Source organism: Paracoccaceae bacterium Fryx2, assembly GCA_032334235.1.
Taxonomy (GTDB): Bacteria; Pseudomonadota; Alphaproteobacteria; order Rhodobacterales; family Rhodobacteraceae; genus JAVSGI01.
In genome coordinates, this window is the sequence record JAVSGI010000005.1 from 1,746,895 (window position 1) to 1,971,884 (window position 224,990).

219 protein-coding genes, 2 tRNA genes, 6 pseudogenes, 1 riboswitch and 2 other annotated features (2 of these 230 only partly in view) are annotated in these 224,990 nt (G+C 67.6%); of the genes and pseudogenes, 95 read left to right on the forward strand and 132 right to left on the reverse strand.

The features are described 5' to 3' along the window. Together RNZ50_17675 and RNZ50_17680 are read right to left on the reverse strand one after the other, a co-directional pair. Positions 1-532, reverse strand: partial view of a molybdopterin-dependent oxidoreductase gene (locus RNZ50_17675; GenBank protein MDT8856826.1) — the beginning only. The gene continues 926 nt to the left of window position 1, outside the view; the window shows 532 of its 1,458 coding nt (coding positions 1-532); its start codon is at positions 530-532; its stop codon lies off the left edge, out of view. An 18-nt stretch (positions 533-550) separates the two neighbouring features. After that, on the reverse strand, positions 551-1,222 hold the full coding sequence (locus tag RNZ50_17680) for a molecular chaperone TorD family protein (protein MDT8856827.1): 672 nt from the start codon (positions 1,220-1,222) through the stop codon (positions 551-553). Between the two features lie 440 nt (positions 1,223-1,662). Here RNZ50_17680 and RNZ50_17685 point away from each other — a divergent pair, with 440 nt between their 5' ends. Further along, on the forward strand, positions 1,663-2,367 hold the full coding sequence (locus tag RNZ50_17685; GenBank protein MDT8856828.1) for a response regulator: 705 nt from the start codon (positions 1,663-1,665) through the stop codon (positions 2,365-2,367). On the opposite strand, the gene RNZ50_17690 is transcribed toward RNZ50_17685, so the two are convergent. After that, the gene (locus tag RNZ50_17690) at positions 2,349-4,772 is read right to left on the reverse strand and encodes an ATP-binding protein (GenBank protein ID MDT8856829.1); all 2,424 of its coding nucleotides are present in this window, start codon (positions 4,770-4,772) and stop codon (positions 2,349-2,351) included. The two genes, RNZ50_17685 and RNZ50_17690, sit on opposite strands and share 19 nt — an antisense overlap. A 260-nt stretch (positions 4,773-5,032) precedes the next feature. On the opposite strand from RNZ50_17690, the gene mtnK reads away from it, so the two are divergent. Beyond that, a complete protein-coding gene (gene mtnK, locus RNZ50_17695; GenBank protein ID MDT8856830.1) occupies positions 5,033-6,289 on the forward strand; it encodes an S-methyl-5-thioribose kinase in 1,257 nt (418 codons plus the stop codon). Beyond that, positions 6,286-7,380: an S-methyl-5-thioribose-1-phosphate isomerase gene (mtnA, locus tag RNZ50_17700; GenBank protein ID MDT8856831.1), complete on the forward strand. Its 1,095-nt coding sequence runs from the start codon at positions 6,286-6,288 to the stop codon at positions 7,378-7,380. Before mtnK ends, mtnA begins: the two co-directional genes overlap by 4 nt. Before the next feature lie 4 nt (positions 7,381-7,384). Here mtnA and RNZ50_17705 read toward each other — a convergent pair whose 3' ends face one another. Then, on the reverse strand, positions 7,385-8,350 hold the full coding sequence (locus tag RNZ50_17705; GenBank protein ID MDT8856832.1) for a sugar-binding transcriptional regulator: 966 nt from the start codon (positions 8,348-8,350) through the stop codon (positions 7,385-7,387). 335 nt (positions 8,351-8,685) lie between these two features. On the opposite strand from RNZ50_17705, the gene RNZ50_17710 reads away from it, so the two are divergent. Both RNZ50_17710 and RNZ50_17715 read left to right on the forward strand, forming a co-directional pair. Next, positions 8,686-9,411 carry an endonuclease/exonuclease/phosphatase family protein gene (locus RNZ50_17710; GenBank protein MDT8856833.1) on the forward strand — a complete coding sequence of 242 codons (726 nt, stop codon included), beginning with the start codon at positions 8,686-8,688 and terminating at the stop codon, positions 9,409-9,411. Next, positions 9,411-10,955: a phospholipase D family protein gene (locus RNZ50_17715; GenBank protein ID MDT8856834.1), complete on the forward strand. Its 1,545-nt coding sequence runs from the start codon at positions 9,411-9,413 to the stop codon at positions 10,953-10,955. Before RNZ50_17710 ends, RNZ50_17715 begins: the two co-directional genes overlap by 1 nt. On the opposite strand, the gene RNZ50_17720 is transcribed toward RNZ50_17715, so the two are convergent. The 4 genes and pseudogenes from RNZ50_17720 to RNZ50_17735 form a co-directional block, all read right to left on the reverse strand. Beyond that, positions 10,946-11,281 (reverse strand): hypothetical protein, encoded by a 336-nt coding sequence (locus RNZ50_17720; GenBank protein MDT8856835.1) that lies wholly within the window; start codon positions 11,279-11,281, stop codon positions 10,946-10,948. The two genes, RNZ50_17715 and RNZ50_17720, sit on opposite strands and share 10 nt — an antisense overlap. Further along, the gene (locus RNZ50_17725; GenBank protein MDT8856836.1) at positions 11,278-12,273 is read right to left on the reverse strand and encodes a DnaJ C-terminal domain-containing protein; all 996 of its coding nucleotides are present in this window, start codon (positions 12,271-12,273) and stop codon (positions 11,278-11,280) included. The genes RNZ50_17720 and RNZ50_17725 overlap by 4 nt, the downstream gene beginning before the upstream one ends. Before the next feature lie 132 nt (positions 12,274-12,405). Next, positions 12,406-13,326: a DMT family transporter gene (locus RNZ50_17730; GenBank protein MDT8856837.1), complete on the reverse strand. Its 921-nt coding sequence runs from the start codon at positions 13,324-13,326 to the stop codon at positions 12,406-12,408. A 43-nt stretch (positions 13,327-13,369) separates the two neighbouring features. Beyond that, positions 13,370-13,967: pseudogene (locus tag RNZ50_17735) on the reverse strand (LysE/ArgO family amino acid transporter). A 124-nt stretch (positions 13,968-14,091) separates the two neighbouring features. Here RNZ50_17735 and RNZ50_17740 point away from each other — a divergent pair. Then, complete coding sequence (locus RNZ50_17740; GenBank protein ID MDT8856838.1) at positions 14,092-14,457, forward strand: hypothetical protein; 366 nt, start codon at positions 14,092-14,094, stop codon at positions 14,455-14,457. Positions 14,458-14,513: 56 nt separating this feature from the next. On the opposite strand, the gene RNZ50_17745 is transcribed toward RNZ50_17740, so the two are convergent. From RNZ50_17745 to RNZ50_17760, 4 genes are all read right to left on the reverse strand, one after another. Then, the gene (locus RNZ50_17745; protein MDT8856839.1) at positions 14,514-15,260 is read right to left on the reverse strand and encodes a YebC/PmpR family DNA-binding transcriptional regulator; all 747 of its coding nucleotides are present in this window, start codon (positions 15,258-15,260) and stop codon (positions 14,514-14,516) included. Positions 15,261-15,347: 87 nt separating this feature from the next. After that, positions 15,348-15,671, reverse strand: a complete 324-nt coding sequence (locus tag RNZ50_17750) for a hypothetical protein (protein MDT8856840.1) — start codon at positions 15,669-15,671, stop codon at positions 15,348-15,350. Position 15,672: 1 nt separating this feature from the next. After that, positions 15,673-17,451: an SLC13 family permease gene (locus RNZ50_17755; protein MDT8856841.1), complete on the reverse strand. Its 1,779-nt coding sequence runs from the start codon at positions 17,449-17,451 to the stop codon at positions 15,673-15,675. A 223-nt stretch (positions 17,452-17,674) separates the two neighbouring features. Continuing rightward, the gene (locus tag RNZ50_17760) at positions 17,675-18,487 is read right to left on the reverse strand and encodes a TIGR00282 family metallophosphoesterase (GenBank protein MDT8856842.1); all 813 of its coding nucleotides are present in this window, start codon (positions 18,485-18,487) and stop codon (positions 17,675-17,677) included. Between the two features lie 93 nt (positions 18,488-18,580). On the opposite strand from RNZ50_17760, the gene RNZ50_17765 reads away from it, so the two are divergent. Both RNZ50_17765 and pdeM read left to right on the forward strand, forming a co-directional pair. Beyond that, the gene (locus RNZ50_17765) at positions 18,581-20,986 is read left to right on the forward strand and encodes a ligase-associated DNA damage response DEXH box helicase (GenBank protein MDT8856843.1); all 2,406 of its coding nucleotides are present in this window, start codon (positions 18,581-18,583) and stop codon (positions 20,984-20,986) included. A 40-nt stretch (positions 20,987-21,026) separates the two neighbouring features. Then, positions 21,027-21,680, forward strand: a complete 654-nt coding sequence (pdeM, locus tag RNZ50_17770) for a ligase-associated DNA damage response endonuclease PdeM (protein ID MDT8856844.1) — start codon at positions 21,027-21,029, stop codon at positions 21,678-21,680. Here pdeM and folD read toward each other — a convergent pair. From folD to ruvC, 21 genes are all read right to left on the reverse strand, one after another. After that, the gene (gene folD / locus RNZ50_17775; GenBank protein ID MDT8856845.1) at positions 21,677-22,567 is read right to left on the reverse strand and encodes a bifunctional methylenetetrahydrofolate dehydrogenase/methenyltetrahydrofolate cyclohydrolase FolD; all 891 of its coding nucleotides are present in this window, start codon (positions 22,565-22,567) and stop codon (positions 21,677-21,679) included. The genes pdeM and folD overlap by 4 nt on opposite strands. Then, positions 22,564-22,866: a chorismate mutase gene (locus RNZ50_17780; GenBank protein ID MDT8856846.1), complete on the reverse strand. Its 303-nt coding sequence runs from the start codon at positions 22,864-22,866 to the stop codon at positions 22,564-22,566. The genes folD and RNZ50_17780 overlap by 4 nt, the downstream gene beginning before the upstream one ends. 63 nt (positions 22,867-22,929) lie before the next feature. Continuing rightward, a complete protein-coding gene (locus RNZ50_17785; protein MDT8856847.1) occupies positions 22,930-24,606 on the reverse strand; it encodes a formate--tetrahydrofolate ligase in 1,677 nt (558 codons plus the stop codon). A 127-nt stretch (positions 24,607-24,733) separates the two neighbouring features. Next, complete coding sequence (locus RNZ50_17790) at positions 24,734-25,333, reverse strand: sulfurase (GenBank protein MDT8856848.1); 600 nt, start codon at positions 25,331-25,333, stop codon at positions 24,734-24,736. 3 nt (positions 25,334-25,336) lie between these two features. Next, a complete protein-coding gene (locus tag RNZ50_17795) occupies positions 25,337-26,125 on the reverse strand; it encodes a methyltransferase domain-containing protein (GenBank protein MDT8856849.1) in 789 nt (262 codons plus the stop codon). Positions 26,126-26,127: 2 nt separating this feature from the next. Further along, entirely contained in the window at positions 26,128-28,038 is a 1,911-nt protein-coding gene (gene ftsH, locus RNZ50_17800; GenBank protein ID MDT8856850.1) for an ATP-dependent zinc metalloprotease FtsH, read from the reverse strand. 75 nt (positions 28,039-28,113) lie between these two features. Continuing rightward, positions 28,114-29,355, reverse strand: coding sequence for a tRNA lysidine(34) synthetase TilS (gene tilS / locus RNZ50_17805; protein ID MDT8856851.1), 1,242 nt, complete (start codon positions 29,353-29,355; stop codon positions 28,114-28,116). Beyond that, positions 29,346-30,158 carry a tol-pal system protein YbgF gene (gene ybgF / locus RNZ50_17810; GenBank protein ID MDT8856852.1) on the reverse strand — a complete coding sequence of 271 codons (813 nt, stop codon included), beginning with the start codon at positions 30,156-30,158 and terminating at the stop codon, positions 29,346-29,348. Before ybgF ends, tilS begins: the two co-directional genes overlap by 10 nt. A 4-nt stretch (positions 30,159-30,162) precedes the next feature. Beyond that, a complete protein-coding gene (gene pal / locus RNZ50_17815) occupies positions 30,163-30,687 on the reverse strand; it encodes a peptidoglycan-associated lipoprotein Pal (GenBank protein ID MDT8856853.1) in 525 nt (174 codons plus the stop codon). Between the two features lie 96 nt (positions 30,688-30,783). Beyond that, complete coding sequence (gene tolB / locus RNZ50_17820; GenBank protein MDT8856854.1) at positions 30,784-32,118, reverse strand: Tol-Pal system beta propeller repeat protein TolB; 1,335 nt, start codon at positions 32,116-32,118, stop codon at positions 30,784-30,786. Between the two features lie 105 nt (positions 32,119-32,223). Then, positions 32,224-33,399 (reverse strand): cell envelope biogenesis protein TolA, encoded by a 1,176-nt coding sequence (locus RNZ50_17825; GenBank protein ID MDT8856855.1) that lies wholly within the window; start codon positions 33,397-33,399, stop codon positions 32,224-32,226. A 10-nt stretch (positions 33,400-33,409) separates the two neighbouring features. Continuing rightward, a complete protein-coding gene (gene tolR, locus RNZ50_17830; GenBank protein MDT8856856.1) occupies positions 33,410-33,883 on the reverse strand; it encodes a protein TolR in 474 nt (157 codons plus the stop codon). Between the two features lie 3 nt (positions 33,884-33,886). Beyond that, positions 33,887-34,582, reverse strand: coding sequence for a protein TolQ (gene tolQ / locus RNZ50_17835; protein ID MDT8856857.1), 696 nt, complete (start codon positions 34,580-34,582; stop codon positions 33,887-33,889). Between the two features lie 87 nt (positions 34,583-34,669). Further along, entirely contained in the window at positions 34,670-35,101 is a 432-nt protein-coding gene (gene ybgC / locus RNZ50_17840; GenBank protein MDT8856858.1) for a tol-pal system-associated acyl-CoA thioesterase, read from the reverse strand. A gap of 66 nt (positions 35,102-35,167) precedes the next feature. Continuing rightward, entirely contained in the window at positions 35,168-35,563 is a 396-nt protein-coding gene (locus tag RNZ50_17845) for a DUF3775 domain-containing protein (GenBank protein ID MDT8856859.1), read from the reverse strand. Between the two features lie 66 nt (positions 35,564-35,629). After that, positions 35,630-36,244: a hypothetical protein gene (locus RNZ50_17850; protein ID MDT8856860.1), complete on the reverse strand. Its 615-nt coding sequence runs from the start codon at positions 36,242-36,244 to the stop codon at positions 35,630-35,632. 487 nt (positions 36,245-36,731) lie between these two features. Further along, positions 36,732-36,878 (reverse strand): hypothetical protein, encoded by a 147-nt coding sequence (locus tag RNZ50_17855; GenBank protein MDT8856861.1) that lies wholly within the window; start codon positions 36,876-36,878, stop codon positions 36,732-36,734. Positions 36,879-37,167: 289 nt separating this feature from the next. Beyond that, positions 37,168-38,196 carry a Holliday junction branch migration DNA helicase RuvB gene (gene ruvB / locus RNZ50_17860; protein ID MDT8856862.1) on the reverse strand — a complete coding sequence of 343 codons (1,029 nt, stop codon included), beginning with the start codon at positions 38,194-38,196 and terminating at the stop codon, positions 37,168-37,170. Between the two features lie 76 nt (positions 38,197-38,272). Then, the gene (gene htpX / locus RNZ50_17865) at positions 38,273-39,292 is read right to left on the reverse strand and encodes a zinc metalloprotease HtpX (protein ID MDT8856863.1); all 1,020 of its coding nucleotides are present in this window, start codon (positions 39,290-39,292) and stop codon (positions 38,273-38,275) included. 59 nt (positions 39,293-39,351) lie between these two features. Continuing rightward, positions 39,352-40,032: a Holliday junction branch migration protein RuvA gene (gene ruvA / locus RNZ50_17870; protein MDT8856864.1), complete on the reverse strand. Its 681-nt coding sequence runs from the start codon at positions 40,030-40,032 to the stop codon at positions 39,352-39,354. Then, the gene (gene ruvC / locus RNZ50_17875; GenBank protein ID MDT8856865.1) at positions 40,029-40,565 is read right to left on the reverse strand and encodes a crossover junction endodeoxyribonuclease RuvC; all 537 of its coding nucleotides are present in this window, start codon (positions 40,563-40,565) and stop codon (positions 40,029-40,031) included. The genes ruvA and ruvC overlap by 4 nt, the downstream gene beginning before the upstream one ends. Before the next feature lie 315 nt (positions 40,566-40,880). Between ruvC and RNZ50_17880 the strand changes: the two genes are divergently transcribed. Next, a complete protein-coding gene (locus tag RNZ50_17880; protein MDT8856866.1) occupies positions 40,881-41,093 on the forward strand; it encodes a DUF1127 domain-containing protein in 213 nt (70 codons plus the stop codon). Between the two features lie 101 nt (positions 41,094-41,194). On the opposite strand, the gene RNZ50_17885 is transcribed toward RNZ50_17880, so the two are convergent. The 7 genes from RNZ50_17885 to RNZ50_17915 all read right to left on the reverse strand — a co-directional run bounded on the left by RNZ50_17885 (position 41,195) and on the right by RNZ50_17915 (position 48,042). Continuing rightward, positions 41,195-41,563 (reverse strand): hypothetical protein, encoded by a 369-nt coding sequence (locus RNZ50_17885; protein MDT8856867.1) that lies wholly within the window; start codon positions 41,561-41,563, stop codon positions 41,195-41,197. Between the two features lie 78 nt (positions 41,564-41,641). Beyond that, positions 41,642-42,514: a 50S ribosomal protein L11 methyltransferase gene (locus RNZ50_17890; protein ID MDT8856868.1), complete on the reverse strand. Its 873-nt coding sequence runs from the start codon at positions 42,512-42,514 to the stop codon at positions 41,642-41,644. 67 nt (positions 42,515-42,581) lie between these two features. Continuing rightward, positions 42,582-43,151, reverse strand: a complete 570-nt coding sequence (locus tag RNZ50_17895) for a hypothetical protein (GenBank protein ID MDT8856869.1) — start codon at positions 43,149-43,151, stop codon at positions 42,582-42,584. Beyond that, entirely contained in the window at positions 43,148-43,711 is a 564-nt protein-coding gene (locus tag RNZ50_17900; GenBank protein MDT8856870.1) for an FAD-dependent monooxygenase, read from the reverse strand. Before RNZ50_17900 ends, RNZ50_17895 begins: the two co-directional genes overlap by 4 nt. Positions 43,712-43,714: 3 nt before the next feature. Next, complete coding sequence (gene msrA, locus RNZ50_17905) at positions 43,715-44,374, reverse strand: peptide-methionine (S)-S-oxide reductase MsrA (GenBank protein ID MDT8856871.1); 660 nt, start codon at positions 44,372-44,374, stop codon at positions 43,715-43,717. Between the two features lie 73 nt (positions 44,375-44,447). Next, on the reverse strand, positions 44,448-45,686 hold the full coding sequence (locus RNZ50_17910; GenBank protein MDT8856872.1) for an MFS transporter: 1,239 nt from the start codon (positions 45,684-45,686) through the stop codon (positions 44,448-44,450). 157 nt (positions 45,687-45,843) lie between these two features. Continuing rightward, positions 45,844-48,042, reverse strand: a complete 2,199-nt coding sequence (locus RNZ50_17915; protein MDT8856873.1) for a primosomal protein N' — start codon at positions 48,040-48,042, stop codon at positions 45,844-45,846. Between the two features lie 105 nt (positions 48,043-48,147). Here RNZ50_17915 and fsa point away from each other — a divergent pair, with 105 nt between their 5' ends. Genes fsa through RNZ50_17935 form a run of 4 tightly spaced genes read left to right on the forward strand, consistent with a single transcriptional unit; the run spans position 48,148 to position 51,235 of the window. Further along, complete coding sequence (fsa, locus tag RNZ50_17920) at positions 48,148-48,801, forward strand: fructose-6-phosphate aldolase (protein MDT8856874.1); 654 nt, start codon at positions 48,148-48,150, stop codon at positions 48,799-48,801. Positions 48,802-48,861: 60 nt separating this feature from the next. Continuing rightward, entirely contained in the window at positions 48,862-49,554 is a 693-nt protein-coding gene (locus tag RNZ50_17925) for a DUF484 family protein (protein ID MDT8856875.1), read from the forward strand. After that, positions 49,551-50,471, forward strand: coding sequence for a tyrosine recombinase XerC (locus RNZ50_17930; GenBank protein MDT8856876.1), 921 nt, complete (start codon positions 49,551-49,553; stop codon positions 50,469-50,471). The genes RNZ50_17925 and RNZ50_17930 overlap by 4 nt, the downstream gene beginning before the upstream one ends. 50 nt (positions 50,472-50,521) lie before the next feature. Then, complete coding sequence (locus RNZ50_17935; GenBank protein ID MDT8856877.1) at positions 50,522-51,235, forward strand: CDP-alcohol phosphatidyltransferase family protein; 714 nt, start codon at positions 50,522-50,524, stop codon at positions 51,233-51,235. Positions 51,236-51,451: 216 nt separating this feature from the next. Here RNZ50_17935 and ileS read toward each other — a convergent pair whose 3' ends face one another. Beyond that, positions 51,452-54,454, reverse strand: a complete 3,003-nt coding sequence (ileS, locus tag RNZ50_17940; protein ID MDT8856878.1) for an isoleucine--tRNA ligase — start codon at positions 54,452-54,454, stop codon at positions 51,452-51,454. Between the two features lie 240 nt (positions 54,455-54,694). On the opposite strand from ileS, the gene RNZ50_17945 reads away from it, so the two are divergent. Continuing rightward, a complete protein-coding gene (locus RNZ50_17945) occupies positions 54,695-55,114 on the forward strand; it encodes a group III truncated hemoglobin (protein ID MDT8856879.1) in 420 nt (139 codons plus the stop codon). On the opposite strand, the gene RNZ50_17950 is transcribed toward RNZ50_17945, so the two are convergent. The 3 genes from RNZ50_17950 to RNZ50_17960 all read right to left on the reverse strand — a co-directional run bounded on the left by RNZ50_17950 (position 55,111) and on the right by RNZ50_17960 (position 60,303). Next, on the reverse strand, positions 55,111-57,762 hold the full coding sequence (locus RNZ50_17950) for a DUF2339 domain-containing protein (GenBank protein ID MDT8856880.1): 2,652 nt from the start codon (positions 57,760-57,762) through the stop codon (positions 55,111-55,113). The genes RNZ50_17945 and RNZ50_17950 overlap by 4 nt on opposite strands. Positions 57,763-57,823: 61 nt before the next feature. Next, positions 57,824-58,840 carry a TIGR01620 family protein gene (locus RNZ50_17955; protein ID MDT8856881.1) on the reverse strand — a complete coding sequence of 339 codons (1,017 nt, stop codon included), beginning with the start codon at positions 58,838-58,840 and terminating at the stop codon, positions 57,824-57,826. A 47-nt stretch (positions 58,841-58,887) separates the two neighbouring features. Next, positions 58,888-60,303 carry a YcjX family protein gene (locus RNZ50_17960; protein MDT8856882.1) on the reverse strand — a complete coding sequence of 472 codons (1,416 nt, stop codon included), beginning with the start codon at positions 60,301-60,303 and terminating at the stop codon, positions 58,888-58,890. 112 nt (positions 60,304-60,415) lie between these two features. On the opposite strand from RNZ50_17960, the gene truA reads away from it, so the two are divergent. Beyond that, entirely contained in the window at positions 60,416-61,186 is a 771-nt protein-coding gene (gene truA, locus RNZ50_17965) for a tRNA pseudouridine(38-40) synthase TruA (protein MDT8856883.1), read from the forward strand. Between the two features lie 44 nt (positions 61,187-61,230). On the opposite strand, the gene RNZ50_17970 is transcribed toward truA, so the two are convergent. The 9 genes from RNZ50_17970 to RNZ50_18010 all read right to left on the reverse strand — a co-directional run bounded on the left by RNZ50_17970 (position 61,231) and on the right by RNZ50_18010 (position 73,151). Continuing rightward, entirely contained in the window at positions 61,231-63,306 is a 2,076-nt protein-coding gene (locus tag RNZ50_17970) for an exonuclease domain-containing protein (protein ID MDT8856884.1), read from the reverse strand. Beyond that, on the reverse strand, positions 63,306-63,698 hold the full coding sequence (locus RNZ50_17975; protein MDT8856885.1) for a response regulator: 393 nt from the start codon (positions 63,696-63,698) through the stop codon (positions 63,306-63,308). The genes RNZ50_17970 and RNZ50_17975 overlap by 1 nt, the downstream gene beginning before the upstream one ends. A 1-nt stretch (position 63,699) precedes the next feature. Next, entirely contained in the window at positions 63,700-64,221 is a 522-nt protein-coding gene (locus RNZ50_17980; GenBank protein MDT8856886.1) for a hypothetical protein, read from the reverse strand. A gap of 10 nt (positions 64,222-64,231) precedes the next feature. Next, the gene (locus tag RNZ50_17985; GenBank protein MDT8856887.1) at positions 64,232-66,055 is read right to left on the reverse strand and encodes a DUF294 nucleotidyltransferase-like domain-containing protein; all 1,824 of its coding nucleotides are present in this window, start codon (positions 66,053-66,055) and stop codon (positions 64,232-64,234) included. 54 nt (positions 66,056-66,109) lie between these two features. After that, a complete protein-coding gene (locus RNZ50_17990) occupies positions 66,110-68,128 on the reverse strand; it encodes a sodium:solute symporter family protein (protein ID MDT8856888.1) in 2,019 nt (672 codons plus the stop codon). A gap of 16 nt (positions 68,129-68,144) precedes the next feature. Then, positions 68,145-68,402, reverse strand: coding sequence for a DUF4212 domain-containing protein (locus RNZ50_17995; GenBank protein MDT8856889.1), 258 nt, complete (start codon positions 68,400-68,402; stop codon positions 68,145-68,147). A 66-nt stretch (positions 68,403-68,468) separates the two neighbouring features. Further along, the gene (locus tag RNZ50_18000) at positions 68,469-69,122 is read right to left on the reverse strand and encodes an adenylate kinase (protein MDT8856890.1); all 654 of its coding nucleotides are present in this window, start codon (positions 69,120-69,122) and stop codon (positions 68,469-68,471) included. A gap of 33 nt (positions 69,123-69,155) precedes the next feature. Next, the gene (acs, locus tag RNZ50_18005; protein ID MDT8856891.1) at positions 69,156-71,120 is read right to left on the reverse strand and encodes an acetate--CoA ligase; all 1,965 of its coding nucleotides are present in this window, start codon (positions 71,118-71,120) and stop codon (positions 69,156-69,158) included. 366 nt (positions 71,121-71,486) lie between these two features. After that, positions 71,487-73,151 (reverse strand): SulP family inorganic anion transporter, encoded by a 1,665-nt coding sequence (locus RNZ50_18010; protein ID MDT8856892.1) that lies wholly within the window; start codon positions 73,149-73,151, stop codon positions 71,487-71,489. Between the two features lie 78 nt (positions 73,152-73,229). Here RNZ50_18010 and RNZ50_18015 point away from each other — a divergent pair, with 78 nt between their 5' ends. Further along, positions 73,230-73,718, forward strand: a complete 489-nt coding sequence (locus tag RNZ50_18015) for a pyridoxamine 5'-phosphate oxidase family protein (protein MDT8856893.1) — start codon at positions 73,230-73,232, stop codon at positions 73,716-73,718. A 54-nt stretch (positions 73,719-73,772) separates the two neighbouring features. Here the strand turns inward: RNZ50_18015 and RNZ50_18020 are convergent, their stop codons facing one another. The 3 genes from RNZ50_18020 to RNZ50_18030 all read right to left on the reverse strand — a co-directional run bounded on the left by RNZ50_18020 (position 73,773) and on the right by RNZ50_18030 (position 78,365). Beyond that, on the reverse strand, positions 73,773-76,061 hold the full coding sequence (locus tag RNZ50_18020) for a glycosyl hydrolase family 28-related protein (GenBank protein ID MDT8856894.1): 2,289 nt from the start codon (positions 76,059-76,061) through the stop codon (positions 73,773-73,775). Positions 76,062-76,283: 222 nt separating this feature from the next. Continuing rightward, positions 76,284-76,694 (reverse strand): DUF4864 domain-containing protein, encoded by a 411-nt coding sequence (locus RNZ50_18025; GenBank protein MDT8856895.1) that lies wholly within the window; start codon positions 76,692-76,694, stop codon positions 76,284-76,286. 81 nt (positions 76,695-76,775) lie between these two features. Next, positions 76,776-78,365 (reverse strand): lysine--tRNA ligase, encoded by a 1,590-nt coding sequence (locus tag RNZ50_18030; protein ID MDT8856896.1) that lies wholly within the window; start codon positions 78,363-78,365, stop codon positions 76,776-76,778. A gap of 140 nt (positions 78,366-78,505) precedes the next feature. Between RNZ50_18030 and RNZ50_18035 the strand changes: the two genes are divergently transcribed. Beyond that, positions 78,506-78,937, forward strand: a complete 432-nt coding sequence (locus RNZ50_18035; GenBank protein MDT8856897.1) for a tellurite resistance TerB family protein — start codon at positions 78,506-78,508, stop codon at positions 78,935-78,937. Here the strand turns inward: RNZ50_18035 and dacB are convergent. Beyond that, positions 78,934-80,424, reverse strand: a complete 1,491-nt coding sequence (gene dacB / locus RNZ50_18040; protein MDT8856898.1) for a D-alanyl-D-alanine carboxypeptidase/D-alanyl-D-alanine-endopeptidase — start codon at positions 80,422-80,424, stop codon at positions 78,934-78,936. The genes RNZ50_18035 and dacB overlap by 4 nt on opposite strands. Before the next feature lie 128 nt (positions 80,425-80,552). Next, positions 80,553-81,155: a nicotinate-nucleotide adenylyltransferase gene (locus tag RNZ50_18045; protein ID MDT8856899.1), complete on the reverse strand. Its 603-nt coding sequence runs from the start codon at positions 81,153-81,155 to the stop codon at positions 80,553-80,555. A 143-nt stretch (positions 81,156-81,298) separates the two neighbouring features. On the opposite strand from RNZ50_18045, the gene ettA reads away from it, so the two are divergent. Beyond that, entirely contained in the window at positions 81,299-82,954 is a 1,656-nt protein-coding gene (gene ettA / locus RNZ50_18050; GenBank protein MDT8856900.1) for an energy-dependent translational throttle protein EttA, read from the forward strand. A 386-nt stretch (positions 82,955-83,340) separates the two neighbouring features. On the opposite strand, the gene RNZ50_18055 is transcribed toward ettA, so the two are convergent. Both RNZ50_18055 and RNZ50_18060 read right to left on the reverse strand, forming a co-directional pair. Continuing rightward, on the reverse strand, positions 83,341-83,544 hold the full coding sequence (locus RNZ50_18055; protein MDT8856901.1) for a DUF2892 domain-containing protein: 204 nt from the start codon (positions 83,542-83,544) through the stop codon (positions 83,341-83,343). 137 nt (positions 83,545-83,681) lie between these two features. After that, positions 83,682-84,203: a PhnA domain-containing protein gene (locus RNZ50_18060; protein MDT8856902.1), complete on the reverse strand. Its 522-nt coding sequence runs from the start codon at positions 84,201-84,203 to the stop codon at positions 83,682-83,684. 227 nt (positions 84,204-84,430) lie between these two features. On the opposite strand from RNZ50_18060, the gene RNZ50_18065 reads away from it, so the two are divergent. Next, positions 84,431-84,637 (forward strand): cold-shock protein, encoded by a 207-nt coding sequence (locus RNZ50_18065; protein MDT8856903.1) that lies wholly within the window; start codon positions 84,431-84,433, stop codon positions 84,635-84,637. A gap of 344 nt (positions 84,638-84,981) precedes the next feature. On the opposite strand, the gene RNZ50_18070 is transcribed toward RNZ50_18065, so the two are convergent. Next, on the reverse strand, positions 84,982-85,422 hold the full coding sequence (locus RNZ50_18070; protein ID MDT8856904.1) for a hypothetical protein: 441 nt from the start codon (positions 85,420-85,422) through the stop codon (positions 84,982-84,984). Positions 85,423-85,574: 152 nt separating this feature from the next. Between RNZ50_18070 and RNZ50_18075 the strand changes: the two genes are divergently transcribed. Then, on the forward strand, positions 85,575-86,495 hold the full coding sequence (locus RNZ50_18075) for an alpha/beta hydrolase (protein MDT8856905.1): 921 nt from the start codon (positions 85,575-85,577) through the stop codon (positions 86,493-86,495). A 3-nt stretch (positions 86,496-86,498) separates the two neighbouring features. Here the strand turns inward: RNZ50_18075 and RNZ50_18080 are convergent, their stop codons facing one another. The 7 genes and pseudogenes from RNZ50_18080 to RNZ50_18110 form a co-directional block, all read right to left on the reverse strand. Further along, complete coding sequence (locus tag RNZ50_18080; GenBank protein ID MDT8856906.1) at positions 86,499-88,082, reverse strand: acetolactate synthase large subunit; 1,584 nt, start codon at positions 88,080-88,082, stop codon at positions 86,499-86,501. Positions 88,083-88,118: 36 nt separating this feature from the next. Next, entirely contained in the window at positions 88,119-90,350 is a 2,232-nt protein-coding gene (locus RNZ50_18085; GenBank protein ID MDT8856907.1) for an acetate--CoA ligase family protein, read from the reverse strand. Positions 90,351-90,413: 63 nt separating this feature from the next. Next, entirely contained in the window at positions 90,414-91,085 is a 672-nt protein-coding gene (locus RNZ50_18090; protein MDT8856908.1) for a TetR/AcrR family transcriptional regulator, read from the reverse strand. Between the two features lie 36 nt (positions 91,086-91,121). Next, a complete protein-coding gene (locus tag RNZ50_18095; protein ID MDT8856909.1) occupies positions 91,122-94,037 on the reverse strand; it encodes an acyl-CoA dehydrogenase family protein in 2,916 nt (971 codons plus the stop codon). Positions 94,038-94,040: 3 nt separating this feature from the next. Continuing rightward, entirely contained in the window at positions 94,041-95,135 is a 1,095-nt protein-coding gene (locus tag RNZ50_18100; protein ID MDT8856910.1) for an ABC transporter ATP-binding protein, read from the reverse strand. 138 nt (positions 95,136-95,273) lie between these two features. Beyond that, complete coding sequence (locus tag RNZ50_18105) at positions 95,274-96,476, reverse strand: ABC transporter substrate-binding protein (GenBank protein ID MDT8856911.1); 1,203 nt, start codon at positions 96,474-96,476, stop codon at positions 95,274-95,276. A gap of 7 nt (positions 96,477-96,483) precedes the next feature. Then, a pseudogene (locus RNZ50_18110) lies at positions 96,484-97,458 on the reverse strand (nitronate monooxygenase family protein). Between the two features lie 245 nt (positions 97,459-97,703). On the opposite strand from RNZ50_18110, the gene RNZ50_18115 reads away from it, so the two are divergent. The 3 genes from RNZ50_18115 (at position 97,704) to RNZ50_18125 (ending at position 99,506) form a co-directional block, all read left to right on the forward strand. Then, entirely contained in the window at positions 97,704-98,132 is a 429-nt protein-coding gene (locus RNZ50_18115; protein MDT8856912.1) for a DMT family transporter, read from the forward strand. After that, a complete protein-coding gene (locus RNZ50_18120) occupies positions 98,045-98,539 on the forward strand; it encodes a DMT family transporter (protein MDT8856913.1) in 495 nt (164 codons plus the stop codon). Before RNZ50_18115 ends, RNZ50_18120 begins: the two co-directional genes overlap by 88 nt. A 70-nt stretch (positions 98,540-98,609) precedes the next feature. Beyond that, positions 98,610-99,506 carry a dihydrodipicolinate synthase family protein gene (locus tag RNZ50_18125; protein MDT8856914.1) on the forward strand — a complete coding sequence of 299 codons (897 nt, stop codon included), beginning with the start codon at positions 98,610-98,612 and terminating at the stop codon, positions 99,504-99,506. Positions 99,507-99,602: 96 nt separating this feature from the next. Here the strand turns inward: RNZ50_18125 and ychF are convergent, their stop codons facing one another. Further along, entirely contained in the window at positions 99,603-100,700 is a 1,098-nt protein-coding gene (ychF, locus tag RNZ50_18130) for a redox-regulated ATPase YchF (GenBank protein MDT8856915.1), read from the reverse strand. Positions 100,701-100,914: 214 nt separating this feature from the next. Between ychF and trpA the strand changes: the two genes are divergently transcribed. From trpA to RNZ50_18145, 3 genes are all read left to right on the forward strand, one after another. Next, on the forward strand, positions 100,915-101,706 hold the full coding sequence (trpA, locus tag RNZ50_18135) for a tryptophan synthase subunit alpha (protein MDT8856916.1): 792 nt from the start codon (positions 100,915-100,917) through the stop codon (positions 101,704-101,706). Positions 101,707-101,798: 92 nt separating this feature from the next. After that, on the forward strand, positions 101,799-102,962 hold the full coding sequence (locus RNZ50_18140; GenBank protein ID MDT8856917.1) for an alpha-hydroxy acid oxidase: 1,164 nt from the start codon (positions 101,799-101,801) through the stop codon (positions 102,960-102,962). Positions 102,963-103,134: 172 nt separating this feature from the next. Continuing rightward, positions 103,135-103,449, forward strand: coding sequence for a hypothetical protein (locus RNZ50_18145; protein ID MDT8856918.1), 315 nt, complete (start codon positions 103,135-103,137; stop codon positions 103,447-103,449). A 46-nt stretch (positions 103,450-103,495) separates the two neighbouring features. Here the strand turns inward: RNZ50_18145 and RNZ50_18150 are convergent, their stop codons facing one another. Together RNZ50_18150 and RNZ50_18155 are read right to left on the reverse strand one after the other, a co-directional pair. Continuing rightward, a complete protein-coding gene (locus RNZ50_18150) occupies positions 103,496-103,963 on the reverse strand; it encodes a GNAT family N-acetyltransferase (protein ID MDT8856919.1) in 468 nt (155 codons plus the stop codon). Beyond that, a complete protein-coding gene (locus RNZ50_18155; GenBank protein MDT8856920.1) occupies positions 103,963-104,274 on the reverse strand; it encodes an ETC complex I subunit in 312 nt (103 codons plus the stop codon). Before RNZ50_18155 ends, RNZ50_18150 begins: the two co-directional genes overlap by 1 nt. 333 nt (positions 104,275-104,607) lie before the next feature. Here RNZ50_18155 and uvrB point away from each other — a divergent pair, with 333 nt between their 5' ends. Beyond that, positions 104,608-106,788, forward strand: a complete 2,181-nt coding sequence (gene uvrB / locus RNZ50_18160; GenBank protein MDT8856921.1) for an excinuclease ABC subunit UvrB — start codon at positions 104,608-104,610, stop codon at positions 106,786-106,788. 68 nt (positions 106,789-106,856) lie between these two features. On the opposite strand, the gene RNZ50_18165 is transcribed toward uvrB, so the two are convergent. Both RNZ50_18165 and RNZ50_18170 read right to left on the reverse strand, forming a co-directional pair. Then, on the reverse strand, positions 106,857-107,111 hold the full coding sequence (locus RNZ50_18165) for a GlsB/YeaQ/YmgE family stress response membrane protein (GenBank protein MDT8856922.1): 255 nt from the start codon (positions 107,109-107,111) through the stop codon (positions 106,857-106,859). A 197-nt stretch (positions 107,112-107,308) separates the two neighbouring features. Then, positions 107,309-107,626: an antibiotic biosynthesis monooxygenase family protein gene (locus RNZ50_18170; protein MDT8856923.1), complete on the reverse strand. Its 318-nt coding sequence runs from the start codon at positions 107,624-107,626 to the stop codon at positions 107,309-107,311. A gap of 94 nt (positions 107,627-107,720) precedes the next feature. Between RNZ50_18170 and RNZ50_18175 the strand changes: the two genes are divergently transcribed. Next, the gene (locus RNZ50_18175; GenBank protein MDT8856924.1) at positions 107,721-107,909 is read left to right on the forward strand and encodes a hypothetical protein; all 189 of its coding nucleotides are present in this window, start codon (positions 107,721-107,723) and stop codon (positions 107,907-107,909) included. Here RNZ50_18175 and parA read toward each other — a convergent pair. From parA to RNZ50_18190, 3 genes are all read right to left on the reverse strand, one after another. Next, positions 107,906-108,532, reverse strand: coding sequence for a ParA family partition ATPase (parA, locus tag RNZ50_18180; GenBank protein MDT8856925.1), 627 nt, complete (start codon positions 108,530-108,532; stop codon positions 107,906-107,908). The two genes, RNZ50_18175 and parA, sit on opposite strands and share 4 nt — an antisense overlap. Before the next feature lie 61 nt (positions 108,533-108,593). Beyond that, positions 108,594-108,893 carry a hypothetical protein gene (locus tag RNZ50_18185; protein MDT8856926.1) on the reverse strand — a complete coding sequence of 100 codons (300 nt, stop codon included), beginning with the start codon at positions 108,891-108,893 and terminating at the stop codon, positions 108,594-108,596. Between the two features lie 63 nt (positions 108,894-108,956). Continuing rightward, complete coding sequence (locus RNZ50_18190; GenBank protein MDT8856927.1) at positions 108,957-109,211, reverse strand: hypothetical protein; 255 nt, start codon at positions 109,209-109,211, stop codon at positions 108,957-108,959. Between the two features lie 140 nt (positions 109,212-109,351). On the opposite strand from RNZ50_18190, the gene RNZ50_18195 reads away from it, so the two are divergent. Continuing rightward, positions 109,352-109,495, forward strand: coding sequence for an entericidin A/B family lipoprotein (locus RNZ50_18195; protein MDT8856928.1), 144 nt, complete (start codon positions 109,352-109,354; stop codon positions 109,493-109,495). 55 nt (positions 109,496-109,550) lie between these two features. Here RNZ50_18195 and RNZ50_18200 read toward each other — a convergent pair whose 3' ends face one another. Continuing rightward, positions 109,551-109,817, reverse strand: coding sequence for a hypothetical protein (locus RNZ50_18200; GenBank protein ID MDT8856929.1), 267 nt, complete (start codon positions 109,815-109,817; stop codon positions 109,551-109,553). A 334-nt stretch (positions 109,818-110,151) separates the two neighbouring features. Next, a complete protein-coding gene (gene lepA / locus RNZ50_18205) occupies positions 110,152-111,951 on the reverse strand; it encodes a translation elongation factor 4 (protein MDT8856930.1) in 1,800 nt (599 codons plus the stop codon). A gap of 188 nt (positions 111,952-112,139) precedes the next feature. On the opposite strand from lepA, the gene RNZ50_18210 reads away from it, so the two are divergent. Both RNZ50_18210 and RNZ50_18215 read left to right on the forward strand, forming a co-directional pair. Next, a complete protein-coding gene (locus tag RNZ50_18210) occupies positions 112,140-113,288 on the forward strand; it encodes a calcium-binding protein (GenBank protein MDT8856931.1) in 1,149 nt (382 codons plus the stop codon). A 249-nt stretch (positions 113,289-113,537) separates the two neighbouring features. After that, the gene (locus tag RNZ50_18215; GenBank protein ID MDT8856932.1) at positions 113,538-113,852 is read left to right on the forward strand and encodes a hypothetical protein; all 315 of its coding nucleotides are present in this window, start codon (positions 113,538-113,540) and stop codon (positions 113,850-113,852) included. A 192-nt stretch (positions 113,853-114,044) separates the two neighbouring features. Here the strand turns inward: RNZ50_18215 and RNZ50_18220 are convergent, their stop codons facing one another. From RNZ50_18220 to meaB, 4 genes are all read right to left on the reverse strand, one after another. Next, positions 114,045-114,596: a 2OG-Fe(II) oxygenase gene (locus tag RNZ50_18220; GenBank protein ID MDT8856933.1), complete on the reverse strand. Its 552-nt coding sequence runs from the start codon at positions 114,594-114,596 to the stop codon at positions 114,045-114,047. 111 nt (positions 114,597-114,707) lie between these two features. Next, on the reverse strand, positions 114,708-115,229 hold the full coding sequence (locus tag RNZ50_18225; protein MDT8856934.1) for a copper chaperone PCu(A)C: 522 nt from the start codon (positions 115,227-115,229) through the stop codon (positions 114,708-114,710). Between the two features lie 230 nt (positions 115,230-115,459). Beyond that, positions 115,460-115,744, reverse strand: coding sequence for a 50S ribosomal protein L28 (rpmB, locus tag RNZ50_18230; GenBank protein ID MDT8856935.1), 285 nt, complete (start codon positions 115,742-115,744; stop codon positions 115,460-115,462). A gap of 210 nt (positions 115,745-115,954) precedes the next feature. Beyond that, positions 115,955-116,938 (reverse strand): methylmalonyl Co-A mutase-associated GTPase MeaB, encoded by a 984-nt coding sequence (gene meaB, locus RNZ50_18235; protein MDT8856936.1) that lies wholly within the window; start codon positions 116,936-116,938, stop codon positions 115,955-115,957. A 154-nt stretch (positions 116,939-117,092) separates the two neighbouring features. On the opposite strand from meaB, the gene RNZ50_18240 reads away from it, so the two are divergent. Beyond that, positions 117,093-117,839: a DUF3108 domain-containing protein gene (locus RNZ50_18240; GenBank protein ID MDT8856937.1), complete on the forward strand. Its 747-nt coding sequence runs from the start codon at positions 117,093-117,095 to the stop codon at positions 117,837-117,839. A gap of 6 nt (positions 117,840-117,845) precedes the next feature. Beyond that, the gene (gene hrpB, locus RNZ50_18245; GenBank protein MDT8856938.1) at positions 117,846-120,284 is read left to right on the forward strand and encodes an ATP-dependent helicase HrpB; all 2,439 of its coding nucleotides are present in this window, start codon (positions 117,846-117,848) and stop codon (positions 120,282-120,284) included. Between the two features lie 4 nt (positions 120,285-120,288). On the opposite strand, the gene RNZ50_18250 is transcribed toward hrpB, so the two are convergent. Together RNZ50_18250 and RNZ50_18255 are read right to left on the reverse strand one after the other, a co-directional pair. Continuing rightward, complete coding sequence (locus RNZ50_18250) at positions 120,289-121,551, reverse strand: Hint domain-containing protein (GenBank protein MDT8856939.1); 1,263 nt, start codon at positions 121,549-121,551, stop codon at positions 120,289-120,291. A gap of 134 nt (positions 121,552-121,685) precedes the next feature. Beyond that, on the reverse strand, positions 121,686-122,453 hold the full coding sequence (locus RNZ50_18255) for a hypothetical protein (GenBank protein MDT8856940.1): 768 nt from the start codon (positions 122,451-122,453) through the stop codon (positions 121,686-121,688). 243 nt (positions 122,454-122,696) lie between these two features. Here RNZ50_18255 and RNZ50_18260 point away from each other — a divergent pair, with 243 nt between their 5' ends. Beyond that, positions 122,697-123,875: an MFS transporter gene (locus tag RNZ50_18260; protein MDT8856941.1), complete on the forward strand. Its 1,179-nt coding sequence runs from the start codon at positions 122,697-122,699 to the stop codon at positions 123,873-123,875. 46 nt (positions 123,876-123,921) lie between these two features. Here the strand turns inward: RNZ50_18260 and argF are convergent, their stop codons facing one another. Further along, the gene (argF, locus tag RNZ50_18265) at positions 123,922-124,848 is read right to left on the reverse strand and encodes an ornithine carbamoyltransferase (protein ID MDT8856942.1); all 927 of its coding nucleotides are present in this window, start codon (positions 124,846-124,848) and stop codon (positions 123,922-123,924) included. Positions 124,849-125,053: 205 nt separating this feature from the next. Further along, positions 125,054-126,241 carry an aspartate aminotransferase family protein gene (locus tag RNZ50_18270; protein MDT8856943.1) on the reverse strand — a complete coding sequence of 396 codons (1,188 nt, stop codon included), beginning with the start codon at positions 126,239-126,241 and terminating at the stop codon, positions 125,054-125,056. Between the two features lie 465 nt (positions 126,242-126,706). On the opposite strand from RNZ50_18270, the pseudogene RNZ50_18275 reads away from it, so the two are divergent. Both RNZ50_18275 and RNZ50_18280 read left to right on the forward strand, forming a co-directional pair. Continuing rightward, positions 126,707-127,341 (forward strand): annotated as a pseudogene (locus RNZ50_18275) (GcrA family cell cycle regulator). A 400-nt stretch (positions 127,342-127,741) separates the two neighbouring features. Next, the gene (locus RNZ50_18280) at positions 127,742-128,533 is read left to right on the forward strand and encodes a cobalamin B12-binding domain-containing protein (protein MDT8856944.1); all 792 of its coding nucleotides are present in this window, start codon (positions 127,742-127,744) and stop codon (positions 128,531-128,533) included. A 13-nt stretch (positions 128,534-128,546) separates the two neighbouring features. Here RNZ50_18280 and RNZ50_18285 read toward each other — a convergent pair whose 3' ends face one another. Next, positions 128,547-130,550: an AsmA family protein gene (locus RNZ50_18285; protein MDT8856945.1), complete on the reverse strand. Its 2,004-nt coding sequence runs from the start codon at positions 130,548-130,550 to the stop codon at positions 128,547-128,549. Positions 130,551-130,708: 158 nt separating this feature from the next. Here RNZ50_18285 and rimO point away from each other — a divergent pair, with 158 nt between their 5' ends. After that, positions 130,709-132,082 carry a 30S ribosomal protein S12 methylthiotransferase RimO gene (rimO, locus tag RNZ50_18290; GenBank protein MDT8856946.1) on the forward strand — a complete coding sequence of 458 codons (1,374 nt, stop codon included), beginning with the start codon at positions 130,709-130,711 and terminating at the stop codon, positions 132,080-132,082. A gap of 134 nt (positions 132,083-132,216) precedes the next feature. Here the strand turns inward: rimO and RNZ50_18295 are convergent, their stop codons facing one another. Then, positions 132,217-132,870: a M48 family metallopeptidase gene (locus RNZ50_18295; GenBank protein MDT8856947.1), complete on the reverse strand. Its 654-nt coding sequence runs from the start codon at positions 132,868-132,870 to the stop codon at positions 132,217-132,219. 222 nt (positions 132,871-133,092) lie between these two features. Between RNZ50_18295 and RNZ50_18300 the strand changes: the two genes are divergently transcribed. Then, the gene (locus tag RNZ50_18300; GenBank protein ID MDT8856948.1) at positions 133,093-133,338 is read left to right on the forward strand and encodes a hypothetical protein; all 246 of its coding nucleotides are present in this window, start codon (positions 133,093-133,095) and stop codon (positions 133,336-133,338) included. A gap of 486 nt (positions 133,339-133,824) precedes the next feature. On the opposite strand, the gene map is transcribed toward RNZ50_18300, so the two are convergent. After that, complete coding sequence (map, locus tag RNZ50_18305; GenBank protein MDT8856949.1) at positions 133,825-134,631, reverse strand: type I methionyl aminopeptidase; 807 nt, start codon at positions 134,629-134,631, stop codon at positions 133,825-133,827. 134 nt (positions 134,632-134,765) lie between these two features. On the opposite strand from map, the gene RNZ50_18310 reads away from it, so the two are divergent. The 3 genes from RNZ50_18310 to RNZ50_18320 are packed head-to-tail and all read left to right on the forward strand — an operon-like array spanning position 134,766 to position 137,235. After that, entirely contained in the window at positions 134,766-135,491 is a 726-nt protein-coding gene (locus RNZ50_18310) for a molybdopterin-binding protein (GenBank protein MDT8856950.1), read from the forward strand. Continuing rightward, positions 135,488-136,198 carry a GNAT family N-acetyltransferase gene (locus RNZ50_18315; GenBank protein ID MDT8856951.1) on the forward strand — a complete coding sequence of 237 codons (711 nt, stop codon included), beginning with the start codon at positions 135,488-135,490 and terminating at the stop codon, positions 136,196-136,198. The genes RNZ50_18310 and RNZ50_18315 overlap by 4 nt, the downstream gene beginning before the upstream one ends. 20 nt (positions 136,199-136,218) lie before the next feature. Continuing rightward, on the forward strand, positions 136,219-137,235 hold the full coding sequence (locus tag RNZ50_18320; protein ID MDT8856952.1) for an OmpA family protein: 1,017 nt from the start codon (positions 136,219-136,221) through the stop codon (positions 137,233-137,235). 27 nt (positions 137,236-137,262) lie between these two features. Here the strand turns inward: RNZ50_18320 and RNZ50_18325 are convergent, their stop codons facing one another. The 3 genes from RNZ50_18325 to RNZ50_18335 form a co-directional block, all read right to left on the reverse strand. After that, positions 137,263-138,168 carry a LysR family transcriptional regulator gene (locus tag RNZ50_18325; GenBank protein MDT8856953.1) on the reverse strand — a complete coding sequence of 302 codons (906 nt, stop codon included), beginning with the start codon at positions 138,166-138,168 and terminating at the stop codon, positions 137,263-137,265. A 295-nt stretch (positions 138,169-138,463) separates the two neighbouring features. Continuing rightward, the gene (locus RNZ50_18330) at positions 138,464-139,327 is read right to left on the reverse strand and encodes a universal stress protein (protein ID MDT8856954.1); all 864 of its coding nucleotides are present in this window, start codon (positions 139,325-139,327) and stop codon (positions 138,464-138,466) included. 343 nt (positions 139,328-139,670) lie between these two features. Then, positions 139,671-140,816: an MFS transporter gene (locus tag RNZ50_18335; protein MDT8856955.1), complete on the reverse strand. Its 1,146-nt coding sequence runs from the start codon at positions 140,814-140,816 to the stop codon at positions 139,671-139,673. A 188-nt stretch (positions 140,817-141,004) separates the two neighbouring features. On the opposite strand from RNZ50_18335, the gene RNZ50_18340 reads away from it, so the two are divergent. Further along, entirely contained in the window at positions 141,005-141,607 is a 603-nt protein-coding gene (locus RNZ50_18340) for a 50S ribosomal protein L25/general stress protein Ctc (GenBank protein MDT8856956.1), read from the forward strand. Between the two features lie 146 nt (positions 141,608-141,753). Here RNZ50_18340 and RNZ50_18345 read toward each other — a convergent pair whose 3' ends face one another. Then, positions 141,754-142,425 (reverse strand): FkbM family methyltransferase, encoded by a 672-nt coding sequence (locus tag RNZ50_18345; protein ID MDT8856957.1) that lies wholly within the window; start codon positions 142,423-142,425, stop codon positions 141,754-141,756. Positions 142,426-142,529: 104 nt separating this feature from the next. Between RNZ50_18345 and pth the strand changes: the two genes are divergently transcribed. From pth to RNZ50_18360, 3 genes are all read left to right on the forward strand, one after another. Further along, complete coding sequence (gene pth, locus RNZ50_18350; protein MDT8856958.1) at positions 142,530-143,204, forward strand: aminoacyl-tRNA hydrolase; 675 nt, start codon at positions 142,530-142,532, stop codon at positions 143,202-143,204. Continuing rightward, positions 143,201-144,247 carry a DUF2332 family protein gene (locus RNZ50_18355; GenBank protein ID MDT8856959.1) on the forward strand — a complete coding sequence of 349 codons (1,047 nt, stop codon included), beginning with the start codon at positions 143,201-143,203 and terminating at the stop codon, positions 144,245-144,247. Before pth ends, RNZ50_18355 begins: the two co-directional genes overlap by 4 nt. Positions 144,248-144,346: 99 nt before the next feature. Further along, entirely contained in the window at positions 144,347-144,715 is a 369-nt protein-coding gene (locus RNZ50_18360; GenBank protein MDT8856960.1) for a DUF2237 domain-containing protein, read from the forward strand. Here the strand turns inward: RNZ50_18360 and RNZ50_18365 are convergent. From RNZ50_18365 to miaB, 19 genes and pseudogenes are all read right to left on the reverse strand, one after another. Continuing rightward, positions 144,700-144,855: pseudogene (locus RNZ50_18365) on the reverse strand (helix-turn-helix transcriptional regulator). The gene RNZ50_18360 and the pseudogene RNZ50_18365 sit on opposite strands and share 16 nt — an antisense overlap. 167 nt (positions 144,856-145,022) lie before the next feature. After that, positions 145,023-145,331, reverse strand: a complete 309-nt coding sequence (locus RNZ50_18370; GenBank protein MDT8856961.1) for a hypothetical protein — start codon at positions 145,329-145,331, stop codon at positions 145,023-145,025. Positions 145,332-145,410: 79 nt separating this feature from the next. Next, positions 145,411-146,643: a tryptophan synthase subunit beta gene (trpB, locus tag RNZ50_18375; protein MDT8856962.1), complete on the reverse strand. Its 1,233-nt coding sequence runs from the start codon at positions 146,641-146,643 to the stop codon at positions 145,411-145,413. Positions 146,644-146,692: 49 nt separating this feature from the next. Continuing rightward, complete coding sequence (locus RNZ50_18380) at positions 146,693-147,136, reverse strand: GNAT family N-acetyltransferase (protein ID MDT8856963.1); 444 nt, start codon at positions 147,134-147,136, stop codon at positions 146,693-146,695. Next, positions 147,133-147,801, reverse strand: a complete 669-nt coding sequence (locus tag RNZ50_18385) for a phosphoribosylanthranilate isomerase (protein ID MDT8856964.1) — start codon at positions 147,799-147,801, stop codon at positions 147,133-147,135. The genes RNZ50_18380 and RNZ50_18385 overlap by 4 nt, the downstream gene beginning before the upstream one ends. A gap of 1 nt (position 147,802) precedes the next feature. Then, positions 147,803-148,165: a LapA family protein gene (locus RNZ50_18390; protein ID MDT8856965.1), complete on the reverse strand. Its 363-nt coding sequence runs from the start codon at positions 148,163-148,165 to the stop codon at positions 147,803-147,805. Between the two features lie 69 nt (positions 148,166-148,234). Further along, the gene (ihfB, locus tag RNZ50_18395) at positions 148,235-148,516 is read right to left on the reverse strand and encodes an integration host factor subunit beta (protein MDT8856966.1); all 282 of its coding nucleotides are present in this window, start codon (positions 148,514-148,516) and stop codon (positions 148,235-148,237) included. Positions 148,517-148,702: 186 nt separating this feature from the next. Beyond that, positions 148,703-150,418 (reverse strand): 30S ribosomal protein S1, encoded by a 1,716-nt coding sequence (rpsA, locus tag RNZ50_18400; protein ID MDT8856967.1) that lies wholly within the window; start codon positions 150,416-150,418, stop codon positions 148,703-148,705. A gap of 76 nt (positions 150,419-150,494) precedes the next feature. Further along, positions 150,495-151,115: a d(CMP) kinase gene (locus RNZ50_18405; protein ID MDT8856968.1), complete on the reverse strand. Its 621-nt coding sequence runs from the start codon at positions 151,113-151,115 to the stop codon at positions 150,495-150,497. Positions 151,116-151,174: 59 nt separating this feature from the next. Then, entirely contained in the window at positions 151,175-152,524 is a 1,350-nt protein-coding gene (aroA, locus tag RNZ50_18410) for a 3-phosphoshikimate 1-carboxyvinyltransferase (GenBank protein ID MDT8856969.1), read from the reverse strand. Positions 152,525-152,654: 130 nt separating this feature from the next. Beyond that, the gene (locus RNZ50_18415) at positions 152,655-153,371 is read right to left on the reverse strand and encodes a tRNA (guanine(46)-N(7))-methyltransferase TrmB (protein ID MDT8856970.1); all 717 of its coding nucleotides are present in this window, start codon (positions 153,369-153,371) and stop codon (positions 152,655-152,657) included. A gap of 171 nt (positions 153,372-153,542) precedes the next feature. Continuing rightward, positions 153,543-154,709 carry a methionine adenosyltransferase gene (gene metK / locus RNZ50_18420; GenBank protein ID MDT8856971.1) on the reverse strand — a complete coding sequence of 389 codons (1,167 nt, stop codon included), beginning with the start codon at positions 154,707-154,709 and terminating at the stop codon, positions 153,543-153,545. Between the two features lie 7 nt (positions 154,710-154,716). Continuing rightward, positions 154,717-154,765, reverse strand: a riboswitch (SAM-SAH riboswitch). Between the two features lie 35 nt (positions 154,766-154,800). Continuing rightward, complete coding sequence (lnt, locus tag RNZ50_18425; protein ID MDT8856972.1) at positions 154,801-156,291, reverse strand: apolipoprotein N-acyltransferase; 1,491 nt, start codon at positions 156,289-156,291, stop codon at positions 154,801-154,803. Then, positions 156,288-157,331, reverse strand: coding sequence for a hemolysin family protein (locus RNZ50_18430; protein MDT8856973.1), 1,044 nt, complete (start codon positions 157,329-157,331; stop codon positions 156,288-156,290). Before RNZ50_18430 ends, lnt begins: the two co-directional genes overlap by 4 nt. Positions 157,332-157,372: 41 nt before the next feature. Beyond that, a complete protein-coding gene (gene ybeY / locus RNZ50_18435; protein ID MDT8856974.1) occupies positions 157,373-157,876 on the reverse strand; it encodes an rRNA maturation RNase YbeY in 504 nt (167 codons plus the stop codon). Next, the gene (locus RNZ50_18440) at positions 157,860-158,891 is read right to left on the reverse strand and encodes a PhoH family protein (GenBank protein MDT8856975.1); all 1,032 of its coding nucleotides are present in this window, start codon (positions 158,889-158,891) and stop codon (positions 157,860-157,862) included. The genes ybeY and RNZ50_18440 overlap by 17 nt, the downstream gene beginning before the upstream one ends. A 194-nt stretch (positions 158,892-159,085) precedes the next feature. Next, complete coding sequence (locus tag RNZ50_18445) at positions 159,086-159,460, reverse strand: hypothetical protein (GenBank protein ID MDT8856976.1); 375 nt, start codon at positions 159,458-159,460, stop codon at positions 159,086-159,088. A gap of 5 nt (positions 159,461-159,465) precedes the next feature. After that, positions 159,466-160,044 carry an OmpA family protein gene (locus tag RNZ50_18450; GenBank protein ID MDT8856977.1) on the reverse strand — a complete coding sequence of 193 codons (579 nt, stop codon included), beginning with the start codon at positions 160,042-160,044 and terminating at the stop codon, positions 159,466-159,468. Positions 160,045-160,219: 175 nt separating this feature from the next. After that, a complete protein-coding gene (gene miaB, locus RNZ50_18455) occupies positions 160,220-161,551 on the reverse strand; it encodes a tRNA (N6-isopentenyl adenosine(37)-C2)-methylthiotransferase MiaB (protein ID MDT8856978.1) in 1,332 nt (443 codons plus the stop codon). Between the two features lie 175 nt (positions 161,552-161,726). On the opposite strand from miaB, the gene RNZ50_18460 reads away from it, so the two are divergent. The 6 genes from RNZ50_18460 to RNZ50_18485 all read left to right on the forward strand — a co-directional run bounded on the left by RNZ50_18460 (position 161,727) and on the right by RNZ50_18485 (position 165,885). After that, positions 161,727-162,596, forward strand: a complete 870-nt coding sequence (locus RNZ50_18460) for a hypothetical protein (GenBank protein ID MDT8856979.1) — start codon at positions 161,727-161,729, stop codon at positions 162,594-162,596. A gap of 160 nt (positions 162,597-162,756) precedes the next feature. Beyond that, positions 162,757-163,947 carry an META domain-containing protein gene (locus tag RNZ50_18465; protein MDT8856980.1) on the forward strand — a complete coding sequence of 397 codons (1,191 nt, stop codon included), beginning with the start codon at positions 162,757-162,759 and terminating at the stop codon, positions 163,945-163,947. 80 nt (positions 163,948-164,027) lie between these two features. Then, complete coding sequence (locus RNZ50_18470) at positions 164,028-164,726, forward strand: CoA transferase subunit A (GenBank protein MDT8856981.1); 699 nt, start codon at positions 164,028-164,030, stop codon at positions 164,724-164,726. An 11-nt stretch (positions 164,727-164,737) separates the two neighbouring features. Continuing rightward, a complete protein-coding gene (locus tag RNZ50_18475) occupies positions 164,738-164,971 on the forward strand; it encodes a hypothetical protein (GenBank protein MDT8856982.1) in 234 nt (77 codons plus the stop codon). A gap of 1 nt (position 164,972) precedes the next feature. Further along, a complete protein-coding gene (locus tag RNZ50_18480; protein MDT8856983.1) occupies positions 164,973-165,602 on the forward strand; it encodes a 3-oxoacid CoA-transferase subunit B in 630 nt (209 codons plus the stop codon). Further along, positions 165,595-165,885: a GNAT family N-acetyltransferase gene (locus RNZ50_18485; GenBank protein MDT8856984.1), complete on the forward strand. Its 291-nt coding sequence runs from the start codon at positions 165,595-165,597 to the stop codon at positions 165,883-165,885. Before RNZ50_18480 ends, RNZ50_18485 begins: the two co-directional genes overlap by 8 nt. A gap of 3 nt (positions 165,886-165,888) precedes the next feature. On the opposite strand, the gene RNZ50_18490 is transcribed toward RNZ50_18485, so the two are convergent. Continuing rightward, the gene (locus RNZ50_18490) at positions 165,889-166,755 is read right to left on the reverse strand and encodes a lytic transglycosylase domain-containing protein (GenBank protein MDT8856985.1); all 867 of its coding nucleotides are present in this window, start codon (positions 166,753-166,755) and stop codon (positions 165,889-165,891) included. 367 nt (positions 166,756-167,122) lie between these two features. Here RNZ50_18490 and RNZ50_18495 point away from each other — a divergent pair, with 367 nt between their 5' ends. From RNZ50_18495 to RNZ50_18555, 13 genes and pseudogenes are all read left to right on the forward strand, one after another. Continuing rightward, the gene (locus tag RNZ50_18495) at positions 167,123-167,341 is read left to right on the forward strand and encodes a pilus assembly protein (GenBank protein MDT8856986.1); all 219 of its coding nucleotides are present in this window, start codon (positions 167,123-167,125) and stop codon (positions 167,339-167,341) included. A 205-nt stretch (positions 167,342-167,546) separates the two neighbouring features. After that, positions 167,547-167,753, forward strand: a complete 207-nt coding sequence (locus RNZ50_18500) for a hypothetical protein (protein MDT8856987.1) — start codon at positions 167,547-167,549, stop codon at positions 167,751-167,753. A 137-nt stretch (positions 167,754-167,890) separates the two neighbouring features. After that, positions 167,891-168,757: a Flp pilus assembly protein CpaB gene (gene cpaB, locus RNZ50_18505; protein MDT8856988.1), complete on the forward strand. Its 867-nt coding sequence runs from the start codon at positions 167,891-167,893 to the stop codon at positions 168,755-168,757. 204 nt (positions 168,758-168,961) lie between these two features. After that, positions 168,962-170,368 (forward strand): type II and III secretion system protein family protein, encoded by a 1,407-nt coding sequence (locus tag RNZ50_18510; GenBank protein MDT8856989.1) that lies wholly within the window; start codon positions 168,962-168,964, stop codon positions 170,366-170,368. Positions 170,369-170,371: 3 nt separating this feature from the next. Continuing rightward, positions 170,372-171,016, forward strand: coding sequence for an OmpA family protein (locus RNZ50_18515; protein MDT8856990.1), 645 nt, complete (start codon positions 170,372-170,374; stop codon positions 171,014-171,016). Positions 171,017-171,263: 247 nt separating this feature from the next. Next, positions 171,264-172,546 (forward strand): annotated as a pseudogene (locus tag RNZ50_18520) (AAA family ATPase). A 20-nt stretch (positions 172,547-172,566) separates the two neighbouring features. Next, a complete protein-coding gene (locus RNZ50_18525) occupies positions 172,567-174,027 on the forward strand; it encodes an ATPase, T2SS/T4P/T4SS family (GenBank protein MDT8856991.1) in 1,461 nt (486 codons plus the stop codon). Positions 174,028-174,035: 8 nt separating this feature from the next. Continuing rightward, a pseudogene (locus RNZ50_18530) lies at positions 174,036-175,003 on the forward strand (type II secretion system F family protein). Between the two features lie 12 nt (positions 175,004-175,015). Continuing rightward, positions 175,016-175,987 (forward strand): type II secretion system F family protein, encoded by a 972-nt coding sequence (locus RNZ50_18535; protein MDT8856992.1) that lies wholly within the window; start codon positions 175,016-175,018, stop codon positions 175,985-175,987. Between the two features lie 84 nt (positions 175,988-176,071). Continuing rightward, positions 176,072-176,563 (forward strand): tetratricopeptide repeat protein, encoded by a 492-nt coding sequence (locus tag RNZ50_18540; GenBank protein ID MDT8856993.1) that lies wholly within the window; start codon positions 176,072-176,074, stop codon positions 176,561-176,563. A 38-nt stretch (positions 176,564-176,601) separates the two neighbouring features. Then, entirely contained in the window at positions 176,602-177,459 is an 858-nt protein-coding gene (locus RNZ50_18545; protein ID MDT8856994.1) for a tetratricopeptide repeat protein, read from the forward strand. Beyond that, positions 177,459-177,959 (forward strand): prepilin peptidase, encoded by a 501-nt coding sequence (locus RNZ50_18550; protein ID MDT8856995.1) that lies wholly within the window; start codon positions 177,459-177,461, stop codon positions 177,957-177,959. The genes RNZ50_18545 and RNZ50_18550 overlap by 1 nt, the downstream gene beginning before the upstream one ends. Before the next feature lie 63 nt (positions 177,960-178,022). Beyond that, the gene (locus tag RNZ50_18555) at positions 178,023-179,342 is read left to right on the forward strand and encodes an ATPase (protein MDT8856996.1); all 1,320 of its coding nucleotides are present in this window, start codon (positions 178,023-178,025) and stop codon (positions 179,340-179,342) included. Between the two features lie 304 nt (positions 179,343-179,646). On the opposite strand, the gene RNZ50_18560 is transcribed toward RNZ50_18555, so the two are convergent. Beyond that, positions 179,647-180,150 carry a helix-turn-helix domain-containing protein gene (locus RNZ50_18560; protein ID MDT8856997.1) on the reverse strand — a complete coding sequence of 168 codons (504 nt, stop codon included), beginning with the start codon at positions 180,148-180,150 and terminating at the stop codon, positions 179,647-179,649. Positions 180,151-180,854: 704 nt separating this feature from the next. On the opposite strand from RNZ50_18560, the gene RNZ50_18565 reads away from it, so the two are divergent. From RNZ50_18565 to RNZ50_18630, 14 genes are all read left to right on the forward strand, one after another. Then, positions 180,855-181,193, forward strand: coding sequence for a hypothetical protein (locus RNZ50_18565; protein ID MDT8856998.1), 339 nt, complete (start codon positions 180,855-180,857; stop codon positions 181,191-181,193). Beyond that, on the forward strand, positions 181,190-181,567 hold the full coding sequence (locus RNZ50_18570; protein ID MDT8856999.1) for a hypothetical protein: 378 nt from the start codon (positions 181,190-181,192) through the stop codon (positions 181,565-181,567). Before RNZ50_18565 ends, RNZ50_18570 begins: the two co-directional genes overlap by 4 nt. A gap of 181 nt (positions 181,568-181,748) precedes the next feature. Next, a protein-coding gene (locus RNZ50_18575; protein MDT8857000.1) for an IS3 family transposase occupies positions 181,749-182,992 on the forward strand; the annotation gives its coding sequence in 2 pieces (ribosomal slippage) (positions 181,749-182,052 and positions 182,052-182,992; 1,245 coding nt in all). Then, positions 182,045-182,161 (forward strand) — a sequence feature (AL1L pseudoknot). Its footprint overlaps the gene before it by 117 nt. A gap of 96 nt (positions 182,993-183,088) precedes the next feature. Next, complete coding sequence (locus RNZ50_18580; GenBank protein MDT8857001.1) at positions 183,089-183,496, forward strand: transposase; 408 nt, start codon at positions 183,089-183,091, stop codon at positions 183,494-183,496. Then, positions 183,493-183,846, forward strand: coding sequence for an IS66 family insertion sequence element accessory protein TnpB (tnpB, locus tag RNZ50_18585; GenBank protein ID MDT8857002.1), 354 nt, complete (start codon positions 183,493-183,495; stop codon positions 183,844-183,846). The genes RNZ50_18580 and tnpB overlap by 4 nt, the downstream gene beginning before the upstream one ends. A 48-nt stretch (positions 183,847-183,894) precedes the next feature. Then, complete coding sequence (locus RNZ50_18590; protein ID MDT8857003.1) at positions 183,895-185,550, forward strand: IS66 family transposase; 1,656 nt, start codon at positions 183,895-183,897, stop codon at positions 185,548-185,550. Between the two features lie 29 nt (positions 185,551-185,579). Beyond that, positions 185,580-186,107: a YecA family protein gene (locus tag RNZ50_18595; GenBank protein ID MDT8857004.1), complete on the forward strand. Its 528-nt coding sequence runs from the start codon at positions 185,580-185,582 to the stop codon at positions 186,105-186,107. Positions 186,108-186,163: 56 nt separating this feature from the next. Further along, positions 186,164-186,547 carry a regulatory protein GemA gene (locus RNZ50_18600; protein ID MDT8857005.1) on the forward strand — a complete coding sequence of 128 codons (384 nt, stop codon included), beginning with the start codon at positions 186,164-186,166 and terminating at the stop codon, positions 186,545-186,547. A 234-nt stretch (positions 186,548-186,781) separates the two neighbouring features. Beyond that, positions 186,782-186,861 (forward strand) — tRNA-Leu (locus RNZ50_18605). Between the two features lie 130 nt (positions 186,862-186,991). Beyond that, entirely contained in the window at positions 186,992-187,603 is a 612-nt protein-coding gene (locus RNZ50_18610) for a Mu-like prophage major head subunit gpT family protein (protein MDT8857006.1), read from the forward strand. Between the two features lie 120 nt (positions 187,604-187,723). Beyond that, positions 187,724-188,275: a hypothetical protein gene (locus RNZ50_18615; GenBank protein ID MDT8857007.1), complete on the forward strand. Its 552-nt coding sequence runs from the start codon at positions 187,724-187,726 to the stop codon at positions 188,273-188,275. 87 nt (positions 188,276-188,362) lie between these two features. Continuing rightward, positions 188,363-189,901 carry an IS21 family transposase gene (gene istA, locus RNZ50_18620; GenBank protein MDT8857008.1) on the forward strand — a complete coding sequence of 513 codons (1,539 nt, stop codon included), beginning with the start codon at positions 188,363-188,365 and terminating at the stop codon, positions 189,899-189,901. A gap of 12 nt (positions 189,902-189,913) precedes the next feature. Beyond that, positions 189,914-190,675, forward strand: a complete 762-nt coding sequence (gene istB / locus RNZ50_18625) for an IS21-like element helper ATPase IstB (GenBank protein MDT8857009.1) — start codon at positions 189,914-189,916, stop codon at positions 190,673-190,675. Between the two features lie 41 nt (positions 190,676-190,716). Then, positions 190,717-191,760, forward strand: coding sequence for a hypothetical protein (locus tag RNZ50_18630; protein MDT8857010.1), 1,044 nt, complete (start codon positions 190,717-190,719; stop codon positions 191,758-191,760). A gap of 38 nt (positions 191,761-191,798) precedes the next feature. Here the strand turns inward: RNZ50_18630 and RNZ50_18635 are convergent. Continuing rightward, positions 191,799-193,042, reverse strand: a protein-coding gene (locus RNZ50_18635; protein MDT8857011.1) for an IS3 family transposase whose coding sequence is annotated in 2 segments (ribosomal slippage) — positions 191,799-192,739 and positions 192,739-193,042 — 1,245 coding nt in all. Because the reading frame shifts where the segments join, the coding sequence is not laid out codon by codon here. After that, positions 192,630-192,746, reverse strand: a sequence feature (AL1L pseudoknot). Its footprint overlaps the gene before it by 117 nt. 110 nt (positions 193,043-193,152) lie before the next feature. Between RNZ50_18635 and istB (RNZ50_18640) the strand changes: the two genes are divergently transcribed. Continuing rightward, on the forward strand, positions 193,153-193,968 hold the full coding sequence (gene istB, locus RNZ50_18640) for an IS21-like element helper ATPase IstB (GenBank protein MDT8857012.1): 816 nt from the start codon (positions 193,153-193,155) through the stop codon (positions 193,966-193,968). A 134-nt stretch (positions 193,969-194,102) separates the two neighbouring features. After that, positions 194,103-194,405 (forward strand): Mu-like prophage major head subunit gpT family protein, encoded by a 303-nt coding sequence (locus RNZ50_18645; protein MDT8857013.1) that lies wholly within the window; start codon positions 194,103-194,105, stop codon positions 194,403-194,405. On the opposite strand, the gene RNZ50_18650 is transcribed toward RNZ50_18645, so the two are convergent. Next, positions 194,386-194,787 (reverse strand): hypothetical protein, encoded by a 402-nt coding sequence (locus tag RNZ50_18650; GenBank protein ID MDT8857014.1) that lies wholly within the window; start codon positions 194,785-194,787, stop codon positions 194,386-194,388. The two genes, RNZ50_18645 and RNZ50_18650, sit on opposite strands and share 20 nt — an antisense overlap. On the opposite strand from RNZ50_18650, the gene RNZ50_18655 reads away from it, so the two are divergent. The 3 genes from RNZ50_18655 (at position 194,786) to RNZ50_18665 (ending at position 195,754) form a co-directional block, all read left to right on the forward strand. Continuing rightward, positions 194,786-195,094 carry a hypothetical protein gene (locus tag RNZ50_18655; GenBank protein ID MDT8857015.1) on the forward strand — a complete coding sequence of 103 codons (309 nt, stop codon included), beginning with the start codon at positions 194,786-194,788 and terminating at the stop codon, positions 195,092-195,094. The two genes, RNZ50_18650 and RNZ50_18655, sit on opposite strands and share 2 nt — an antisense overlap. After that, on the forward strand, positions 195,045-195,254 hold the full coding sequence (locus tag RNZ50_18660) for a hypothetical protein (GenBank protein ID MDT8857016.1): 210 nt from the start codon (positions 195,045-195,047) through the stop codon (positions 195,252-195,254). The genes RNZ50_18655 and RNZ50_18660 overlap by 50 nt, the downstream gene beginning before the upstream one ends. Positions 195,255-195,394: 140 nt before the next feature. Continuing rightward, positions 195,395-195,754 carry a helix-turn-helix domain-containing protein gene (locus RNZ50_18665; GenBank protein MDT8857017.1) on the forward strand — a complete coding sequence of 120 codons (360 nt, stop codon included), beginning with the start codon at positions 195,395-195,397 and terminating at the stop codon, positions 195,752-195,754. 242 nt (positions 195,755-195,996) lie between these two features. Here the strand turns inward: RNZ50_18665 and RNZ50_18670 are convergent, their stop codons facing one another. From RNZ50_18670 to mgtE, 3 genes are all read right to left on the reverse strand, one after another. Further along, positions 195,997-196,212, reverse strand: coding sequence for a hypothetical protein (locus RNZ50_18670; protein ID MDT8857018.1), 216 nt, complete (start codon positions 196,210-196,212; stop codon positions 195,997-195,999). 209 nt (positions 196,213-196,421) lie between these two features. Further along, complete coding sequence (locus RNZ50_18675) at positions 196,422-196,976, reverse strand: 5-formyltetrahydrofolate cyclo-ligase (GenBank protein ID MDT8857019.1); 555 nt, start codon at positions 196,974-196,976, stop codon at positions 196,422-196,424. Then, entirely contained in the window at positions 196,973-198,346 is a 1,374-nt protein-coding gene (gene mgtE / locus RNZ50_18680; protein MDT8857020.1) for a magnesium transporter, read from the reverse strand. Before mgtE ends, RNZ50_18675 begins: the two co-directional genes overlap by 4 nt. Before the next feature lie 122 nt (positions 198,347-198,468). On the opposite strand from mgtE, the gene guaD reads away from it, so the two are divergent. Then, positions 198,469-199,746, forward strand: coding sequence for a guanine deaminase (guaD, locus tag RNZ50_18685; protein MDT8857021.1), 1,278 nt, complete (start codon positions 198,469-198,471; stop codon positions 199,744-199,746). Between the two features lie 357 nt (positions 199,747-200,103). Here guaD and RNZ50_18690 read toward each other — a convergent pair whose 3' ends face one another. The 10 genes from RNZ50_18690 to RNZ50_18735 form a co-directional block, all read right to left on the reverse strand. Beyond that, a complete protein-coding gene (locus RNZ50_18690; protein MDT8857022.1) occupies positions 200,104-200,610 on the reverse strand; it encodes a YidB family protein in 507 nt (168 codons plus the stop codon). A gap of 41 nt (positions 200,611-200,651) precedes the next feature. Continuing rightward, positions 200,652-200,903: a GlsB/YeaQ/YmgE family stress response membrane protein gene (locus RNZ50_18695; protein MDT8857023.1), complete on the reverse strand. Its 252-nt coding sequence runs from the start codon at positions 200,901-200,903 to the stop codon at positions 200,652-200,654. Between the two features lie 600 nt (positions 200,904-201,503). Next, positions 201,504-204,209 (reverse strand): hypothetical protein, encoded by a 2,706-nt coding sequence (locus RNZ50_18700; GenBank protein ID MDT8857024.1) that lies wholly within the window; start codon positions 204,207-204,209, stop codon positions 201,504-201,506. Between the two features lie 175 nt (positions 204,210-204,384). Beyond that, entirely contained in the window at positions 204,385-205,734 is a 1,350-nt protein-coding gene (locus tag RNZ50_18705; protein MDT8857025.1) for an 8-oxoguanine deaminase, read from the reverse strand. A 2-nt stretch (positions 205,735-205,736) separates the two neighbouring features. Continuing rightward, on the reverse strand, positions 205,737-206,690 hold the full coding sequence (locus RNZ50_18710) for an ABC transporter permease (protein ID MDT8857026.1): 954 nt from the start codon (positions 206,688-206,690) through the stop codon (positions 205,737-205,739). 82 nt (positions 206,691-206,772) lie between these two features. Next, the gene (locus tag RNZ50_18715; GenBank protein MDT8857027.1) at positions 206,773-208,026 is read right to left on the reverse strand and encodes an ABC transporter permease; all 1,254 of its coding nucleotides are present in this window, start codon (positions 208,024-208,026) and stop codon (positions 206,773-206,775) included. 63 nt (positions 208,027-208,089) lie between these two features. Then, positions 208,090-209,163 (reverse strand): ABC transporter substrate-binding protein, encoded by a 1,074-nt coding sequence (locus tag RNZ50_18720; protein MDT8857028.1) that lies wholly within the window; start codon positions 209,161-209,163, stop codon positions 208,090-208,092. A 73-nt stretch (positions 209,164-209,236) separates the two neighbouring features. After that, entirely contained in the window at positions 209,237-210,340 is a 1,104-nt protein-coding gene (locus RNZ50_18725) for an ABC transporter ATP-binding protein (protein ID MDT8857029.1), read from the reverse strand. Positions 210,341-210,746: 406 nt separating this feature from the next. Further along, positions 210,747-210,833, reverse strand: a tRNA-Leu gene (locus RNZ50_18730). A gap of 94 nt (positions 210,834-210,927) precedes the next feature. Further along, positions 210,928-212,433 carry a peptidoglycan-binding protein gene (locus RNZ50_18735; GenBank protein MDT8857030.1) on the reverse strand — a complete coding sequence of 502 codons (1,506 nt, stop codon included), beginning with the start codon at positions 212,431-212,433 and terminating at the stop codon, positions 210,928-210,930. 95 nt (positions 212,434-212,528) lie between these two features. On the opposite strand from RNZ50_18735, the gene lipB reads away from it, so the two are divergent. From lipB to RNZ50_18755, 4 genes are all read left to right on the forward strand, one after another. Further along, positions 212,529-213,209 carry a lipoyl(octanoyl) transferase LipB gene (gene lipB, locus RNZ50_18740; protein MDT8857031.1) on the forward strand — a complete coding sequence of 227 codons (681 nt, stop codon included), beginning with the start codon at positions 212,529-212,531 and terminating at the stop codon, positions 213,207-213,209. 100 nt (positions 213,210-213,309) lie between these two features. Further along, the gene (locus RNZ50_18745) at positions 213,310-213,870 is read left to right on the forward strand and encodes a cytochrome C (protein ID MDT8857032.1); all 561 of its coding nucleotides are present in this window, start codon (positions 213,310-213,312) and stop codon (positions 213,868-213,870) included. A gap of 156 nt (positions 213,871-214,026) precedes the next feature. Further along, positions 214,027-215,727: a cytochrome c oxidase subunit I gene (gene ctaD / locus RNZ50_18750; GenBank protein ID MDT8857033.1), complete on the forward strand. Its 1,701-nt coding sequence runs from the start codon at positions 214,027-214,029 to the stop codon at positions 215,725-215,727. A gap of 12 nt (positions 215,728-215,739) precedes the next feature. Continuing rightward, positions 215,740-216,279 (forward strand): DUF2244 domain-containing protein, encoded by a 540-nt coding sequence (locus RNZ50_18755; GenBank protein ID MDT8857034.1) that lies wholly within the window; start codon positions 215,740-215,742, stop codon positions 216,277-216,279. Positions 216,280-216,421: 142 nt separating this feature from the next. On the opposite strand, the gene RNZ50_18760 is transcribed toward RNZ50_18755, so the two are convergent. Further along, a complete protein-coding gene (locus tag RNZ50_18760; GenBank protein ID MDT8857035.1) occupies positions 216,422-216,868 on the reverse strand; it encodes a GatB/YqeY domain-containing protein in 447 nt (148 codons plus the stop codon). A gap of 181 nt (positions 216,869-217,049) precedes the next feature. Here RNZ50_18760 and carA point away from each other — a divergent pair, with 181 nt between their 5' ends. Beyond that, a complete protein-coding gene (carA, locus tag RNZ50_18765; GenBank protein ID MDT8857036.1) occupies positions 217,050-218,216 on the forward strand; it encodes a glutamine-hydrolyzing carbamoyl-phosphate synthase small subunit in 1,167 nt (388 codons plus the stop codon). Between the two features lie 108 nt (positions 218,217-218,324). Next, entirely contained in the window at positions 218,325-220,220 is a 1,896-nt protein-coding gene (locus tag RNZ50_18770) for a glycosyltransferase (protein ID MDT8857037.1), read from the forward strand. A gap of 3 nt (positions 220,221-220,223) precedes the next feature. Here RNZ50_18770 and RNZ50_18775 read toward each other — a convergent pair whose 3' ends face one another. Next, positions 220,224-220,859: a GntR family transcriptional regulator gene (locus RNZ50_18775; protein MDT8857038.1), complete on the reverse strand. Its 636-nt coding sequence runs from the start codon at positions 220,857-220,859 to the stop codon at positions 220,224-220,226. A 111-nt stretch (positions 220,860-220,970) separates the two neighbouring features. On the opposite strand from RNZ50_18775, the gene RNZ50_18780 reads away from it, so the two are divergent. The 3 genes from RNZ50_18780 to RNZ50_18790 all read left to right on the forward strand — a co-directional run bounded on the left by RNZ50_18780 (position 220,971) and on the right by RNZ50_18790 (position 223,195). Next, positions 220,971-221,618, forward strand: coding sequence for a pyrimidine 5'-nucleotidase (locus tag RNZ50_18780; GenBank protein MDT8857039.1), 648 nt, complete (start codon positions 220,971-220,973; stop codon positions 221,616-221,618). A gap of 83 nt (positions 221,619-221,701) precedes the next feature. Further along, a complete protein-coding gene (locus RNZ50_18785) occupies positions 221,702-221,932 on the forward strand; it encodes a hypothetical protein (protein MDT8857040.1) in 231 nt (76 codons plus the stop codon). Positions 221,933-221,995: 63 nt separating this feature from the next. After that, positions 221,996-223,195: a UbiH/UbiF family hydroxylase gene (locus RNZ50_18790; GenBank protein ID MDT8857041.1), complete on the forward strand. Its 1,200-nt coding sequence runs from the start codon at positions 221,996-221,998 to the stop codon at positions 223,193-223,195. 40 nt (positions 223,196-223,235) lie between these two features. On the opposite strand, the gene RNZ50_18795 is transcribed toward RNZ50_18790, so the two are convergent. After that, positions 223,236-223,490 carry an accessory factor UbiK family protein gene (locus RNZ50_18795; protein ID MDT8857042.1) on the reverse strand — a complete coding sequence of 85 codons (255 nt, stop codon included), beginning with the start codon at positions 223,488-223,490 and terminating at the stop codon, positions 223,236-223,238. Positions 223,491-223,639: 149 nt separating this feature from the next. Between RNZ50_18795 and lgt the strand changes: the two genes are divergently transcribed. Further along, the gene (lgt, locus tag RNZ50_18800) at positions 223,640-224,515 is read left to right on the forward strand and encodes a prolipoprotein diacylglyceryl transferase (GenBank protein ID MDT8857043.1); all 876 of its coding nucleotides are present in this window, start codon (positions 223,640-223,642) and stop codon (positions 224,513-224,515) included. Then, positions 224,512-224,990: the start of an SAM-dependent methyltransferase gene (locus tag RNZ50_18805; GenBank protein ID MDT8857044.1), read on the forward strand. Its footprint extends 583 nt past the window's final position; only the first 479 of its 1,062 coding nucleotides appear in the window; it begins with the start codon at positions 224,512-224,514; its stop codon lies beyond the right edge, outside the window. Before lgt ends, RNZ50_18805 begins: the two co-directional genes overlap by 4 nt.

Sequence of the window (224,990 nt, forward strand, 5' to 3'; positions counted from 1 at the left end):
TGAGGTTCATCATCCGCCGCAGCAGGCTTTGGCAATTGTGCAGCCGCCCGACGGTCTTCCAGCCGCAAGACCCGGCAAAGGTCGCGGCGGGGCCGTGGGTCTGCTCGACCCGGCGCAGTTCGGCCGCCACCAGGTCGAGCGCCTCGTCCCAGGTCACCCGGACGAAATCGCCGGTGCCGCGGGTTTCGGGCGCGGTGCCGGGGCCGCCTGCGGCCCAGGCCCGGCGGACCATCGGGTATCGGATACGGGCCGGCGAAAAGACCGAATCGAGCAGCCCTTCGAGGTGCGCGCCGGGGGCGGTGTCCTTTTCCCACGGGGTGACCGAGACGAAGCGCCCGCCCATGACCGTGGCGCGGAACGCCCCCCAGTGGCTGCCGGTCAGCACCTGCCCGTCGGGCCGGCCCTGCGCCCGCGCGCCCGTGGTCGGCAGGCCGGTGCCGACCATGCCGATCGCCCCCAGTGCGGCGGTGTAGTTCAGGAAGGCGCGCCGCGACAGTTCGGCCCTGAAGACATCTGTCCTGATGGCGGTCATGGCGCGGCCCTCACCGGGTCAACATATCGAACAGTCGGACCGGGCCGCCTCGGCCTCCAGTTCCAGCAGGGTGACAAGCATCAGCGCCGCCCCCGCGTAGAAATCGGTCAGGTCGCGCGCCACGCACAGGCGGCAGAAGCCGGGCACCCAGGCGTTCAGCCGCTGCGCGAAGGCCGTGCGCGCCGGGTCTTCGGCCGCCACCAGATCGGCCAGCAGCGTCAGCTGGATCGACAGGTGGTCGGCCGGTTCGGTCAGGCTGCGCGCCACCGTCAGCCCGCGCGAGGCCAGAAGCGCCTCCATCTCGGCCACCGGCGACTGGCATGGCCGGGCGTCGCCGCGATGGGCGGATTCATACGGGGCCACGGTGCGCGGCCCTGCCACCCCGGCAAACAGCCGCGCATGGGCCATGCCAAGCCGCGCCGCCAGGTCGCCGTCTTCCAGCGGCAGTTCGATCTCGCCCCAAAGCTGCATCACGCCCACTTCCAGCGGCTCGATCTGCGCCAGCGTTTCAAGCCAGTCGGCCCCCGGCCCGCGCCGGTAGGCGGCGATGGCCTCGGCACCCGGCGGCGCGGCAAAGACATCGGCCAGCCAGAGGTAGACCCAGGCCTGCTGCTCGGAACGTGAGGACGCAACCACCGGCGAAGGCAGGTTGACCAGATCGAAGGCCGGGGTTGGGCAAGCGTCGTTCATTGCGCGGCTCCTGTGTCTTGCGCGTGCAGCTGCACGTATTTCTGCAGAAATCTGTATTCGTCGTGATCCGGCGCCACGAAGCGCCGTGCTGTATTCCCCGGGGACGGTGCTGCGCTTCTCGTGGCACGAGATGCGGAGTTCCATGCTGTCGGCGGCTTCCATTGCCAAGTCCAACCCGCCCATGCCGAACCCGCCGCGGCCGATCCCGCCCGCAACCGCCCCCGGCAAGACCCGCCAGCCCGTGCGGCCGGGCTGCCGGTGTCATGGTCGTCTTGATGCGCAAGCCTGGGCATTGCCGATCCCTGTTTCGCGGCGGACACTGGCCTGCCCGCGTGAACAGGATTGCGTCAGGACGTGAACACGATGTAGAAACTTGTGAATGATTGTAAACGGGGCCGCCGTGGCATCCGCCTGCGATCGGCGGCGCCCGGGGGCAGGCCATGACGACCGAGCCGTATCATATTCTGGTCGTCGACGATGATCCGGTCGGGCGCAAGACGCTGGCCACCTATCTGCGCCACGAGAACCACCGCGTGTCAGAGGCCCGCAACGGCGAGGCCATGCGCCGCGTCTTCGCGCAGGGCGACGTGGCGGTGGTGATGCTCGACATCAACCTGCCGGGCGAGGACGGGCTGACGCTGCTGCGCGAATTGCGCCGCCAGTCGGAGGTGGGCATCATCATGGTCACCGGCCGGTCGGATGCGGTGGACCGCATCGTGGCGCTGGAACTGGGGGCGGATGACTATGTCACCAAGCCCTACAACATGCGCGAGCTGCTGCCGCGCACCAGCAACCTGGCGCGCCGGGTGTCTGCCGTGCTGCGCCAGCAGGTGCAGGACGGCGGCCTGCGCCGGTTCGACGGCTGGACTCTGGACCCCGCGCATTTCACCCTGACATCACCCGAGGAGGCCGAGGTGCGCCTGACCCGCGCCGAGTTCGAGCTGCTGGCAGCCCTGGCGGCGAACCCCGGCAAGGTGCTGACCCGGGACGCCCTGCTGGGCCATATCGCCCACCGCGACCACGACCCCTGCGACCGGACGGTCGATGTGCTGATCGGCCGCCTGCGCCGCAAGATCGAAAAGGCCCCGGCCACGCCGCGCCTGATCATCACGGTGCACGGGCTTGGCTACATGTTCGCGGGCTGAATGTCCGCAGGCTGGCCCGCCACGATGTCGGCCCATGTCAGGTCAAGCAGAACGGCCGAGCGGCGCAGCGCGGTCGCAAGGTCACCGACCTGCGCCGCGAACCCCGCCCCGCCGGTGCCGTTGCGGGCCGCGGCCTCGACCACCGCGGCGCGTTGCGACAGCAGCATCAGCCCGACCTGCAGCGACGCCCCCTTCAGGCGGTGCGCAAGCTCGGCAATCTCGGCGCGCGCCTGGCTGGCGGCCAGCCGGTCCAGATCGTCGGGCAGGGTGGCGGTGCTGTCCTGGAAGGCCGCGACGATCTGCGCCGCGTGATCGGTGCCCAGCGCCGCGACATGGGTCAGCAGCACGTCGCGGGCAATCTCGCCGCCGGCCTGCGCGGGCGGCCCCGGCAGGGCGGGCGGGCTGCCGGGATGGGGCGAGGATACGCCCAGCACCCGGCGCAGCACCTGTTCCAGCCGGTCGGCACGGAACGGCTTGCCCAGGAAATCATCCATCCCCGCCGCGAGGCAACCCTCGATCTCGGCCGATTGCGCATGGGCCGACAGCGCCACCACCGGCACCCTGCCGCCCTGATCGGCCGCCAGCGCGCGTATGCGGCGGGCGGTTTCAAGCCCGTCCATGTCGGGCAGGCGCAGGTCGAGCAGCACGAGGTCATGCACCCCGGTCGCCACCTCGGCCAGCGCGGCGCTGCCGGTGCCGACCACCAGCGGGCTGTGCCCCATCCGCTCCAGCAGGCCGCGCGCCACCAGCGCATTGACCGCGTTGTCCTCGACCACCAGGATGTTCAGCGCCCGGACGGGAAGGCCCGGCGCGGCGGGTGCGGGCGCGGTCCGCACCACCCCGTCAACCGGCTGGCAGGGCAGCGACAGGGTGAAGCGGCTGCCTGCGCCCAGCCGGCTTTCCACCGCAAGGCTGCCGCCCAACCGGTCGGCCAGCCGCCGGCAGATCGCAAGGCCCAGACCGCTGCCGCCGAAGCGGCGCGACACCGAACTGTCGCCCTGGGTGAAGGCCTCGAACACCGCCTCCAGCCGCTCGGGGGCGATGCCGATCCCGGTATCGGCCACCACGAAGCGGATGCTGACCGGCTGGCCGGGGGTGGAAACCGTGTCGATCGTCAGCCAGACGGTGCCTTCCTCGGTGAACTTGACCGCGTTGCCGACCAGGTTGAGCAGGATCTGGCGCAGCTTGCCCGGATCGCCGATCATCGGCGGCAGGTCGGGCCGTTCCAGCACCAGCCGCAGGTCGGGGTTCTGCGCCGCGATGGGTTGCATCAGGTCGAACACGTCCTCCACCACCGCGGCCACCGAGAACGGCACCGATTCAACGTCGATCCGGCCCGCCTCCATGCGCGAGAAGTCGAGGATGTCGGTGACCACCGCCGCCAGCGCCTCGCCGCAGCGCGCGATGGCGGCAGCGTAGCCCTGCAGGTCGGGCGTGACGCCCGACTGGTTCATCAGGTCGGCCAGCCCGATGATGCCGTGGATCGGGGTGCGGATCTCGTGCCCCATGGTGGCGAGGAAGGTCGATTTCGCCCGGCTCGACGCCTCGGCCGCCTCTTTGGCGCGGCGGTATTCGGTGACATCGGTCAGGATCATCACCGACCCCAGGAACCGCTCGCTGATGTCAAGCATCCGCTGGGTCTTGATGCCGAACCAGCGCGGCCCCAGCAGGGTGTCAAGCTGGCGCTCGCCGGGCGCCTCGGCATGGGCGGCAAGGTCGCTGGCGGCGGCGGCGCCCAGCAGCCCCGCCAGCGTCGGATGCGTGGCGCCGTAATAGGTCGCCCCCGGCACCGGATCGGGGATGAACAACCGCGCCGCCGCGTGGTTCATGTTCTCGACCACGCCTGCCTCGGTCAGCAGGATCACCGGGTCGGACAGGCTTTCGAAGATCGTCAGATACTTGTTCTTCTCGGTCATCAGGCGCTGGTTCTGGGCGGCCAGTTCGCCCGCCTGCCCGTCGGGCGACCAGGAAATCCATTCGTCGCAGATCCCGACCTCGATCCGGTCGAAGAAGGTGTGGATCATCGCGGGAAAGCTGGCCCGCTCCTCCTCGGAAAGGTTGGCGGCTTCGGCTACCAGATCGAGATAGGTCTGCCGGTAGCCCTTCATCTGCCCCAGGAACAATCCCAGCGTGATACCGCGCGACTGGTGGCGGCGCGCGATTTCCATGCCGTAGGCGATGATCGGGTCGCGCGAATGGTCGGCCTCGGCGGCGGTGGCCAGCAGCACCCCGCCACCCTCTATCGCGCCCAGCAGCGGTTCCGAAATGCCGCAGATCGCCGCCGCCCACGCCTGTTCCAGCGTCGAGGTCAGCGGCAGGTAGCCGCGTTCCTTGGCGTGGTGGATGATGCGGGCCGTCAGCCAGCCTGCATTGCGTTCGACCAGATCATGCAGCCGTTCAATCATCGTCGCCCCCTGCCCGGCCTGCCGGATGCCGCGCCGCTGCGGGCGGGCCCGGCGGGCGGGCGCTGCCGCCGGTCGGACCCATCGCGCAGTATGCGACCTTTGCGCGCAAGGCAAAGCGCGAACTGCCACCTGCGGCAGAAAGTCCCTGCCGGAAGGCCGGTCTGGCGGCCTTTCAAATGTCATATCCGTTTGACACCTGAGAGGATTGCGGAAATCCTGATTGCCTTGAACCCCGCCCCTTGACCGGAAAGCCGACCGAAATGATCTATCAGGCGCTGACCCCGGATTCGCTGGCTGGCCGGCTCGGCCCGGTGGCGGCGCTGGCGGAACGGCTTGGCGACCCGGCGGGGTGGCGGGCCTGCGAGGTCGGTGACGGCAACCTGAACCTGGTGTTCCGGCTGACGGGGCCGCGGGGCAGCCTGATCGTCAAGCAGGCGCTGCCCTATGTGCGGCTGGTTGGCGAAAGCTGGCCGCTGCCGCTGACCCGCAGCTTCTTCGAGTATCACGCGCTTATCCGCCAGCAGGCGCGCGACCCGGGGTCGGTGCCGCAGGTGCACCACTTCGACGCGGAACAGGCGATCGTGGTGATGGAGGACCTGACGCCGCACGTCATCCTGCGCCAGAGCCTGATGGCGGGCACGCGCCACGACGGGCTGGGGCAGCGGCTGGGCAGCTTTTGCGCGCGCACGCTGTTTCGCGGCTCTGACCTTTCGATGGCGGCGATGGACCGCAAGGCCGACCTTGCGCTGTTCGCGGGCAACGGCGCGCTGTGCGACATCACCGAGAACCTCGTGTTCACCGACCCGTATTTCGACGCAGCCCTGAACCGATTCACGCCCGCGCTGGCGCCGCTGGTGGCGGACCTGCGCGGCGACGTGGCGCTGAAGCGCGCGGTGATGCGGTTGAAGACCGCCTTTGCCACCCGTGCCGAAACCCTGCTGCACGGCGACCTGCACAGCGGGTCGGTGATGGTCGCAGGGGCCGATGCGAAGGTGATCGACCCCGAATTCGCCACCTACGGCCCGATGGGCTTCGATGTCGGGATGCTGATCGCCAATTTCCTGATGGCCCATGCCGCCCAGCCCGGCCATGCCGAAACCCCCGGCGCGCGGGCCGGCTATCAGGGGTGGATCCTGTCGGTGGTGCGCGAGATCTGGACCAGCTTTGCCGCCGAATTTGCCCGCCTGTGGCGCAGCGAACGGCGCGGGATGCTGTATCCCGCCACCCTGTTCGAGGATCAGGGGCAGGCCGACGGCGCCGAACAGGCGCTGCTGGAGGTGCTGGCCGGCATCTGGCGCGACACGCTGGGCTTTGCCGGGGTCGAGATTCACCGCCGCACCCTGGGCCTCGCCCATATCGCGGAATACGAGCGCATAGCCGACGAGAAGACCCGCGCCGCCTGCGAGGCGCGCGGCCTGCGGCTGGGGCGCGCGCTGATCATGGGGCAGGACAGCATCGCGGGCATCGACGCCCTGCTGGCCCTGGCCCGCCATTTCACCCCCGAGGACGCAGCATGAAGATCGATGGCAAACCCTACCGCTCCATCTGGCACGAACCGACCGGCGAGGTCCGCATCATCGACCAGCGCTGGCTGCCGCACGAGTTGCGCATCGTGACGCTGGCGACGCGGCAGGATTTCGCGGTGGCGATCCGCGACATGTGGGTGCGCGGCGCACCGCTGATCGGGGCGACCGCCGCCTATGGCGTGGCGGTGCAGATGGCCGCCGATCCGTCGGACGCGTCGCTGCGCGAAACCTGGGACGTGCTGCACGAAACCCGCCCCACCGCGATCAACCTGCGCTGGGCGCTGGACGAGATGACCCGCGTGCTGGCCCCCCTGCCCCCGGCCGAGCGTGCCGCCGCCGCCTGGGCGCGGGCCTGCGCCATCGCGGACGAGGATGTCGAGATCAACCGGCGCATCGGCGAACACGGGCTGGCGGTGATACGCGCGATCTCCGAGGCCAAGGGCGGCGCGCCGGTCAACATCCTGACCCATTGCAACGCGGGCTGGCCCGCCACGGTGGACTGGGGCACCGCAACGTCACCGATCTATCACGCGGTCGAGGCGGGCATCGCGGTGCATGTCTTTGTCGATGAGACCCGGCCGCGCAACCAGGGCGCGCACCTGACGGCGTGGGAGCTGAACGCGCACGGCGTGCCGCATCACCTGATCGTGGACAATGCTGGCGGCCACCTGATGCAGCATGGCGAGGTTGACATGGTGATCGTCGGCACCGACCGCACCACCGCCAACGGCGACGTGTGCAACAAGATCGGCACCTACCTGAAGGCGCTGGCAGCCCGTGCCAACGGCGTGCCGTTCTACGTCGCCCTGCCCTCGCCCACCATCGACTGGCGGGTGAAGGACGGGGTGCGCGAGATCCCGATCGAGGAGCGCAGCGCCGCCGAGGTGACCCATGTGCAGGGCCGCGATGCCGGCGGCGCGGTGATCTCGGTGCAGATTTCCCCCGACGGCACCGGCGCGCGCAACCCGGCGTTCGACGTGACGCCGGCGCATCTGGTCACCGGGCTGATCACCGAACGCGGGATTTCGGCCGCGACGCCCGAGGCGCTGGCCGCGATGTTCCCCGACCTCGCCGCGCGCTGATCGGTCAGGCGTCCAGCAGCGCCTCGGCCACCGTCAGGCCGGTGACCAGATGGGTCACATATCCGCCCCTTATCGCCGCAAGGCTGGCCGCGACCTTGTCGTGGCCGGGGGTGACCATCAGGCCCATCTCGAGGCCGGTCAGCCGGTCCAGCGTCACGCCGATCATCCGCTGTTCCATCGTCCCTTCGACCGCGCGGCCGGCGGCGTCGATGAAGCGCCCGCACAGCACCCCCACCGCGCCGCGTTCGACATGCCAGGCCAGATCCTCGCGCGAGGCGAGGCCGCTCGACACGATATGGCTGTTCTCGGCACAGGTGCCGACCGAGAACAGGAACTTGTTCACCCTGCCCAGCCGGTCAAGCTGCGCCTTCAGGATCGGCTCGGCGCGCAGGTCGCGCGCCAGCGTCGCCCGGCTGACCACGGCCGGCGCGTGCAGGTTCAGGCAGCGCGCCCCCAGCCGCTGCGCCAGAAGGGTGGAACAGGCTTCGGCGGTAAAGCCGTAGGGCGTGGCCATCGACCCCACCATCTGCATCACCGTCAGGTCTTCGATCCGGCGCGGTTCGACCGCCTCGACCATCTCGTAGACCGCGCGGCCCCAGGCCACGCCCAGCCGGTCGCCGGGGGCCAGCAGGTCGGGCAGCCATTCGGCGGCGCCGCGCACGATGCGGGCAAATGCCGCATCCTCGTCGGCGCCTTCGTCGGGCACCACATAGGCCGCCCGGAGCCCGAACCGCGCGTAAAGCGCCACCGCCAGCCGGTGCGTGGTGAAGGCGGGGGCGGCAAGCGTGATGCTGATCAGGCCCGACTGCCGCGCCTCCTGCAGGTGGTTGACCACCGTGGCGCGCGAAATATCCAGCCGTTCCGCGATGTCCTTCTGGTTCATGCCTTCGTGGTAATACATCCAGGCAACCTCGATCACGACGTTTTCACCGCTGATCTGGCCCGCCATGCGCCGCTTCACTGTGCCCATCGTGCCTCCACTCGTCTGCGGCATCACCCTTTGCCACACTCGCCTGCCTGTTGTCGCAACCCCGGTGCCGGTCACCTTCCGGATTTCCCCGCGCGGGAAGGGATGCTTTCCCGAACGCAAATCCCCAACGCACATCAATGACCGTGGCGTCGGGTTTGCCCCTATGGCAATACAGCGCAGCCCCCCAGGGGACGGCGTCGCGGCGGCCCTGTGATCACGGACACTTGCGACTTCCATGCCGGGGCGATGATGCCCCTTGGCAAAGACCGCCCCGCACCCCCATGTCGGACAAAGGGCGCCAGGGGCCCGCCCGAGGACAGAGGACCGCGCGAACAATGCCGCATACCGGCGACCTGTCGGTCGCATCCTACAACATCCACAAGGGCGTCGGCTCCGACCGGCGCCGCGACCTGCTGCGCACCGCGGCGGTGATCGGCGAGATCGGCGCCGACATCCTGGCGCTGCAGGAGGCCGATACCCGCTTCGGCACCCGCACCGGCCTGCTGGACCTTGAGCGGTTGCGCCACGACCTCGGGCTGATTCCGGTGCCGATGGCGGGGCCGGGGCCGGCCCATGGCTGGCATGGCAACCTGCTGCTGGTGCGCAACGCGCTGGTCGAACAGGTGCACCAGCTTGACCTGCCGGGGTTGGAGCCGCGCGGCGCGCTGGTCACCGATCTGGTGATCAAGGGCCATCGCCTGCGGGTGGTGAATGCCCACCTCGGCCTGCTGCCCGGATCGCGCGCGGCGCAGACCCGCGCGCTGCTGGACAAGATCGACGGTCTCGACGCGCGACCGACGCTGCTGATGGGCGACCTGAACGTGTGGCGCCCCAGCGGCGGCGTGGCGCTGGGGGTGCTGGCCGAACGCTTCACCCCCGGCCCGGCGGTGCGCAGCTTTCCCGCGCGCTACCCGCTGCTGCCGCTGGACCGGATGATGACCTGCATCCAGGGCGCGCTGCTGGACATGGCGACGCATGACAGCCCGCTGGCCCGCCGTGCCTCGGACCATCTGCCGATCAAGGCCCGCCTGCGGCTGCGTGCGAAGGACGTGGTGGCGTGATGGGGCTGGGGGTCGATGTGCTGGTGTGGGTCGGCGTTCTGGCTGCGCTGATCGCGCTGGCCTCGGTGGCGGTGCATAGATCCTACCACCATTTCCTGGAACGCGCGCGCGGCCCGACCTCTGCCGCGCTGCGGCGCGGGGCCGTGGCAACCGCGCTCGATGCGCTGCTGGCGCCGCTGGAACAGGCGCACCCCGGGCAAAGCGGGCTGTGCAACCTGCTGGACAATCCGGGGGCCTTCGCGGCGCGGTCGACCTCGGCCGCGCTGGCCGGGCGCAGCCTGGACCTGATGTATTACATCTGGCGCACCGATCTCAGCGGCTGGCTGCTGATCGACGATCTGGTGGCCGCCGCCGACCGCGGCGTGCGGGTGCGGCTGCTGCTGGATGACGTGAACGTGCAGGGCTATGATCCGACCTTTCTGGCGCTGACCCAGCATCCGCGCATCGAGGTGCGGCTGTTCAACCCGATCCGGTCGCGGGGGCACTGGCTGCGCCGGGTGGCGGAGATGCTGCTGGGCCTGTCGCGGTTCAACCGGCGGATGCATGGCAAGCTGTGGATCGCAGACGGGCGGCTGGCGATCCTTGGCGGGCGCAACATCGGCGACACCTATTTCGGCGCGCTGGAAAGCCACGACCGCGATTCGGTCGATGCCGACGTGATGCTGGTGGGCGACAAGGTGGCCGAGGTGTCGGCGGTGTTCGACGGATACTGGAACCTCGGGCTGTCGCTGCCGATCATGGCGCTCTGGCCGTCGTTCCACATGGGGATGGGCCGCTTCCGCCGCAGGCTGGCGCGGCACGCGGCCGAGCCCCCGGCGCTGCGGTTCCGGGCGGCCGCGCTGGACGGGCACGGCCCGGCCCGGCTGACCGCCGGCCTGCGCTGGACCGACCGGGTGCGCCTGCTGGCCGACCCGCCCGACAAGGCCTATGGCCTGCGGTCCGCGCCGTGGATGTCCGAGGCCATCGCCTCGGTGCTGACCGAGGCGCGTCACGAGGTGCGGATGACCACGCCCTATTTCGTGCCGGGCCATGGCGCGATGGAGGGTCTGGCCCGCCTTTGCGCGCGCGGGGTGCGGGTCGGGCTGCTGACCAACGCGCTGGCCTCGACCGACATGGTGGTGGTGCATGGCGCCTATCGCCATTACCGCGCCAGGATGCTGGCGGCGGGGGCAGAGGTGCATGAATTCTCGCCCCCCGCCAAACCGGGGCGCAGGCGCGACGTGCTGCATTCAAAGGTGTTCCTGATCGACGGGCAGCAGGCGCTGGTCGGGTCGCTGAACTTCGACCTGCGCTCGGCCACCACCAACACCGAGCTTGGCCTGCTGTTCGAGCAGCCCGAACTGGTGGCGGAACTGGCGGCGATGTATGACCGTCTCTGCGCCCCCGACCATGCCCAGCTGGTGACACAGGGCGGCGCGGGCTTGCGCTGGGTGGTGGCGCGCCCCGGCCTGCCGGGGCTGATGGCGGTGGAACCCGAGGCGCCCTGGACCCGGCGCGCCGCCTCGTGGATCGTCGGCCACCTGCCGATCCAGGCCTATCTCTGAGCCGCGAGCAGCCGTGCCCCGACCCGGGCGCGCACCTCGGCCGGTTCTTCGGCCAGCGCCTCGGCCAGCACCTGCACCATGGCGCGGGCGTCGTGCAACTGGTCAAGCAGCGACATCACGATGCCCAGCCCGTTGCCCTCAAGCTCGAAATGCTCGGCCAGGTCGCACAGCAGGTCAAGCCGCGCCAGATCGGCCGAACTGAAGCACCGCCCGGCCCCGGCCTGCATCGGGGTCAGCACCTCGGCCTCGATGAAGCCGATCAGCAGGGTGCGGGTCAGCCGCGGATTGGCGGCCATCACCTCGTCTTCGGAGTAAAGCTGGGTCATGTCGGCATCCCGTCGAAGACCCCGGCACGCGGGTCGTAGGAATGGGTCTTGCGCCAGTCTTCCAGAAACGCGGCCAGCGCCGGGTCGGGTTGCGGCGGCGCCATGATGCGCAGTTCCACCCGCTGGTCTCCGGGTTCGGCCCCCGGCCGCTTCACGCCCCGGCCGCGCAGGCGCATCACCCGGCCGCTGCTGGCGCCCCTGGGGATGGTCAGGCTCACCGGCCCGTCGATGGTGGGCGTGGTGACCTTGCCGCCCAGCACCGCCTCGTCAAAGGTGATCGGCAGCACCATCACGATGTCATCGCCGTCGCGCTGGAACACCGGATGCGGGCGCAGGGTCACCGTCACCAGCGCGTCGCCGGGCTTGCCTCCGCCATGGCCGGGCGCCCCCTTGCCGCGCAGGCGCAGCGTCTGGCCATCGGCGGTGCCCTGCGGGATCTGCACCTCCATCGGGCCGCCGTCGGGCAGGGTGATGCGGGTCTTTGCACCGCGCACCGCATCGAGAAACGGCACCTCCAGCGCAAAGCGCAGGTCGGGGCCGTCGGCGGCGAAGCCCTGCCCGCCAAAGCCCTGCCCCCCGAAGCCCTGGCGCGGGTCGGCCCCGGACTGTGCCCGCTGGCGCAGGATCTCGGCAAAGATGTCGGACGGGTCGCCATAGCCTTCGAAGCCGCGCCGCTGCGCCCCCTGCGGCCCGCCCTGGGCCCCGGCATAATCGCGATAGAACCGCCGATCGGGCTTTTCCGCGCCGGTCGCGTCAATCTCGCCCGCGTCGAACCGCGCCCGGGTCGCGGGGTCTTTCAGCAGGTCATGGGCCGCCGAGATCGCCTTGAACCGCGCCTCTGCCGCCTTGTCGTCGGGGTGCAGGTCGGGGTGGCTGCTGCGCACCAGCTTGCGGTAGGCCTTCTTGATGTCGTCTGCCGTGGCCGTCTTTTTCAGGCCAAGGGCCGCATAGGGATCATTGCTCATCTGTGCCCGGTCTGTATGAAAGGTCATGCCCGTTGCCGTGCAGGGTTTGCGGCAGTCTTGCGCCGGGGTGCCGCGCGCCCTGACGGCCTGTGCCAACAGAAACAGGAAATCCCGCGCCTTGCAATGCGGGCTTTCGCGGCCCTGCGCTGCACGGGGGCCTCAGCCCTTGGTGGCGGGCTCTGCCGGGGTCACGGCGCGGCGCTTCACCACCGCCTCGCGCCAGGTGATGTAGCTGATCGCGCCGATGATGACCGCGCCGCCCAGCAGCACAAAGGCGTCAACGCCTTCATCGAACACCAGCGCGCCCAGCAGCGTCGCCCACACCAGTTGCAGGAAGGTCACCGGCTGCGTCACCGCCAATGACGCCGCCCGGAACGCCCGCGTCATGCAATAGTGCCCCAGCGTCGCAAAACCCGCCACCAGCGCCAGCCAGGCGAGCTGCACCGGCGTCACCGGCACCCAGACCCACAGCGCAAAGGGCGCCAGCCCAAGCGTCACCATCACCGACATCATCGCCACCACCCGGCCCGCCGTTTCGGTCTGCGTCAGCCGCTTTGCGAAAAGGTATGACCCGGCAAAGAAGAAGGCCGCCGCGATCTGCGCCAGATGGCCGTCGGTCACCTCGCGCACGCCGGGCCGCAGCACGATCAGCGCGCCCACCACCGCCACGGCCACCGCCACCAGCCGCCGCAGCGCCAGCACCTCGCCGAAGAACAGCGCGGCGCCCAGCGTGACCAGCACCGGGTTCAGGTAGCCGATCGCCGTCACCTCGGCGACCGGAATCCGCGCCATCGCATAAAACCAGCACACCACCGCCGCCGTATGCACCGCCCCGCGCCAGCCATACAGCGCCAGCGTGCCCGGCACGAAACCCTGCCGCAGCATCGGCAGCAGCGTCGGTGCCAGCAGCAGCACCCCGAAGCCGAAGCGCAGGAAGGCCGATTGCGCGGCGGGCAGGTCGGTGCCCAGATGGCGCACCACCCCGGTCACGCCGACGAAGCTCAGGCCCGAGGCAAGCATCCACAGCACGCCCTGCAACGGGTTGCCAAGGTCGGGCGGCAGGGGAATGCGCGTCGTCATGGGCCGGACAGAGCCCGATCCCGCCGCCGCCCGCAACCCCGGATCAGCCAAGCAGCAGCCCCGCCGCGATGGCCCACATGGTGCAGCCCACCAGCACCTCCAGCACCACCCAGGCGCGGGGCCGCGCGAACACCGGCCCCAGCAGGCGTGCGCCATAGCCCAGGCCCGCGAAAAAGCTGAAAGACCCCGCCACCGCCGCCATCCCGAAGGCCAGCCCGTGCGGCGCGTATTGCGCCGAGATCGACCCCAGCAGCACCAGCGTGTCCAGATAGACATGCGGGTTGGCCCAGGTCAGCAGCAGGCAGGTCGCCAGCACCCGGCCCAGCGGCACCGCCCCGCCCGGCGCGGGGCGCAGCGCCTCGCCCCCGCGCAGCGCCGCGCGGAACCGCAGCGCGCCATAGACCAGCAGAAACCCCGCCCCAGCGCATCGCCTCTCCCAGCCAGGGCACCGCCTGCGACACCGCGCCGAACCCCGCCACCCCGGCGGCGATCAGCACCGCATCCGAGGCGGCACAGACCAGAACCACCACGCCGACATGCTCGCGCCGCAGGCCCTGCCGCAGCACGAAGGCATTCTGCGCGCCGATGGCCGCAATCAGGCTCAGCGCCACCAGATAGCCCGCAACCGCCGCCTCGATCATGCCCGCCCCCCGATGGCCCCGCGCCCCGATCTACGCGCCGCCGCGCCGTCATGCCAGCCCCCCGATCCGGTCCCGACGACCACCCCTTGACGCATCCCCTTCTCCGCGTCGATGATGCGGGCATTTGGGGCATGATTTCCGCGCATCCGCTTGCAGAAAGGGGTATTCCTTTGCTCTGGCTTTCACGCAGAACTCGGGTTTCGGCGATTTCGGCAACGACTGGTTCGTGTTCCGCCCCGGCGACGGCGCCGCCCGCATCCTTGATTTCCAGCCCGGCAGCGACCGGATCTGCATCGAGGGCCCGGCAAGGTTCGGTGACCTGACGATCACCCGCAGCGGCAGCGACGCCCGCATCGCGTATGAAGACCTGGTGATCGTGGTCGATGACACCCGGCCCGGCCAGCTGAAGACCGCGATGTTCGACTTTGCCGAGGGCATCACCGTGGACCGCTTTGAAGCCTTCACCACCGGCTTCGATTTCATGGCCTGACCGGCCAATGCAAAGGGCCCCCGCAAGGGGGGCCCTGTCGCGGCGTGCAGCCCGGCTCAGCCTTCCAGCTTTGCCGCGACATCCTCGGGGATCTCGAAGTTGCCGGTGACGGTCTGCACGTCGTCGTCCTCTTCCAGCATGTCGATCAGCTTCATCAGCTTGGTCGCGGTTTCCAGATCGACATCGGTGCGCGACTGCGGCTTCCAGACCAGCTTGGTCTCGGTGCTTTCGCCCAGCGTCTTTTCCAGCGCGTCGGAAACCTCGCTCAGCGCGGTGTCGGCGCAATAGATCCAGTGGCCGTCCTCGTCGGATTCCACGTCATCCGCCCCAGCCTCCAGCGCCGCCATCATCACCGTGTCGGCATCCCCGGCCGAGGCCGGATAGGTGATCTCGCCCATCTTGTCGAACATGAACGACACCGAACCGGTGGTGCCCAGGTTGCCGCCGCATTTGGTGAAATAGCTGCGCACGTTGCTGGCGGTGCGGTTCAGGTTGTCGGTCATCGTCTCGACGATGATCGCAATGCCGTTGGCACCGTAGCCTTCATAGCGCACTTCCGCATAATCCTCGGAATCGCCCATCTGCGATTTCCTGATCGCGCGGTCGATCACGTCCTTGGGCACCGAAACCGACTTGGCCGCCTTGACCGCCAGCCGCAGGCGCGGGTTCTTGTCGGGATCGGGGTCGCCCATCTTGGCCGCGACGGTGATTTCCTTCGCCAGCTTTGAAAACGCCTTGGAGCGAAGTTTGTCCTGCTTGCCCTTGCGGTGCTGGATGTTCGCCCATTTCGAATGGCCTGCCATGACCCGTCTCCGATCCTCAGATTTCGGCTGTCAGGCCCTATATCCCAGCGCCGGGGGGGGCCGCAAGCCCGTGCGCGGTGGCGCCCGTCAAGGCGGCGAGGCGAAGACCCGGCGCCCGCCCGCGCCGCTCAGCACGACCTTTGCCATCGGCGTCACCGCCAGCCCCAGCGCGGCGGAAAGCCCGGCAAAGGCCTGCCGCAACGGGTTGGGCCGGGCCTCGGGCAGCACCTGCCAGTCCAGCCCGCACGCCTCCATGCGGCCCGAACCGGGCGCAGGGTCGGCGCGGCAGGTCCGGCCGTCCGACAGGCCGACCACCAGCGCATCGTTCGAAAGCCGCACCGACACCGGGCGCGGGTCGGCCCCGGCACAGCCCGCCAGGGCGCAGATCATCAGGATACAAGCGGCCCGCATCTCAGAAGTCATACAGCAGCGGCATGGCAATCGTCACCACCACCATGCAGATGACATTCAGCGGCACGCCGAAGCGGATGAAATCCGTGAACTTGTAGCCCCCCGGCCCGTAAACCAGCGTATTGGTCTGATAGCCGATCGGCGTGGCAAAACTGGCCGAGGCGCCGATCATCACCGTCATCACCAGCGGGCGCGGGTCCACCCCCAGAGTGGTCGCAAGGCCGATCACCACGGGGGTCACGATCACCGCCACCGCGTTGTTCGACACAACTTCCGTCAGGAACGAGGTCATGGCATAGACCACCAGCACCAACAGATAGGGCGAAAGCCCCAGCAGCGTCGGTGCGACCCAGTTCACCATCATCTCGACCGCGCCCGAATGCTCCAGCCCGGCCCCGACCCCCAGCATCCCGAACAGCATCCCCATCAGGCGGCCATCGACAAAGCCGAACGCCTCGTCGGGGTCGATGCAGCGGGTCACCAGCACGATCCCGACCCCGACGAAGGCCAGCACCTGGATCGGGGCCACGTTCATCGCCGACAGCAGGATGATCCCCGCCAGCACCGCGATCACGATCGGGGCCTGACGGCGGCGGAAGGCGCGCTCGGTCGGGTGGGCGACATCGACCATGTCCATGTCGTTCGCCAGCTTCTGGATGTCGGCCATCGCCCCTTCCAGCAGCAGCGTGTCGCCGACCTGCACCACCAGATCATCCAGTTGCCGCCCGATGTTCTGGTTGCGCCGGTGGACCGCCAGCGGATAGACGCCATAGCGCCGCCGCAGCCGCATCGACCCCAGGCTGCGCCCGATCATGTGGCAGCCCGGGGTGATCAGCACCTCGACCGTCGAGGTCTGCACCGAGGACAGCTTGTCCACCATCCGCAGGTCCTTGTGGGCCTGCAACCCCAGCACTTCCGACATGGCGGTGCGCAGCACGACCCGGTCGCCGCCCTGCAACTGCACGGCAGACAGATCGCGCCGCAGGCTGGCATCGCCGCGCAGCACGTCGATCACCCGCGCGCCCTCGCGCTTGAAGATGTCGATCTCGTCCAGCTTCTTGCCGATCAGCGACGAATCTTCGGGAACCGCGGCTTCGGTGAAGAACTTCATCCGCGAGCGGTCGCTCAGCAGCGACGACATCGAATCGCGGTCGGGCAGCAGTCGTTTGGCCCCCAGCGCCAGATAGATCAGCCCGGTCAGTGCCACGATAACCCCGATCGGCGTCATCTCGAAGATCCCGAACGGTTCCATCCCCTTGGCCTGTGCCACCCCGTCGACCACCAGATTGGTCGAGGTGCCGACCAGCGTCATCGTGCCACCAAGGATGGTCATGTAACTGAGCGGAATCATCAGCTTGGACGGCGAGACCGACAGTTGTCGCGACAGTTGCATGAAGATCGGCATCATCACCACCACCAGCGGCGTGTTGTTCACGAAGGCCGAAAGCGCGGTGATGGTGACCCCCATCAGGATCAGCGTCGTGGCCGGGCTGCTTTGCACATGGCGCGCGGCGAGGCCCGACATGAACTCCAGCGCACCGGTCCGCACCAGCCCCCCGACAATGATGAACATCGCCGCGATCGTCCAGGGTGCGTTGTTCGACATGACGCCGGTCACGGACTGCATCGGCAGGATGCCCAGAACCAGCATGAACCCGGCCGCCCCGATCGCCACCACCTCGACCGGATAGGTTTCGCGCAGGAACATGATGAACATGCCGACCAGGATCGCAATCGCCACCCAGGCCTGGGTCACTTGCGACAGTTCCAATCCGATCAACGCCCGTCCTCCTGCAATTCACGACGTGTCTAGCCAAGATTTTTCCGGAGTCAAACGCCCAGGCCGCATTCCGGCCGCGGTTGCACAGGAAACGGGCACTTCCGCGGGCGCGGCGTTGCCCGTCACGGCCGCAACACCCTCGGCGGGGTCAACCTGCCATGGCGCGAAAGGTTCGGGCAGCAGCGCCGCAGCGCCAGACCGGCAATGCCGGGCCGCCGCAGGCTCAGGGCCGCGCTTCCTGCAACCGCCCGCCGATCCGGATCATCGCGACGCGGTTTGCCTTGCCGGTGCGGTCGTCGGTCTCGACATAGACGCCCGACAGCGTGGCGGCCCCCTCGGCCGGCTCGAACCGGCCCTTGGACATGCCGGTGATGAAGCGGCGCATCGGTTCGGCCTTGTCCATCCCGATCACCGAATTGTAGTCGCCGCACATGCCGGCATCGCTCAGGTAGGCCGTGCCGCCTTCCAGCAGTTGCGCGTCGCCGGTCGGAATATGGGTGTGGGTGCCCACCACCAGACTCGCCCGCCCGTCGCACCAATGGCCCATCGCCATCTTTTCCGAGGTCGCCTCGCAATGCATGTCAACCACCGCCGCCTGCGCCAGCCCGCCCATCGGATGCTGCCGCAGCACCGGATCAATGGCCGAGAACGGGTCGTCGAACGGGCGTTTCATGAACACCTGCCCCAGCACCTGCGCCACCAGCACCTTGCGCCCCTGCGTCGCGTTGAACAGCCGCGCGCCCTTGCCGGGGGCCAGCTTGGCGTAATTCAGCGGCCGCAGCACGCGCGGCTCGGTCTCGATGAACTGCAGCATGTCCTTCTGGTCGAAGGCATGATCGCCCAGCGTCACGCAATCGGCCCCCGCTGCCAGCAGCGCGCGCGCATGGTCCGCCGACAGCCCGACGCCCGAGGTCGCGTTCTCGCCGTTGACCACGACGAAATCGAGCCCCCATTCGGTGCGCAGCGTCGGCAGCCGTTCGGTTACCGCAGCACGCCCCGCGCGCCCCATCACATCGCCAAGGAAAAGGATCTTCATGGCACCGGGGATAGGCGGCGACAGGGCGAAGGGCAAGATGAATCCTGCATTCCGCCGCTTTCCCCCGGGCGCACGCCGCCCTACCTATGCAGGATGACCCCGTTTCCCCCCGCCCTTTCCGACTGGTTCGCCGCCAAAGGCTGGTCGCTGCACCCGCATCAGACGGCGATGCTGGAACGCGCCGCCAAGCCCGCCACGCTCTTGATCGCGCCCACCGGCGGCGGCAAGACGCTGGCCGGGTTCCTGCCCACGCTGGCCGAGCTTGCCACGCCGCACAAGGGGCTGCACACGCTCTACATCTCGCCACTGAAGGCGCTGACCGCCGACATCCGCCGCAACCTGCGCGCCCCGGTCGAAGGTGCCAATCTGCCGATCCGCATCGAAGACCGCACCGGCGACACCAGCTACACCCAGCGCCGCCGCCAGCGCGCCGACCCGCCGCAGATCCTGCTGACCACGCCGGAAAGCCTGGCACTTCTGCTTTCCTACGAGGATGCGCCGCGCATCTTTCACGGCCTGCAACGGGTGATCGTCGACGAGATTCACGCGCTGGCGGAATCGCGGCGCGGCGACCAGTTGATGCTGTGCCTTTCGCGGCTGGAAAGCCTGTCGCCCGGCCTGCGCCGCGTCGGCCTTTCGGCCACGGTCGAAGACCCGCCCGCCCTCGCCCGCTTTCTGGCGCGCAACCCGGACCCCTGCGCCATCCTTCTGGCGGACCCCGGCCCCGATCCTGACATTAGGATGCTTGAAACCGCCCCGCCGCCCTGGGCCGGGGGTGGCGGTCGCCACGCCATCCCGGCAATCCTGGATCAGGTGCGCGCCCACCGAACCACCCTGATCTTCCACAACACCCGGGCGCAGGCCGAACTCTTTTTCCGCGACCTCTGGATGCAGAACGACGACGGCCTGCCGATCGGCATCCACCACGGCAGCCTGTCGCGCGAACAGCGCGAACGGGTCGAGGCGGCGATGGTGACCGGGCAGTTGCGCGCCATCGTCTGCACCGGCTCGCTCGACCTCGGCATCGACTGGGGCGATGTCGATCTGGTGATCCAGGTCGGCGCGCCGAAGAACGTCAAGCGGCTGGTGCAGCGCATCGGGCGGGCCAACCACCGCTACAACGCGCCATCGAAGGCGCTCCTGGTGCCCGCCAACCGCTTCGAAGTGGTGGAATGCCTTGCCGCCCTGCAAGCGGTGCGCGACCATGATCTTGACGGCGAGCCGCGCGGCCCCGGCCCCCGCGACGTGCTGTGCCAGCACATCCTGATCTGCGCCGCCTCTGCCCCGTTCGACGCCGCTGCGCTCTACGCCGAGGTCACCAGCGCCGGCCCCTACACCGCCCTGACCCGCGCCGAATTCGGCGCCTGCCTCGATTTCGCCGCCACCGGCGGCTATGCCCTGCGCGCCTATGACCGCTGGCAGCGGCTGAAGCTGACCGGCGGCCTGTGGCACCTGCGCGACCCGCGCAGCGCCGCCGTCATCCGCCAGAACATCGGCACCATCATCGACACCGAAACGCTGAAGGTCCGCCTCAAGGGCCGCACGGGCCTGCCCCTGGGCGAGATCGAGGAAGCCTTCGCCGCAACCCTGACCCCCGGCGACACCTTCCTGATCGGCGGCGAGGTGGTGCGCTACGAATCCCTGCGCGAACTGACGGTCGAGGTCAGCCGCTCCCCCGGCCGCGACCCGCGCGTGGCAGTGTTCAATGGAACAAAATTCGCCACGTCCACCCTGCTGACCCAGCGAATCCTTGCCCTTTTCCAACAATCGGCCTGGCCCGAGCTTCCCGCCCACACCGCCGCCTGGCTTGCCCTGCAACGCAAGGTTTCCCGCCTGCCGGAACCCCACCGCCTGCTCTGCGAAAGCTTCCCGCATGACGGGCGCGAGCATCTCTGCGTCTACGGGTTTGCCGGGCGCAACGCGCAGCAGACGCTGGGCCTCCTGCTGACCAAGCGGATGGAGGAGGAGGGGCTGGCGCCGCTCGGCTTCGTCGCCACCGACTACGCCACCCTGATCTGGGGGCTGGAGCCGGTCACCGACCCGCTGCCGCTGTTCGACGCCGATCGCCTGCGCGCCGGGCTTGAAGGCTGGCTGGCGGGCAATGCGGTGATGAAACGCACCTTCCGCGCCTCGGCCATCATCGCGGGCCTGATCGAGCGCAGCCATCAGGGGCGGCGCAAGTCGGGGCGGCAGGCGACGTTTTCCTCCGACATCCTCTACGACACCCTGCGCCGCCACGACCCCGGCCACCTGATGCTGAAAATCACCCGCGAGGAGGCGCTGCGCGGTCTGGTCGATTTCGGCCGGATCGAGGGCATGCTGGCCCGCATCGCCCTGCAACCCGACGGCGGCATCGACTGTTTGCGCCTGCCCCGCGTCACCCCGCTGGCCGCGCCGCTATTCCTCGAGGCCGGGCGGATTCCGGTGGTCGGCGCCGGGCGCGAGCGGCTGGTGGCCGATGCGGCGGCGCGGCTGATGCAGGCGGCGGGGCTTGCCTGACCCCTTGCACGCTGGCCCCCCTTCGGGCAGGTGATGCGCCATGACCGGCCACGCCTTCACCCTTGCCGACACGGCCCTGATCGCCCTGCCCTCGGGCGCGCTGCACTGGCCCGATGCGGGGCTGCTGGTGGTGTCAGACCTGCATTTCGGCAAGTCCGCCCGGCTCGCCCGGCGCGGCGGCGCGCTCTTGCCGCCCTACGAGGTGCGCGCCACGCTGACCCGGCTTGATGCCGATCTGGCGGTCACGGGGGCCGCACGGGTGATCTGCCTTGGCGACAGCTTCGACGATCTGGATGCCGGGACGCAGTTGGACGACAGCGACCGGCTGTGGCTCACGCGCCTGATGGCGGGGCGCGACTGGACGTGGGTGCTGGGCAACCACGACCCCGGCCCGCTCGACCTTGGCGGCAGCCACCGCGCCGAGGCGCACCTGCCGCCGCTGACCTTCCGCCACATCGCCGAACCCGGCGCGCGGGCGGAGGTTTCCGGCCACTACCACCCCAAGGCCCGCCTTGCCGGGCAGGCGCGGCCCTGTTTCCTGCTGGATGCCGACCGCCTGATCCTGCCCGCCTACGGCACCTATACCGGGGGCCTGTGGTGCCACGATCCGGCCCTTGCCGCGCTGATGGCGCAGAACGCGCTGGCGATCCTGACCGGCTCGCGCGCCATCCCCCTGCCGATGCCGCGGCGCTAGACCGTCAGCCCCTCGGGTTCCGGCAACCCGTGCGCCCGGCAGCAGGCGGTCACGGTATTTGCCAGCAGGCAGGCAATCGTCATCGGCCCCACGCCGCCCGGCACCGGGGTAATGGCCCCCGCCACCAGCGACGCAGACGCGAAATCGACATCCCCCACCAGCCGCATCTTGCCGTCACGCTCCACCCGGTTGATGCCCACGTCGATCACCGTCGCCCCCGGCTTCACATAGTCGCCGGTGATCATCTCGGGCCGCCCCACCGCCGCCACCAGAATGTCGGCGCCACGACAGACCGCCGCCAGATCGCGGGTCCGGCTGTGCGCAATGGTCACCGTGCAGCTTTCCCCCAGCAGCAGTTGCGCCATCGGCTTGCCGACGATGTTGCTGCGCCCGACCACCACCGCGTTCATCCCCGACAGGCTGCCGTGCAGGTCGCGCAGCATCATCAGGCAGCCCAGCGGCGTGCAGGGCACCATGCTCTTCTGCCCGGTGCCCAGCAGCCCGACGTTCGATATGTGAAAGCCGTCAACGTCCTTCGCCGGGTTGATCGCATTGATCACCAGATCGGAATCCAGATGAGCAGGCAGCGGCAACTGCACGAGAATGCCGTGGATTTCCGGATCGGCGTTCAGCCGCGCGATCAGCGCCAGCAGATCGGCCTCGGACGTGTCGGCAGGCAGCTTGTGTTCGATCGAGACCATCCCGACCTCGACCGTCTGCTTGCCCTTGGCGCCCACATAGACCTGCGAAGCCGGGTCTTCGCCCACCAGAACCACCGCCAGCCCCGGCCTCAGCCCGTGGTCGGCCGCCAGCCGTGCCACATGGGCGCCCACCCGCGCCCGAACCCGCGCCGCAAAGGCCTTGCCGTCGATCAGTCCTGCGGTCATTCCTCGTCCTTCCCCAGATGGCTTTCCTCGCGCTCGATCGACCAGTCGACCAGCTTGCGCCACAGCTTTTCAAGCTTGTCGGGCGGCAGCCCGTGGCTCGTCGCATGGCGCCGCACGTTGGCGATCACCTCTTCCACCCGGCTGCCGATCCGGGCGGGAAGGCCGACCTCGGTCTTGATCTCGACCGCCCGGTCGATGTAGCCGACGCGCTGCGCGAACAGCGCCACCAGTTCCTCGTCCAGCCGGTCGATCTCGGCCCGAAGCTCGGCCATCGTCGTGCATTCTGCCGGGGTTTTCATCTTGCGCCTCGTCATCAGAAAGGATGGCGCCTCTTACGACGCAACGCGCCAAAGGACAACGCGTCAGAACAACCCCTCGACCTGCCCCGCGTCGTTCAGCCCGATCACCTCGGCCGAAGGCGCGCGCGGCAGGCCCGGCATCGTCATGATCTCGCCGCAGATCGCCACGACAAAGCCCGCCCCGGCCGACAGCCGCACCTCGCGCACCGGAATCGAATGCCCGGTCGGCGCGCCGCGCAGGTTGGAATCGGCGCTGAAGCTGTATTGCGTCTTGGCCATGCAGACCGGCAGGTGGCCATAGCCCGCCGCCTCCCATGCGCGCAGCTGGTCGTGGATGGTGTGGTCGGCAATCACATGCTCGGCGTGGTAGATGCGCTTGGCGATGGTTTCCATCTTCTCGAACAGCGGCATCTCGTCGGGGTAGAGCGGCGCGAAGTTCGCCCCGCCGCCCTCGGCCAGCTGCACCACCTTGTGCGCCAGATCCTCGATGCCCGCAGAGCCCTGCGCCCAGTGGCGGCACAGGATCGCCTCGGCCCCCTGCGCCGCGACATAGGCCTTCACGGCCTGTATCTCGGCCTCGGTGTCGCTGTGGAAATGGTTGACCGCCACCACCACCGGCACCCCGAAGCCCTTGACGTTGGCGATGTGGCGGCCAAGGTTCGGGCAGCCCGCCTGCACCGCCGCCACGTTCTCGGCCGCCAGATCGGCCTTGGCCACGCCGCCGTTCATCTTCATGGCGCGCACCGTCGCCACGATCACCGCCGCCGCCGGTTTCAGCCCGGCCTTGCGGCACTTGATGTCGAAGAACTTCTCGGCCCCCAGATCGGCGCCGAAACCGGCCTCGGTCACCACATAGTCGCCCAGCCGCAGCGCCGTGGTGGTGGCGATCACCGAATTGCAGCCATGCGCGATGTTGGCAAACGGCCCGCCATGCACGAAGGCCGGGTTGTTCTCCAGCGTCTGCACCAGATTGGGCTGCATCGCGTCCTTCAACAGCACCGTCATCGCGCCGTCGGCCTGCAGGTCGCGCGCAAAGATCGGCCGCTTGTCGCGGGTATAGGCCACCACGATGCTGCCCAGCCGCCGTTGCAGGTCGGCCAGATCGTTGGCAAGGCACAGGATCGCCATGACCTCCGACGCCACCGTGATGTCAAATCCGGTCTGGCGCGGAAAGCCGTTCGACACGCCGCCAAGGTTCACCACGATGTCGCGCAACGCCCGGTCGTTCATGTCCATCACCCGGCGCCAGACAATGCGGCGGGCGTCGATCTCCAACGCGTTGCCCCAGTAGATGTGGTTGTCGATCATCGCCGCCAGCAGGTTGTGCGCCGAGGTGATGGCGTGAAAGTCGCCGGTGAAATGCAGGTTCATCTCTTCCATCGGCACCACCTGGGCATGGCCGCCACCCGCCGCCCCGCCCTTCATGCCGAAGTTCGGGCCAAGGCTTGCCTCGCGGATGCAGATGATCGCCTTCTTGCCGATCCGGTTCAGCCCGTCGCCAAGGCCGACGGTCGTCGTGGTCTTGCCCTCGCCCGCCGGGGTGGGGTTGATTGCCGTCACCAGGATCAGCTTGCCCAGCGTCCGCCCCTCCAGCCCCTTGATGAAGCTCTGCCCGACCTTGGCCTTGTCGTGGCCGTAGGGCAGCAGGTCGGCGGCCGGGATGCCGAGGCGCGCGCCGATTTCCATGATCGGCAGCTTGGTGGCATCGCGGGCAATCTCGATGTCGGTCTTGAAGGCCATGTCTCTCTCCCTTGGGCGCTGGTTCGTGCCGCGCCCTTTTGTCACGCTATACCGGCCCGGCCCGTTGATGGCAGGGGAAAAACCGACATTCCGCCCGAAAAAACGCCACCTTGCAACGGGTGGCCGGTCAGCCGCGCCGTGCGGTCTCCAGATGCGCCCAGGCCGGCTGGTCGGGCACATGCAGGGTCACGCGCTGGCCAAGGCGCAGCATCCCCTCGGCCTCCACCCATGCCGTGACGCCGCGCCGCCCCACGGCAGCCGGCTTGAAGGTGCGGCCATGGCCGGGGTGCAGCGCCTCGATCTCGCGCGCGGGCAGCGTGCAGGGTCGGTTTTCCATGTCGACCACCAGCGTCGCCCCGCCTTCGGCCTGTAGCCGCGAAGATGGCGGGATGTGGCTGAAATCGGGAATGCCCGCGATCACCACGCCGGTGCCAAGCAACGCGGGGTCGAGCGCCGCCAGCCCCATCGCGGCAGCCATCGCCGCCAGATCCTCGGCCCCCATCAGGGAAAACTGCCGCGTGTTGCGGATCGGGGTGCCGCGCCTGTACTGCCGGGCAACGCGCGAACAGGCGGGCCGGGTCAGCCCGCCATGGGCCTCGCCCTCGGGCCCGGCAAAACCCGCGATCAGGCTTTGAACCGGCAGCGACGCCAGCGCCGCCTTGCGGTCGGGCACCAGCCCCAGCCAGGTGATCGTGCCGTGAAACCCGGTCGGCAGCAGCGCGGGCAAGTCCTACACCGTCAGCACGAAGAAACAGCGGCGGAACGGGAACAGCGCCGCCCCGTCGGCCAGCACGGGATAGGCCGACCCAAGCGCCGTGTCATAGGCCGCCAGAAACGCCGCCAGTTCTGCCCGGTCCAGCTTTTCCGCAATCGGGCGCAGCGCGGTGCCTTCGGTGAAGCGGCGCACCGGATGGCCATCGTCCACCGGGTCAAGCCATTGCACATAATCGGTTTCCCAGGCCGTCACCTGCCCCAGCGGGGCCAGCATCTGCCAATAGGCCACGGCAGGCTTCACCGGCGCCTCTTCATGGGCAAAATCGAAACGGTCGGGAAACATCGCCGCCGCAATGTCGCGCAGGAAGCGGTGCGAGGGTGCGTTGAACTGGCGCGGCATCTGCACCGCCAGCACGCCGCCCGGCGCCAGCCAGCCCGCCAGTTGCGGCAGCAGGGCGCCATGATCAGGCAGCCAGTGCAGCGCCGCGTTGGAAAAGATCAGCGCCGGCGCCACCTCGGGTTGCCATCCTGCCAGATCGGCCTCCATCAGGCTGTGGTAGGCGCCGGTTTCCGCCGCCTTGGCCAGCATCGCGGGCGAGGCGTCCAGCCCGATCCGCTGGCGGTCGCCAAACCGTTCGGCCAGCGCCGCACCGACCGACCCGGTGCCGCAGCCCAGATCGACCACCGCCCCCTCGGGCAGCGGCCCCACCTGCGCCAGCAGATCCAGTGCCGGGCGCAAACGCAGACCCCGAAACCTGGCGTAGGTTTCGGGGTCCCAGTCATGTGCCAGTGGTTCGGCCGTCACATTCAGGCCATCGGCTCGGGTTCCAGACCGCCATCGGGCTTGACCGCCCGCGGCTTGGTCTTCGGGATCGACGCGATCGAACTGACGCCGCCGCTGGAAGACCCGGCATCGTCGTTGCCCCCCAACTCCTCGCCCGCCACAACCTTGCGGATCTGGTCGCCGGTCAGGGTTTCATATTCCAGAAGCCCCCGCGCAAGCCGTTCGAACTCGACCGATTTCTCCAGCAGAATCCGGCGTGCCACATCGTAGCCCTCGTCGATCAGCGCCTTCACCTCGGCTTCGATCAGCGTCTTGGTTTCGGCCGAAACCGAGAAGCCGCCGGTGTTGCCCTGATAGCCCTCATGCGCCTCGGCATAGTCGATGTTGCCGATCTTGTCAGACATGCCCCAGCGCATCACCATCGCCCGCGCCAGCGCGCTGGCCTGCTGGATGTCGCCCGCCGGGCCGGAGGAAACGCCTTCTTCACCATACTTGATGATCTCGGCGGCCTTGCCGGCCATGGTCATGGCGATCTTCTGCTTGCCTTCGTCCTTGTGCATGTTCAGCCGGTCCATCTCGGGCAGGCTGACCACCATCCCGAGGGCACCGCCGCGGGGGATGATGGTGGCTTTGTAGACCGGGTCGCATTTCGGCATGTTGATGCCGACAATCGCGTGGCCGGCCTCGTGATAGGCGGTCTTTTCCTTCTGGTCGGCGGTCAGCACCATGCTGCGACGCTCGGCCCCCATCATCACCTTGTCCTTGGCATTCTCGAAATCGTCCATGGTGACGAACCGCCGCCCGACGCGCGCGGCGGTCAGCGCCGCCTCGTTCACCAGGTTCGCCAGATCGGCACCCGAGAATCCGGGGCAGCCGCGCGCGATGATGCGCAGATCGACATCCGGCCCCACCGGCACCTTGCGGGCATGAACCGTCAGGATCTTCTCGCGGCCCTTGATGTCGGGGTTCGGCACCTGGATCTGGCGGTCGAACCGCCCCGGGCGCAGCAGCGCGGGGTCGAGCACGTCCTTGCGGTTGGTCGCGGCCACGATGATCACGCCTTCGTTGGCCTCGAACCCGTCCATTTCGACCAGAAGCTGGTTCAGCGTCTGTTCGCGCTCGTCATTGCCGCCGCCCATGCCGACGCCACGCGCCCGGCCCACGGCGTCGATCTCGTCGATGAACACGATGCAGGGCGCGTTCTTCTTGGCTTGCTCGAACATGTCGCGCACGCGGCTTGCACCGACGCCGACGAACATTTCCACGAAATCGGAGCCCGAGATGGTGAAGAACGGAACGCCGGCCTCGCCCGCAATCGCCCGCGCCAGCAGCGTCTTGCCGGTGCCCGGCGGGCCGACCAGCAGCGCGCCTTTCGGGATCTTGCCGCCAAGACGGCTGAACTTCTGCGGGTTGCGCAGGAATTCGACAATCTCCTCAAGCTCTTCCTTGGCCTCGTCGATGCCCGCCACGTCGTCGAACGTCACCCGGCCATGCTTTTCCGTCAGCAGCTTGGCGCGCGATTTGCCAAAGCCCATCGCCCCGCCTTTGCCGCCGCCCTGCATCCGGTTCATGAAGAAGATCCAGATCCCGATCAGCACGAGGAACGGCAGCCACAGGCTGAGCAGCGAGAAGAAGCCCGATTGTTCCTGCGCCTCGGCGCGAACCTCGACCTGCTTCGAGATCAGGCGGTCGGTGATTTCCTCCCCCGCAGGCTTGATCGCCACGTATTGCGTGCCGTCCTTGCCGCGCACCAGCACCTTCTCGCCGTCCAGCACCACGCTGGCAACCTCGCCCTGGTCGACTCGGGCGATGAAGTCGGAATAGGAAATCGAACGCGAGGCGCTGGTGGTCTGGCCGCCGCTGAACAGGTTGAACAGCGCCAGTATCAGCAGGAACAGCACAACCCAGAATGCGATATTTCGTGCGTTACCCACGAATGTCTCCTTACGGTGTCGCGCGACAAAGGGCGCCGCAGCTTTGCATCTAAGATAGAGATATGTGACGGGGGTTCAATGCGATAAAGCGGAAAGAAACAGCCCTTCGGCATCGGGTTTGACCTGCAGGTGCCAGCCCTGCACGCGCCCTGCCAGGGGCGCGGCGACAACTGTGTCATTTCGCCACAGCGCAGGCGCAGCCAGCAGGGCGGCGCGCGGCCGCCCGGCGCCCCGCCAGTCGGGCAGTTGCGCAAGACCGCAGGCCCCCAGGGCCCGCACCTGCAAGCCGTTGGAATCTGCCCCCGAAAACTGCCAGCGGCCATCCCACAGCTTATCCGCCGGAGTCGCCAGATGCTTCACGGCCTGCACTTCGCGGCAGATGCGGAAGGCGCTGGTGCCTGGCAAGAGGCGGCAGCCATGCAGCGTCATCGGCTGTCGGCCGCAGGCCGCTGCGACAAAACCGGCCAGCGCGGCGGCCCTTGGGCCATATTCCGCCGATGCCACCCAGCGCAGCGCCCGTTCCATCAGGCGGCGGCGAATCTCGGCGGGCAACTCTCCGAACAGCGTCCGGTCGAACACCACGTCGCCGCCATCGACCCGGCAGCAGCGGCGCGCGGCGGCGCGCGTTGCCTCGTCCAGCGCCTGGCGCGCCACGGCAAGGTTGCGCGCCACCTCGGCCAGCGTCCCGGCGCCGATTCCCAGCGGGTCCAGCACCGCCAGCGCGGCCCGGGCCTTCACCCTGTCATGGCGCAGATCGTCATTGCCGGGATCGTCGATCCAGGGCAGCCCCGCCCCGGAAAGATACCGCCGCAGGTCGGCCCGCCCGACGCCCAGCAGCGGCCGCAGCCAGGCGATGCCATGCGCCACCCGGCAGGGCGCCATCGCGGCCAGCCCGTCCACCCCGGCCTTGCGCGCCAGCCGCATCAGAAAGGTCTCGGCCTGATCGTCGCGGGTATGGGCCAGCGCGATCCGCCCGATGCCGGTCGCCCGCGCCCAGTCGGCCATCAACCCGTAACGCGCCCGGCGCGCCTGATCTGCGGTGTTGCCCTGCCCGTCCCACCCCGTCCAGCGCAGGGTGACATGCGCCACCCCCAGCCCGGCACAGACCCGGCCGACAAACCGCGCCTCGTCGGCACTCTCGGCGCGGAGCCCGTGATCGACCGTCACCACATGCAACAGGCCGCGGTCTGCACCCGCCCGCACCGCCAGATGCAGCATCGCCATGGAATCGCCACCGCCCGATACGGCCAGCCCCAGCGGCGCGCCCGTCAGCACCGGGCCCAGACACGCCAGCAGCCCCGCGTCGTCTACGGACACCCCAGCCCCTGCATCGCCGCCTGCGCGTCGGTCGCGGGCTGGCTGCCGGGAAAGCGCACGCCAACCTCGGTCAGCGTCACGCAGGCTTCGGGCGTCTGCCCCAGCGTGCCCAGCGCCTGCCCCAGCTTCAGCAGCGCATCCGGGGCGCGCGGCCCGTTCGGTTCACCCGAAAAGCTTTCCAGATACGCCCGCGCGGCGTTCGAGGTCTCGCCCAGTTGCGCCAGCGCCTCGCCGCGCAGGAAATGCGCCTCGTAGGTCAGGGGCCCACCCGTATAGGTCTGGGTAAAGGTCGCAAACTGGTCCGCGGCGGTGCGAAAGTCACCCTGACCGAGCACCCCCTTGGCCCGGTCAAAGTCTGCCTGTTCGCCCACTGCCAGTTCGGCACCGCCCGTCACCGGGGCCTGCGCCGCCGGGGCCGCAGCCCCCGCACTCCCGCCCAGCGTCGCCGCGGGCGGCAGGGCGGCGATGTCGCCGCCCTCCAGTTCCACCACGCGGAACTCCAGATCCGCCAGCCGCAGCGTGCCGTCGTTGACCACACGGTTGATCCGCAGGTCCAGCGCCTCGGTCTTGGAGGTCAACGCCATCAGCGCCGATTCCAGCGTATCCATCCGCTGCAGCGCCGACCCGCCGGCCGCGCCGCTTTGCGCCGCGCCGGTGCTGACCAGTTCCTGCTTCAGGGCGACGATCTGGGCGCTCAGCCCGGACAGTTCGGCCCTGATGTCGGCCAGCGTCTGCGCCCGGTCCTGCGCCAGCGCAGGCAGCGGCAGGAACACCAGCACCGCGAAGGCGCGCAGCATCTTCATGGCCTCAGACCCCCGACCCCAGCGACAGCACCGTGACGGCGCGGCGGTTGCGCGAGTAGCAATCCTCGGTCGAGCAGACCTCGACCGGGCGCTCCTTGCCATAGCTCACGGTCCGCATCCGCGACGGGGCCACACCCTGCGAGATCAGGTAGTCCTGCACCGCCGAAGCGCGGCGCGCACCCAGCGCCAGGTTGTATTCACGCGTGCCCTGCTCGTCGGCATGGCCTTCGATGATGATCGCGTAGTCGCGGTTGGTCTGCAGCCAGCTTGCCTGCTGGCTCAGCGTGCCGCGCGCGGTGTCGGACAGGTTGTTCTGATCGACGGCAAAGAACACCCGGTCGCCCACCGTCGCCTGGAAATACGCGGTCGAGGTCGGATCGCCGAGCCCGGTCGTGCCGATGCCCCCGGCACCGCCTGCGCCGCCCGCGCCTCCCGCCCCGGCGCCGCCTGCGCCGTAACGATCAGGGTTGTTGCAGGCCGCAAGGCCGAGGACTGCCACCAGCAGCAGGGCTTTGGGAAAATACGTCATTCCGGGAATCCTTCTTGATCTTGGCATGATCTTGGCTCGATTGGCCAAAGCATAACAGGTTCGCGCCGCCTTGTGAATCGCGGCGGCGCAGCAAATTCAGGGCAGCAGCGGCGACCACGCGGGGTCCGAGGCAGAGCCTTCGGTCGGCACCTGGCGCAGGTTGCGCCCCGAGATGTCCACCGAATACAGCGCCGCGCGCCCGCCCTCGCCCGAGGTTTCGCGGGTGAACATGATCACCCGGCCATTCGGCGCCCAGGTCGGGCCCTCGTCGAGGAACGAGGCGGTCAGCAGCCGTTCTTCCGACCCGTCGGTGCGCATCACCCCGATATGGAAGCGGCCCTGATGCTGCTTGGTAAAGGCGATCAGGTCACCGCGCGGCGACCAGACCGGGGTGCCATAGCGGCCCTGCCCGTTGGAAATCCGCTGCGGCTCGCCGCCACCCGCCGACATGATGTAAAGCTGCTGGGTGCCCGAGCGGTCGCTTTCAAACACGATCCGGCTGCCGTCGGGCGAATAGCTGGGCGCCGTCTCGATCGAGGGCGCATTGGTCAGGCGCGACAGGGCACCCGACTGGCTGTCCACGGTGTAGATGTCCGAGTTGCCGCCCTGTTCCAGCGAAAACACCACCGTGCGGCCATCGGGGGCAAAGCGCGGCGCGAAGGTCATGGTGCCGGGCTGTTCATCCAGCGCGCGGGTGCGCAGGCTGCCCACGTCCATCAGGTAGATGCGCGGGAAACCCGACGTGTACGAGGTATAGAGGATGCGGTCGCCGGTGGGCGAAAAGCGCGGCGCCAGCACCAGCGAGTTGCTGTCGGTCAGATACTGCACGTTGGCGCCGTCGTAATCCATCACGCCCAGCCGCTTGGCGCGCTGGTTCTTCGGCCCGCTTTCGGCCACGAACACCACGCGGCTGTCGAAATAGCCGCCCTCGCCGGTGATGCGGGCATAGGCGGCGTCGGCCACCTTGTGCGCCATCCGCCGCCAGCTTTGCGTGGTGCCCGCGAATTGCAGCCCCTCGCCCAGCGGCGCGCCGGAAAACACGTCATAAAGCCGGAACTTGACCACGATCCGGTCGCCCGAGGCGCTGACCGCCCCGGTGATCAGCGCCTGCGCGTTGATCGCCTTCCAGTCGGGGTAGGAGACCGGCGCATCGAAGCTGGTCACGCGCGAGATGTGCGCGCTGGCCGGAATCTCGCGAAACAGCCCGGTGCCCGACAGGTCGGACGCGATCACCCGCGCAATGTCGACGGCATACTTGCCCGCCGCGGCGTTCTCGGCGATGAAATCGGGCACCGCGAACGGCAGGGGTTCGATGACCCCTTCGGTGATCTCGATCCGCAACGGGCCGGTCTGCGCCAGCGCCATCGGCATCGGCCCGGCCAGCAGCGCCAATACCGCAAGCGCGGGGGTGAGGGTTCTGAACAGGGTCATGGTGTCCTCATGCTCTCCGGGGTGACCGGCATCTGGGTGGCAGCGTGCCGGGAAGGGTTGGGTCGGAAGGGTGCCGCCGTCTTTGGCATTGCCGGGGTCTGATGGTCATTTGAACCGCATCCCTTCGGGGTTGAACACCAGTTCAAGCTCGCGCCACTGGTCGTATTTGTCTGCGGGCAGCGGAAAGCCCTTTGCACCGCACAGGATGATCGCCCGCCGCGCCGTCTCGAAGGCCTGCCGCGCGGCAACATCCGACCCGCCGGTGGCGCCGGTCATGGTGATCGAGCCGCGGTCCGGCACGCCGTCGCGCCCGACCGAGACGGCCAGCGTCACCGTCACCCGCATCGCGTCCGACGACAGCGCGCCGACGTTCCAGCATTGCTGCACCGCAACGCGCAGCGCATCCTTCTCGCCCGCCGACATCGGCGGCCCGACGGGCCGTTCCGACGGCCCGTCCGCCCCGCCCGTCGGCGCGGGTTGGGCGGCGGCTTCCGCCATGGCGGCGGCAATGGCCTCAGCCACGGCATCCCGTTCGGCGGCCGTCTCGGCCGGGGCCGGCGCGGCAGAAACCGCCTCGGGCACCGGCGTTGCGGCCTTCGCCGGGCGCGACTTCGGCCGCGCGCTGCTGGTCGGGGCAAGTTCGGGCGTGTCGGCGGTTTCGACCGCCTCGGTGATGATCTGCGTGCTGGCCTCGGGCGGGGCGGCGGCTGGCGTCGGTTCCTCGACCACCGCAGCTTCGGGCGCAGGTTCGGGGGTCACCGCCGGCGTGGCCTGTTCGGCGATCACCGCATCGGGTTCGGGGGCCGGCGCGGCCTCGGGGGCCACGCGCGGCGCAGGGCGCGGCTTGGGCTTCACGCTGCTGACCGGGGCGGGCAGCGGCTGCTCGACCTCGGCCGGGGGGGCCAGCGTCGGTTCCGGCGGCACTTCGGTCACCACCGGGGCGGGCAGCGGCTCGATCTCGGTCACGTCGGGCGCCGGGTCCGGTTCGGGCGCGGGCTGCGGCGGGGCGGGCACTTCGGGGGCGGGCGGCGGCGACTCCTGGGCCAGTTCCGGCTGCACCGGATCGGGCGGGGCCACCTCGGGCTGCTCCGGTGCCGCCGCAGCCCCCGGTGCCAGCGGCGCCGCCGAGGCCAGCGCATCGAACTCGGCCGACGACATCAGCGACACTTCTGTCACCGCCACGGCAGGCGGCTCGTCGAGCCGGACGAACCAGCCCCCGAACAGCACCCACAGGATCAGGCTCAGATGCCCGATGCCAGAGATGATCACCCCATTGTCCATAGGTGCAGACCTAGCCGCCGCTGCCGCCGAAGGTCGGCCCGTTGGTATCGGTCACGAGGCCGATGTTGCGGAACCCGCCCGCGTTCAGCGCACCCATCACCTGCGCCACCTTTTCATAGGCAATCGCCCCGTCGGCCCGCAGGAACACCTTGTCGCTGACCCGCTCCGACGCAATCGCCCGCAGCTTCGGGATCAGCTCGCCCTCGACCACCTCGGCGGTCTGGATCAGCAGACGGCCATCGGCGGTCATGGTGATCGTCAGCGGCTCCTCCTGCTCGGTCGGGATGGAACTTGCGGCGGTATCGGGCAATTCGATCGGCACGCCCACCGTCAGCAGCGGCGCCGTCACCATGAAGATGATCAAGAGCACCAGCATCACGTCGACAAACGGCGTCACGTTGATTTCCGACATCGCGGGCGAGCGACCCCGCCTGCGCCCGCGCCGACCACCGCCGCCCGCCGATTTGGTGACCCCCGCCCCCATCGCTCAGGCGTCCAGCTGGCGCGAAAGGATGGTGGCGAACTCGTCGGCGAACGCCTCGTAGCCGCCGATGATCCGCTCGCCGTCGGCATTCAGCTTGTTGTAGAACACCACCGCCGGAATGGCGGCAATCAGCCCGATCCCGGTCGCCAGCAGCGCCTCGGCGATGCCGGGGGCCACCGTCGCCAGATCGGTGTTCTTGGAAATCGCGATCTGGGTGAAGGAATGCATGATGCCGAACACCGTGCCGAACAGCCCGATGAACGGCGCGGTGGACCCCACGGTAGCCAGGAAGCTCAGCCCCTTGTTCAGCGCCTCGCTTTCCTTGGCGATCGCCACATCCATCGACCGGTCGATCCGCGCCTGCGCCCCCGCGATCAGCCCGCCGTCCTGCCGGTGGCTGCGCCGCCACTCCAGCATCCCGCTGGCAAATATCTTGCCCGAGGCCCCTTCGGGCTGCGGCCCGATCTTCTCGAACAGCTCGTCCAGCGGCTCGCCCGACCAGAAGGCGCGGTCGAACACCGCCGCCTCGTGCTGCGAGGCGCGGAACATCAGGTGCTTGCGGATGATGATCGCCCATGACCAGAAAGACATGACCAGCAATGTGATCATGACCAGCTTCACCGTGATCGTCGCACGCGCGAAGAGCGCCAGCAGCGAGAAATCAATCTCCTGCGCCATCGCAAGGGTATCCGTTTCCATAGGCCTGCTCTTTTTCTGGGTCGTTCTCGCGACCGTTCTTTGGGCTGATTCTATCCGGTTTTGAAGGGGAATGCCAACACATCTCTGTCAGGACGCGAAATCACGCCCATCCCCCGCCCCCTCTTTGCAGGGTGACAACAGGCGCCGCAATTCCCCCGGCAGCCGCTGCGCCGCCCCGCCGCGCCCAAGGCAGACCAGCGTCACCCGCGCCGAAAACAGCCGCTCCGCCCCGCGCAGAACCGCCTGATCCAGCACGATCCGCGCGCCGGTCACCGCCACCGGCGCGGTCTCCACCGTCAGAAGATCGTCGAACACGGCCGGGCGCAGATAATCCGCCTCGATGCGCCGGACCGCGAACACGATCCCCTCGGCCGCCCGCAGCGCGCGCTGGTCCACCCCCAGCCCGCGCACCCATTCGCTGCGCGCGCGCTCGATGAACTTCAGGTAATTGGCGTAATAGACGATCCCCGCCAGATCGGTGTCCTCGTAATAGACCCGAAGGGCAAAGCTGTGGGCCATCCCGGCACCCCCGAACGTTGCGGCCCGCCCCGGCTATCCCGCAGCCTGCCCGAAATCAAGCGCCGGTCACTCCAGAACGCCCGCCTCGCGCAACTGCTCCAGCCCGTCCTCCAGATAGGTTGCCACCAGCGGCTTGCCCAGCAGATAGGTGCTGACCCGCCCGGTATGGCGTTCCCGGGCCAGTTCCAGCGTCTCGGCCCAGGCTTCGGGCTCGGCATCGCCGCGCCCGATCCAGAACAACGCCACCAGCGCATCCTGCTGATCGTCGTTCATCGTCTCGATTTCCTGGGTAATCTCGTCCTGGCTCAGATCGCCCTCGGTCTGCTGCAATGCTTCCGGGATCGGATCGTCCGAGGCATTGCCGCCCAGTTCGGGGAAATCCATGCCCTCCTTGGCCATCACCGCCTTGAGCCGCAGCACCAGCGCCCCGAGTTCTTCCAGATCAATCGCAAGGTCGGCCATCGCAGCACTCCTCCATGGTTTTCGCCGTACCCGATCACACTCTGGCAGGCGCCGCACTGACATGGGTCAGCCCAGCCGTGCCGCCAGCCGCAGCGCGTGGCTGGCCTCGCGCGCCACCTCGGGCAGCACCGGGTCATAGCCCGCCCTAATGATCCCCGCGATGTCCGGCCGCAGGATCACCCGGTCCCCCGCCAGCGCCAGCGGCCCCTCGGCCGCGAAGGCCCGGTCCGACCACAGCACGATCACCTGCACCGCCTGCGCCAGCGCCAGCGTCTCGGCCGCCTCCGCCGCCAGATGCGCGTCCATTCGCAGGAAGACGAAGGCCGCCCGGATCGCGCCGCCCGCATCGAAGCGGAAGGCGCGGTACTGGTTCGCCCCCGCCGCCTCCAGCCGGGCGCAGATCGCCGCCAGATCCGGCACCAGCCGGTCCAGCCCCGGCACCTGCGGCAGCTCGGCCCAGTCGTGAACGAAGAACAGCATCAGGTTGGCGCCCAGTTCCGGGTCGGTCCCGGCCATGCGGTGCCCCGCCAGCAGCACGACCGCCTCGATCGCCCCCTTCACCACGCCCAGCGTCGCATCATCGACCCCGAACACCACCGGCACGATGGGCCGCCCCCAGCGCGCGAACAGATATTGCCCGTCCGCGCGGGTGAACAGCGCCTCAACCTCGTCTGCCGTCACATCGCCCCCCCGCGCAGCCCAGGCCCGCCAGCACCGCCGCCCCAGCCCCGATTACCCCCGCCGCCCCGCCCGATCAAGAGTCACGGCCCCCGCCCTCACTTCTTCTTTCCAAACATCCCCACCGGAGGCACCGCCCTCCCCCCGACCCGCCGCCCGGCGTCCCTCGCACCGCCCCCAATTCTTCTGTTCTCAAATATCCCCGCCGGAGGCACCGCCCTCCCCGCCAGAACCGCCGCCCGGCGCACCTCCCACCGCCCCCAATTCTTCTGTTCTCAAACATCCCCGCCGGAGGCACCGCCCTCCCCGCCAGAACCGCCGCCCGGCGCACCTCCCACCGCCCCCAATTCTTCTGTTCTCAAATATCCCCGCCGGAGGCACCGCACTCCCCGCCAGAACCGCCGCCCGGCGCACGTCCCGTCCCACTGGATGCGACTGTCCCCCAACAACCCCGCCGCAGGGGACGGCCGCCCCCTGCCGCAAGGCCGGCCTAGTTCTCCTGAATCGAGATGCCGCCCTCGTCGATCTTGATCTCGACCCCGGTCGGCTGCTGGCGCTCCTGATAGAGATAATAGGCCAGAACGCCGGCCAGGACGACCAGCGCCAGGATGACGATCTTCAGAACATCGGGTCTCATGGCTTGTATTCCTTTGCTTTGGGTCCGGCCTGCAACCGGACATCCGGGCGACAGTGCCGGGTGGACGCCGGGTGGTTGCAGGACTGATGGGGCGTGCCGCCCTTTGCGCCGGGCACGGCCCGACCGGGATCAACGCGCCAGCACGACGAATGGCAGCACCGGTTCCGCGCCAAACCAGAAACTTTGGCGAACCCTTGCACCGGGGCCACAGCGAATGGTTCACGAAACCTTGACGAAACAATCTTTAATGTTCCAAAACAATATCTTGCCAGGATTTTCACGCGTGGTATCAGCCCTCGAACAGATCGGTCTGCCCCGGCGCCCTCGGCGCCTCCAGCCCCAGATGCCGCCAGGCCCGCGCCGCCAGCATCCGCCCGCGCGGCGTGCGCTGGACAAGGCCCTGCTGCAAGAGGAACGGCTCGATCACCTCCTCGATCGCGTCGCGCGCCTCCGACAGCGCGGCCGAGATGGTTTCCACCCCGACCGGCCCGCCGCCATAATGTTCGGCAAGCAGCAGCATGTAGCGCCGGTCCGCGCCATCCAGCCCCAGATGATCGACCCCCAGCCGCGTCAGCGCCCGGTCGGCAATCGCCTGCGTCAGATGCCCGTCGCCCTCGACCAGCACGAAATCCACCACCCGGCGCAGCAGCCGCCCCGCGATGCGCGGCGTGCCCCGCGCCCGCCGGGCAATCTCGCGCGTGCCCGCCGGTTCGGCCGGTATGCCCAGCAGACGCGCACCGCGGGTCACGATCAGATCAAGCTCGTCCTCGGTATAGAATTGCAGCCGCGTCGGAATCCCGAACCGGTCGCGCAGCGGCGTTGTCAGCAGCCCCAGCCGGGTCGTGGCCCCGACCAGCGTGAAGGGTTGCAGGTCGATCCGCACCGTCCGCGCGGCCGGCCCCTCGCCGATCACCAGATCGAGCGCGAAATCCTCCATCGCGGGATAAAGCACCTCCTCGACCACCGGCGACAGGCGGTGGATCTCGTCGATGAAAAGCACGTCGCGCGGCTCCAGATTGGTCAGGATCGCCGCCAGATCGCCCGCCTTGGCCAGCACCGGCCCCGAGGTCATGCGGAAGCCGACCCCCAGTTCCCGCGCCATGATCTGCGCCAGCGTGGTCTTGCCAAGACCGGGCGGGCCGTGAAAAAGCGTGTGGTCCATCGCCTCGCCGCGCATCCTGGCGCTTTCGATGAACACCCGCAGGTTGGCCCGCGCCTCGGCCTGGCCGACGAAATCCTCAAGCACCTGCGGGCGCAGCGCGCGGTCGGCATCGCCGGGCAGCGCCTCGGGGCGCAGGGAGGGATCGGGCTGGCTCATGGCCGGAACAATCCCCGAACACGCGCCGCGATGCAAGGGGGAAGCGTCGGGTCCGGAAGCATCAGGCCCGGGGCCTTCAGGCCCAGGGGCCTTTGCGCGCGGCGCGGCTGACGCGCGGCAGGCGGCCAGAGGTTGCTGCGACCGCGCCCGCCCCCGTCTGGCCCGCCCCCGTCTGGCCCGCCCCCGTCTGGCCCGCCCCCGTCTGGCCCGCCCCCGTCTGGCCCGCCCCCGCCTGGCCCGCCCCCGTCTGGCCCGCCCCCGCCTGGCCGGCCATCGCCTGCAGCGCGGCGATGCGGTTCGCGGTGGCGGGGTGGGTGGCGAACAGGCGGTCGCGGGCGTGGGCGTGAAGCGGGTTGATGATGAACATGTGCGCGCTGGCCGGGTTGCGCTCGGCCGCCGGGTTGTCGATCCGCTGTGCCATCGCCTCGATCCGCCCCAGCGCCGAGGCGAGCCACAGCGGCCGGCCGCAGATTTCCGCGCCCAGCCGGTCGGCCTCGTATTCCCGGCTGCGCGAAATCGCCATCTGCACCAGCCCCGCCGCCAGCGGCGCCAGGATCATCAGCAGCAGCGTGCCGACAATGCCGCCCGGTCGGTCGCGGTCGCCGCCGAAGATCAGCGCGAAGTTGGCCAGCATCGAGATCGCCCCGGCAAAGGTGGCCGTCACCGTCATGATCAGCGTGTCGTGGTTGCGGATGTGGGCCAGTTCATGCGCGATCACCCCCGCCAGTTCCTCGGGCGACAGGCTGCGCAGCAGGCCGGTGGTGGCGGCGACGGCCGCATTCTCGGGGTTGCGCCCGGTGGCAAAGGCGTTGGGCTGGTCGGTGTCGATCACATAGACCCTGGGGCGCGGCATTCCCGCGCCATCGGCCAGCCGGTGCACCAGCGCCACGAAGTCGGGGGCGGTGCGCTCGTCAACCGCCTGTGCGCCGTGCATCGACAGCACCGCCCGGTCAGAGTTCCACCAGGTGAACAGGTTCATCGCCGCTGCCAGCACCAGCGCGATCAGCGCGCCGGTGCTGCCACCCAGAAGCGCGCCCAGCCCCATGAACAGGGCGGTCAGTGCGGCCATCAGAATGCCGGTTCGCAAGTATCCCATCGCAGCCTCCGTCGCAGGAACTGCCGATATGGAAACCTGCCGTCCCGCGCGCAAGACCCCTATTGGCGCGGCGCCAGCAGCTTCAGCGCCAGCCGGATCAGGGCGGCGGTGTCGGCCTCGGGTGCCTCGCCCGCTGCCTGCGCCACGGCCTGCGCCGCGTCGCCCTGCGCGTAGCCGAGGTTCAGGAGCGCCGACAGCGCATCGGCGGTATAGCCCGCCCGCGCCTGCGCCGGGCCGGGCTTCACGGCGGTCGGCTTGCGGGTCGGGCGCTGGGGCGCGACCTCGATCACCTCGTCGGCCTCGGCCGGGGCCGAAAGGCTGGCCCCCATCGCCATCACCGACCCGACCTTCGACTTCAGTTCCAGCACCACGCGCTGCGCGATCTTGGGCCCAACGCCCGGTGCGGCCTGAATCGCGCGCACATCGGCCAGCATGATCGCCCGCGCAACGCCTTCCGGCCCCAGCGTGCCGAGGATGGCCATCGCGGCCTTGGCCCCCACGCCCTGCACAGTGACCAGCAGGCGGTGCCACTCCTTTTCCAGCATGGTCGGAAAGCCGAACAGTTGCAGCAGATCCTCGCGCACGAGGAGTTCGGTATAAAGCGCCACCGCCTCGCCGACCGGGGGCAGGCCCGCCAGCGTGCGGTCGGACACATGCACGATATACCCAACGCCGCGCACGTCGATCAGCACATGGTCGGACCCGCGATGGTCAAGCCGCCCCGAAAGCTTGCCGATCATCCCGCTACCCGCACACTGTCGGCCTTGCGCAGCGCCGCCTGCATCCGGCCCGCCGACTGCACATGATGGGCATGGCAGATCGCCACCGCCAGCGCGTCTGCGGCATCAGGCCCCGCGATCACCACGCCGGGCAGGTGCAGCCGAACCATGTGGTCCACCTGCACCTTGGCGGCATGGCCGACGCCGACGACGGTCTTCTTCACCGCGTTCGGGGCGTATTCGCCAACCGCGATCCCGGCCTGGGCCGGCACCAGCAGCGCAATGCCGCGCGCCTGCCCCAGCTTCAGCGTCGCCACCGCATCCTTGTTGACGAAAGTGTGTTCGACGGCCGCCGTGTCGGGCGCGTAAAGCGCCACCACCGCCGAAAGCTGGGTATGCAGGCTGAGCAAACGCTGTGCCAGGTCGCCCGCATCCTCGGCCCCCGGGGCCGAATGGCAGATGCCGTTTGCGACATGGGTGAGTCGCGACCCCGCAACGTCGATCACCCCCCAGCCCAGGTTTCGCAACCCGGGGTCGATCCCCAAAACCCGCATCTCTGCCCCTTTTCTTGTTTTCCCTGATCTAGCACGAAAGGGGAACATCAGCCAACCGATTTTCCCCCTTGCCGGAATCCCGCCGCGCGGATAGACACGCCGCCGAAAACCGACGCGTCCCCCATGGAAAGCGACGCTTTTCCGGCCCCCCGGGTGGCCCACCAAATCATGGCAGGATTGCGGCAGGGAGCCATGCGTTTCCTGCATCACGGACATGCTGCACCGCAGCTTGCGGCCCGCACGGCGCCGGATTATCTGGCTATTGAGAAGCAGCAATGCTCGCCCAATGAGCAGTTTATGAAAAGGATCACCGCCATGGCCGCCACTGAGACGACCCGCCCGGCGCCGTTCGGCGCTATCGCCACTTACCACTTCATCCAGTCGATCAGCAACGTGTTCGCCTCGATCGCCGCCTGGAACGACGCCCGCGTGACGCGCAACGCGCTTGGCAAGCTGTCGGACCGCGAACTGGACGACATCGGCCTGTGCCGCGGCGACATCGACCAGCTGGGCTCGATCACCCGCTGAATGCCGCCGCCCGTCCGGGGAGCCTGCCCCGGACATGCCAAAGGCCGCGCCCCCCGTGGGACGCGGCCTTTCCATTTGCGCCACCCGCATCGCACCCGCGCTCACGCCCCCGGGGCCGCCAGCAGCACCACCCGGACCGCGAGCAGCGCCACCCGGTCGGCCACCCACAGAGTGACCGGATCGGCCTGCATCAGGATGCCGCCCAGCCGGTCGAACCCCTCGCCCGCCCGCAACTGCTCGACGCGCGCTTCGTAAAGGGTGGGGCCGACCTTGTAGAGCATGACCCCCTTCAGCGCAAAGGCCGCGCAGGTCAGGAACAGGACGGGCATCAGCCACGACCGCCGCCTGGGTTGCCTGATGAAAAAGGCGCGGCCCAGCGTGCCTTCCGCCTCGTGGCCGAAGCCGCCGGCGCGGGCCGTCTCGATCCGCGCGACGCGATTGTGGAAATCAACCAGATTTGGGTCGGCCATCGCCACACTCCAACACCATAAACGCCCCCGACATGGGGAAACTACGGTGGGAATCTGGCGATTCTGAGGCAGATCGCCTCAGGTGCGGCGCAGCACCAGCGTGGCCCATTCACCGATGTCGTCCCGGCTTTCCAGCGTGAAGCCGGAGGCTACGTAGGCGGCCGTCACCGCCTCGGCCTGCACCACCAGCAGGCCCGACAGGATCACCAGACCGCCGGGGGCGACATGGGCGGCCATGTCGGGCGCAAGCTCGATCAGCGGGCCTTTCAGGATGTTGGCGAACACCAGATCGAAAGGCGCCGCTTCCTTCAGCACGGGGTGGGCAAAGCCTGCCGCCTCGACGCAGGTCAGCCGCCCCTCCAGCCCGTTGATCGAGACGTTGGCCTGCGCCACGTCAACCGCCACCTGATCGATATCCGACGCGATGATCAGCGCATCGGGCAGCACCGCCGCCGCGGCCATTGCCAGCACGGCGGTGCCGCAGCCGATGTCGGCCACCCTTGCCGGGGCAAACCCCGCCAGCGCCAGCCGGTCGAAGGCGCGCAGGCAGCCGAGCGTGGTGCCGTGGTGGCCGGTGCCGAAGGCCACCGTCGCCTCGATCATCAGCCCGATCCGGCCTTCGGGAACCTTGCCCGCGTCATGGCTGCCATAGACGAAGAACCGCCCGGCATCGACCGGCGACAACTCGCGCCGCACCTTGGCGACCCAGTCGATCTCGGGCAGTTCGGAAAGCGCGAAGGGCGCGGCCCCGTAGGCTGCCGCGAGGATCGCCAGCGCGATGTCGTCGGGGGTTTCGAGGAAATAGGCGCCAACCTCCCACAGGCCAGAGCCGTCCTCGATCTCGAACACGCCGACGCCGGTCGGTTCGGGGGTCAGGCGTTCCAGCGCCTCGGCCAGATCCTCGGCGGCGTCCTGTCCGGGCAGGGTGGTCAGGGCGGTGTAGGTCGGCATGGCGGCATCCTTGATGGGGTTGAGGCCGGATAGCCCCGCCCCCTGCCCGCGTCAAGCGCGGCCGATGTCAGCGCATCAGGGCCAGCGCCAGTTTCGGCAGCCGCGACGGGATGTCGGCATAATACATCTCGCCCGCCAACAGCTGCATGTGGCGCCGCTGCATTCCGGGCTGGCGGGCGATAAGGTCCAGCCCGCGCCGCTGCAAAAGCGGATGATAGACCAGCGACCGCGCCAGCCGCGCCCGCGCCAGTTCGCGCTGCAACGGGCGCAGGGCATGGGCATAGGCGGCAAACGCCGTGTGAGGGCGGCCCGCCGCCAGCGCCTCGGCCGCCGCCAGCGCCGCCAGTTGCCCGGACCGCATCGCCCAGGCGATGCCCTCGCCGGTCAGCGGATCGACCATCCCCGCCGCATCGCCCGCCAGCAGCACCGCGCCCCGCCCCGGCGCGGGGCGCGGGTCGCCGAACGGCAGGAAGGCCCCCTTGATCCGGCAGGCGCCGGGGTCGATGCCGTGCCGCGCCAGCAGCATGTCCAGCCGCGCCCGCAGGTCGGGGTTGCGGCGATGCACCCCGCCCACGCCCAGCGTCAGCCCGCCCCGCTTGGGAAAGGCCCAGCCATAGCCCCAGTCGGCGGCGGTCATGTCCAGTTCCAGCACCGGGTCGGGGTCGGCTGCGGAACTTCGACCTCCAGCGCAAAGCCGATGCGGTCCGGGTGAAACGCCCTGCCGTGCAGGGCACGCGCCACCGGGCTCGCCGCACCATCGGCCCCGATCACCACCCGGCCCTGCAGCGTGCCAGCCGCCAGTTCCACCCGCCCGGCGTCGAGATCCAGCGACAGGATGCGCTGGCCGCAGAAGTCCTCGGCCCCCGCCGCCACCGCCTGATCGCGCAGGAAGGCGTCGAAGACGTGCCGCATCACCAGATGCAGCGGCGTCACGTGATCAAGTTCGCCCAGCAGGCGCTCCCCGGCCATGATCCGCACCCGGCGGACCGTCAGCGCCATATCGGCGGGAATGCCGGCCCCGAACACCTCGCGCAGATGGCGCAGACCGCGCCCGCTGACTGCCCCGCCGCAGAGCTTGTCGCGCGGAAACCTTGCCTTGTCGATCAGCGCGACCGAAAGCCCCGCCGTGCGGGCCGCGGCAGACCCGGCAGGCCCGGCCCCGACCACGATCACGTCATGGGTGGGGCCGGTTGCCAATCGCTAACGCGCCGCAACACCCAGCCCGATCGGGCAGGTGACGCCGGTGCCACCGATGCCGCAATATCCGCCGGGGTTCTTGGCCAGATACTGCTGGTGATAGTCCTCGGCGAAATAGAAGGTCGGCACCGGCACGATTTCGGTGGTGATCGCCCCGCGCCCCGCCGCCTTGAGCGCATCCTGATAGACTGCGCGGCTGGCCTCGGCGGCCTCGGCCTGCGCCGGAGTATAGGTGTAGATGCCCGAACGGTAGGTGGACCCCACGTCATTGCCCTGCCGCATCCCCTGCGTCGGGTCGTGCCCTTCCCAGAACAGCTTCAAGAGCGCCTCGTAAGACACCACCGCCGGATCGAAGATCACCCGCACCACCTCGTTGTGCCCGGTCAGCTGGGTGCAGGTCTCGCGGTAGGTCGGGTTCGGGGTGAAGCCCCCGGCATAGCCGACCATGGTCAGCCAGACGCCGGGCACCTGCCAGAACTTGCGCTCCACCCCCCAGAAACAACCCATGCCGAACATCGCCTGCTCCATGCCCTCGGGCACCGGCGACTTCAGCGGCAGGCCCGAGACAAAATGCGTCTCGGCGGTGGCCAATGGCTCGGCCCGCCCCGGCAGGGCGTCGGCGAGCGATACCATCGCGGATTTCTTGCGGTTAAACGAGAACATGGCGCATCTCCAATCGGTCGGGTTCCGGCCAAAGATAGGACGGATCGCACCGCCCGGCCAGTGCGCTGCGCGATCACTCTGCCGCGACGGGGCGCAGGCGGTGGCTCAGCCGCGTCTCGTTGCCCTTTTCCGGGTGGCGCGGGATCAGCAGCGCCAGCGCGAACGACACGCCGGCCATCGCCGCCGCCAGCCCGAACACCGACGACGGCGAGACCAGCCAAAGATAACCCAGCGTGGCAGGCAGGAACACGGCCGCGATGTGGTTGATGGTGAAGGCGACGGCGGCGGTGGGGGCGATGTCGGCCGGATCGGCGATTTTCTGGAAATAGGTCTTCAGCGCGAAGGCCATGGCGAAGAACAGATGGTCGATCACATAAAGCGCCGCCGCCACCACCACGCCCCAGCCGAACCAGTAAAGCCCGCCGTAGGCCAGAAACACGCAGGCCAGCCCGCCGTATTCGATCAGCATCGACCGCTGCTCGCCGAACCGCCCGATGAAGCGACCGATGAAGGGGGCGGCAAGCATGTTTGCGAGGAAGTTCAGCATGAAAAGCGCCGTCACCTCGTGCACTTCAAAGCCGAAGCGTTCCACCATCATGAAGGCGGCAAACACCACGAATATCTGCCGCCGCGCGCCCGACATGAACTGCAACGCGTAATACAGCCAGTAGCGGCGGCGCAGCACCATGTGCTTGTTCTGCGGGTGCGGCGACTCGAACTGCGGAAACGCCAGCAGGCAATAGACGGCAATCAGCGCCGTCACGCCGCCCGAGGCGAGATAGACCGTGGCATAGGACAGATCGAACGCCTGCCACGTCAGCACGATCAGCCCGTAGGCCGCAAGGCTTGCCCCCGCGCCCACCGCGACGATCCAGCCCAGCACTTGCGGCGCCCGCGCCTTGGCAATCCATTGCAGTTGCAGGCTCTGGTTCACCGTCTCGAAATAGTGGAACCCGATCGACGACAGCAGTGTGACGAACAGCAACCCGCCAAAGCTGGGAAAGAACGCCGTCACCGCCGTGGCACCCCCCAGCAGCAGCAGCGACACCAGCCCCAGCACCTGCTCGCGGATGAACAGGATCAGCACGATCACCCCGACCGCCAGAAACCCCGGAATCTCACGCACGGTGTGCAGCCAGCCGATCTCGACCCCGGTGAACCCGGCCACCTGGATGACGAAATTGTTCAGCAGCGCCGACCAGGTCGAAAAGGCGATCGGCATCGCCGCAGCCATCAGAAACAGCAGAAAAACCGGCCGCCGGTGGAACGGCAGCAGGTCCGCATCGGCGAGGGGAAGGGTGCGCAAGGCCATGCCCGTTGGTAGCGCGCCCGCATCCGTCTGGCGAGACGGGAAATTGTGCCCGAAACAAATCCGGGCCGCGCCAGCCCGCCCTCTTTCTTCCCTCTTTCTTCTGTTTCCAAATATCCCCGGGGGTCCGGGGGGCGGGCCCCCCGGTCCGCCGCCCGCCCTATAGAAAACTCTGCGGATCAATGTCTATCGCAAGCCGCAGGTTGGCCGGCAGCTTCACCTGCGCCACCCATTCCACCAGCGCGCCCTGCAGGGCGACATGCCGCGCGGCCTTGACCAGCAGCCGCACCCGGTGCCGCCCGCGCACCCGGGCAATCGGCGCAGGCGCCGGCCCGAACACCTGCGCCCCGATCCTGCGCAGGGGGCCGTCGAGCCGGGCCAGTTCGGCGCCGATGTCGAACACCTGCGCCACGTCGGGCGAGGACAGGATGATCCCCGCCATCCGGCCATAGGGCGGCACCCCTGCGGCGCGGCGCTCGGCTGCCTCGGCGCGCCAGAACGCCTCTTCGTCGCCGCCCAGAATGGCGCGGATCACCGCATGTTCGGGCTGAAAGGTCTGCAACAACGCCACACCCGGCTTGTCGGCCCGCCCGGCCCGGCCCGCCACCTGCCGCATCAACTGGAAGGTCCGTTCCGCCGCGCGCAGATCCGACCCTTGCAGGCCAAGGTCGGCGTCGATCACCCCCACCAGCGTCAGCAGCGGAAAGTTGTGCCCCTTGGCCACGATCTGCGTGCCGATGATGATGTCGGCCCCACCTTCGGCAATCGCCACGATCTGCTCTTTCAGCGCCCGGGCTGACCCGAACAGGTCCGACGACAGCACCGCCACCCTTGCGTCGGGAAAGCGTGCCGCCACCTCTTCGGCCAGCCGTTCCACCCCCGGCCCGACCGGGGCCATGCGGCCCTCGACGCCGCAGGCCGGGCAGGCCACCGGCATCGGCTTGGTCGCGCCGCACTGGTGGCAGACGAGGCGCTTCAGAAACCTGTGCTCGACCATCCGCGCGTCGCAATGCTCGCAGCCGACCTGATGGCCGCAGGCCCGGCACAGCGTCACCGGCGCATAGCCGCGACGGTTCAGGAACAACAGCGCCTGTTCCCCCGCCACCACCCGCGCCTGCACCGCGCCAGCCAGAGGTGCCGAAATCCAGCGGTCGGCGGACAGCTTTTCGCCGCGCATGTCGATGGCCCGCATGTCGGGAAGTTCCGCCACCCCGTAGCGCGCGCCGAGATCGAGCCGCGCATACTTCCCGGCCTCGGCATTGGCCCAGCTTTCCAGCGACGGAGTGGCCGAGGCCAGCACCACCTGACAGCCGCAGATCGAGGCGCGCAGCACCGCCATGTCGCGCGCGTTGTAAAGCACGCCCTCCTCCTGCTTGTAGGAGGTGTCGTGCTCCTCATCGACCACGATCAGCCCAAGGTCGCGGAACGGCAGGAAAAGCGCCGACCGCGCGCCGACCACCATGCCCGCACCGCCCTGCCCCACCATCCGCCACAGCCGCCGCCGTTCGGTCATGGTGACGCCCGAATGCCATTCGGCGGGGCGCGCGCCGAACCGCGCCTGCACCCGCGTCAGGAATTCGGCGGTCAGCGCAATCTCGGGCAGCAGCACCAGCGCCTGCCGGCCCATGCGCAGGCATTCGGCCACCGCCTCCAGATAGACCTCGGTCTTGCCCGAGCCGGTGACGCCCTTCAGCAGCGTCGTGCCATAGCCGCCCAGCGCCACGGCGGCGACCAGCGCATCGCCCGCCGCCACCTGATCGCCCATCAGCCGCGCCGACCCCGCCGGGTTCAGCGGCGGATAGGGCAGGTCGCGCGGCGCGTCCTCCTCCACCACTGCGCCAAGCTTCACCAGCCCCTTGACGACCGAGGCCGTCACCCCCGCCTCGGCCGCGAGTTCGGCCAGCGTCAGCGCCGCCCCGCCATAGGCGCGCAGCACATCGAGCACCCGCAGGCGGGCCTCGGTCTCGCGCGCGGGCACGGCCTCGCCCGCGCGGAACACCCGCCGCGTCGCCGGGGCATCGCCCAGACCGGGCGCGCGGGTCGCGAGCCGCAGCATCGCGGGCAGCGGCGTCAGGGTGTATTCGGCGGCGCGCGCCAGAAAGCTGCGGAGTTCCGCCCGCATCGGCGCGACATCGAGCACACGGATCACCGGGCGCACCTTCGCCGGGTCGAACCGCCCCTCGCCCGGCCCCCAGACCACGCCCAGCATCCGGCGCGGGCCCAGCGGCACCTCGACATAATCGCCGATGCCGCAGCCGCCTTCCGGGCTGCGGTAGTCGAGCACGCCCAGCGACCGGCCCAGCGATTCCGTGATCAGCACGCCGACCAGATCGCCCTGCTGATAGACCGCCTCCGTCACACCCGCCCCACTTTCGCAGCCCGTCTCTTTCGTCAGGCGTCGTATTGGGCTATTACACCCGCGCAACCCGCCGCAACCCCGCAACGAACCCCAAGGACTGCCCCGATGAAATTCTTTGTCGATACCGCCGATGTCGAAGCCATTGCCGAACTGAACGCGCTCGGCATGGTGGACGGGGTGACCACCAACCCGTCGCTGATCCTGAAATCGGGCCGCGACATCGTGGAGGTGACGCGCGAGATCTGCGGCATCGTTTCAGGCCCGGTCTCGGCCGAGGTCGTGGCCCTGACCGCCGACGAGATGATCGCAGAGGGCCGCAAGCTCGCCGCCATCGCGCCGAACATCGCGGTCAAGGTGCCGCTGACCTGGGACGGGCTGAAAACCTGCAAGGTGCTGACCGACGACGGCTTCATGGTCAACGTGACGCTGTGCTTTTCCGTCAACCAGGCGCTGATCGCGGCCAAGGCGGGGGCCAGTTTCATTTCGCCCTTCGTCGGCCGGCTGGACGACATCAACCTTGATGGCATGGAACTGATCGGCGACATCCGGCAGGTCTATGACAACTACGGCTTCAACACCCAGATCCTCGCCGCCTCGATCCGCACGGCCAACCACGTCACGCAATGCGCGCTGGCCGGGGCCGACGTGATGACCGCGCCGCCCGCGGTGATCAAGGCGCTGGCAAGCCATGTGCTGACCGACAAGGGGCTGGAACAGTTCATGAAAGACTGGGCAAAAACCGGGCAGAAAATCCTCTGACCGCGTGTATGCTGCGCGAACTCCGGGGCGGGCCAGACGGCAGGACAGGGCAATGAAGGCATGATCGAACAGGACCTGCGCGACCGCATCATCGCGGAACCCGAGGTTATCCTAGAGGACCGCGACGTGATGCGCGCGCTGATCGCCGCGAACGAACGGGCGATGGGCAACAACATCGTCGATCTGCGCGGCATCGCCATGGAACGGCTGGAATCGCGGCTTGACCGGCTGGAGGATACCCACCGCTCGGTGATCGCCGCCGCCTACGAAAACCTGGCCGGCACCAATCAGGTTCACCGCGCGATCCTGCAGATGCTCGACCCGCTGGGGTTCGAGGATTTCCTGAAATCGCTGGCGGGCGAGGTGGCGCAGACGTTGCGGGTGGACTGCATCCGTCTGGTGCTGGAATCGGTGCAAAGCGCCGAGGACCCGGCGCTGCGCAAGCTGGGCGAGGTGCTGTTCGTGGCCGAGCCCGGCTTCGTCGCCGAATACCTGTCGGGCGGGCGCAACGTCAGCCTGCGCCCGGTGACGCTGCGCCAGACCATCCCGACATCCGATCTGATCTATGGCGACCGGTCAGGGTGGATACGGTCCGAGGCGCTGATGCGGCTCGATTTCGGCAAGGGGCGGCTGCCCGGCCTGCTGGTGATGGGCGCCGAAGACCCGCACCACTTCAAACCGACGCAGGGCACCGACCTCTTGGCCCATTTCGCCGGGGTGTTCGAGCGCACCATGCGGCGCTGGCTGTCATGAGCCTTGCCATTTCCCCCGCCGCACGTGCGGCGCTGGCGGAATGGCTGACCCATCTGCGCGCGCTGGACGGCGCGGCGGAAAACACCGTGAAAGCCTATGGCGCCGACGTGGCGGGCTGGCTTGCCTTCCTGGCCGGGCATCGCGGCGGCACCGAAGGGCTGGCGGGCCTGACCGCCGTGCCGCAATCCGACCTGCGGGCCTGGATGGCGCATGAACGCGGCCGGGGCCTTGGCGCACGCTCGCTGGCGCGGGCGCTGTCGGCGGTGAAAAGCTTCAGCGCCTGGCTGGCCGACCGGACGGGCGGCGACGCCACCGCCGTGCTGTCGGCCCGCAGCCCCAAGCACCGCCGCAAGCTGCCCCGCCCGCTGAGCATCGATGCCGCCCGCGCCGTGACCGAAACCATCAGCGCCGACGCCGCCGACTGGGTCGCCGCCCGCGACATGGCGGTGGTGACGCTGCTTTACGGCTGCGGCCTGCGGATCTCCGAGGCGCTGGGGCTGACCGGGGCGGCGCATCCGCTGCCCGGCGTGCTGCGCATCACCGGCAAGGGCGGCAAGGAACGGCTGGTGCCGGTGCTGCCTGCGGCTGGGGAAGCCGTGGCGCGCTACGTCGCCCTCTGCCCGCACCAGCTTGCCCCCGACGCCCCGCTGTTTCGCGGCACCCGCGGCGGCGCGCTGAACCCGCGCCTGATCGCACTGGCGATGGAACGTGTGCGCGCCCGGCTGGGCCTGCCCGCCACCGCCACGCCGCACGCCCTGCGCCACAGCTTTGCCACCCATCTGCTGGGTGCCGGCGGCGATCTGCGCGCGATACAGGAATTGCTGGGCCACGCCTCGCTCTCCACCACCCAGGCCTACACCGCGGTCGATTCCGCCCGCCTGATGGAGGTCTATGCCAGGGCCCATCCGCGCGCCTGACCCTGCGACGACAGTTGCGCAAAGCCCGGCATTGCGACATTACCGAAATCATGACAGAGCCGAACCCCCTCCGCCTCAAGGCACTTTTCGTCCATCTGTTCACCGCCACCGGCGCGGTGCTGTCGATGCTGGCCATGCTGGCGGCGGTCGAGGAACGCTGGAGCATGATGTTCCTGTGGCTGGTGCTGGCGCTGGTGGTCGACGGGCTCGATGGCCCGCTGGCGCGGCGCTACGATGTCAAGTCCAACTGGCCGACCTATGACGGCGTGCTGATGGATCTGATCATCGACTACCTGACCTACGTGTTCATCCCGGCCTTCGCGCTGTTCAAGTCGGGCCTGCTGACGGGGTGGACCGGCTGGCTGGTGATCATCGCCATCACCTACGGCTCGGTGGTCTATTTTGCCGACACCCGCATGAAATCGAAGGACAATTCCTTCGCGGGCTTTCCCGCCTGCTGGAACATGGTGGTCCTGGTGATGTTCGCCCTTGCCCCGGGCGAGGCGGTGATCCTGACGGTGGTCATCGCCCTGACCGCGACCATGTTCACCAACCTCAAGTTCATCCACCCGGTGAGGACCGAACGGTGGCGGGCACTGTCGCTGCCGATGGCGCTGGCCTGGGTGTTCTTTGCCGGCTGGGCCGCTTGGGTCGATTTCGACGAGCAAAGCTGGGCGCACTGGGGGCTGGTCGTGACCTCGCTCTACCTGATCCTCGCCGGAATTGCCCAGCAGATCATCCCCGAGCGGCGCGCGGCGGGGTAGGCCCGACGCCCGTTTCAACCCCCGCACCGGCGAAGTCCAGGGTGGCAGATCGTCGCAGCCGACAGCGCATCGGCTGCCCGACTGGCGCTTCGCTCAGCGCCGCCCGGGTCGCGGGGGGGAGGATTTTTCGTAGAAAAATCGGCGCAGGCCCCTTGCAGGCCGAAAGGGCGGTAGTGCCGGGAACGGGGCGAAGGCTCGCGCCCCCGCCCCGAAGCCTCAGCCCAGCGCCGCGTTGCAGCGGGCGCAGGTGCCGGGGTGCGCGTGGCTGCCGACATCGGGCAGGATCTGCCAGCAGCGCTGGCACTTCTCGCCCTCGGCCAGTTCGAAGACCACGCCGACGCCGGGCACATCCGGCAGGCGGAAAGCCTCGGACGGCATCGGGTCCGCCGTGACCTGGATGCCCGAGGTGATGCACAGCGCCGCAAAATCGACCGAGCGCAGCGCCGCCAGCACCCCGGCATCAGAGACATGCACCACCGGCGAGGCCTCAAGGCTGGCGCCGATCACCTTGGCGGTGCGCTGCACCTCCAGCGCCGCCGTCACCACGCGGCGCACCTGCCGGATCTGCGCCCACTTGGCCGCCAGCGGCTCGTTCAGCCAGTCGGCCGGGGTGTCGGGCATGTCTTCCAGATGCACCGAAGCCCCGTCCTGGGGGAAGCGCGACAGCCACACGTCCTCCATGGTGAACACCAGGATCGGCGCCATCCAGGTCGTCAGCCGGTGGAACAGCAGGTCCAGCACCGTCCGGGCCGCGCGGCGGCGCAGGCTGCCCTCCGCGTCGCAATACAGGCTGTCCTTGCGGATGTCGAAATAGACCGCCGACAGGTCGCCGGTGCAGAAGGCGAAAAGCTTCTGGAACACGCCCTGGAAATCATAGGCCGCATAGCCGCGCCGCACCTCGCCATCCAGTTCGGCCAGCCGGTGCAGCACCCAGGCCTCAAGCTCGGGCATCTGGTCCAGCGGCACCTTCTCGGCCTCGGTGAAGCCGGCAAGGTTGCCCAGCAGGAAGCGCAGCGTGTTGCGCAGGCGGCGGTAGCTGTCGGCCACGCCTTTCAGTATCTCTTTCCCGATGCGCTGATCGACGGTGAAATCGGCCTGCGCCACCCAGAGCCGCAGGATGTCGGCGCCGTATTCCGCGATGATGTCCTGCGGCGCCACGGTGTTACCCAGCGACTTGGACATCTTCATGCCCTTCTCGTCCAGCGTGAAACCGTGGGTCAGCACGCCGCGATAGGGCGCGCGCCCCTTGGTGCCGCAGGCTTGCAGCATCGAGGAATGGAACCAGCCGCGATGCTGGTCGGTGCCTTCCAGATAAAGGTCGGCAAGCCCGTCGGTCGACCCGTCTGCCCGGTCACGCAGCACGAAGGCATGGGTTGACCCGCTGTCGAACCATACGTCCAGCACGTCGAACACCTGTTCATAATCCTGCGGATCGGCGATGCCTTGCAGCATCTTTTCCTTGAATCCTTGCACATACCAGACATCCGCGCCTTCCGCCTCGAAAGCGGCGGTGATGCGGGTGTTGACCTCGGGGTTGCGCAGCAGGAAGTCCGGGTCGGTCGGTTTCGCCCCCTTCTTCACGAAGCAGGTCAGCGGCACACCCCAGGCGCGCTGGCGCGACAGCACCCAATCCGGTCGCGCCTCGATCATCGAGTAAAGCCGGTTGCGCCCGGTCTGCGGCGTCCATTGCACGAGGCTGTCGATCGAGGTCAGCGCCCGTTGCCGGATGGTGTCGCCATGGGTGCCCATGCCGTCGTCCAGCGGCTTGTCGATGGCGACGAACCACTGCGGCGTGTTACGATAGATCAGCGGCGCCTTGGAACGCCAGGAATGCGGGTAGGAATGCTTCAGCTTGCCCTTGGCCAGCAGCGCCCCGGCATAGGCCAGTTGCTTGATGACCGAGACGTTGGCCGGGCCTTCCTTGCCCTCTGCCGTCAGGATCGCCTGCCCGCCGAAGATCGGCAGATCGGCGCGATAGCTGCCGTCAGGCTCGACGTTATAGGTCATCGGCAGGCCGAACTTCAGGCCAAGCTGATAGTCGTCGTCGCCGTGGCTCGGAGCGGTATGGACAAAGCCGGTGCCCGCGTCGTCGGTGACATGATCGCCGGGCAGGAGGGGGACGTCGAAGTCCCACTCGCCGTCCGCTCCATCAAGCCCTCGGAACGGGTGCGCACACTCCAGACAGCGAAGATCGGCGGCGGGCACAACATCAAGAGCTTGATAAGAACCTTCTTCAAGCCTTGCTGCCTTGAATACACTATCCGCCAATTTCTCCGCGAGGATGATGTGCTCAACCGATTTCTCGCCTGTTTCTTCCGAACTTCTCTGGATCTCATAGAGCCGGTAGGTGATCGCCACGTTAAATGCGATCGCCCTGTTTTGTGGGATCGTCCAAGGAGTTGTCGTCCAGATGACAACGTTTACGCCTCTGTATCGTTCTTTGACCAACTCAGCCGGTGGTGTCGCGACGCCGGGCGATTCCGGGCGCACGAACGGAGCCATCCACTTCGAACCCACCACCGGAAACCGCACCCAGATCGTGTGCGACGTATGGTCGTGATACTCCACCTCCGCTTCCGCGAGGGCGGTCTTTTCCACCGGCGACCACATCACCGGCTTCGAACCCTGATAGAGCGAGCCGTTCATCAGGAACTTCATGAACTCCTCGGCAATCACGGCTTCGGAGTGGAAATCCATCGTGCGGTAGGGGTCAGACCAGTTGCCGGTGACGCCAAGGCGCTTGAATTCCTCGCGCTGGATGTCGATCCAGCCCGTGGCGAAGGCGCGGCATTCCTGGCGGAAGGCGACGATGTCCACGTCATCCTTGTTCAGCCCCTTGGCGCGGTATTGCTCCTCGATCTTCCACTCGATCGGCAGGCCGTGGCAATCCCAGCCGGGCACATAGCGGGCGTCGCGGCCCATCATCTGCTGGCTGCGCACCACCATGTCCTTCAGCACCTTGTTCAGCGCGTGGCCGATATGCAGGTGGCCGTTGGCGTAGGGCGGGCCGTCGTGCAGGGTGAAGGGCACGCGGTTGCCCGCCTTGGCGCGGAGGCGGTCATAGACCCCGATCTCCTCCCAGCGTTTCAGCCAGTCGGGTTCGCGGGCGGGCAGCGCGGCGCGCATCGGAAAGGCGGTCTCGGGCAGGAAAACGCTGTCGCGGTAGTCGGGCGTGGCGGTATCGGGCGCGGTGGTCGGTTCGGTCGTGTCGGCGCACATCGGATGCGGTCCTCGGGGTGGGGAAATCGGGGAAGATCGGCGCGACCGGGGTCAAGCGCCGGGGGAACATGCGGGGGCATCCCGGCGTCTGAGGCGTTCAGACCGCCGGGCCGGTAATTCGGTGGATATGCGCTGTGCGAACCATCATGGCGGCCTTCTACACGCAAGGCCCTGCCCGGTCCAGACCATGCGGCACGCCGCAACCTTGCACCGCGCCGCAGCAGGCGCCACATATGGGGGATGACAGCCTTTCCCCCCCGCTTCTTCGTGACCGGCGACGAGATCGACCGTGTGGTGACCGCCTTCTACATCGAGGTGCGCCGCCACCCGGTGCTTGGCCCGGTGTTCGCCACGCATGTGCAGGACTGGCCCGCGCACGAGGCGAAGATTTCCCGCTTCTGGCACAACGCCATCCTGCGCAGCGGCGGCTACGAGGGCCGCCCGCAGGTGGTCCACCGCGAGGCGGCCGAGGTGCTGCCCGAGCATTTCCCGATCTGGCTGGCGCTGTTCGACGCCACCGCGGCGCGGCTGCTTGCCCCGCAGGCGGCGGCGTCGTGGGGGGCGATGGCACACCGGCTGGGCCACGCCTTCCGCATCGGGGTGGAAGACGCGCGCTGCCAGGTCGGGGGCCCGGTCGGCGGGATGCCGAAACTGCGCTAGCCCGCCTGCCGCGCCGCCGCCCAGCGGTTCAGCCACGCGAGCCCCGCCAACGTCAGCCCGAGGCCAAGGAACGACACCACCCGCACCAGCCCCGACAGGCCCGACGCGTCGATCAGGAACACCTTGGCCACCGTCAGACCGATCACCGCCATCGCCAGCCTGCGCAACCCCTGCGAGCGCCGCGCAATCGCCTGCCACAACAGCGCCGCCCCGGAGAGCATCAGCGCCAGCGTATAGCTGTAAAGCTCGGGCTGGGTGACGCCCGGCACCCCCAGCGCCGGCCCGCGCCAGATCCGGCGGATCTCCAGCCCGGCATAAAGCACCAGCAGCGCCGCGCCCAGGACCAGAAACCCCAGCCGCAGCAGGCGCGGCAACGGCAGCCGCAGCGCCGCCGCCAGCAGGATCAGCCCCGGCACGCCATAGGCCAGCAGCAGCGTGTCCAGCACCAGCGGCCCGCGCACCAGCGCCGCAAGGTCGCGTGGGTCTGCCAGCAGCGGGTTGGCGGGCCCCAGCGCCAGCAGCAGGAAGGCGGCGAACACCAGCCCGGCCAGCGCCGCCATCCCGGCCCGCACCCAGCGCAGCCAGCCGCCCAGCGGCAGCCTCACCAGATGCACCAGCATCACGATCAGCCAGGGCAATCCCGCCAGCACCAGCCCCCAATGGCTGAAGGCCCAGTCGGCCCCCGCCATCGCGTCCAGCCAGCGTTCCACCAGCACCGTGGCAAACAGCGCCGCAAAGCCGGCAAAGCCCGAGGTCAGCACCACCCGCGCCGACACCCGCTCCGCGCCCAGCAGCAGATATGCCGCAGCCAGCCCCGCCAGCGTGCCGCCGAAAGCCAGCACCACCTGCCCCAGCGGCGCGAACGATGCCCAGTCCAGCCCCGGGTCCACCAGCAACCGCCAGCCCAGCACCGCCACGGCCGCCTGGATGAACCATGCCATCTCGGGCAGCCGGAAGCGGCGGTCCAGCGCCGCCGCCACCACCGCCAGCGCAGCCAGCGCCAGCGTCAGCGCCGTCTTGGTGGTGACCAGAAACAGCGCCAGCGCGATCAGCGACAGCGCGGCCAGCGTGGCATGGGCCGCCCGGCGCAGGTCGGCATCGGCGCGGGCGAAGGCCACCGTCAGCCCCACCATCACCGCCGCCAGCGCCATGACATGCAGCGCCCAGCCATAAGCCCCCAGCACCGGCGCGGGATGCCAGAACAGCTCCAGCCCCAGCGCGGCCAGCGGTGCCACCAGCACTGCCGCCAGACCCGAGGCAACGGGATAGGCCACGCCACGCGCCAGCGCCCGCGAGGCCCCTGCCAGCGTGATCAGCGTCGCCAATGCCAGCAGCACCGACACGGTCAGAGGCGCGGCACTTTCCGGGGCGCGCAGGTCCAGTGCCTGCCCGGCAAACTCGCGCGCCAGCGGCCCGGCCTGCGCCTCCTGCACCAGCCGGAAAAGGAACGCCGCCGCAGGCAGCGCCGCCAGATCGCCCAAGCCCGGCGCGCGCGCCGACCACAGGCACAGCACCGCCGCCAGCCCCGCCAGCAGCGCGAAGGCCAGAAGGCTGTCGCCCGCCCCGCCCTGCACCACCATCAGCCCCAGCGACGAGGCCAGCACCGCGCCCCCCGCCAGCCGCACCGGAAACTCCGGCCACGGCCCGCGTGGCCACAGCGCCTCGGCGATCATCGGGCGCGGATGGTCGGGCCAGACCCGCAGCACCGGCAGCAGCACCGCCAGCCCGGCCAGCACCACCAGCAGCAGCGACATCCCCGCCGACCCCTGCGAGCCCAGAAGGATCAGCCCACCGCCCGTGTAGCCCAAGGCCAGCGCCAGCACCGACACCCAGGCCCAGCGCCGCACCGCATCGACCGCCAATCCCACTGCCGCCACCAGCGCGAAATGTGCGTAAAGCCAGTCGCTTGCGCCATCGCCACCCACCAGAAACGGCGCCGCCGCCGCACCTAGCAGACCCACCGCCGCCAAGAGCGGCCCGTAAACCCAGCCCAGCGCAACCGCCAGCGCCGCCGTGGCCATCAGCCCGGCAAAGGCGGTCTCGGCCCCGATCAGCCCATACATCTGCCGCGCAGCCAGCACGCCCGCGAAAATCGAAACCAGCCCCGCCCCGGCAAAGGTCGAGGGCAGATAGGCCGTCGCCCCCTCGCGGTCACCGAACCGCCGCCGCAGCGTCTCGCCCGCGACGATCAGCGCCGCCCCCAGCAGGATTGCAAGGCCCACCCGCGCCAGCGGCGGCAACAGCCCGCGCTCCACCCCGTATTGCACGAAGAACACCCCGGCCAGCGCCAGCGACAACGCCGAAACCGCATAGACCCAGTTTTCACGCAGCCAGCGCGCCAGCGCGGCAAGACGGTCGGGGCGCAGAACGATCGGGCCAGAGAGCTCGGTTTCGGGTGGTGTCCAGGGGCCGGGGGCGGGCACGTCCTCTGGCGTTGGCGCAGGCGGCAGAAGGATGGTTTCAGCCTCGGCTTCCGTAACCACCGCATCCGGCACCACCGCCCCCGACGCCAGCTTGCGGCGCAAGGCGGCAAGCTCGGCCTCCAGCGCCCTGGTGCTGCGCATCAGGCCCGACACGCGCAACCACAGGATCAGCACTGCAACCGGCAGCCCCAGCACCAGCGCCGCCGCCAGAACCCATCCGATCATCGCCCCACCCCTCGCCGCCAGCCCAGGGTTCAAGCATAGCCGAACGGCGCGATTGCGACAGTCAGGTTTTCCCGCGCACCGGCACGGGTTTCGCGGCGGGTTCAGCCAGCCCCGCCACCGCCGGGCCATAGCCGAGCAGCCCTTGCAACCCGCGCCCCAGAATGCCCGTGACGCGGGGTTTCGGCAGGGCGGTGAAGGGCAGCGGGCGGCAAAGCTCCATCGCGGCGATGCCGACCCGCGCGGTCAGCGCCGCGTTCATCATCCCCTCGCCAAAACGGCGCGACAGCTTCGACAGCAAGCCCCCCCCGGCGACCGAGCCGATCAGGTCATCGCCCACCGCCAGCGCGCCGGTCGCGATCAGATAGCCGAACACCCGGCGCAGCAGCCGCCAACTGCCGAAACTGCCCGCCCGGCCGCCGTAGATCTCGGCAATGCGGCGGATCATCCGCAGGTTGGCAAACAGCGCCGCCGCCACGTCGGCCAGCGCCAACGGCACCAGCGCGGTGATCGTCGCCACCTGCCGTGCCGCCGATTCAATCTCGCGCCGCGCCGCCTGATCGGGTGCCGCCATCAGTTCAACCTCGGCCAGCGCCAAGAGCCCGTCGGCATCCAGCACGTCGGCGCGGCGTTCCTTCAGCCGGGCCAGCGCCAGCCTCGCCTGCGCCCGCCCGGCGTAAAGCGCCGCCACCCCGTCCACCGCGCGCCGCGCCGCCTTCAGGTCGCGCGCTGCATGGGCCGCCTCGGCCGCCATGCGCAGCTTGTCGAGCCGCCCCAGCCGCAGATAGGCCCCCCACTCCCGCAGCGCCAGCGTCAGCGCCACCAGCACCGCCAGCCCGACCAGCACGAAGGCCACCGTGCCCAGCAGCGTGTTGCGCGCCAGAAGGCCGGTCACGAAATCCCAGGCCGCGACCGAGAGCACGAAGCTGAGCAGCGCCCCGAACACCAGCGCCGCCCAGCGGGCAAAGGCCGACCGCCGCCCGGTCGCCAGCCGCGCCGCCGCCTGCATCGCCTGCCCCTCGGCCCCCGGTTCGGGCACCACGGGGGCAAGCGCGGGGTCGGAGTCTTCATGCCAGTCCATCAGCATCGGCTGGCGGGAGGGCGGGTTGTCGGCGGGGGGCAAGTCGGTCACAGGCGGTCTCCGAACAGGAACTCGGCGGCACGGTCCAGCCGGATGTGCGGCGGGCCTTCGCCGGGGCGGATGGTGCTGCGGGCGGGGGCAAAGCTCATCAGCGCGTATTGTGCATCAAGCCAGCGGTCCGCGCCCTCGCGGGCGGGCGACAGCAGACGCGAAGGGTCGGCGGGCAGCTCGCCCGGATACATCGCCGCCTGCCGCCCGGTGGTCAGCAGCCGCCCGCGGACGCAATCGAAGGTCTCGCCGCCGCGCGTCACGGTTTCCTCGACCGTGGCGCGCAGGCCCGCCAGCGACATCGCGGCGGTTTCCGCCCCGGCAAAGGCGGCGCGGTCGCGCGCCTCGCGCAGCATGGCCTCCATGATCGCGGTCAGGCGGGGATGCTGGCTGTGGTGCAGGTGGTCGGCCTTGGTGGCGGCGAACAGGATGCGCTCGACCCTTTGCCCCAGAAACAGCGTCGAGAGGAACGAATTCTTCCCCGGCCGGAACGCGCGCAGGATGTCGGCCATGCTTTGGCGCACCCCTTCCAGCGTCTGCGGCCCGGCATGGATCGCCCCCAGCACATCGACCAGCACCACCTGCCGGTCGATCCGGGCGAAATGGTTGACGAAGAACGGGCGCACCACGCGCGACTTGTAGCCCTCATACCGCCGCTCCATCTCGCGCCACAGGCTCGAGCGCCCGGTGGTGGTGGGCATCGGCAGCGGCGCAAAGGTCAGCACCGGCGAGCCCGCGAGGTCACCCGGCAGCAGGAACCGCCCCGGCGCCGCATCCGACCACCCCGCATCGCGGCACGCCTCCAGCGCGGCGGTGTAGCGTTGCGCGAGCAGTTGCGCGCGGGCCTCGTCCAGCGGCAGACTGCCATCCTCGGCGCGGGCACGGGCGACGAACCCCGCCGCCTCTGGCCGCCGCGCCAGCCGGTCCAGCCGGTCTTCCGACCATTCGGCATAGCTCTTGCCCATCAGCCCCAGATCGAGCAGCCATTCGCCGGGATAGTCGATGATGTCGACATGCACGGTGCGCGGCCCGGAAAGCCCCGCCAGCATCCCCGTCGGCCGCACCCGGAACGACAGGCGCAGTTCCGAGATGGTGCGGGTCGAGGCGGGCCAGCGCGGGTCATCCCCGGTCAGCGCCGCCAGATGGCTTTCAAGATCGAAGCGCGGCAGGGTGACATCGGGCTGGGGTTGCAGGAACACCGCCTCGATCCGCCCGGCGCTTTCGGCCCGAAGCTGCGGCATCCGGCCCCGGTCCATCAGGTTGGCGACCAGGCCGGTAATGAACACCGTCTTGCCCGCCCGCGACAGGCCGGTGACACCCAGCCGGATCACCGGCTCGAACAACGTCTCGGAAACCGAGGCCAGCGCGCCCTCAACGCCGCGCACCAGCCCGTCGGTGATTGAACCCAAGGCCACACCCTACCCCCACATTCCTGCCCCCTAGATAAGGGGTTGGCCGGGGTCTGTGTAGGGCAAAAAGCCGTGCTGCGACGTTGCGCGGGGGCGCGGCCTGCGCTAACCGGAGCCCATGCCGAGATATGCCCTGAAAATCGACTACGACGGCGGCCCGTTCCAGGGCTGGCAACGCCAGTCCGCAAGCCAGCCCACGGTGCAGGCGGCGATCGAGGCGGCGCTGGCGCGGCTGGAACCGGGCCCGCACACGCTGGCTGCCGCAGGGCGCACGGATGCGGGCGTCCATGCCACCGGCCAGGTGGCGCATTGCGATCTGGTCAAGGACTGGGACTACGTCAAGCTGGCAGGCGCGCTGAACGCCCACCTGCGGCCGCTGCCGGTGGCGGTGCTGCACGCCACCCGCGCGCCCGACGACTTCCACGCCCGCTTTTCCGCCCGCGAGCGGCGCTACCTCTTCCGCCTCGTCGCCCGCCGCGCCCCGGTGACGCATGACCGCGGCCGGGTCTGGCAGATCGGCCACGCGCTCGACGATGCCGCAATGCGCGCAGCGGCGGCGCATCTGCTGGGCAAGCATGATTTCACCACCTTCCGCTCGGCGCTCTGCCAGGCGGCCTCTCCGGTCAAGACGCTGGACGAGATTTCCATCGCCGTGCTGCCCTATGCAGAGGGCACCGAATACCGCTTCACCCTGCGGGCAAGATCATTCCTGCACAATCAGGTGCGCTCGATTGTCGGCACGCTGGAACGGGTCGGCAGCCTTGCCTGGGCGCCCGACCGCGTCGCCGGGGCGCTGGCGGCCCGCGACCGCACCGCCTGCGGCCCGGTCTGCCCGCCGCAAGGGCTGTATCTGACCGGCGTCGGCTATCCACTGGACCCGTTTGCCTGAGCGGAAAGAGCCGGGGGCCAGCCCCCGGTCCGTCCGCAATCGCGTCAGTTCAGATCCTTGAGCAGCCGTCCGTGGCGGCGCACTTCCGTCAGCAGGCCGCCGAAGGTGCCAAGGCCGCGGCCCTGCAGCATCGGCAGCAGTTTCAGGAAGGCATCGGCAGTGGCGACGGTGTCGCCGATGGCGGTGTGGCGGGCCTCTTCGGGGATGGTGATGCCAAGTCGGTGGGTCAGTGCGTCGAGGCTGTGGGTTTCGTGCTGGCCGAACACGACCGCCGACAGCAGCACCGTGTCGAGGATCGGGTTGTCAAAACGCAGTCCGATGCCGGGTTCGTGGCGGCGCAGGAATTCCATGTCGAAGGGGGCGTTGTGCGCGATCAGCACCGCCCCTTCGGCAAACTTGTGGAAGCGGCGGCCGACATCCTCGATTTCCGGGGCATCGGCAACCATCGCCTCGGTGATGCCGTGCACCTCGGTCGAGCCGGGCGGGATCGGGCGGCGCGGGTTCACCAGGGTGTCGAACACCTCGCCATCGACGCGGCGGCCGTTGACGATGCGGACCGCCGCGATCTGCACGATCTCGTCGCCCTGCCCGGGAAGGAGGCCCGTGGTCTCGGTGTCGAACACCACATAGGTCAGGTCTTCCAGCCGCGCGTCCGCCACCTTGTCGTTGCGCGCCTTCGACAGCAGGTCGAAATCGTAGACCACCGCGCGGGCGATCGGCTTGGGCCGCGGCCCGGTGCGGCGGGCGGCGTGGACCGGCAGGCAGAGCGCATGGCGGTTGCCATCGGATTCGGGCCAGATCTCGGTGGCATGGGTGGCAAGCACCGTGCGCCCGGTGACATCGGACACCGCGGGGTCGAGCGCCGCCTCCAGCCACCGTTCCATGTCGCCCAGCGCCAGCGGCGCGCCTTCCCAGCCCAGCCGCACCATCGCCTCGGTGCCATCCTCGTCGACCCGGAGCGTGAAGCTGCGCGCCAGCCCCTGCCCGGCAATCCGCGCGGCCATGTCGGCCATCAGCGCGATCACCTCGAAGCCGTTGCAGCGCAGCAGCAGCGGCGCGGCCTCGGCGGTGACCCAGAAGCCTTCGACCTCCAGCCTTGCGCGCAGACCGTCGAGCAGGTCGGAGGCGCGGGTCAGCGCCAGCGGCCAGCCTTCGCTGCGCCCCTCTTCGGCGCGGGCGGTCAGGTCGGTCACCGCCAGCGAAAGCCGGGTCACTTCTTCGCGCAATGCCGCATCCATCGCGGGGGGGGCGGTCTCGCCCGGGGGCAGCACGCCCATCAGGGTGGCCAGGTTGGCGGCGGGGCGGCGGATGCGGTCGAACACCTCGGCCAGCAGCGCCTCGCGCCGGGAATGGGCCGCGAGGTCGGCCGTCACGTCGCGCAGCGTCAGGACGTAGCCGGGCTTGGCCCCCCCGTCGCCCGCCAGCAGCCGCATCCGCGCCGCCAACACCCGGGCCTCGCCGCGCGTGGTGCACAGCAGGTCGGACGCGGCATCGGGATCCTCTGCCTCGATCAGCCGCTGGTGCGCGTGGCGGATCGGGCCGTCGTGCAGGTGATCGAACAGCTTGCGGTCAAGCCCGGTCGCCCCGGCCGCCCCCGCCCCCATCAGATCGACCGCCTGCCCGTTGTAGAACACAAGGGAATGATCGCCCGAACACAGCAGCACCCCCACCGGCACGTCAGACAGCAGCGCCTCCAGCCGGGCCTTTTCGGCCGAAAGCCGGGTGGTCTCGCGCGCCACCGATTCCGCCAGGGCATTGCGCACCTCCGACAGGCTCAGCGCGGTGGCCGAGGCGGCGGGGGCAAGATCGCCCAGATAGCGCGCGGTTTCGGCGTCGAACGTGCCGCCGATGTCGGCATGGGCGCGCGCGCGCAGCGAACCGGCCAACTGGACGATCGGCCTGGCGACGTTGACATCGAACAAGAACCACACCCAGGTCACCAGCCCCAGGATGCCGAAGCCCGCGATCATCCCGCCCTGCACGAAGGCGTTCAGCGTCTCGGGCGTGCCAAGGCGGCGGAAGGCCAGCGTCAGCCCCATGGCCAGCGCCGCGATGCCGCCCACCCCCAGCACCGCAAAGAACAGGAACACCCTGAGCCGCAGCCCGAGCCGGGCCAGCATCACAGGTCCTCGCCCAGCAGGCGGCGCACCTCGGCGCGCAGTTCCTTCAGCTCGAACGGTTTCGAGATGAAGCCGTCGGCCCCCAATGCCAGCCCCTTGCGCCGCTCGATCGCAGAGCCGCGCGCCGTCATCATCAGGATCTTCACATCGGCGAGCGCGGGGTCCAGCCGCACCCCCTGGCAGATTTCGTAGCCCGAAACCTCGGGCAGCATGACATCAAGCAGCACCAGGTCGGGATGCGTCGCGCGTATCCGCCCCAGCGCCTCGCCGCCATTGGCGATGCGGTCATGGTCGTAGCCTTCGCGGGTCATCAGATAATCAAGCGCGATGGCGATGTTGTCTTCGTCCTCGACCACCAGAACGCGGTGCCGTCTTCCCCCCTCATCGGCCATTTTATCCCCCCTGGCAGGCCGCCCTCTGCATCTCGTCCTCTTGCCCGACCTCCAGCCACCGGCCACCGGTCAGGGTGCCGTCGGCGGCCAAGGCCGCCCCGTCGATCAGGTCGGCCCGGCGGCCGCCTGCACAATCGAACGCCAGCGGCACGCGCTGCACCGCAGCCCAGCGCTGCACGATCATCGCATCGGCGCGGCGCAGATCGGCATTGGTGGCCGAGGTTGCCATCGCCGTGCGGTCCAGCGCCAGAAAGCGGCTGGAGACCGGGAAAAGGTAGGTCCAGGGCCGGTAGAACACCCGGTCTTCCGGCGCCGAGACGATCACCACATTGTCGGGCAGCGCGCCCGAAACGCGGGGATACCAGCTGTATTCGTTCCATACCGAGAACATCAGCATCCCCGCCCCGATCGCGGCGGGAAGAATGTATTTCGGCAGCCGCCCCCGGCTGAGCCAGCGTATCGCCATCACGATGCCGGCAAGGCCGGCCCCTGCGGCAATGGTGGCGACAAGATCCATCAGCATCGGCGGTCTTTCACGTTCTGGCACCCCGGGCAGAGCCCAGGGAGGATTGCATGGTGCGCACGACCACGAAGGCGTCGCGCAGGTGGGACCGCTCGAAATCCGACAGATCCGAGGGGGCAAGGAAGTTGTCGGGCGCCCGGCCCGACCGGATCAGCCGCGCCTGGTTTTCCAGCCGGACCTGGGCGATCATGTCGTAGGCCTCGATCAGGTCGCGGGCGCCGGAAATGGAGATCACGCCGGCATCCTCGGCCGCCTCCAGCCGGGCGCGGGTGTTGACCGCGACCGACTGGCCGATCAGCGCATAGACCCGGCCAAGGTCGGTGACCGGCACCACCCCGTTGTGCTTGAGGTCGATGTGGTTCTTGTGCTCGCCCGAGCGGATGGTGGCAAAGCCGCGCAGCAGGCCCAGCGGCGGGGTATGCTTCAGCGAATTGGCGATCATGTGCGCCACGAAGATCGAGTTCTTCGCCGCCATTTCGAGCGTTTCGGCCTGAAGATCGTGGAACAGGCCGGTCTTGCCGCCGATCGGGCGCAGGTCGAACATCACGCTGGCCAGCATCTGCGCCATCGGGTCGGGCTTGTGGACCCAGTTCCAGAAATAGTCGCGCCAGACGCGGGCGGGCTGGCACCATTTCGGGTTGGTCGCCATCATGTCGCCGGGGCAATAGACATAGCCGCAGGCGTGCAGCCCGTCCGAGACGAACTTCGCCAGCGCCGCGAAATACACCATGTCGGCTTCGGTCGCGGCATCGTCGAGGATCATGCAGTTGTCCTGATCGGACACGCCGGTCTGTTCCTGCCGCCCCTGCGACCCGCAGGCCAGCCACAGATAGGGCACCGGCGCGGGGCCAAGGTTCTGTTCGCCCAGCGTCAGCAGGCGGCGGGTCACGGTGTCGGAGATGTCGGTGATCAGCCGGGTGACGACCTCGTGCGCGTTGTGGCCGCCGACCAGTTGCACCAGCAGCTTGGGGATGCGGGCGGTGACGGCGGCCAGCCCCGCCACGTCGTCGGCGGTGGCGGCATCGCGCACCAGCTGCGCCGAGCTGACCGCCTGGAACCGCGTCAGGTCGGTCTGGGTGATCATGCCCACCAGCCGCCCGTCCTCGACCACCGGCAGATGGCCGATCCGGCGTTCCAGCATGATGTGCAGGATGTCGGACCCGAGCCCCTGCGGCGTCAGGCTGACGGGGTCGGGCGTCATCACCCCCACCACCGGGCTTGCCGGGTCCAGCCCCACCGCCAGCACCTTGTTGGTCATGTCGCGCGTGGTGACGATGCCGAGGAACATCCCGTCCTCCACCACGCCGAGGCACGACACATGCGCGTCGCGCATCCTGCCCGCCGCCACGCGGATGCTGTCGTCGGGGCCGCAGACCACCGGCTTGCGCGCCATCAGGTCGGCGACCTTCTGCGTCGTCAGATCGGCGATGCGGCCATCGTTGCTGCGGCTGCGGCTGAAGAACCGCTCGAACGAGGGAAAGCCCGCCATCAGGCGGCGGAATTCGGCGGTCGGCAGCAGCAGCAGCACCGAATCCGCGGTCACCCGCGCCGTGGTGGCGGCCACCCCGTCGCGCAGCAGCCCGCGCTCGCCGAAGGAATTGCGCGGCCCCAGCAGAGACACCACGCCGCCCGAAGGTTCCAGCACCTCGACCGCGCCGCTTTTCAGCAGGTAGATGCCCCGCAGCGCGTCGCCCGCGCGATAGACCTCCTCGCCGGTCGCATATTCCCTGCGGCTGAAGGAAGTGGCGACACGCGCCAACTCGTCCTGCGGCAGGCTGTCATAGGGATGCACGGTCTCCAGAAAACCGATGATCACCTTTTGAGTATTGTCCATTGTCACTTTCCTGAAAGGCGGCGCGCCCCCCGGTCGGGGGACGCGCCAGGGTCATTAGTGGGCGCGGGCGGTGCCTGCGCCGCGCGGCACGCGGATCGATTCCACCAGAGCCTGCACATGGGCCGGCGGCGCCTTGGTGACAGCCGACACGATGAAGGCCGCCGCGAAGTTCAGGATGGCGCCGACAGCACCGATCGACAGCGGCGAGATGCCGAAGAAATACTGGTCCGGGGTATCGGGCAGCGTGTTGGTGCCCGGCACGAAGAACCAGCCCTTGAAGGTGAAGATGTAGACCGACGTGAAGATCAGGCCGACCAGCATCCCGGCGATGGCACCTTGCTTGTTCACACGCTTGGAGAAGATCCCCATCATGAGAACCGGGAAGATGGTCGCAGCCGCCAGACCAAAGGCCAGCGCCACAACCTGCGCCGCAAAGCCGGGCGGGTTGAGGCCGAGCCAGGTCGCGATACCGATGGCGAAGGTCATCGAGATCCGCGCCGCCAGCAGTTCGCCCTTTTCCGAGATGTTCGGATTGATCGAACCCTTGATCAGGTCGTGGCTGATGGCGGAAGAAATCGCCAGCAGCAGGCCCGCAGCGGTGGACAGGGCAGCCGCCAGGGCGCCGGCGGCGACCAGGGCGATGACCCAACCCGGCAGGGCAGCGATTTCAGGGTTCGCGAGAACCATCATGTCGTTGTCCAGCTTGGTCACTTCGTTGGCGATCCAGCCACGGTCGGCGATGGATTGCCCGCCGATCATGGTTTCGGCGCGCTTGGCGGCAGCCGCCTCCTGGGCGGTCACCATGGCCAGCTGCAGGGCAGCCAGCGCCGGGTCTTCCGCACCGTTGCGAACGACGGCTTCCGGGGTCGTCAGGTCGGCAGCCGGGACTTCGGCAAGACCTGCGGCAGCGCGGGCATCGACCAGCGCCTTGGTCGTATCGGCAACGGCCTTTTTGGTGGCCGCCAGCGGTGCGTCGTTGAAGTACTGGATCTGACCGTCGCCGTTCAGGTCGGACATGACCAGCAGACCGGTTTTCTCCCAGGTGCGGACCCAGCTCAGATCCGGGTTGCTGTCGATCTCGGCGCGGGTGATCGCCGGGCCGTCCAGCGCGTTGCCGGTTGCGGCCGAGGGCCACATGGTGGTGGTCAGGTTCATCCGGGCCATCGAGCCCACGGCCGGAGCGACCGTGTAGAGCAGCGCGATGAAGACCAGCGCCCAGCCGGCCGAGGACCGCGCGTCAGACACTTTCGGCACGGTGAAGAAGCGGATGATGACGTGCGGCAGACCCGCGGTGCCGATCATCAGCGACATGGTGAACAGGAACATGTTCAGCATGTTGGTGGTCTCGGAGGTGTAGGCGCGGAAGCCGAGTTCGGTCACGACCTGGTCAAGCTTGGCAAGGAAGGCCACGCCCGACGCCTCATGCGTCCCGACCAGGCCCATCTGCGGCATGAACGAGCCGGTCAGTTGCAGCGAGATGAAGATCGCCGGAATGGTGTAGGCGATGATCAGCACGACATACTGCGCCACCTGGGTGTAGGTGATGCCCTTCATGCCGCCCAGCACGGCATAGGCGAACACGATCGCCGCGCCGATATAAAGACCCATGTCGGTCGAGATTTCGAGGAAGCGCCCGAAGGTCACGCCCACACCGCGCATCTGGCCGATAACGTAGGTCACCGAGATGACGATCAGGCAGATCACGGCCAGCAGACGCGCGCCGCCGGAGTAGAAGCGGTCGCCGATGAATTCGGGCACGGTGAACTTGCCGAACTTGCGCAGATAGGGGGCAAGCAGCAGCGCCAGCAGCACATAGCCGCCGGTCCAGCCCATCAGGTAGGCAGACTGTTCATAGCCGCCCGCCGGAGCCAGCGCGATGATGCCCGCCATCGAGATGAACGAGGCGGCCGACATCCAGTCGGCGCCGGTGGCCATGCCGTTCAGAACCGGGTGAACACCCTGGCCTGCGGCATAGAATTCCGCGGTGGTGCCCGCACGGGCCCAGACCGCGATCCCGAGGTAGATGGCAAACGTAAAGCCAACCACAATCAGGTTGAGGGTAAACTGATCCATTGTCCCTGATGCTCCCTTATTCGTCCACGCCGAATTCTTTGTCGAGCTTGTTCATCCGCCAGGCATAGCCGAAGATCAGAACGAGAAAGACGTAGATGGACCCGTTCTGGGCCATCCAGAAGCCAAGGTCGGCGCCGCCGACCATGATGCCTTGCAGCGCGGGGCGCAGAAGGATTCCAAGACCGAATGAACACACAAACCAGACCACCAAGGAAACCAGGATGATCCGGACGTTTGCGGCCCAATAGGCGTTGGACGATTTGTTGTCCGCCATGAGTGCTACTCCCTGCAGTTTTTGCTCCATTCCCGCACCCCTTGTCCGGGGGGTGCGGGTCTCCCCTTATACCGATACCCGGTCCACGATGGCGCCGAGGCCGGCCCGGATGTCTGCGATGGACCCCATCGCGTCGATCCGCTCCAGCACGCCGCGGCCCTCGTAATAGGCGATCAGCGGTGCCGTCTGGGCGTGATAGGCTTTCAGCCGTTCACGCACCGTTTCAGCGTTGTCGTCGGCCCGGCGCTTGAACGCCGTGCCGCCACATTTGTCGCACGTTCCCGCCACGACGGGCTGCTTGAACGTGTCGTGATAGCCCTCGCCACAGGTGGCGCAGGTGGTGCGGCCGGACACGCGGCCCACCATCGCCTCGTCATCGACCTCAAGGCTGATCGCGGCGGTGACCTTCTGCCCGGTCCCGGCAAGCAGCGCGTCAAGCGCCGCCGCCTGCCCGTCGGTGCGCGGGAACCCGTCGAGGATCACGCCGCGCGCCGTGTCGGGCGCCGCCATGCGGTCCTTCAGGATCGCCAGCACGATGTCGTCGCTGACCAGCGCGCCCGCTTCCATCACCGCTTTCGCGGCCTGCCCGGCAGGCGTGCCCGCCGCCACTGCGGCGCGCAACAGGTCACCTGTCGAAAGCTGAACCAGGCCGAAGCCTTCTTCCAGCATCCGGGCCTGCGTGCCCTTTCCTGCCCCCGGCGGCCCGAGCAGGATCAGCACGGCGGGGGGGTTTTGACTTTGCGAATCCACGGATCAGGCCCGGTTCATCCGGTTCTCGATCAGATCCTCGACCACCGACGGATCGGCCAGCGTCGAGGTATCGCCCAGCGCGGCATAGTCGTTCTCGGCGATCTTGCGCAGGATGCGGCGCATGATCTTGCCCGAGCGGGTCTTGGGCAGGCCGGGCGACCACTGGATCAGGTCGGGGCTGGCGATCGGGCCGATCTCGGTGCGGACCCATTTCACCAGATCGCGGCGCAGGTCGTCCGAGGGCTCGACCCCGTTCATCAGCGTGACATAGGCATAGATGCCCTGTCCCTTGATGTCGTGCGGATAGCCGACCACGGCGGCCTCGGCCACGGCCGAGTGCGCCACCAGCGCCGATTCAACCTCGGCCGTGCCCATGCGGTGACCCGAGACGTTGATCACGTCATCGACCCGGCCGGTGATCCAGTAATAGCCGTCGGCATCGCGGCGGCAGCCGTCGCCGGTGAAGTAATAGCCGCGATACTGGCTGAAATACGCCTCCTCGAACCGCTCGTGGTCGCCCCAGAGCGTGCGCATCTGCCCCGGCCAGCTGTCGGCGATGCACAGCACGCCTTCGGTTTCGGTGGCTTCCTGCACATGCGCCGTCGCCGGGTCGAGGATGACCGGCGTCACCCCGAAGAACGGCTTCGTCGCCGACCCCGGCTTTTGCGGAATGGCGCCCGGCAGCGGCGTGATCAGGTGGCCGCCGGTCTCGGTCTGCCAGAAGGTGTCGACGATCGGGCAATTGCCCTTGCCGACATGGGTGTTGTACCAGTTCCACGCCTCGGGGTTGATCGGCTCGCCGACCGAGCCCAGCAGTTTCAGGCTGCTCAGGTCGTGCTTTTCCACCCATTGCGCGCCCATGCCCATCAGGCTGCGGATCGCGGTCGGGGCGGTGTAGAACTGGGTGACCTTGTGCTTGGCGCACACTTCCCAGAAGCGGCCCGCGTCGGGATAGGTCGGCACGCCCTCGAACATCACGGTGGTGGCGCCGTTCGCCAGCGGGCCGTAGATGATGTAGCTGTGCCCGGTGACCCAGCCCACGTCCGCCGTGCACCAGAACACGTCGCCGTCGTGATAGTCGAAGGTCATCTGATGCGTCATCGCGGCATAGACCAGATAGCCGCCCGAGGTGTGCACCACCCCCTTCGGCTTGCCGGTCGATCCCGAGGTGTAGAGGATGAACAGCGGGTCTTCAGCGTTCATCTCGACATAGGCGCAATATGGCGCGGCTTCGGCCATCTCGGCCTTCACGTCGATGTCGCGCTCGGGCAGCCACGACAGCTGGTCGCCGGTGTGCCGGACCACCATGCACTTCACATGGTCGTTGCAGTGCAGCAGGGCCGCGTCGGCATTGGCCTTCAGCGGCGTCTTGCGGCCGCCGCGCGGCGCATAGTCGGCGGTGATCACGATGCGCGCCTGCGAGTCGTTGATCCGGTTGGCCAGCGCATCGGGAGAGAAGCCGGCGAACACGATGGAATGGATCGCCCCGATCCGGGCGCAGGCCAGCATGGCGTAGGCGGCCTCGGGAATCATCGGCAGGTAAAGCACGACGCGGTCACCCTTGCGCACGCCATGCGCCTTGAGCACGTTGGCCATGCGGCAGGTGTTTTCCAGCAGTTCGGCATAGGTGATGTGCAGCGTCGGGGTGGCCGGGTTGTCGGGCTCCCAGATGATCGCGGTCTGGCTGCCGCGCCGCGCCACATGCCGGTCGATGCAGTTGGACGAGACGTTCAGCGTGCCGTCCTCGAACCACTTGATCGACACCTGACCCAGCGTGAAGTCGGTGTTCTTGACCTTGGTATAGTCCTGAATCCAGTCAAGCCGCTTGCCCTGCTCGGCCCAGAAGGCCACGGGGTCCGCGACCGAGTTGGCATACATCTTGTTGTAGGCCGCCGCATCGACATGCGCGTTGCTCACGAAATCGGCAGACGCCTCATGGACGCCCTGCGCCACGACTTGATCCGACATGACAGTTCTCCCTCTCACCGGCACCATTGGCGCCATGCATACGACCCCGCGCCGGACGCGTGAGTCATTTCATCCCTGAAGCCATCATAGCGCATGTGTCAATTTTTTCGTAAGCCTTTTTATTGACTGCATTTTTCTGTCAATTCGTTTACTGGCATCACGTCAATGCTGTAAATATTGCCGAATACGGCCAAAATTAGACATTAAATTTCAAGCCCATAGGCCTTCACAAACCGGTGAGGTTGCGGGCATCTCCGGCAACAAACCGCGCGCCGGGCGCCCGGTCCGGGAAATGACGCAACGTCACGCGGAACCCGCGCAGGGCCGCCGCGGGTTGGTTCTGACGCGGTTGATTCGGGTTGCGGCTCAGGCCGGGGGCGTGGCGCGCAGCACGTCCCGCACCCCCGCCACGTCGGGCAGGTAGCGCACATGCGGCTCGCGCACCCCGGCCGCCAGCAGCACGCGGCGCAGTTCGGAATTGGTGCCCACCAGGAACAGCTGCCCGCCCTGCCGGTGGCACTTGCGCCCCAGCAGTTCGAACGACCGCGCGCCCGAGCTGTCGATGAACGGCACGTCCGAGAAATCGACCACAAAGGCACGCGGATGGTCGGCGATCCGGTCCAGCACCGAGCCAAGCTGGGCGGCGGCGCCAAAGAAGAACGGCCCGCTCAGGTGATAGACTACCATGTTCTTGTCGCTGGCCGCAGTCGGGTCATAGCGGCCTTCGGTTTCGGGCGACCGGCGCACCACCGTCGCATCCGACATGCGGCGGATGAACACCAGCCCGCCCAGCGCAAAGCCCACGATGATGCCTTCGGTCAGGTCGCGGAACACCACCAGCAGCAGCGTCACGATCACCACCATCGCATCGCCGCGCGAAGACCGGATCAGCGCCCAGAGCTCCTCCTTCTCGGCCATGTTCCAGGCGACGACCGCCAGCACCCCGGCCAGCGCCGCCAGCGGGATGTAGGCCGCCAGCGGTGCCGCCACCAGCATGAAGGCCAGGATGAACAGTGCGTGCAGCATTCCCGAAACCGGCCCGCGCGACCCGGCGCGCACGTTGGTCGCGGTGCGCGCGATGGTGCCCGTGACGCAGAAGCCGCCAAAGACCGCCGACCCCATGTTGGCGACCCCCTGCCCGATCAGCTCGGCGTTGGACCGGTGCTGCCGCCCAGTCATTCCGTCGGCCACCACCGCCGACAGAAGCGACTCAATCGCCCCCAGCAGCGTGAAGGTCAGCGCCCAGGGCAGCGCCGCCATCAGCGTCTCGGCATTGATCACCGGCAGCGCGGGCGCGGGCAGCACGCGCGGCAACTCGCCGAACTTGGTGCCGATGGTCTGCACAGGCAGGTCAAGCAGCGCCACCGCCAGCCCGGTCGCGATCACCGCGATCAGCATCCCCGGCCATTGCGGCCTGAACTTCTTCATTCCCACGATGGTGGCAATCGTCACAAACGCCACGCCCACCGCCGCAGGCGTCAGCGTTTCCCGCGCCGCCCACAGCGTTTCGACCTTGGCTATGATCTCGCCCGGCTCCTGCCCGTCAACCGACAGCCCCAGCAGATCCTTGATCTGGCTGGCAAAGATGATCACCGCGATGCCCGTCGTGAAGCCGACCGTCACCGGATAGGGGATGAAGCGGATATAGGTGCCCAGCCGCAGCGCCCCCGTGATCATCAGCAGGATGCCCGAAAGAAACGTGGCCAGCATCAGCCCGTCGATCCCGGTCGCGGTGACGCAGGCCGAGACCAGCACGATGAACGCCCCGGCCGGCCCGCCGACCTGAAAGCGGCTGCCGCTCAGCAAGGAAACCAGAAAGCCGCCGACGATGGCGGTGTACAACCCGCGTTCGGGGCCGACCCCGCTGGCAATCGCGATCGCCATGGACAGGGGTAGCGCCACGATCGCCACCGTCAGCCCGGCAATCGCGTCGTCGCGCAACTCGCGCAGGCCATACCCCTCTCGCAACACGGTAAAAATCTTGGGCAGGAACTGTTCCGTAAAAGTCGGGGCACGACTTGAGTCTGGCATGAGTCACCTGCTGGGATTAGATTGCCGCAGCAAAGCGCCCCCATCACGCGGCTGTCAATCACCCCTGCAAGGCAATTCATGCAACAGCGCCCCGACCCCGTGGCCCCCGCCGACCCCGAGTCCCGCGCACAGGCGCTGGCGCTTCTGGCGCAGGCCCGCCATGCAGCACTTGCGGTGATCGACCCCGACGGCGCCCCCGGCATCAGCCGCATCGCGCTCGGGCTTTGCCCGGACGGGCTGCCGCTGACGCTGATATCGGCCCTTGCCCCCCATACGGCGGCGCTGCGGGCCCGGCCGGTCGCGGCGCTGATGGTCGGGGACCCCGGACCCAAGGGCGACCCGCTGACCAGCCCGCGCCTGATGGTCCGCGTGACCGCGACCTTCCTCGACCGCGCGGCACCCGGCCACGCCGCCCTGCGCGACCACTGGCTGTCGGGCCACCCCAAGGCAAGGCTTTACGTCGATTTCGCCGATTTCGCCTTTGTCCGCCTCACGCCCCTGTCGGCGCTGCTGAACGGCGGCTTCGGCCGCGCCTTCCGGCTGACGCCCGACGATCTCTGCCCCTGATGCGAAAAGGGGCGGCCCCGCAAGGCCGCCCCCCTTTCCTGCCTTGGCCGACGGTTACACCGGGTTGTCGCAGCGCAGCGTGACATGCACCATCCCCTTGACCGCCGACGGCCAGCGCAGGTTCACCATGCCCTTCCCCGGCCCCTGTTCGACCTGAACAAAGGGCGTGATCGTCTGCGCCACGTTCGCGGCGCTGGTGATCGCACCTTCCGCCACGACCGAGCGCACATTGCGCGCCCAGGCCCCGAACGGCATGAAGGCCGATCCGTCAACCACCCAGGTGTCGGCGGCGGTGTTCTGGGTATGCTCGATCGTCACCGGGCTGACCGTGCCCTGCTCCACCGCGTTGAACGAATTGGTATCGACCAGCACGTTGCGGAAGCGGCCGTAGTCCAGCGTGGCAAAGCTGGTATCGACCTTTTCCACCCGGTCGATCGTGGCGTTGTAGACGCGGAAGCTGTTGCCGACGATGCTCATGCCGCTGATGAAATGCCCCGGACCGTAGGGCGTGATCACGATCCAGCGGAAGCTGGGCGCCACGTTCGAGGCGATGAAGATGTTGGTGTTGATGTTCAGCCCGCCAAAGGAAAACTCGTTGAAGAACTCGGGCGACTGGTCGTGCTCGTTGGTCCATTCGATGAAGCAGTTGTCGACATAGTTGCCCGACACGATCGAGCTGACATTGGTCTGGGTGAACACCAGCCCCGCCCGGCGCAGCCCCGCCGCACTGTCGTCGCCCTGAAAGAAGTGGTTCCCCAGGATCATGTGGCCCGACCCCTTCAGCACCGCGAAATGGGCAAAGCGCACGATGCGGTTGTTGCGGATCTTGGTGTCGTTGCTGTTGACGTTCAGCGCGACGGTGGTGCGGTCCTGCGCCACGACCCCCTGTTCGTTCGACAGGAACTGGCACTGGTCCAGCAGCAGGCCCTGACAGCCCGCGCCGGTCGAGGTCATGCCGCGGTCCTTGGGCAGGTTCACCACGCAGTCGGCCATGCGGAACACCGACCCGGCCGGCGCCAGCATGATGCCCGAGGCGCGCCCGTTGCACTGGAACTCGATATCGGTGATCTCGAACTTGCTCAGCGCGCTGAAACCGCTGAAATCCAGGATGTAGCGGTAGCGGGTGAAGCTGAAGTTGCGCGTGCCCGCGGCGCCCCACAGGGGCTGGCTCAGCTCGACGGTCCCCGCGCCGATGTTCTTCGACCGCACATAGACCTCGCGCCCGACGCCGGTGCCGGTGATGCGCGAGCCGACCTCGATGTTCGCCACGTTGGCGACCCCGGTCAGCCGCCCCGGATCGGCGACGCTGTAGGTCGCGACCGAGGTCGTGGTGGCACTGTCCCAGGCGCTGCCGGTCAGCGCGTTGAACTGGCCGTTGGTCAGCAGGCGGCGCTGCGCGAACGAGGCCAGCCCACAGACCGCCGCCACGTCAATCGGCTCGGCCAGGTCGATGCGCCGCCCGCTCAGGTCCAGCGTGACATGGTCGGTGAAGTAGAACAGCGCCTGAAGCGCCTTGCGGAACCCGGCGATCTCGGACCCGAAGGCGGCGGCATAGGTGTCCAGATCGTAGTTGCGCGTGCAGGCAAGCCGCATCGCCGCAGGCATCGTCACCGTGCCCTCGAACCGGACCCGGCTTTCGAACGTCATGTGGCTGCCAAGGTAGTAGCTGCCCGCCGAAACCAGCACCATCCGCCCCGCCGCCGCCGCATCCGCCGCAGCAAAGGCCGCGGTGTCATCGGTGACACCATCGCCCACCGCGCCATAGTCGCGCACATCGACCCAGTCCATCATCTTGCGATGGAACACGTCGGTCACATCCTCGATCACGATGTCGTCGATCCGCACCACGCCGCCGGTGGCCCCCGTCAGGTCCAGCCCCAGGTGGCCATAGACCGGCACCGTGCCCCAGACCATGTCGACGCCCTGCCGGTTGCCGCCGCCGATGATCGCCTGAACCGTCACCACCGCGCCATAGGAGGTCAGCGCGACAGACGGCCCCTGCTGGACCGCCGCCGCGACATTGCCGCCGGTGACGGACCCGGCCCAGCCCGCGATCCGCACCGACGGCAGGTTGCCCGCCAGCGCCTTGACGCGCGCGGTGACCCGCAGATACATGCCGGGCTGCATCGGGATCTGCGCGAAACAGCGCAGCTTCTGGGTGGATTCGGTCTTCTGCAGTTCCAGACAGCCGCCGAAATCCTGATCGGCCGGGACATAGGCCGCATTCGGCTGCCCCGCCCAGGAGCCGGAACCCGGCGTGCCATCCTCGCGCGACCACAGGTTCAGCCCCGCCGAAAACGGCGGCGGCATCAGCACCAGCCCGTCGGTAATCGCCTTGTTCATTCGGTAAACCCTCGCCTCGTTCCGCCAACCCGGCGCCGTGACGCCGCGGTGAGGCCAAAGGATTACCAACGAACGGTTAATGCGCCCTGTGACCGGCGCGCGCTGCCCGCGCGGGAAAAATTTTGCAGCAAAATTTTTGGCCCCGGATGCCGGGCGCGGCACCCTTGCCCGCGGGCGGATGCCTTCGGCGAGGGTATTTGGGCCAAGAAGAAACCCCCGGGATCAGGCCCCCACGCCGGTGTGCGGCAGAAGCTGCACGGCGTTGATCTGCCAGCCCTCGGGGGTCTCGACCATCTGGTAGTCGAGCATGTGGATCCGCCCGCCCTGATCCCTGACCATCACCCGCTGCCACAGCCCGCCCGCCACGCGGCGCAGTTCCAGCATCTTCACGTCGGCCGGGCGCCACACCATCGGATAGCCGCGCTTCACCATGGTGCCGAAGTTCTCGGCATTCCGGAAGATGTCCCTGACGCCGGGCGAGGCGAAGGTGAAGGCGCGGGAAAAGTCGTCGGCCAGGAAGGCCGCGATCTGGCCGTTGATCGTGGCCTCGATGCCGCTGTTGCGCGGCTCGTCGGCGCTGGGCGGCGTGGCGAGCGAGGCGGCAAGAAGCAGTCCGTAAACGGCATGACGCATGATACGACCTCCGGTTCGCGTCCCCTTAGAGCAGAGGGTAGGGCGAACCGGGCCCTGGTCAAGCGGCTTGCCGGGGCGGGATCAGGCCGCCGCCGGCGCCAGTGACCCCGCCAGCCCCCGGTCGATCAGCGCGATAGTTTCCTGTACGCCGTAAAGAGCGATGAACCCGCCGAAGCGCGGCCCTTCCGAGGCACCCAGCAGCACCTCGTAGAGAGCCTTGAACCAGTCGCGCAGCGGGGCGAAGCCATGCTCGTTGCCGACCGCGAACACCATGGTCTGCAGGGCGTCGGCATCCGCGCCGCCCTCCCACACGGCCAGCCTTGCCCGCAGTTCGGCCATCGCCGCCGCCTCGCGGGCATCGGCCAGACGGAACGCCCGGGTCGGGGCCACGAAGTCGCGGAAATAGCGCACGGCAAATTCGGCCGCCGCGTCCAGGTCGGGGTGGGTTTCGGGCGAGGCATCGGGCGCGTAACGCTTGATGAAGCCCCAGAGCCCGGCCTTGTCGGTCGCCGCCGACACGGACGCCAGGTTCAGCAGCATCGCGAAGCTGACCACCATGTGCGACGCAGGGGGCTGGCCATGGTGGATGTGCCAGACCGGGTTGTTCACCTGCGCCTCGACATCCTGGCCCGGGTAGGCGCGCAACTGCTGGTGATATTCGTCAACCGCCTTGGGGATCACGTCGAAATGCATCCGCTTGGCGGTCTTGGGCTTGAGATACATGAAATAGCTCAGGCTTTCCGTGGCGGCATAGGTCAGCCACTCGTCGATCGTCAGCCCGTTGCCCTTGGATTTGGAGATCTTCTGCCCGGTCTCGTCAAGGAACAGCTCATAGCTGAAATGCTCGGGCTTGCGCCCGCCCAGCACCTCGCAGATGCCGTCGTAGATCGGGGTGTTGGTGCTGTGGTCCTTGCCGTACATCTCGAAATCGACATCCAGCGCCGCCCAGCGCGCGCCGAAATCGGGCTTCCATTGCAGCTTCACGTTGCCGCCGGTCACCGGCAGGGTGCAGTCGCGGCCATCCTCGCCCTCGAAGGTGATGGTGCCGTCCTTGGCATTCACCTCCTTCATCGGCACGTAAAGCACCCGCCCCGACAAGGGCGAGATCGGCAGGAAGCAGGAATAGGTCTGCTGCCGCTCCTCGCGCAACGACGCCAGCATGATCTCCATGATCGCGTCATAGCGTTCGCAGGCCAGCCGCAGCGTCGCGTCGAACCGGCCCGAGCGGTAGAAGTCGGTGGCGCTGATGAATTCGTATTCAAAGCCGAAGGTGTCGAGAAACCGCCGCAGCATGGCGTTGTTGTGCGCGCCGAAGCTTTCGTATTGCCCGAACGGGTCGGGCACCGAGGTCAGCGGCTTCTGGCGGTGCCCTTCCAGCATCTCGGGCTGCGGCACGTTGTCGGGGATCTTGCGCATCCCGTCCAGATCGTCGGAAAAGCAGATCAGCCGCGTCGGGATGTCCGAGATCACCTCGAACGCCCGGCGGATCATCGTGGTGCGCGCCACCTCGCCGAAGGTGCCGATATGGGGCAGGCCGCTTGGCCCGTAGCCGGTCTCGAACAGAACGTGGCCCTTCGCCGGCGCCTTCTTTTCATAACGCTTGGCAATGCGCCGGGCCTCCTCGAACGGCCAGGCTTTCGATTTCAGTGCAGCGTCACGAAGAGCGGACATCAGCGCATACCCCATCCGCGCACCGGCCCCGTGCCGCTGCGCCCCCGTCCTCTATTGCCGTGCGCCCCCCCCGTCAATATTCTGCACCTCGGCAGGCGCGTCCAAAGCCGGATGCGTTTCCCGCCACATGTGTGCAAAGGATGACCCAAGTGCCCGAAACGCCCGCCTCGCTGTCACCGCAGGATGCCCTTGTCGCGATCATGATCGCGGTCTCCGCGTCAGACGAAACCATCCGCACCTCGGAACTGGTGGCGATCCAGCGCATCGTGAACCACCAGCCGATCTTCGCCGATTACGACGACGACCGCATCCGCCAGATCGCCCAGACCGTGTTCGACCTGTTCGAGGAGGAGGACGGGCTCGACGCCCTGTTCGGCCTGATCCGCGACGGCCTCCCCGAGAGGTTCAACGAAACCGCCTATGCGCTGGCCTGCGACGTGGTGGCGGCCGACGGCAAGCTGCGCGACACCGAGCTGCGGATGCTGGAGGAGATCCGGCACGAGCTGAATGTCGACCGACTGCACGCCGCCGCCATCGAATGGGGCGCCCGCGCCCGGCACCTCCGCCTCTAGGCGATGTAAAGCCCGGCCCAGCGGTCCAGCAGCCGCGCCTGCAACTGCCGGGCGCGGCGGGTCCAGTCCTCGCCGCCGGGGGGCTGCTCGCGTTCGGCAAGGTCCAGCCGCCCGCGCCGCGCCAGATCGCTGGCAAAGACCGCAAACGCCAGTTCGCGCCCGGCCTTCGGCACCATGTAGCCCGCCAGCCCCGAGACGAAGTTCAGCGTTCCGGTCTTGGCCAGCACCCGCACCGGATGGCCCTCGATCACCCTGCCCTGGGCGTCGCGCATCCCGAAATCGCGCAGCACGCCATGCAGTTGCGGCCCCGCCGCCCCGTTGCGCCCCGCCACCAGCGCCGCCACCATGTCGGCCTGCGCGATGCGCGACCCCGCCCCCAGGCCGGAATGATCGACAAACCGCGCCCGCAGCCCGTAGCGTTCCGCCGCCCATGCCGCCATCTGCCCGGCCGATCCCTCCAACGTCCGCGCGCCCGAGGCGGTCAGCCCCACCACCTCGGCGGTCAGGTTGGTCGAGAACCGCAAGAGATCGCGCAGCATCGGCGTCAGATCGGCGCTCTGCCGTTCCACCAGCACCCGGCCCTCGGGCAGCACCCGCACGAACCCGGCCACCGGCAGCTTCACCCCCTGCGCCAGCGCCAGCGTCTGGAACACCTCGGCGGCATAGACATCGGGGTGCCGCACCGGCATCCAGCGGCTGCCGCCCTGCCCCAGCGCCGCCTGCGCCACCGTCCAGTTGTCGGCGGAATCGCCCTGCTGATAGGTGAACAGCGGCACCGAGCGGTTCACCACCTGCATCCGCGACATCGACACCCGCGGCACGAAACGTTCGGCCCGGGCATCCATCGCCACGTCATAGCCGCCGCCCGCCCGCTTCCACTCGAAATGCACCCGGTTGTAATTCAGGTTCAGCCCCGAAATGCCGGGGTTGTAGCCGACATGGTCGGGCTGTCCCGGGTCGATGCGGGAAACGGCCGGCAAGGCCCCGCCAAAGGCCAGATAACGCCCTGCCACCTCACGCACCCCCAGCGCCGCCAGCGCCTCCGCCATGTCGCCCAGAACATCGGTCGACAGCGTCGGATCGCCCGACCCCACCAGCACCAGATCGCCCTCGATCCGCCCACCCACCAGCGGCCCGGTCGCCAGCAGCCGCGTGGCAAAGCGGTGCCCCGCCCCCAGCCGCTCCAGCGCATACAGCGCGGTGATCGCCTTCAGCGTGCTGGCCGGCGGCCGCGCCAGCCGCGCGCCGATGCTTTCCAGCACCTCGCCGGTCGCGGCATCGGCCACCACGAACCCCACCGCCCCGCCCAGCTTTGCCGCCTCGATCAGCGCCGCGGCGGGCTTCGGCACCGGCGCCCGCAGGGTGGCCCCGCGCGGCATCGGGAACAGCGAGGTCAACGGCGCCTCTGCCGCCGCAGGCACCGCCACGCCCGCCAGCAGCGCCCCCAGCAGCCATCGCCGCGAAATCATCTGTGCGTTCCCGCTCATTCCCCCACCTAACCGCGCACCCTGTCCCAAGACAAGTCACAGGTCTGCAACCACGCCCTGCCTGCGGTTTGTTCTTGGAAAAAATACCCGCCTTGGGGGCAGCCTTCCCGCAAGACCGGCGCCCCCGATCAGCGCCGCCACTCGCCCCGCGCCCGGATCGCGCTCGACGACACATCGACCAGCGGCACATCGGCAAAGCACCATGCCGGGGCCGCGCGCCGCGCCAGCCCCGCCGAAAACGCCTCGGGCACCCGGCAGGCGCGATAGGCCCGCGCCGCCACCGACCGCCGCGCCGCTACCCCGGCCCCCGGCCGCGCCAGCACGCCGACCGGCACATGCCCCATGATCCACTGCCAGCGGTCCCAGCGGTGAAACTGCACCAGATTGTCCGCCCCCATCAGCCAGACAAAGCGCACTTGCGGATAGATCGCCTGCAATGCCGCCAGCGTCTCGGCGGTATACCTTGTGCCCAGCCGCGCCTCGACATCCGAAATCACCACCCGCGGATGGTCAATCACCACCCGCGCCCGCGCCATGCGCTCGGCCAGCGGGGCCGGCCCCCGTGCCTTCAGCGGGTTGCCGGGGCTTACCAGCCACCAAACCCGGTCCAGCCCGAACCGCTTCAGCGCCTCGCGGGTGATGTGCGCGTGCCCCGAATGCGCCGGATCGAACGACCCGCCCAGCAGGCCGATCGTCATGCCTCGGCGCGCAATGGGAAAGCCGGTTCTCATGAACGATTGCTATCGTATCGCCAAGCCCGTGAAAACGCCAAAAAACCCGGCAAACCCGGCACCGCGGCCCCCGTCAAACCCCCGCGTTGCGCTTGCGCGGCATTCCCGCTAAATACCCCCAGCGCAGCGCACGGGAGATGACAATGGCCTCGTATCAATATGTCTACCACATGGAAGGCGTCTCCAAGGCCTATCCCGGCGGCAAGAAGTGTTTCGAGAACGTGCATCTGAACTTCCTGCCCGGCGTCAAGATCGGCGTCGTCGGCGTCAACGGCTCGGGCAAATCGACCCTGCTGCGCATCATGGCGGGCATGGACAAGGATTTCACCGGCGACGCATGGGCCGCCAAGGGCGCCCGAGTCGGCTACCTGCCGCAGGAACCGCAGCTTGACGAATCGCTCGACGTGCGCGGCAACGTCATGCTTGGCGTGGCACCCAAACAGGCGATCCTCGACCGCTACAACGAACTGGCGATGAACTATTCCGACGAAACCGCCGACGAGATGGCGGCGTTGCAGGACACCATCGACGCCAAGAACCTCTGGGATCTCGACAGCCAGATCGACGTCGCGATGGAGGCCCTGCGCTGCCCGCCCGACGATGCCGATGTGTCCACCCTTTCAGGCGGCGAGAAACGCCGCGTCGCGCTCTGCAAGCTGCTGCTCGAAGCGCCCGACATGCTGCTGCTCGACGAACCGACCAACCACCTCGACGCCGAATCCATCGCCTGGCTGCAACTGCACCTGATCGCCTACGAAGGCACCATCCTGATCGTCACCCACGACCGCTACTTCCTCGACGACATCACCACCTGGATTCTCGAACTCGAACGCGGCAAATCGATTCCCTACGAGGGCAACTATTCCGCCTGGCTGGAACAGAAGGCCAAGCGCCTGCTGCAAGAGGCCCGCGAAGACAAGGCCAAGCAGAAGGTGCTGCAACGCGAACTGGAGTGGATCCGCTCGGGCGCCAAGGCCCGGCAGACCAAGCAGAAGGCGCGTATCAGCAAATACAACGAACTGGCGGGTGCCTCCGAACGCGAAAAGATCTCGACCGCGCAGATCATCATCCCCAACGGCGAACGCCTTGGCGGCAAGGTGATCGACGTGCAGGGCCTGAAAAAGCACATGGGCGACAAGCTCTTGATCGAGAATCTCAGCTTCACCGTGCCCCCCGGCGGCATCGTCGGCGTGATCGGCCCCAACGGGGCGGGCAAATCCACCCTGTTCCGCATGATCACCGGGCAGGAGGCTCCCGACGAGGGCACCATCACGCTGGGCGACACCGTGCAGTTGTCCTACGTCGACCAGAGCCGCGACGCGCTCGACCCCAACAAGACCGTGTGGGAGGAAATCTCGGAAGGGCTGGAGGTCATCCACCTTGGCGACGCCGAGATGAGCTCGCGCGCCTATTGCGGCGCCTTCAACTTCAAGGGCTCCGACCAGCAGAAGAAGGTCGGCCTGCTGTCGGGCGGCGAACGCAACCGGGTCCACATGGCCAAGCTGCTGCGCTCGGGCGGCAACGTGCTGCTGCTGGACGAGCCGACCAACGACCTTGACGTGGAAACCCTGCAGGCGCTCGAATCCGCCATCGACGATTTCGCGGGCTGCGCCGTCATCATCAGCCACGACCGCTTCTTCCTCGACCGGCTCTGCACCCACATCCTGGCCTTCGAGGGCGATGCCCATGTCGAATGGTTCGAAGGCAACTTCGAGGCCTACGAGGCCGACAAGGTCCGCCGCCTCGGCCCCGATTCGATCGAACCCAAGCGCGTGAAATACAAGAAGTTCTCGCGCTAGGCCAAGCGGTTCGCCCCCGCGATGCTGAAACTGTTCCTGTGACCGGCCTTTGCCGTTCATCTTTGCCCAAATATCCCCGCCGGAGGCACCCGCCTTTCCACCGGCACCGGAGCCTGCATGACGGCAGCACCGCCCTTGGGGCGGTGCCACGGCGCCTGCCCGCCCGTTCAGGGCGGCCAGTCCCGTCGAAGGGAGGCCCGAGATTCCCGGGAACCCGACTGCCCTGCCCCGCGTTGCATCACACAGCAACACAAAGGAAAATCCCATGAAAGGCATCTTCGCCTACATGCTCGGCGTCCCGGTCGTGGTCATCATCCTGCTCTACGTGACCAACATCTTCTGAAACCCGAACGGCAGGGTGCAGCCACGCCGCACCCTGCCGACCGTCACTCGAACGCGCAGCCGGATTTCACGCCCAGCTTGCGGAACACCGTCGCCGCCGGGCAGAAGCCGGTGAACGAGGACTGGATCAGGTTCGCCCCGATGAACACCGTGAACCACACGAACAGCGGCGAAACGAAGGTGGTCAGCAGAACCGAGATCAGCACCATGATCCCGGCAAACATCATCACGGAACGGTCAAGCGTCATGGTCGTATTCCCCGCATCGCAGGCGCCCCAAGCGCCCGCCTCTGCCCTGACATAGCAGTGCCGGAAAACAAATTCAAGTTATAGAATGTAATGGCGGGGCGCGCGATGCGCCGTCCCGCCAACCCCTTGCAGCCGCGTCACTTCTTCTTGACAAACTCGGTCAGAATGACGATCCGCTGCCCTTCCACCCGGCCCTCGATCTGGGCCGCATTGTCGGCAACCGGCGCGATGCCCCGCACCGGCGTGCCCCGCTTGGCGGTGAAGCCTGCCCCCTTCACGACCAGATCCTTGATCAACACCACAGAATCCCCGGTCGCCAGCACCACGCCGTTGCAGTCGCGATGCACCACGCCCGGCGCGACCTCGGCCCAGCCGCGCACCTCGTCGCCCAGGTCCATCCCGTCACGCGCCTCGGCCGCCCACGCCTCGTCCAGCGTGCCGAGCTTGCGCCACACCGCCAGTTGCACCGCGGGCACCGCCGACCACGCCGCCCCTTCAAGGCAGCGCCAATGCCCCGCGACCGCCGCCTCGTCGCCCCGGCACGCGGCGCACAGCAGGATGTCGCCCGCAGGCGGCACATCGACCGCCGCCAGCCCCCCGGCCGCGCCGCAAAATTCGCAGACGCCGCCCGCACGGGCCGTCAGATCATCCATCGCCACGCCGGAACTCCCATCCTGTGTCGCCCGCCCTTGCGGCGCGCCGCCGCCAGTTGCAATGCGTCAACCCCGAATCACCTTGCTTTTCGGGCCGCAATGCGCCATCAAAAGTGTGCGACGTTATCACTATCGACCACTGTCTCCTGCTTCAAGGCACAGTCTTTCGATCTTGCCCTGACTGAGCCAAGCCGCCGCAGTTCCGCGGGCGGGACTTTAGAGGAGACTCCACGATGGCCAAAGGCACCGTGAAATGGTTCAACGCCACCAAAGGTTTCGGCTTTATTGCCCCGGAAGGCGGCAAGCAGGACGTGTTCGTGCACATCACCGCTCTTGAGCGTGCAGGCATCCGTTCGCTGGCCGATGGTCAGGCTGTGACGTTCGATATCGAAGCTGGCCGCGACGGCCGCGAATCGGCCACCAACCTGTCGATCTCCTGATCCGACAGACAGAATTTGAAACGGGGCAGGCCTTGCGGGCCTGCCCCGTTTTCATTTGCCGCCCCGCAACTGTCCGGCCCCGAACCGTCTGACACACGGCGTTGACACTCCGGCACGCAGCGCCCCGCCCCGCGATGATCCGCCGCGCCGCGCAATGCCCTCAGGCTTCTGGCCCGCAACGCCCCCTGCACCCCCCGCCCCTGATGGTCCCGCGCAGAGCACAGCGCCCGAAACACTTCGGCACGCAAAGCCCCGCCCCGCGATGGTCCGGCACATCCCCCCATTGCACCGCAGCGCAACGGCCAGCCGCACCGGCCCGGCCCTCAGCCCTCAGCCCTCAGCCCTCAGATCGCGTGCCACATCACCCGGTGACGCATCGCATGTTCGAACCCCACCCGCAGCGAGACCGCCGACAGCGGCGCCCGCAGCACGATGGGTGCGCGCCGGTCCTCAGGAAACAGTTGCGACTGGCAGTCGCGCGTCACCAGAATCACCGGCACCCGCCCCACGATGTCGCCCAGCATCGACCAGGCCCGCCGACCGGCCTCTTCCCCGCCGAACCCGTCGCATTCCATCACGAACAGGCCATAGCCCGCCGGATCGTCGATCAGCATCCCCAGCGCCGAGAACATCTCGGTTTCGCAATCGACCTGCCCGCCCAGCCCCGAAAGCCGCCGGGCCGTCACGCCGCGCCGGGCGTCCTCGCCCGACGAAAGCACCAGCACGCGGATCCCCCAGCCGACGAGCGCGGCCGAGTCCTGATCCATCTGGCGAATGAACTGCATGTTTCTCTCCATAGAGACGAGGTTTCCCTTGCGGCCTAGCCCCGGGATCGGGCGCAATTAAGGATAAATCCGGGCATTCCCCCCTTCGTTTGCCACGGTTGCGGCACGGGCCGAACTGGCGCACTGTGCAGGTTCACCAAGGTGCGCCCAGAATGACCGATCCCGATTACCAAACCCTTATCGACGCCCCGACCCGCGCCTTCATCCGCGAGACCGCCGCGCATTACCCGCCCGACGCCGCGGGGCTGAGCATTGCCGAACAGCGCGCCGTCTATGACCGGATGTGCCGCGCCTTTCACCGCGCGGCCCCGCCCGGCGTCCGGGTGTCAGACCGGCCCGTGGCGGGCGTGCCGACCCGGGCCTACGCGGGCAGCGGCCCGACCGTGGTCTGGTTCCATGGCGGCGGCTTCGTGGTCGGCGGCCTTGAAAGCCACGACGATGTCTGCGCCGAGATCTGCGCCGCCACCGGCCTTCCCGTGGTCAGCGTCGATTACCGCCTTGCCCCCGAACACCCGCACCCCGCCGCCTATGAAGACTGTCTGGCCGTCACCCGCGCCCTTGCCGAAAACGGCCCGCTGATCCTCGCGGGCGACAGCGCGGGCGGGGCGCTGGCGGCCTCGGTGGCGCTGGCCACGCGCGGGCTGCCGATCCTGGGGCAGGTGCTGGTCTATCCCGGCCTCGGCGGCAACCGCGAGCGTGGCAGCTACATCACCCACGCCCATGCCCCGATACTCAGCCGCGACGACGTGCTGTTCTACGCCGCCGTCCGCCACGCCGGGCCCGAACCGGAGGGCGACCCCACCTGTTCCCCCCTGCAGGCCACCGATTTCTCCGGCCTGCCCCCGGCCGCGATCTTCAGCGCCGAATGCGACCCGCTGGCCGATGACGGCCGCGACTACCGCGACGCGCTGCTGGCCGCCGGGGTCGAGGCCGAATGGCAGCTTGAACCCGGCCTCGTCCACGGCTACCTGCGCGCCCGGGCCTCGGTGCCCCGCGCCGCCGCCGGCTTTGCCGCCATCACCGCCGCCATCGCCCGCCTCGCCGCCCCCGCCCGCCTCGCTGCCCCCGCCTGACCCCTACCCGGCGAAGCGCACGTCGATCAGCATCGGCCCGTCCAGCGCCAGCGCCGCGGCAAGCGCGCCCTTCAATCCGGCCACCGTCTCCACCGCCGCCGCAGCGACCCCGAAGCCCGCGGCAAGCGCGCTCCAGTCGATCGCCGGGCGGTCGAGGCTCATCATGTCGCGCGCGGTCGGGCCGGGGGTGGCGCCAACCTTGGCAAACTCGTCCAGCAGGATGGCATAGGCGCGGTTGTTCAGCAGCAGCGTCGTGACCGGCAGCTTTTCGCGCGCCTGCGTCCACAGCGCCTGCACCGTATACGCGGCAGAGCCGTCGGCCTGCAGCGTCACCACCCGCCGGTCCGGCCGCCCGTCCGCCCGCGCCCCGATCGCCGCCCCGGTCGCCAGCGGGATGCCGCCGCCGATTGCCCCGCCGGTCACCGTCAGCCAGTCGCAGGGCGCGGCCAGCGGCATCACCGCGGCGAACCCGCTGCCAAGGGTCAGCGCCTCGTTGACCACGATCGCGTCCTCCGGCAGCATCCGCGCCACCGCGGCGGCAAGGCTGTCGGGGTCCAGCGGGCCCGACGCATCCGGAATGCCGCCCGCAGACACGGCAAACGCCACCGGCGCGGCCCCTAGTTCCGCCGCCAGCGCGGCCAGCGCGCCCGCCGCATCCTGATCCTGCCGCGACAGGGTCAGCACCTCGGCGTCGGGCCGGTGCATCAGGCTCGGCCGGCCGGGATAGCGGAAGAACCCGGTCGGCGGCGGGCAGTTGACCAGCACCACGATGTCATAGGGCGCCAGCACCCGGATCGCCTCGTCCACCGCATAGGGCACCACCGGCAGCACCAGCCGCCCGCGGCCGCGCGGGATGCTGGCGATCATCGGGCTGCCGGTCAGCACGGCCCCGGTCGCTTGCGCGATCCCGGCCAGCAGCGGGTGCAGCCCCGGCACCACGGCGGGCGTGCCCAGCACGATCAGCGCCTTCCGCCCCGACCGCAGCGCGCGGGCCACCCGGGCCACCGCCTGCGGGCCTGCGGCGCGCGGCGGGCGCGGCGGCTGCGGCTGCGCCGCTACCCCGCCCGTGCCCCACGACACATCGGCGGGCAGCACCAGCGAGGCCACCCGGCCATAGCCATCCCCCGCGGCCTCCAGCCCCCGGGCGGCATCGGCGCCGATCCGCGCCGGGTCGGTGCCGAAGGCGTGCCAGTCCGAGGTCGCCCCCACCAGCGCATCGACATCCGCCGTCAGCGGGCTGTCGTGCATCACATGCGGCATGGCATGGTCCCCGACGATGTTCAGCATTCCGCTGCCCGCCCGGCGCGCATTGTGCAGGTTGGCGATGCCGTTGGCATAGCCCGGCCCGCAATGCAGCAGGGTCGCGGCCGGGCGGCGCGTCACGCGGAAGTAACCGTCCGCCATGCCGGTGACGGTGTTTTCCTGCAACCCCAACACGCAGCGGATGCCCGGAATGCGGTCCAGCGCCGCCACGAAATGCATCTCGCTGGTGCCGGGGTTGGCGAAACAGGTATCCACCCCGCCGGCAATCAGGGTATGCACCAGCGCCTCGGCCCCGGTCTGCTCTGTGTCGCGCTCTGTCGCCATCCGGTTTCCTTTCGCCACGGCCTGCCTGTCCCGCCGCTACCGCCCCGGCAGCGGCACTTCCACGATAAGCGCATCCACCGCAACCGCGCCGTTCCTGGTCACCATCAGCGGGTTCACGTCCAGTTCGACCAGCGTGTCGAGGCTGGCACCGGCATAGGCGGCAATCGCCATCACGGCGTCGATCACCGGGCCCAGTTCGGCCCGTGGCCGCCCCCGGAACCCGTCAAGCAGCGCAAAGCACTTCAGCCCGCGCAGCGCCGCCTCGACATCGCCGCGCCCGACCGGCAGCAGCAGCGGTGTCGCGTCCTTCAGAACCTCGACCAGAATGCCCCCGGCCCCGATCACCAGCACCATGCCGAACAGCGCATCGCGCTTGACCCCCACGATCAGCTCGGCCAGCGGCGGCGGCTGCATCGGCTCCAGCAGGAACGAGTCCAGCCTGACCGCCGGGGCCAGGGCGGCAACACCCGCCACCATCCGCGCCGCCGCAGCCAACGCCCCCGCCCGGTCCACCAGATTCAGCGCGACGCCCCCCACCTCGGTCTTGTGGGGCAGGTCGTCGTGCAGCACCTTCAGCACCATCGGCGCGTCGAACCGCTCCGGCAGATCGCCAATCCCGGCCAGGGTCAGCACCCGCCCCGCAGGCACGGTCAGCCCGAAGGCCGCCAGACGGGCCTTCGCTTCCGCCTCGTTCACCGTGCGCGGCGTGCCGTCCAGCGGCGGCGCGGCATGGGGAACCAGCCCGCCCGGCGCCCCCCCGTCGCCCCCGCCGTCCGCACGCCCGTCCGCACCCCCGCCTGCACCCCCGCCCGCACCCCCGTCCGCACCCCCGCCTGCATCCCCGTCCGCCCGCACCCGCGCGCAGTGCCCGGCCCATTTCGCGATCACCGACGCCGCATCGTGCAGGCCCGGCAGCGGCACGATGCCCGCCGCGATCATCCGCGCGGCGACCTCGGGGGTGATTCCGCCGGTATTGACCGAGGCATGGAACACCGGCTTGCCCGTCACCCTGCCCGCCGTGGCAAGCGCACGGTCCATCGCCTCATGCGCCGAGGTATCCGTCACGGGCGAACCGGCGGGCGGGTAATCCACCACCAGCATCCCCGCGTCGCACGCCCCCGACAGCATCGTGGTGAACATCGGCGTCAGCAGCTTCTCGCTGCCCCAGTAGCCGGCGGTGAAGTCCAGCGGGTTAGAGACATGGCCGAACACCGGCAGCAGCGGCTTGATCGCGCCGACCTGCGCGGCCGAAGGCTCCGGCAGCTCCAGCCCCGCGAACGAGCAATAGTCGGCCGCCAGCCCGTTGTCCCCGCCCGAACTGGAAAACACCGTGATCCGCGCCCCGTCCAGCGGCGGCGACAGCGAGGCGATCTTCATCATCTCCAGAAACTCCGGCACGGTCGGCGTGGTGATCACGCCCAGCCGGTCGAACAGCGCCTCGTAATACTCGTTGCGCCCGGCCAGCGAGCTGGTGTGGCTTGCCGCCATCGCCGCCCCCAGTTCCGACCGGCCCGACCGGCAGACGATCACCGGCATCCCCTTGCCCCGTGCCCGCAGGCAGGCCTGCGCAAAGGCCGCCACGTCGCGGATGCCCTCCATGAACAGGCCCAGACAGGTGACGTTGGGGTCATCAACCAGAAAGTCGATGTAATCCTCGAAGCCCAGCACCGCCTGATTGCCCGCACTGATCAGGTAGGAAAACGGCACGGACCGGCCGTTGGCCACGATATGGGCGGTGACATTGCCGCTTTGCGCAATGACGGCGGCGCCGCGCCCGCCCTCCAGCTTCGGGTAAAGCCCCGGCCAGATGCTGCCATGAGTGACATAGTTCACCAGCCCGTAACAGTTCGGCCCCACCACCGCCATACCGCCCGAGGCCCGGATGAACGCGCGGTTGCGCTCAGCCCCCGCCGCGCCGATCTCGGAAAAGCCCGAGGCATCGCAGACCACCCCGCCCGCATCCATCGCGCGCAACGGGTCCAGCGCCGCGATGGTGGCATCGGCATTGACCGCCAGGAACACGGCGTCGGGCGCCGCGGGCAGATCGGCGATCGAGCGCACGCAGGGATAGCCCGCAATCTCGTCGCGCCTGGGATGCACGGCATGAACCACGCCCGTATAGCCCTGCGCACGCAGCGTCGTCAGGGTGCGCTCGACCTGCGTGCCGCCGATGAAGGCCATGTGGCCGGGCGCCAGCAGCCGCCCGAAGTTGCGCCGCAGGCCCGGGCCGATGCGCGCGCCCGCCACGGGGATAGCCCGGTTTTGCATCTGGTTCTCTTTCATTGCACGATCCGCACTGGCCATGGCCACAAACCGAAGCGCCGCCCGCCGTCATTCCGGCCGGGGAAGCGGCGCCGATGTCTCGTAGGTTTCAAGATCGAAATCCGGGACCAGCGGGTATTTCTCCGGGTCTTCGTGAAACCGGTCGCACATCCATTGCCGCACGATCCGGCAGCATTCCTCGCGCGTGCAGGCTTCCTCCATGGTCAGCCCCAGCCACAGCCCGTCCACCAGCTGCGTCAGCGTCATCGCGGTGATCCGGGTATCCAGCACCATGCCCCGCTCGCGCGCGATCGAGGATATCCGGCGCTCCACATTGGCCCGATAGCGCCGCCACAGGTCGCGGTGCATGTTCAGCACATCGGGCATGATCCAGGCCGCGCTCAGATAATGCACCATCAGGCGCTGATATCCGGTGTCGCGCAGGAACGGCACGCAGGCGGAATAAAGCAGCTTCGGAAAATGCCCGCCCCGGGTCGAAAGCACGACATGGCGGTGAAAGTCATCGACGTTCTGCAGATAGTATTTGTGCGCGACAATCAGCAGGTCGTCCTTGTTGTCGAAGTAATGGCTGATCAGGCCCCGAGACAGCCCGGATTCCTCGCTGATCGTGTTGATCGTCGAATTCATCCAGCCGTGCTTGCGAATGGAATTCAGCGTCGCGACGACAAGCTGGGTCTTACGCGCCTCGCCCGTCTGCCGCTGCTTGGGAATATGCTTCATGTCACGCTCTCCGGCCGGTCGCAGATCCATCCGGCGCTACTGCCTGTAGGGCCGCAGCAGATCCTTGGCGATCACATCCTGATGAATCTCCGAGGTGCCCTCCCAGATCCGCTCGATCCTTGCGTCGCGCCAGAACCGCTGAATCGGAAAATCCTCCATCAGCCCCATGCCGCCGAAAATCTGCACCGCATGGTCGGCCACGCGGAACACCATTTCCGAACAATAGTAATTGGCCATCGAGGCCTCGGTCCGGTTCATCTGGTCATTGTCCATCTTCCATGCGGCTTCCTTGACCATAAGATCGCCCAGCTTGATGTCCACGGCCATGTTGGCAATGCGGAATCCCACGCCCTGAAACTCGCCGATGGTCCTGCCGAAGGCCTTGCGGGTGCCCGCCCATTCCTTGGTCATGTCGAAAATCCGTTCGGCCCGCCCGACGCAATGGGCCGACAGCGAAACGCGGCCGTCATAAAGCCATTCGTTCGCGGTGGCGAAACCCTGACCCTCTTCGCCCAGTATCTTGCTGCCGGGCACCCGCACGTTGTCGAGATACACCATGGTGGGGTTGTAGCCCCGCGTGACGATCGACTTCATCGGCTCCACCCGCAGCCCCGGCAGGCCCTTGTCAAGCAGGAAGGTGGTGAACCGCTTGCGCGGACCGCTGGCCGTCTCGTCCACCCCCGACACCGCGATCAGGATGATGAAATCGGCGATGTCGGCGGCCGAGATGAACTGCTTCACCCCGTTGATCACCCAGTCGTTGCCGTCGCGCACCGCCCTGGTCGTGATCGCCCGCGCATCCGACCCGGCCCCCGGTTCGGTCAGCGCGAAGGCGTTCTTCAGATCGCCGCTGATCGAGGGCTTGAGGTAATCCTCGATCTGTTCGTCGCGGCACTTGAACAGGATGCCGGTGACCCCCCGGTTCATGCATTGCCCCAGCGGCGACGATGGCTTGCCCATCACGCGCTCGGCCTGCATCCGCGTTTGCCGGTCAAGCCCGGGGCCGCCCCATTCCTCGGGCAGGCTCATGCCCTCGAACTCCGCAGCCTGCGACTTCAGCCTGATCTCCTGCCTGATCTCGTCGGGAACGCAGCGCAGTTCCTCGACGATGTTCTCGTGCGGGTAAAGCTCCCGCCGACAGAACTCCTCCAGCGCCTCCACCAGGGCCTGCTGTTCGAGACTCAACGCGAAATCCATGCCGCCCCCCTCATGCCCCGATGAAACCGGGCGCGCGCCGTTCGTTCGCGGCGGCAAGCCCTTCGACATGGTCCCTCGTCTGCCCGCAGATCCTGCCTGCGGCGACTTCCTCAAGCTGCTGGTCCGAAAGGCTGCGTGCAGCAGCAGCGGCGGGATGCTGGTCACCAGCAGCATCAGCGTCGAAACCGGCCCCGACGCGACCATCATCGAAATGATCAGCTCGTCGAACGACACGAGGAACGACAGCAGCATCGCCGTCGCCACCGAAAAGCGCACCTGCGGCAGCGTGACCGTCAGGAACGCCTTCAGCCGGGTGGCACCCAGACTGCGGGCGACCATTTCCTGGCTCATGTCATAAGAGGCGAACCCCGCCGTCATCGTCAGCATGACGAAGGGCATCGCCACCACGGCATGGCCCAGCACGATGCCGTGCAGCGTGTTCAGCATCCCGCCCAGCATCGCATAGACAAAGAAGATCCCCACCGCGATCAGGATGGTCGGCACAGCCAGCGGCGAGATCAGCGTCGCGCGGATCACATCGGCCATCCGGAAACTGGACTGGTGCAGCGCATAGGACGCGGCAACCCCGATCACCGTCGTCACGATCATGGTGAAGAACGCCACCCGCAGCGACACCCACAGCGAGCCGATCCACTTTTCCTGCCCGAAGAACGCCTCGTACCAGCGAAGCGACCAGCCCGGCGGCGGGAAGGACAGCGAGGTGGTCGAACTGAACGACACCGGCACCACGATCAGCGCCGGGGCCAGCAGGTAAAAGATCACCACCCCGACAAAGACGTAGAGCCACAGCCTTTCCCGGTGCGACACATGCGGTTCCATGCCTACCTCCCCGATGTCAGGCGGCGGACAAGGTAAAGGCTGGCGGCAAGGCAGATGGCCCGTCATCACCAGCAACAGCACCGCCAGTGCCGAGGCCGGCCCCCAGGTCGGGTAAAGCGCGATCGACTCCTCGATGCGCTGCGCGATCATCTTGGTCTTGCCGCCGCCCAGTATGGCCGGCGTGATGTAGAAGCCCAGACACATCACGAACACCATGATCGTCCCGGCAATCAGCCCCGGCATCGACAGCGGCAGGAACACCCGGAAGAACGCATGGACCGGCGATGACCCGAGGTTCGCCCCCGCCCGCATCAGGTTGCCGTCGATGGCCTTCATCGAGGCGTAAAGCGGCAGGATCAGGAACGGCACCATGATGTGAACCATCCCGATCACCATGCCGGTCATGTTGTGCACCAGCGCCAGCGGCTTTTCGGTCACCCCCAGCCAGATCAGCGACTTGTTCACCACGCCGTTGCGCTGCAGGATGATCAGCCAGGCAAAGGTCCGCACCAGCCCCGAGGTCCAGAACGGCACCAGCACCGCCAGCATCAGCAGGCCAGACCATGGCGAGGGCAGGATCGCCAGCAGATAGGCCACCGGATAGCCCAGGATCAGGCAGATCACCGTCACCAGAAACGCCACCCTGAAGGTGTTCAGGAACATCTGGATGTAGACCGGCTCGGAAAAGAACAGCCGGTAATTCTCCAGCCCGAACCCGCCGTCCGCCCCCACCAGCGACAGCGACAGCAGCCACCCGATGGGCAGCACCATCAGCACCCCCACCACCAGCAGCGCGGGCAGCGTCAGCCGCAGCCGCATCCAGCCTTCGCCGCGCTGTTCCCGTTCCAGCGCGCGCCGGTTCTCCTCCAGTGCCGCGCCGCTGATGCGGCCGGAAGGCAGGGCATTCTGCGCCATGGCCTAATCCTCCGCCCGAACGATGCGGGCATCCGCCTGCTCCAGCCGCAGCGCCACCTGCTGGCCGATCTGCGGCAGCAGCGCCAGGTTCTCGGACCGGTTTGCCATCCGCACGAACACCATGTGACCGCCGTCCAGCAGCACCTCGAACAGCAGGCTTTCGCCCTGGAACACCACGCTCTGCACCCGGCCGCGGAACCGGTTCGCGCCGGGGTTCTGCGGGTCCGCCTCGGTGCACAGCCGCAGAAGCTCGGGCCGCAGCATCAGCAACATGCCGCCCGCCGCCCGTGGCGTGTCCTGCGCCAGCCGGATCACCTGATCGCCATACGCCAGCCCGCCCGCCACGCGATGCAGCGGCAGGAAGGTCGATTCCCCGATGAATTCGGCAATGAACCGGCTTTCCGGCTTTTCATACAGATCCGACGGCGTGCCGATCTGCGCCAGCCTGCCGCTGGAAAACACCGCGATCCGGTCAGACATCGTCAGTGCCTCGCGCTGGTCGTGCGTGACAGAGATCGTCGTCATTCCCAGCCGGTCGTGCAGCGTGCGGATCTCGATCTGCATGGTCTCGCGCAGGTGCTTGTCCAGCGCCGACAGCGGCTCGTCCATCAGCAGGACGCGCGGCTCGAACACGATGGCGCGGGCAAGCGCGATGCGCTGGCGCTGGCCGCCGGACAGCTCGTTGATCCGCCGCCCGGCATAGCCCGACAGCTGCACCATATCCAGCACGGCGCGGATGCGGTCCTCGATGTCGGACCGGCCAACCTTGCGCAGCCGCAGCGGGTAGGCGATGTTTTCCCCCACCGTCATGTGCGGAAACAGCGCGTAATTCTGGAACACCATGCCGATGTTGCGCTTGTGCGGCGGCAGATGCACGATCTCCTGATCGGCAATCCGGATCGACCCGGCGGTCGGCCGGCTGAACCCGGCAATCATCATCAGCAGCGTCGTCTTGCCCGACCCCGAGGGGCCAAGCAGCGTCAGGAACTCTCCCGACCGGATGTCGAAAGACACGTCCTCCACGGCCCGGACCGCCCCGAAATGCTTGGAGAGTGATTGAACCTGGACGGGCCAGGCCGTGGTCTGATGGTGTGGCATCGGCACATCCCGCAACGGCACATGGTGCAACATGGAAAGACAGGCTGGCGGCGGCCGGCCCGGCCGGCAGCGCCCCGCCAGGGGGCGAAGCGGACGGGTGCCCGGCTGAGGCCGGACACCCGACGCATCAGCCGCGCCCTACTGCAACATCACCGCGTCCCAACTGGTCTGGGCTTCCGTGACATGCTCGGCCCAGTAGGGCATGTCGGTGATCAGCTGCTTGGCAACGTTCTCGGTGCTGGTCACCACCCGCGCAGCCTTCTCGGGCGAGATCAGGCCAAGCCTGAAGGCGTCCTGGTTCATCGGCCCGTAGGGGATGAAATCGGGCAGGTTCGCCTGATACACCGGGTCAAGCAGATGGTTGATCAGCCGCATCGCCCCCTCGGGGTTGGGCGCCCCCTTGGGCACCACCAGACATTCCACATCCAGCACCGCGTCGTTCAGGGTGTAGGCGTAGGGCGCGCCCTCCTTGATCGCCGCCTCGATCCGCGCGGCCCAGATCGTCAGCATGTCGACCTCCTGCGCGGTGGCAAGCTGCGTCGCCTGCGCCCCGGTCGCCCAGCTGACCGTGATGTCGGGCTTGAACCCTTCCCACTTCTTCAGCGCGCGGTCCATGTCGAGCGGATAGATCTGGTCCTTCGGCACCCCGTCGGCCATCAGCCCGATCTCGAGGTTGGTCGAAGGGTATCCGCCGCCGATGGCGCGGGTGCCGGGAAACTTCTCGACATCAAAGAAATCGGCCCAGTTCTGCGGCGGGTTGTCGCCATAGACATCGGTATCGTAGGCCAGAACCGTCGAATAGGCGGTAAAGCCGACCCAGTTTTCGTTGCGCAGGTTTTCCGGTATGCCCGAGGCGTTGGGCACCCTGGAATAGTCGATCGGTTCCAGCAGCCCCTCTTTCGCCGCCGTGTCGCAGTAGCCGCCGTAGAGCGCGACCACGTCAAGGTCGTTGCATTCGCCTTGACCTTGGTCCGAACGTCGCGGATGCCGCCCGACAGCACGTAATCGACCACCGTCATGCCCTTGTCGGCGGGCAGATGGTCCAGAATGGCCTTGCGCACCCCCTCCTGGTAGGCGCCGCCGTAAGATGCATAGCTGACGGTTTCCTCTGCCCCGGCGGGCAAACCCGCAGCACAGACCGTTGCCGCGAAGATCGCGTGAAGTTTCATGTTTCCCTCTCCCTTTGGCGCCCGGGATGCGCCTGACTCCAATGCTGGCAGTCCTTGGTCGGCCGTCGAGTCCGTTCGGCCGGTCACGGCACCGGCCAGCCCGCGCCGCCTCGTCGCTCCACCCCGTGCCGCGCGCTCCTCCCGCAGCCCGTGGCACCGACCGCAACGACACCGCCGTTTCAGCCGTCGAACGCCCTGATGCCCTCCAGCATCGCCTCGCGGCACTCGGCCACGATGCGCGCCACCAGTTCGGCGCAGGTCGGAATGTCGTCGATCAGGCCCACCACCTGGATGGCCCAGATCAGGCCGCCGTTCACGTCGCCGTCCGTCAGGGCCGCCCGCCCCCGCGCCCCCGCCACCAGCGGCTGGATGTCGGCAAAACCGCAGCCGCCCGGGCGGGTCTCGATGCTGACAACCTCATCGGAAACCTGGTTCCTCAGCACCCGCCCGGTATTGCGCAGCGTGCGGAAGATCAGGCTGGTATCGCGCTCTGACGCACCGATAAGCGCGCGCTTTATCGCGTCGTGAATCGGCGCCTCCTGCGTGGCGCAGAACCGAGTGCCCCTGTTCACGCCCTCGGCGCCCAGCATCAGCGCCGCCGCCATCCCCCGCCCCGACCCGATCCCGCCCGAGGCAATCAGCGGCACCTGCACGGCTTTTGCCGCGGGGGGAAACAGCACCAGCCCGCCGACATCGTCCTCGCCCGGATGCCCCGCCGCCTCGAACCCGTCGATCGAGATCGCGTCCACCCCGGCCCGTTCCGCTGACAGCGCATGGCGCACCGATGTGCATTTGTGCACGATGATCGCCCCCCCCGCATGGGCCCGGGCAATGAACTACTTCGGGCTGCGGCCCGCCGTCTCGATCACCCCGACACCGCAATCCAGCGCCGCCTCCAGATAGGCGTCATAGGGCGGCGGAGTCGTCGCTGGCAGGATGGTGATGTTCACGCCGAACGGCCTGTCGGTCATCCTGCGGCAGTGCAGGATCTCGGCGCGCAGCGCGTCAGGGTCGGGCTGGGTCAGCGCGGTCAGCACGCCAAGCCCCCCTGCGTTCGACACGGCCGAGGCAAGTTCCGCCCGCCCCACCCATTGCATTCCGCCCTGCACGATCGGGTATCGGATGCCCAGAAGCTCGGTCACGCGCGTCTTCATGCCCACCCCGCCTCCGGTTCTCCACTCCTGCACAATGCCCGTCTTCGGGCCTGTAAACAAAATAGGTTGTCCGTCCAACCTATTTGATTGACCGCCCGGAAAACTTCGACTGGACGTTCAATCTTTTGTCCAATATGCCGAACCGACAGGCGCCCGGACCCGCCCTGGGGGCAAGCTGCCCCCACTTTGGCCGATCACGGGGGCCCTGCGATGCTTCCTCCTCCCGCACCCTGCGCGCCATCGCGATGATCTGCCTTGCCGCGCTCTGCTTCACCCTGAACGACACGATCACCAAGTTCCTGATCGTCGATTACGACGTGACGGCGATCATCCTGGTGCGCAGCCTTCTGGCGCTGCCGATGCTCGCGGCCCTGGCGGTCCTGATCGGGGGCGGGCGGGTCCGCTGGTCCTCGCGTGTGCCGTTTCACGCCCTGCGCGGCGCCATCGGCCTGCTGGCGGCCTGGCTCTACATCCGCGGCCTCGAATTCCTGACCGTGGCCGAGGCGGCGGTGATCGTCTTTGCCGCCCCCTGCCTCACCACCGCAGGCTCGGTGCTGTTCTTCAACGAAAGCGTGGACCGCAGGAAATGGGCCGCCGTCCTGGTCAGCTTTGCCGGCGTGATCATCGCCATCCAGCCCGGCGCGGGCACACCTTTCAGCCCGCCTCGCTGCTGATCCTGGGCGCCGCCGTCCTCTATGCCGCCAATTCGCTGACCGCCCGCTGGATTCCGCTGCAAGACAGCCTGTGGACCGTCAGCTTCTACGGCGCGGCCTTTTCGGCCCTGCTTGTCGCGCCGCTGACCCTGCGCAGCTGGAGCCCGGTCGATCCCGCCGATCTCTGGCTGTTCGGCGGGGCGGCGCTGTGTTCCAGTCTCGGCATCGGGCTGGGCGCGCTGGCCTACCGTTCGGCCTCGGCCTCCGACCTCGCGCCCTTCAGCTATTCCGGCCTGATCTGGTCGATGGCCGTGACGTGGCTGGTGTGGGGCACCCTTCCCGGTGTCTGGACCGTGGTCGGCGCGGTGGTGATCGCCACCAGCAGCGCCTTCCACTTCCTGTCCACGCGCAGGCGCGCCGCCGACTGACGCCCCGGCGCCTTGCCATCCCCCCGGTTTCATGCCGTCATGGCGGGCACACCGCACACAGGAATCGCAGATGACGCTGTTCGCCGGGCTGTCCGCCTTCCCGCTCACCCCCGCCGATCCGCAGGGGCGGGTCGCGACCGACGCGCTTGGCCGCCTGCTTGCACGGATCGGTGCGGCCGGGGTCGATTCGGTCGGCCTGCTGGGCAGCACCGGCATCTATGCCTACCTGACCCGGGCAGAGCGGCAGCGGGCGGTCGCGGCGGCCGCCGAATGTCTTGGCGGCAGCGTTCCCCTGATCGTCGGCGTCGGCGCCCTGCGCACCGACGAGGCCGAGGCTCTGGCCCGCGACGCGGCACGGGCCGGGGCCGACGGCCTGCTGCTGGCCCCGGTGTCCTACACCCCCCTGACCGATGACGAGGTTTTCCGGCACATCCGCACCGTCGCTGCCGCCACCGGCCTGCCGCTCTGCATCTACAACAACCCTTCCACGACGCATTTCACCTTCGGTGCGGCGTTGCTGGAACGGCTGGCGGCGCTTCCCGGCGTCACGGCCGTGAAGATGCCGCTGCCCGCCGATGGCGATTGCGCCGCCGACCTGTCGCGCCTGCGCGCCTGCCTGCCCGACGGCTTCCTGATCGGCTACAGCGGCGACTGGGGCTGTGCCCGGGCGCTGCTCGACGGTGCCGACTGCTGGTTCAGCGTGGTCGGCGGCCTGCTGCCGGTGCCCGCCCTGCGCCTTGCCCGGGCGGCGCAAGCGGGCGACGCCGCCGAAACCGCCCGGATCGACCGGCAGTTCCAGCCGCTCTGGGCCCTGTTCCGCGAGTTCGGCAGCCTGCGCGTGGTCTATGCCGCGGCATCGCTGCTGGCACTCTGCGACGCCGCGCCGCCGCTTCCGGTTCTGCCGCTGTCGCCGCCGGACATGGCGCGCGTTGCGGCCGCGCTGGAAAGCCTCGACAGCCCCGCCTGACGCCCGCACCCCGGCCGAAAGTCTTCAGATCCGGTTAATAGGATTCATAAATTATAGTATAATCAAAGACTTGCAGCGATTTTCACGCGTGAAATCCTAGCCGCTGAACAGGAAGTGCAGCACGTCGCCGTCCTTGACCTCGTAAGTCTTGCCCTCGACGCGGAACTTGCCCGCCTCCTTGGCCCCGGCCTCGCCGTTTCCGGCGATGTAGTCGTCGAAGGCGATGGTTTCCGACCGGATGAACCCCTTCTCGAAGTCGCCGTGAATCACCCCCGCCGCCTGCGGCGCGAGCGTGCCCTTCGTGATCGTCCAGGCCCGCGCTTCCTTCGGCCCGACCGTGAAATAGGTCTGCAATCCCAGCAGTTGATACCCCGCCCGGATCAGCCGGTCGAGCCCGGCCTCGTGCAGCCCCATCTCTTCCAGAAACATCGCGGCCTCGTCGGCGGCAAGCTGGCTGATCTCCTCCTCGATCCGGGCCGAGATCACCACCGAAGCCGCCCCCTGCGTCGCAGCCATCCCGGCCACCCGGTCTGACTGGCTGTTGCCCGACGCGGCGCAGGCTTCCTCGACGTTGCACACGAACAGCACCGGCTTCGAGGTCAGCAATTGCAAGAGCCGCCAGTTCCGCAAATCGTCGGCCGCGACCTTCACGCTGCGGGCGGGCCGCCCCGCCTCCAGCGCGGTCAGGGCCTGCCGCAGCAGGCGATCCTGATCGGCCGCATCCTTGTCGCCGCCCTTGATCTTGCGGGCAAGGTTGGCCAGCCGCCGCTCGATGCTTTCCAGATCGGCCAGCATCAGTTCGGTCTCGATCGTCTCGGCATCGGCCACCGGGTCGATCCGGCCCTCGACATGGGTGATGTCGCCGTCCTCGAAACAGCGCAGGACATGGGCAATGGCATCGCATTCGCGGATGTTGGCGAGAAACTGGTTGCCCAAGCCTTCGCCCTTCGAGGCGCCGCGCACGAGGCCCGCGATATCGACGAAGGTCATCCGGGTCGGGATGATCTGTTTCGAGCCCGCAATCGCCGCCAGCTTCTCCAGCCGGGCGTCGGGCACGGCAACCTCGCCCACGTTCGGCTCGATCGTGCAGAAGGGAAAGTTCGCGGCCTGCGCGGCGGCGGTGCGGGTCAGCGCGTTGAACAGCGTCGACTTGCCGACGTTCGGCAGCCCGACAATCCCCATCCGAAAGCCCATGTCGCCATCCTTTCCGCGCCCGTGTCCTGCGCGCTTCATAGGCACCCGCCCGCCCGGTGGCAAGCGCGGGCCTTCCCCGCCCCGGCGAAGACTGCGGCATGACGGAGCCCCCCGGTCCAGCGCCGCCCATTGATTTTCCCGCGCCGCTGTCGCACACCCTGACGACACGGCGGCGACCGCGGCAAGGTGGGCCGATCAGGAACGGGCGGGGAAGATGACCAGAATTGACGACACGTTCGCGCGGCTGCGCGCCGAGGGCAAGAAGGCGTTCGTTGCCTACATCATGGCGGGCGACACCGATCTCGACACCTCGCTGGCGGTGATGCGCGGCCTGCCGGGGGCGGGGGTGGATATCATCGAACTGGGGATGCCCTTCACCGACCCGATGGCCGATGGCGCGACCATCCAGCTTGCCGGCCAGCGCGCGCTGGAAGGCGGGCAGACGCTGCAAAAGACGCTCGACATGGTGGCGGCCTTCCGGGTGCAGGACGCGGTGACGCCGATCGTGCTGATGGGCTATTACAACCCGATCTACGCCCGCGGGGTGGACCGGTTTCTGGCCGACGCGAAGGCCGTGGGGATCGACGGGCTGATCGTGGTCGACCTGCCGCCCGAGGAGGACGCCGAGCTGTGCCTGCCCGCGCAGGCGGCGGGGCTGAACTTCATCCGGCTGGCGACGCCGACCACCGATGCGAAACGGTTGCCAAGGGTGCTCCAGAACACCTCGGGCTTCCTCTACTATGTCTCGATCACCGGAATCACCGGGGCGGCGGCACCGCAGCCTTCCGACGTGGCGCCGGAAGTGGCGCGGATCAAGGCCTCGACCGACCTGCCGGTGATCGTGGGCTTCGGCATCACCACGCCCGAGGCTGCGGCGGGAATTGCGGGCATCGCGGATGGCTGCGTCGTGGGGTCGGCCATCGTCAAGGACATCGGCGCGGGCAAGCCGGTGGCCGAGGTGCTGGCAAATGTGGCGGCGCTGGCGGCGGGGGCGCATTCGGTCTGAACCGGTCGGCCACGGGCAGGATTGACTTGTGCGGCCCGATTGGTAAACAAACCTGACCAGTTCCGCCAAATCCGTTCAGCCGCGAGGGTCGCATGGCCACCATCACCTGCATCGAGGATCTGAAGCGCCTGCACCGCAGGCGGGTGCCGAAGATGTTCTACGACTACGCCGAAAGCGGCAGCTACACCGAGCAGACCTTCCGCGACAACACCACCGACTTCGCGCAACTGCGGCTGCGCCAGAAGGTGGCGGTCGACATGGCGGGGCGCTCCATCGCCTCGACCATGATCGGGCAGCCGGTGGCGATGCCGGTGGCGCTGGCCCCGGTGGGGCTGACGGGGATGCAGTCGGCCGATGGCGAGATCAAGGCGGCGCGGGCGGCGGAAAAGTTCGGGGTGCCCTTCACGCTTTCCACCATGAGCATCTGCTCGATCGAGGATGTGGCGGCGGCCACCACCGCGCCCTTCTGGTTCCAGCTTTACGTGATGACCGACGAGGATTTCGTCGATGCCATCATCGAGCGGGCGAAGAAGGCCGGCTGTTCGGCACTGGTGCTGACGCTTGATCTGCAGATCCTCGGCCAGCGCCACAAGGATCTGAAGAACGGCCTTTCGGCCCCGCCGAAGCTGACGCTGCCGGTGATGCTGGACCTTGCGACCAAGTGGCGCTGGGGGCTGGAGATGCTGGGCACCCAGCGGCGGTCGTTCGGCAACATCGTGGGCCACGCCAAGGGGGTTGGCGACACCTCGTCGCTGATGAGCTGGACGGCGGAACAGTTCGACCCGCAGCTTGACTGGGGCAAGATCGCCCGCATCCGCGACCAGTGGGGCGGCAAGCTGATCCTCAAGGGCATTCTGGATGCCGACGACGCCCGGCTGGCGGCGGATTTCGGCGCGGATGCCATCGTGGTGTCGAACCACGGCGGGCGGCAGCTCGACGGGGCGGTGTCGTCGATCCGGATGCTGTCGTCGATCGTCGCGGCGGTGGGCGACCGGATCGAGGTTCACATGGACAGCGGCATCCGCTCGGGGCAGGACGTGCTGAAGGCGCTGGCGCTGGGGGCACATGCCACATGGATCGGGCGGGCCTACATCCACGGGCTGGGCGCGATGGGCGAGGCCGGGGTGACGCGGGCGCTGGAGATCATCGCCAAGGAACTTGACACCTCGATGGCGCTGTGCGGCGAAAAGAACGTGAAGGCCCTGCGGCGCGAAAACCTGCTGGTGCCGCGCGGGTTCGAGGGCGACTGGGTCTGAAACCGTGGTCCCATGCCCGGCGCAGGGCCGACGGCTCCGGGCCTGATCAGGCGCGCCTGCGGGCGATCCGCGCGGATCGGGACTGATGGATGTTGTTGCCTTCCGCACCATCGGGCATACCCTGACGTCGGGAATCCGGTATTGACGGCACCCTAAACGGAAGCGGACGGACATGGCGAACATCGACTGGCACATCATCGGGCACATCACGCCGGAAGGCAAAATCCGGATCTCCGGCTTCTCCTTCGGCGGGGACAGGCTGTTCGATGCGCCCCTGGACCTTGACGAGATGACCGAGGCCCTGGCCGCCAGCCACGAGATGCCCCCCGATCTGCTGTTGTCTCCGGCGGGACGGAAGGAGTTGACGCAACTGGCCGCGGTTCTTTCCAAGGCCGGGACCGGCGTTCGCGACAGGCTGGAAGAAGACCAGACCAAGAGCGAAGAGGTTCAACGGCGCGACAGCAGCGAAGGCACCACAACCCCCTGATGCGCTTCCGGGCAGGGCACACCGCCCCGGGCTGACCGCTTCGGGATCAGGTGGTCTGAAGCGGCCGCGTCATGAAATGGCTGTTGGGGTCGGGCGCGTAGCCCTCGAACGGCGCGCAGGTCGCAAAGCCCGCCGCGGCATAAAGCGCACGCGCCGGGGCGAAGACCGGCTCGACCCCGGTTTCGAGGCTGAGGCGCGCATAGCCCAGCGCCCGCGCCTGATCCATCAGATGGTCCAGCAGCAGCCGCGCCAGCCCCCGGCCCCGCGCCTGTTCCACCACATGCATCGACTTGATCTCGGCATGGCCGTCGTCGATCCGGCTCAGCGCGCCCATGCCCAGCACGGCGTCACCCTCGCGCAGCGTGAAAAAGGCGATCCCCGGCACCGCCAGCGCCTTCGGGTCCAGCACATGCACGCTTTCGGCGGGCGAGGCGGCCCACATCAGCGCCACATGCCGTTCCAGCAGCGGCAGCACATCGGCGGCCAGCGGATCGTCACGCCGGATGACGATCATCAGTGCGTCCACACGCCCTTGCGGTTGGTCGCGAAGTTTTCGCCATAGCCACCGGGCCGGACGATCGGCTTGCGGACATGGGGTTCCTGCACGTCATAGTCGATGCCATGGTGGCGCGCATAATCCTGCGCGGCCTGGCACGTCTCGAACCGCAGCTTCACCTGCGAGGACATGTCGCCCGACGAGGTCCAGCCCATCAGCGGATCGACCTCGCGCGCCGTTTCGGGCGCGAATTCCAGCACCCAGCCGCGGGCCTTGGCCGTGCCGGATTGCATCGCGGTTTTTGCGGGTTGATAGATGCGGGCGCGCATGGAAGCCTCCTTGCAGGACTGACCCCTTATTCCGAAGAACCGGCCTTGACGCAAGGCTTTCCGGGTAAAGTTGCTGTCGGCTGGCCACTGGGAGTGTGGGTGGGGTGTGTGGTGCAACCAGCCGACAGCGGTTGTGCTGCTTGCAAGCACAGATTGCCAAAACCCCCACCGGAAGACAACCGAAAGCGGCGCCGGAATATCCCATTTTCGTTAAAATTGAATCACATTCCGTAACCTGGCCTTCAACGTCGTGAACAAAGGCTTAACAGCAGCCCCCGCCCCCCTTGAACGGGAACAAAAACAGATCAAGTGTGAAGGTGAACAGGAATCACCATGCCCCACAACAACACCAACGCCCCCGCCCCGCGCCCCGAGGTGCTGACCCGCCCGAAACTGGAAGGCGGCCGCAAATTCGTGCTGGCCACCCCGTTCCAGCCCGCAGGCGACCAGCCGACGGCGATTGCCGAACTGTCGGCAGGCATCGACGCGGGCGAGCATGACCAGGTGCTGCTGGGGGCGACCGGAACGGGCAAGACCTTCACCATGGCCAAGGTGATCGAGGCGACCCAGCGCCCGGCAATCATCCTGGCGCCGAACAAGACGCTTGCCGCGCAGTTATACGGCGAATTCAAGAGCTTCTTCCCGGAAAACGCTGTCGAATACTTCGTGTCCTACTACGATTACTACCAGCCCGAAGCCTATGTCGCGCGGTCCGACACCTATATCGAGAAGGAATCCCAGATCAACGAGCAGATCGACCGGATGCGCCACTCGGCCACCCGGGCGCTCCTGGAACGCGATGACGTGATCATCGTGGCCTCGGTGTCGTGCATCTACGGCATCGGCTCGGTCGAAACCTATTCGGCGATGACGCAGGATCTGGTGGTGGGCCAGCCCTACGACCTGCGCGCCATCATGTCGGAACTGGTGGCGCAGGCCTTCCGGCGCAACGATCAGGCGTTCCAGCGCGGCAGCTTCCGGGTGCGCGGCGACAGCCTCGAAGTCTGGCCCGCCCACCTTGAAGACCGGGCGTGGCGCTTTTCGTTCTTTGGCGAAGACCTTGAATCGATCACCGAATTCGACCCGCTGACCGGGGCGAAGACCGACACGTTCAAGCAGATCCGCATCTATGCCAACAGCCACTACGTCACCCCGCGGCCGACGATGCAGCAGGCGGTGATCGGCATCAAGAAAGAGCTGCGCCACCGGCTTGACCAGCTGACCGCCGAGGGCAAGCTGCTGGAGGCGCAGCGGCTGGAGCAGAGGTGTTCCTTCGACATCGAGATGCTGGAGGCGACCGGCGTGTGCAACGGCATCGAGAACTATTCGCGCTACCTGACAGGCCGCGCGCCGGGCGAGCCGCCGCCGACCCTGTTCGAGTTCATCCCCGACAATGCCATTGTTTTCGCAGATGAATCGCACGTTTCCGTCCCGCAGATCGGCGGCATGTACAAGGGCGACTTCCGGCGCAAGATGACCCTTGCGGAGCACGGCTTCCGCCTGCCCTCGTGCATGGACAACCGCCCGCTGAAGTTCGAGGAATGGGACGCGATGCGCCCGCAGACCGTCTTCGTTTCCGCCACCCCGGCCGCGTGGGAACTGGAACAGACCGGCGGCACCTTCACCGAACAGGTGATCCGCCCCACCGGCCTTGTCGACCCGATGATCGAGATACGGCCGGTGGAAATGCAGGTCGATGACCTGCTGGACGAGATTCGCCGCGTTGCCGCCCTTGGCCTGCGCATCCTCGTCACCACCCTGACCAAGCGCATGGCCGAAGACCTGACCGAGTATTTCCACGAACAGGGCATCCGCATCCGCTACATGCACTCCGACATCGACACCATCGAACGCATCGAGATCTTGCGCGACCTGCGGCTGGGGGCGTTCGACGTGCTGGTGGGCATCAACCTGCTGCGCGAGGGGCTGGATATTCCCGAATGCGGGCTGGTGGCGATTCTGGATGCCGACAAGGAAGGCTTCCTGCGCTCGGAAACCTCGCTGATCCAGACCATCGGCCGCGCCGCGCGCAACTCGGATGGCCGGGTGATCATGTATGCCGACCGGATCACCGGCAGCATGGAACGGGCGATCGGGGAAACGACGCGCCGCCGCGAAAAGCAGATTGCCTACAACACCCTGCACGGCATCACCCCGACCACGATTCGCAAGAACGTCGATGACGTGCTTTCCGGCCTGTGGCAGGGCGACACCGATCAGGCGCGCATCACCACAAAGGTCGACAAGCCGATGGTCGGCGCCAATCTGGCGGCTCACCTTGACGCAATGCGGACCGCCATGCGCAAGGCGGCCGAAAATCTGGAGTTCGAAGAAGCCGCGCGCCTGCGCGACGAGGTGCGCAGGCTGGAAGCAGTGGAGCTTGCGATTGCCGACGACCCGCTGGCCCGCCAGTCAGTCGTCGAAGAAGCGGTGGAAGATGCCGTGAAGCGCGGCGGTCGCAGCACCGGCGGCCGCGCCGGAATGCGGGGTGGCAAGCGCACCCATCACCGCTAGGGGTCGCGTCGGTCGGCCCGCGGTTGAAACCGGAAGGGGGCTGCGCCCTGCGGCACAGCCCGCTGGCTTCAGACCCGCTTCAGCACCCGGATCAGGAACAGCAGCACCACCGCCCCGAAGGTCGCGTAGACAACAGCGCCCAGAATGCCGGACCCGAGGCCAAGACCCAGACGCGGCAGGATGATGCCCGCGATGAACGCGCCGACGATCCCGACCACGATATTCCCGAGCAGGCCGAAACCATACCCCTTGACGATCAGCCCCGCCAGCCAACCGGCCACGGCACCTACCAACAGCATCACCAACAGACTCTCGACACCCATATCGTGCTCCCATGAATTGCCGGGGGCGGCCCAGATGCCCCCCGCCCGCCCTGCGCGCGCCCCGACGGGGCAGCGCCGCAGGGCGACCGAAAGGAACGCGCGACGGTGCGGAAGGTTCCCGCAGGGGCGGCAGGATCCCGCAGGCGCCGAATGCGGGCATGACCCCCGGCCATCGCCGCGGCGGGCAGGCGGCCGGGTCAGAAGACCCCCATCACCTCATACATCACCGGTTCGAACCGGGCGCAGAGGGTGGCGATCTTGCGGTTGCGGTCACGCATCTCCGGGGTGCGCAGCATCGCCTGGAAATCCTCGCGCCGCTGCCACTGGCTGTAGTTGGCGATGCGGGTATGCGCGTCATTCATGTGCAGACTGGCACCGATGAATCCGGGCTGATGCCGGATGAAGCTGTGATAGGCATCTTCCAGCGCCTCCAGAAGGTCGACTGCGGTGCCGGGGGTCATCTCGAACGTGGTGATGACGGTCTGGCCTTTGAAATCCTTGGTGATTTGCGGCATGGTATGCTCCTTGTGCCGCGCCATGATGCCACAGATCGGCGCGAATGGGCAGCCCGTGCTTGCCGCAGGTGGCACCGAAGGCTAATGTCGTTTCATGCAACTCATAGATCCCAACCACCCGTTCTTCCGTCCCCGCTGGCGCCGCTGGGCCACCGCCATCCTCCCCATTGTCTGGTCGGGGGCAGAACTGTTCTGGCTGGGCAACCCGATCTGGGCCGCGATCTTCTTCACCCTTGGGGCCTATGCCTACTGGGTGCTGATCCACACCCGGAAAGACGATTAGAGCAGGCTCAGCACCTCGTCCGCCAGCGCCTGCACTTCGGCAATCGCCGGGGATCGGCCGCCTTCCAGCGCCGCAAGGCCCAGGCCCAGCGTTTCGGCATAGATCACCCGGTTGCCCAGCCGCGCCACCGCGACAATCGCGCGCAACTCCTCGGCATCGCGGGCCACCGCCTCGGTCAGCCGCGTGCCCGCCGTGGCGCGGTTTATCACGATGGTCGCCTTCTTGTTCTCGCGCGCCGCAAGGTCCAGCACGCCTTCGGTCGCCCACAGGTCGACTTGGCTCGACGCCACCGGAATCAGCACGAGGTCGGCCTCCCGCAGGGCGGGGCGCAGGTCGGCATCCACCTTGGGCGGGGTGTCCACTATGATGAAGTCATTGGTCTTGCGCAGCTTTTCGCATTCATACGAAACGCCCCAGGCCGAAGCCGTCGAAAGCTCCATCCCCGCCTCGCCCAGCTTGTCGCGCCGCGTCAGGAACCATCGGCCAAGGCTGCCTTGCGGGTCGGTGTCGAGCAGCGCCACCTTGAAGCCCCGGCGGGTGAACGCCACGGCCAGGTTGACCGCAAGCGTCGTCTTGCCCGAGCCGCCCTTCTGCTGTGCGACGGTGATGACCTTGCCACGCATGACGATTCCTTCTTGCTGCATTGCAGCATAGCGTTGATCGCAGGGGATTGCATCTGCGCGTTCAGGATTTCGGGCAGGTTATTCGCCCCCGCATCTCGCCCGAGTCGCCTTGCAGGGTCGACGCCACGAGGCGGCAGCCGGTGGTCTGGGGGATCAGATCGACCATCGTTGCGCGGATCGCTCGATGTTCGCCCGGCCGCGCGTAGCCCAGCCGGATCACCTCGACCCGCGTTGCGGTGTGGAACACCACAAAGCTGCGCCCCGCCCGCGTCACCTCCACCCGCTCGGCCCCCGTCATCACCGGTGATGGCTGGGCACCGCAAGCGGCAAGCAGGGCAAGCAGGGGCAGGACCGGTCTCATGCCCGCAGTCTGGCCACTCTCCGTTAACGCAGGGTTAACGCCGGAGTGACCGCCCCGGCCGCTTCAGACTTCCGGCGCGCCCGGCGTCGGGATGACGCCGTCCACCCGGTCGACCTTCGTTTCATCCCACAGCGGGTCCTGCCGCTTGATCCGGCGAGAGATCAGATAGCTCGCCGGCCACGTCAGCAGCACCCCCAGCAGGGCCGCCCCGCCGATCGCGGGCCACGAATACCAACCCATCGCCAGCGCCGCGGTGACCAGACCGCCGGTGACCAGCGCACCGACAATGATGGTAAGAAAGATGCTCAGACGATCCATGATCCCCTCCTTGGGTTTCATGAACGAACGCGGCCGGGGGCGTTAGGTTCCCCCCGCGCCACCGCTCCGGGCATATCGACTTGCCGCGGGAACCCTTTGACCGCCCGCGCGTTGATCGCGGCCCATCACAGGAGATTTCCATGCGCATCCGTCTCGCCTACCTGCCGCTGCTCGCCCTGCTGGCCACCAGCGCCTGCGAAACCATCCAGGGCGCGGGGCGCGACATGTCCTCGGCCGGGCAGGCGGTTACTGCCGAATCGCAATCGGTTCAAAGCGATATGTGACCCCACGGCGGGGGCGGCGCTCCGCCCCCTGCCACCCCCCGGATCGGCGGCGGCCTCAGCAGCGGTCGGTCAGATGGGGGATGACGGCGAGGATCAGGATCAGCAGGCCCCCTACAAACAGGATCGCATACGAGATCATCCGCTCGGCGCCGATCCGCGTCTCCGCCTTGTCGGCCCGCTTCAGCGCCGCCTGCACCTCTTGCGCCGCCTTTTCGGTGGCCAGCTTGCACGCCGCCTCGCTGGCGTTCAACGCCGCGTAAAGTGCGGCCACATCGGCAAATCCCCCCGGAACCGCCCCGCCCGTGCCCTGATCCTGCGCCATCCCGCCTCCGCTGCATTCCCGGCCCGGACCCACCCGCGCCTCTGCCGCGCCGGAAGTGCCCTGACTGAGGCGGTATCGCATGGCACCCACAGGCAAACGACGCGACACGCGGTCGCTGGGAAGGGGGGCACAGGGTGGCTTGACCGGGAAGTTCAGGGCATACGGCCCGATTTCATCAGGGTGACGGGCGCTGATAGGGAAAACCCTTCATGATCCAGAGGTCCTCGACAAATTGGCCTGCTGGTGCGCCTGCCCGCGCAGGCGTGCGCAGGCGTTCGGCGCTGAAAACGCTCCACTGGAGCGTTTTCTCCCCGGCCTGAGCCGGGGCCGCCCCTCACCCATCCATCTTCAGCGCGTTGATGAACGCTTCCTGCGGAATCTCCACCTTGCCGAACTGCCGCATCTTCTTCTTCCCGGCCTTCTGCTTGTCCAGCAGCTTGCGTTTCCGGGTCGCGTCGCCGCCGTAGCATTTGGCGGTCACGTCCTTGCGCATGGCCGAAAGCGTCTCGCGGGCGATTACCCGGCCGCCGATCGCCGCCTGGATCGGGATCTTGAACATGTGGCGCGGGATCAGCTCTTTCAGCTTTTCCACCATCGCCCGGCCGCGCATGTCTGCCCGGTCGCGGTGGACCATCATCGACAGCGCGTCCACCGGCTCGTCATTCACCAGGATCGACATCTTGACCAGGAAATCCTCGCGGTATTCCGAGATCATGTAGTCGAACGAGGCATAGCCCTTGGTCACCGATTTCAGCCGGTCGTAGAAGTCGAACACCACCTCGTTCAGCGGCAGGTCATAGACCACCATGGCACGGGAGCCGGCATAGCTCAGGTCCATCTGGATGCCGCGGCGGACCTGGCACAGTTTCAGGATGTCGCCGAGGTATTCGTCGGGCACCATGATGGTCGCCTTGATCCGCGGCTCCTCGATATGGTCGACGTGGGTCAGGTCGGGCATGTCGGCGGGGTTGTGCAGGTCGCGCACAGTGCCGTCCTTCATGAACAGGTGATAGACCACCGAGGGCGCGGTGGTGATCAGGTCGATGTCGTATTCCCGTTCCAGCCGGTCGCGGATCACCTCAAGGTGCAGCAGGCCCAGAAAGCCGCAGCGGAAGCCGAAGCCCAGCGCCGCCGAGGTTTCCATCTCGGTGCTGAAGGACGCGTCGTTCAGCGCCAGCTTCTCGATGGCGTCGCGCAGGTTCTCGAACTCGGCGGCATCGACCGGGAACAGGCCGCAGAACACCACCGGCTGCGCGGGCTTGAACCCCGGCAGCGCCTGGTCGCAGCCCTTGCGTTCGTGGGTGATGGTGTCGCCCACCCGCGTGTCGCGCACCTGTTTGATCTGCGCGGTGAAGATGCCGATCTCGCCCGGCCCCAGTTCCGCGATGTCGACCATCTGCGGCTTCAGCACGGCCAGCTTGTCGACGGCGTAGACCGCGTTGGTCTGCATCATCCGCACCCGGTCGCCGCGGCGCAGGAAACCGTCCATCACCCGGATCATCACGACGACGCCCAGATAGGCGTCATACCAGCTGTCCACCAGCATCGCCTTCAGCGGCGCGTCGCGGTCGCCCTTGGGTGCGGGCAGGCGCGTCACGATCGCCTCCAGCACGTCGGGAATGCCGAGGCCCGACTTGGCCGAGATCAGCACGGCCTGGCTGGCATCCAGCCCGATCACGTCCTCGATCTGCTGCTTGATGCGCTCGGGCTCGGCGGCGGGCAGGTCGATCTTGTTCAGCACCGGCACGATTTCATGCCCCGCGTCCAGCGCCTGATAGACGTTGGCCAGCGTCTGCGCCTCGACCCCCTGCGAGGCGTCCACCACCAGCAGCGAGCCCTCGACCGCGCGCATCGAGCGGGAAACCTCGTAGGCAAAGTCGACATGGCCGGGGGTGTCGATCAGGTTCAGGATGTAGGTCTTGCCATCCTTCGCCGGATACTCGATCCGCACGGTGTTGGCCTTGATGGTGATGCCCCGCTCGCGCTCGATGTCCATGCTGTCCAGCAGCTGGGCCTTCATGTCACGGTCCTTGACCGTGCCGGTCGACTGGATCAGCCGGTCGGCGAGGGTGGATTTGCCGTGGTCGATATGGGCCACGATCGAGAAGTTGCGGATGAGATCTAGCTGGGTCATGCGCGGCATATGATCAGGAATCATTGGGGGGTCAATGGGCATGGTTCACCCCCGCCCCCCAAGGCGGAAAGAGTTGCGCCAGAACAGGTGCTTCGCCATATTGATAACGAAATTTACAGGCAATCCGCCCAGGGTAGACCGCAACGGCGACCGAAGGCGGCAAAATACAACAAAACGAGGGCAGTCACATGGAAACAAGGATCGTTGGAACCAACGGTGACGATATTCTCACGTCCGGTTCAGATCTGGACCTGTCAATCGCGGGCGGGCTTGGCAACGACACGCTGGCGGGCGGCTACGGCAACGACCGGCTGTTCGGCGGGGCGGGGCGCGACTGGCTGCGCAACAGCCCGGGCCACGACACGCTCTACGGCGGCACCGGCAACGACACCTACGTGATCACCGCGCCGCCCGGCACCCGGTTCGGGTCGACCAACTTCACCATCTCGGAAGCGCGCGGCGGCGGCAATGACCTGCTGATCCTGCAGGTGGCGCACCTGAACTACACGCTGCCCGATTTCGTCGAGCGCTTAAATGTCGAAGCCGACATTCCCAGCGTTTTCGGCAACGGCTCTGCCAACCTGATCGACGCCTCGACGCGCACCATCGACATGAAGATTGATGGCGGCGCCGGGGTCGACACGATTATCGGCGGTAGCGGCAATGACACCTATTGGGTCGACGAGGAAGGCGACGTGGTGACCGAACTGCAGGGCGGCGGCATCGACACGGTCATCGCGACCGCCAGCTACAAGCTGCCCGACTGGGTGGAGCACCTGACGCTGGACGACGGCGCGATCAACGGCGTGGGCAACGCACTCGACAACACCCTCAAGGGCAACGAGTTCGACAACAGGCTGGTCGGCGGCAAGGGACACGACGTGCTGACCGGCGACGCCGGTGCCGACACTTTGCGGGGTGGCGCGGGAAACGACGTGCTGACCGGCGACGCCGGTGCCGACACTTTGCGGGGTGGCGCGGGAAACGACGTGCTGACCGGCGGCCTTGGCAAGGATCAGTTGTTCGGCGGCGCCGGATCGGATGTGTTTGTCTTCACCACCAAGGACATCGAAGGCCAGACCCGCGCCACGGCAGACGTGATCCGCGACTTTGACGCCTCCGACATCATCGACCTGTCCTATGTCGATGCCAACAGCAACCGTCCCGGCGACCAGGCCTTCTGGTTCATCGGTGCGGCGGCCTTCGATGGCATCGAGGGTCAGTTGCGCTATGACGGTACGCATCTGCTGGGCGACCGCGACGGCGACGGCGTGGCAGACATGTTCATCGCGGTGCAGGGCAGCCTGGCGGACCTGCGCGACTCGCTTCTGGCCTGATCCGGGGGCGCCGGGGCCGGTCGGGGCGGCGGGCCCCGGTCGCACCCCGCGGGCACGCTACCCGATCTGGTGCCGTCTGCCCCTGCCCGCCCCAACTCTGGCCCCGACCCCGGCCCGAAAGCGGCAATCGCGGCCGAGGACGCAACAATCCTTGAATGTTGCCGTCAAATCGCCATGATTGAGCGACAATATGATCGCGGTCAGAGGCGCCTCAGAAGGGGCGTCATGGCCCTGACGAGAGGCAGACACATGAAAAGAACCGTTCTTGCAGCAGCACTTGTGGCGCTTGCGCTGCCCTTTGCTTCCTCCGTCGCCACCGCCGGGCCGATCTCCTCGGCCTGTCTGCGCTCGGATGGCGGCTCGGGCAACCGGGCGCTGTGCAACTGCATCCAGCAAGTCGCAGACCAGACCCTGCGCGGCGGCGACCAGCGCAAGGCCGCAAAGTTCTTCCAGAACCCCGACGAGGCGCAGAAGGTCCGAATGTCCAAGCGCGATTCCGACAACGCCTTCTGGGCGCGCTACAAGGCGTTCGGCACCATGGCAGAGGCGTCCTGCGCCCGCTGATTTCGGGCCGATCCGGACCCGTCCGGCAGGCCCCATCGGGCCTGCCGCGCCTTGGCCCTGCCCCCCCGTCGGCGTGGCCCCCCCCCTCGGCGCGACCCCCTGCCCCTTCCCGGCCATTCACCTTGCCCAAGTATCCCCGCCGGAGGCTCCGCCGCCGCCGCATGACCGGCGCAACCGGAGCGGAACCCCGTTTCAGCGGAAAGCCGGTCCATGCGCCCAGAGCGTCAGCGACCAGCGCACCCCTTCGGTCACCGGCGTGACGCGGTGCAGCACGAAGCTGGGGAACACCGTGGCCGTGCCGAGGTCGGGCGAGGCGTCGATGATGGCACTGTCGGGGCGCAGTTCCAGCCCGCCGCCGCGGTAGGTGGCCGGGTCCGACAGTTGCACCACAACCGTCAGCTTGCGCCGCGACGCCAGTGCCCCGGCGCCGATGTCGGAATGCCAGTCGAAATGGCCCTGACGCTCGGCGCCATAGCGGGCAATCTGTGCGCTTTCGGCAAATTCGCTCAGATCGAAGGTGTAGCCCGCGCGGTTGGCCTCTGCCACCACCCCGATCAGGCGCGCCATCACCCAGTCCGAATCGGGCAGGTCATCGACCCAGACCAGATCGGCGCGGCGGATGCCGTGGTTGGTGGCCTTGCCCACCAGCGCCGCATCGCGCAGCGCCGCCCCGGCGGCCAGCGCCACCAGATCGGCGCAATCCTGCGGCGAAAACGCATCCGCAATCGTCAGGCAGGGGGTCACGGCAATCCTCCGGCACAGGGTGCGGGTGTCGGCGGCACCCTGCCCCGGTCATGCACCTGCCGGGGCGCCCCTGCGCGTGCCGGAGCGACGCAATGTCGCTTTCGCGCTGGTTCAGTTGCCGGCACCCATGCCATGCATCATCGGCCCCATGCCCTCGCCCATGCCCATGGCCGCCATGCCCGGCTTGCGCTCCAGATCGACCGGCACCTCGACCACCACCGCGCCCGCCTGCTCGAAGGTCAGCGTGACCGTGACGATATCGCCATGCTTCAGCGGCCGCTTCAGGCCAAGGAACATCACATGGTCGCCGCCGCGTTCGAGCGCATGGCTGCCCGCGGCGGGAATCACGAAGCCCTCCGGCACCTCGATCATCTGCATCACGCCGTTGGCGTCCTCGACATGGGTGTGCAGTTCCACCTTTTCGGCCACGTCCGAGGCCGCCGACAGCAGCCGGTCATCGGTGGCGGCGCGGTTCTCGATCACCATGAAGGCCGCACCCGAGGCCGACATCATGGTGGAAACCCGGGCATAGGGATCGACGATCATCACATCCTCGGCCGCAAAGGCAGGCAGCGCGAAAGCCAGCGCCGCCGCAGCCAGCAGGGGTCGTGCGACGTTCTTCAGAAATGTCATGCCATGTCCTGTCATCTGGAACACGCGCCGCCACCATCGCCGGGGCGACATCGCGTCGTTTCGAATCATGCGCCATCATGGGCGCAACGCCCCGGGGCGGCAACCGCAGCCTGTTGCCCGGCCGGGCGACAGGGCCGCGCAACGCGCGCCCGCGTCGGGCAGCGGCAGGAAATGACCAAAAGCCCCGCCACGGGGGCGGGGCCTTGGAAACGGGCAACCGGCAAGCCTGATCAGGCGACGGCGACCTTGGAGATTTCTTTCTTGATCTTCAGCGCCTTGTCGGACAGCTGGTCGTCCTTCGACTTTGCAAGGAAGGCGTCGAGCCCGCCGCGGTGATCCACCGTGCGCAGCGCATGCGCCGAGATGCGCAGCTTGAACGACTGGCCGAGAATGTCCGAGATCAGCGTGACCTCGTTCAGGTTCGGCAGGAAGCGCCGCCGGGATTTGTTGTTGGCATGGCTGACAGTGTTGCCACTCATCGGGCCTTTGCCGCTCAGTTCGCAGACACGCGACATTGTCGTGATCCTTGTTTTTCTAGTCGTGCAATCATCAAGGAGCCCCGCCGAAGGCAGCGCGCCGAATTCCATCCGCGCCGTTTATGGGGAAAGCGCGGCAACGTCAAGCGATTCACCCGGTGCGGGCGGGGGAAAGGAAGGGGGGCTGTCTGCCCCCCTCGCCTGCGGCTCACCCCCCGAGGGTATTAGGGCCAATGAGAAGGCGCAGGGTCAGGGGGTGGGGGCGGCCAGCAGGGCGAGCAGCTGGGCGGCGGCATCGTCGGGGGTCAGGCGGCCCGTCGCCACCTCGGCGCCGAGTTTGTCCATCAGGCCGCGGGCAGGGTCGCGGGTCAGGGCGGCGAGCAGGCCCTGCCGCACCTCCTGTTCGAACCAGCGGCGGGCCTGTGCGGCGCGGTGGTGCGCCCAGTGGCCGTGGTCGCGGCGCCACCCGGTCAGTGCCTGCATGTCGCGCCATGCGTCGGCAAGCCCTGCGTCCTGCAGGGCCGAGACCGTCATCGCCTTGGGGAAGCCCTCGGGGTCCTGCGGTCGGCGGCGCAGCAGACGCAGGGCGCCTGCGTAGTCGGCGCAGGTGCGCAGCGCGGCGGGGCGCAGGTCGCCGTCGGCCTTGTTCACCAGGATCAGGTCGGCCATCTCCATGATGCCGCGCTTGACGCCCTGCAATTCATCCCCGCCGCCGGGGGCCAGCAGCAGCACGAAGAGGTCCGACATGTCGGCCACCATGGTTTCGGACTGCCCGACCCCCACGGTTTCGATCAGCACCACGTCGTAGCCCGCCGCCTCGCAGAGCGCGATCGCCTCGCGGGTGCGGCGGGCGACGCCGCCCAGCTGCGACTGGCTGGGCGAGGGGCGGATGAAGGCGCGGGGGTCGCGCGACAGCCGGTCCATCCGGGTCTTGTCGCCGAGGATCGAGCCGCCGGAGCGGGCGGAACTCGGGTCGACCGCCAGCACCGCGACGCGCAGGCCCTGCGCGGTGAGCAAAAGCCCGAAGCTTTCGATGAAGGTCGATTTTCCGACCCCCGGCGTGCCCGAAAGCCCGATCCGCAGCGCCTGCCTGCCGCTTTGCTGGACCTGCGCCAGAAGGGCGCGGGCCTGCACGCGGTGGTCGGCGCGGCCGCTTTCGACCAGCGTGATGGCCCGCGCCAGCGCCCGGCGGTCGCCCGCCGTTACAGCCATTGCCCAATCTGAAACATCCATGCAACCGCTCCGGCAGGGTTTCGCTTGTCCTGGCCGGGTTGACGGGATTGTCACCGCCTGTTCCGGCCCGGGGGCTGTTGTGCCCGGTCGCGCGGCGATATGCCAGAGGCAGCGCGGCCTGTCGCCGCGATCTGCCGCAGATAGAGGGTTGGACATGTTCAAGGGTTTCATCGGTAGGATGCGCGGGCTCGGTCTGGTCCTGGGGTTGGGTCTGTGTGTGGGTCTGGCGCCCGCTGTGGCGATGGCGCAGACCGATCAGGCTGCGTTCGATCTGGTGATCAAGGGCATCCGGGCCGGGACGCTGAACTTCACCGGCACGCAGGATGGTGGCCGCTATTCGGTGGCGGGCAAGCTGCAAAGCGGCGGGCTGGTCGCGATGCTGCGCAAGGTGCGCTATGACGCGAAGGCGACGGGCAGCGTGGTGCGGGGGCGCTATGTGCCCGCTTCCTATACCGAAATCGCCGATACCGGCAAGCGGCGGTCCGAGGCGGTGATGGCCTACCGGGCGGGCGTGCCGCAGGTCAAGACCTACAACCCGCCGCGCGATCCGCGCCCCGGCGACGTGTCGCCCGCGACCCAGGGCGGCACGGTGGACCCGCTGACCGCGCTTTACGCCACGCTGCGCGATGTCGATGCCGGGCAGGAATGCAAGGTCGACCTGCAACTGTTCGACGGGCGGCGTCGAACGCAGGTCAGGCTGAACTCGCCGCAGGCGCAGGGCGAGGCCGTGGTCTGCAATGGCGAATACCGTCGCCTGCAGGGGTTTTCGGCCGAAGACATGGCCGAAAAGTCGCGCTTCGCCTTTCGCGTGACCTTCCAGCCGCTGGGCAATGGCCGGATGCGGGCGACCGAAGTGGCGATGGACACGCTCTATGGCAAAGCCAGCCTGAAGCGGCGATAAGGCGGGGTGAGTGACCGGCTTCCGATAGACGAGGCCCTGCCGGGCCTGATCGACGCGCTGCGGGCGCGGCGGATGGCGGTTTTGCAGGCCCCGCCGGGGGCGGGCAAGACCACGCGGGTGCCGCTGGCGCTGCTCGATTCGGGGCTGTGCGACGGCCGCATCGTGATGCTGGAGCCGCGCCGCCTGGCCGCCCGCGCCGCCGCCGAACGCATGGCCGAAACGTTGGGCGAGGCGGTGGGGGCAACGGTCGGCTACCGCATCCGGGGCGAGGCGAAGGTGGGCCGCGCCACGCGGATCGAGGTGGTGACCGAAGGCATCCTGACCCGGATGATCCAGTCCGACCCGTCGCTTGACGGCATCGGCGCGCTGATCTTCGACGAGTTTCACGAACGCAGCCTGAACGCCGATCTGGGGCTGGCGCTGGCGCTGGAGGTCCGCGCTGCCCTGCGCCCCGACCTGATCCTGCTGGCGATGTCGGCGACGCTCGATGCCGCCCCGGTGGCGGTGCTGATGGGCGATGCGCCGGTCATCACCTCGGCCGGGCGGGCCTTTGCCGTCGAAACCCGCTGGCTGCCCCGCCCCCTGGGTCCGCAGGCACGGCTGGAGGCCGAGACGGCGGCGCTGGTGCTGCAGGCGGTCGCGGAAACCGAGGGCGGCGTGCTGGTCTTTCTGCCGGGCGAAGGCGAAATCCGCCGGGTAGAGGCGGCGCTGAAGGGCCGCCTGCCCGCGGGCTGCGAGCTGCGCCCGCTGTTCGGCGCGATGGAGTTTGCCGCCCAGCGCGCGGCTTTGGCACCCGTGCCGGGCCGCAAGATCGTGCTGGCGACCGCGATCGCCGAAACCTCGCTCACCATCCCCGACATCCGCGTGGTGGTCGATGCCGGGCGGGCACGGCGGGCGCGGTTCGATGCCCGGTCGGGCATGTCGCGGCTGGTGACCGAACGGGTGACGCGCGCCGAGGCGGAACAGCGGCGCGGCCGGGCGGGCCGGGTGGCCGAAGGCGTCTGCTACCGGCTGTGGTCGCGTGGAGAGGAAGGCGGGCTTGCCCCCTTCCCCCCGGCGGAGATCGAGGCCGCCGATCTGTCGGGGCTCGCGCTGGAACTGGCGCTCTGGGGCGGGATCGAGGGGCTGGCCTTCCTCACCCCGCCCAATCCCGGCGTGCTGGCCGAGGCGCGGGCGCTGCTGACCGCCCTTGGTGCGCTGGATGGCGCGGGGCGGATCACCGATCACGGGCGGGCGCTTGCCGCCCTGCCGCTGCATCCGCGGCTTGGCCACATGCTGCTGACCGGCGGCGGGGCACAGGCGGCGACCCTGGCCGCCCTGCTGGCCGAACGCGACCCGCTGCGCGGTGCGCCGCCCGACCTCGCGCTGCGCATGGCGGCGCTCAACGACCCGTCGCGTTTCGAGGCCGATCATCCTTACACGGTCCACCGCCCGACGGTCGAGCGCATAAAGGCCGAGGCGAAGCGGCTGGCGCGCGGCGGCACCGCCACGCTCAGCCTGGCGCAGATGGCGGCACTGGCCTACCCCGACCGGGTGGGCCTGCGCCGCAAGGGCGAAGCGCCGCGCTGGGTGCTGTCGGGCGGCAAGGGCGCGGCCATGGCGCCCGGCACGCCGCTGGCAGGTGCGCGGCTGATCGTGGCCACCGATCTGGATGGTGATGCGCGCGAGGCGACGATCCGGCAGGCGGTGCCTATCCCCGAGGCGGAGCTGCGCGACCTGTTCGCCGCCGAGATCCGCTGGCGCGAGGTCTGCGACTGGTCGCGCCGCGAGGGGCGCGTGGTGGCGCGCCGACAGGAGTGTTTCGGCGCGCTGGTGCTCGATGACCGGCCGTGGCCCGATGCGCCACCGCAGGCGCTGGCCCGCGCGGCGCTGGAGGGTTTGCGCCAGATCGGTCTGCCCTGGACGCCAGCCGCCCGCCGGCTGGCCGCGCGGGTGCAGCTTTGCCGCGCGGGTGGGGCCGACCTGCCCGACATGTCCGACGCCGCCATTCTGGCGCACGAAGACTGGCTGCTGCCGCATCTGGCCGGGATGAAAAGCGAAAGCGACCTGCGCGGGCTCGATCTGACCGAACCCTTGCGGCAGGCGCTGGGATGGGAGGCGCTGCAAATGCTCGACCGCCTGACGCCCGCGCATGTCGAAACCCCGCTGGGCCGCCGCGTGCCGATCGACTATGGCGGCGAGGCGCCCGGAATCGAGGTGCGGTTGCAGGAAATGTTCGGCGTCACCGTTCACCCCTGCGTCGGCCCGGCGCGCCTGCCCTTGCGCATCACCCTGCTGTCGCCGGGCGGCACTCCGGTTCAGGTGACGCAGGATCTGCCGGGGTTCTGGGCCAACTCCTATGCCGATGTGCGGCGCGACATGCGCGGCCGCTACCCGCGCCACCCGTGGCCGGAAGACCCGCGCGCCGCCGAACCCACCGTGCGCGCCAAGCCGCGCGGCACCTGACGCCTCACGCCGCCAGATGCAGCGCCGGGGCTTGCTGCAAGGGATGCCGCTGCATCATTGCCACCAGCACCCGCGCCTCGTGCGGCCGCAGCACCCGCCGGGCGGCGGGCTGGCGCGCCAGCCGCTCAAGCTCCCACGGCAGGAAGCGGGCGTGCAGGTCGGCCAGCGCCCGGTGCGGCAGCGCGGCCAGCGCCATCGGCCCGGGATGCAGGCTTTCCGCCGCCGCGCCTTCGGCCAGCAGGATCTGGTGCCGCCCCAGCAGCAGGTGGTGATAGCTGACCGAGCGCGCCGCGCCACCTTGCGTCACGCCGGGCAGGCCCAGCAGATCCTTGGCCGCCACCAGCACCTCGGCTTCCCCGAACAGCAGCTCGCACGCCACGCCGTCCAGCATCAGGTGATGCTGCCCCGACACCAGCAGGTCGGCCCCGTTGCCCAGCACCCCCGCCGCGATGCGGACCGGCAGCGCAGCACCCGACGCGATCACCCGCCCGCCGCCCACCCAGACCAGCGGCTGCGGCCCGTCGTCCAGCGTCAGCACCAGATCGCCCGGCCGCAGATCCTCGACCCGGGCCGACCCCTGCGGCGTGGCGATCCGGGTGCCCGCCACGAAGCACACCGGATTGCCGTTCAGGAACCGCGTGGACCACACGCCGTTCGGATCGTTGGGGTCAAGGCTGGCATTGGGAAACTGCGTCAGCGCCGCGCTGTTGCCCGAACCGGGAATCACATAATCCTGCGTGCCGCCATTGGTCATCCCCGCCTGCGCCACGCCGGTATAGCCGTTGGTCCACTGAACCTGCTGATAGATGAAGTCGATCTCGAAGTTGCCATCCTGGGTATGCTCCAGCACGACCTGGAATGTGTTGGTGCCGTTCGACCCGTTGTAGGCCCGCACGCCATGCCAGGTGATGGTGACCCGCTGGCTGGCAGGATCGAGATCCCAGTAGATGTTGTTTGTGCCGTTGGCCCCGGCGTTGCGGATGTCCACATCCGTCCAGAACGGCGCGATGGCGGGATAGGTCAGCGTCGCCAGGTTGGTCGGCGTATAGGCTGTAACCGGCGCGTTGAAGGTGATCAGCCCGTTGGTATTGATGAAGATCGAGGTGTAGTCGGTGCCGAAGTAGTTGATCCCCGACGATCCGAACACCGACGTGATGTTCACCCTGATCGACCCGTCATCCAGATTGCCCGAGGTCAGCGCGGTATTGCGAAAACTGCTTTCGCCAAGACCGACGGCGCCGCCAAGTCCGGTGTTGATCGTGGCCATGTCGGCCCCCTGCCTGTCACTGCTCTGACATCAGGGTGGCCTGCAAGCGTGGCACCTTTGCGGCCGGGGCGGGGCATTTTGCGCGCATCGGGCCAAATGCCCGGCCCCCGGGCCGATTGTCTCCGCCCCGCGCGTCAGCGTTTGTGGATCACCACCACCTGGTCGCGCCGCGCCTTGTCATAGCGCACCTGGAACATGAAGCACCCCGACATGTCGATCCGCAGCGCGTTGAAGGCGTCCGCCACATCGGGGTCGGAATGGAGGAACACCCCTTCGGTCAGATAGCTCTGGAACAGTGCGGCCGTCCGGGTGATGCCCGGCTTCTCGTAGGCCTCGGGCTGCCAGCGCAGGTCCTCGATGATGTAAAGCCCGCCGGCCTGCAGCTTGGGGAACAGTTCCAGAAACGCGTTCTGCTGGTGATGCGAGGCGTGGCTGGCATCGTCGATGATGATGTCGAGCTTCGGCATCGCCGCCGCCGCCGCCGCGATCTCGGCGCGGTTGTCCATGTCGCAGCGGTGGAACGTGAACCGCTCATGGCTGAACCAGCTGAAATCCGAGATGTCCAGCCCGATGATCCTGGCCTTGCGGAAGTATTCCAGCCACATCCGCACCGAAGGCAGGTCGGTGGTCGCGCGGTCGGCATCCGCCCCCAGTTCCGGCCCGCCGATCTGCAGGCCCATTTCCAGAAAGCCGATGCTGCGGTCGCGGAAGGGCTGGAACAGCATGTTGTAAAGCTCGGTGTAGCGGTGCTTGGCCGACCCCTTGTCCGACCCGAAACTGTCGGCAATATCGGTCAGGTTGGGCAGGCCGCGGCCGTAACGGTCCGATGCGGCAAGGGGGGAGGTGCGGGCGGCAACGGGGGGGGTGCGATCCGATGCGGCAAGGGGGGCGGTGCGGGCCATGGCGATCCTTCTGGTCGGGGCCCGCCGCCGCGTCAGGGCTGGCAGGCCGCAAATCTGGCCGCAGGTTAGGCGGCAGGTCCGGTCCTGTCGATGGAATGGAAACAATTCCACCTTGTTTCCCGCGATCTGTGACCGGCTTCGCACAAATCCGCCGGCGCCGCCGTCACCGCCGGTTGTCCGCGGGCCGGGGCCTGGCTAAAGCCGTCTGGCCCCCCGCCACCGCAAGCTCAAGGATGCCTCTCCATGTCCACGGCGCTCCCCCTGCCTGCCGCCCGCGCCACCCGTCAGGGTCGGCTGGCGGTGGCGGCGATGTTCCTTGCCAACGGCTTCGTGATGGGCAGCTGGGCGCCGCAGATTCCGCTTCTGCTGCCGCGCCACGGCATCGGCACCTTCACGGTCGGCCTGCTGATCCTGATGCTGGGGGTCGGCGCGGTGGCGGCGATGGCGCTTTCGGGCGGGCTGATCGCCCGGCACGGTTCGCGCGCCGTGCTGCGCGGCTTTGCCCTGCCCGCCAGCGTGACGCTGGCCGCCGTGGTGCTGGCCCCGTCGCTGCCGCTGCTGACGCTGGCGATGGTCGCCATGGGGGCGCTGATCGGCTGCATGGACGTGGCGATGAACGCCAATGCCGTCGAGGTCGAGCGGCGGCTGGGCCGCGCCATCATGTCGTCGTCGCACGGGTTCTGGAGCCTTGGCGGCTTTCTCGGCGGCGGCCTCGGCGGCGGCCTGATCGCGGCCTTCGGTGCCGGGGGCCATGCGCTGATCGCCTCGGCGGTCACGCTGGGCGTGGTGGCGCTCGCCGCGCCCTTCCTGACCGGCGACCCGCCCGCCCCGGCACCCCCCGGCCGGCGCGCGCCCCGCACCCGCCGCGACGCCGCGATCTGGATCATCGGCGCGATGGCGCTGTTTTCGATGGTGCCCGAAGGCGCGGTGCTCGACTGGTCGGCGCTCTATCTCGCGCAGGAACTCGGCGCACCGGTCGCGGCCTCGGGCCTTGCCTTCGGCTTCTTCGCGGGCGCCATGGCGGTGATGCGTTTTCTGGGCGACGCGGTGCGCAACCGCTTCGGCGGGGTGCCGACGCTGCGGCTGTCGGGCGCAATCGGCGCGCTCGGCCTGCTGGGCGCCAGCCTTGCCCCGACCGAGGCGCTGGCCGTCGCCTGCTTTGCCCTCTGCGGCCTTGGCCTCGCCAACATGGTGCCGATCCTGCTGTCGGCGGCAGGCAACCACCCGGGGCTCGGCACCGGGGTCGGCATCTCGACCGTGACGATGCTGGGCTATTCCGGCATCCTCGTCGCCCCGTCGAGCATCGGCTTTGTCGCGGAACACATCGGCTTTCGCGTCACCTTCGGCGTGCTGGCCCTGCTGCTGCTGGTGGTGGCGGCAATGGCATCCCGCGCCGCGGCGGCAGACCAGACCGGGGGATGACCCGTCAGGGCCAAGCGCACCCGGACGGGTTGCCCCCCGGCTCGGGTCAAGCCCCCAGACACCAGCGCAGCACGGCCTTTTGCGCGTGCAGGCGGTTTTCGGCCTCGTCGAACACCACCGAATGCGGGCCGTCCATCACGGCCGACGTGGCCTCGTCGTTGCGGTGCGCGGGAAGGCAGTGCATGAACAGCGCGTCCGGCCGGGCCTGCGCCATCAGCGCCTCGTTGACCTGATAGGGGCGCAACTGGTTGTGGCGGCGTTCCTTGGCGCTTTCGGGGTCGTGCATCGACACCCAGGTGTCGGTCACCACCAGATCGGCGCCCTGCACCGCGCGGGCCGGGTCGCGCTCGATGCTGACGCGCACGCCCCTGTCGCGGGCAAAGCCCAGCGCGTCGGCCTCGGGCTCCAGCGTCGGCGGGCCGGTGAAGGTGAAATCGAAGCCGAACTGCCCCGCGGCATGGAGGAAGCTGGCGCAGACGTTGTTGCCGTCGCCCGCCCAGACCACCTTCTTGCCCGCGATCGGCCCGCGGTGTTCCTCGTAGGTCATCACGTCGGCCATGATCTGGCAGGGATGGGTGCGGTTGGTCAGCCCGTTGATCACCGGCACGGTGGCGTGCTCGGCCATTTCCAGCAGCGTCGCTTCCTCGAAGGTGCGGATCATGATCAGGTCGACATAGCGCGACAGCACCCGGGCGGTGTCGGCGATGGTTTCGCCATGCCCAAGCTGCATCTCCTTGCCGGAAAGCACCATGGTCTGCCCGCCCAGCTGGCGCACGCCCACGTCGAAGCTGACCCGGGTGCGGGTGGAGGGTTTCTCGAAGATCAGCGCCACCATGTGGCCCGCCAGCGGCTGGTCGTCGTCGGGCGTGCCGCGCGGGCGCCCGTTCCGCGCGGCCTTCATCGCGTGGGCCGAGTTTATCATGGCGCGCAGGTCGGCGGCGTCGGTCTTGTGGATGTCGAGGAAGTGTTTCATGTCAGGCGACTTTCCGGGGCGGAAGCACCGGGGGCTGTCTGCCCCCGGACCCCCGAGGATATTTGGGCAAGGTGAATGGCAAGGGAAGGGCCCCGGCCATCGGGTTCGGTGTCACTGCAGGCGCGCGCACCGGAGTCGTCGGTGGGCGCGCACGGCGCGTTCGCCCTGCGGCAGGGCGGAGGGGGGCAGGGTTCGGGTGGGCAGGTCAGGCGGCATCGGTCGCCCCGTCGAGTGTCGCGGCCGCGCGGTCGAGCCGCGCCACGGCCTCGACGATGTCGTCGTCGGGGATGTTGAGCGCGGGCAGGAGGCGCAGCACGTTGTCGGCGGCGGCGACCGTCAGCAGGTTCTGGGCGTAGGCGGCCTTGACCACGTCGGTGTTGGCCGCCCGGCATTTCAGGCCCAGCATCAGGCCCATGCCGCGCACCGCCTCGAACACCTGCGGGTGGGCGGCCACCAGGCCTTCGAGCCGCTGGCGCATCAGCGCACCCTTGCGGCCCACCTCGGCCAGGAAGGCATCGTCGGCCACGATCTCCATCACCCGCGCTCCCACGGCGCAGCCGAGCGGGTTGCCGCCGTAGGTCGAGCCGTGGCTGCCCGCGCCCATGCCCGAGGCGGCGTTTTCGGTGGCCAGCAGCGCGCCCAGCGGGAAGCCGCCGCCGATGCCCTTGGCCACCATCATGATGTCGGGGGTGATCCCGGCCCATTCATGGGCGAAGAGCCGCCCCGTGCGGCCCATGCCGCATTGCACCTCGTCGAGGACCAGCAGCGCGCCGGTGCTGTCGCACAGGTCGCGCAGCCCCTTCAGGCAGGCGTCGGGCATGGTGCGGATGCCGCCCTCGCCCTGCACCGGCTCCACCATCACCGCCGCCGTGCGGTCGGTCATGGCGGCGCGCAGCGCGTCATGGTCGCCGAACGGCAGGCTGCGGAAACCCGGCATCAGCGGCCCGAAGCCCCTGGTCATCTTTTCCGACCCGGCGGCGGCGATCGCCCCGGTCGAGCGGCCGTGAAACGCGCCCTCGAAGGTCAGGATCTCGATCCGGTCGGGGTCGCCCTTTTCATACCAGTACTTGCGCACCATCTTGATCGCCAGTTCCGCCGCCTCGGTGCCCGAGTTGGTGAAGAACACCGTGTCTGCGAAGGTGTGCTCGACCAGCAGGTTCGCCAGCCGTTCCTGTTCCGGAATGCGGTAGAGGTTCGAGACGTGCCAGAGCTTCTGCGCCTGTTCGGTCAGGGCCTGAACCAGCGCCGGATGGGCATGGCCAAGCGCGTTGACCGCGATGCCCGCGCCCAGATCGAGGTGGCGCGCGCCGGTGTCGTCGGTCAGCCACGAGCCCTTGCCCGAGACGAAGGCCAGCGGTGCGCGGTTGTAGGTGGGAAGCACGGATGGGATCATTGCGATGGTCCTTGCGGGAAGCCCTAGGCCTGCCAAAGGCGCGGGGGCGAGTCAACCTGGGAAACGGTATGGCGGGGCGATGGCGGGGCCTGCAGGGGGCGGGCCGGAAACCGGCGGCCGAGCGTGCTGGCAGGGGGGTGCGATCAGCCGGTTGCGGCCCGATGGCCGCGCCGCGGCGCGCGCTCAGAAGCGTCGGCGTCGGGGCAGGGAAAGGGGCGCGTGCCGGGTGATCATCCGGCGTGGCGTAGCGCAACGGCGACCGCCTGTCCAGACCGGCGCGCGGGCCATTCGGCCGCAGCCATCGGCGCTACCGCGAACCCCAGCCGTTTTGCCACCGGAAAGATGCGCTTTCCCTTGAACCGGGGGCCGGGTGCTTGTATCTGCCACTGTCCGGGATAGAATGCCGGAAAAAGCGGAACCGTCGGGTCATGGCCCTCCGGGGCCACCCCAGACCGGAGATCTGCCATGTCCTGGACCGACGAGCGCGTCGAGACGCTCAAGAAGATGTGGGCCGAAGGCCAGAGCGCAAGCCAGATCGCCAAGGAACTGGGCGGCGTGACCCGCAATGCCGTGATCGGCAAGGTGCATCGGCTGGGCCTGTCGAACCGCGTCGGCAACAACGGCGCGAAGGACGAGGCCGAGGTCGAGGACGAGGTGCCGCTGGCCACCCCGCGCCCCGAATCCGCGTCGCGTCCCGCCCCCCCGCCGCCCCAGAACCGGCGCGCCCTGCCGACGTGCCGCGCGCCGCCGACCGGCCGCAACCGGCCCCGGCAGCCGCAGCCCCGGTAAACGGGGCGGCCGTCACGCCGATTCCGCTGCGCAAGGCGATCATCCCGGCCGGCCAGCCGCTACCGCCCCAGCCCTCGGCCAACGAGATCAGCCCCGAAGCCCTGGCCTCGGTGCGCGAGGTCGAAAAGCACGCCAAGCGTCTGACCCTGATGGAACTGACCGAACGCACCTGCAAATGGCCGATCGGTGACCCGGCGACCGAGGATTTCTGGTTCTGCGGCCTGCCGTCGCTGCCCGGCAAGCCCTATTGCGAGGCGCATGTCGGCGTCGCCTTCCAGCCGATGAGCGCCCGGCGCGACCGTCGCCGCTGACCACGGCGCCGTCCGGGCAATGCAGTCGGGCCGATGTAGTCGGGCCCGTGCAGCCCGAGCCTTCGGGCCCGTGCGGTCGGGGCCTTGCAGTCGGGGCCGTGCAGGCGGGGGCCGTGCAGTTGGGCCCGTGCAGTCGGGGCCGTGCCATCTGTTACATGTCATCGGGCCCGCGCCGTCGGGTCCATGCAATCGGGCGCAACCCGGTGGGGCTGGCAAATCTTGCGCGGCAGGTCTGTATACGCTGGCATACCTTGAGCTGTGGTGCTAACGTGACTTGGAAAACAATCGCGCCTTATATATTCACACATCAGGATGTGATTTACAGGTGAAGGCATCGTCAGATCAAGCCTGCGCGAATGACCCGGTCTTATCGGTTGCCACGTCACACCTGTGGCAGGTGATGGAGAACCTTGCCTTGTCCGACCCCGCCCGACGAAACCCGGCCGAACCTGTGCCCTCTGCTGCAGCGGATGGCCCCTCAGGCCAGCGCGCGGCCCCTCCCCTGCCCCGTCACCCCAAGTCCCCGGCCGCTGTCACGCGCCACATTCGCCAGTTGCATCAGGCGGCCACCGCTGACGACCACGACTCCTGCGGCGATGCGGCGATGCGGATGCAGAAGGCCGGGGTCGATGCCGTCACCATTGCCGAGAATCTGGTGCCCGCAGCCGCCCGGCTGATCGGCATCGACTGGGTCGAAGACCGCATGAGCTTTGCCGATGTCACCATCGCCTGCGCCCGGCTTCAGGGCCTGCTGCGCCATCTCGACCTCGACTGGCGGGCCGGTGTCCTGACCCGGGCCGACGCGCCCTCGATCCTGCTGGCGGTGGCGCGCAACGCGCAGCACACGCTTGGCGCGATGGTGCTGCTTGACCGGTTGCGCCGGGCGGGCTTTTCGGTGCGCCTGCTGCTGGGGGCCGGCCCGGGCGAGCTGCAGATGGCGCTGCGCCAGACCCCGGTGCAGGCGGTGATGCTGTCGGCCTCGCTGGGCGACAGCGTGCCGATGCTGCGCCGCCTGGTCGAGACCGTGCGCAAGACCAGCGGTGCCAGGGTTCCGGTGGTGATCGGCGGCACCCTGCTGGATGCCGAACCGGCGCTTGCCGCAAGAACCGGGGCGGACGTCGTGACCAGCGACCTTGACGCGGCGCTGGAACGCTGCGGGCTCACCGCCCAGCCGGTGGCGCAGGTCGGCTGACCGCGCCCGGCCTTCAGTTGCCGCCGCCGAACAGGTTGCCCAATGCCTTGGCCGCCTCTTTCTCCAGCGCCTCGCGGGCGGTGCGGCGGGCGGCAGCTTCCAGATCCTCGCCCTCCTGCTTCACGATCCCCAGTTCCTCCTGCGCGCGGGCCTCGATCCGGGCGCGGGCCTCGTCCTCCAGCTTGGCCGCTTCCTCCTTCAGCCGCTCCTCGGCCAGCGATTCCAGGTCGAGCCGGTATTTCAGGTCCGACCACGGCCCCGCGATCAGCAGCGGCACCTTGATTCCGCCGCTGCCATCGGCCTCGGCCAGCGCCACCGGCACGATGCGGTATTCCAGCACCCGCGCGCCAAGCCCCACCGTGCCGCTGCCGGTTGCGGTGACCAGCGGCGCCTTCACCACCAGATCGTCGTTGCGCAGCACCCCGCCCGCGATGGTGAATCCTGCCGTGATGCTGTCGAAGATCGTCCTGGCGCCCGCGCCGACATAGCCCGCGTCCAGCGTGCGCAGCATCCCCGCAAGGTCGAGCCCGCGCAACTCGCCCTTGCCGAACGACAGCCTGCCATCGCCCGACAGGCTGTTCATGATCGCCGCCACCGACGAGCCAGAGCCCAGAAACTTGATCCGCACATCGCCGGTCCCGATCAGCCGGTCCTGCCCGGCCAGGTCTTGCAGCAAGGGCTGCATCGCCAACCCCGCCAGCGTCAGGTCGCCCCCGACCGACAGCCCGCTGCGGCCATTGACCACGAACTGCCCCGAAACCTGCCCCTGATAGGCACCGATCCGGCGGATGTCGAACACCGCGCGACCGCGGTCGATGGTGGCCAGCAGCCGGGTCTCGCCCAGCTTCATGTTGCCCAGATCCACGCTGTCGGCGCTCAGCGCGATCTCGGCATCCAGCGCCGACAGGCCGGATACGTCGATCGGCGCGCGCGACCAGCCCGCCCCGGCCGCCCCGCCACCGCCGCCCGCCGCGTCCCCGGACCCACCGCCCCCGCCCGCCGCCGCCAGGTTCAGCGCCCCGGCACTGATCTGCGCCGACAGCTTCGGCCGCTCGCCGCCGGTCACCAGATCGGCGTCGCCGCTCAGCCGGTTGCCGTCCAGCACCACCACGCCGCCCCGCAGATGCGCCGAGCCTTCGGCAGTCACCGTCACCGCCCCCGAAATGCTGCGGCTGTCGCGCCCCAGTCCGGCGGGCAGGGCGGGCATGGCGGTGCCCAGCACCCCGCCCAGCGCCGCCATGTCGGCCAGATCGGCCACCAGATCGCCCTCGGCCACGAAAGGCCCGGTGCCAAGCCGCCCCTTGAAACCGATAGACGACCCGCCGACCTTCGCCGCCAGATCGGTCGGCACCACCCGCCCGGCCAGAAACGCCGCGAAATCCTGCACCGTGCCGGTCACCGCCAGCCGCTGCCCGTTCATCACCCCGTCCAGCGCCACCGTCGCAGGCCCGTTGAACACCGGAATCGCCGCCTCGGCGTCAATCTCGCCCAGCACCACCCGCTGCCCGCCCGCATGATCGACAAAGGTCAGCGACCCGCCCGAAATCACGCCGCGGTCCAGCGTGAACGGCGTCCCCGCCCCCGGCACGTCCGGCGTGACGCCCACCGCATCCAGCGCGGCATCCCCGGCGGCCGCGCCCAGTTCCCAGTTGCCGCGCCCGTCGCTGTTGCGTTCCAGCAGCACGACCGGCCGCACCGCCTCGATCGAGGTGATCCGCACCGAACCGCCGATCAGCGCCGCCATGTCCAGCCCGATCTCCAGCTCCTCGGTGCGCAGCATCGGGCCCGCATCCGACCATGGCGCGTTGGAAATGGTGACATCCGCCGCCCGCACCCCAAGCTGCGGCCAAACCGAAGGGCGCACCGCGCCGCCGATGGTCAGCACCCGCCCGGTCAGCCGCCCGAACTCCTGCGCGGCCACCTGCGCCACCTTGTCCGACGGGATAAGGAACAGCACCCCCACCGCAACCACCACAAGCATCAGCAGAACAGACAGCAGTCGGACGATCCAGCGCATGGCTTTGGCCTCTTGCAGAAGGGGAATTGCCGGAATCCTAAGCACAAACCGCCCCTGCGGCAAGCAACGCCCTTGTGAAGGCACGCACCCGGCCCGCAGGCCGCAAATCGCCGCACCTGTCGCCTTTCCACGCGGTGCGCCAAGGGGTATAAGCCCGCATGTCCCAGAACCCGCCCAACCTCCGCCCCGATCTGGCCCGCGCCACCGTCCCCGATGCCCGCCGCGAGGGTCAGCCGACCATCGGCATGGTCAGCCTCGGCTGCCCCAAGGCGCTGGTTGACAGCGAACGCATCCTGACCCGCCTGCGCGCCGAAGGCTACGCCATCAGCCCCGACTACGCGGGCGCCGATGCCGTCATCGTCAACACCTGCGGGTTTCTTGACAGCGCAAAGGCCGAATCGCTCGATGCCATCGGCGAGGCGCTGCGCGAGAATGGCCGGGTGATCGTGACGGGCTGCCTTGGCGCCGAGCCGGACTACATCACCGGCGCTCACCCCAGGGTGATGGCCGTCACCGGGCCGCACCAGTATGAAGCCGTGCTCGATGCCGTCCACAAGGCGGTGCCCGCCCGGCCCGATCCGTTCATCGACCTGCTTCCGGCCAGCGCCGTCAGCCTGACGCCGCGCCACTACAGCTACCTCAAGATTTCCGAGGGCTGCAATCACAAGTGCAAGTTCTGCATCATCCCCGACATGCGCGGCCTGCTTCAGTCGCGCCCGGCCCATGCGGTGCTGCGCGAGGCTGAAAGGCTGGTCGCGGCCGGAGTGCGCGAGTTGCTGGTGATCAGCCAGGACACCTCGGCCTATGGGCTGGACCTCAAGCACGCCACCGAAAAGGGCCACCGCGCCCACATCACCGATCTGGCACGCGATCTGGGGCAACTCGGGGCATGGGTGCGGCTGCACTACGTCTACCCCTACCCGCATGTCCGCGACCTGATCCCGCTGATGGCGGAAGGGCTGATCCTGCCCTATCTCGACATTCCGTTTCAACATGCCGACCCCGGCGTGCTGCGCCGCATGGCCCGGCCCGCCGCAGCGGCCCGCACGCTGGACGAGATTGCCGCCTGGCGCAGCGTCTGCCCCGACATCACGCTGCGCTCGACCTTCATCGTCGGCTACCCCGGCGAGACCGAGGCCGAATTCCAGACCCTGCTCGACTGGATGGACGAGGCGCAACTCGACCGGGTCGGCTGCTTCCAGTATGAAAACGTGGCGGGCGCGCGCTCGAACGCCCTGCCCGACCACATCGCCCCCGAGGTCAAGCAGGAACGCTACGACCGTTTCATGGAAAAGGCGCAAGCCATCTCGGAAGCACGGCTTGCCGCCAAGGTCGGCCAGACCCTGCAGGTGATCATCGATGAGGTCGACGCCGCCGGCGCCACCTGCCGCACCATGGCCGACGCCCCCGAAATCGACGGCAACCTGTTCATCGACGAAGGGTTCAAGGGCCTGAAACCGGGCGACATCGTGGCCGTCACGGTTGACGAGGCCGGAGAATATGACCTGTGGGGCACGCCTGTCACCCCCTGACCGGGCGCGCCCCTGACCGGAAACGGGGCACCCGCCCGGGGCGGCGCCAGGTTCCTTGACAATGTCTTAACGCAATCCATAATATCATTTTTTATCAATGCGTTATCCAATTTTTCACGCGTGAAAGCACACCCTCAAACACCTCCCCGCAGCGTCGCAACTTTCGCCCGCACCACCGCCGCCCGCTCCGCGTTCGGCGGGTGCGTGCCCAGGAATTCGTCGCCCGGATCGGGCAGCCGGTCAAAGAACGCCGCCCCCCGCAGCGGGTCGAACCCGGCCAGCAGCGCGATCTCGGCCCCCAGCGCGTCGGCCTCCAGTTCGAAGGTCTTCGAGAACCGCCGCGCCCCGATCGAGGCGCCGAAATCCTGCACGCTGCGCACCGTCTCGGCATCCGCCCCGCCCAGCGAGGCCAGCACTCCCGCGACCATCGCCCCGCTGATCGCGCTTTCCTGCTGGCGCGCCATGTGCCCCAGAATGTGATGCGCCGCCTCGTGCCCCATCACGAAGGCCAGCTCGTCCGCATTCCGCGCGTCCGCGATCAGCGACAGAGTGAAGCCGACGATCGGCCGCCCCAGTTCGTCGCGCGTCTGGAACGCGTTCGGCGGCTGCCCCGGCCGCGCGTCGATCGCGATCTGAAGGTCGCACGGCAGCCCCCGCGTCCGGTCCCGGCAGACCGCCTCGGCAACCGGCTCCACCACCTCGACCACCGCGATGAAGGCGCGCGCCGCCTCCGACGGCGCCAGCGGCCCGGCCGGCACCGCAGCCGGCGCGGGCAGGGGCGGCGGCATCCCGCCACCCCGCGGCACCCCGCAGCCCGCAACCATCAAAGCCAGCAAGCAAAGCCCCAACCCGCGCATCCGCCCCTCCTGCACCGGCCCGCCCGGCGTGTCGGGAACGACCATAGCGCGGCCACGCGCCCTTCAGAACCCCCGCTCACGCAAAGGTGGCCGCTTCCGGCAGCCCGCCCGCCGCCCATTGATCCGGCGCGGCCGCTAGCCTATCGTGCGGCCATGTTCACCATCGAGCACGACTTCGACGCCACCGTGATCACCCTCGTCGACGAGGGTGGCCCTGCCTTGCAGGAAGACATCATCGTGACCGCCTTCGAGGATTGCGTCACGCTGGAACAGTTCGATCCGCGCCGGAACGAACCGCTGGTGCTGACCCTGTCGATGACGCAACTGCGCGATCTTGCCGCCGCGCTGAACCTGCCGGAGGGCAGCTACCGGCTTGACCCGCCGGTGCCCGGCATCTAGGCCGGCCAACGCGACGCCGCCTCCTGCCGGGCGGGCTGCGCCGACCCGGCCCTGTTGCCCGCCCCGCGTGACGTGCCTGCACATTCGTCGGCCCTGACCGGCGCGAGCGCATCTTCGGCGGGGTCGCGGTGGGGGGTGATCATCGCTCCGTCCGGCCACGCGCGACCCGAACCCGCGCGGAAGATCGACGGCCGCCGCCCCGCAGTCCTCGCGCGGCACCGGAGGCCCCGCACGCCGACGGCCGGAAGCCGGGCCGGGGCAGGGCCTTCACGCCCGCCTTGCGGATCGGGAGACGGGCCTTGACCGCGATCGGCCCCAACCCTGCGCGGGCGGCGGCACGGGTCGGGATCGGCCATCCTTTCCCGATCCGGGCCGCCACCATGCAGCAAGCGCCCGGAACCGCGCCGGGCGGGCGTCTTGACGTGGGGGGCGAACGCCTGCCACAGGCTCGGGCCTGCCCCGAACCCTGCGGACGCTGCCGCGTCTTCATCTGAAGGGATAGAACAGCCCGCCCGGCGACGTCGTGAATATCTCGCAACCCGCCGCCGTCACGCCCACCGAATGCTCGAACTGCGCCGACAGTGACTTGTCGCGGGTCACCGCCGTCCAGTCATCGGCCAGCACCTTGGTTTCGGGGCGGCCAAGGTTCACCATCGGCTCGATGGTGAAGAACATGCCCTCCTCCAGCACCGCGCCGCCGCCGGGGCGGCCGTAGTGCAGCACGTTGGGCGGCGCGTGGAACACCCGGCCCAACCCGTGGCCGCAGAAGTCGCGCACCACCGACATGCGGTTGGCCTCGACATGGGCCTGGATGGCGTGGCCGATGTCGCCGAAGGTCGCCCCCGGCTTCACCGCCTCGATGCCCTTCATCAGCGCGTCGTGGGTGACCTCGATCAGCCGCGCCGCCTTGCGGCCCAGCGTGCCCGCGACATACATCCGGCTGGTGTCGCCATACCAGCCGTTCACGATCACCGTCACGTCGATGTTCAGGATGTCGCCATCCGCCAGAATCTTCGGCCCGGGAATGCCATGGCACACCACATGGTTCACCGAAATGCACGAGGCGTGGCGGTAGCCCTTGTAGCCGATGGTGGCCGATACCACCCCGCGCCGCGCCACCTCGTCGGTGATGAAACGGTCGAGCGCCTCGGTCGTGGCACCGGGCACGACCAGCGGACCGACCGCGTCCAGAATCTCTGCCGCCACCCGGCCGGCCTCGGCCATGCCGGCGAAATCCGCGTCTTCGTAAAGGCGGATACCGTCCTTGGTGATGCGTCCCCGCGTCTCGTCCATCGACAGCCTCATGTGCTTTATCCGCCCTAGATAGACACCGCAGCCCGGAAAGGCCAGACCCGCCCCCGGATGGGATTTGGATCCGGGCCGCCCGCGCCCTATACCCGGGAGGAAACAAGCACCCGGAGGCACCGATGACCAATCCCACCGCCGCCATGCTGGTGATCGGCGACGAGATCCTTTCGGGCCGCACCCGCGACAGCAACATGCACCATCTGGCGGGCGAGCTGACCCGGCACGGCATCACGCTGGCCGAAGTGCGCGTCGTGCCCGACGATCATGCCACCATCGTTGCCGCGGTCAACGCCCTGCGGGGGGCGCAGGATCACCTGTTCACCTCGGGCGGCATCGGGCCGACGCATGACGACATCACGGCCGACGCGATTGCCGCGGCCTTTGGCGTGCCGATCGGCATCCGCGCCGACGCGGCCGCCTTGCTGCAGGCGCATTACGACCGCACCGGCCTGCCGTTCAACGAGGCGCGCCAGCGCATGGCGCGCATCCCCGAGGGGGCAACGCTGATCGACAACCCGATTTCCACCGCGCCCGGCTTCACCCTTGGCAATGTGCATGTCATGGCCGGGGTGCCCGCGATCTTTCAGGCCATGCTGGCCTCGGTGCTGCCCACCCTGACCGGCGGGTCGCCGCTGCTCAGCCAGTCGCTGCGGGTTGACAGGGGCGAAGGCGATGTCGCCACCGCCTTTGCCGCATTGGCCGAGGCTTACCCCGATCTGTCGATGGGCAGCTACCCCTTCACCCGGAACGGCGCCTACGGCACCAATCTGGTGATCCGCGGCACCGACCCCGCCCGGCTGGACGAGGCGATGACCCGCCTTGCAGCACTTTTCCCCGCCCCATGACCCCGACTGAACTCGACCGGGTGATGGAGGCGACCTGGCCTGCCGCCGCCCGGTGGCGGGTCGGGCCGTGGACGGTGCGCGACGGTCAGGGCGGCGGCAAGCGGGTTTCGGCCGCCACGGCCGATGGCGCATGGCTGCCCGCCGACATCGCAGGCGCCGAGGCCGCGATGCAGGCGCTGGGGCAGGATTGCCTGTTCATGATCCGCGACGGCGACGGCGACCTTGACGCCGCGCTGGCGGCGCGGGGCTACCGCATCGTCGACCCGGTGGTGGCCTACGCCGCGCCCTGTGCGGCGCTGGCACACCCCGCGCCCGACCCGATGGAAGCCTTTGCCCACTGGCCGCCGCTGGGCATTGCCACCGACCTGTGGGCGGCGGGGGGCATCGGCCCGGCGCGGCTCGCGGTGATGCTGCGCGTGGCGGGCCCGAGGACGGCGATCCTTGCCCGGGTGGCAGACCGCCCCGCCGGGGTCGGATTCGTGGCATTGGCGGGACAGACCGCCATGCTGCACGCGCTGGAGGTCCCGCCCCGGCTGCGTCGGCAGGGTTCCGCCAACATCATCTTGCGGGCGTCGGCTAACTGGGCGCTACAGAACGGGGCAACGACGCTTTCGCTGGTTGTCACCGCTGCCAACTCCGCCGCACGAAACCTCTACGCTTCTCTCGGGATGCAACCTGTGGGACAATATCACTACCGTCAGAAATGAGCCCGAAGGGGCCAGAGCAGTTGAAACCGAAGGCCGACACTCGCAGGAGGCGCGCAGCGCCCGTCGTCTGGCATATCGCCGGGACGGTTGCGGCGTGGCTTTCGCTGGCCGCGCCTGGTGCCGCGATGGTGCCCGAGTTTCCCGCCCCCGCCACGCCCACCGCCAACCGGCAGGAACCGCTGGGCAGCTACCGCCTGCCGATCGGCCCGTGGTCGGCCACCGGCATCGCCTCGCGGCTGACCGAAGGCCGGGTGGACCAGACTGCCTGGCGCATCGACGCCCCCGGCGTCTCGACGCTGGCGCTGCTGCAACCGCTGCGCGCCCAGATCACCCGCGATGGCTACCGCGTGCTTTACGAATGCGAAACGGCGGTCTGCGGCGGCTATGATTTCCGCTATGGCACCGACCTGTTGCCCGAACCCGACATGCATGTCGATCTGGGCGACTTCCGCTATCTGGCGGCGGAACGCAGCGGCCCGGCGGGGCACGAACAACTCAGCCTGATCGTCAGCCGGTCGGCGGTGTCGGGGTTCGTGCAGGTCACCAGGGTCGGCCCGCCGCGGGCCGAGGCCGCCGCGGGCCCGGTCATCAACGCCTCGACCAAGACACCGCTGGCGCTGATGCCGCCCGGCGCGGACCCCGGAGAAGCCGCGATCCCGTCGGACCTGATGCAGCAGCTTGAAAGCGGCGGGTCGGTGGCGCTGGAGGATCTGGTGTTCCCCTCCGGCATGGCAGAGCTTGCGCCGGGCGACTATGGCTCGCTTGCCGCCCTGGCCGAGTGGCTGCGCGCCAACCCCGGCACGGGCGTGGCGCTGGTGGGCCATACCGATGCCTCGGGCGGGCTGGAGGCCAATGTGGCCCTGTCGCGCAAGCGCGCCGAATCGGTCCGCCAGCGCCTGATCGGCAGTTTCGGCCTGCCCGCAGGCCGGATCACCGCCGAAGGGGTGGGCTACCTTGCACCGCGCGACAGCAACCAGACCGAAGAGGGCCGCACCAGAAACAGAAGGGTCGAGGTCATACTGACCTCGACCCGGTAGGAACAGGCACCTTCGAGAGCGTTGCGGTCACCAGTTGTCCGGCCCCTTGTCGATGTAGCGCCGCGCCAGGAAGTCGATGAAGGCGCGCACCTTGGGCTGGGTGAACCGGCCCGGCGGATAGACCGCATAGATCCCCAGCGTTTCCACCGGAAGCCCCGGAATCGCCTCTTCGACCTGCCCGGCCTTCATTGCCTCGGCATAAAGGAAGCTCGGCAGGTAGGCGATGCCCAGCCCCGAGATTGCGGCATTCAGCAGCGACTGCCCGTCATTGACCGTCAGCCAGCCCGCCGTGCGAACCTGCCGCCGCTCGCCCGAGGGCGCGATGACCTTCCAGACGTTGCCGTTGGCCTGATTGGAATAGTGCAGCAGCTTGTGGTCGTTCAGGTCGTCGATCTTCAGCGGGCGGCCGAACTTCTGGAAATAGTTCGGGCTGGCGATCATCCGCTTGGTGGTCTCGGTCAGCTTGCGCGCCCGCAGGCTGCTGTCTTCCAGATCACCGACCCGGATCGCGAGGTCGAAGCCTTCCGAGATCAGTTCGACATAGCGGTTGTTCAGCACCATGTTGACGGTAATATCCGGATATTCCAGCAGAAAATCGCCAAGAATCGGAGACAGCAGGTTGACCCCGAAATCGGTCGCGACCGAGATGCGCAGCAGCCCCGAGGGTGCGGATTGCATCGAGGTCACCAGCGCATCCGCCTCGCCCGCGTCGTTCAGCACCCGCCGCGCCCGGTCGTAATAGGCCAGCCCGATCTCGGTCGGGCTGACGCGCCGCGTGGTGCGGTTCAGCAGCCGCGCCCCCAGCCGTGCCTCCAGTGCCGACACATGCTTGGAAACCGCCGACTTGGAGATGCCCATCTTCTTGGCCGCGTCGGTGAACCCCCCCTGGTCCACCACGGTGGCGAAGGCTTCCATTTCGGTCAGTCGGTCCATTGTATTCCCCATGCGAACTGTGCGGGCTGTTGAACCCGTATTGAACGCGAAATCGGGCAAGATAGCGGCGCTCCGGCGACAAGTCCGGGGTATTGCGCGGCACTCCGCTTTCCCGCCGGCGGGCCGTCGCGCCCGGCCATCCGGTCAGCCGACGTGGCCCGCCAAGCCGACGTTGCGATGCGGCGACGGGCAGTCGGCCGACCGGACAACACCCCGACCCTGGTGCGCCGCGGGTCGCGGCGCGTGTCGCATACCTTCGGCTTGCCGCCATTTCCGGCCAGCGGCCGTACCTGCGTCAGGGGGCCGGAACCGGCGGCAGGGCCAGGACATCGACGGTCGCGGATTGCAGGATCTTTTCGGTGACGCTTCCGAGGAAGAACCGGGCGAGCGCGCCCTTGCCATGGGTGGAAACCACGATCAGGTCCGCGTTCAGCGTGTCGGCCGCCTTGTGGATTTCATGCGCGATCGTCGTGGCGTTGTAGCGCACGACCATCTCGGCCTGAAGCGCGGCAAAGTCGCTCATGAAGCGCGCAAGGTCGCGGCGTGCGTCGCTCCGCTGGTCCTCCAGGTAGCTTTCCCTGTCATCGGCCGGCATCGTGTCAGACATGGCCAGACGAAGGGCGAGGGCATCGAAGACATGGAGGACGGAATGGCGGGCATCCCTGCCCAACCCGAGGGCTGCATAGCGGTGGAGTGCGCTTGCGGCATTGTCGGACAGGTCGGTGGTCAGCAGGATATGCCGCCACGGGGCGACCGGGGGCCCGTTCACCATCAGCACGGGGCATTCGACCGACCGGATCGTGCGCTCTGCCGTGGTGCCCAGAAAGGCATCCTTCAGGATCTGCCGCCGGTGCGGCCCGATCACCAGCAGATCCGGCTTCTTCTCGGCCACGGCCTGTCCGATCCCGGCAAAGGGATCGGACAGAATGATTTCCACCGCACAGGCGATGCCATCGGACGACCGCAGCGACTGCGCCAGTTCGCGCAGCAGCGTCAGGGCGTCCACCGCCTCGTGGTCGACGATCCGGCGGGGGCGGTCGTCATCGACGACATGCACGAGGTCGAGCGCGGCCCCGTGCGCGCGGGCAAGCAGCACGGCCCGCCGCAAGGCCCGGTCCGAACGCTCGGAAAAATCGGTCGCCAACATGATCCGCTGCATGGCTTTCCTCGCCTGGCTCTGTTTCGGTGATCTGAACATTCATTGACGGCGCCCGGATTGATCGAGGTCAAGCAGGGTCGGGGATCAAACACCATACCGCAGCAAATCACCATCGGAGCGGCCATGCGATGCCGAGGGAACAGTATCAGACCGCAAGGGATGTGGCCGGCCGCCTGACGGTGGCCGCCCGCATGAACCATGTCGCGCCGTTGGAACCCGGCGGCTGCCGCATCATGCTGAGGGGTCTGACCCGGCCGCCGAACGTCGGCGCCATGCTGCCCGCGCTGCCACGATCATCGGGGACATGCAGACCCGCCCTGCCCCGGCTCTGGCAGCGGGTCCGCTAGTCGCGCATTCGGGCCAGCGCGGCGGTCAGCGCGATCACGGCCAGCAGCGCCAGCGCGGCGAACCCGAAGGCGGCGCGCAGGCCAAAGGCAGCGGCGAGGAACCCCAGCATCGGCGGGCCGAAGAAATAGCCGAAGTAGCCCAGAAGCGTGGCGCGGGCCACGGCACGGGCGCGGGCCTCGGCCGGGGCGGCGCGGCCGACCAGCGAAAACGCCGTGGGGGCGATGACCGACGACCCGATGCCCATCACGATGAACCCGGCGTAGGCCATCGCCGGGCTGGTGGCCAGCGCCGCAATCGCCGCCCCGGCGCCCGCGATGACCGCCCCGCCGCGCAACAGCCACAGCGCGTCGATCCGCGACAGCAGGCCCTGCCCCGCAAGGCGGGCAATGCCCATGGTCAGGGCCAGCGCCGCCGGGCCCATCGCGCCTTCGGCAGGCGAGCCGCCAAGGGTCTGCTCGATATGCAGCGCCGACCAGTTCTCGGCGGCATTCTCGGTCAGGAAGGCGATCATCACGATGCCGCCGCCGATCACCGGCAGCAGGCCGAGGGGGACGTGGCTGGTGCCTTTCGGGCGGGTCAGCCCATGGATGCGGCCGTCGCGTTCCCATGTCGCCAGCGCCAGCAGGCCCGCCGCCAGCGCCGCCACGGACATCACCGCCCCCGGCGGCCACTCCGCCGCGCGCATCGCACCCGTGGCCAGCGCGCCGCCCGCATAGCCGAAGCTGTAGGCGGCGTGGCAGAGGTTCATCAGATGCAGGCCGCGCTCGTTCTCCAGCGCCGCGACGCGCGCGTTCATCAGCACGTCCAGCGTGCCGGTGGCCGCGCCGCAAAGCCCGATGGCGAGCGAGAACTGCCAGAGTGTTGCCGACTGCCCCGGCAGCGCGAAGGCCAGCGCCATGGCCATCGCGCAGGCAGGCAGCGCCACCCGCCCCAGCGCCGCCCCGGTGCCCGGCGCCAGCAGCATGGCGGCAACGGCACAGACCGGGGCCGACAGCATCAGAAGGCCCAGCCGCGCCTCGTCCACCCCCAGCATGGTCTTGAGGTCGGGCAGCGCCGCCGCAAAGGTGCCCCAGAGGACGCCCATCGCGGCAAAGGCTGCCACCGCCGCGCGGGCGGTGATCAGGGTGGGAAGGAAGGCCATGGCGGGGAACCTCTGAAGCGGAAGCCCCGAGCTAGCCGCTTCGCCGCACCCCGGCAAGTCCGCCGCCGACGCGCCACAGGGGGGTGGCGACGCTTTTCGCCTTTCCTTCGCGGCGAATCCGCGCTAATGCGCGCCGGTCGCGCCATGCACCCTTGGAGGATGGCGGACTTAACATATGGAGAACCTCAATGGCTGGTGAAATCCCTGATTTTCACGCCGAGGTACGGACGGGGACAGGCAAGGGGGCCGCTCGTCAAGCTCGTCGTGAGGGCAACGTACCCGGTATCGTTTATGGGGGCGGCGTGGAGCCGCTGTCCATCAACATCAACTACAACACGCTCTTGAACCGCCTGCGCAAGGGCCGTTTCCTTCAGACGCTGTTCAACCTCAAGGTCGAAGGCCAGGATGACGTGCGCGTGATCTGCCGCGGCGTCCAGCGCGATGTCGTGAAGGATCTGCCGACGCATGTCGATTTCATGCGCCTGCGCCGCACCTCGCGGATCAACCTGTTCATCCACGTCACCTTCATCAACCACGAAGCGGCCCCCGGGCTGAAGCGTGGCGGCACGCTGACCGTGGTGCGCCCGGAAGTCGAGCTTGACGTGCTGGCGGGCGACATCCCCGATCACATCACGGTCGACCTGACCGGCAAGAACATCGGCGACGTGATCCACATCCAGGATGTGGTGCTGCCCGAAGGTGTGGTGCCGACCATCGAGCGCAACTTCGTGATCGCCAACATCGCGGCCCCGTCGGGCCTGCGGTCGACCGACAACGAAGAAGCCGAGTAAGCAGTTCTGCTTGGCAGGGTTGAACGCGGGGGTGCAAGCCTCCGCGTTTCGCGTTTCGGCACTTGCATCCAAGGCGCGCATCTTTGCACGCCTTTCAGTGCACGCGCTCCAGCACGCCTGCCAATGCGCGCGTTTTAGCACGCGTTTCAGTGTGCGCGTTCCAGCACGACCGTCGCGCCGCGCGACCCCGTGGGGCAATAGGTCAGGCCGGTGGCCGACAGCGCGTCGAAGATGCGCTTCACCCCCGCCGCACCATAGACCGACGGATGAAGTTCCATCATCACCAGCCGGACGGCAGGCGGCAGGCCATTGTCGAACAACGCCAGTTCGCCGCCCTCGACATCGACGCTCAGCACCGTCGGCGCAAAGCGCGCCAGCAGGTCCGCGATGCGGAGCGCGGGCACCTCGACCTCGCGTGTGTGCCGGGCATCGGGCGGCGGCACCAGCGACGAGGCCCAGAACGACCGGCGCACGGTGAAGGTGACCGTTCCGGCGCCGAAGTCGTCGGCCACCACCGCGCCCCAGACGATCTCGCCCGCGGCCCCGTTGCGGGCCAGGTTGGCCTGGGCCACCGGCGCCATGTCGGGCCCCGCCTCGACCCCCGCCACCGCCGCGCCGGTGCGCCCGGCGGCCAGCGAGGCCAGATACCCCGCCCCCGCCCCCAGATCGAGAAACCGGTCGCCGCGCCGCAGGTGGCGCAGCAGGGCGTCGGCCTCGGTATGTTCATACTTGCCGCCCGCCATTGCGGCATCAAGCTGGCCGGTCATCAGCGCGTCGGGGATGCGCAGGTCCACCCCGTTGATCGTGTAATCCGCCACGCCGCCCCCCCTGGCCCGGCGCGGTTGCATCCGCGCGGCCTTGGCCGTAGAAAACGCCAAAGGGCGGGCACTGTCCAGCCCGCCCCTGATGGCGGAGTGTGCGGGTGAAACTGTTCGTGGGCCTTGGCAATCCCGGCGCGAAATACGCGGGCAACCGGCACAACATCGGCTACATGGCAGTGGACCGGATCGCGGCGGATCACGGTTTCGGGCCATGGCGGCGGGCGTTCAAGGGTCTGGTGGCCGACGGGCGGCTGGGCGACGAGAAGGTGGTGCTGCTGAAGCCCGAAACCTTCATGAACCTGTCGGGCGAGGCGGTGCAGCAGGCGGTGCAGTTCTACAAGCTGACCCCCGCCGAGATCACCGTGTTCCATGACGAGCTAGACCTTGCCCCCGGCCGCACCCGCGTCAAGCAGGGCGGCGGACATGCCGGGCACAACGGACTGCGCTCGATCCATGCCCATGTCGGCGAGGCTTACGGGCGGGTCCGGCTGGGCATCGGGCATCCCGGCCACAAGGACGCGGTGGCGCATTATGTGCTGAGCGATTTTGCCAAGGCCGAAGCGGCCGCCTTCGACGACCTGCTGCGCGGCATTTCCGACGGGGCGGTGGCATTGGCGGCGGGCGATGGGGTCGGGTTTCTCAATTCGGTCGCACAGCGCACCGCCCCGCCCCGGTCCTCGACGCGCCCCGCCCCGGCCGCCCCGGCCCCGACGCCGCCTGAACCCGAAGCGGAAACCCGCACCCCGATGCAGAAACTGCTGGACCGTTTCAGATGACCGAGGCGGTCCGCGCAGCCTTCCGCGACCAGGCAACGGCCTGCGCGGCTCTCGGCTCGCCGCAGACCGCCCGGCTGCTGGCGGGGCTGGCGGATGCGATGACCGGCGACACGGCCGTGGCGGCACGGGTGCTGGGCTGGCCGGGCGATCCCTCGTGGCGCGGCGAGTCAGTCGCGCTGCGGCTGGCCGGCGGGCTTCATGCGCTGGTGCTGGGCGGGCAGGATGGGGCGCTTGCTGCCGCCTATGCCGACCCGGCGGCGGTATCGGACCGGCAGCTTGTTGCAGTGGCTCAGGCCGCAATGGCGCGGCACGAAGCCTTCCTGCTGCGCTGGATCGACTCGGCACCCCAGACCAACGAGGTGCGCCGCTCTGCGGTGCTGATCGCGGCGGGGAACTGGCTGGCCGCGCGGGTCGGCCTGCCGCTGGTGCTTTCGGAACTGGGGGCGAGCGCGGGGCTGAACCTGATCTGGGACCGGTATCGCCTGACGGTTCCGGGCGGCGAGATGGGGCCACCCGACGCCGCCCTGCATCTTGCGCCCGACTGGCACGGGCAAGCCCCGGTGATCTGCCCGCCCGTCGTGGCCGCACGCGCGGGGGTGGACCTGAATCCGCTCGACCCGGGCTCGGACCGGCTGCGCATCCTGTCCTACGTCTGGCCCGATCAGGCCGACCGGCTGGCGCGCACCGCGCAGGCGGCAGGCATGGCGGCGGGGCTGGGCGTGCATCCGGCACGCGGCGACGCGGTGGACTGGCTTGCCACCCGGCTGCAAGTGCCGCTTCCCGGCCGGTTGCATCTGGTGTTCCACACCATCGCCTGGCAGTATTTCACCGCCCAGGCGCAGGCGCGCGGGCTGGCGATGCTGGAGGCGGCAGGCACGCGGGCTGCGGCCGACACCCCGCTGGCCCATCTGGCAATGGAGGCCGATGGGCACCCCGATGGCGCGGCCGTCACGCTGCGGCTCTGGCCGGGGGGCGACACCATTCCGCTGGGCCGGGCGGATTTTCATGGCCGCTGGGTGGACTGGCGGGCCCCCGCCGCGTGATGCGCCTTCACATTGGCACAAATATCCCCGCCGGAGGCATCGACACCCGCCGCCCAAGCGATACCATGGGAGTCGTGAACCAGAACCGAAGGACCGCCGATGAAGGACGCATCGCTGAACGTGCTGGGCACCGCGCTGGCGGAATGTTCGACCGACCCGCTGACGGGCTTCTTCCGCAACGGCTGCTGCGACACCGGCCCGATGGACCGGGGCCTGCACACGGTCTGCGCCCGCATGACGGCCGAGTTTCTGGCCCTGTCGAAATACCTCGGCAACGACCTGTCCACTCCGCGCCCGGAATACGGCTTCAAGGGGCTGAAGCCGGGCGATCAGTGGTGCCTGTGCGCCACGCGCTTCGTGCAGGCGCATGACGAGGGGGCAGCGCCACAAGTCCGGCTGGCCGCGACGCATGTCCGCACGCTGGACGTGGTGCCGCTGGAGATCCTTCAGCTTTACGCCGCCGACTGAGCCGCCGCCGACCGCAACCCGGCGTCGTCGCGAATCTGATCCTCGATGAACAGGCTCGGCAAGTGCGGCCGCCCGGTGACCCCAGCCTTGCGGCAGATCGCGTTGGTCTGCGCCTCGACCGTGCCTTCCGAGGTCATCCGGCGACAGGCCCGACAGACGCCGGATCGCGGCGGTGGGAAACTGGTCAGGGGTTTGGCTTGCCCCGCCTGCACCCAGGGTTTGCGCGCGTGAACCAGAGTTTGCGGGGTCATGCGGGCATTTCCCGCCCAAATGGGCCTGCCCTGAAGACACCGGCGCGGCTGGGCGCTCAGGGCTGGCAGAGGTCGAAAGGCCCCGCCCCGCCCCGCCGCGCGGCCGGTATGGCGAGGCACAGCACGCGGCCATCCGCCGTGCGGCTGACGCCCTCGGCCGAAACGCCGTCGCCCCGGTCCGGTCCGCCATGGCGGCGGGCCGCGAAAACCGCCCCGCCGGGCACCGGTCCGGTCACGGGGCCCTCCGGCTCCACGACCACGCCCGGTTCGGTGACAGGCTCACCCATCCCTCCAGCGTGGGCCGCCGCCGCAACCGCCAGCAGCACGGCGCAGGCTGCATACAGATCCCGCATTCCGATCGACATCGCTTCCCCCGCACCGGCCCGACATAGCGGTAGCGCGACGGGTGAACCCCGTCAACCGGGGCGGAAAGCCGCGCGGCCGTCAGATCTTCATGTCGAAACCCAGGTGCTTGGCGACGGTGAAGATGTCCTTGTCGCCACGACCGCACATGTTCATCACGATGATATGCTCGGGCGGCAGGGTCGGGGCGATCTTCATCACATGCGCCAGCGCGTGGCTCGGCTCCAGCGCGGGGATGATGCCCTCCAGCGCGCAGCAGAGCTGGAACGCCTCCAGCGCCTCGGCGTCGGTGATCGAGACATAGCTGGCGCGGCCGGTATCGTGCAGCCAGGAATGCTCGGGCCCGATGCCGGGATAATCCAGCCCGGCGGAGATCGAGAAGCCTTCGAGAATCTGGCCGTCGCCATCCTGCAACAGATAGGTGCGGTTGCCGTGCAGCACACCGGGCCGCCCGCCGGTCAGGCTGGCGCAATGCTGCATCCGGTCGTCGACGCCCTTGCCGCCTGCCTCGACGCCGATGATGTTCACCGACGGATCATCGAGGAAGGGGTAGAACAGCCCCATGGCGTTCGACCCGCCGCCGATCGCCGCGATCAGGGTGTCGGGCAGCCGCCCCTCGCCCTCCTGCTCGGCGAGTTGCCAGCGCACCTCTTTCCCGATGATCGACTGGAAGTCACGCACCATCGCCGGATAGGGATGCGGTCCGGCCACGGTGCCGATGCAGTAGAAGGTATCGCGCACGTTGGTCACCCAGTCGCGCAGCGCGTCGTTCATCGCGTCCTTCAGCGTGCCGCGGCCGGAGGTGACCGGAATCACCTCGGCCCCCAAGAGCTTCATGCGGAACACGTTCGGCGCCTGCCGCTCGACATCATGCGCGCCCATGTAGACCACGCATTTCAGCCCGAACTTGGCGCAGACCGTGGCCGTCGCCACCCCGTGCTGGCCTGCCCCGGTTTCGGCAATGATCCGGGTCTTGCCCATGCGGCGGGCAAGGATGATCTGGCCCAGCACGTTGTTGATCTTGTGCGCGCCGGTGTGGTTCAACTCGTCGCGCTTGAGATATACCTTCGCGCCGCCCAGATGCCGCGTCAGCCGTTCGGCGTAATACAGCGGCGAGGGGCGGCCGACGTAGTGCTTCCACAGCCAGTCCATCTCGGCCCAGAACTTGGGGTCGGTCTTGGCGAACTCGTAGCGCTCTTCCAGTTCCAGGATCAGCGGCATAAGTGTCTCGGACACGAAGCGCCCGCCAAAAAGGCCAAACCGCCCCTGTTCGTCCGGCCCCGTCATGAAGCTGTTCAACCCGTCCTCGGCCATGGCGCACCTCCTTGTTTGACAGTGCATCTAGCGCCCTATGCGGGCGACGTCAAAGCGGCTTCTTCATCCCCAGATGCGAAGCCGCGTAGCCCAGCCTTTCGTAGAACCGATGCGCGGCTTCGCGGTTGCGGTCGGTGGTGAGCTGGATGATCGTGCAGCCCGCCGCCCTGGCCCGTGCCTCACACTCCGCCATCAACAGCGCCCCGACGCCCTGTGACCGCACCTCGGCGGACACCCGCACCGCCTCGACCAGTGCCCGGCGGCTGCCGCCACGCGAAAGGCCCGCAAGGATGGTCAGTTGGCAGCAAGCGATAATGCGGCCCGCGGTTTCGCCTACGATCAGTTGATGCATCGGGTTAGCGGCTATGTCGTCGAAGGCCCCGAGATAGGCCTCGGCTTCAGCCCCCTCACGACCCTTACCAAGCGGATCATCGGTCAGCAGCGCCACAATGTCCGGTACATCGGCGCGGGTGGCATCGCGGAAGTGGATCATCGCAGGACCGGCACGCCGGCCTTCACGCCCTGCGCCGCCTCGACAAAACCCGCGATCCGCGCAGCATCTTTCACCCCCGGCGCACTTTCGACGCCGGACGACACATCGACCTGCCTGGCATTGGTCAGGCGCAGCGCCTCGGCCACGTTCTCGGGGGTCAGGCCGCCGGCCAGCATCCAGGGTTTCAGCCAGTGGCGGCCGACCAGCAGACGCCAGTCGAAGGACAGACCGTTGCCGCCGGGCAGGGCGGCGCCGGTCACGGGTTTGGCGTCGATCAGCAACTGGTCTGCCGCCAGCGCATAGTCGAAAAGCGCGGCAAGGTCGCCCTCGTCCGCGACGCCGACCGCCTTCATGACCGGCAGGCCGTAGCGGGCGCGCACCTCGGCCACCCGGTCGGGCGATTCTTGGCCGTGGAGCTGCAGCATGTCGAGCGGCACCGTCTCGGTCAGCGCGTCGAGGGTGGCATCGTCGGCGTCAACCGTCAGGGCCACCTTGGCCAGCCCTGCCGGGGTGGCCAAGGCAAGAACCCGGGCCTGATCGAGTGTCAGGTGGCGCGGCGACCGGGGGAAGAACACGAAGCCTGCATAGGCTGCCCCTGCGGCGGCAACCGCCGCCACGTCGGAAAGGTTGCGCAAGCCGCATATCTTCACCCGGACGCCGCCCAAGTCAGTTGGCCGGCTTCTTGTCCTGCAAGATCGCCAGAACCTCGTCCCTCGGTTGGGCCTTGGCTTCTCGCAGGCCCGCCAGTTCGCGTTCCAGCCTTGTCACTTCGCGCGATTTTGCGGTGGCAACCGAACGGTGCCGATGTTCGCGCAGCCATTCCCAGAAGAAGCCGATCAGCAGACCGATGACGATCCCCCCGAAGATCACGAGGAACAGCGGCAGTTCCTGCGACCAGGAAAACCCCGCGAATGCAGCCAGATCATCGGGCATTGCGTGCAGCGTCACCATCGTACGGTTCGCAAGAGCCACGACAAGCAAGCAGATCGCCAGAAGGACGATAAGGAGGTAGCGAAGATAGCGTATCATCGGGCCAAAGTTCCTGACCGGGGCATCACCTGCCCCCTGGGGGCCGCGCCGCAACCGGGCGCGGCAAAATCACTTGCCATTCAGACGGTCTCGCAGCAGCTTGCCGGTCTTGAAGAAGGGAACCTTCTTGTCCTCGACTTCGACCGCCTCGCCCGTGCGCGGGTTGCGTCCCACCCTCGCATCCCGCGCCTTCACCGAGAATGCGCCGAAACCGCGCAGTTCAACCCGGTCACCCTTGGCCAGCGACTCGATGATTTCCTCGAACACGGTGTTCACGATACGCTCGACATGGCGCTGCGTGAGGTGCGGGTTCTCGTCCGCTATTTTCTGGATCAGTTCCGAACGGATCATCCGAAGTGCCCCCCTGTGGTCGGCTGGATCACCACCACGACGTTCTTGTCATTGACTATAGGCAGATTTTTCCCGCGCACAAACAGGAAAACCCGTCTGTCCCGGTCGCAAGGCACGAGGATCGGCGACAAAATGAAAGGCCCCGCCGGGTGGCGGGGCCTCTGGTCAACCCTTGCGGGTCGAAGGTCAGACCTTGTCGCCGCCTTTCAGCGCCGCGCCAAGGATGTCGCCCAGGCTCGCACCCGAATCGGAGGAGCCATACTGTTCGACAGCTTCCTTCTCTTCCGCGATCTCGCGCGCCTTGATCGACAGGCCCAGACGGCGGGTCTTGCTGTCGACGTTGGTCACGCGGGCATCGACCTTGTCACCGACCTGGAAACGCTCGGGGCGCTGGTCGGCACGGTCGCGGCTGAGATCGGAACGGCGGATGAACGACTTCATGCCGTTGTAGTCGACCTCGATCCCGCCTTCTTCGATGGCGGTCACGTTGCAGGTGATCACCGAACCGCGCTTCACGCCATCGACCGCATCCGAGAAGGTGTCGTCGCCCAGCGCCTTGACGGAAAGCGAGATCCGCTCTTTCTCGACGTCGACTTCGGTGACGGCCGCCTTGACGGTGTCGCCCTTGCGGTAGTTCGCAATGGCTTCCTCGCCGCGCTGGTCCCACGACAGGTCGGACAGGTGAACCATGCCGTCGATGTCGTTGTCGAGGCCGACGAACAGACCGAATTCGGTAATGTTCTTGACTTCGCCCTCGATAGACGAGCCGACCGGGTGGTTCTCGGCAAACACTTCCCACGGGTTGCGCATGGTCTGTTTCAGACCCAGCGACACGCGGCGCTTGGCAGAATCGATTTCCAGCACCATGACATCCACTTCCTGCGAGGTGGAGACGATCTTGCCGGGATGGACGTTCTTCTTGGTCCAGGACATTTCCGAAACGTGAACCAGGCCTTCGACGCCCGCTTCCAGTTCGACGAATGCGCCGTAATCGGTGATGTTGGTCACGCGGCCCTTGTGGACCGACTGCAGCGGATAGGCCTTCTCGACCGCATCCCACGGGTCGGATTGCAGCTGCTTCATGCCGAGGCTGATGCGGTGCGTGTCCTTGTTGATCTTGATGACCTGAACCTTGACGGTCTCGCCGATCGCCAGGATCTCCGACGGATGGTTGACGCGGCGCCAGGCCATGTCGGTGACGTGCAGCAGGCCGTCCACACCGCCGAGGTCGACGAAGGCACCGTATTCGGTGATGTTCTTCACCACGCCGTCGATCGACTGGCCTTCGGTCAGGTTGCCGATCACTTCGGCGCGCTGCTCGGCCCGGCTTTCCTCGAGGATCGCACGGCGCGACACCACGATGTTGCCGCGACGACGGTCCATCTTCAGAATCTGGAACGGCTGCTTCATGCCCATCAGGGGGCCCGCATCGCGCACCGGGCGCACGTCAACCTGGCTGCCCGGCAGGAAGGCCACGGCACCGCCCAGATCGACGGTAAAGCCGCCCTTGACGCGCCCGAAGATCGCGCCTTCGACGCGGGTCTCGTTGGCATAGGCCTTTTCAAGGCGGTCCCACGCTTCTTCGCGTTTCGCCTTGTCGCGGCTGATCTGCGCTTCACCGCGCGCATTCTCGACGCGGTCAAGGTAGACTTCCACCTCGTCGCCGACATTGATGTCGACAGCCCCGCTCAGATCGGCAAATTCCTTAAGATCGACCCGGCCTTCCATCTTGTAGCCGACGTCGATGATGGCCTGACCCGCCTCGATGGCGATGACCCGGCCTTTGACAACAGACCCCTCCTGGGGGGTGTCAATTTCAAGGCTCTCGCTCAGGAGAGCTTCGAATTCTTCCATGGAAGCTTTAGCGCACATGCAGTTCTGATCCTTTTTGCGTGTTTTCACTGGCCTTGCGGTTGGCTCCGCCGGTCTTTGGTTGGTGTCTTTCGGGCGCGACCCGGATAACAACAAGGGTCGCGGATTACTCCCGACCCTGTGCCTGCCGCGTTTCTATGGCCCTGATCGCCTTGTTGACTGCGGCGTCTATAGTCAGTTCCGTCGTGTCAAGCAAGAGTGCATCGTCCGCCGGGCGCAAGGGCGCCGTGGCCCGCTCACTGTCGCGCCGGTCGCGTTCGGTCAGTTGTGCCAGCACGTCGGCTTCCAGAATCGCCGGGTCCTTGCCGACGAGTTCCAGCCAGCGCCGGTGCGCGCGCACCGCATCGCTGGCGGTGACGTACAACTTCACCTCGGCCGCGGGGCAGATGACCGTGCCGATGTCGCGCCCGTCCAGCACCGCGCCGCCTTCGCAGCGGGCAAAACCCTGCTGAAAGGTGATCAGCGCCGCGCGCACCTTGGGCAGCGCCGCCACTTTCGAGGCCATCTGCCCCACCTTGGCGGTGCGCAACCCGTCGCGCTCCAGGTCATGCGGGCTCAGCGCCCTGGCCGCAGCCGCCGGCTCCATCCCGTCGATCACCTTGCGCGCCACCGCACGATAGAGAAGCCCGGTGTCCAGAAAGGCAAAGCCGAAATGCTCCGCCACGGCCTTGGCGATGGTGCCCTTGCCCGCCGCCGCCGGCCCGTCGATCGCCACCGTGAACCGCATTTCTCTGCCCTGCACTTTCTTCTGTTTCAAAATATCCCCGCCGGAGGCTCACGCCCGCGTCACAGATCGCTCCGGCCCAAGGTCGCACCCAGCCCGGTCATCAGCCCCCCGAACATCGGGAACGACGTGGCGATGGGGGATGCATCATCCACCGTCACCGCCGCTTTCGACGCCATGCCCATCACGAGGAAACTCATCGCGATCCGGTGATCCAGATGCACCGCACAGGTTGCACCGCCCGGCACTCCGCCCGCCCCCATGCCATGCACGATCAGCGTATCCTCGTCCTCCTCGACGCGCACGCCGCAAGCCTCGAGCCCCCGCGCCATCGCGTCGATCCGGTCGCTTTCCTTGACGCGCAACTCCCTGATGCCGCGCATCACCGTTCGGCCCTCGGCAAAGGCCGCCACAACCGCCAGCACCGGGTATTCGTCGATCATCGAGGGTGCCCGCGCGGGCGGCACTTCGACACCCTTCAGGTCGGAAAACCGCACCCGCAGGTCGGCCACCGGCTCGCCGCCCTCGCTGCGCGGGTGCTCGAAGGCAATGTCGGCCCCCATCTCGACCAATGTCAGAAAAAGCCCGTTCCGCGTCAGGTTCTGGCTGACACCGGGCACGAAAATGTCCGATCCTTCCACGATCAGCGCAGCGCAGACCGGAAAAGCCGCGGAACTCGGGTCGCGCGGCACGGCCACGTCCTGCGGTTTCAGCTCCGGCTGGCCGGTCAGGGTGATGACTCGTCCCTCCGGTCCATCCTCGACCGTCAGCGCCGCACCGAAGCCGAGCAGCATCCGCTCGCTGTGATCCCGCGTCGGTTCGCGCTCGATCACCACGGTCTGCCCCGGCGCGTTCAGCCCCGCCAGCAGCACCGCCGATTTCACCTGCGCCGAGGGCACCGGCGTGGCATAGCGCACCGGCACCGGCTGTGCCGCCCCCACCAACGTCATCGGCAGCCGCCCGCCCTGCCGCCCGTAGGCCCGCGCGCCAAACAGCGCCAGCGGCTCGGTCACCCGCCCCATCGGGCGCTTGCGCAAGGATGCGTCGCCGGTGAAGGTCGCTGTCATCGCATGGGTCGCCATGCAGCCCATGATCAGCCGCACCCCGGTGCCGGAGTTGCCGCAGTCGATCACGTCGGCCGGTTCGGAAAACCCGCCGACCCCGACCCCGTGCACCGACCATGCCCCGGCCCCGTGCCGCACCACCTCGGCCCCGAACGCCTGCATCGCCTTCGCGGTATCCAGCACATCCTGGCCTTCCAGCAGGCCGGTGATCCGGGTTTCCCCCACCGCCATCGCGCCGAAGATCAACGCGCGGTGGCTGATCGACTTGTCGCCCGGCACCTCTGCCCGCCCCGTCAGGGGGCCGGACCGGGTTGCGGTCATCGGTTGCGCTGCGCCATGGGTTGACATTGAACGTCCTTCTGAGGGTGCGCGGGCAGGCTTACCCAAACCGCGCCGCCCGGTCCAGCGCCATTCGGGCAAGACCCGGCCCGCCCCGTTTCATCTTGGCCCAAATATCCCCGCCGGAGGCTCCCGCCCCTCAGCCCATCCGACGGAAGGTCAGATAGGCCGGCGGGCGCCCCTCGCGCAGCGCCTTCTGTTCATAGCGGGTGGAAATCCAGTCGTCCCATGGCGTCGGCCTGTGGGCCAGCAGCGTGAACCCGGCCCGCGGCACCTCGGCCAGCGCCTGGCGAACGTAGTCGGGAATGTCGGTGGCAATGCGGAACTCTGCCCCCGGCACCAGCACCCGCGCCAGGTCGCGCAGGTGATCCTGCGTCACGAAGCGGCGGCGGTGGTGACGGCGCTTGGGCCAGGGGTCGGGGTAGTTGAGAAAGGCTTTCGCGATGCTGCCCGGTTCCAGCACGTCAAAGAGGTCGCGCACATCGCCGGGATGCACCGCCAGATTGCCCGCCCCCGAGGCGCGGATCTTGCCCAGCAGCATCGCCACGCCGTTGATGTAGGGCTCGCAGCCGATGATCCCGATATCGGGATGGCGCGCCGCCATGTGGACCATATGCTCGCCACCGCCAAAGCCGATCTCCAGCCAGACGGGGCGCGCGTCACCGAAGATCGCGGCCAGATCCAGCGGGTGGCGTTCCGGGTTCTCGGCAGGTGTCACGCCCTGTGGGCGCAGCGAATCCATATCCTCGGACAGATAGGTCTTCTGGCTGCTGCGCAGGGTGTGGCCGAAGCGGCGACCATAGAAGTTCCGCCATTCCGCGGGCGCGGGCGGGTCGGTCTGGTTGTCGTCGGTCATGGCAAGCCCCGCATCAGGATCGGCGGGAGGTATCGCCCGGGGGGCGGGGCGTCAAGCCACGCAGAAGGAAGGCGCCTCCGGCGGGGATATTTGGGCAAAGATGAATTGGCACTCAGCAAGAAGCCCCGGCGAGCGGCCGGGGCTTTGCAGGGTTGCAGCGGCGGGGCCGGGTCAGACGGCCTTTTTCAGCGCCTCGGTCAGGTCGGTCTTTTCCCAGCTGAAGCCGCCGTCGGCATCGGGCGCGCGGCCGAAGTGGCCGTAGGCCGAAGTGCGGGCGTAGATCGGGCGGTTCAGACCCAGATGGGTGCGGATGCCGCGCGGGGTGAGGTCCATCACCTCGGCCACGGCCTTCTCGATCTGGGTGGCCTCGACCTTCCCCGTGCCGTGGGTATCGACGTAGATCGACAGCGGCCGGGCGACGCCGATCGCATAGCTGACCTGCAGGGTGCAGCGGTCGGCCAGGCCGGCCGCGACCACGTTCTTGGCAAGGTAGCGCGCGGCATAGGCGGCAGAGCGGTCGACCTTGGTCGGATCCTTGCCCGAGAACGCGCCGCCGCCGTGCGGGGCGGCCCCGCCGTAGGTGTCGACGATGATCTTGCGCCCGGTCAGGCCCGCGTCGCCATCCGGTCCGCCGATCACGAAGGTGCCGGTCGGGTTGACGTGCCATTCGGTGGCATCGGTGATCCAGCCCTCGGGCAGCACTTCACGGATGTAGGGTTCGACGATGTCGCGGATATGCGCCGAGGTCTGCTTCTTGTGCGCGTGCTGGGTGGAAAGCACGATCGAGGTCACCTCGACCGGCTTGCCGTCGACGTAGCGCAGCGACAGTTGCGACTTCGCGTCCGGGCGCAGCGATTCTTCCTTGCCCGATTTGCGCACCTCGGCCAGACGGCGCAGGATGGCGTGGGAATACTGGATCGGGGCCGGCATCAGTTCCGACGTCTCGCGGCAGGCATAGCCGAACATGATGCCCTGATCGCCTGCGCCGTCGCGGTCGACGCCCTGGGCGATGTGGGCCGATTGCTTGTGCAGGTAATTGTGGACCTTGAGCGTGTTCCAGTGGAACTTCTTCTGCTCGTAGCCGATGTCACGCACGCAGTCGCGGACGATGCCGTCAACCCGTTTCATGAATTCGTTCAGCTTGTCGGGGTCCGACAGGCCAACCTCGCCGCCGACGACGACGCGCCCGGTGGTGGCGAAGGTTTCGCAGGCGACGCGGGCGTTGGGTTCCTCGGTCAGGAAGGCATCGAGGATGGCGTCGGAGACGCGGTCGCAAAGCTTGTCGGGATGGCCTTCCGAAACGGATTCGGAAGTGAAGACGTAGTTGTTGCGTGACATCGGGAAGTGCTCCGTTGGGTTACCCCCGTCACGCCAGGAAGCCGTTGTGACGGTTCGATGCCGCAGGCGCTATACCCCTGCCCCCGAGGGGTCAAGGGCGCGCAGGGACGCGGCGTATCAGCAGCACGGCGGCGAGACCGGCCAGCAACAGCCACACGGGGATCTGCCCGAGGCGGGAAAAGGGCGTGGCGGGCAGGGCTGCGGGCAGGGTCGCGTCGAGAAACGCCGCCTCGCCCAGCGGGATCTGCGCGGTGATGCGGCCCTGCGCGTCGATCACCGCCGAGACGCCGGTATTGGCCACCCGCACCAGCGGCAACCCCTGTTCTATGGCGCGCAGGCGCGCCTGGGCCAGATGCTGATACGGGCCGGTAAGCGTGCCGAACCAGGCGTCATTGGTGATCTGCAGGATCCAGTCGGGGCGTGACGGCGCGGAGCGGATGTCCTGCGGGAACACCGCCTCGTAGCAGATCAGCGGCAGGATGGTGCCCAGCCCCGGGCCAAGATCGAGCACCGCCGCGCCGACCCCCGCCGAATAGCCGTTGCCTTCCTGCGCCGCAAAGGCCCGGAGCCCCAGCAGGTCATAGGCCAGATCGCCGAACGGGATGTATTCGCCAAAGGGCACCAGATGGTGCTTGTCGTAAAGCCCGGTCACCAGCCCGCCGGGCCCCACCACCGCCATGCTGTTGAAACCGCGCCAGCCGTCGGTGCGCTGGATGCCCACCACCACCGGGCGGTCGGCGGCGGCAATCGAAATCGCCGCCAGCGCGCCGGGCGCGTTTTCCAGCAGGTAGGGCACAGCGGTTTCGGGCCAGATCGTGAGATCGGGGCGCGGCAGGGCGGCTGTGTAGGCCAACTGGCGCTCGAAGTACACGCGGGCGCGGTCGGCATCCCATTTCAGGTGCTGTTCGGCGTTGGGCTGCACCAGCCGCAGGGTGACGGATGCTGCCGAGGGGCCGGGCGCGTCAAGATGCCACAGGCCGTAACACGTCGCCGCCGCCACCAGCACCGCCCCCGCGCCAAGGCCGCTCGGACCCAGCGCCACCGGCAGGGCGGCGGCCAGCGTGGTCAGCAGCGTCAGCCCGTCGGGGCCGGCCAGGGCCGCAACCTGCGCCACCGGCGTGCCGATCCAGACATGGCCGATCAGTGCCCAGGGAAAGCCGGTGAACAGCGTGCCGCGCAGCATCTCGGCCGTGGTCAGGGTCAGGGCCACCGCCAGCGCGCGCCCCCCGAACGGGCGCAGATGCGCCAGCGCGGCAGCGGCGGCCCAGAACAGGCCAAGCCCGAAGGCCAGCAGCACCACCGCGAAGGGGGCCATCCAGCCGTGGCGGGCCACGTCGATCAGGAAAGGCTCGATGATCCAGTTCAGGGCGGCGGCGAAATACCCTGCCCCGGCGAACAGGCCCAGCCGGAAGGCCGGGCGCGGGCCGGTCGCCATGGTGATCAGCCAGATCACCGCCGACAGCGCGGGCAGCGTCAGCCACCACGCCTCCAGCGGCGCCTGCCCCGCCGCCATCACGGCCCCGAGGCCGAAAGCCGCCCCGGTTCGCACCGGGCCGGACCAGCGCCGGGGAGAGGCAATCACGTTTCGACGGCTTTCGCGGCAGGGCTGCCCGCAGCTGGAAGGACAGCATCCGCAAGGGCAGCATCCACCTTGGCGGCATCCGGAAGGGCAGCATCCGGAAGGGCGACATCCGGAAGGGCGGGCACGGGAACGCGGAGCGCTGTCCGCGATGCCCCCGGCAGGCGCACCCGCAGGCGCTTGATGCGGCGGGGGTCGGCGTCGACCACCTCGAACTCCACCCCGCTTTCATGCGCCACGACCTCGCCGCGCGCGGGCACCCGGCCGGTGCGCAGGAACACGATGCCGCCGATGGTGTCGATTTCCTCGTCTTCATCCTCGTTGCGCAGGCGCAGGCCGATGGCCGCCTCGAATTCGTCCAGCGGCGCAGTGGCTTGCGCCAGATAGACCCCCGGCTTTTCCATCAGCCACAGCGCACCCTCGGCCTCGTCGTGTTCATCCTCGATCTCGCCGATCACGGTTTCGATCAGGTCTTCGATGGTCACAAGACCATCGACCCCGCCGTATTCGTCGATCACCAACGCCATGTGGACCCGGTCACGCTGCATTTTCTGCAGCAGCACCCCGACCGGCATCGACGGCGGGGCATAGAGGATCGGGCGCAGCAGCTTGCGCAGGGTGAAGCGGCCTGCTGCCTCGCCGTTGAAGCCATGCTGCAAAGCCAGGTCCTTCAGCAGCACCAGACCCTGCGGATGGTCCAGCGTGCCCTTGTAGACCGGCAGGCGGGAAAAGCCGTGCTCGCGGAACACCTCGACCAGGTCGTCCTTGCCGATATCGACCGGCACCGCGATGATTTCCACCTTGGGAATTGCCACGTCGTCGACCCGGAGGCGGCGCAGGTTGGCCATGCCGGGCAAGTCCGCGCTGATCTGCTGCGCCGTCCGGACCTGGGGCTGCCCCGCCGGTTCCGGCGCGGCGTCAGAGGGGCTCAGCGCGCTGAGGATGCGGCCGAAAAAGCCGCGTGGTTCCGTTTCGGAGGCGTCTGCCTCCATCACTTCCTGCGCGCCTTGCGCCGCAGGAGAGCCGTCCGTGCTACTGCCCATTGGTCCTTTTCCAGAAGTTGCCACCGCAGCGGGTGTCTTTATCAGTATGGATCGGCAACGCCAAGCGACGCAAGTATGCGCGTTTCGGTTGTTTCCATCAATTCCGCGTCAAGATCGTCGATGTGGTCGAAGCCCAGCAGATGCAGGATGCCATGCACCACCAGATGCGTCACATGGTCTTCAAGCGGCTTGCCCTGCTCGGCGGCCTCGCGGGCGGAGGTGTCGAAGGAAATGGCGATGTCGCCCAATTCCTCGGGATCGTCGGCCGGGCCGGGGTCGGGCAGCAGCGGCATCGCCCCCGGCGCATCGGCGGCACGGTCTTCCGAAGGCCAGGACAGCACGTTGGTCGGTGTGCCCTTGGCGCGGAAGGCGGCGTTCAACTCGGCGATGCGGGCATCGTCGCAGCCCATCAGGCACAGGGCAAAGCCCTGTTCCGGCAAGGAAAGCGCGGCAAGGGCTGCCCCTGCCGCGCGGTCGGCCAACGTGGCAAGGCCAAGGCCTTCCCAGCGCGGGTCTTCGATCACCGTGTCAACCAGAGGCTCCATCATGCGCTTCATACGCCTCGATGATGCGGCCGACAAGCGGGTGGCGCACCACGTCTTTCGAGGTGAAGTAGTTGAAGCTGATGCCCTTGACCCCGGCCAGGATGCGCTCGGCATCCTGCAGCCCGCTCGGCGTGCCGCGCGGCAGGTCGATCTGGGTGCGGTCGCCGGTGATCACCATGCGCGAACCTTCGCCGAGACGGGTCAGGAACATCTTCATCTGCATGGTGGTGGCGTTCTGCGCCTCGTCCAGCACCACGAAGGCGTTGGACAGCGTGCGCCCGCGCATGAAGGCCAGCGGCGCGATCTCGATCCGCTTTTCCTCCATCAGCTTGGCAAGCTGTTTCTGCGGCAGGAAGTCGTTCAGCGCGTCGTAAAGCGGCTGCATGTAGGGGTCGATCTTTTCCTTCATGTCGCCGGGCAGGAAGCCCAGCCGCTCGCCCGCCTCGACTGCCGGGCGCGACAGGATGATCTTGTCCACCGCGCCGCCGATCAGCATGGTTACGCCCACGGCCACGGCCAGATAGGTCTTGCCGGTGCCCGCCGGGCCGATGCCGAAGGCCAGTTCGTGGTCGAACAGGTTGGCGACATAGGCCTTCTGCGCCTCGGTCCGGGGTTCGACGGGTTTCTTGCGGGTGCGAAGCTCGTATTTGCTGCCCGTGAACATTTCCATCTGCTCGTCCACCCGTGCGGGTTCGGGGCTCAGGCTGGCAGGCATCGGGCGGCCCATGCGGATGGCGCCGTCGATGTCGCCCGCAACCACGCCGCGCCCGGCCTCAAGCCGGGCATAAAGCCCGCGCAGCACAGCCGCCGCCTGTTGCCGAGCCCCCTTGTCGCCGATCACTGCAAGGCGGTTGCCGCGCCGCAGGATATGCACCCCCATCTGATGCTCGATCTGCGCCAGATTGCGGTCGAACTCGCCGCAGAGGCCGATCAGAAGGCGGTTGTCGGGGAATTCCAGAAGTGTCTCTACCACATCCTCTGAACGGGTCGGGGGGGTCAGCGCGCTGATGCCCAAGGAGGTCTCCTTCTAGCAGGCAGGGTGAACACCCCGAGTGTGGGGCCTGTCCGGGGTTCTGACAAGCGGCAATCACCGCCAGTCGGCAGCCTGACGCAGGAAAGTGCCGATATCGTGACTGATGCACATCTTGTGGCGCGGAAACGAAAAAGGGCCACGGCTTGCACCATGGCCCCCTGTTTCATCCGCCCCCCTCAACGCTGGACGACGACCGTCCTGTAGCCCGGGCGGGGCACGTAATCGTTGATGCCCGGCGACTGGGTCTGGTAGTTCTTCAGCACCGTTCCCGGCGGATAGCGGTTGTTGCAGACCGGCAGGCCCGATTTCGGGTCGTAGCGCGGTGTCGAATAACCTTCGACGCCGTCATCCATGATCCAGTTCTGGCAGCCGTCGGGGTCGTAGGCGATGGCGGCGCCGCCATTGGTCAGCCGCCCGCCGTCGCGCCCGGTGTCATAGGCGGTGGCGATCACGGTGTTGGGGTTGCCGTCATAGGGCCGCAGACCGTCCGAGCAGCCTGCAACCAGCACAAGCGCGACGATTCCCGCGCCCTTGATGATACCATTGGTCATATCTGTCACCACCTGTAGCAAACGACTTCGACGCGGCGATTCTGCTGCATCCCTGCGGCGGTGCCGTTGGACGCGCGGGGCTGGCGTTCGCCAAAGCCGATCTCGCGTTCCACCATCGCGCCGACCGACCGGGCAACGGTGGCAACCGAGGCGGCGCGGCGCTGCGACAGGCGCATGTTGTATTCATCCGAGGCGCGGCTGTCGGTGTGCCCGTAGATGGCATAGCCGAAGGCCCCGGCGCCCTGGAAGAAGCTTTGCAGACGCGCGCGCCCGCTCGCGGTCAGTTGCGCGCTGTCGGTGGCGAACAGCTGGTCGGTGTTTTCCACCAGACAGGTGTTCTGCTTCAGACAGACCGGCTTGCCGGTCTGCGGGTTGCGCCGCGGCACCATGTAGCCTTCAAGCCCGCCGTCGGCCCACCAGTGCATGCAGCCATCGTCATCGACCCAGAGGCCCCATTCGATCTTGCCCGCCACCTGAGGGCCGTTCTGCGCCACGGCCATCGGCGCGCCATGAAGCCCGACCGCCAGGGCCAGCCCGCCCGCAACCATTCGCAATGCCTTGGAAATCCGCCGTCCCACAGCCACAGCCCCCTTCAACGAAATCGCCCTTGCCTTATTGTTGCCAGAATTGACTTCACGACTTCGGGATGTAAAGCAAAATCTGTGGTTTACGGTCTGCGATCCCGGGCGCATCCGGTTGCGCCGGCGTCAAAAACCTGGATCGGGGGCGATTGATCACGCACCGGAAACAATGCGGCGGCTAAAGGCGTTCTCCGGTCAGCGAATTGGTCATCGCGGCGGTGATCCGCACCCGGACCAACTGCCCCGGCACGCCCCGGGGGTCATCGACATGCACCGCGTGCAGGTGGTCGGATTTGCCGACCATCTGGCCCGGCTGGCGGCCCGGCTTTTCATAAAGCACCCCGACCTCGCGCCCCACCATCGCGCGTTGCAGGGCGTGCTGCTGGCTGGTGATCAGGCTTTGCAGCTCATGCAGGCGGGCGTCGGCCACTTCGGCGGGAACCTCGGGCTTTTCGGCAGCCGGAGTGCCCGGGCGGGCGGAATACTTGAAGGTATAGGCCTGCCCGAACCCCACCGTGCGGATCAGCGCCAGCGTCGCCTCGAAATCGGCATCGGTCTCGCCGGGAAAGCCCGCGATGAAATCCGAACTCAGCAGGATGTCGGGGCGGGCGGCGCGGATGCGCTCGATCACCGCCAGATATTGCGCGGCGGTGTGCTTGCGGTTCATCGCCTTCAGGATGCGGTCGGACCCCGACTGCACCGGCAGGTGCAGATAGGGCATCAGCGCGGGCAGATCGGCATGGGCGGCGATCAGGTCGTCGTCCATGTCGTTGGGATGCGACGTGGTATAGCGCAGCCGCAGCAATCCCGGCACCTGAGCCAGTTCGCGCAGCAGGCGCGACAGCGTCCAGTCGCCGCCCTGCCCCGTACCATCGCCCGCACCGTGATAGGCGTTGACGTTCTGCCCCAGCAGGGTGATCTCGCGCACGCCCTTTTCGACCAGCGCCCGCGCCTCGGCCAGGATGCGCGCCGCGGGGCGGCTGACCTCGGCGCCACGGGTATAGGGCACGACGCAGAAGGCGCAGAACTTGTCACAGCCTTCCTGCACCGTCAGGAAGGCGGCGGGCCCCCGGCTGGCGCGCGGTGCGGACAGGTGGTCGAACTTGTCCTCGGGCGGAAAATCGGTATCGACCTGCTGGCCGCCGACCTGCGCGTTGCGCACCATGTCGGGCAGGCGGTGGTAGCTTTGCGGCCCCACCACCAGATCGACCAGCGGCATCCGCCGCAGGATCTCGGCGCCTTCGGCCTGCGCCACGCAGCCCGCCACGCCGATCTTCAGCCCGGGCTTCGCCGCCTTCAGCGGGCGCAGGCGGCCAAGGTCGGAATAGAGCTTCTCGGACGCCTTCTCGCGAATGTGGCAGGTGTTGATCAGCACCATGTCGGCGTCTTCGGCGCGGTCGGTGGCCACATAGCCCTCTCCGCCCAGCGCCTCGGCCATGCGCTCGCTGTCGTAGACGTTCATCTGGCAGCCGTAGGTCTTGATGAACAGCTTTTTCGGATCGTCGGACATTGCGCAGGCCCCCAGCCGCTGGAACACGGGTTTTACACGCAAACCGCCGCGCGGCGCAACGCCCCGGGGGCAGGCGGCGCCCGCGGGGGGTTGCGTTAAAGGAAGTGTTGACCGATTCTGCCGAAAACGGCCGGGTCTGGCAACGACCGCCGGGCGGACAGGCAAAGGGCAGGGCATGCGTTACGGCGGCTTGGACGATCTTCTCGGCAAGGGCAAGGCGGCCCTGGCCACGGGGCCGGTGGCGATCATCATGGCCGAAGACCCGGTCGAGGTGCACACCACGCTGCGCCACCACCTTGCGGCCGGGTTCAGCGAGGTGATCCTGCTGGCCCATGACGAGATCGTGGTTCCCGCGGCGCTGGAGGCGACCATCCACCGCGTCAGCCATGACGTCCATGCCGAGGGCGCGCTGTTCAAGGCGGTCAACCGGCTGATCGAGGCCGCGCCGGGCATCTGGATGTATTACTGCTACAACGCCGAATACCTTTTCCACCCGTTCTGCGAGACGCGCAGCATCCGCGAACTGCTGGCCTTTCACACCGAGGAACGCCGCGAGGCGCTGCTGTCCTATGTGATCGACCTTTACGCGGGCAGCCTGGACGCAGCCCCGAATGCCGTGTCGCTGGAGAATGCGTATCTTGACCGTTCGGGCTATTACGCGCTGGGGCGGCCCGATCCGGCCAACCACAGCCATCCGCGTGACCGGCAGCTTGATTTCTTCGGCGGCCTGCGCTGGCGGTTCGAGGAGCACATTCCCGCCCCCCGCCGCAAGATCGACCGGATCGCGCTGTTCCGCGCCAAGCCCGGCCTGACGCTGCGGCCCGATTTCACCTTCTCGGAAGAGGAATACAACACCTACGCCTGCCCCTGGCACCACAACATCACGACCGCGATCGTGTCCTTCCGCACCGCCAAGGCGCTGAAATCCAACCCGGGGTCGATGTTCGACATCCACAATTTCCGCTGGCACAACTCGGTCGAGTTCCAGTGGCATTCGCAGCAATTGATGGATCTGGGGCTGATGGAGCCGGGCCAGTGGTTCTGACGCCCGGCCATCCGGCGGGAATGAGACCGGCAGACACCGGGAACGCCCAGCGGAACGCCCAGTTGAACGCCCAGCGGAACGCCCAGCGGAACGCCCAGCGGAACGATTGACGCCACCCGGCCCGCGCGGGACACTGCGACAAAAGCCGAGGGAGGTTTTCATGATCCGTCCGACCGCCGTTGTGCTGCTGGTTCTCGCCAGCGCCCCGATGCTGGAAGCGCGCGAGGTCAAGGGCGCGCTGGCCTACCGCGAACGCATCGCCCTGCCCGAGGGCGCCGAGATGGTCGTCGAGGCGCGCGACGCGGGCGGTGCTGTGGTCGAACTGCGGCGGGCAACGGCCGGGCAACAGGTGCCGCTGGATTTCGTGATCGAGGCGCCCGAGACCGCGCAGATCCTTCGGGCGGCGGTCTTCGCGGGGGCGCGCCCGATCTGGGTTTCGGAGCCGGTGGCGGTGCCGCAGGGCGCCGATGCCGATCTGGGGGTGATCGCGCTGGCGCGGCCGATCCCGATGGGTTTTGCCGCGCCGATGCGCTGCGGCGACCTGGTGGTGGACCTGGGGTTCCTGGATGCCGGCGCCCGGCTGCGGATCGGGGCGGAAACCTTCGTGCTGGCCCCCGACATCGCCGCCTCTGGCGCGCGCTATGCCGATGGCAAATCATCCGAAACCGCCGTGCACACCAAAGGCAACCGCGCCCTCGTGACCCTGCGCGGCCAGACCCTGCCGGAATGTGCCCCGATGCTGGAACCCGACCTTCTGCCGCTGACGGTGCGCGGCAACGAACCGGGCTGGGTGCTGACCCTGACCCGCGACGGCATCCGCCTGTCGACCGAGGGCGGCGACAGCCTTGAGGTGCCGCTGCCGGAAGCCGAAGCCGTGGGCGAGGCCACGCGCTTTGCCTGGGCGGATGGCGACCTGACACTGGAACCGGCGGTGTGTCGCGATTCGATGACGGGTATGCCTTACCCGCTGTGGGCGACGCTGACGCGGGGCGAAAGCGTTCTGTCGGGATGCGGCGGCGACCCGGCGCGGCTGCTGGCGGGCCTGTGGCGGGTGGGGGTGATCGACGGCGCGGCCCTGTCGGAAGCGGTGGAGGTGACGCTGGAGATTGCGGACAACCGCGTGTCGGGGCGGGCGGGCTGCAACCGCTATGCGGGGTCGCTGGCGCTGACCGGCGAGGGCATGGGCTTCGGCCCGGCGGCGGCCACGAAAATGGCCTGCGCCCCGGAACTGATGCAGGCCGAGGCCGCATTCCTTGCCGCCCTTGCCCGGGTGACCGGGTTCGACATTGCACCCGATGGCGCGCTGATCCTGCTGGCGGGGGGCGATGCGGTGCTCCGTGCCCGGCGCTGACACTGCCGCCGCAGCGCGGCAATTGACTCGCCCCCCCCGCTTCGCCACAACGATGGCAGAGGATTTGCGGGGGGTTCTGCATGAAGAAGATCTACGACAGCGCCGGGGCGGCACTGGAGGGTGTGCTGTTCGACGGAATGCTGATCGCGGCCGGCGGCTTTGGCCTGTGCGGCATACCGGAACTGCTCATCGCGGCGATCCGCGATGCGGGCACGAAGAACCTGACCGTCGCCTCGAACAACGCGGGCGTCGATGGTTTCGGGCTGGGCGTGCTGCTGGAAACCCGGCAGGTGAAGAAGATGATCTCCTCCTACGTCGGCGAGAACGCCGAATTCATGCGCCAGTATCTGTCGGGCGAGCTGGAGCTGGAGTTCAACCCGCAGGGCACGCTGGCCGAGCGGATGCGGGCGGGTGGCGCGGGAATCCCCGGCTTCTATACCCGCACAGGCGTCGGCACCGTGATCGCAGAGGGCAAGGACCACAAGGATTTCAACGGTCAGACCTACATTCTGGAAACCGGCATCGTGGCGGACCTCGCGATCGTCAAGGCGTGGAAGGCCGACCCTTCGGGCAACCTCGTGTTCCGCAAGACCGCGCGCAACTTCAACCCGCCTGCCGCGACCTGCGGCAAGGTCTGCATCGTCGAGGTCGAGGAAATCGTGCCGCTGGGCGCGCTTGACCCCGACACGATCCATCTGCCGGGCATCTATGTGCACCGGATCATCCAGGGCCAGCACGAGAAGCGCATCGAACAGCGCACCGTGCGTCCGCGCGTCTGAGGGGCATCATCATGACGCCAGAGACCAGGGACGCGCAACGCCGGGCGGTCGCCGACGAATTCCTGCAATGGATCACGCTCGCCCGCCGCATCATCGCCGACCATTTCCCGGCAGAACGCTCCGAACCGCACAACCAGATGGTGGTCGACACCGCCCGGTCGCTGATGCTGGCCCAGCGGCTGGGACAGACCGAATCCACGCTCGAGGGCCTTCGCGTCGCCCTTGTCCAGACCAAGGAGAACTGAGATGCCCTGGGACCGCAACCAGATGGCCGCCCGTGCGGCACAGGAACTGCAGGACGGCATGTATGTGAACCTTGGCATCGGGATTCCGACGCTGGTGGCGAATTACATCCCCGAAGGGATCAGCGTCACGCTGCAATCGGAGAACGGGATGCTGGGCATGGGGCCGTTTCCGCTGGCCGGCGACGAGGATGCCGACCTGATCAACGCCGGCAAGCAGACCATCACCGAACTGCCGCAGACCGCCTATTTCGACTCGGCGCAGTCCTTCGCGATGATCCGCGGCGGCAAGATCGCCATGGCGATCCTTGGCGCGATGGAGGTGGCCGAAAACGGCGATCTGGCGAACTGGATGATCCCGGGCAAGCTGGTCAAGGGCATGGGCGGCGCGATGGATCTGGTGGCGGGCGTGGGCCGCGTCGTGGTGGTGATGGACCACACCTCCAAGCACGGCGAATCCAAGGTGCTGCACGCCTGCACCCTGCCGCTGACCGGCAAGGCGGTGGTCAACCGCATCATCACCAATCTGGGCGTGTTTGACGTGGTGCCGGGCGGCCTGCGCATCGTCGAATGTGCCGAGGGCGTGACCGAGGCCGAATTGCGCGCCGCGACCGAGGCCACCATCGTTGACTGAGTTCGACATCATCCGCGAGGGCGGCGGCTCGAAAGGCCGCTACCTGATCCGCCAGGGCAGCGAGGAGGCGGAGCTGACCTGGTCCGTCACCACGCCGACCCTGGTGATCGCAGACCACACCCATGTGCCCGACAGCCTGCGCGGCACCGGCGCCGGGCTGGCGCTGGTGACGCGGCTGGTGGCGGATGCGCGGGCGGAGGGGTTCAGGATAATGCCGCTCTGCCCCTTCGTGAACGCGCAGCGCAAGAAGCATCCTGAATGGGCGGATGCCTTTTCGGTCTAGGGGTCACCCCCCGGCCGAGATGATCTTGAACACGCAGGGGTCGGAAATCAGCTCGGGCGGCGTCAGGCACAGACCCTGCGCCACCTGCCAGGCCGCCAACACCTTGGGCACGTAGTCGCGGGTTTCGGCATAGGGCGGGATGCCCGCATTGGCGGCCACCGCCCCCTCGCCCGCATTGTAGGCCGCCAGCACCATCAGCGGGTCGCGGTCGAACTCGCCCATCAGCCAGTTCAGATAGGCCACGCCGCCCTTGATGTTCTGGGCGGCGTTCTTCGAATCGGTGACGCCGAAGCGGCTGGCGGTGGCCGGAATAAGCTGCATCAGCCCGGTCGCCCCGGCCGAGCTGACCACATCGGCACGCCCCGCGCTTTCGATGCCGATCACCGCCAGCACCAGCGCGGGCGAGACATCGGTGCCGATGGTGGCCTTGAGGATGTCGGTCCCGTAGGCTTTGGCGATCTCCTGCATGTGCTGCAGGCGGGGCGCGCGGACGGCGGCACCGCCCGGCCCCTGCGACAGGGTGGCCAGCGCCAGCGGAAAGCGGTCCTGCACCGCCCCGCGTGCGGTGGGCACCTTGTCCCAGAACCAGCTGTAGGTCGAGGCTGCGGCCGGTTTGGCAGGTGCCAGTGCCGGGGCATCGGCCGCCACCGCATCGGGCTCGGGCAGCTTTTCGGGCTTCGGGGCCACGGCAAGGCGGCGCGCCTGTTCGGCCGGGTCGATCTGCACGGTGATCCGCTTTGCCCCCGCGCCCTCCGGCGGCTTTATCCGCCGAAAGGTGAAATCGGCATCGCCCGACAGGCCCTGCGCCGCCAGCACCTGCGGCGCGGCGAGCAAAAGCCCCGCGAGAATGATTCCTGCCCGATGCCGCATCTGCGGTTGCCTGCTCTGCCCGTGTTTTTCTTCGCGCCGAGTGTTGCAGGGAATGGCTTCTGGCGCCAGTTTTCCCGGTGAAACCTTGGCGGTTCGGCCACTTTTGTCGGGAAATGCGGCGCAAAAGTCTCGGGCGCCGGATGGCGCCGGGGCCGAGGGAAAATTATTTCCCCTTTATATCAACGACATGGCAGGTTTTTCCGGTTCAATCGCATTTTCCGTAAAATGCCGCTGCCGTTCCCAAATGCCGCCACGATTGGGGGGCCATATACACCCATGCCGAGACGGAAAGACCGGAACAGAGGCCGGACGCGAAAGACCGAAGCGGCGCAACACAACCGAGCAAACTCCTTGAAAGGGACACACCATGAAACTTCTGAACCTGTTCAAATCCTTCCAGAACGACGAATCCGGCGCCGTGACCGTTGACTGGGTGGTGCTGACCGCCGCCATCGTCGGCCTCGGCATGGTGGTCATGTCGACCGTCGGCGGCGGGATCGAGGATCTGGGCGGTGATATCGCTTTGAAGCTGACCAATACCACTGTGGGCTACCCCGGCGCCGGCGCCCCCGCCCCCACCAACTGATTGCCACCCGGCTGATCCAAGGGGGCCGCGTCCGGGACAGGACGCGGCCTTCGTCGTTCTGCAAAGGTCGAGGAGAAGAAAATCCAGCCTCATGTCCGGCCCAAGTGGACCTGAATTGCGCCACATTCCTGCGACACAGTTCAGCGGAGATCAGTGTCATGACGCATCCCGCGTCCAGTGGCAAAGCCTGACAAGGAGAAACGCCATGCGCGCGAGTTTGACAAGAACACTGAACCGCTTTCGCCATGCCGAAGACGGCGCGGTCACCGTGGACTGGGTGGTGCTGAGCGCCGCGGTGATCGGTATCGGAATGTTCGTTCTGATGCCGATCGCCTTGAGTTCGGAAAGCTCGTCGAAGGAAATCGCGGACTACGTGGCCGGCGCGCCGGTTGGATACCAGCCGTCGCACTGACCGGTCGGGGCGTGGGCGTGGGGCGCAAGCTCTGCCGCCGCCAATTGCCCCTGATCCTGCCACAATCGGCTGCCAATGTGCCGTAAACACGACGGCTGCAATCAACCGGGTCGCGGCGAAGAAAGCGAGGAACGACAATGCGAATGGTGTTCGGGCTTGTTCTTGTGGTGGGCCTCGCCCTGGCGGGGCTGGCGGTCTACATGGCGCAGGGGTTCATCAGCAAAACCCAGGCCGAACTGGCGATGGAACGTGCCGCGCGCGCCAAGGCCGGTCCGATGGTCGAGGTGTTCGTCGTCAACAAGCCGCTGAACTACGGCGACAAGCTTACGAAGGACGACGTGCAGAAGATCTACTGGCCGCAGAATGCCCTGCCCGAAACCGTCTTCACCGACGCGGCCGTGCTTTTTCCGAATGGTGGCGCCGAAAGCCGCTATGTGGTGCGCCAGATGGAGAAGTTCGAGCCGATCCTTGCCGTGAAGGTCACCGAGCCGGGGCAGGATGCCGGGCTGACGACGCGGCTGGCCAAGGGCAAGCGCGCCTTCGCGATCAAGGTCGATGTCGCCTCGGGCGTGTCGGGCTTCCTGCAGCCGGGCGACAGCGTCGATGTCTACTGGACGGGCTCGGCGGCTCGTGGCGGCGGGGCCGAAGGCATGACCTCGGGCGAGGTGACGCGGCTGATCGAAAGCACAGTGAAGATCATTGCCGTGGACCAGATGTCGAACGACGACCGCTCCGGCGTGACGCTGATCGCGCGGACGGTGACGGTCGAAGCCACTCCGGAACAGGTGGCGCGTCTGGCCCAGGCCCAGGCCACCGGGCGGCTGGCGCTTTCGCTGGTGGGTGCGGGCGACGACACGCTGCCGATGATGGTCGAGGTCGACAGCACCGACATCCTGGGGCGCACCCGGCAGGACCCGGTTGCCATCGAAGCCGCGCGCGTCTGCACGATCAAGACCCGCAAGGGATCTGAAGTGGTCGAGATTCCGATCACCTGCACCAACTGACGGTCGCGCAAGGGCGGGAGCGCCACCCGATCTGGGGGGGGCATGGCCGACAGCGCGTCAATCTCTTGTGCCATGTTGCCAGTTATCCACATCAGCATCGGCCTACAAGCTTTTGATTCTTGCAAAAAAATGCTGCGTCCTGCATTCTCTGCGGAAAGTCGGGCGAAAGACCCGCAAAGAGGCGTGATCGGAAAGGCAGGCCACATGAGCATGCGCACCCTATGGACGGCCGCTCTTCTGGGTGCGGTTCTGTCCACAACGGCCCTGACCCCGGTCGGCGCCGAAACCTTGCGTGTGATGCAGGGGTCGCCGTCCAGCGCGCTGAATGTGCCGATGAACCGGGCGGTGGTGGTCGAAAGCGATGTGCCCTTCGCCGAACTGTCGATCGCCAACCCCGGAATCGCAGATATCTCCACCCTGTCGGACCGCTCGATCTATGTGCTGGGCAAGGCGCCGGGCCGCACCACGCTGACCCTGCTGGGGGCGGACGGTCGGCTGATCTCGAACGTGGATGTGCATGTTTCGCCCGACATTGCCGAGTTCAAGGAACGCCTGCAGCAGATCCTGCCCGGCGAAAAGATCGAGGTCCGCACCGCCAATGACGGCATCGTCATGTCGGGCACCGTATCCTCGACCGCCAAGCTGGACCGGGCGCTGGATCTGGCCGAACGCTATGCGCCCGAGCGGGTGTCGAACCTGATGAGCGTCGGCGGAACGCAGCAGGTCATGCTGAAGGTCCGTTTTGCCGAGATGCAACGCTCGGTCGCCAAGAACCTCAGCGCCTCGCTGGCGGTGAACGGCGGCAACAACATGGGCATCCGTGGCGGCACCGGCGTGTTCACCAACACGAACGCCATCAACAACGTGTTCAATGGCACCGGCATCTCGTCGGCCGAAGGCACCAAGGGCGCCGTGACACTGGGCTTTTCGGCGGGTTCACTGGAATTCGCGGTGCTGCTGGAGGCGCTGGAATCCAAGGGCGTCGTTCGCACCCTGGCCGAACCGAACCTGACCGCCCTTTCCGGGCAGGAGGCCAAGTTCCTCGCGGGCGGCGAATACCCGATTCCCGTGGCCTCGGGTGACGGCACCATCACCGTGCAATACAAGCCGTTCGGGGTCGAGCTGAACTTCACCCCCGTGGTGGTCGATGGCGACATCATCAACCTGATCATCAACGCCAGCGTGTCGTCGATCGACAACTCGGTGACGCTGGAAAGCGCGGGCTTCACCATCAACGCCTTCAAGCGGCGCGAAACCTCGACCACGGTCGAAATGCGCGACGGCGAAAGCTTTGCCATCGCGGGCCTGTTGCAGGACGATTTCCGCGACCTGAACGGCCAGGTGCCCTGGCTGGGCGACATTCCGATCCTCGGCGCGCTGTTCCGCAGCGCCGAATACCAGCGCGCGCAAAGCGAGCTGGTGATCATCGTGACGCCGCATCTGGTGACCCCGACCCGGGGCGAGGCGTTCGCCCTGCCCACCGACCGCGTCAAGATCCCGACCGAGAAAGAGCTGTTCCTGTTCGGCAGGGTGACAGGCAAGGCCGGCGGGGCGGCGGGTGAAGTCGCCCGGCAGGACTTCGGCGGCTCCTACGGCTATGTGATGGAGTAGGCGATGCAGTTTGCACCACGTCACTTGGTTGTCGGGCTGGCGCTGCTGGCGCTGACTGGCTGCGTGAACCGTGAACTGGGGACCGACGAACAGAACGGCGATTTCGGCAACTCGACCATGAACAACACGATGATCATGTCGGGGGAAAGAACCTACACCTCCACCCTGGCCAACCGCTTTGCCAGCGAGGTGCCCAGCACCATCACCTTCGCCTTCAATTCGGCGACGCTGGACGAAAGCGCGCGCGCCACGCTGCGCCAGCAGGCGAACTGGATCCGCCAGTTCCCCGAAGTGCGGTTCCGTGTCTATGGCCATACCGATCTGGTCGGGTCTGAAGCCTACAACCGCGCGCTGGGCCTGCGCCGGGCCAAGGCTGTGGTGTCGTATTTCAGCAGTCTCGGCATCAGCCGTTCGCGGCTGGAGGCAATCGCGTCGTTCGGCAAGACCCAGCCCGTGGTGCAGACCACGGGGCCGGAACAGCGCAACCGCCGCACGGTCACCGAAGTGTCGGGCTTCGTGTCCAGCCATCCGACCGTCCTGAACGGCAAGTATGCCGCGATCATCTACCGCGACTACCTGCTGGAAGCCCGGCGCCCGCATCCCCCGAACACGATCATCGCGACGCAGACCAACCCGGCCGGCGAGTAGGGCTGCGGCCCGCGCGGCCCCGGCGATTGTTTCCTGCGCGGCTCGAAGATAGCTAAAAATCAAACAATAACGATTTTTTAGCCCCAATGTCGCCACCATTCTCCACCACCTTCCCGGTAATGGGAACAGTCGTGCGGTCCATGTGCCGCACACGGGTTCAGGGTCAGGGTGCCTCTGTCAGGCCCCGGTCAGCGTGACCGGGTGGAGGTGCCTTCCCGAAGACCTGTCAGTGGAAGGACGAGAGGCGATGACGAGCGTGGCAACCCTGCAACCGGAACCGGCACCCATCGTGGCCTGCACGATTTCGCGCGACGTGCAGAACTTCGATCTGCTGATAGACGACATGGAAATCGAGCTTGGCGAAAGCTGGGGCGACCTGTCGTTCGACGACGCGCTGGTGTTTCTGGAACAGCCTGACGCGGCCACCGTGGAATTCGTGGCCATCGCCGTCGATGCCGAAGACGAGGTTGACCTGAGCCGGATCACCGCGATCATCCGCACCGCCAAGGGGCGCGGCATCAAGGTGGTGCTGATCGCCGATCAGGTCAGCCCGATCGCCCTGCACCAGTTGTTGCGGCTTGGCGCCGATGATTTCGTGCCCTATCCGCTGCCCGAAGGCGCGCTGCACGAGGCGATTGCGCGGATGCGTGCCCCCGCCCCTGCCCCGGCGCCGACGATGTCGGCACAAGCTCCCAGGGCCGCCCCGCCGGAACCCGAGGCCGACGCCCCGCCGCACCCCACCTTCCGCGCCAAGGGCGACCGCGACGGCGTGGTGCTGCCGGTGCACGGGCTGGCAGGCGGGGTCGGCGCCTCGACCTTCGCCTGCAACCTGGCGTGGGAACTGGCCAACATCACCAAGACCGACGGGCCGCGCGTCTGCCTGCTGGATCTGGACCTGCAGTATGGCGCGGCCTCGACCTGCCGCGCCGCGAGGCGGTGTTCGACATCCTGTCCGATACCGCTGCCGCCGACAGCGACGCCTTTCTGCAGGCCATGCTGACCTTCAACGACAGGCTGCACGTCTTCACCGCCCCCGCCGACATGCTGCCGCTCGACCTGGTGTCGGGCGAGGACATCGGGCGGATCATCGACATGGCGCAGGCCAATTTCGATTTCGTGGTGATCGACATGCCCAGCACCATCGTCAGCTGGACCGAAACCGTGCTGACCCGCGCCCATGTCTATTTTGCCCTGCTGGAACTTGACCTGCGCTCGGCCCAGAATGTGCTGCGGCTGGTGCGGGCGCTCAAGGCCGAAGGGCTGCCGCATGACAAGCTGCGCTATGTGCTGAACCGGGCGCCGAAATTCACCGACCTGGGGGCCAAAAGCCGGGTCAAGCGCATGGCCGAAAGCCTGGACATCGACATCGAGGTGCAACTGCCCGATGGCGGCTCGCAGGTGACGCAGGCCAACGACCACGGTCTGCCGCTGGCGGAAACCGCCGCCAAGAATGCGCTGCGCAAGGAAATCCAGAAGCTTGCGAAGTCGCTGTTTGATCTGAACAAGGCCGTCGAGTCCGGCAAGGGCTGACCGACCCCGGGGGGTATACGATGTTCTCGCGCTACAAGAAATCGAACGACGGCGGCGCCAAACCCGCGCAGATGGCGGCTGTCGGCGCGGCCACGCCGATGGCCCGGGTCACCACCCCTGCCCCGGGATCGGCCAAGCCCTCGCAGCAGGTGCGCCCTGCGGCCCCGCCGCGCGCGACCGCAGAGGCGGTGGCAGTGGACAAGGAGAAAAAGCGCAAGGACCGGCTGATGGAGCTGAAGGTCGAACTGCACAAGCGCCTGCTTGACAGTCTGAACCTTGCCGCCCTCGAACATGCCTCGGAAGCCAATCTCAAGGCCGAGATTGCCGCGATCAGCACCGAGGCGCTGGAAGAGATGAGCGTGGCGCTGAACAAGGACGACCGCATCGCCCTGTTCCAGGAACTTTACGACGAGGTGATGGGGCTTGGCCCGCTGGAACCGCTGCTGAAGGATGAAACCGTCAACGACATCCTGGTGAACGGCCCCAACCGCATCTTCGTCGAACGCGGCGGCAAGCTGGTGCTGACCGACATCACCTTCAAGGACGAACGCCACCTGCTGCGCATCATCGACAAGATCGTGTCGGCGGTGGGTCGCCGGGTCGATGAATCCAACCCCTATGTCGATGCGCGCCTGGCCGACGGCAGCCGCTTCAACGCCATGGTGCCGCCGGTGGCGGTGGATGGCAGTCTGGTCTCGATCCGGAAATTCAAGAAGGAAAAGCTGGGGATTCAGGATCTGGTGCGCTTCGGCGCCTTCACCGAGGAAATGGCGGCCTACCTTCAGGCCGCCGTGTCCACCCGGCTGAACATCATCGTGTCGGGCGGCACCGGGTCGGGCAAGACCACGACGCTGAACGCGCTGTCATCCTTCATCGACAACTCGGAACGCGTGCTGACCATCGAGGATACGGCGGAACTGCAGTTGCAGCAGGTCCATGTCGGCCGGATGGAAAGCCGCCCGCCGAACGTCGAAGGCAAGGGCGCCGTGACCCAGCGCGACTGCCTGCGCAACGCGCTGCGGATGCGCCCCGACCGGATCATCGTCGGCGAAACCCGCGGCGAGGAGGTGATCGACATGCTGCAGGCGATGAACACCGGCCACGACGGGTCGATGACCACGATCCACGCCAACAACGCCCGCGACGGTATCAGCCGTCTGGAAAACATGGTGGCGATGGCCGGGATCGAGATGCCGCTGAAAGCCGTGCGCAGCCAGATCGCCGCCGCCGTCAACCTGATCGTGCAGGCCTCGCGCCTGCAGGACGGCTCGCGCCGCATGGTCAGCATCACCGAGATCACCGGCATGGAAGGCGAGGTGATCTCGATGCAGGAAATCTTCCGCTTCGAACGTCTGGGCATGGCACCGGATGGCAAGATCATCGGGCGCTTCAACGCGACCGGCGTGCGATCGCACTACAGCGAACGCTTCCGCCAGTGGGGCTACGACCTGCCCGCCTCCATCTATGAACCCATCGTCTGAGGCTCGCCATGCAGATCAGCGCCGCCCCCCTCATCTACGTCCTGATCTTCGTCGCCGTGCTGGTGCTGGTCGAGGGCCTGTATCTGACCGTGTTCGGCAAGTCGATCAGCCTGAACAGCCGCATGAGCCGCCGCCTGGCCCTGCTGGAAAAGAACGGCAACCGCGAACAGGTTCTGGCGCAGTTGCGCAAGGAAATGGGTCAGCACCTGTCGGCCAAGGGCATCCCGCTCTATTCGATGCTGGCCGACAAGGCACAGAAGGCCAACATCGCGTTCTCGCCCAAGGCGCTGATCGGCATCATGGCCGGGCTCGCGGTGTTCAGCTACTTCGGCCTGACGATCGGCACCAGCGCCACGCCCCCGGTCCGCGCACTGGTCGCGGTGGTGATGGGGGTCGGTGGCGTCTATGTCTGGATCAACAAGAAGGCCAAGAAACGCATGGCCTTGCTGGAAGAACAGCTGCCCGACGCGGTGGAACTGATGGTGCGCAGCCTGCGGGTCGGGCACCCGTTTTCCTCGGCCATCGGCATCGTGTCGAAAGAGGTGCCCGACCCGCTGGCACCGAATTCGGCATGATCGCAGACGAGGCGGCCTATGGGCGCGACGTGGCCGAAAGCCTGAAGGTCTTTGCCGAACGGATGGACAGCCAGGACCTGCGCTTTCTGGCGGTGGCCGTGACCATCCAGCAGCAGTCGGGCGGCAACCTGGCCGAGATTCTGGACGGGCTGGCAAAGGTGATCCGCGCCCGGTTCAAGCTGTTCCGCCGCGTCAAGGCGATCACGGCCGAAGCCAAATGGTCGGGCATGTTCCTCTCGGCCTTCCCGATCGGGGCGCTGGTCATGGTGCTGATGCTGAAGCCGACCTACTTCGACGACGTGAAGGAAACGCCTGTCTTCATTCCCGCCGCCCTTGGCGTGGCGGTCTTTCTGATCATCAACGTCATCTTCATGAAGATGATGGTCAATATCAAGGTCTGAGGGAATCATCCGATGCTGAACGAGATCAACGCCTGGCTGACAGACCTGATCGGCCCGATGGGGCCGCTGGTTGCCCTTGGCGGTCTGGGGCTTGTGCTGATCCTCGTCACCCTGCCGGCGATGCTGAAGAAGCAGCCCGAACCGTTCGAGAAGATCAAGGCGCTTCGCACCACCTCGACGGTGGCCGCCCGGCCCGACCAACTGCTGCGCCGGGGCGACAAGGCCGACAAGCTTGAAAAGTTTGCGACCTTTCTTGAACCGCAGAACGAGGAGGAGCTTACCGCCTCGCGGCTCAAGATGCTGCGCGCAGGTTATCGCGCCAAGAATGCGGTGCGGATCTTCCACTTTTCGCAATTCGCACTGGGGATCGGCTTCCTGATCCTGGGGGTGATCTACACCATGGCGCTTTCGGCGAATGGCGAGGTGTCGACGCAGCAGATGGTGATTTCGACCATCGGCCCCGGAGCTGCGGGGTATTACCTGCCGCAATACTGGGTGCAACGCCGGATGCAGACCCGCAAGGATGAAATCGTCTCGGGCTTCCCTGATGCGCTGGACATGATGCTGGTCTGCGTCGAGGCCGGTCAGTCGCTGGACCAGTCGATCAACCGGATCGCCAGGGAAAGCCGCGCGGGCTACCCGGCCCTGGCCGACGAATTCGACATGGTCGCGCACGAGATCAAGGCCGGCAAGGAACGGGTGATGGTGCTGAAGGACATGTCCGAGCGGGTCGGCATCCCCGACGTGTCGTCGTTCGTCACCACGCTGGTGCAGTCGGCCACCTTTGGCACCTCGATCGCAGAGGCGCTGCGGGTCTATTCCGCCGAAATGCGCGACAAGCGCGTGATGCGGGCGGAAGAAAAGGCAAACACCTTGCCGACCAAGCTGACACTGGGCACAATGCTGTTCACCCTGCCGCCGCTGCTGATCATCCTGATCGGGCCATCGGTCGTCGGCATCGCCAAGAGCCTCGGAGGGGGCTGACCCCTGCGGCTCATCACCCTGCCCCTGCTGATCGGAAGTCTTGCGCTGGCCGCCTGTGACAAGGGCGGCCTTTCGCCGTCGGACATGGCGCGCAATGCGCCCCCCGGCGCCGACGCTCGTGGCGAGGGCGTGGATGGGCTGCTGGTCGGCCATCGGCTGATGGAGGCGGGCGAGCATGAACTGGCGCTGAAAGCCTATCTGCGCGCCGCCGGCGAACAGGGCATCAACGCCGATGTGCTTTCTGCGCTGGGGTCGGCCAACCTGGCGCTGGGTCGGCTGGGCCAGGCCGAACAACTGTTGCGCCGCGCGCTGGAGGAAGACCCGTCTTCGGTGCCCGCGACCAACAATCTGGGCGTGGTGCTGATGGAAAAGGGCATGGCGGGCGAGGCGCGGCTGGTCTTTCAGCAGGCCTATGCGCTCGACAGTGGCGAAACGGACTCGATCCGCGAGAATTTGCGCCGCGCTATCGCGGAAACCGAAAAATCGGTTTATGGTGACGATCAGCAGGAAGAAGAACACGATTTTTCCCTCGTGCGGCGGGGGCAGGGCCAATACGTCCTGCTGACGCAGCTTTAGGGACCGGGACGGACCGAGCAGTAAAAAAAGGACGCGAAATGCGCCACCTTACGTTTCTGGCGCTGTGCCTTTCGGGCACGGTTGCGCTGACCGCCTGTGGCCGATCCTCGGATGCCGAGGTTGACCGTGCGTTGAAGTCGGTGAACGTGATCGACGAAAGCAATCTCAACGACATCATGCTGACAGTGGGCGACCCCAACGAGGCGGTGAAGTATTTCTCGGGTGCATCGGCGCAGCAACCCGACCGGGTCGATCTGAAGCGCGGGCTGGCCAAGTCGCTGATCCGCGCCGGGCGCGCCGCCGAGGCTGTGGGCGTGTGGGAGGCCATCGCCAATTCGCCCGAAGGCACCGCCGACGACCGGGTTGACCTGGCCGATGCGCTGATCCGCACCAACGAATGGAAACGTGCCGAGACCGAGTTGAACAAGGTTCCGCCAACGCATGAAACCTTCCAGCGCTACCGGCTCGAGGCGATGGTGGCTGACAGCAACAAGAACTGGAAGAAGGCCGACAGTTTCTATGAAACCGCCGTCGGGTTGACCACAAAACCGGCCAACGTGCTGAACAACTGGGGCTTTTCCAAGATGACGCGCGCCGATTTCCCGGGCGCGGAAAAGCTGTTCCTTGAAGCGATCACCTACGACCCCAAGCTGTTCACCGCCAAGAACAATCTGGTCATGGCCCGCGGCGCGCAGCGCCGCTATGACCTGCCGGTTGTGCAGATGACCCAGACCGAGCGGGCGCAACTGCTGCACACCATGGCGCTGACCGCGATCAAGCAGGGCGACGTTTCGGTGGGCAAGGGCCTGCTGCAGGAAGCCATCGACACCCACCCGCAGCATTTCGAGGCCGCCTCGCGCAGCCTGGCTGCCCTTGACGCGAATGTGACCAACTGATGCAGGCGCCGATCAACGCCCTGTGGGTGCTGCCCTTCGTGACACCGATCGCGCTTTGGGTCGCGTGGTCCGACATGAAGTTCATGAGGATTCCGAACAAGGCGGTGCTGGCGCTGGCGGCGGTTTATCTGGTGGTCGGCTGGCTGGCGCTGCCGATGCAGGCCTGGCTCTGGGGCTGGGCGCTGGGGGCGATCGTGCTGGGCGTGGGGTTCATTGCCAATGCGGCACGGCTGGTCGGGGCGGGCGATGCGAAATTCGCCGCCGCCATGGCGCCGTTTTTCGTCGGGGCCGACCTGCGTTTCGTGCTGGCGCTGTTTTCCGCCTGCCTGCTGGGGGCCTTTGTCGGCCACCGCGCCTTGCGCGCCGTTGGCCCCTTCCGCAATGCCACCGCCGACTGGGCAAGCTGGACGCACGCCAAGTTCCCGATGGGCCTCGCCCTGTCGGGCACGATCCTGTTCTATCTCGCGGTCGCTGCGACCTTCCGCCAGACCGCTTCATGATTTGCTAAGTCGCCGCGGGCACACTCGACCCGCCCCCTGCACCCCCATGGCGAGGTGACGCCGATGAACATCCAGACCGGCTCGACGCCCAGCGTGCTGCCGCCGCCCTCGCCGAAATCCATGGCCGAAACCGGGCTGTCGGCGGTGATGATGCGCGACATCCTGCTCAAGACCATTTTCCGGATGAACATCGACCTCGTGTCGGAAATCTCGAAGATGATCTGCCTGCCGCCGCAGATCACGCAGGATCTGGTCGACGCGGCGCGCGGGCAAAAGCTGCTGGAGGCGACCGGCACGCTGCACGCCACCTCGGGCAACGAGATGGGCTATCAGCTGACCGACGCGGGCAAGGCACGCGCGCTGGATGCGCTGAGCCAGTCGGAGTATTACGGCGCGATGCCGGTCCCGCTGGAGGATTACAAGGCGCAGGTCAAGCGCCAGTCGGTGCGCGCGATCAAGCTGACGCGGGCCGAGCTCTTGCGCGGCATGGGCCACCTGATCCTGCCAGATGACCTGATCGACAACCTTGGCCCGGCGGTGACCTCGGGGCGCTCGATCCTGATGTATGGCCCGCCGGGCAACGGCAAATCGAGCATTTCCAACGGCATCCGCGACGCGCTCGGCGACAAGATCTATGTGCCGCGCGCGCTGGAATATTCGGGCCAGGTGATCACGGTCTATGACCCCATCGTGCATTCGGCGGCGGAATCGGCGGTCGATGACCCCAACAGCCTGCGCCGCACCTCGAACCGCTTCGACAACCGCTATGTGTTCTGCGAGCGCCCGACGGTGATCACCGGGGGCGAGCTTTCGCTGGACATGCTCGATCTGACCTACAACCCCACCGCGCGCACCTATCAGGCGCCGCTGCAACTGAAATCGACCGGCGGGATCTTCATCGTCGACGACCTTGGCCGCCAGGCCGAACCGCCGCAGAAACTGGTCAACCGCTGGATCGTGCCGCTGGAGGAAAGCCGCGATATTCTGGCGCTGCAATCGGGCGAAAAGTTCACCGTGCCGTTCGACACGCTGGTGATCTTTTCCACCAACTTCCACCCGAACGAGATCTTCGACGGCGCGGCGCTGCGGCGGATCTTCTTCAAGATCAAGATCGACGGGCCGAGCCAGGAGAATTTCCTCAAGATCTTCGCCATGGTGGCGCGCAAGAAGAAGATGCCGCTGGACGAGCGCGCGCTGGTGCATCTGATGAAGGTCAAGTTCCCGACCATCGCCAACAACTATGCCAATTATCAGCCGAACTTCCTGATAGACCAGATGATCGCGGTCTGCGAGTTCGAGGGCATCCCGAACCAGATGACCCCCGACCTGATCGATCGGGCCTGGGGCAACATGTTCGTGCGCGACGAGATGATCGCGCGGTAGCGGCAGACAGCGGGGGATTTCACCCCCCGCACCCCGGCGGCCAGCAGCGTGAGGGCGTTCACATGGTTTGATGATAGGCGGAGAAAACTGCAAGCAAAATCATTGGCTTGTCGATTTCAAGTTTCACATGGTTTGATGACGAAGGGGGCAGATGGGTGGTCCCAGGCGCGGGTGTTTAAGTGGGCAACAAAAAAACCGTGTGAATTCAATGGGCCTTTTTAGAGGCTGTGGGCGCGTCTGCACCGACCCTACACCTGTTGCAAACCCGCTGGTTTGCGTTGTGCGTTTTTTTCGAGGCCAAAGACTAACGATTGTCGGGCGCGTGCGGTGGCTGCGCGGTACTTAAGTTGGGATTTTCAACCTCGTCTTCGGCAAGCTGCGCTGCAACGCGCAAGGCGGTGGCGGATGGGTCGCGCAGGTCCTCTTGGAGGATCAGCGCCGCAGCCGAACCGAGGTCTATCTTCAATGTTTCCATCTTTAGCCGAAGCTCGGCGGCTGCCCTATAGACCACGAACCAGAACGGCTTGGTGTCGAGGAACGCAGCAAGGGCGGCGTCAAGATTGGCGCTGCCGACCACGGGCTGGCGCAGAATGCCGTATCGGGGCAATGCAACTGCCAAGGCGCGATCATGCAGTTCGGGCCAAACGTCATGTGCCGCCACATCCAGAATCTTCGCGAACTTCTGCGGCACCCGGCCGCGCGAACGCCAGTTAGAAATAGTGCTCTTGTCGATTTCCAGCTTGGCCGCAAGTTCCGCGTCGTTGTGGGCACCGATGACGCTTCTAAGCGCTGAGATAGTCGCATCCACGCTGAGCACCGATTCACTCCATCTTGACAAGGTTATATTTCACCGCAATAGTTGCCATGAAAACTATTGCGGTGAACGAGCATGATGAATGTTAACATACCGGAAGACGCAGCGGAGCGCCATAGGCGCATCCGCGCTGGGTTTGTTACTCGCGGCACAACACTGCGCGGATGGTGCATCAGGCGTGGTGTGCACCCCAGAATGCCCGGGACGGGGCCGAAGGCAACGGCGCTGGTAGACGAACTCTTGGCGGCTTCCGGGGTGCCTTCGGCGTCGGCGGGATGCTTCGGATCGACGAGGCACAAACCTCGTTGATCGCAACACACGCGGCAGCGACAATTGGCATTGCCTAGAATGGCTTAGGATGATGTCGGAAGACGGGATGTTCTCGCTTGTTTTCTGCGGTGGTCTGGAACTTCGCGAAATTGAGACGCGGCTGCCGGGACTTTGGCGGCGCATGCGGCGGACCATCGTGCCACGGGTTCCCAAGGGCGATGTGGCGGCCGTCGCCGCAAGTTGGGGCCTATCTGACCCCAAGACGGCGGACCTGCTGTTTGGCGTTTCGCGCAGGCACGGCGGCGCACTTGGCGACATGGTATCCGCTTGTCGGGAAACCCGTCTGATTGCAGCAACCGACAACCGACGACGAATGATCTACTTGCGGCGCTCGAATCCTTGGGCTGGCTCGCGATGGGGGGAAAGTGATGCGTCAGATGATCCTTGTGATGACCCTCACCGATGAAGAACAGGCGCTTTGGGCCGGTCGCAGCGCAATGGTTGTCGCGCTGAACGATCAGGAGGCGCAGGAGCTGAAGGAGTCCATCAACGCGGTGGATGACTTCGTGACCTTGGCCGCGCGGGCTTTCACCACGCTTGAACAGGTGCTTGAAACCCGCGCCAGTGCCGAACCCGACATTGCCAAGACGCTTGCCATGCTGCGCGAACCCGCGCGGAAGGCCGTCATGCTGAGTGATCGCACACGCGAGCTGCTTGGCCGCGCCGTCTTCATTGGCCCGAAGACTGAGAAGGGAAAGCTGCAATGACCCGCCCGGCATTCGCTTTGGAGTTGCCGACCGACTCCGACATGGTAACGATCCGCCTGACCCACGAAGAGGCATCACGCCTGGAACTGGCGACGGCGGAAGTGCCCTACCTTCTGGGACATGCAGAAAACGTCTTCAGCTTTCTCTGGAGATTGGCAGAGCGGAAGCAGGTCGATCACGATGAACCCGGTCTGACCAGCCTCTATGAGCTGTGCGGTCGCGCCTACAAGCACGCGGCGGCGCAGGAGGGCGCGGCAATCAGCATGTTCGACGCGAAGCTTCGCACGGCGATGGGCGAGAGGGCGCGGGCAGAGCTGGCGCGCAAGGCGGGCGGGCAACGGGACACGACGTTTGGCAGAGGAGAACCGGAATGACGATAAGCAAGCAACAGAAGGCCATCCTGCATGTGGCGTGAGCGCGACGAGCGGGGCATCTTGCGCACTGGTGGGCGTTTGCGGAGATTTGTCGCCTGACTTGCGAGGAGCACAGGTGAATGGATTGGGTTGAACCGCCCCGGGTTTACCGGAGGGCAAAACTCTCGGAGAATTGCCCGTTATGGAACAGACCTCAAAGAAGAAGACCTCGAAGCCGTATTCACCTGAGTTCCGCGAGCGTGCGGTGCGGCTGGCGATGGAACACCGCGATGATTATCAGAGCGAGGCTGCGGCGCTGACGGCGATTGCAGGTAAATTGGGCTGTTCGACGGACAGCCTTCGCGTCTGGATGCGACAGGTCCAGCGCGATGGTGGCGAACGGCCGGGACCTACCAGCGCTGAGATCGCGCGGATCAAAGAGCTTGAGCGCGAGAACCGGGAACTGCGGCAAGCGAACGAGATTCTGCGCAAAGCTTCAGCGTATTTTGCCCAGGCGGAGCTCGACCGCCCGTTTCGCAAATGACTGCTTTCATTGAGGAAAGCCGAGAGGCATTCGGGGTCGAGCCGATCTGCAGGGCACTGCAGTTTGCCCCTTCCACCTTTTATGACCGGCGGGCGATCATGCGTGATCCTGACCGGGCCTCGGCCCGGGCCAAATCGGATGCCGCCCTGAGCCTCAAGATCGACGCGGCCTGGGATGCCAACCGCAAGCTCTATGGCGCGCGGAAGATCTGGCATGTTTTGCGACGGCAGGGTGAAGACGCCGCCCGCTGCACCGTGGAACGATTGATGCGCCATCTGGGCATCAGGGGCGTGGTCCGTGGCAAGAAGGTCATCACGACCAATCCTGACACGTCTCTGCCTTGCCCGGACGACAAGGTGAACCGGCTGTTCATGGCGGATCGGCCGAACAAGCTGTGGGTTTCAGATTTCACCTATGTGCCCACATGGTCCGGCACCGTCTACGTGGCCTTCGTCATCGACGTCTTTGCACGTCGTATTGTCGGTTGGCGCGTCTCGACATCGATGAAGACCCAGTTTGTGCTCGACGCGCTGGAGCAAGCGATCTGGCAAAGAAAGACGCCGGATAACAAGAGCTTGGTCCACCATTCGGACCGCGGATCACAATACCTGTCGATCAAATACACCGAACGCCTGGCCAAGGCCGAGATCGACCTTTCCGTTGGAACAGTTGGCGATGCCTATGACAACGCCTTGGCTGAATGCGTCATCGGCCTGTTCAAGACAGAGGTCATCAACCAGATCGGCCCCTGGAAATCAATGCGCGAGGTCGAATGGGAAACGCTGAAATGGATCGATTGGTATAACAACCGCCGCCTGCTTGGCCCAATCGGATACATCCCACCCGCAGAAGCAGAGGAGGCGTTCTATGCAAACCTGAACTCACTCGATATGGTCGCGTAGTCATTGAACAAACCACCCTCCGGTAAACCCGGGGCGGTTCAGGTCGAAGCTGATGCCATGCTTCAAGGCAGGCATGAAGACGGAGATTATCGCCGGATCGAGGTGATAACGGGGAAGCGGCGTAGACGTAACTGGACCGCCGAGGAGAAGGCAAGGATCGTTTCGGAGAGCGCGGAGCCGGGTGCGTCCATTTCCGACGTGGCGCGCCGTTGGGGTGTGAACCGAGGCCTGCTGACGGTTTGGCGACGCCATGTTGGCCTGGTTCAGGCGCGTCCGACACGCGGGACCGCAACGGGGCTGCACTTCGTCCCGATATCGATTGCCGACGACGATCGTCCTCTTTGTCTGGATGCGGCGGTTTCCGGTCTGGCGAGTGATCCGCGAGGTTCTGCGGAGCCAGGACGGATCGAGGTGGAGATCGGCAGCAACCGGATGGTGGTGACTGGCCGGGTGGATCCGGCCGTTGCGGCTGCGATGGTGGCAGCCCTGCGTCGGTCGCGATGATCTCCTTCGCGGGTGGGATCAAGGTCGTGGTGGCGACGCAACCGGTGGACTTTCGTCGTGGTCTGAACGGGCTGGTCGCCCTGATCACCGCGGCGCTGGCTGCAGACCCCTATTGTGGCGATGTCTTTGTCTTTCGCCCCAAGCGTCGCGACCGGTTGCGCCTCGTCTTTTGGGATGGCAGCGGAATGGTGGTCGCCACGAAATGGCTGGAAAGCGGCCAGTTCATCTGGCCGCCTGTTCGGGATGGCGCGATCTGGCTGACCCGGGAAGAGTTCGCTCTCCTCGTGGCTGGTCTCGACTGGACGCGGGTGCAGAGAATTCAGGTGAAGAGGCCTGTCCGGGCAGCGTGAAGCTGCTGTATTCGCTTGAAGATTATGGGCTTCATGGTAGGTTTTGCCATGGCGTCCTGCACCGTTTCCCTTCCCTCGGATCCCGCACGGTTGAAGCGGATGGTTCTGGCCCTTCAGGCCGAGAACGCGGATCTGCGTGTCTATGCCGACCTTCTTCGGCTGATGATCTTCGGGGCGAAATCGGAGAAGATGGCGGCCCTCGATCCTGCGCAGATTGCGCTCGATCTGGGTGATCTGTCGGATATCGCCACGACGGGCCCAGCGGCGGCCAACGACGATGCGCCCGGCTCCGGGGGGCCGCCGCGACGCAAGCCTCGTGCCGCGTCACGCAACATGGGCGCCTTGCCTGTGCATCTGCCGCGGCACGAAGAGGTCATCGAGCCGAAGAACACCATCTGCCCCTGCTGCAACCTGGCACTTCACCGCATCGGGGAAGACATTAGCGAGGCGCTCGACATCGTGCCCGCCCTGCTGCGCGTGATCCGCACGATCCGGCCGAAATACGCCTGCCGGTCCTGCGAAGACGGCGTCAGCCAGGCTCCAGCCCGGGCGCGGGTGATGAACGGTGGCATGGCGACCACGGCGCTGGTCGCGCATGTCGTCGTCGCGAAGTTCGGCTGGCACCTTCCGCTTTACCGCCAGGCGCAAATGCTTGCGGGCGCAGGCCTCGACATCGACCGGGGCACCCTCGGAGGCTGGGTCACCCGGGCCGCCTGGTGGCTCAAGCCGCTGCACGAGCGTCTGCTCGGCTTCATCCGGGCGCAGCCCCGCGTCTTCTGCGACGAGACCCCATTGCCGCGGCTCGATCCGGGCCGAGGCAGGACGAAGGTCTGTCAGTTGTGGGCACAGGCAATCGATGATCGGCCATGGAAGGGTCCGGCGCCGCCGGCCGTGGGCTATGTCTTCACGGAAGGTCGCGGAACGGATGATCTGGAGGCCCAACTGGGGCGTTTCGGCGGCGTTCTCCAAGTCGATGGCTATGGCGCCTACAAGAGCCTGGCCAAGCGGCGGCGCAAGAGCAATGTCGCCCCGCTGCGCCTGGCGTTCTGCCTTGCCCATGCCCGCCGCAAATTCGCCGATGTGGTCAAGACCACCGGGTCGACGGAGGCGCTGGCGGTCATAGGCACGATCGCCGAGATCTACCTCATCGAAAGCCGCATCCGCGGGCTGAACGCCGAGGCTCGCCTGACAGCGCGAAAGGCAGAAAGTGCCGTCCTCATGTCGGCGCTGAAGGCGCAGCTCGAGCAGCTGATGGCCGAGGTCTCATCAAAGTCCTCGATCGGCAAGGCTGCTGCCTATACCCTCGGGCACTGGCAGGGCCTGACGGCGCCCTCCGGGCCTCCGTCCGCCTTCGTTCGATCCACCGGATCGAACGATCGCCATGCGACCGGCTCCCGAAGCCTCGACGACGGCAGGATCGAGGTGGACAGCAATATCGTCGAGCGCTCGATCAAGCCGGTGTGCCTTACGCGCAAGAATGCGCTCTTCGCCGGCTCGAAGCGTGGTGGCGAAAGCTGGGCCATTCTGGCCTCGCTGGTGAACACGGCCAAGCTCAACGGCATCGACCCGGAACTCTGGCTTGCGGACGTTCTGGAGCGCATCGTCTCCGGTGCCACCCCAATCAATCGGCTCGACACGTTGCTGCCCTGGACCTGGAAGGCCGAGCGCGAGGCACAGAGACACAGCGAGGTCTTGGCGGCATGACGGGTTCTCCGGCCGCTTCGCCCCGGAAGATGCTGGATGAGGCATCTTTCGTGGAGTTCCTGCGGAAGCGGCGGCCGCAGCCGCCCGCCTTCACGATGGACGGGCTCGACGGCTATCTCACCGCGTTGATCGTCGGGCCGCGCTTCATCGACCCGCGGAAGTGGATCCCGCTGTTCGTCGGCGACACGGCCTTGATGGCTCCCGAAGAGACAGATGAGGCCCGTGCCCTGCAAACACTCGTGCCCGCCTACAACGCCATCTCCACAGGTCTTGCCGAAACGCCGGACGCTTGGCGTCCCCGCCTTGCTCTGCGGGACAATGGCACCTTCGATCCGTTCTTCTGGTGGATCGGCTTCCTCGCCGGGACTGACTTCGCCCCCCGGATCTGGCGGCCAGTACTGCATGGCCAACCCGAAACCGGCGATATCATCGCTCCCATTCGCGAGATGTCGGAACCGCACGCAATCCTGGACCAGACCGGGGTCATCGGCGTGGCAAAGGCGGTGGTCGCCATCCGCACCTACTTCATGCCGCGCCGCGCAAAGTCCCCCATCTGACGCGCCGTCCCGATGTCAAGAGCGCAAGGCCGCGTCCCGCTCGTGACGCTTACCATGTGGCGAAGGCCAAGCTCGGCCTGGATGACGACACCTATCGGCGCGTCCTGGCGAAGTGCGCGGGCGTCACCAGCTCGACCGAGCTGGATCAGGCGGGTTTCGATGCCGTCATGGGGTTTCTCGATCATGTCGGTTTGCGCCCGCTGGTGGCGGACGGGCCGTCCTATGGCAAGCGGGCGGGCTTTGCCTCGCCGGGTCAGGTGGAGCTGATCCGCACCCTGTGGATGGATCTGCATCAGGCGTGCGAGCTGGACGAGGCCGCGCTGTGCGGCTGGTTGCTGAAGTGGTTCAAGGTGAGCTCGCTGCGCTTCCTGACCGTGGCACAGGCCCCCAAGGTGATCACCGCCCTGAAGGCGTGGAAGTCGCGGGCGCGGGCGGCGTGACTGGGGCGCGACCTGGACGGGGTGCAAGAATGGGCGGCGCGGGAAATCGTGCCGCCCTTTGCCATTGCCGCAGACTCCATAGGAAGGCCGTGGAAGGCCCTTTCGTGTTCCGGGCCACCTGACTACCGGAAACCCCCTCACCCCGTTTAATTTCGTCGGACACCTGTTTAATTTCACGATCCTGATTGGCAGGCTCCGTTGACCGCGCATCCGGGCCGGAATATCGTGCCGATTGGCGCGGTGTACCCCGATTGGGAAGGGGGCTGTTCGAGAGATCGAAGACCTGACGCTGGTTCGAGTCCAGCCCCGCGCCACCCCCTTCAACCCATCCCGCCGCTTTCCCCCGCAAGGGTGTGCGGGTGTTTTGCACGCGCGCGCGCGGGTATCGTCCTTCCATCCACAACGGCTTGTCCCAAGCCGCCATGACAGGAAGGGCCTACCGCCGTGATCATCGACAGCCAAACGCTGGACCTTGCCTTTCGGGGCTTCAAGACCGTCTATTCCGATGCCTTCGCCGCCGCCCCGGCCCATGCCGACAAGATCGCCATGACGGTCCCCAGCGCCAGCCGCGACGAAACCTGTGGCTGGCTTGGCATGTTCCCCCGCCTGCGGGAATGGGTCGGGCAGCGCCACGTCAACGGGCTGAAGGCGCACGGCTTCACCATCGCGAACCGCAAGTTCGAGGCGACGGTTTCGGTCGGCCGCACCGACATTGCCGACGACAAGCTTGGCCTCTTCAAGCCGATGTTCGCGGAAATGGGGCAGGACAGTCGCCGCCACCCCGAAGATCTGGTCTTCGGCCTGCTGAAGGCGGGCTTCACCACCAACTGTTTCGACGGTCAGAACTTCTTCGACACCGATCACCCTGTGGAACTGGTGGCCGGGGCCGAGCCGGTTTTGGTCAGCAACATGCAGGCGGGATCGGGCGCGCCCTGGTTCCTGCTGGACACGTCGCGCGCCGTGCGCCCGATCATCTGGCAGGAACGCGAGAAGTACGAGTGTTGCGCGACAACCATCTTGGCCGGTGCCGACAACCACCTTGGCCGGTGGGGCTGAACGGAAGACGGGCATGCCCGTCTGGAGGGCAGCCGCACCGGCTTGATTGATTTCGGGGAAGGTGCTGGTCGCTGCGGGTTGGTAAGCCGGGTTCCTCTGCCGTCAAACGGAGGATCCGGGTTGGCCTACAAACCCATCACCGACCAGCAATTGAGATTATACATGTCCGACCTCCGATATCACAGTCAGCGCACGTCGGCCGCCCGCGCCGGGTTCAGCGAGCGCACGGCCCGACGGTTCGATGCCGATCCGACGCTGCCCTCGAACCGCAAGATCGTTCACGGGCGCACGGTGGCCGATCCCCTCGAAGGCTTTTGGGAGGGCGACATCCTTCCCTTGCTGGAGAGGGACAGCGCCTTGCAGGCCGTCACCCTGCTGCGCCACCTTCAGGGCCTGCACCCGCTGGCCTTCCCCGATGACCGCATCCGGCGCACCCTGGAACGGCGGGTGCGGCAGTGGCGGGCGTTGAACGGGCCCGAGCGCGACATCATCTTCCGCCAGACGCCGGAGCCGGGCCGCATGGCCCAGTCCGACTTCACTCATGCCGAGGAGCTGGAGGTGACGATCGCGGGCCAGCTATTCCCGCATCTGCTCTACCACTTCGTCATGGTGCGTGTTTCGCTTGATGGTGGGCATCGATTTCACGGGATCATGGGCAGTCATTTCGCGTGAAGCTGGGCACTGATTTCGCGGGATCGCGGGCAGGTCTGGTCGGCAAATTGAGGATAGTTGCGCCTTCAGGAATGAAGGGGTGGCTTGATGCCGACAGGACGATTGAACATGCGCCGGATACGAGATGTTTTGCGATTGAAGCTTGGGCAAGGCCTGAGCGAGCGGTCCATTGCCGCTTCCCTCGGTCTGAGCAAGGGGAGCGTCGGAAGCTACACCCAACGGGCGCGTCATGCCGGGCTCACGTGGCCCTTGCCGGAGGGGATCGATGACGACAGCCTTGAACTTCTTTTGTTTCCAGCCCCGCCCACGGTGCCGGACGCGGAGCGGCTTGTGCCCGACTGGGCGGAGATTGACCGCGAGTTGCGCCGCCCTGGGGTGACGCGGATGCTGCTCTGGGAAGAATACCGTGCCGCGCACCCCGGGGGTTTTGCCTATACTTGGTTTTGCACGCATTACGAGGCTTGGAAGGGTCGGGTGCGCCCGACGATGCGCCAGACACATGTGGGCGGCGAGAAGGTGTTCGTTGACTTTGCCGGCGACACCATCGACGTGATCGACCCCACGACCGGCGAAGCGCGGGCCATGAAGCTGTTCGTGGCGGCAATGGGGGCATCGAATCACACCTATGCCGAGGCGGTGGCATCGGAGGGGTTGGAAGATTGGATCCTCGCGCATATCCGGATGTTCGCCTTTCTGGGCGGCGTGCCAAAGGCGGTGGTTCCGGACAATCTGAAGTCCGCCGTGATCAAGGCAGACCGGTTTGATCCGGGGCTGAACCGGACCTATGCCGAGATGGCGGCGCATTATGGCACCGCCGTTCTGCCCGCCCGGCCGCGCAAACCCCGGGACAAGGCGAAGGTGGAAGTGGCTGTCCAAGTGGCACAACGCTGGATTCTGGCGCGGCTGCGGAACCACCGGTTCTTCTCATTGGCCGAGTTGAACGTGGCGATCCGGCGGCTGCTGGACGAGTTGAACATGCGCGTGATGCGCGGCTATGGCGCCAGCCGCGCCGATCTGTTTGCCACTTTGGATCGGCCCAATCTTCAGCCCCTACCGCCCGAACCTTATGTCTTCGCCCGCTGGAAGCGCGCCCGCGTGGCACCCGACTATCACGTTGAGGTCGACAGCTCATGGTATTCCGTGCCCTTCGCGCTGATCAAACAAGAGGTCGATGTTCGCACAAGCGGCCAGACGGTCGAGATATTCCATCGTGGTCAGAGGGTTGCGAGCCACGTGCGCACCCCGGGGCGGCGCAGCCATGTCACCGTGGCCGACCATATGCCATCGGCCCATCGTCGCTTTGCCGAATGGACCCCGGCCAGAATGCTGGCGCAGGCAACCAAGACCGGCCCCGCCGTCGCCGCCTTTTGCGAGATGGTGATGGCTGACCGCCCCCATCCTGAACAGGGGTTCCGCACCTGCCTGGGTGTGCTGGCCTTGGTCAAAACCTATGGGCCGGAGCGCGTTGATGCGGCCTGCCAGCGGGGTGTGACCATCCGGGCCCGCACCGTCACCTCCATTCGTTCGATCCTCAAGACCGGCCTCGATCGCGCCTTCCTGGAAGGCTCCGAAGAGGTCGCCCCCCTCCAGCACGCCAACATTCGTGGCGGCAGCTATTACCATTGAGAAAGGACTAAAATGCTGACCCATCCCACCCACGACCGACTGTTGGCGCTCGGCCTGACCGGCATTGCATCGGCGCTCGAAGAACAACGCAGGTCAACCGCCTTCGACGCCCTCTCGTTCGAAGAGCGTCTCGGCCTGCTGGTCGACCGCGAGGCTGCAGAGCGCGACACCAAGAAACTGGCCTCCCGGCTCAAGTTTGCGGCTCTGCGCCAAGATGCCAGCGTCGAGGATCTGGACCTGCGCAGCCCACGTGGTCTTGACCGCAGTGTCATGGCGCATCTTGCCGATGGCGGCTGGATCGCCCGGCACGAGAACCTGCTGATAACCGGGCCGACCGGTTTGGGCAAAAGCTGGATCGCCTGCGCCCTTGGCCACAAGGCGTGCCGGGATGGGCGGCCCGTCCTCTATCAACGTGCGCCGCGCATGTTCGAGGCCCTTGCTCTGGCCCGTGGCGATGGCCGCCATGAACGCATCCTCAAAACCATCGCCCGCATGGATGTGCTGATCATTGACGATTGGGGCCTCGCCGTCCTCACCGCCCCGGAGCGCCGTGACCTGCTGGAAATCCTCGAAGACCGCCACGGCCGCGCTTCCACCATCGTCACAAGCCAACTCCCCGTTGACCAGTGGCACGAAGCCATCGGCGACCCAACGCTCGCAGATGCCATCCTCGACCGCCTCGTTCACAACGCACACCGCCTCACCCTCTCAGGTGAAAGCCTGCGCAGGCGCTCCGCCGTCACAAAAAAGCTTGACCAAATCGTTCAAGCCTGACTCCATGAAAGCGTCGGCCAGCCTGCCCACGATCCCGTGAAATGACTGCCCAGAATGGCGCGAAACGCGTGCCCACGATCGCGCGAAATCAGCGCCCATTCTCCGCGAAATCCGCAGTCATGGTCTACAGCCGGTGGGAGCATGTCGGGGTGGTCCTGGGCGGGGAGAGCTTCACGGCCCTGGCCGAGAACCTGCAGCAGGCGCTCTGGTCGCTCGGCGGGGCACCACAGGAGCATCGCACCGACAGCCTCTCGGCCGCTTTCCGCAACCTGACGGCTGACCAGCGCCAGGATATCACCACGCGCTACAATGCCTTCGTCGGCCATTACGGCATGGAGGCCAGTCGCAACAACCGCGGGGAAGCTCATGAGAACGGCGCGGTGGAATCCCAGAACCGGCACCTGAAGAAGGCCATCGAACAGGCGCTGATCCTGCGCGGCAGCCGCGACTTCGCCAGCATTGAGGACTACCGCCGCTTCATCGACATTCTGGTGGCACGGCGCAACCGGCAGCGGGCGGCGGCCACGCAGGTGGAACGGGCGCATCTGAAGCCCCTGCCGCGCCGGCGCACCACCGACTTTACAGAGACCGTGGTTCCGGTCACCCGCACCAGCGGCTTTCTGGTCAAGAGCATCTTCTACAGCGCCCCGTCGCAGCTGATCGGGCAGCGCTTGCGGGTCCACCTTTACGACGATCGCCTTGAGGCCTTTCTCGGCAGCACCCTGGTCGTCAGCCATACAAGGGCGCGTGGTCGCGGCGACGGCCATCGCGTGCATGTCATCAACTACCATCACGTCATCCATGCGCTGCGGCGCAAACCGCAAGCCCTGTGGAGTTCGATCTACCGCGACAGCCTGTTCCCGCGAACCGAATACGCTGAGGCCTGGAAGGTGCTGCAGCGCGATCTGCCCCGCCGCGACGCCTGCCGCCGCATGGTCGACCTGCTGTTCATCGCCCACGACCGGGCCTGCGAGGCGGAACTGGCACATCTCCTGACGGACGATCTCGACGCCGGCCGGGCGCCGGACCCTGACCTGCTGATGCTCCGCCTGAGCCCCAAGCAAACGGCGCTGCCGACAGATTGAACCGCCCCGGGTTTACCGGAGGGTGGTTTGTTCAATGACTACGCGACCATATCGAGTGAGTTCAGGTTTGCATAGAACGCCTCCTCTGCTTCTGCGGGTGGGATGTATCCGATTGGGCCAAGCAGGCGGCGGTTGTTATACCAATCGATCCATTTCAGCGTTTCCCATTCGACCTCGCGCATTGATTTCCAGGGGCCGATCTGGTTGATGACCTCTGTCTTGAACAGGCCGATGACGCATTCAGCCAAGGCGTTGTCATAGGCATCGCCAACTGTTCCAACGGAAAGGTCGATCTCGGCCTTGGCCAGGCGTTCGGTGTATTTGATCGACAGGTATTGTGATCCGCGGTCCGAATGGTGGACCAAGCTCTTGTTATCCGGCGTCTTTCTTTGCCAGATCGCTTGCTCCAGCGCGTCGAGCACAAACTGGGTCTTCATCGATGTCGAGACGCGCCAACCGACAATACGACGTGCAAAGACGTCGATGACGAAGGCCACGTAGACGGTGCCGGACCATGTGGGCACATAGGTGAAATCTGAAACCCACAGCTTGTTCGGCCGATCCGCCATGAACAGCCGGTTCACCTTGTCGTCCGGGCAAGGCAGAGACGTGTCAGGATTGGTCGTGATGACCTTCTTGCCACGGACCACGCCCCTGATGCCCAGATGGCGCATCAATCGTTCCACGGTGCAGCGGGCGGCGTCTTCACCCTGCCGTCGCAAAACATGCCAGATCTTCCGCGCGCCATAGAGCTTGCGGTTGGCATCCCAGGCCGCGTCGATCTTGAGGCTCAGGGCGGCATCCGATTTGGCCCGGGCCGAGGCCCGGTCAGGATCACGCATGATCGCCCGCCGGTCATAAAAGGTGGAAGGGGCAAACTGCAGTGCCCTGCAGATCGGCTCGACCCCGAATGCCTCTCGGCTTTCCTCAATGAAAGCAGTCATTTGCGAAACGGGCGGTCGAGCTCCGCCTGGGCAAAATACGCTGAAGCTTTGCGCAGAATCTCGTTCGCTTGCCGCAGTTCCCGGTTCTCGCGCTCAAGCTCTTTGATCCGCGCGATCTCAGCGCTGGTAGGTCCCGGCCGTTCGCCACCATCGCGCTGGACCTGTCGCATCCAGACGCGAAGGCTGTCCGTCGAACAGCCCAATTTACCTGCAATCGCCGTCAGCGCCGCAGCCTCGCTCTGATAATCATCGCGGTGTTCCATCGCCAGCCGCACCGCACGCTCGCGGAACTCAGGTGAATACGGCTTCGAGGTCTTCTTCTTTGAGGTCTGTTCCATAACGGGCAATTCTCCGAGAGTTTTGCCCTCCGGTAAACCCGGGGCGGTTCAGATGTCACCGTCGCCCATCCCTCGCTCGACAGCTTCGATGCCCTTCTGGGAGCCTGCGCATGACCTCCCGCGAGATCGACATCCACACGCTGCCCGGCATGCTGACCGCGCTGCGCCTGCCCAGCTTCCACAAGCTTTGGGCCGACATCGCCACCCGTGCCGACACCGAAGGCTGGCCCGCTGCCCGCTTTCTGGCTGTCCTCGCGGAATACGAACTGGCCGAGCGCGACATGCGCCGCATTCAGCGCCACATGAACGAGGCACAGCTACCGGCTGGCAAGACGCTGGCGACCTTCGACTTCAAGGCGCTGCCAACCCTGCCGCGCGCCCGGATCGAGGCCTTGGCGGCCGGCGACTGGCTGGAGGGCGGCGGCAACCTGATCGCCATCGGCAATTCCGGCACGGGCAAAACGCACATTCTCTGCGCGATAGGCCATGCCCTGATCGAGCGGGGACACCGCGTGTTCTATACCCGCACCAGCGATCTGGTGCAGCGACTTCAGGCCGCCCGCCGCGATCTGGTGCTCGAAGCCGCGCTCGCCAAGCTCGACAAGTTCGACCTGATCATCCTCGACGACATCACCTACGCCCACAAGGATCAGGCCGAGACAGGCGTGCTCTTCGAGCTGATCGCCCGGCGCTACGAATGCCGCAGCATCGCGATCGCCGCCAACCAGCCCTTCAGCGGCTGGGACCAGATCTTCCCGGACAAGGCGATGACCGTCGCCGCCATCGACCGGCTGGTTCATCACGCAGCGATCCTGGAGATGAATGCCGAAAGCTTCCGCCAGCGCGCGGCCGCCTCCAACAAAGAGGCGCTGAGCAGACCGCCAACGACAACCATCGCCGACAACAAGGACAAAGGAGAAGGCTGAGCGAAAAACAATTCCAGATACGCCAACCCAGCGGCCTAAAACCGGCCAACGTGGTTGACGGTCACGGACATGCTGGTTGACGCGCTACATACGAGTTCCAGTCGATCACCGGCGCCAACGACCAGCATGTGTTCATGAACGACGAGTACATCTACGGCGTCCGGGCGCGGGTCAATGCGGGCTTCGGTCTCTGGCAGCTTGCTTACGGCTCCAAAGCCGACCTGACCGAAGAGACCTACGCTGCCGCGCGGGCCGCGATGATGGACTTCAAGAGCGACGGCGGGCGCATCCTGGGCGTGCCCCCGACTGTCCTGGTGGTGCCGCCGTCACTGGAAAGCGCGGCGCTGCACCCGCTGAACACCGAAACGAAGGACGGCGGCGGGTCGAACCCCTGGAAGGGCACGGCGGAACTGATCGTCACGCCGTATGTGGCCTGACGCCATGCCCGGGCTTGCCCTTGGCATCTGCGACCGCGCCCTTGCGCCGGGCGGTTCCGCGCCCGAATGGGTGCAGCTCTTCCCGGAAGGGCGGATGACCGGGCGCGACGGTCGCGAATTCGATCTGGCGGACCCGGCCGCCCTGGTGCTGGCCTTCCAGTCGGCCGGCGTCGATCTGCCGATCGACTACGAACACCAGAACGACCGGCCGGAAGCCAAGCTGAACGGCCCGGTTCCGGCGGCGGGCTGGATCAAGGAACTGAAGATCGCGGCAGGCGGGCTCTGGGGCCGGGTGGAATGGACGGCAACAGCGCGCGAGATGATCGGCAACCGGGAATACCGCTACCTGTCCCCGAGCTTCCTTTTCCCAGGAAGACACCATGCCCCCCGAAACCACCCCCGCCGCAGCGCGCTACGCCCGCCTTGCCGAAGCCCTGAAGCTCGGGCCGGACGCAACCGAAGAAGAGATGCTTGCCGCCCTGGCAGAGCTGCTGAAGGCCAAGGGCACTGATGCCCCGGACCCGGCCAAGTTCGTGCCGGTCGAGACGGTGCAGGCCATGCTGGCCGAACGCAACCTGACCCTTGCCACCGCCTCAGAAGGTCGCGGATGCCCTGCGGCGCGGCTACATTTCGCCAGCGATGAAGGGATGGGCCACCGCGCTCTGCATGAACGACGAGGCGAGCTTTGACCGCTTCGTTGCCAGCACGGTGCCGCCCTTTGCGCATCTCCTCAAGCCGTCGCACATGGGCGCGCAGCCGCCGGGAAGCCCCGCGTCGCGCACCGGGTCTGACATGGCGGAAGCCGTCTGCGCGCAGCTCGGGCTGCCTCCGGGCACGCTGAGGGATTGAAGATCGGGTCGGGGAAACCCGGCCTGATGCCAGCGGAGAAGAGAGAGCTCCGCGAGTGGCACCCCGCCGGCCGGATTTTTTTTTCCTGGGCCGGTTGGCGGGGGGTCGGGCGAAACACCGCAAAGCAGGAACCTTCCCGAATGACAGAACTCGCGCGCCCCTTCCCCCGGCCAACCGCGCAGGTGGAACCCTACTTCAACGTGCTGGGCGCGGAGCTGACCGTTGAATTCCTGCTGACCTTCGACGGGGCGGAACTCTACCTGGCAGCCGAACCCAAGGGCCGGTCCCGCCTTGAAACTCTGGTCGGACCGGACAAGGCCCGCGCTCTGGGCAGGTCCACCCGGATCACGCAACGCCGCGTCCCGCTTGCCAAGGCATGGCTTGCCGCCGTCCTGGAATGGCAGGGCCATTCCACCGCCGATATCGCCCGGACGCTCCGCACCAGCGACATCAGCGTCCGGAAATGGCTGAAGGTGGCAGAAGAACGGCGGGTGGGATGACGGAGGGCCGCGATTCCCCTCATTGCCTAGCACCACGGCTGGCGCCGCAGTGGGCTCCTGTACCGCGAAATTTTCCAGTGTCGTCATCCCGACGGGAGACATAACCGATGACCACCGATTCCCGCAACACCGCTGCAAGCGACAATCGTGCCCTGATCAGCGATGCCCTGACCGAGTCGCGCCAGCTCCTCGCCCTGCTTGAGGCTGCCACCAGTGCTGCGACCCGCGCCAGTGCCGCCCTTTCAAGTGCCCTTGAACACGGCGTTCAACAGGGTGTTGAAGCCCTGCCCGCGTCCGATGCGCCGGTCTCCGATCATCGCCGGTAACACCGCTCCGGCCCGCCCGCCAAGATCGACAACGACCCCGAGCTTGCCGCCTTCATCCGCGCCTGGATCGACCGGCTGACCTTCGTCCAGATCGCCGATGCGGTCGCCGCGCACTTCGCCGCGCAACGCCACGTCAAACGCTCCGCAATCCACGCCTGGTGGCAACGCAACCGCCCGCCCAAGCCGAAGCGCCGCTCACCCCGGACAAGCTCGGTCCGTCCCGGGTAGCCTCCGGACGTCGCTCCTCTTCCGTTATCAAACCGTCTGGAGGAGATAATCAAACCATGTGAACACAAACAAGCGGGGGGTTTCACACCCCCCGCACCCCCCGTGGGGTATTTTCACCAAGAAGAAAGCGCAAAGGGTCCGGCCTCGGTGATCACCGTGTCGAGGCGTTCGTCGGTGGCATCGGTGGGGACCAGCGGGACTTCCTGCGCGTCGAAGGCGAAGCCCACTGCGAGCGTGGGGTGGCGGGCGCGCAGGGCCTGCAGGGTGCGGTCGTAGAATCCGCCGCCGTAGCCGAGGCGGAAGCCGCGCCGGTCGAAGGCCAGGAGGGGAACGATCAGCACCTGCGGGTCGAGCCAGGCTCCCTCGGCCGGGACCAGCGCGCCGAACGTGCCCGGGACCATCGGGCAGCCCGGGGTCCATTCGCGAAACCGCAGGGGTTGTGCAGGACCGGGGATCACCGGCACGCAGACCGGGCCGTCGTGGGCGGCCATGGCCTCGGCCGGGTCGATCTCGGTCCGCATCGCCATGTAGCCGGCCAGAACCTTGCCCGCATGGGGCGCCAGCCAGTCGGCCAGCAGCGCGCCCGCCTGCCCCTGCCCCGCCGCATGGGCCGTCTTGCGCGCGGCGAAGGCGGCGCGGCGGGCTTCGGCCTTGGCGTCGGCCGTCATATCAGCATCACGGCGGCAAGGCCGAGGAAGGCGAAGAAGCCCACGACATCGGTCACCGTGGTCACGAAGGTGCCCGAGGCCAGCGCCGGGTCGACGCGGGCCTTTTCCATCAGCACCGGGATCAGGATACCCGCCATGCCCGCGACAAGCATGTTGACCACCATGGCGATGCCGATCACCAGCCCCAGCATCCGGTCACCGAACCAGACCCAGCTGACGAGCCCCATCACCACCGCGAAGAACAGCCCGTTCACCAGCCCGACGATGGTTTCGCGCCGGATCACCCGCCAGACGTTCGAGCCGGTGAGGTCGCGGGTCGCAAGTGCGCGCACGGCCACCGTCAGCGACTGGGTGCCCGCGTTGCCGCCCATCGAGGCCACGATCGGCATCAGCACTGCCAGCGCCACAAGCGAGGTGATCGTGTCCGAGAACTGGGCGATGACCAGACTGGCGAGGATCGCCGTCAGCAGGTTGACGAACAGCCACGGCAGGCGCAGGCGCGTGGTTTCAAGCACCCGGTCGGAAATGGCGCTTTCGTCGCCGACCCCGGCGAGGCGCAGCATGTCTTCCTCGTGTTCCTCGTCGAGCACGTTCATCGCGTCGTCGATGGTGATCACGCCGACCAGCCGCCCGGCCGCATCGACCACCGGGCAGGAAATCAGGTGATACTGGTTGAAGATATAGGCCACGTCGGCCTCGGCATCGGTGGCCTTGACGGTGCGGAAGCTGTCTTCGACCAGATCGCGCAGCCGGGCATCGCGCCTGGCCGACAACAGGCGGCCAAGGGTCACATAGCCTTGCGGTTTCATCCGGGGGTCGACCAGGATGACATGGTAGAACTGGTCGGGCAGCCGCTCGGCCTCGTGCAGCCAGTCGGTCGCCTCGCCCACCGTCCAGTGTTCGGGGGCGACGACCACCTCGCGTTGCATCAGGCGGCCGGCCGAATATTCCGGGTAGCTCATCGCCTGTTCGACCGCGACCCGGTCGACATCCTCCAGCGCGCCGAGGATCATCGCCTGCTGCGGTTCTTCGAGGTCTTCGAGGATGTCGACGACATCATCGGTGTCCAGATCGCGGACCGCTTCGGCCAGCGTCTCGGGCGACAGGGAGTCGATCACCTCTTCGCGGATCGACTCGTCGATTTCCGACAGGATCTCGCCGTCGATCTCGCCGGACCACATGCGCAGCAGGTCGCGGCGGTCTGCGGGGCGGATCTGTTCCAGAAGGTCGGCAATGTCGGCGGCGTGCAGCGGGTCGATCAGCGCCGTCAGCCGGACGGTATCGCCCGCCTCGACCGCCGCCAGAATCGCGGCGATGCGGCGGGCGTCGAGCGCGTCGCCTTCCGTCTCGGGCAGTGTTGAGTCCGTCATTCCGCCTCCGAACAAGATGGAGCGACCTTAGCGAATGTCGTTTCAAAGCGACAGGGCCACGCGGGAAATTTACCGCAGGGGACAAAGGGCCTAGGGTGGCCGGAACGGGCAAGGGGGCGGGCATGGCGGATCTGGTTCTGGGGCAGGTGCTGTCCTTCGCGGGCGATGCGATGCGCGACGGGCCGGGGGCGGCGCGTCACATCACCCACGGCGGCGTGCTGATCGAGGGCGGGCGAATTGTGGCGGTGGGCGACGGGGCGGGCCTGCGGGCGGCGCATCCGGGCGCGCGTGTGACCGACCACGGGGCGGCGCTGATTTCGGCCGGCTTTGTCGATGCCCATGTGCATTACCCGCAGACCGCGATCATCGCCAGCTGGGGCAAGCGGCTGATCGACTGGCTGAACACCTACACCTTCCCCGAAGAGATGCGCTTTGCCGATGCGGGCTATGCCGCCGAGATTGCCGGGCGCTACCTGGATCTGACGCTGGCGCAGGGCACCACCACGGTGTGCAGCTATGCCACGATCCATCCGCAAAGCGTGGACGCGATCTTTGAGGCCGCACGGGCGCGGGGTCAGCGCATCTTTGCCGGCAAGACCTGCATGGACCGCAACGCCCCCGAGGGGCTCTGCGACACTGTGCAGTCGGCCTATGATGACAGCAAGCGCCTGCTGCGGGCGTGGCACGGGGTGGACCGGCTGTCCTATGTGATCACGCCGCGCTTTTCCCCGACCTCGACGCCCGAGCAACTGGCGGCGCTGGGGGCGCTTTGGCGCGAATATCCTGACTGCCTGATGCAGACGCATCTCAGCGAGCAGCCCGACGAGATCGCCTGGGTTCAAAGCCTGTTTCCGCAGTCGCGCGACTATCTTGACACCTACGAGGCGCAGGGCCTGCTACGTGAGGGCGCGGTTTACGGCCACGCCATCCACCTGACGCCGCGCGAACGCGACAGGCTGGCCGAGGCGGGGGCGAGCGTGGTGCATTGCCCGACCTCGAACACCTTCATCGGGTCAGGCCTGTTCGACATGGGGCTGGCAGCAAGGCTGCGGGTCGGGTTGGCCACCGACACCGGCGGCGGGTCGTCCTTTTCCATGCTGCGCACCATGGCGGCGGCCTATGAGGTGGCGCAGTTGCGCGGCCAGCCGCTGCACCCGGCGCAGCTGTGGTGGCTCGCCACGGTCGGCTCGGCACGCGCCCTGCACGCCGAACACCAGATCGGCAATCTGGCACCGGGGATCGAGGCCGATCTGGTGGTGATCGACCTCGCCTCGACCCCCGCCATCGCGCAGGCGGTGACACGGGCGGAGGATCTGTGGCAGGCGCTGTTTCCCACCATCATGATGGGCGACGACCGCGCGATCCGGTCGGTCTGGGTCGGGGGGCGGCAGGTTTTCTGAAAAGCGGGCCGGAGGGGAACGGAGTGCGCGCACGGTCGGCGGAAATCGACCCGCGGTGCCGATCAGGCATCCGTGCAGCCGGGCCGTTGATGGACGCAAGCTTGACGAGGCGCGTCTGCTGGGCGGGCGGGGCAGGCCGCCGCACGGTGCCCATGAGCATCGGGGGAACGGGCGACCGTGCAGCAGGGGTGCCCCTCGCAGCCGGTCCGAAGATCGGCGGTGACTGCCTGCCGCAGGCGCCGATCCGGTCCGTGCTGTTTCATACGTTGCATCGTGGAGTGGGCACGCCTTGCCGACGCAGGCTTGGCGACCCGACAGGTATGCCGTCAGGTCGCCGCCGGAACCCGGCGGTCCGGTTCAGTCGAAGTGGCGAGCCTCGGTTTCGGTTGGCAACCGCCCGTCCGGCGTGAAGCGGTTGACGACCTCGGGCAGCGCCGCATTCAGCCGGAGGAGCAGCTGGGCACGGGAAAGCCCGGTCTTCTGGCTGAGTTCGTCCAGCGTTTCGATGCCGATGGCAGATTCAAGCTCGCTCACGTCAAGGGGCCGGTTGGGGTTGGTCGACACCCAGCTTTCGGCGGGGCCTGCGCGGCCGCTGTCCTTGAACCGGTTCACGAGGTCGCTGAGCCCCGAGGCAAGCGTCCCGCCCGACGCTCCGGCACCGAACATCCGGCCGATCTCGGACAGAAAGCCCCCATCCTGAGAGTCGCCTGCGTGTTGCCCGTCGGGATACTGCCGGTCGGGGCTCGACCCCGGCGCCTTCTGCCGGGCATCGGCCAGCATCTCGCTGAGCCGACCACGGTTCTGGTAACCGGCAAAGGCGACCAGCCCCAGAAGGGCAAGCAGGGAGGGTGTGGATTTCGACATGAGGGAAACTCCGTTTCGATGTGCGATGAAGGATGTGCGGTTCAGGTGCGCTTGCGCACGAAGCCCCAGACCGCGAGCACGATGATGGCGCCGACCGCCGCGCCGATGAAACCAGCGCCCTGACCGGGGGCATACCAGCCCAGGCTTTGCCCGAAGTAGGTGGCAACGATCGCGCCCACGATGCCAAGGATCGTGGTCAGGACGAAGCCGGACGGTTCGTTGTCGCCCGGCATCACGAATTTTGCGATGACGCCGGCAATGAAGCCGATCACGATGGTCCAGATGATTCCCATGGCCGGGTCGCCTCTTCTGATGTGTTGAGATACGCCCTCACAACTCCGGCCCGGCGGATGGGTTCCAGGAGGCGCGGGGCGAAGATTCTCCGGGGGGTCGGCATCCGGTGGCCCGGCGAGAGAAGATCGGGACTGTATCCAGCGCAAACCCGAATATCCCGCACCCTGAAGGGCGTGGAATAGCCAGCACGGCGATGCAATCACGATGGCCGGACCCCGCCGACCTGCGGGGGGTCAAGCCGCATATCCGCCGCGGCCCAAGGCCGAGCCCCACCGCGCCGGTGCGGGGCTGTCGCCCACCCACCCTCGGCGAACGGGGCGATGGGCGCGCACTTTGGCTGCGCCGGGACGGTCGGCCGGGATTGCCGCGGCGGCAGGCGGTCGCCCTCGGCCCCATTGTCGCGCGCGGCCCCGTGGGGCTTTTGTCCGGTCGCAGGCCGGAAGTTGGCGGATGCAATGCGAAACTCTGCACGGGCTGGGTTGCCCCCCGGCGTCAGGTCCGGCGGTGACGATGGTCTTGCGGCCGATCACACCCGGCGTGACGGCGCGCCCGGCAAGGTGGGGGGCGGGATTGCCCGCCCCCCGGCCTGGTGGGCAGGGTCAGACCAGGATAACGTCCGACCCGGACAGGCTGAAATCGCCTGCGCCGAACACGCCGGTCAATTGCACCGACAGATCGAACCCCGCAGTCGCATCGAGGCCAAGGCGCAGCGTCGTCACCCCGCCCGACACGCTCAGGTCCATCTGGCCCGCCAGCAGCGTGCTGCCGTTGCCGACACCCATGTTGCCGACCAGGGAAACGCCGTTCATCCGCAGCACGTCGCCTGCCTCGGCATCGGTGATGGTGTCGACGCCCGACGACCAGACCGACGAGAACACGAAGACATCGACCCCCGCGCCCCCCGTCAGCAGATCGTTGCCCGCGCCGCCGTCGAGCAGGTCGATACCGGCCCCGCCGTTCAGCGTGTCATTGCCGCCAAAGCCGTAAAGGCGGTCATTGTTGGCGCTGCCCGTGAAGTTCAGCATCTCGATGTTGACGAAATCGGCCACATAATCCCCGGATGTCGATTGTGCCCTGGTCCAGCCGTTGCCGTAGTAGGACATCCTGACGCCGGATTCGGCCAGGCTGGCATCCAGGGTCAGCGTATCGGTCCCGGCGCCGCCATCTGCGACCTCGATGTAGCCGCGGCCAAGGTTGATGGTATCGTTGCCTTCATTGGTGCGAATATCGTCGTTGCCGGTTCCCCGCGACAGGTCGATCACGTCATCAAGGCTGCCGGTGGAAAGCCGGACCGACTCGATTCCCTTCAGCGTGGTGCCGGTGCCGGTCACGGTGCCGTTGCCGATTGCCGAAAGGGTCAGGGTGACCGCACTGATCAGGCTGGTGTAGTCGGCAATCCAGGTATCGGAACCGGCCCCGCCGATGATCACGTCGGCACCGCGATAGCCATTCAGCATGTCATTGCCGCTGCCACCCGACAGCGTGTCCGACAGCGCCCCGCCGTTCAGCACGTCATTGCCGCTGCCGCCGGTCAGGGCAAACCGCTCGAAGTTGACGTAATCGACCTGGGCACTGCCGTCCGCCATGGCATAGCGATACCAGCCGTTGCCGACGTAGGGGTTGGTGACATCCGAGACCGCCGATGCGTAGTTGACGACCAGCAGGTCGTCCCCCAGCCCGCCATTCATCGTGTCGATACCCAAGCCGCCATTGACGGTATCGTTGCCGTCGGTAGTGCTGACCCAGTCATTCAGCGCAAAGCCCGCGGTGCTGATGGAATCGCGCCCGCCGCCGGTGGTCAGCGTCACCGACTCGATGCCGGTGACCGACAGCCCGATCCTTCCAAGCTGAGCCTTGGTCTGGCTGGCCGTGGCGTCGAACACCGCCGCACCCAGCGCCGTCAGGTTGGCCTCCCAGGAATCGTTGCCCGCACCCCCGGCGATCAGGCCCTTGCCTTCGCCGGAAAAGAGCGCGTCGTTGCCATCACCGCCGATCAGGGTATCGAGGCCGGTGCCGCCCACGAGCGTGTCATTCCCGGCGCCGCCGGTCAGCACGAATTCCTCGAAGCCGACGAAATCCAGCGTGTCCCCGCTTGCCGACGAAAAGCGATACCAGCCGTTGCCGACATAGGAATGGGCGATGCTGAAGTGGTCGTCGACAATGCCGCTCCAGTCCATCACCAGCCGGTCGCGGCCGTCGCCGCCGTTGGCCGAGTCTACGCCGCGCCCGGTGGTCACGATGTCGTTGTTGGCCCCGGTCGAGAAGGTGTCGTCATAGACCCCGGCCAGCGCGGTCACGGTGTCCTTCGCGCCGCCGCCAGTGTAGCGCAGTTGTTCGATGCCCGACAGAACGGCGCCGGTGTTGGCTGTCTGGGTCACGAGGTTGACCACCGAGGTCGATCCGCGCGCCGAGGTGTCGACCCGCCAGGTGTCGATGCCATCACCGCCAGCGACGGTGTCGCTGCCCGCGCCGCCGTCAAGGAAGTCGTCGCCATTGCCGCCGTCGAGCAGGTCGTTCAGCCCGCCGCCGCCCAGCCAGTCGTTGCTGGCCCCGCCGATCAGCTGGTAGGCCTCGAACCCGACGAAATCCAGTTGGTCGCCGCTGACGGAGGCATAGCGATACCAGCCGTTGCCGACGTAGGACAGGGCGATGCCCTGGTTCGGGCCGGTGATCGACGACCAGTCCATCCTCAGCGTGTCGGTTCCGGCGCCGCCGTTGGCCACATCCCGGCCGCGCCCGGCGGCCACAAAGTCGTCGCCATCGCCGGTGCTGATGGTGTCATTGCCGCGGAACGCCTCGGTGTTGATCTGGTCGAAGCCCGCGCCGGTGGTCAGCGAAACAGACTCGATGCTGCGGATGCGGGCACCGGTCGCTGCGATTCCGGCAAAACCGGTCTGAAGCAGCGTAAGCTGCACCGAGGCGGTGACGCTGCTGTAATTCGCCGTCCAGTGATCATTCCCCGCGCCGCCGTCGATCGTGTCGGCCCCCAGGCCGCCTGCCAGCGTGTCGCCGCCGTTGCCGCCCATCAGACTGTCGGCCATGTTGCCACCGGCAAGGTAATCGTTCCCGGAACCGCCGGTCAGCTGAAACCGTTCGAAGCCGTAGAAAGTAAAGCTGCTGAAAAGATCATCCGTGAAACGGTAAAAGCCGTCGCCCGCATAGTCATAGCGGATATCGGAAGTCAGAGACCCGTAATTCAGAATGAGGGTGTCCGTTCCACCCTCGCCGTTTACCCTGTAATTCCCTGTCGGGGTGACGGTGACGATGTCATCGCCAGCACCGGTCGGTAAACCAAAGATCGCCATATTGCCCTCCTTGCACTTGTCGGCGTGCCGACCCGAGCCACGTTCGCAAAATGGCGGTTTCGGCCGCAAACGCATGATTGCGCCCACAAAATTGCCGCACCTTGATCTGCATCAGATTGACGATGGCATTTGGACGCAGGGCCTTGAACGGCAGGACCGCACAGGCAGAGCGGGCTCAGGCGCCGATCAACCGGCGGGCAAGGCCGGTCTGCCGGGCGATGGCCCGCGGCAGGTCGATGGTGGTGATCTGCCCGCCCGCCACCACCTGCCGCCCCTCGCCGAACAGGTCGCGCACCCGTGTCGGCCCGCAAAGCACCAGTGCCGCGACCTGATCCCACGCCCCCGCCGCCTCGATGCCCGAGACACCCCAGATCGCCAGATCGGCGCGCTTGCCGGGCTCCAGCGCACCGCAATCGGGCCGCCCCAGCACGCGCGCGCCGCCAAGGGTGGCAATCTCCAGCGCCTCGCGCGCGGCCATCGCGTCGGCCCCACGCGCCACGCGCTGCAACAAGAGCGCCTGCCTGGTTTCCAGCAGCAGATTGCCCGCATCATTGCTGGCCGAGCCATCGACCCCCAGCCCGACCTTGACCCCGGCATCGCGCATGGCCCGCACCGGGGCGATACCGGAACCGAGACGGCAGTTGGAACAGGGGCAATGCGCCACCCCGGTGCCCGAGCGGGCGAACAGGCCGATCTCGGCGGCGTCGAGTTTCACGCAATGCGCGTGCCACACGTCGGCGCCGGTCCAGCCCAGATCCTCGGCATACTGGCCGGGGCGGCAGCCGAAGCGGGCCAGCGAATACGCCACATCCTCGTCATTCTCGGCCAGATGGGTGTGCAGCATCACGCCCTTGTCGCGCGCGAGCAGCGCCGCCTCGCGCATCAGGTCGCGGCTGACCGAAAAGGGCGAACAGGGGGCAATGCCCACGCGCAGCATCGCCCCCTCGGCCGGGTCGTGGAAGGCGTCGATCACCCGGATGCTGTCGGCCAGAATGGCGGATTCGGTTTCCACCAGCGCATCGGGCGGCAGGCCACCGGCAGTTTCACCGATGCTCATCGCGGCGCGTGTCGGGTGGAAGCGCAGCCCGACCTCCTGCGCCGCCGCGATGGTGTCATCCAGCCGCGCGCCGTTGGGGTAGAGGTAAAGGTGATCCGAGGTCAGGGTGCAGCCCGAAAGCGCCAGCTCTGCCAGACCGATCTGGGCTGAAACGAACATCTCCTCGGGGCCAAAGCGCGCCCAGATCGGGTAGAGCGTTTTCAGCCAGCCGAACAGCAAGGCGTCCTGCCCGCCGGGCACCACCCTTGTCAGCGTCTGGGAAAGGTGGTGATGGGTGTTCACCAGCCCCGGCGTCACCACGCAGCCCTGCGCAATGATCACCCGGCCGGTGGTCGTCAGCCCCTGCCCGACCGCCACGATCACCCCGCCGCGGATCAGCACGTCGCCGCCCGCAATCTCGCGTCGGCCTTCGTCCATCGTCACCACGGCGGCGGCGCCGCGGATCAGGGTTTCGGCCGGATCAGCCACGGTCAGCCCGGCGACACGCCGCGCAGCTTTTCCGACCGCCGCCGCAGGATTTCCACCATCGCCAGCAGCCCGACCGAAACGATCACCAGAATCGTCGCCACCGACAGGATCGCGGGGCTGATCGACTCGCGGATGCCGTTCCACATCTGGCGCGGGATGGTCTGCTGGTCATGCGCCGCGACGAACAGCACCACCACCACCTCGTCGAACGAGGTGACAAAGGCAAAAAGCGCGCCCGACACCACGCCCGGCAGGATCAGCGGCAGGGTGATCTTGAAGAACGAGGTCGCGGGCGACGCGCCCAGCGAGGCCGCCGCCCGGCTGAGCGAGCGGTCGAAGCCGATCAGGGTGGCGGTGACGGTGATGATGACGAAGGGGATGCCCAGCGTGGCATGGGCCAGAATGACGCCGATATAGGTGCCGGTCATCGGCTTGCAGCCGACGTTGCCCACCGCCCAGTCGAGCGTGGCGCAGGGGTTCGAATAGAAGAAGAAAAGCCCCGTCGCTGTGATGATGATCGGCACGATCATCGGCGAGATCAGCACCGCCATCACGGCCCGCCGGTAGGGCATTTCCGGCCGCGCCAGCCCCAGCGCCGCGATGGTGCCGAGCACGGTGGCAACCAGCGTCGAGAAGATGCCGATGATCAGCGAATTCTTCGCCGCCCGGATCCAGGCAGAATTGGCCCAGGCATCCGCCCACCAGCCGCTGTTGCGCACCCCGTCGGGGGCCGACATGCCGTTGGTCAGCAGAAGGTCATACCAGCGCAGCGAATAGCCGGTGGGGTCGAGCGCCAGCATCTTCTGGGTGAAGGTGAAATAGGGCTCGGCGTTGAAGCTGAGCGGGATCACGATCAGGATCGGCGCGATCAGGAACAGGAAGATCAGGGCGCAGATCGCGAGATAGGTGTAGTGCCAGAGCTTCTCGAGCGGCGAGGCATAGCTGGGAAGGGCCATCGGCGGTCACTCCTCTTGGGGAAGGCCGGGGGCGCTGCCCCCGGACCCCCGGGATATTTGCGAACAGAAGAAGGGCAAGGGGTCAGCCCAGCTTCAGGTTGTCGATGCCGACGAGGCGGTCGTAGAGCCAGTAGAGCAGCAGCACGCAGCCCAGAAGAAGCGCGGCGAGCGCGGCGGCGAGCGACCAGTTCAGGCTGTCCTGCATGTGGAAGGCGATCAGGTTCGAGATCAGCTGGCCCGTGGCGCCACCGACCAGCGCGGGCGTGATGTAGTAGCCCACCCCGAGGATGAACACGAGCAACGCGCCGGCCCCGATGCCCGGCAGGGTTTGCGGCAGGTAGATGCGGCGGAACGCTGTCCAGCTTGAGGCGCCGAGGCTGCGGGCGGCGCGAACGTAGGAGGGCGGGATCGGCCGCATCACCGAATAGAGCGGCAGGATCATGAATGGCAACAGGATATGGGTCATCGCGATGATGGTGCCCAGCTGGTTGTAGATCATCTGGATGCGGGTCTGGTCGGTCAGGATGCCGGTCGCGACAAGGGTGTTGTTCACCACGCCCTGGCTTTGCAGCAGCACGATCCAGGACGTGGTCCGCACCAGCAGCGAGGTCCAGAACGGCAGCAGCACCAGGATCATCAGCAGGTTGGAATAGCGCAGCGGCAGGGTGGCCAAGAGGTGCGCGATCGGAAAGCCGAGCACGAGGCAGAGCACCGTGATCAGGCCCGCGATCACGAAGGTGCGGACGAACAGCATGACGTAGACGCGGCGTTCCTCGGGGGCGCGGATGATGCTGCCATCCTCGGCGCGGGCCAGATCGAGGGCGGCGAGGAAGAAGTTCGGCGAATAGGCGCGCCCGACCTGGCGCATGGTGGACCAGAGTGCCGGGTCGCCCCATTTCGCATCGGCCGCCAGCAGGGCCTCGCGGTAGGGTGGCGTGAAATCCTTTGCCTTGCGGCCGGTCGAGGTGAACAGCGACCGGGTGCCGGACATTTCGTAGTTCACCCTGGTGCCGACAACGCCGATGGTCTTGGCCGCGGCGGAGGCGGTGATGTCGGCGGCGAGGGCTGCGAACGCGGCCTCGTCGGGGGCGCCGGCGTTCTGGCCGAACCATTCGGTCAATTGCGGCATGTTCTTCGAGAAGCCGTCATTGAAGACAGACCGGTGCAGCATCTGGCCGATCGGCAGGATGAAGGTCAGGAGCACGAAACCGAGAAGCGGCAGCACCAGGAGGAAGGCCCGGCGGCGGGCCTTGCCCTGTGCCCGCGTCAGGGCCGATTTCAGCGGGCGACCATCGGCGGTTGTAAGCCCGGGGCTGAGGGCGGTGGTGTCGGCCATCATGCGTCCTTCGGTCGGGAGGGGAAGGGGCGCGGAGGACATGCCCCCGCGCCCGGCGTCAGGTCAGTTAGAGGCCAGCCAGGCGTTGAACCGTTCGTTCAGCTCGCTGTCGCGGTCGACCCAGAATTCGTAGGAGGAGGCGAGCGCATTGGTCAGGTTGGCTTCCGAGGTCGGCATGTGCGGCGCCATCTCGGTCTTGCCGTCCTGGTAGAGGCCGACCAGCGCGCCCGAGGATTTGCGGGCCGGGCCGTAGCTGATCCACTTGGCCTGATCGGCCAGCGCCTGGGTCGAGGTCGAGAACTTGAGGAATTCGACCGCGGCTTCCATGTTCGGGGCGCCTTTCGGGATCACGAACAGGTCGTATTCATAGACCTGGCCATCCCAGACCACCTCGAACGGCTTGCTTTCAGACACGGCGGCGGCAAAGATCCGGCCGTTGTAGGCGGTGGTCATGGCAACCTCGCCATCGGCCAGCAGCTGCGGCGGCTGGGCGCCGGCTTCCCACCAGACGACATCCTTCTTGATGGTGTCGAGCTTGGCAAAGGCCCGCGCCACGCCTTCCTCGGTTTCCAGCAGGGCATAGACCTCGGCGGCGGGCACGCCATCGGCCATCAGCGCCATTTCAAGGTTGGCCTTCGCGCGCTTGCCCAGGCCGCGCTTGCCGGGGAACTTGGCGGTGTCGAACAGGTCGGCGATCGTCGAGGGCTTCTCGCCCGGAAACTTCGACGCGTCGTAGGCAAAGACGGTCGAGAACACGATGGTCGCCACCGCGCATTCGGTCACGGCGCCGGGCAGGAAATCTTCGGACGCCGGGGTGCCATCGGGGGCCGGGGGCAGCGCGGCCACGTCGACCGGTTCCAGCAGACCCTCGTCGCAGAGGCGGATCGCGTCGGCATATTCGACATCGGCCACGTCGACCGTCACGTTGCCCGCCTCGACCATCGCCTTGATCGGGGTGGCCGGGTTGTCGGCGTCGATCGACACCACGGTGATGCCGGTCGCAGCGGTGAAGGGCTTGTGGTAGGCTTCGACCTGGCTGATGGTGTAGGCTCCCCCCCAGGACATGACGTTCACATCCGCCTGCGCCGAGAAGGCGACGGCCGTCAGCGCGGTGGAAAGGATAAGCGTCTTCTTCATTCGGTGATCTCCCTTGTTGAATGATCGTCTCTTGTTGGCCGCAAGCTGCGGCATGTCCGCCCGAGAGCGGGGGTCAGATCGGGTCAAGGGCGCGCGCGTCTGCGGGGGCCCAGCCGATCCTGATCCTTTCGCCGGGGGCAAGCATCCGCTGCCCCAGCGTGTTGCGCGATTTTATCACGAACTCGTCCGAACCGGCCACACGAAGCCGGGTGCGGAACAGATCGCCCATGTAGATGAATTCCAGCACCTCGGCCTCGATGGTATGGGCCCCGGGCGGCAGCAGTTCGGGCTTGTACTCCACCCGCTCGGGGCGGATGGAAACCAGCGTCGGCTGGCCCTTGGTCGTCACGTTGACCGGGGTCGCGTCTATCAGCTCGCCGGTGGTCAGGCGGACCAGCGCGCGGCCGCCCTCGATTTCCTCGACCGTGCCGCTCAGCTTGTTGTTCTCGCCGATGAAGCCCGCGACGAAGCTGTTGTCGGGGCGTTCATAGAGGTCCGAGGGCGGGGCAAGCTGCTGGATGCGGCCATCGTTGAACACGGCGATGCGGTCGCTCATGGTCAGCGCCTCGCCCTGGTCGTGGGTGACGTAGACCACCGTGATGCCCAGGCTTTCGTGCAGATGCTTGATCTCGAACTGCATGTGTTCGCGCAACTGCTTGTCGAGCGCGCCCAGCGGTTCGTCCATCAGCACCAGCGCGGGGTCGAACACCAGCGCGCGGGCCAGGGCGATGCGCTGCTGCTGGCCGCCCGAAAGCTGCGCCGGGCGGCGGTTGATGAAATCACCCATCTGCACCATGCCCAGCGCACGGCGGACCTTGGCCTCGCGGTCGTTCTTGCCCATGCCGCGCACTTCCAGCGGGAAGGACAGGTTCTCGCCAACCGTCATGTGCGGAAACAGCGCGTAGTTCTGGAACACCATGCCGATACCGCGCTTGTGCGGCGGCACCTGGTTGATCGGGCGGCCATCGAGCCTGATCTCGCCATGGGTCGCCGTCTCGAAACCGGCCAGCATCATCAGGCAGGTGGTCTTGCCCGATCCGGAAGGCCCGAGCATGGTCAGAAATTCGCCCTTGGCAATCGTGAGGTTCAGGTCTTTCACGACCAGAGCCACCCCGTCATAGCTTTTCTGCACATGATCGAATTCGACAAACCTGTCGATGCGGGCTTCAGCTACCACCCCAGTCTCCCCATGAAATCTGGCAGGTTTCCTGCACTCTCGTTGACTCGACTAAAGCGGAACGGGTTTCGCAATGCAACCTGCTTGTCGGATTTCAGCCTTTCACACGGCATCGGCCTGAAAACTGGGCGGGTTGCGACGTTCGGCGCACGACAAGCGGCATCGGACAGACGGTCGCAGGCCATGATTCCGCCCCCGGAGGTGCGGGTGTCCAGGGGCGGGGCTGTCTGGGGGCGGGACCGTTCGGCATGGCATCCGGTTTGGGGCACCGCAGCCAGCGGCGGCGGCCTTGCGCCGGCCTGCGGCGACCGGATCGGCCCGCGCGTCCGGACCACGGCCCCCTGTCAGGGCGCATCGCAAACAAAAACCCGCAACCATCGAAGGTTGCGGGCTTTTTGCACAGGCCTGGTGCGGATGAAAGGACTCGAACCTTCACGGGAGTTACCCCACAGCGACCTCAACGCTGCGCGTCTACCAATTCCACCACATCCGCATGTCTTGGCTTGATGCGGCGGTATTTAGCGAAAGCCCAAACGGAAGGGAAGCACCTTTTTCGCCCTGCGGCGACGGCGTCCCCTCCGCCCGGATCAGTTGCCGAAAAGCAGCAGCGGCAGGCGTGCGGCCATCGCAACCGCGGTGCCGGCCGTCATGCCCGGCGCAGGCGAAACTGCGGGCACCGTGACGGAAGGCGGCGCCGCTTCTGCGAGGGTTGCGGGGGCCGATGTGACAGGGGCCGCGACCACGCTCGGGGCTGCCGGGACGGCAAAGCCTGGCAGGGCAGCGGGAACCGGAGCCGGGGGCGCCGCATCGACCCGGCCATTGAGGGTCATCGACGCCTTGCGAATCACCTCATTGCGGTCGGGCAGGCCCGGCGCGAACACCGACAGGCCGTTGGCCGCGCCCTCCAGCCCCATGCCATACCAGCCTGCCGCCAGATCGCTGCGCGGGTTGGTGCCAAAACCCTGCGACAGGTGATGGCCCAGCAGTTCGGCATAGCCCTTCTCGCCCAGCGCGGTCAGCAGCAGGGCAGACCCGATCGCCACATCCATCGCGTCGGTGGTGTAGCCCACGCCAAGGCAGATGCGCGCCGTGCCTGCCAGTTGCGCCGGGGCCATGCCGCTTTGCAGCACGAAGGTCGAGACCCCGCGCAGCACCTCTTCGCGCGGCTGCATCGACAGGGCGGCGACATTGTCCTTCAGCGCCGGGCCGAACGCCTTGCACTGTTCGGCAATCTGCGCGGGCGTGAAGCCGGGCACGCTTGCGCTCAGTTCCTCGCCCTGCGCCATGGCGTAGGTGCGCGCCAGACAGAACTGTTCCGACAGGGCAAAGTTGGCATCCGTCATGGTGGCAGAGGTGGTGTAGCCGCCGTTGGTATTGGTCAGCAGGCTGATCTTGTTGCATTGCGACGCCAGCGAAACCTGCGTCACGCCCGCCCCCATGAAGCTGGGCAGGGCAGCCGGTCCGGGTGCGGCGGGCACCTCGGGCGCGGCCAGCGCCTCGGGCACGGCGGCCAGCAGCGGCAGGGTCGCGGCGGGGGCCACGGGCAGCACCGGCATCTGCGGCGCGGGGGCCATTGCCATCATCCCGGTCCGAGGCGTGATCCCGGCCATTTCGTCGCGCTGCACCATCAGCAGGCCGCGCGTGCCCATCGGATGCGTCGCCATGGTCTGCGACACCATCGGCCCGCCCGCGATGGCCCGGTGATAGGCCGAGACCAGCACGGTGCGCTCGTATTCCGTCAGCTGGCCGGTCGGCGGATAACCGAGCGACGCCTGATACTGCGAGATCGCACTGCGCGACTTCGGCCCGATCGCCCCATCGGGCGCGCCGACCGGATAACCGAAATAGTTGAGCGAGGTCTGCACCTCGCGGTTGGCCTCGCGCTGGGCCGAGGAAATTCCCGTGGCCTTTCGCGGGGCGGTGCTTGTGGTCCGATACCGCTTCTTGTTGTTTTCGTTGACGATGGCGCCGCCGATGACGCCACCGACTAGGGCGCCCAACAAGGCATCGCCAGCATCCGCCGCAACTTTTTGTGCCGGAAGCACGGCTAGGAATGCCACAAGGCAGCCGCTTGCAATCCTGTCAAATTTCATCGCACAACTCCGATATGCTGATTGATACAAATTCGGCAAATGTTAGCACGGTCACCGCATCACGAAACTGTTTTCTTGCAGGATACCCTTTTTTCATGGTGGAATGGACGCACCTGCCGGGGCTTGCCCCCTATGCCGAAACCCTGGCCGCGATGGAGGAACGCGTCGCGGCCATCGCCGCAGGCACGGCACCAGAGGCGATCTGGCTGCTGGAACATCCGCCGCTCTACACCGCCGGAACCAGTGCCCGCCCGCAGGATCTGACCGACCCCGGCCGCTTTCCCGTGCATGTCGCCGGGCGCGGCGGGCAATACACCTATCACGGCCCGGGGCAGCGCGTCGTCTATGTCATGCTTGACCTGAACCAGCGCAGCCGCGACGTGCGCCGCTTTGTCTGCGCGCTGGAGGGCTGGGTGATCGCCACCCTCGCAGAGTTCAACGTCAGGGGCGAGCGGCGGGCGGACCGGGTCGGGGTCTGGGTCACCCGACCGGACCGGCCCGGCCCCGACGGCCGCGCCTGCGAGGACAAGATCGCGGCCATCGGCGTCAAGCTGCGCCGCTGGGTCAGCTTTCACGGCCTGTCGATCAATGTCGAGCCGGACCTCGCGCATTTCAGCGGCATCGTGCCCTGCGGCATCCGCGACCATGGCGTGACCAGTCTGGTCGATCTTGGCCTGCCCGTGACCATGGCCGATCTGGATGCCGCTCTGATGCGCAGCTTCGGGCGGTGCCTGGGAACGGACAGCCTCGGGCCGCCGGGGCCGGCCCGGCGCTGACAGGCAGCCTTCGCGCGCCGGATCGAGCGCAGGGTCCGTCCCGGGTTGAAGCCCCGTGCAACGCGGTGGCGGCCGTGGGCAGGGTCGGCATCACGGCAGCGTGCGTCGAAAGGACGCAAATCGGACAAAGTTCCTCTTTACCTTATGGTTCAAATTCACCTTTCTGGAATGGCCGGTTTTTTGTGCAGACCGGAAACGAATCGCCCGCTCTACACAAGATGAGGAAAGCATGACAAGACTGACCCTGATCGCCGCATTCGGCGCCCTTGCCCTTGCATCCCCCGGTTTCGCGGGCGATGCCGAAAAGGGCATGAAGGAATTCAACAAGTGCAAGGCCTGCCACAGCATCACGGCAGAGGATGGAACAGTCATACAGAAGGGCGGCAAGGTCGGCCCGAACCTGTACGGGGTCGTCGGCCGCCCGGTCGCGTCATACCCTGACTTCAAGTACGGCCCCGGCATCGTCGCGGCCGGCGAAGCCGGCGCCGTCTGGGACGAAGCCAATCTTGTGTCCTATGTCAAGGATCCCTCGGCCTGGCTGAAGGAAGTCACCGCCAACCCGGCCGCGAAATCCAACATGGTGTTCAAGCTGGCAAAGGGCGGCGAAGACGTCGTGGCTTACCTGGCTTCGGTGGCACCGGCCGCACCGGAAACGAACTGACGCGGCGGACGCCCGCTCTGGCACGGGTTTTATTGATCTGGATCAAAGTCTGAGGTTGCCGTGGGCAAACTGGCATTCTAGAACCGAAAGACAAGACCCGGCACGCGGTCAAATTGCCGCAGCCGGGTCGCGGATCAAAAGCAACGGGAGGTGCCAATGGCCGACGCAGCCATCCATGGCCACGACCATGACCGACGCGGGTTCTTTGTCCGCTGGTTCATGTCGACGAACCACAAGGACATCGGGATCCTGTATCTGTTCACCGGGGGCCTTGTCGGCCTGATCTCGGTGGCCTTCACCGTGTTCATGCGGATGGAGCTGATGCACCCCCAGGTGCAGTACATGTGCGTCGAGCACCTGGGACAGGGGTTCTTCTCGGGCTTCTTCAAGTCGCTGGTGGCTTCCTCGGTCGAAAACTGCACGCCCAACGGTCATCTTTGGAACGTGATCATCACGGCGCACGGCATCCTGATGATGTTCTTCGTGGTGATTCCGGCGCTGTTCGGCGGCTTCGGCAACTATTTCATGCCGCTGCAGATCGGTGCGCCGGACATGGCCTTCCCGCGGATGAACAACCTCAGCTTCTGGATGTATGTCGCGGGCACTTCGCTGGCGGTGGCATCCGTGCTGTCGCCCGGCGGCAACGACCAGCTCGGGTCGGGCGTGGGCTGGGTGCTTTACCCGCCGCTTTCCACCACCGAGGGCGGCTATTCGATGGATCTCGCGATCTTCGCGGTCCACCTGTCGGGCGCGTCGTCGATCCTTGGCGCGATCAACATGATCACGACCTTCCTGAACATGCGCGCGCCGGGCATGACGATGCACAAGGTGCCGCTGTTTGCCTGGTCGATCTTCGTGACCGCCTGGCTGATCCTGCTGTCGCTGCCGGTGCTGGCCGGTGCCATCACCATGCTGCTGACCGACCGCAACTTCGGCACCACCTTCTTCGACCCCTCGGGTGGCGGCGACCCGATCCTCTATCAGCACATCCTGTGGTTCTTCGGCCATCCCGAGGTTTACATAATCGTGCTGCCGGCCTTCGGCATCATCAGCCAGGTGATCTCGACCTTCTCGCGCAAGCCGATCTTCGGCTATCTGCCGATGGTCTACGCCATGGTGGCGATCGGGGTGCTGGGCTTCGTGGTCTGGGCGCACCACATGTACACGGTGGGGCTGAGCCTGACGCAGCAGAGCTACTTCATGCTGGCGACGATGGTGATCGCGGTGCCCACCGGCATCAAGGTGTTCAGCTGGATCGCCACGATGTGGGGCGGCTCGATCCAGTTCAAGACGCCGATGCTCTGGGCCTTCGGCTTCCTGTTCCTGTTCACCGTCGGCGGCGTGACCGGCATCGTGCTTTCGCAGGCGGGCATCGACCGGGCCTATCACGACACCTACTACGTCGTGGCGCACTTCCACTACGTGATGAGCCTTGGCGCGGTGTTCGGTATCTTCGCGGGCATCTACTTCTGGATCGGCAAGATGTCCGGGCGGCAGTATCCGGAATGGGCGGGAAAGCTGCACTTCTGGATGATGTTCATCGGCTCGAACCTGACCTTCTTCCCGCAGCACTTCCTTGGCCGCCAGGGGATGCCGCGCCGCTACATCGACTATCCCGAGGCCTTTGCCTACTGGAACTATGTCTCTTCGATGGGCGCGTTCCTCTCGTTCGCCTCGTTCCTGTTCTTCCTCGGGATCGTGTTCTACACCCTGCGCTACGGCAAGCGGGTGACCGAGAACAACTACTGGAACGAATACGCCGACACGCTGGAATGGACCCTGCCCTGCCCGCCGCCGGAACACACCTTCGAGCAACTGCCGAAGCAATCCGACTGGGACAAGCCGCACGCCCACTGAGGGGCCGGACCGATGCCCTATGAATGGGTGACACGATTGGAAAGGGCCCCGGGCGATCCCGGGGCCTTTTCCCATGCCGCAGGCGACGGCCCCGCCTGCCGTCTGCACCTGTGGCCCTACCGTTCGCTGCCCCGGCGCGGCTTTGTGTGGTGCATCGGGCTGCTGGCGGCCCTTCTGGCGCTGCCGCTGCTGGCGGTGCTGGGCACGCCCGTGCTCTGGGGGTTGCTGCCCTTCCTGTGCCTTGCCGTGGCGGGGATGTGGTGGGCGCTGACCCGCAGCTACCGCGATGCCGAAATCGTCGAGGAGCTGGCGCTCTGGTCCGATCATGTGACCCTGACCCGCCACGGCCCCCGCGGCCGCAGGCAGGACTGGCAGGCCAATCCGCACTGGGTGCGGGTGATGCTCCATGCCAGCGGCGGGCCGGTGCCGAACTATCTGACGCTGGCAGGCGGCGTGCGCGAGGTGGAGCTTGGCACCTTCCTGTCGGAACCCGAGCGCGTGACCCTTGCGGGCGACCTTGCCGCGGCGCTTGCAGGTATCCGCCGCCGTTGACGGGTTCCGAAACCGGGTCGGGAGTCCTTCTGAGGTTTGACGCTGAAAAGGGTCCACCGGACCCTTTTCCGGGAGCGTCTGCCCCGGGGCTCCGCCCGTTCGACGCTGAAAAGGGTCCACCGGACCCTTTTCCGGGCGCGTCTCACCCCAGCCGGTCCTTGACGCGGGGGCCGACGGTGGCGAAATCCATCTGGCCGGTGTAGCGGCCCTTCAGAACGGCCATCACCCGCCCCATGTCGCGGATGCTGGTGGCCCCCGCCTCGGCAATCGCGGCATCGACTTCGGCCGCGTCAAGCTGGCGGGGCAGGAATTCTTCGATCACCTTGATTTCGGCCAGTTCCTTCTCGGCCAGTTCCAGCCGCCCGCCCTCTTCATAGGCGCGCGCGCTTTCGTTGCGCTGCTTGACCATGCGGCCCAGAATGCCCGTGATGTCGGTATCGCTGACCTCGGTCACGTCGGCCTCGCCGCGCGCGGCAATCTCGCGGTCCTTGATCGCGGCATTGATCAGGCGCAGCGTGGACAGACGGTCCGCCGCCCGCGCCCTCATCGCTTCTTTCAGTGCCACCTGCAGCCGATCGCGCAATGTCATCGCATTTCCATCCCCATGGCTTCCGACCAATCGACAATACAGCCATCCCACCGCCAAGACAACCGGCAGCACATTCCACAAGCCATTGATTTTCCATGACAACGCTTTTGTGCCTGACCCTTGACCCCACGGCGTCCGCCCCGTAGTGTCCGCCCGATTTGACCCCGGAGGGAGTCGCGACATGACCGCCAGCCACCAGACCCGGCAACTGCCAACCGCCTGCCTCGCCCTTGCCGACGGCACCGTCTTCTACGGCCACGGCTTCGGCGCCACCGGCGAGACGGTGGCCGAACTGGTGTTCAACACCGCCATGACCGGGTATCAGGAGATCATGACCGATCCGTCCTACGCGGGCCAGATCGTGACCTTCACCTTCCCCCATATCGGCAACGTCGGCGTCACCGCCGAGGATGACGAAACCGCCGAACCCGTTGCGGCCGGAATGGTGGTGAAATGGGATCCGACCGAGCCGTCCAGCTGGCGCGCCACCGGCGATCTGACCTCGTGGCTCTTGGCCAAGGGGCGCATCGGCATCGGCGGGCTTGACACGCGCCGCCTGACCCGGGCGATCCGGCAGCAGGGCGCGCCGCATGTGGCGCTGGCGCATGACCCGTCGGGCAAGTTCGACATCGGGGCGCTGGTCGCGAAGGCGCGGGCGTGGCGCGGCCTCGTCGGCCTCGATCTGGCGAAAGACGTGACCTGCGCCCAATCCTACCGCTGGGACGAGATGCGCTGGGCCTGGCCGCAGGGCTACACCCGGCGCGAAGGCCCCGGCCTGCGGGTCGTGGCGATCGACTACGGCGCGAAACGCAACATCCTGCGCTGCCTCGCCTCGACGGGGTGCGAGGTCACGGTGCTGCCCGCCTCGGCCACCGCCGCCGACGTGCTGGCGCTGAACCCCGAGGGCGTGTTCCTGTCCAACGGCCCCGGCGACCCGGCGGCCACGGGCAGCTATGCGGTGCCGATGATCCAGGGCGTGCTGGCCGCCGACCTGCCGGTGTTCGGCATCTGCCTTGGCCACCAGATGCTGGCGCTGGCGCTGGGGGCGAAAACCGTCAAGATGAACCACGGCCACCATGGCGCCAACCATCCGGTCAAGGACATGGACACCGGCAAGGTGGAAATCACCTCGATGAACCACGGTTTCACCGTGGACAGCCAGACCCTGCCGAAGGGCGTGCTTGAAACCCATGTCAGCCTGTTCGACGGGTCGAACTGCGGCATCCGTGTGCAGGACCGCCCGGTGTTCTCGGTGCAGTATCACCCCGAGGCCAGCCCCGGCCCGCAGGACAGCTACTATCTTTTCGAACGCTTCGCCGCAGCGATGCAGGCCCGCCGCGCCGCCTGAGTGCGGTCACCCGGAAGCCTGAGCGCCGCGCACCTGGTTAACCGGCTCTTAACCCTGCATTAACCCGTTCTGGCCAAGGCTGGGCGGGTAAATCGCAAGGGCCGGGCCGTGACCGCACCGATCATCCGCCTTCTTCCCCATTCCAGCGCCGTGCCGGTGGCGCCGCAGCCATGGCCCGCGCGCCACGTTCCGCCATCGGCGGAAACGCTGGGGGTCAGCCTGTTGCGTGACGGACTGGTGACCCCGCATCATCTGGTGCAGGCGCTGGCCTTGAATGCCCGCAATCACGGGCGGCTGGCCGACATCCTGCTTGCGCGCGGGATGGTGCCGGAAGATGCGCTCTATGACCGGCTGGCGCAGTTGTGGCAGGCCCCCCGAATCGATCCGGCGCGCGAGGCCCCCGACCCACGGCTGATCGACCGGCTCGGGGCTGCGGTCTGCCTGCGCGACAGGCTGCTGCCATGGCGGCAGGTCGGGGCGGCGACCGTGATCGCCACCGCCCGGCCCGAGGATTTCGAGCGCCAGCGCCCGCGGCTGACCGAGGCGTTCGGGCCGGTTGTGCTGGCGCTGGCTCCCGCCGCCGCGATAGAGACCGCGCTGCGCCGTGCGCGCGGCGCAATGCTGGCCCATGCCGCCGAAACCCGGGTGCCGCCGCCCGAAAGCTGCCGCGACTGGGGCAGCGGCGCCGCGCCCCTGTGGGGTGTGCTGGGCCTGATGCTGCTGATCGCGGGGCTGGTCGTTGTGCCTGTCTTCATGGCCTTTGCCATCACGATATGGACGGTGCTGACGCTGGTGCTGGCGACCACGCTGAAATCGGCCGCCGCCCTCTCCGGGTTCAGGCGGCCCCCGCCCCGCAGCCCGCCGCCGATCATCGCGCGCCTGCCGGTCGTTTCGGTCATGGTCGCGATGTATCGCGAGGTCGACATCGCGCCCCGGCTGGTGCGCCGCCTCGGCCGCCTCGAATACCCGCGCGACCTGCTCGACATCCTGCTGGTGGTCGAGGAGACCGACAGCCAGACCCGGGCCGCCCTCGCCTCTGCCGACCTGCCGCCCTGGATGCGGGTGGTCGTGGTGCCCGACGGGCAGGTGCAGACCAAGCCCCGCGCGCTGAACTTCGCGCTGGACCAGTGCCGCGGGTCGATCGTCGGGGTCTATGACGCCGAAGACGCCCCCGAACCCGACCAGATCCGCAGGGTGGTGGACCGCTTTCACCAGCGCGGGGCCGATGTCGCCTGCCTGCAGGGCGTGCTCGACTTCTACAACCCGCGCACAAACTGGCTGTCGCGCTGTTTCACGGTGGAATACGCCGCCTGGTTCCGCATCATCCTCCCCGGGCTGGAGCGGCTGGGCCTGCCGATTCCGCTGGGCGGCACCACGCTTTTCTTCCGCCGCGCGGCGCTTGAAAAGCTTGGCGGCTGGGATTCGCACAATGTGACCGAAGATGCCGATCTGGGCATCCGCCTGGCCCGCCACGGTTATCGCACCGAACTGATCGACACGGTGACGGAAGAAGAGGCCAACTGCCGCGCCCTGCCCTGGGTCAAGCAGCGTTCGCGCTGGCTCAAGGGCTACATGATGACATGGTCGGTGCACAACCGCGACCCGGCGCTGCTGTGGCGGCAGCTTGGGGCCCGGAAGTTCATCGGCTTCCAGGTTTTCTTTCTGTCGACGCTGTCGCAGTTCCTGCTGGCGCCGGTGCTTTGGTCGTTCTGGCTGGTGCCGCTGGGCGTGCCGCATCCGGTGGCCGATGTGCTGCCGCCTGGGCTGTGGTGGGCACTGGTCGGGCTGTTCCTGACAACCGAGGCCATGAACATTGCAGTCGGCATCGCGGCGCTGCGCATGACGCGGCACCGGCTCAGCCCGCTTTGGGTGCCGACGCTGCACTTCTACTTTCCGCTGGGGGCGCTGGCGTCCTACAAGGCGGCCTGGGAAATGGTGGCCCGCCCGTTCTACTGGGACAAGACCAGCCACGGCCACTTCGACCCGATCGACCCGCCGCCATAGGTGTCAGCGCAACCGCAACTCGCCGGCGTCGACACGCAGCCGGGTCTCGAACGCCTTCGAGATGTGGACCCGCAGCGCCTCGTAGGACGCATCGCCGTCGCGCGCCTCGATGGCCCGCACGATCTGGTCATGTTCGGCCAGCGCCACCCCGTCGCGGCCTTCGGCGGCGAAAGAGGTGTTCGCCATCAGCGCCATGGAGCGATGCACCAGATCAAGCTGCTGCACCAGAAAGCGGTTGTGCGAGGCCAGGTGAATCTGTTTGTGGAACCGCTTGTTGGCCCGGCTGAGCGCGCGCGGGTCGCCACCCTGCAAGGTGCGGTCTTCCTCGACCATGCCGCGCAGCACGCGGATCTCCTCGTCGGTCGCATGTCGCGCGGCCAGCCTTGCGGCCAGGCCCTCAAGCTCGGTTCGCACGATGTAAAGCTCTGCCAGCTGGTTGTGATCCAGCGAGGCCACGATCAGGCTGCGCCCGTCGCGCGTCAGCATCGACTGGGTTTCCAGCCGTTGCAGCGCCTCGCGCACCGGGGTGCGCGACACCCCCAGCCGCTCGGCCAGTTCGGATTCCACCAGACGGTCGCCGGGCTTGTATATGCCCGCGTCGATCGCCTCGACAATCAGCGTATAGGCGTCTTTCTGCACGGGAAACGGTCTTTCCTGCCGGGTCAGCGTGTCGCGGACGTTAGCGCCCAAGCCCGCCGGGCTCAACCGCAATCCATTGCCCCGGGGCCACGGGCGGGCTAGCGTCGCGGGATGGTAGCTGACCGTTTCTCGCATGTCACCGGCTGGGTGTTCGATCTGGACAACACGCTGTATCCGCCTGCCGCGCGGCTGTTCGACCAGATCGAGGTCCGCATGACCGCCTGGGTGATGCAGGCGCTTGGCGTGGCACGGCCCGAGGCCGACCGGCTGCGGCGCCACTACTGGGCGACCTACGGCACCACGCTGGCCGGGCTGATGCAGGAACACGGCGTCGATCCCGGCCCGTATCTGACCGATGTCCACGACATTTCGTTCGACGCGCTGGAGGTGGACGCGCTCTTGGCCGCCCGGATCCGCGCGCTGCCGGGGCGGCGCATCGTCTATACCAACGGCTCGGCACCCTATGCCGAGCGCGTGCTGGCGGCGCGCGGCCTGTCGGGGCTGTTCGATGCTGTCTATGGCGTGGAACATGCGGGCTTTCGCCCCAAGCCGGAACGCGCCGCCTTCGAGGCGGTATTTGCCGCCGATGGCATGGCCCCCGACCGTGCCGCGATGTTCGAGGATGATCCGCGCAACCTGGCCGCGCCGCACGCCATGGGAATGCGCACCGTGCATGTCGCCCCCGAAGCTGCGCCCGCCCCGCACATCCACCACCACACCGACGATCTTTCCGCATTCCTGTTGCGTCTGACCGCCTGATCCGATATGCCGCACTGCGGCAAAGTGTCCTCTGGCGAAGACTCGGTCAAGGCCTAGGTCAGTTAGCGAACAGGAGAATACTCATGTCAGACACACCTTCCCCTGCCACGCACGGCATCAACACTGTGCCCGAGGCCGGCTGGATTGCCCGCAATTTTCCGCGCGGGACCGGACTCATCTTCGTCGCCCTGCTGATCTTCGTCGTGCTGGTTGTGCTGGCGGTCAGCACCTGGGGCATCGTCGCCCTGGCGATGACGGCGCTGGCACTGGTGCCGGTGGTGATAATCACACTGGTGGCGATCACCTTCGGGTAAGCATTGCCGGTTGGATACCCCGCTTCCGCGCCCTATGTTGATACTCGACAAAGGGGGGCGCGGATGACACGCATCACGACGGACATACTGGTTTCTGGCGGCGGGGTTGCGGGCCTTGCGGCGGCCGCGGCATTCGGGTCGGCGGGGTTTTCGGTAATCTGCGTCGATCCGGCCGCGCCCGTCACCGATGCCGAGGCTGACGGGGCCGACCTGCGCACCACCGCCTTCCTGCAACCCTCGATTCCCGTTCTTCAGGCGGCGGGCCTCTGGGCGCGGCTGGAGCCCTTTGCGGCCCCCCTGCAGGTGATGCGGATCATCGACGCGGGCGGCCCGGTGGCCGAACCCCGCATCATCAAGGACTTCGACGCCGCCGACATTTCCGACCAGCCTTTCGGCTGGAACCTGCCGAACTGGCTTCTGCGCCGCGAGATGGTGGCGCGGCTGGCCGAACTGCCCGATGTCAGCTTCCGCCCCGGCGTTGCCACCACCCGCGTCACCACCCGCCAGACCGAGGCGCTGGTCACCCTGTCCGACGGCACCCGCGTTTCCGCCCGGCTGGTGGTCGCAGCAGACGGGCGCGGGTCGGTGGTGCGCGAGGCGCTGGGCATCGGCGTCCGCACCATGCGCTACGGCCAGAAGGCGCTGGCCTTTGCCGTCACCCATCCGATCCCGCACCAGAACGTCTCGACCGAGATCCACCGCTCTGGCGGGCCATTCACCCTTGTGCCGCTGCCCGACCGCGACGGTCTGCCGTGTTCCGCGATCGTCTGGATGGAAACCGGCCCCGAGGTGCAACGCCTTGCCGCCCTGCCGGTGCCCGATTTCGAGGCCGAGATCAACACACGGTCCTGCGGCATCCTCGGGCCGCTGAAGCTGGTGACGCGCCTGACGCAATGGCCGATCATCAGCCAGATCGCCGACCGCATGTCGGGCGAGCGCACGGCGCTGATGGCCGAGGCCGCGCATGTCATGCCGCCGATCGGCGCGCAGGGGCTGAACATGAGCCTTGCCGACCTGCGCGTGCTGCTGGAACTGGCGACGGCAAACCCGGCGACGCTGGGCGATGCGAAGATGCTCGATGCCTATCACCGCGCCCGTCACTTCGAGGTGCAGGCCCGCATCACCGGCATCGACGCCCTGAACCGGGCCTCGATGCTGGGCGCGCCTGGGCTGCGCGACCTGCGCGCCAAGGCGCTGGATGCGCTGTATTCCGTAGCCCCGCTGCGCCGCACCCTGATGCGGACGGGGATGGGCCTGCGCTGACCCGAAGGTGCGGCGCGGGAAACCCCGCGCCCGCCCGCCGTCAGGCCTTTTTCGTGGCCTTGGCTTCCAGCGCCGCGATCCGCAGAGCCAGCGCGTCGTTTTCCTCGCGCGCGCGGGTCGCCATGGCGCGCACCGCGTCGAACTCCTCGCGGGTGACGAAGTCGCGGTCGGCCATCCAGCGGTCGATCAGGCCCTTCATCGCCGTCTCGGCCTCGGTCTTGGCACCCTGGGCGACGCCCATGGCATTGGTCATCAGTTGCGACATGTCGTCGAGAAACTTGTTCTTGGGCTGCATGGGTGGTCCTTTCGCTGGCTTGCGCCCTATATGGTCCGCCCGCCACCGCCACACAAGGTTTCTTGCGCCGCAGGTGCAGGCATCGAAGCCGCCGGACTGTTGACATCGGCACGCGCCCGCAACAGAACCGCACCAACCAAGGAGCCCGCATGGCTTACATCCCCTTTCCCGACCTGTCGCCCGACCTGATCTCGATCGAGGTTTTCGGCGTCACGCTGGCGCTGCGCTGGTATGCGCTGGCCTATATCGCCGGGCTGCTGATCGGCTGGAAGCTGATCCTGCACATGATCCGCACCGCGCGGCTGTGGCCCGGCGTGGCGCCGATGACCGCCGAACAGGTGGAACGGCTGATGACCTGGCTGATCCTCGGCGTGGTGCTGGGCGGGCGGCTCGGGTTCGTGCTGTTCTACCAGCCGGGCTATTACCTGTCGCATCCGTTCGAGATCCTGAAGGTCTGGGAAGGCGGCATGTCGTTCCATGGCGGCTTTCTGGGGGTGATCGCCGCCGCGCTGGTGTTCTGCCGCCGCGAGGGCATCCCGCTGCTGCAGGCAACCGACCTGCTGGCGGTGGCAACCCCGCCCGGCCTGCTGCTGGGCCGCATCGCCAATTTCATCAACGCCGAGCTCTGGGGCCGCCCGACCACCCTGCCCTGGGGCGTAGCCTTCCCCGGCGAGGCGGCGCAGACCTGCCCCGACATCATCGGCATCTGCGCCCGCCACCCCTCGCAGCTTTACGAGGCGGGGCTGGAGGGGCTGGTGCTGGGCGCGCTGCTGCTGTGGCTGGTGCTGCGGTCGGGATGGCTGGCCTGGCCGGGGCGGGTCTCGGGGGTGTTCCTTGCCGGCTACGGGCTGGCGCGTTTCGCGGTCGAGTTCGTGCGCCAGCCCGACGCGCAGTTCATCAGCCCCGGCAACCCTTTGGGGCTGGCCTGGCAGGTCGGCGGCTGGGGGCTGACCATGGGGCAATTGCTGTCGCTGCCGATGGTCGCGCTGGGGCTGGTGCTGATCGCGCGGGCGCAGCGCAGGTGACACCGCTGGCCTGCCTGCTGATCCGGCGCATCCGGGCCACAGGGCCGATCACGCTGGCCGACTACATGGCCGACTGCCTGCTGCACCCCGAGCACGGCTACTACACAAGCCGCAACCCGTTCGGCGCGGGTGGTGATTTCACCACCGCCCCCGAGATCAGCCAGATGTTCGGCGAGTTGCTGGGCCTCTGCCTCGCACAGACGTGGCTCGATCAGGGCGCGCCTGCCCGCTTCACCCTTGCCGAGCTTGGCCCCGGCCGCGGCACCCTGATGGCCGACGCCCTGCGCGCCACAAGGGGCGTGCCGGGTTTTCACGCGGCGGCAGAGGTCACGCTGGTCGAGGCGTCACCTGCCCTGCGCGCCCGCCAGCGGGGGGCACTTGGCGACCACCCGGCGCGCTGGCTGACCGGGGTCGAGGCCCTGCCCGAAGCGCCGATGTTCCTGATCGCCAACGAGTTCTTCGACGCCCTGCCGAT

What these genes read in the sequence shown, in the direction of transcription:
- RNZ50_17680 (MDT8856827.1), bottom strand. Translation starts at nt 1,222, where the DNA reads ATGAACGACGCTTGCCCAACCCCGGCCTTCGATCTGGTCAACCTGCCT.
- RNZ50_17685 (MDT8856828.1), top strand. Translation starts at nt 1,663, where the DNA reads ATGACGACCGAGCCGTATCATATTCTGGTCGTCGACGATGATCCGGTC.
- RNZ50_17690 (MDT8856829.1), bottom strand. Translation starts at nt 4,772, where the DNA reads ATGATTGAACGGCTGCATGATCTGGTCGAACGCAATGCAGGCTGGCTG.
- mtnK (MDT8856830.1), top strand. Translation starts at nt 5,033, where the DNA reads ATGATCTATCAGGCGCTGACCCCGGATTCGCTGGCTGGCCGGCTCGGC.
- mtnA (MDT8856831.1), top strand. Translation starts at nt 6,286, where the DNA reads ATGAAGATCGATGGCAAACCCTACCGCTCCATCTGGCACGAACCGACC.
- RNZ50_17705 (MDT8856832.1), bottom strand. Translation starts at nt 8,350, where the DNA reads ATGGGCACAGTGAAGCGGCGCATGGCGGGCCAGATCAGCGGTGAAAAC.
- RNZ50_17710 (MDT8856833.1), top strand. Translation starts at nt 8,686, where the DNA reads ATGCCGCATACCGGCGACCTGTCGGTCGCATCCTACAACATCCACAAG.
- RNZ50_17715 (MDT8856834.1), top strand. Translation starts at nt 9,411, where the DNA reads ATGGGGCTGGGGGTCGATGTGCTGGTGTGGGTCGGCGTTCTGGCTGCG.
- RNZ50_17720 (MDT8856835.1), bottom strand. Translation starts at nt 11,281, where the DNA reads ATGACCCAGCTTTACTCCGAAGACGAGGTGATGGCCGCCAATCCGCGG.
- RNZ50_17725 (MDT8856836.1), bottom strand. Translation starts at nt 12,273, where the DNA reads ATGACCTTTCATACAGACCGGGCACAGATGAGCAATGATCCCTATGCG.
- RNZ50_17730 (MDT8856837.1), bottom strand. Translation starts at nt 13,326, where the DNA reads ATGACGACGCGCATTCCCCTGCCGCCCGACCTTGGCAACCCGTTGCAG.
- RNZ50_17745 (MDT8856839.1), bottom strand. Translation starts at nt 15,260, where the DNA reads ATGGCAGGCCATTCGAAATGGGCGAACATCCAGCACCGCAAGGGCAAG.
- RNZ50_17750 (MDT8856840.1), bottom strand. Translation starts at nt 15,671, where the DNA reads ATGCGGGCCGCTTGTATCCTGATGATCTGCGCCCTGGCGGGCTGTGCC.
- RNZ50_17760 (MDT8856842.1), bottom strand. Translation starts at nt 18,487, where the DNA reads ATGAAGATCCTTTTCCTTGGCGATGTGATGGGGCGCGCGGGGCGTGCT.
- RNZ50_17765 (MDT8856843.1), top strand. Translation starts at nt 18,581, where the DNA reads ATGACCCCGTTTCCCCCCGCCCTTTCCGACTGGTTCGCCGCCAAAGGC.
- pdeM (MDT8856844.1), top strand. Translation starts at nt 21,027, where the DNA reads ATGACCGGCCACGCCTTCACCCTTGCCGACACGGCCCTGATCGCCCTG.
- folD (MDT8856845.1), bottom strand. Translation starts at nt 22,567, where the DNA reads ATGACCGCAGGACTGATCGACGGCAAGGCCTTTGCGGCGCGGGTTCGG.
- RNZ50_17780 (MDT8856846.1), bottom strand. Translation starts at nt 22,866, where the DNA reads ATGAAAACCCCGGCAGAATGCACGACGATGGCCGAGCTTCGGGCCGAG.
- RNZ50_17785 (MDT8856847.1), bottom strand. Translation starts at nt 24,606, where the DNA reads ATGGCCTTCAAGACCGACATCGAGATTGCCCGCGATGCCACCAAGCTG.
- ybgF (MDT8856852.1), bottom strand. Translation starts at nt 30,158, where the DNA reads ATGAAGATGCTGCGCGCCTTCGCGGTGCTGGTGTTCCTGCCGCTGCCT.
- pal (MDT8856853.1), bottom strand. Translation starts at nt 30,687, where the DNA reads ATGACGTATTTTCCCAAAGCCCTGCTGCTGGTGGCAGTCCTCGGCCTT.
- tolB (MDT8856854.1), bottom strand. Translation starts at nt 32,118, where the DNA reads ATGACCCTGTTCAGAACCCTCACCCCCGCGCTTGCGGTATTGGCGCTG.
- RNZ50_17825 (MDT8856855.1), bottom strand. Translation starts at nt 33,399, where the DNA reads ATGGACAATGGGGTGATCATCTCTGGCATCGGGCATCTGAGCCTGATC.
- tolR (MDT8856856.1), bottom strand. Translation starts at nt 33,883, where the DNA reads ATGGGGGCGGGGGTCACCAAATCGGCGGGCGGCGGTGGTCGGCGCGGG.
- tolQ (MDT8856857.1), bottom strand. Translation starts at nt 34,582, where the DNA reads ATGGAAACGGATACCCTTGCGATGGCGCAGGAGATTGATTTCTCGCTG.
- ybgC (MDT8856858.1), bottom strand. Translation starts at nt 35,101, where the DNA reads ATGGCCCACAGCTTTGCCCTTCGGGTCTATTACGAGGACACCGATCTG.
- RNZ50_17845 (MDT8856859.1), bottom strand. Translation starts at nt 35,563, where the DNA reads ATGGCCGACCTTGCGATTGATCTGGAAGAACTCGGGGCGCTGGTGCTG.
- RNZ50_17855 (MDT8856861.1), bottom strand. Translation starts at nt 36,878, where the DNA reads ATGAGACCCGATGTTCTGAAGATCGTCATCCTGGCGCTGGTCGTCCTG.
- ruvB (MDT8856862.1), bottom strand. Translation starts at nt 38,196, where the DNA reads ATGAGCCAGCCCGATCCCTCCCTGCGCCCCGAGGCGCTGCCCGGCGAT.
- htpX (MDT8856863.1), bottom strand. Translation starts at nt 39,292, where the DNA reads ATGGGATACTTGCGAACCGGCATTCTGATGGCCGCACTGACCGCCCTG.
- ruvA (MDT8856864.1), bottom strand. Translation starts at nt 40,032, where the DNA reads ATGATCGGCAAGCTTTCGGGGCGGCTTGACCATCGCGGGTCCGACCAT.
- ruvC (MDT8856865.1), bottom strand. Translation starts at nt 40,565, where the DNA reads ATGCGGGTTTTGGGGATCGACCCCGGGTTGCGAAACCTGGGCTGGGGG.
- RNZ50_17880 (MDT8856866.1), top strand. Translation starts at nt 40,881, where the DNA reads ATGGCCGCCACTGAGACGACCCGCCCGGCGCCGTTCGGCGCTATCGCC.
- RNZ50_17885 (MDT8856867.1), bottom strand. Translation starts at nt 41,563, where the DNA reads ATGGCCGACCCAAATCTGGTTGATTTCCACAATCGCGTCGCGCGGATC.
- RNZ50_17890 (MDT8856868.1), bottom strand. Translation starts at nt 42,514, where the DNA reads ATGCCGACCTACACCGCCCTGACCACCCTGCCCGGACAGGACGCCGCC.
- RNZ50_17895 (MDT8856869.1), bottom strand. Translation starts at nt 43,151, where the DNA reads ATGACCGCCGCCGACTGGGGCTATGGCTGGGCCTTTCCCAAGCGGGGC.
- msrA (MDT8856871.1), bottom strand. Translation starts at nt 44,374, where the DNA reads ATGTTCTCGTTTAACCGCAAGAAATCCGCGATGGTATCGCTCGCCGAC.
- RNZ50_17910 (MDT8856872.1), bottom strand. Translation starts at nt 45,686, where the DNA reads ATGGCCTTGCGCACCCTTCCCCTCGCCGATGCGGACCTGCTGCCGTTC.
- fsa (MDT8856874.1), top strand. Translation starts at nt 48,148, where the DNA reads ATGAAATTCTTTGTCGATACCGCCGATGTCGAAGCCATTGCCGAACTG.
- RNZ50_17925 (MDT8856875.1), top strand. Translation starts at nt 48,862, where the DNA reads ATGATCGAACAGGACCTGCGCGACCGCATCATCGCGGAACCCGAGGTT.
- RNZ50_17930 (MDT8856876.1), top strand. Translation starts at nt 49,551, where the DNA reads ATGAGCCTTGCCATTTCCCCCGCCGCACGTGCGGCGCTGGCGGAATGG.
- RNZ50_17935 (MDT8856877.1), top strand. Translation starts at nt 50,522, where the DNA reads ATGACAGAGCCGAACCCCCTCCGCCTCAAGGCACTTTTCGTCCATCTG.
- ileS (MDT8856878.1), bottom strand. Translation starts at nt 54,454, where the DNA reads ATGTGCGCCGACACGACCGAACCGACCACCGCGCCCGATACCGCCACG.
- RNZ50_17945 (MDT8856879.1), top strand. Translation starts at nt 54,695, where the DNA reads ATGACAGCCTTTCCCCCCCGCTTCTTCGTGACCGGCGACGAGATCGAC.
- RNZ50_17950 (MDT8856880.1), bottom strand. Translation starts at nt 57,762, where the DNA reads ATGATCGGATGGGTTCTGGCGGCGGCGCTGGTGCTGGGGCTGCCGGTT.
- RNZ50_17955 (MDT8856881.1), bottom strand. Translation starts at nt 58,840, where the DNA reads ATGGACTGGCATGAAGACTCCGACCCCGCGCTTGCCCCCGTGGTGCCC.
- truA (MDT8856883.1), top strand. Translation starts at nt 60,416, where the DNA reads ATGCCGAGATATGCCCTGAAAATCGACTACGACGGCGGCCCGTTCCAG.
- RNZ50_17970 (MDT8856884.1), bottom strand. Translation starts at nt 63,306, where the DNA reads ATGCTGGCCCGGCTCGGGCTGCGGCTCAGGGTGTTCCTGTTCTTTGCG.
- RNZ50_17975 (MDT8856885.1), bottom strand. Translation starts at nt 63,698, where the DNA reads ATGGCCGATGAGGGGGGAAGACGGCACCGCGTTCTGGTGGTCGAGGAC.
- RNZ50_17980 (MDT8856886.1), bottom strand. Translation starts at nt 64,221, where the DNA reads ATGCTGATGGATCTTGTCGCCACCATTGCCGCAGGGGCCGGCCTTGCC.
- RNZ50_17985 (MDT8856887.1), bottom strand. Translation starts at nt 66,055, where the DNA reads ATGGACAATACTCAAAAGGTGATCATCGGTTTTCTGGAGACCGTGCAT.
- RNZ50_17990 (MDT8856888.1), bottom strand. Translation starts at nt 68,128, where the DNA reads ATGGATCAGTTTACCCTCAACCTGATTGTGGTTGGCTTTACGTTTGCC.
- RNZ50_17995 (MDT8856889.1), bottom strand. Translation starts at nt 68,402, where the DNA reads ATGGCGGACAACAAATCGTCCAACGCCTATTGGGCCGCAAACGTCCGG.
- acs (MDT8856891.1), bottom strand. Translation starts at nt 71,120, where the DNA reads ATGTCGGATCAAGTCGTGGCGCAGGGCGTCCATGAGGCGTCTGCCGAT.
- RNZ50_18010 (MDT8856892.1), bottom strand. Translation starts at nt 73,151, where the DNA reads ATGCCAGACTCAAGTCGTGCCCCGACTTTTACGGAACAGTTCCTGCCC.
- RNZ50_18015 (MDT8856893.1), top strand. Translation starts at nt 73,230, where the DNA reads ATGCAACAGCGCCCCGACCCCGTGGCCCCCGCCGACCCCGAGTCCCGC.
- RNZ50_18020 (MDT8856894.1), bottom strand. Translation starts at nt 76,061, where the DNA reads ATGAACAAGGCGATTACCGACGGGCTGGTGCTGATGCCGCCGCCGTTT.
- RNZ50_18025 (MDT8856895.1), bottom strand. Translation starts at nt 76,694, where the DNA reads ATGCGTCATGCCGTTTACGGACTGCTTCTTGCCGCCTCGCTCGCCACG.
- RNZ50_18030 (MDT8856896.1), bottom strand. Translation starts at nt 78,365, where the DNA reads ATGTCCGCTCTTCGTGACGCTGCACTGAAATCGAAAGCCTGGCCGTTC.
- RNZ50_18035 (MDT8856897.1), top strand. Translation starts at nt 78,506, where the DNA reads ATGACCCAAGTGCCCGAAACGCCCGCCTCGCTGTCACCGCAGGATGCC.
- dacB (MDT8856898.1), bottom strand. Translation starts at nt 80,424, where the DNA reads ATGAGCGGGAACGCACAGATGATTTCGCGGCGATGGCTGCTGGGGGCG.
- RNZ50_18045 (MDT8856899.1), bottom strand. Translation starts at nt 81,155, where the DNA reads ATGAGAACCGGCTTTCCCATTGCGCGCCGAGGCATGACGATCGGCCTG.
- ettA (MDT8856900.1), top strand. Translation starts at nt 81,299, where the DNA reads ATGGCCTCGTATCAATATGTCTACCACATGGAAGGCGTCTCCAAGGCC.
- RNZ50_18055 (MDT8856901.1), bottom strand. Translation starts at nt 83,544, where the DNA reads ATGACGCTTGACCGTTCCGTGATGATGTTTGCCGGGATCATGGTGCTG.
- RNZ50_18065 (MDT8856903.1), top strand. Translation starts at nt 84,431, where the DNA reads ATGGCCAAAGGCACCGTGAAATGGTTCAACGCCACCAAAGGTTTCGGC.
- RNZ50_18070 (MDT8856904.1), bottom strand. Translation starts at nt 85,422, where the DNA reads ATGCAGTTCATTCGCCAGATGGATCAGGACTCGGCCGCGCTCGTCGGC.
- RNZ50_18075 (MDT8856905.1), top strand. Translation starts at nt 85,575, where the DNA reads ATGACCGATCCCGATTACCAAACCCTTATCGACGCCCCGACCCGCGCC.
- RNZ50_18080 (MDT8856906.1), bottom strand. Translation starts at nt 88,082, where the DNA reads ATGGCGACAGAGCGCGACACAGAGCAGACCGGGGCCGAGGCGCTGGTG.
- RNZ50_18085 (MDT8856907.1), bottom strand. Translation starts at nt 90,350, where the DNA reads ATGCAAAACCGGGCTATCCCCGTGGCGGGCGCGCGCATCGGCCCGGGC.
- RNZ50_18090 (MDT8856908.1), bottom strand. Translation starts at nt 91,085, where the DNA reads ATGAAGCATATTCCCAAGCAGCGGCAGACGGGCGAGGCGCGTAAGACC.
- RNZ50_18095 (MDT8856909.1), bottom strand. Translation starts at nt 94,037, where the DNA reads ATGGCGCAGAATGCCCTGCCTTCCGGCCGCATCAGCGGCGCGGCACTG.
- RNZ50_18100 (MDT8856910.1), bottom strand. Translation starts at nt 95,135, where the DNA reads ATGCCACACCATCAGACCACGGCCTGGCCCGTCCAGGTTCAATCACTC.
- RNZ50_18115 (MDT8856912.1), top strand. Translation starts at nt 97,704, where the DNA reads ATGATCTGCCTTGCCGCGCTCTGCTTCACCCTGAACGACACGATCACC.
- RNZ50_18120 (MDT8856913.1), top strand. Translation starts at nt 98,045, where the DNA reads ATGGGCCGCCGTCCTGGTCAGCTTTGCCGGCGTGATCATCGCCATCCA.
- RNZ50_18125 (MDT8856914.1), top strand. Translation starts at nt 98,610, where the DNA reads ATGACGCTGTTCGCCGGGCTGTCCGCCTTCCCGCTCACCCCCGCCGAT.
- ychF (MDT8856915.1), bottom strand. Translation starts at nt 100,700, where the DNA reads ATGGGCTTTCGGATGGGGATTGTCGGGCTGCCGAACGTCGGCAAGTCG.
- trpA (MDT8856916.1), top strand. Translation starts at nt 100,915, where the DNA reads ATGACCAGAATTGACGACACGTTCGCGCGGCTGCGCGCCGAGGGCAAG.
- RNZ50_18140 (MDT8856917.1), top strand. Translation starts at nt 101,799, where the DNA reads ATGGCCACCATCACCTGCATCGAGGATCTGAAGCGCCTGCACCGCAGG.
- RNZ50_18145 (MDT8856918.1), top strand. Translation starts at nt 103,135, where the DNA reads ATGGCGAACATCGACTGGCACATCATCGGGCACATCACGCCGGAAGGC.
- RNZ50_18150 (MDT8856919.1), bottom strand. Translation starts at nt 103,963, where the DNA reads ATGATCGTCATCCGGCGTGACGATCCGCTGGCCGCCGATGTGCTGCCG.
- RNZ50_18155 (MDT8856920.1), bottom strand. Translation starts at nt 104,274, where the DNA reads ATGCGCGCCCGCATCTATCAACCCGCAAAAACCGCGATGCAATCCGGC.
- uvrB (MDT8856921.1), top strand. Translation starts at nt 104,608, where the DNA reads ATGCCCCACAACAACACCAACGCCCCCGCCCCGCGCCCCGAGGTGCTG.
- RNZ50_18165 (MDT8856922.1), bottom strand. Translation starts at nt 107,111, where the DNA reads ATGGGTGTCGAGAGTCTGTTGGTGATGCTGTTGGTAGGTGCCGTGGCC.
- RNZ50_18170 (MDT8856923.1), bottom strand. Translation starts at nt 107,626, where the DNA reads ATGCCGCAAATCACCAAGGATTTCAAAGGCCAGACCGTCATCACCACG.
- RNZ50_18175 (MDT8856924.1), top strand. Translation starts at nt 107,721, where the DNA reads ATGCAACTCATAGATCCCAACCACCCGTTCTTCCGTCCCCGCTGGCGC.
- parA (MDT8856925.1), bottom strand. Translation starts at nt 108,532, where the DNA reads ATGCGTGGCAAGGTCATCACCGTCGCACAGCAGAAGGGCGGCTCGGGC.
- RNZ50_18185 (MDT8856926.1), bottom strand. Translation starts at nt 108,893, where the DNA reads ATGAGACCGGTCCTGCCCCTGCTTGCCCTGCTTGCCGCTTGCGGTGCC.
- RNZ50_18190 (MDT8856927.1), bottom strand. Translation starts at nt 109,211, where the DNA reads ATGGATCGTCTGAGCATCTTTCTTACCATCATTGTCGGTGCGCTGGTC.
- RNZ50_18195 (MDT8856928.1), top strand. Translation starts at nt 109,352, where the DNA reads ATGCGCATCCGTCTCGCCTACCTGCCGCTGCTCGCCCTGCTGGCCACC.
- RNZ50_18200 (MDT8856929.1), bottom strand. Translation starts at nt 109,817, where the DNA reads ATGGCGCAGGATCAGGGCACGGGCGGGGCGGTTCCGGGGGGATTTGCC.
- lepA (MDT8856930.1), bottom strand. Translation starts at nt 111,951, where the DNA reads ATGACCCAGCTAGATCTCATCCGCAACTTCTCGATCGTGGCCCATATC.
- RNZ50_18210 (MDT8856931.1), top strand. Translation starts at nt 112,140, where the DNA reads ATGGAAACAAGGATCGTTGGAACCAACGGTGACGATATTCTCACGTCC.
- RNZ50_18215 (MDT8856932.1), top strand. Translation starts at nt 113,538, where the DNA reads ATGAAAAGAACCGTTCTTGCAGCAGCACTTGTGGCGCTTGCGCTGCCC.
- RNZ50_18225 (MDT8856934.1), bottom strand. Translation starts at nt 115,229, where the DNA reads ATGACATTTCTGAAGAACGTCGCACGACCCCTGCTGGCTGCGGCGGCG.
- rpmB (MDT8856935.1), bottom strand. Translation starts at nt 115,744, where the DNA reads ATGTCGCGTGTCTGCGAACTGAGCGGCAAAGGCCCGATGAGTGGCAAC.
- meaB (MDT8856936.1), bottom strand. Translation starts at nt 116,938, where the DNA reads ATGGATGTTTCAGATTGGGCAATGGCTGTAACGGCGGGCGACCGCCGG.
- RNZ50_18240 (MDT8856937.1), top strand. Translation starts at nt 117,093, where the DNA reads ATGTTCAAGGGTTTCATCGGTAGGATGCGCGGGCTCGGTCTGGTCCTG.
- RNZ50_18250 (MDT8856939.1), bottom strand. Translation starts at nt 121,551, where the DNA reads ATGGCCACGATCAACACCGGACTTGGCGGCGCCGTCGGTCTTGGCGAA.
- RNZ50_18255 (MDT8856940.1), bottom strand. Translation starts at nt 122,453, where the DNA reads ATGGCCCGCACCGCCCCCCTTGCCGCATCGGATCGCACCCCCCCCGTT.
- RNZ50_18260 (MDT8856941.1), top strand. Translation starts at nt 122,697, where the DNA reads ATGTCCACGGCGCTCCCCCTGCCTGCCGCCCGCGCCACCCGTCAGGGT.
- argF (MDT8856942.1), bottom strand. Translation starts at nt 124,848, where the DNA reads ATGAAACACTTCCTCGACATCCACAAGACCGACGCCGCCGACCTGCGC.
- RNZ50_18270 (MDT8856943.1), bottom strand. Translation starts at nt 126,241, where the DNA reads ATGATCCCATCCGTGCTTCCCACCTACAACCGCGCACCGCTGGCCTTC.
- RNZ50_18280 (MDT8856944.1), top strand. Translation starts at nt 127,742, where the DNA reads ATGGAGAACCTTGCCTTGTCCGACCCCGCCCGACGAAACCCGGCCGAA.
- RNZ50_18285 (MDT8856945.1), bottom strand. Translation starts at nt 130,550, where the DNA reads ATGCGCTGGATCGTCCGACTGCTGTCTGTTCTGCTGATGCTTGTGGTG.
- rimO (MDT8856946.1), top strand. Translation starts at nt 130,709, where the DNA reads ATGTCCCAGAACCCGCCCAACCTCCGCCCCGATCTGGCCCGCGCCACC.
- RNZ50_18295 (MDT8856947.1), bottom strand. Translation starts at nt 132,870, where the DNA reads ATGCCGCCGCCCCTGCCCGCGCCGGCTGCGGTGCCGGCCGGGCCGCTG.
- RNZ50_18300 (MDT8856948.1), top strand. Translation starts at nt 133,093, where the DNA reads ATGTTCACCATCGAGCACGACTTCGACGCCACCGTGATCACCCTCGTC.
- map (MDT8856949.1), bottom strand. Translation starts at nt 134,631, where the DNA reads ATGGACGAGACGCGGGGACGCATCACCAAGGACGGTATCCGCCTTTAC.
- RNZ50_18310 (MDT8856950.1), top strand. Translation starts at nt 134,766, where the DNA reads ATGACCAATCCCACCGCCGCCATGCTGGTGATCGGCGACGAGATCCTT.
- RNZ50_18315 (MDT8856951.1), top strand. Translation starts at nt 135,488, where the DNA reads ATGACCCCGACTGAACTCGACCGGGTGATGGAGGCGACCTGGCCTGCC.
- RNZ50_18325 (MDT8856953.1), bottom strand. Translation starts at nt 138,168, where the DNA reads ATGGACCGACTGACCGAAATGGAAGCCTTCGCCACCGTGGTGGACCAG.
- RNZ50_18330 (MDT8856954.1), bottom strand. Translation starts at nt 139,327, where the DNA reads ATGCAGCGGATCATGTTGGCGACCGATTTTTCCGAGCGTTCGGACCGG.
- RNZ50_18335 (MDT8856955.1), bottom strand. Translation starts at nt 140,816, where the DNA reads ATGGCCTTCCTTCCCACCCTGATCACCGCCCGCGCGGCGGTGGCAGCC.
- RNZ50_18340 (MDT8856956.1), top strand. Translation starts at nt 141,005, where the DNA reads ATGGCTGGTGAAATCCCTGATTTTCACGCCGAGGTACGGACGGGGACA.
- RNZ50_18355 (MDT8856959.1), top strand. Translation starts at nt 143,201, where the DNA reads ATGACCGAGGCGGTCCGCGCAGCCTTCCGCGACCAGGCAACGGCCTGC.
- RNZ50_18360 (MDT8856960.1), top strand. Translation starts at nt 144,347, where the DNA reads ATGAAGGACGCATCGCTGAACGTGCTGGGCACCGCGCTGGCGGAATGT.
- RNZ50_18370 (MDT8856961.1), bottom strand. Translation starts at nt 145,331, where the DNA reads ATGTCGATCGGAATGCGGGATCTGTATGCAGCCTGCGCCGTGCTGCTG.
- trpB (MDT8856962.1), bottom strand. Translation starts at nt 146,643, where the DNA reads ATGGCCGAGGACGGGTTGAACAGCTTCATGACGGGGCCGGACGAACAG.
- RNZ50_18380 (MDT8856963.1), bottom strand. Translation starts at nt 147,136, where the DNA reads ATGATCCACTTCCGCGATGCCACCCGCGCCGATGTACCGGACATTGTG.
- RNZ50_18390 (MDT8856965.1), bottom strand. Translation starts at nt 148,165, where the DNA reads ATGATACGCTATCTTCGCTACCTCCTTATCGTCCTTCTGGCGATCTGC.
- ihfB (MDT8856966.1), bottom strand. Translation starts at nt 148,516, where the DNA reads ATGATCCGTTCGGAACTGATCCAGAAAATAGCGGACGAGAACCCGCAC.
- RNZ50_18405 (MDT8856968.1), bottom strand. Translation starts at nt 151,115, where the DNA reads ATGCGGTTCACGGTGGCGATCGACGGGCCGGCGGCGGCGGGCAAGGGC.
- aroA (MDT8856969.1), bottom strand. Translation starts at nt 152,524, where the DNA reads ATGTCAACCCATGGCGCAGCGCAACCGATGACCGCAACCCGGTCCGGC.
- RNZ50_18415 (MDT8856970.1), bottom strand. Translation starts at nt 153,371, where the DNA reads ATGACCGACGACAACCAGACCGACCCGCCCGCGCCCGCGGAATGGCGG.
- metK (MDT8856971.1), bottom strand. Translation starts at nt 154,709, where the DNA reads ATGTCACGCAACAACTACGTCTTCACTTCCGAATCCGTTTCGGAAGGC.
- RNZ50_18430 (MDT8856973.1), bottom strand. Translation starts at nt 157,331, where the DNA reads ATGGGCAGTAGCACGGACGGCTCTCCTGCGGCGCAAGGCGCGCAGGAA.
- ybeY (MDT8856974.1), bottom strand. Translation starts at nt 157,876, where the DNA reads ATGGAGCCTCTGGTTGACACGGTGATCGAAGACCCGCGCTGGGAAGGC.
- RNZ50_18445 (MDT8856976.1), bottom strand. Translation starts at nt 159,460, where the DNA reads ATGACCAATGGTATCATCAAGGGCGCGGGAATCGTCGCGCTTGTGCTG.
- miaB (MDT8856978.1), bottom strand. Translation starts at nt 161,551, where the DNA reads ATGTCCGACGATCCGAAAAAGCTGTTCATCAAGACCTACGGCTGCCAG.
- RNZ50_18460 (MDT8856979.1), top strand. Translation starts at nt 161,727, where the DNA reads ATGCGTTACGGCGGCTTGGACGATCTTCTCGGCAAGGGCAAGGCGGCC.
- RNZ50_18465 (MDT8856980.1), top strand. Translation starts at nt 162,757, where the DNA reads ATGATCCGTCCGACCGCCGTTGTGCTGCTGGTTCTCGCCAGCGCCCCG.
- RNZ50_18470 (MDT8856981.1), top strand. Translation starts at nt 164,028, where the DNA reads ATGAAGAAGATCTACGACAGCGCCGGGGCGGCACTGGAGGGTGTGCTG.
- RNZ50_18475 (MDT8856982.1), top strand. Translation starts at nt 164,738, where the DNA reads ATGACGCCAGAGACCAGGGACGCGCAACGCCGGGCGGTCGCCGACGAA.
- RNZ50_18480 (MDT8856983.1), top strand. Translation starts at nt 164,973, where the DNA reads ATGCCCTGGGACCGCAACCAGATGGCCGCCCGTGCGGCACAGGAACTG.
- RNZ50_18490 (MDT8856985.1), bottom strand. Translation starts at nt 166,755, where the DNA reads ATGCGGCATCGGGCAGGAATCATTCTCGCGGGGCTTTTGCTCGCCGCG.
- RNZ50_18495 (MDT8856986.1), top strand. Translation starts at nt 167,123, where the DNA reads ATGAAACTTCTGAACCTGTTCAAATCCTTCCAGAACGACGAATCCGGC.
- RNZ50_18500 (MDT8856987.1), top strand. Translation starts at nt 167,547, where the DNA reads ATGCGCGCGAGTTTGACAAGAACACTGAACCGCTTTCGCCATGCCGAA.
- cpaB (MDT8856988.1), top strand. Translation starts at nt 167,891, where the DNA reads ATGCGAATGGTGTTCGGGCTTGTTCTTGTGGTGGGCCTCGCCCTGGCG.
- RNZ50_18510 (MDT8856989.1), top strand. Translation starts at nt 168,962, where the DNA reads ATGAGCATGCGCACCCTATGGACGGCCGCTCTTCTGGGTGCGGTTCTG.
- RNZ50_18515 (MDT8856990.1), top strand. Translation starts at nt 170,372, where the DNA reads ATGCAGTTTGCACCACGTCACTTGGTTGTCGGGCTGGCGCTGCTGGCG.
- RNZ50_18525 (MDT8856991.1), top strand. Translation starts at nt 172,567, where the DNA reads ATGTTCTCGCGCTACAAGAAATCGAACGACGGCGGCGCCAAACCCGCG.
- RNZ50_18535 (MDT8856992.1), top strand. Translation starts at nt 175,016, where the DNA reads ATGCTGAACGAGATCAACGCCTGGCTGACAGACCTGATCGGCCCGATG.
- RNZ50_18540 (MDT8856993.1), top strand. Translation starts at nt 176,072, where the DNA reads ATGGCGCGCAATGCGCCCCCCGGCGCCGACGCTCGTGGCGAGGGCGTG.
- RNZ50_18545 (MDT8856994.1), top strand. Translation starts at nt 176,602, where the DNA reads ATGCGCCACCTTACGTTTCTGGCGCTGTGCCTTTCGGGCACGGTTGCG.
- RNZ50_18550 (MDT8856995.1), top strand. Translation starts at nt 177,459, where the DNA reads ATGCAGGCGCCGATCAACGCCCTGTGGGTGCTGCCCTTCGTGACACCG.
- RNZ50_18555 (MDT8856996.1), top strand. Translation starts at nt 178,023, where the DNA reads ATGAACATCCAGACCGGCTCGACGCCCAGCGTGCTGCCGCCGCCCTCG.
- RNZ50_18565 (MDT8856998.1), top strand. Translation starts at nt 180,855, where the DNA reads ATGCGTCAGATGATCCTTGTGATGACCCTCACCGATGAAGAACAGGCG.
- RNZ50_18570 (MDT8856999.1), top strand. Translation starts at nt 181,190, where the DNA reads ATGACCCGCCCGGCATTCGCTTTGGAGTTGCCGACCGACTCCGACATG.
- tnpB (MDT8857002.1), top strand. Translation starts at nt 183,493, where the DNA reads ATGATCTCCTTCGCGGGTGGGATCAAGGTCGTGGTGGCGACGCAACCG.
- RNZ50_18590 (MDT8857003.1), top strand. Translation starts at nt 183,895, where the DNA reads ATGGCGTCCTGCACCGTTTCCCTTCCCTCGGATCCCGCACGGTTGAAG.
- RNZ50_18595 (MDT8857004.1), top strand. Translation starts at nt 185,580, where the DNA reads ATGCTGGATGAGGCATCTTTCGTGGAGTTCCTGCGGAAGCGGCGGCCG.
- istA (MDT8857008.1), top strand. Translation starts at nt 188,363, where the DNA reads ATGCCGACAGGACGATTGAACATGCGCCGGATACGAGATGTTTTGCGA.
- istB (MDT8857009.1), top strand. Translation starts at nt 189,914, where the DNA reads ATGCTGACCCATCCCACCCACGACCGACTGTTGGCGCTCGGCCTGACC.
- RNZ50_18630 (MDT8857010.1), top strand. Translation starts at nt 190,717, where the DNA reads ATGACTGCCCAGAATGGCGCGAAACGCGTGCCCACGATCGCGCGAAAT.
- istB (MDT8857012.1), top strand. Translation starts at nt 193,153, where the DNA reads ATGACCTCCCGCGAGATCGACATCCACACGCTGCCCGGCATGCTGACC.
- RNZ50_18645 (MDT8857013.1), top strand. Translation starts at nt 194,103, where the DNA reads ATGAACGACGAGTACATCTACGGCGTCCGGGCGCGGGTCAATGCGGGC.
- RNZ50_18655 (MDT8857015.1), top strand. Translation starts at nt 194,786, where the DNA reads ATGCCCCCCGAAACCACCCCCGCCGCAGCGCGCTACGCCCGCCTTGCC.
- RNZ50_18650 (MDT8857014.1), bottom strand. Translation starts at nt 194,787, where the DNA reads ATGGTGTCTTCCTGGGAAAAGGAAGCTCGGGGACAGGTAGCGGTATTC.
- RNZ50_18660 (MDT8857016.1), top strand. Translation starts at nt 195,045, where the DNA reads ATGAAGGGATGGGCCACCGCGCTCTGCATGAACGACGAGGCGAGCTTT.
- RNZ50_18665 (MDT8857017.1), top strand. Translation starts at nt 195,395, where the DNA reads ATGACAGAACTCGCGCGCCCCTTCCCCCGGCCAACCGCGCAGGTGGAA.
- RNZ50_18675 (MDT8857019.1), bottom strand. Translation starts at nt 196,976, where the DNA reads ATGACGGCCGACGCCAAGGCCGAAGCCCGCCGCGCCGCCTTCGCCGCG.
- mgtE (MDT8857020.1), bottom strand. Translation starts at nt 198,346, where the DNA reads ATGACGGACTCAACACTGCCCGAGACGGAAGGCGACGCGCTCGACGCC.
- guaD (MDT8857021.1), top strand. Translation starts at nt 198,469, where the DNA reads ATGGCGGATCTGGTTCTGGGGCAGGTGCTGTCCTTCGCGGGCGATGCG.
- RNZ50_18690 (MDT8857022.1), bottom strand. Translation starts at nt 200,610, where the DNA reads ATGTCGAAATCCACACCCTCCCTGCTTGCCCTTCTGGGGCTGGTCGCC.
- RNZ50_18695 (MDT8857023.1), bottom strand. Translation starts at nt 200,903, where the DNA reads ATGGGAATCATCTGGACCATCGTGATCGGCTTCATTGCCGGCGTCATC.
- RNZ50_18700 (MDT8857024.1), bottom strand. Translation starts at nt 204,209, where the DNA reads ATGGCGATCTTTGGTTTACCGACCGGTGCTGGCGATGACATCGTCACC.
- RNZ50_18710 (MDT8857026.1), bottom strand. Translation starts at nt 206,690, where the DNA reads ATGGCCCTTCCCAGCTATGCCTCGCCGCTCGAGAAGCTCTGGCACTAC.
- RNZ50_18715 (MDT8857027.1), bottom strand. Translation starts at nt 208,026, where the DNA reads ATGGCCGACACCACCGCCCTCAGCCCCGGGCTTACAACCGCCGATGGT.
- RNZ50_18720 (MDT8857028.1), bottom strand. Translation starts at nt 209,163, where the DNA reads ATGAAGAAGACGCTTATCCTTTCCACCGCGCTGACGGCCGTCGCCTTC.
- RNZ50_18735 (MDT8857030.1), bottom strand. Translation starts at nt 212,433, where the DNA reads ATGAAATTTGACAGGATTGCAAGCGGCTGCCTTGTGGCATTCCTAGCC.
- lipB (MDT8857031.1), top strand. Translation starts at nt 212,529, where the DNA reads ATGGTGGAATGGACGCACCTGCCGGGGCTTGCCCCCTATGCCGAAACC.
- ctaD (MDT8857033.1), top strand. Translation starts at nt 214,027, where the DNA reads ATGGCCGACGCAGCCATCCATGGCCACGACCATGACCGACGCGGGTTC.
- RNZ50_18755 (MDT8857034.1), top strand. Translation starts at nt 215,740, where the DNA reads ATGCCCTATGAATGGGTGACACGATTGGAAAGGGCCCCGGGCGATCCC.
- RNZ50_18760 (MDT8857035.1), bottom strand. Translation starts at nt 216,868, where the DNA reads ATGACATTGCGCGATCGGCTGCAGGTGGCACTGAAAGAAGCGATGAGG.
- carA (MDT8857036.1), top strand. Translation starts at nt 217,050, where the DNA reads ATGACCGCCAGCCACCAGACCCGGCAACTGCCAACCGCCTGCCTCGCC.
- RNZ50_18780 (MDT8857039.1), top strand. Translation starts at nt 220,971, where the DNA reads ATGGTAGCTGACCGTTTCTCGCATGTCACCGGCTGGGTGTTCGATCTG.
- RNZ50_18785 (MDT8857040.1), top strand. Translation starts at nt 221,702, where the DNA reads ATGTCAGACACACCTTCCCCTGCCACGCACGGCATCAACACTGTGCCC.
- RNZ50_18790 (MDT8857041.1), top strand. Translation starts at nt 221,996, where the DNA reads ATGACACGCATCACGACGGACATACTGGTTTCTGGCGGCGGGGTTGCG.
- RNZ50_18795 (MDT8857042.1), bottom strand. Translation starts at nt 223,490, where the DNA reads ATGCAGCCCAAGAACAAGTTTCTCGACGACATGTCGCAACTGATGACC.
- lgt (MDT8857043.1), top strand. Translation starts at nt 223,640, where the DNA reads ATGGCTTACATCCCCTTTCCCGACCTGTCGCCCGACCTGATCTCGATC.